This window comes from Flavobacterium sp. K77 (assembly GCF_021608205.1).
Lineage (GTDB): Bacteria > Bacteroidota > Bacteroidia > Flavobacteriales > Flavobacteriaceae > Flavobacterium > Flavobacterium turcicum.
This window is the reverse complement of record NZ_JAKIHO010000005.1, coordinates 1-230,686: the sequence shown is the minus strand read 5'-3', so window position 1 is coordinate 230,686 and position 230,686 is coordinate 1. Positions and strand designations below refer to the sequence as shown.

General features: G+C 36.0%; 196 protein-coding genes, 4 tRNA genes, 1 pseudogene and 2 riboswitches (1 of these 203 cut by a window edge). Of the genes and pseudogenes, 117 read left to right on the top strand and 84 right to left on the bottom strand.

Going from position 1 to position 230,686, the window contains the following annotated elements; all coding sequences use genetic code 11:
• The 9 genes from L1S34_RS11080 to L1S34_RS11040 all read left to right on the top strand — a co-directional run.
• Positions 1 to 83: the 3' end of a NifU family protein gene (locus tag L1S34_RS11080; RefSeq protein WP_166135681.1), read on the top strand. Its footprint begins 157 nt before the window's first position; the window shows 83 of its 240 coding nt (coding positions 158-240); its start codon lies beyond the left edge, outside the window; the stop codon is at positions 81 to 83.
• A 191-nt stretch (positions 84 to 274) separates the two neighbouring features.
• Positions 275 to 592, top strand: a complete 318-nt coding sequence (locus tag L1S34_RS11075) for a 2Fe-2S iron-sulfur cluster-binding protein (protein ID WP_166135684.1) — start codon at positions 275 to 277, stop codon at positions 590 to 592.
• Between the two features lie 122 nt (positions 593 to 714).
• A complete protein-coding gene (locus L1S34_RS11070; protein ID WP_236364069.1) occupies positions 715 to 1,077 on the top strand; it encodes an S-adenosylmethionine decarboxylase family protein in 363 nt (120 codons plus the stop codon).
• Between the two features lie 4 nt (positions 1,078 to 1,081).
• Positions 1,082 to 2,296, top strand: a complete 1,215-nt coding sequence (locus L1S34_RS11065; protein ID WP_236364068.1) for a DUF4178 domain-containing protein — start codon at positions 1,082 to 1,084, stop codon at positions 2,294 to 2,296.
• A gap of 3 nt (positions 2,297 to 2,299) precedes the next feature.
• Entirely contained in the window at positions 2,300 to 2,482 is a 183-nt protein-coding gene (locus tag L1S34_RS11060; protein ID WP_210790467.1) for a hypothetical protein, read from the top strand.
• Between the two features lie 18 nt (positions 2,483 to 2,500).
• On the top strand, positions 2,501 to 2,716 hold the full coding sequence (locus tag L1S34_RS11055; protein WP_166135696.1) for a DUF350 domain-containing protein: 216 nt from the start codon (positions 2,501 to 2,503) through the stop codon (positions 2,714 to 2,716).
• Entirely contained in the window at positions 2,709 to 4,226 is a 1,518-nt protein-coding gene (locus L1S34_RS11050; RefSeq protein WP_236364067.1) for a polyamine aminopropyltransferase, read from the top strand. Before L1S34_RS11055 ends, L1S34_RS11050 begins: the two co-directional genes overlap by 8 nt.
• Positions 4,204 to 5,832: an NAD(P)-binding protein gene (locus tag L1S34_RS11045; protein WP_236364066.1), complete on the top strand. Its 1,629-nt coding sequence runs from the start codon at positions 4,204 to 4,206 to the stop codon at positions 5,830 to 5,832. Before L1S34_RS11050 ends, L1S34_RS11045 begins: the two co-directional genes overlap by 23 nt.
• Positions 5,810 to 6,829 (top strand): hypothetical protein, encoded by a 1,020-nt coding sequence (locus tag L1S34_RS11040; RefSeq protein ID WP_236364065.1) that lies wholly within the window; start codon positions 5,810 to 5,812, stop codon positions 6,827 to 6,829. Before L1S34_RS11045 ends, L1S34_RS11040 begins: the two co-directional genes overlap by 23 nt.
• Before the next feature lie 45 nt (positions 6,830 to 6,874).
• Here L1S34_RS11040 and L1S34_RS11035 read toward each other — a convergent pair whose 3' ends face one another.
• From L1S34_RS11035 to L1S34_RS11015, 5 genes are all read right to left on the bottom strand, one after another.
• Positions 6,875 to 7,660, bottom strand: coding sequence for a DUF3050 domain-containing protein (locus L1S34_RS11035; RefSeq protein ID WP_166135705.1), 786 nt, complete (start codon positions 7,658 to 7,660; stop codon positions 6,875 to 6,877).
• 92 nt (positions 7,661 to 7,752) lie between these two features.
• Entirely contained in the window at positions 7,753 to 8,931 is a 1,179-nt protein-coding gene (locus tag L1S34_RS11030; RefSeq protein WP_210790478.1) for an acyl-CoA dehydrogenase family protein, read from the bottom strand.
• 167 nt (positions 8,932 to 9,098) lie between these two features.
• Positions 9,099 to 9,761, bottom strand: a complete 663-nt coding sequence (locus L1S34_RS11025; protein WP_236364064.1) for a tRNA1(Val) (adenine(37)-N6)-methyltransferase — start codon at positions 9,759 to 9,761, stop codon at positions 9,099 to 9,101.
• Positions 9,762 to 9,903: 142 nt separating this feature from the next.
• On the bottom strand, positions 9,904 to 10,428 hold the full coding sequence (gene rimM, locus L1S34_RS11020) for a ribosome maturation factor RimM (RefSeq protein WP_166135714.1): 525 nt from the start codon (positions 10,426 to 10,428) through the stop codon (positions 9,904 to 9,906).
• Positions 10,429 to 10,443: 15 nt separating this feature from the next.
• A complete protein-coding gene (locus L1S34_RS11015) occupies positions 10,444 to 10,992 on the bottom strand; it encodes a 30S ribosomal protein S16 (protein WP_166135717.1) in 549 nt (182 codons plus the stop codon).
• A gap of 199 nt (positions 10,993 to 11,191) precedes the next feature.
• On the opposite strand from L1S34_RS11015, the gene L1S34_RS11010 reads away from it, so the two are divergent.
• Both L1S34_RS11010 and L1S34_RS11005 read left to right on the top strand, forming a co-directional pair.
• Positions 11,192 to 11,659, top strand: coding sequence for a DUF6252 family protein (locus L1S34_RS11010; protein WP_236364063.1), 468 nt, complete (start codon positions 11,192 to 11,194; stop codon positions 11,657 to 11,659).
• Positions 11,660 to 11,823: 164 nt separating this feature from the next.
• On the top strand, positions 11,824 to 12,174 hold the full coding sequence (locus L1S34_RS11005) for an RNA recognition motif domain-containing protein (RefSeq protein ID WP_166135722.1): 351 nt from the start codon (positions 11,824 to 11,826) through the stop codon (positions 12,172 to 12,174).
• A 145-nt stretch (positions 12,175 to 12,319) separates the two neighbouring features.
• On the opposite strand, the gene leuB is transcribed toward L1S34_RS11005, so the two are convergent.
• The 4 genes from leuB to leuC form a co-directional block, all read right to left on the bottom strand.
• The gene (leuB, locus tag L1S34_RS11000; RefSeq protein WP_236364062.1) at positions 12,320 to 13,381 is read right to left on the bottom strand and encodes a 3-isopropylmalate dehydrogenase; all 1,062 of its coding nucleotides are present in this window, start codon (positions 13,379 to 13,381) and stop codon (positions 12,320 to 12,322) included.
• Positions 13,382 to 13,515: 134 nt separating this feature from the next.
• Entirely contained in the window at positions 13,516 to 15,039 is a 1,524-nt protein-coding gene (locus L1S34_RS10995) for an alpha-isopropylmalate synthase regulatory domain-containing protein (protein ID WP_236364061.1), read from the bottom strand.
• A 111-nt stretch (positions 15,040 to 15,150) separates the two neighbouring features.
• Positions 15,151 to 15,747, bottom strand: coding sequence for a 3-isopropylmalate dehydratase small subunit (gene leuD / locus L1S34_RS10990; RefSeq protein ID WP_236364060.1), 597 nt, complete (start codon positions 15,745 to 15,747; stop codon positions 15,151 to 15,153).
• Between the two features lie 121 nt (positions 15,748 to 15,868).
• Complete coding sequence (leuC, locus tag L1S34_RS10985; protein ID WP_236364059.1) at positions 15,869 to 17,263, bottom strand: 3-isopropylmalate dehydratase large subunit; 1,395 nt, start codon at positions 17,261 to 17,263, stop codon at positions 15,869 to 15,871.
• A gap of 725 nt (positions 17,264 to 17,988) precedes the next feature.
• Here leuC and dnaE point away from each other — a divergent pair.
• The 6 genes from dnaE to L1S34_RS10955 all read left to right on the top strand — a co-directional run bounded on the left by dnaE (position 17,989) and on the right by L1S34_RS10955 (position 25,911).
• Positions 17,989 to 22,533, top strand: a complete 4,545-nt coding sequence (dnaE, locus tag L1S34_RS10980) for a DNA polymerase III subunit alpha (RefSeq protein WP_236364058.1) — start codon at positions 17,989 to 17,991, stop codon at positions 22,531 to 22,533.
• A 208-nt stretch (positions 22,534 to 22,741) separates the two neighbouring features.
• On the top strand, positions 22,742 to 23,653 hold the full coding sequence (locus L1S34_RS10975) for an outer membrane beta-barrel protein (protein ID WP_236364057.1): 912 nt from the start codon (positions 22,742 to 22,744) through the stop codon (positions 23,651 to 23,653).
• A 365-nt stretch (positions 23,654 to 24,018) separates the two neighbouring features.
• Positions 24,019 to 24,336 carry a thioredoxin gene (gene trxA, locus L1S34_RS10970; protein WP_024980008.1) on the top strand — a complete coding sequence of 106 codons (318 nt, stop codon included), beginning with the start codon at positions 24,019 to 24,021 and terminating at the stop codon, positions 24,334 to 24,336.
• A 166-nt stretch (positions 24,337 to 24,502) separates the two neighbouring features.
• Positions 24,503 to 25,441 (top strand): DUF58 domain-containing protein, encoded by a 939-nt coding sequence (locus L1S34_RS10965; protein WP_236364056.1) that lies wholly within the window; start codon positions 24,503 to 24,505, stop codon positions 25,439 to 25,441.
• 86 nt (positions 25,442 to 25,527) lie between these two features.
• Positions 25,528 to 25,601 (top strand) — tRNA-Asp (locus L1S34_RS10960).
• A gap of 233 nt (positions 25,602 to 25,834) precedes the next feature.
• Positions 25,835 to 25,911: transfer RNA gene (locus tag L1S34_RS10955), tRNA-Asp, on the top strand.
• A gap of 64 nt (positions 25,912 to 25,975) precedes the next feature.
• Here the strand turns inward: L1S34_RS10955 and L1S34_RS10950 are convergent.
• Entirely contained in the window at positions 25,976 to 26,476 is a 501-nt protein-coding gene (locus L1S34_RS10950; RefSeq protein ID WP_236364055.1) for a DUF456 domain-containing protein, read from the bottom strand.
• 51 nt (positions 26,477 to 26,527) lie between these two features.
• Between L1S34_RS10950 and L1S34_RS10945 the strand changes: the two genes are divergently transcribed.
• Positions 26,528 to 26,917 carry a hypothetical protein gene (locus L1S34_RS10945; protein ID WP_236364054.1) on the top strand — a complete coding sequence of 130 codons (390 nt, stop codon included), beginning with the start codon at positions 26,528 to 26,530 and terminating at the stop codon, positions 26,915 to 26,917.
• A 42-nt stretch (positions 26,918 to 26,959) separates the two neighbouring features.
• Positions 26,960 to 27,436, top strand: coding sequence for a hypothetical protein (locus L1S34_RS10940; protein WP_236364053.1), 477 nt, complete (start codon positions 26,960 to 26,962; stop codon positions 27,434 to 27,436).
• A gap of 143 nt (positions 27,437 to 27,579) precedes the next feature.
• Here the strand turns inward: L1S34_RS10940 and L1S34_RS10935 are convergent, their stop codons facing one another.
• Positions 27,580 to 28,683: a glycosyltransferase family 2 protein gene (locus L1S34_RS10935; RefSeq protein WP_236364052.1), complete on the bottom strand. Its 1,104-nt coding sequence runs from the start codon at positions 28,681 to 28,683 to the stop codon at positions 27,580 to 27,582.
• Between the two features lie 6 nt (positions 28,684 to 28,689).
• Positions 28,690 to 29,658 carry a lysylphosphatidylglycerol synthase domain-containing protein gene (locus L1S34_RS10930; RefSeq protein WP_236364051.1) on the bottom strand — a complete coding sequence of 323 codons (969 nt, stop codon included), beginning with the start codon at positions 29,656 to 29,658 and terminating at the stop codon, positions 28,690 to 28,692.
• 164 nt (positions 29,659 to 29,822) lie between these two features.
• On the opposite strand from L1S34_RS10930, the gene ruvC reads away from it, so the two are divergent.
• The 13 genes from ruvC to L1S34_RS10865 all read left to right on the top strand — a co-directional run bounded on the left by ruvC (position 29,823) and on the right by L1S34_RS10865 (position 41,793).
• Positions 29,823 to 30,377 (top strand): crossover junction endodeoxyribonuclease RuvC, encoded by a 555-nt coding sequence (gene ruvC, locus L1S34_RS10925; RefSeq protein WP_236364050.1) that lies wholly within the window; start codon positions 29,823 to 29,825, stop codon positions 30,375 to 30,377.
• 50 nt (positions 30,378 to 30,427) lie between these two features.
• Positions 30,428 to 31,561, top strand: a complete 1,134-nt coding sequence (gene hemW, locus L1S34_RS10920; RefSeq protein WP_236364049.1) for a radical SAM family heme chaperone HemW — start codon at positions 30,428 to 30,430, stop codon at positions 31,559 to 31,561.
• Between the two features lie 82 nt (positions 31,562 to 31,643).
• Complete coding sequence (locus L1S34_RS10915) at positions 31,644 to 32,399, top strand: cyclase family protein (RefSeq protein WP_236364048.1); 756 nt, start codon at positions 31,644 to 31,646, stop codon at positions 32,397 to 32,399.
• Positions 32,400 to 32,401: 2 nt separating this feature from the next.
• Entirely contained in the window at positions 32,402 to 32,758 is a 357-nt protein-coding gene (locus tag L1S34_RS10910) for an MmcQ/YjbR family DNA-binding protein (protein WP_236364047.1), read from the top strand.
• A 120-nt stretch (positions 32,759 to 32,878) separates the two neighbouring features.
• Positions 32,879 to 33,289 (top strand): response regulator, encoded by a 411-nt coding sequence (locus L1S34_RS10905; protein WP_236364100.1) that lies wholly within the window; start codon positions 32,879 to 32,881, stop codon positions 33,287 to 33,289.
• A 1-nt stretch (position 33,290) separates the two neighbouring features.
• On the top strand, positions 33,291 to 33,833 hold the full coding sequence (locus tag L1S34_RS10900) for a heme NO-binding domain-containing protein (protein WP_236364046.1): 543 nt from the start codon (positions 33,291 to 33,293) through the stop codon (positions 33,831 to 33,833).
• A gap of 6 nt (positions 33,834 to 33,839) precedes the next feature.
• A complete protein-coding gene (locus L1S34_RS10895; protein WP_236364045.1) occupies positions 33,840 to 36,524 on the top strand; it encodes a PAS domain S-box protein in 2,685 nt (894 codons plus the stop codon).
• A gap of 4 nt (positions 36,525 to 36,528) precedes the next feature.
• Positions 36,529 to 37,662 carry an FIST signal transduction protein gene (locus L1S34_RS10890; RefSeq protein ID WP_236364044.1) on the top strand — a complete coding sequence of 378 codons (1,134 nt, stop codon included), beginning with the start codon at positions 36,529 to 36,531 and terminating at the stop codon, positions 37,660 to 37,662.
• Complete coding sequence (locus tag L1S34_RS10885) at positions 37,662 to 38,696, top strand: sensor histidine kinase (RefSeq protein ID WP_236364043.1); 1,035 nt, start codon at positions 37,662 to 37,664, stop codon at positions 38,694 to 38,696. The genes L1S34_RS10890 and L1S34_RS10885 overlap by 1 nt, the downstream gene beginning before the upstream one ends.
• The gene (locus tag L1S34_RS10880; protein WP_236364042.1) at positions 38,683 to 39,000 is read left to right on the top strand and encodes an Hpt domain-containing protein; all 318 of its coding nucleotides are present in this window, start codon (positions 38,683 to 38,685) and stop codon (positions 38,998 to 39,000) included. Before L1S34_RS10885 ends, L1S34_RS10880 begins: the two co-directional genes overlap by 14 nt.
• 12 nt (positions 39,001 to 39,012) lie before the next feature.
• Positions 39,013 to 39,720 carry a LytR/AlgR family response regulator transcription factor gene (locus L1S34_RS10875; RefSeq protein WP_166135788.1) on the top strand — a complete coding sequence of 236 codons (708 nt, stop codon included), beginning with the start codon at positions 39,013 to 39,015 and terminating at the stop codon, positions 39,718 to 39,720.
• A gap of 163 nt (positions 39,721 to 39,883) precedes the next feature.
• Positions 39,884 to 40,927: a response regulator gene (locus L1S34_RS10870; RefSeq protein WP_236364041.1), complete on the top strand. Its 1,044-nt coding sequence runs from the start codon at positions 39,884 to 39,886 to the stop codon at positions 40,925 to 40,927.
• A 158-nt stretch (positions 40,928 to 41,085) separates the two neighbouring features.
• Positions 41,086 to 41,793: a PH domain-containing protein gene (locus tag L1S34_RS10865; RefSeq protein WP_166135794.1), complete on the top strand. Its 708-nt coding sequence runs from the start codon at positions 41,086 to 41,088 to the stop codon at positions 41,791 to 41,793.
• 91 nt (positions 41,794 to 41,884) lie between these two features.
• On the opposite strand, the gene L1S34_RS10860 is transcribed toward L1S34_RS10865, so the two are convergent.
• The 3 genes from L1S34_RS10860 to L1S34_RS10850 form a co-directional block, all read right to left on the bottom strand.
• Positions 41,885 to 42,985: a DUF4407 domain-containing protein gene (locus L1S34_RS10860; RefSeq protein WP_236364040.1), complete on the bottom strand. Its 1,101-nt coding sequence runs from the start codon at positions 42,983 to 42,985 to the stop codon at positions 41,885 to 41,887.
• Between the two features lie 154 nt (positions 42,986 to 43,139).
• Positions 43,140 to 44,741: a phosphoenolpyruvate carboxykinase (ATP) gene (gene pckA / locus L1S34_RS10855; RefSeq protein ID WP_236364039.1), complete on the bottom strand. Its 1,602-nt coding sequence runs from the start codon at positions 44,739 to 44,741 to the stop codon at positions 43,140 to 43,142.
• 64 nt (positions 44,742 to 44,805) lie between these two features.
• Positions 44,806 to 45,207: a DUF423 domain-containing protein gene (locus L1S34_RS10850; RefSeq protein WP_236364038.1), complete on the bottom strand. Its 402-nt coding sequence runs from the start codon at positions 45,205 to 45,207 to the stop codon at positions 44,806 to 44,808.
• Positions 45,208 to 45,392: 185 nt separating this feature from the next.
• Between L1S34_RS10850 and L1S34_RS10845 the strand changes: the two genes are divergently transcribed.
• From L1S34_RS10845 to L1S34_RS10825, 5 genes are all read left to right on the top strand, one after another.
• A complete protein-coding gene (locus L1S34_RS10845) occupies positions 45,393 to 46,763 on the top strand; it encodes a saccharopine dehydrogenase family protein (protein ID WP_236364037.1) in 1,371 nt (456 codons plus the stop codon).
• Between the two features lie 371 nt (positions 46,764 to 47,134).
• Positions 47,135 to 47,614 carry a hypothetical protein gene (locus tag L1S34_RS10840; RefSeq protein ID WP_236364036.1) on the top strand — a complete coding sequence of 160 codons (480 nt, stop codon included), beginning with the start codon at positions 47,135 to 47,137 and terminating at the stop codon, positions 47,612 to 47,614.
• Between the two features lie 136 nt (positions 47,615 to 47,750).
• Positions 47,751 to 48,332 carry a hypothetical protein gene (locus tag L1S34_RS10835; RefSeq protein ID WP_236364035.1) on the top strand — a complete coding sequence of 194 codons (582 nt, stop codon included), beginning with the start codon at positions 47,751 to 47,753 and terminating at the stop codon, positions 48,330 to 48,332.
• A gap of 179 nt (positions 48,333 to 48,511) precedes the next feature.
• A complete protein-coding gene (locus tag L1S34_RS10830; protein ID WP_236364034.1) occupies positions 48,512 to 49,054 on the top strand; it encodes a hypothetical protein in 543 nt (180 codons plus the stop codon).
• Positions 49,055 to 49,267: 213 nt separating this feature from the next.
• The gene (locus tag L1S34_RS10825; protein ID WP_236364033.1) at positions 49,268 to 50,044 is read left to right on the top strand and encodes a DUF4253 domain-containing protein; all 777 of its coding nucleotides are present in this window, start codon (positions 49,268 to 49,270) and stop codon (positions 50,042 to 50,044) included.
• Positions 50,045 to 50,115: 71 nt separating this feature from the next.
• Here the strand turns inward: L1S34_RS10825 and L1S34_RS10820 are convergent, their stop codons facing one another.
• The 6 genes and pseudogenes from L1S34_RS10820 to L1S34_RS10795 form a co-directional block, all read right to left on the bottom strand.
• The gene (locus tag L1S34_RS10820; RefSeq protein WP_236364032.1) at positions 50,116 to 51,579 is read right to left on the bottom strand and encodes a M56 family metallopeptidase; all 1,464 of its coding nucleotides are present in this window, start codon (positions 51,577 to 51,579) and stop codon (positions 50,116 to 50,118) included.
• Positions 51,576 to 51,668: pseudogene (locus L1S34_RS10815) on the bottom strand (BlaI/MecI/CopY family transcriptional regulator); the annotation flags it as partial. The gene L1S34_RS10820 and the pseudogene L1S34_RS10815, both read right to left, overlap by 4 nt.
• 63 nt (positions 51,669 to 51,731) lie before the next feature.
• Positions 51,732 to 53,093, bottom strand: a complete 1,362-nt coding sequence (locus L1S34_RS10810) for a M56 family metallopeptidase (protein WP_236364031.1) — start codon at positions 53,091 to 53,093, stop codon at positions 51,732 to 51,734.
• On the bottom strand, positions 53,090 to 53,461 hold the full coding sequence (locus L1S34_RS10805) for a BlaI/MecI/CopY family transcriptional regulator (RefSeq protein ID WP_166135823.1): 372 nt from the start codon (positions 53,459 to 53,461) through the stop codon (positions 53,090 to 53,092). The genes L1S34_RS10810 and L1S34_RS10805 overlap by 4 nt, the downstream gene beginning before the upstream one ends.
• A 6-nt stretch (positions 53,462 to 53,467) precedes the next feature.
• Positions 53,468 to 53,881 carry a hypothetical protein gene (locus tag L1S34_RS10800; protein ID WP_166135826.1) on the bottom strand — a complete coding sequence of 138 codons (414 nt, stop codon included), beginning with the start codon at positions 53,879 to 53,881 and terminating at the stop codon, positions 53,468 to 53,470.
• 570 nt (positions 53,882 to 54,451) lie between these two features.
• Positions 54,452 to 55,840 (bottom strand): dipeptidase, encoded by a 1,389-nt coding sequence (locus tag L1S34_RS10795; protein ID WP_221916133.1) that lies wholly within the window; start codon positions 55,838 to 55,840, stop codon positions 54,452 to 54,454.
• A gap of 111 nt (positions 55,841 to 55,951) precedes the next feature.
• Here L1S34_RS10795 and L1S34_RS10790 point away from each other — a divergent pair.
• Positions 55,952 to 56,033: transfer RNA gene (locus L1S34_RS10790), tRNA-Leu, on the top strand.
• Between the two features lie 95 nt (positions 56,034 to 56,128).
• On the opposite strand, the gene L1S34_RS10785 is transcribed toward L1S34_RS10790, so the two are convergent.
• Entirely contained in the window at positions 56,129 to 56,821 is a 693-nt protein-coding gene (locus L1S34_RS10785) for a hypothetical protein (protein WP_166135832.1), read from the bottom strand.
• A gap of 13 nt (positions 56,822 to 56,834) precedes the next feature.
• Entirely contained in the window at positions 56,835 to 58,604 is a 1,770-nt protein-coding gene (locus tag L1S34_RS10780) for a DUF885 domain-containing protein (protein WP_236364030.1), read from the bottom strand.
• Between the two features lie 180 nt (positions 58,605 to 58,784).
• Here L1S34_RS10780 and L1S34_RS10775 point away from each other — a divergent pair, with 180 nt between their 5' ends.
• Complete coding sequence (locus tag L1S34_RS10775) at positions 58,785 to 60,932, top strand: M3 family metallopeptidase (RefSeq protein WP_236364029.1); 2,148 nt, start codon at positions 58,785 to 58,787, stop codon at positions 60,930 to 60,932.
• 77 nt (positions 60,933 to 61,009) lie between these two features.
• On the opposite strand, the gene L1S34_RS10770 is transcribed toward L1S34_RS10775, so the two are convergent.
• From L1S34_RS10770 to L1S34_RS10750, 5 genes are all read right to left on the bottom strand, one after another.
• Positions 61,010 to 61,918, bottom strand: coding sequence for a pseudouridine synthase (locus L1S34_RS10770; protein ID WP_210791673.1), 909 nt, complete (start codon positions 61,916 to 61,918; stop codon positions 61,010 to 61,012).
• A gap of 360 nt (positions 61,919 to 62,278) precedes the next feature.
• Positions 62,279 to 63,235, bottom strand: coding sequence for a geranylgeranylglycerol-phosphate geranylgeranyltransferase (locus tag L1S34_RS10765; RefSeq protein WP_236364028.1), 957 nt, complete (start codon positions 63,233 to 63,235; stop codon positions 62,279 to 62,281).
• Positions 63,236 to 63,323: 88 nt separating this feature from the next.
• Complete coding sequence (locus tag L1S34_RS10760) at positions 63,324 to 64,262, bottom strand: mevalonate kinase family protein (RefSeq protein ID WP_236364027.1); 939 nt, start codon at positions 64,260 to 64,262, stop codon at positions 63,324 to 63,326.
• Positions 64,263 to 64,314: 52 nt separating this feature from the next.
• A complete protein-coding gene (locus L1S34_RS10755; protein WP_236364026.1) occupies positions 64,315 to 64,509 on the bottom strand; it encodes a hypothetical protein in 195 nt (64 codons plus the stop codon).
• A gap of 43 nt (positions 64,510 to 64,552) precedes the next feature.
• Positions 64,553 to 65,656, bottom strand: coding sequence for a diphosphomevalonate/mevalonate 3,5-bisphosphate decarboxylase family protein (locus L1S34_RS10750; protein ID WP_236364025.1), 1,104 nt, complete (start codon positions 65,654 to 65,656; stop codon positions 64,553 to 64,555).
• Between the two features lie 111 nt (positions 65,657 to 65,767).
• On the opposite strand from L1S34_RS10750, the gene L1S34_RS10745 reads away from it, so the two are divergent.
• Positions 65,768 to 66,244 (top strand): TspO/MBR family protein, encoded by a 477-nt coding sequence (locus tag L1S34_RS10745; RefSeq protein ID WP_236364024.1) that lies wholly within the window; start codon positions 65,768 to 65,770, stop codon positions 66,242 to 66,244.
• A 60-nt stretch (positions 66,245 to 66,304) separates the two neighbouring features.
• Here the strand turns inward: L1S34_RS10745 and L1S34_RS10740 are convergent, their stop codons facing one another.
• The 10 genes from L1S34_RS10740 to L1S34_RS10695 form a co-directional block, all read right to left on the bottom strand.
• Positions 66,305 to 67,042 (bottom strand): hypothetical protein, encoded by a 738-nt coding sequence (locus L1S34_RS10740; protein WP_236364023.1) that lies wholly within the window; start codon positions 67,040 to 67,042, stop codon positions 66,305 to 66,307.
• An 83-nt stretch (positions 67,043 to 67,125) separates the two neighbouring features.
• Positions 67,126 to 68,334, bottom strand: a complete 1,209-nt coding sequence (locus L1S34_RS10735; protein WP_236364022.1) for an NAD(P)/FAD-dependent oxidoreductase — start codon at positions 68,332 to 68,334, stop codon at positions 67,126 to 67,128.
• Positions 68,335 to 68,368: 34 nt separating this feature from the next.
• Positions 68,369 to 68,776 (bottom strand): GxxExxY protein, encoded by a 408-nt coding sequence (locus L1S34_RS10730; protein ID WP_236364021.1) that lies wholly within the window; start codon positions 68,774 to 68,776, stop codon positions 68,369 to 68,371.
• Positions 68,777 to 68,880: 104 nt separating this feature from the next.
• Positions 68,881 to 69,558: a glycerophosphodiester phosphodiesterase gene (locus L1S34_RS10725; protein ID WP_236364020.1), complete on the bottom strand. Its 678-nt coding sequence runs from the start codon at positions 69,556 to 69,558 to the stop codon at positions 68,881 to 68,883.
• A gap of 81 nt (positions 69,559 to 69,639) precedes the next feature.
• Positions 69,640 to 71,298 (bottom strand): alpha-amylase family glycosyl hydrolase, encoded by a 1,659-nt coding sequence (locus tag L1S34_RS10720; RefSeq protein WP_236364019.1) that lies wholly within the window; start codon positions 71,296 to 71,298, stop codon positions 69,640 to 69,642.
• Between the two features lie 54 nt (positions 71,299 to 71,352).
• Positions 71,353 to 73,188, bottom strand: a complete 1,836-nt coding sequence (locus L1S34_RS10715; protein ID WP_236364018.1) for a glycoside hydrolase family 13 protein — start codon at positions 73,186 to 73,188, stop codon at positions 71,353 to 71,355.
• Between the two features lie 180 nt (positions 73,189 to 73,368).
• Entirely contained in the window at positions 73,369 to 75,672 is a 2,304-nt protein-coding gene (locus tag L1S34_RS10710; protein ID WP_236364017.1) for a glycoside hydrolase family 65 protein, read from the bottom strand.
• 105 nt (positions 75,673 to 75,777) lie between these two features.
• Positions 75,778 to 76,434 carry a beta-phosphoglucomutase gene (gene pgmB / locus L1S34_RS10705; protein WP_236364016.1) on the bottom strand — a complete coding sequence of 219 codons (657 nt, stop codon included), beginning with the start codon at positions 76,432 to 76,434 and terminating at the stop codon, positions 75,778 to 75,780.
• Entirely contained in the window at positions 76,427 to 77,956 is a 1,530-nt protein-coding gene (locus L1S34_RS10700) for an MFS transporter (RefSeq protein ID WP_236364015.1), read from the bottom strand. The genes pgmB and L1S34_RS10700 overlap by 8 nt, the downstream gene beginning before the upstream one ends.
• Before the next feature lie 189 nt (positions 77,957 to 78,145).
• Positions 78,146 to 79,168 carry a LacI family DNA-binding transcriptional regulator gene (locus L1S34_RS10695; RefSeq protein ID WP_236364014.1) on the bottom strand — a complete coding sequence of 341 codons (1,023 nt, stop codon included), beginning with the start codon at positions 79,166 to 79,168 and terminating at the stop codon, positions 78,146 to 78,148.
• Positions 79,169 to 79,404: 236 nt separating this feature from the next.
• On the opposite strand from L1S34_RS10695, the gene L1S34_RS10690 reads away from it, so the two are divergent.
• The 4 genes from L1S34_RS10690 to L1S34_RS10675 all read left to right on the top strand — a co-directional run bounded on the left by L1S34_RS10690 (position 79,405) and on the right by L1S34_RS10675 (position 88,050).
• Entirely contained in the window at positions 79,405 to 82,344 is a 2,940-nt protein-coding gene (locus L1S34_RS10690; RefSeq protein ID WP_236364013.1) for a SusC/RagA family TonB-linked outer membrane protein, read from the top strand.
• A gap of 17 nt (positions 82,345 to 82,361) precedes the next feature.
• Entirely contained in the window at positions 82,362 to 83,963 is a 1,602-nt protein-coding gene (locus L1S34_RS10685) for a RagB/SusD family nutrient uptake outer membrane protein (RefSeq protein ID WP_236364012.1), read from the top strand.
• A gap of 21 nt (positions 83,964 to 83,984) precedes the next feature.
• Positions 83,985 to 85,097: a SusE domain-containing protein gene (locus L1S34_RS10680; RefSeq protein WP_236364011.1), complete on the top strand. Its 1,113-nt coding sequence runs from the start codon at positions 83,985 to 83,987 to the stop codon at positions 85,095 to 85,097.
• A 64-nt stretch (positions 85,098 to 85,161) separates the two neighbouring features.
• Positions 85,162 to 88,050: an alpha-amylase family glycosyl hydrolase gene (locus L1S34_RS10675; protein WP_236364010.1), complete on the top strand. Its 2,889-nt coding sequence runs from the start codon at positions 85,162 to 85,164 to the stop codon at positions 88,048 to 88,050.
• Between the two features lie 62 nt (positions 88,051 to 88,112).
• On the opposite strand, the gene acs is transcribed toward L1S34_RS10675, so the two are convergent.
• The 9 genes from acs to L1S34_RS10625 all read right to left on the bottom strand — a co-directional run bounded on the left by acs (position 88,113) and on the right by L1S34_RS10625 (position 99,430).
• Positions 88,113 to 90,020 carry an acetate--CoA ligase gene (acs, locus tag L1S34_RS10670; protein ID WP_236364009.1) on the bottom strand — a complete coding sequence of 636 codons (1,908 nt, stop codon included), beginning with the start codon at positions 90,018 to 90,020 and terminating at the stop codon, positions 88,113 to 88,115.
• Positions 90,021 to 90,035: 15 nt separating this feature from the next.
• Positions 90,036 to 91,934, bottom strand: coding sequence for an acetate--CoA ligase (locus tag L1S34_RS10665; RefSeq protein WP_236364008.1), 1,899 nt, complete (start codon positions 91,932 to 91,934; stop codon positions 90,036 to 90,038).
• Positions 91,935 to 91,950: 16 nt separating this feature from the next.
• A complete protein-coding gene (locus L1S34_RS10660) occupies positions 91,951 to 92,313 on the bottom strand; it encodes a response regulator transcription factor (RefSeq protein WP_166135900.1) in 363 nt (120 codons plus the stop codon).
• A gap of 3 nt (positions 92,314 to 92,316) precedes the next feature.
• Positions 92,317 to 95,022 carry a sensor histidine kinase gene (locus L1S34_RS10655; protein WP_236364007.1) on the bottom strand — a complete coding sequence of 902 codons (2,706 nt, stop codon included), beginning with the start codon at positions 95,020 to 95,022 and terminating at the stop codon, positions 92,317 to 92,319.
• Positions 95,023 to 95,344: 322 nt separating this feature from the next.
• Positions 95,345 to 95,569: a DUF6814 family protein gene (locus L1S34_RS10645; protein ID WP_236364006.1), complete on the bottom strand. Its 225-nt coding sequence runs from the start codon at positions 95,567 to 95,569 to the stop codon at positions 95,345 to 95,347.
• 11 nt (positions 95,570 to 95,580) lie between these two features.
• Positions 95,581 to 97,119 carry an MFS transporter gene (locus L1S34_RS10640; protein WP_236364005.1) on the bottom strand — a complete coding sequence of 513 codons (1,539 nt, stop codon included), beginning with the start codon at positions 97,117 to 97,119 and terminating at the stop codon, positions 95,581 to 95,583.
• 21 nt (positions 97,120 to 97,140) lie between these two features.
• Positions 97,141 to 98,520 carry a porin gene (locus L1S34_RS10635; protein ID WP_236364004.1) on the bottom strand — a complete coding sequence of 460 codons (1,380 nt, stop codon included), beginning with the start codon at positions 98,518 to 98,520 and terminating at the stop codon, positions 97,141 to 97,143.
• A gap of 102 nt (positions 98,521 to 98,622) precedes the next feature.
• A complete protein-coding gene (locus tag L1S34_RS10630) occupies positions 98,623 to 99,042 on the bottom strand; it encodes a transposase-like zinc-binding domain-containing protein (RefSeq protein WP_236364003.1) in 420 nt (139 codons plus the stop codon).
• Positions 99,043 to 99,357: 315 nt separating this feature from the next.
• Positions 99,358 to 99,430, bottom strand: a tRNA-Phe gene (locus L1S34_RS10625).
• Positions 99,431 to 99,528: 98 nt separating this feature from the next.
• Here L1S34_RS10625 and L1S34_RS10620 point away from each other — a divergent pair.
• The 6 genes from L1S34_RS10620 to L1S34_RS10595 all read left to right on the top strand — a co-directional run bounded on the left by L1S34_RS10620 (position 99,529) and on the right by L1S34_RS10595 (position 105,772).
• Positions 99,529 to 100,260 carry a type III pantothenate kinase gene (locus tag L1S34_RS10620; protein ID WP_236364002.1) on the top strand — a complete coding sequence of 244 codons (732 nt, stop codon included), beginning with the start codon at positions 99,529 to 99,531 and terminating at the stop codon, positions 100,258 to 100,260.
• Entirely contained in the window at positions 100,257 to 101,507 is a 1,251-nt protein-coding gene (locus L1S34_RS10615; protein ID WP_236364001.1) for a hypothetical protein, read from the top strand. Before L1S34_RS10620 ends, L1S34_RS10615 begins: the two co-directional genes overlap by 4 nt.
• 33 nt (positions 101,508 to 101,540) lie before the next feature.
• Positions 101,541 to 102,095, top strand: coding sequence for an LPS export ABC transporter periplasmic protein LptC (gene lptC / locus L1S34_RS10610; protein WP_236364000.1), 555 nt, complete (start codon positions 101,541 to 101,543; stop codon positions 102,093 to 102,095).
• Positions 102,096 to 102,106: 11 nt separating this feature from the next.
• A complete protein-coding gene (locus L1S34_RS10605) occupies positions 102,107 to 102,304 on the top strand; it encodes a hypothetical protein (protein ID WP_236363999.1) in 198 nt (65 codons plus the stop codon).
• Positions 102,305 to 102,307: 3 nt separating this feature from the next.
• Complete coding sequence (locus L1S34_RS10600; RefSeq protein WP_236363998.1) at positions 102,308 to 103,567, top strand: hemolysin family protein; 1,260 nt, start codon at positions 102,308 to 102,310, stop codon at positions 103,565 to 103,567.
• 108 nt (positions 103,568 to 103,675) lie between these two features.
• Positions 103,676 to 105,772: a peptidylprolyl isomerase gene (locus L1S34_RS10595; RefSeq protein WP_236363997.1), complete on the top strand. Its 2,097-nt coding sequence runs from the start codon at positions 103,676 to 103,678 to the stop codon at positions 105,770 to 105,772.
• A gap of 98 nt (positions 105,773 to 105,870) precedes the next feature.
• On the opposite strand, the gene L1S34_RS10590 is transcribed toward L1S34_RS10595, so the two are convergent.
• Positions 105,871 to 106,791, bottom strand: a complete 921-nt coding sequence (locus tag L1S34_RS10590) for a GYDIA family GHMP kinase (protein WP_236363996.1) — start codon at positions 106,789 to 106,791, stop codon at positions 105,871 to 105,873.
• Between the two features lie 42 nt (positions 106,792 to 106,833).
• A complete protein-coding gene (locus L1S34_RS10585) occupies positions 106,834 to 108,150 on the bottom strand; it encodes a hydroxymethylglutaryl-CoA reductase, degradative (protein WP_236363995.1) in 1,317 nt (438 codons plus the stop codon).
• A gap of 179 nt (positions 108,151 to 108,329) precedes the next feature.
• Between L1S34_RS10585 and L1S34_RS10580 the strand changes: the two genes are divergently transcribed.
• The 5 genes from L1S34_RS10580 to L1S34_RS10560 all read left to right on the top strand — a co-directional run bounded on the left by L1S34_RS10580 (position 108,330) and on the right by L1S34_RS10560 (position 115,971).
• Positions 108,330 to 110,501 (top strand): S9 family peptidase, encoded by a 2,172-nt coding sequence (locus L1S34_RS10580; protein WP_236363994.1) that lies wholly within the window; start codon positions 108,330 to 108,332, stop codon positions 110,499 to 110,501.
• A gap of 33 nt (positions 110,502 to 110,534) precedes the next feature.
• Positions 110,535 to 112,208, top strand: a complete 1,674-nt coding sequence (locus L1S34_RS10575) for a peptide MFS transporter (RefSeq protein ID WP_236363993.1) — start codon at positions 110,535 to 110,537, stop codon at positions 112,206 to 112,208.
• An 85-nt stretch (positions 112,209 to 112,293) separates the two neighbouring features.
• Positions 112,294 to 113,952 (top strand): peptide MFS transporter, encoded by a 1,659-nt coding sequence (locus L1S34_RS10570; RefSeq protein WP_236363992.1) that lies wholly within the window; start codon positions 112,294 to 112,296, stop codon positions 113,950 to 113,952.
• A 2-nt stretch (positions 113,953 to 113,954) separates the two neighbouring features.
• Positions 113,955 to 115,466 carry a peptide MFS transporter gene (locus L1S34_RS10565; protein WP_236363991.1) on the top strand — a complete coding sequence of 504 codons (1,512 nt, stop codon included), beginning with the start codon at positions 113,955 to 113,957 and terminating at the stop codon, positions 115,464 to 115,466.
• A gap of 46 nt (positions 115,467 to 115,512) precedes the next feature.
• Positions 115,513 to 115,971, top strand: coding sequence for a thioredoxin family protein (locus L1S34_RS10560; RefSeq protein ID WP_236363990.1), 459 nt, complete (start codon positions 115,513 to 115,515; stop codon positions 115,969 to 115,971).
• 5 nt (positions 115,972 to 115,976) lie between these two features.
• On the opposite strand, the gene L1S34_RS10555 is transcribed toward L1S34_RS10560, so the two are convergent.
• From L1S34_RS10555 to surE, 5 genes are all read right to left on the bottom strand, one after another.
• A complete protein-coding gene (locus L1S34_RS10555) occupies positions 115,977 to 118,007 on the bottom strand; it encodes a ComEC/Rec2 family competence protein (protein ID WP_236363989.1) in 2,031 nt (676 codons plus the stop codon).
• A 93-nt stretch (positions 118,008 to 118,100) separates the two neighbouring features.
• Complete coding sequence (locus L1S34_RS10550) at positions 118,101 to 118,625, bottom strand: C40 family peptidase (RefSeq protein WP_236363988.1); 525 nt, start codon at positions 118,623 to 118,625, stop codon at positions 118,101 to 118,103.
• A 25-nt stretch (positions 118,626 to 118,650) separates the two neighbouring features.
• Positions 118,651 to 119,766 (bottom strand): lipid-A-disaccharide synthase, encoded by a 1,116-nt coding sequence (gene lpxB, locus L1S34_RS10545; RefSeq protein WP_236363987.1) that lies wholly within the window; start codon positions 119,764 to 119,766, stop codon positions 118,651 to 118,653.
• Positions 119,767 to 119,820: 54 nt separating this feature from the next.
• Positions 119,821 to 120,126: a hypothetical protein gene (locus L1S34_RS10540; RefSeq protein ID WP_370637612.1), complete on the bottom strand. Its 306-nt coding sequence runs from the start codon at positions 120,124 to 120,126 to the stop codon at positions 119,821 to 119,823.
• Positions 120,086 to 120,865 carry a 5'/3'-nucleotidase SurE gene (gene surE / locus L1S34_RS10535; RefSeq protein ID WP_236363986.1) on the bottom strand — a complete coding sequence of 260 codons (780 nt, stop codon included), beginning with the start codon at positions 120,863 to 120,865 and terminating at the stop codon, positions 120,086 to 120,088. The genes L1S34_RS10540 and surE overlap by 41 nt, the downstream gene beginning before the upstream one ends.
• A gap of 206 nt (positions 120,866 to 121,071) precedes the next feature.
• Here surE and L1S34_RS10530 point away from each other — a divergent pair, with 206 nt between their 5' ends.
• Both L1S34_RS10530 and L1S34_RS10525 read left to right on the top strand, forming a co-directional pair.
• Entirely contained in the window at positions 121,072 to 123,249 is a 2,178-nt protein-coding gene (locus L1S34_RS10530) for a carboxy terminal-processing peptidase (protein WP_236363985.1), read from the top strand.
• A 149-nt stretch (positions 123,250 to 123,398) separates the two neighbouring features.
• Positions 123,399 to 124,280, top strand: a complete 882-nt coding sequence (locus L1S34_RS10525) for a DNA/RNA non-specific endonuclease (protein ID WP_236363984.1) — start codon at positions 123,399 to 123,401, stop codon at positions 124,278 to 124,280.
• 17 nt (positions 124,281 to 124,297) lie between these two features.
• On the opposite strand, the gene rodA is transcribed toward L1S34_RS10525, so the two are convergent.
• The 6 genes from rodA to purH form a co-directional block, all read right to left on the bottom strand.
• Positions 124,298 to 125,533, bottom strand: a complete 1,236-nt coding sequence (gene rodA, locus L1S34_RS10520; RefSeq protein ID WP_166135980.1) for a rod shape-determining protein RodA — start codon at positions 125,531 to 125,533, stop codon at positions 124,298 to 124,300.
• Positions 125,530 to 127,488: a penicillin-binding protein 2 gene (gene mrdA / locus L1S34_RS10515; RefSeq protein WP_166135983.1), complete on the bottom strand. Its 1,959-nt coding sequence runs from the start codon at positions 127,486 to 127,488 to the stop codon at positions 125,530 to 125,532. Before mrdA ends, rodA begins: the two co-directional genes overlap by 4 nt.
• On the bottom strand, positions 127,485 to 127,991 hold the full coding sequence (mreD, locus tag L1S34_RS10510) for a rod shape-determining protein MreD (RefSeq protein WP_166135986.1): 507 nt from the start codon (positions 127,989 to 127,991) through the stop codon (positions 127,485 to 127,487). The genes mrdA and mreD overlap by 4 nt, the downstream gene beginning before the upstream one ends.
• On the bottom strand, positions 127,984 to 128,808 hold the full coding sequence (gene mreC / locus L1S34_RS10505; RefSeq protein ID WP_166135989.1) for a rod shape-determining protein MreC: 825 nt from the start codon (positions 128,806 to 128,808) through the stop codon (positions 127,984 to 127,986). The genes mreD and mreC overlap by 8 nt, the downstream gene beginning before the upstream one ends.
• A gap of 87 nt (positions 128,809 to 128,895) precedes the next feature.
• The gene (locus L1S34_RS10500; RefSeq protein ID WP_086454445.1) at positions 128,896 to 129,924 is read right to left on the bottom strand and encodes a rod shape-determining protein; all 1,029 of its coding nucleotides are present in this window, start codon (positions 129,922 to 129,924) and stop codon (positions 128,896 to 128,898) included.
• 53 nt (positions 129,925 to 129,977) lie between these two features.
• Positions 129,978 to 131,504: a bifunctional phosphoribosylaminoimidazolecarboxamide formyltransferase/IMP cyclohydrolase gene (gene purH / locus L1S34_RS10495; RefSeq protein ID WP_236363983.1), complete on the bottom strand. Its 1,527-nt coding sequence runs from the start codon at positions 131,502 to 131,504 to the stop codon at positions 129,978 to 129,980.
• Positions 131,505 to 131,687: 183 nt separating this feature from the next.
• Here purH and L1S34_RS10490 point away from each other — a divergent pair, with 183 nt between their 5' ends.
• Both L1S34_RS10490 and L1S34_RS10485 read left to right on the top strand, forming a co-directional pair.
• Positions 131,688 to 132,938, top strand: a complete 1,251-nt coding sequence (locus L1S34_RS10490) for an ABC transporter permease (protein WP_210790877.1) — start codon at positions 131,688 to 131,690, stop codon at positions 132,936 to 132,938.
• 54 nt (positions 132,939 to 132,992) lie between these two features.
• The gene (locus tag L1S34_RS10485) at positions 132,993 to 135,182 is read left to right on the top strand and encodes a TonB-dependent receptor plug domain-containing protein (protein ID WP_236363982.1); all 2,190 of its coding nucleotides are present in this window, start codon (positions 132,993 to 132,995) and stop codon (positions 135,180 to 135,182) included.
• Between the two features lie 60 nt (positions 135,183 to 135,242).
• On the opposite strand, the gene accD is transcribed toward L1S34_RS10485, so the two are convergent.
• The 3 genes from accD to tamL form a co-directional block, all read right to left on the bottom strand.
• Complete coding sequence (gene accD / locus L1S34_RS10480) at positions 135,243 to 136,100, bottom strand: acetyl-CoA carboxylase, carboxyltransferase subunit beta (protein WP_210790874.1); 858 nt, start codon at positions 136,098 to 136,100, stop codon at positions 135,243 to 135,245.
• Positions 136,101 to 136,167: 67 nt separating this feature from the next.
• Positions 136,168 to 137,235 carry a class II fructose-bisphosphate aldolase gene (fbaA, locus tag L1S34_RS10475; protein WP_210790871.1) on the bottom strand — a complete coding sequence of 356 codons (1,068 nt, stop codon included), beginning with the start codon at positions 137,233 to 137,235 and terminating at the stop codon, positions 136,168 to 136,170.
• Positions 137,236 to 137,295: 60 nt separating this feature from the next.
• Positions 137,296 to 139,863 carry a translocation and assembly module lipoprotein TamL gene (tamL, locus tag L1S34_RS10470; protein WP_166136007.1) on the bottom strand — a complete coding sequence of 856 codons (2,568 nt, stop codon included), beginning with the start codon at positions 139,861 to 139,863 and terminating at the stop codon, positions 137,296 to 137,298.
• 36 nt (positions 139,864 to 139,899) lie between these two features.
• Between tamL and L1S34_RS10465 the strand changes: the two genes are divergently transcribed.
• Positions 139,900 to 140,625 (top strand): TrmH family RNA methyltransferase, encoded by a 726-nt coding sequence (locus L1S34_RS10465; RefSeq protein ID WP_236363981.1) that lies wholly within the window; start codon positions 139,900 to 139,902, stop codon positions 140,623 to 140,625.
• Between the two features lie 35 nt (positions 140,626 to 140,660).
• Here L1S34_RS10465 and porT read toward each other — a convergent pair whose 3' ends face one another.
• The 4 genes from porT to L1S34_RS10445 all read right to left on the bottom strand — a co-directional run bounded on the left by porT (position 140,661) and on the right by L1S34_RS10445 (position 143,510).
• On the bottom strand, positions 140,661 to 141,377 hold the full coding sequence (gene porT / locus L1S34_RS10460; RefSeq protein WP_166136014.1) for a type IX secretion/gliding motility protein PorT/SprT: 717 nt from the start codon (positions 141,375 to 141,377) through the stop codon (positions 140,661 to 140,663).
• Between the two features lies 1 nt (position 141,378).
• Positions 141,379 to 142,110: a bifunctional demethylmenaquinone methyltransferase/2-methoxy-6-polyprenyl-1,4-benzoquinol methylase UbiE gene (gene ubiE, locus L1S34_RS10455; protein WP_236363980.1), complete on the bottom strand. Its 732-nt coding sequence runs from the start codon at positions 142,108 to 142,110 to the stop codon at positions 141,379 to 141,381.
• Positions 142,111 to 142,678: 568 nt separating this feature from the next.
• Positions 142,679 to 143,164, bottom strand: coding sequence for a dihydrofolate reductase (locus tag L1S34_RS10450; RefSeq protein WP_236363979.1), 486 nt, complete (start codon positions 143,162 to 143,164; stop codon positions 142,679 to 142,681).
• A 13-nt stretch (positions 143,165 to 143,177) separates the two neighbouring features.
• The gene (locus L1S34_RS10445) at positions 143,178 to 143,510 is read right to left on the bottom strand and encodes a 2TM domain-containing protein (RefSeq protein WP_236363978.1); all 333 of its coding nucleotides are present in this window, start codon (positions 143,508 to 143,510) and stop codon (positions 143,178 to 143,180) included.
• A 237-nt stretch (positions 143,511 to 143,747) separates the two neighbouring features.
• Between L1S34_RS10445 and L1S34_RS10440 the strand changes: the two genes are divergently transcribed.
• Positions 143,748 to 144,044 carry an isoamylase early set domain-containing protein gene (locus tag L1S34_RS10440; protein ID WP_236363977.1) on the top strand — a complete coding sequence of 99 codons (297 nt, stop codon included), beginning with the start codon at positions 143,748 to 143,750 and terminating at the stop codon, positions 144,042 to 144,044.
• Between the two features lie 24 nt (positions 144,045 to 144,068).
• Here L1S34_RS10440 and L1S34_RS10435 read toward each other — a convergent pair whose 3' ends face one another.
• From L1S34_RS10435 to L1S34_RS10415, 5 genes are all read right to left on the bottom strand, one after another.
• Positions 144,069 to 144,893, bottom strand: coding sequence for a thymidylate synthase (locus tag L1S34_RS10435; RefSeq protein WP_236363976.1), 825 nt, complete (start codon positions 144,891 to 144,893; stop codon positions 144,069 to 144,071).
• A gap of 21 nt (positions 144,894 to 144,914) precedes the next feature.
• Positions 144,915 to 146,198, bottom strand: coding sequence for a metal-dependent hydrolase family protein (locus L1S34_RS10430; protein ID WP_236363975.1), 1,284 nt, complete (start codon positions 146,196 to 146,198; stop codon positions 144,915 to 144,917).
• A 112-nt stretch (positions 146,199 to 146,310) separates the two neighbouring features.
• Complete coding sequence (locus L1S34_RS10425; protein WP_166136035.1) at positions 146,311 to 146,934, bottom strand: bifunctional nuclease family protein; 624 nt, start codon at positions 146,932 to 146,934, stop codon at positions 146,311 to 146,313.
• A gap of 146 nt (positions 146,935 to 147,080) precedes the next feature.
• On the bottom strand, positions 147,081 to 148,046 hold the full coding sequence (locus L1S34_RS10420; RefSeq protein ID WP_236363974.1) for an electron transfer flavoprotein subunit alpha/FixB family protein: 966 nt from the start codon (positions 148,044 to 148,046) through the stop codon (positions 147,081 to 147,083).
• Between the two features lie 73 nt (positions 148,047 to 148,119).
• On the bottom strand, positions 148,120 to 148,866 hold the full coding sequence (locus tag L1S34_RS10415) for an electron transfer flavoprotein subunit beta/FixA family protein (protein ID WP_236363973.1): 747 nt from the start codon (positions 148,864 to 148,866) through the stop codon (positions 148,120 to 148,122).
• 289 nt (positions 148,867 to 149,155) lie between these two features.
• On the opposite strand from L1S34_RS10415, the gene L1S34_RS10410 reads away from it, so the two are divergent.
• From L1S34_RS10410 to L1S34_RS10380, 7 genes are all read left to right on the top strand, one after another.
• Complete coding sequence (locus tag L1S34_RS10410) at positions 149,156 to 150,136, top strand: pyruvate dehydrogenase complex E1 component subunit beta (protein WP_166136045.1); 981 nt, start codon at positions 149,156 to 149,158, stop codon at positions 150,134 to 150,136.
• A gap of 133 nt (positions 150,137 to 150,269) precedes the next feature.
• A complete protein-coding gene (locus L1S34_RS10405; RefSeq protein WP_236363972.1) occupies positions 150,270 to 152,753 on the top strand; it encodes a DUF5686 and carboxypeptidase-like regulatory domain-containing protein in 2,484 nt (827 codons plus the stop codon).
• Positions 152,754 to 152,846: 93 nt separating this feature from the next.
• Entirely contained in the window at positions 152,847 to 153,455 is a 609-nt protein-coding gene (locus tag L1S34_RS10400) for a DNA-3-methyladenine glycosylase family protein (protein WP_236363971.1), read from the top strand.
• A gap of 100 nt (positions 153,456 to 153,555) precedes the next feature.
• Positions 153,556 to 154,086 (top strand): inorganic diphosphatase, encoded by a 531-nt coding sequence (locus L1S34_RS10395; RefSeq protein ID WP_236363970.1) that lies wholly within the window; start codon positions 153,556 to 153,558, stop codon positions 154,084 to 154,086.
• A gap of 110 nt (positions 154,087 to 154,196) precedes the next feature.
• A complete protein-coding gene (locus L1S34_RS10390; RefSeq protein WP_236363969.1) occupies positions 154,197 to 156,743 on the top strand; it encodes a sodium-translocating pyrophosphatase in 2,547 nt (848 codons plus the stop codon).
• 193 nt (positions 156,744 to 156,936) lie between these two features.
• Entirely contained in the window at positions 156,937 to 157,404 is a 468-nt protein-coding gene (locus L1S34_RS10385; RefSeq protein ID WP_166136057.1) for a Dps family protein, read from the top strand.
• A 31-nt stretch (positions 157,405 to 157,435) separates the two neighbouring features.
• Positions 157,436 to 157,627: a CsbD family protein gene (locus L1S34_RS10380; protein WP_166136060.1), complete on the top strand. Its 192-nt coding sequence runs from the start codon at positions 157,436 to 157,438 to the stop codon at positions 157,625 to 157,627.
• A 68-nt stretch (positions 157,628 to 157,695) separates the two neighbouring features.
• Here L1S34_RS10380 and L1S34_RS10375 read toward each other — a convergent pair whose 3' ends face one another.
• Together L1S34_RS10375 and L1S34_RS10370 are read right to left on the bottom strand one after the other, a co-directional pair.
• Positions 157,696 to 158,310, bottom strand: coding sequence for a deoxynucleoside kinase (locus L1S34_RS10375; protein WP_210790844.1), 615 nt, complete (start codon positions 158,308 to 158,310; stop codon positions 157,696 to 157,698).
• A complete protein-coding gene (locus L1S34_RS10370) occupies positions 158,310 to 159,101 on the bottom strand; it encodes a hypothetical protein (RefSeq protein ID WP_236363968.1) in 792 nt (263 codons plus the stop codon). Before L1S34_RS10370 ends, L1S34_RS10375 begins: the two co-directional genes overlap by 1 nt.
• A 114-nt stretch (positions 159,102 to 159,215) precedes the next feature.
• Here L1S34_RS10370 and L1S34_RS10365 point away from each other — a divergent pair, with 114 nt between their 5' ends.
• Both L1S34_RS10365 and L1S34_RS10360 read left to right on the top strand, forming a co-directional pair.
• A complete protein-coding gene (locus L1S34_RS10365; protein ID WP_236363967.1) occupies positions 159,216 to 160,109 on the top strand; it encodes a GLPGLI family protein in 894 nt (297 codons plus the stop codon).
• A gap of 30 nt (positions 160,110 to 160,139) precedes the next feature.
• Positions 160,140 to 162,890 (top strand): carboxypeptidase regulatory-like domain-containing protein, encoded by a 2,751-nt coding sequence (locus tag L1S34_RS10360; protein WP_236363966.1) that lies wholly within the window; start codon positions 160,140 to 160,142, stop codon positions 162,888 to 162,890.
• A gap of 76 nt (positions 162,891 to 162,966) precedes the next feature.
• Here L1S34_RS10360 and metK read toward each other — a convergent pair whose 3' ends face one another.
• Positions 162,967 to 164,217 carry a methionine adenosyltransferase gene (metK, locus tag L1S34_RS10355; RefSeq protein WP_236363965.1) on the bottom strand — a complete coding sequence of 417 codons (1,251 nt, stop codon included), beginning with the start codon at positions 164,215 to 164,217 and terminating at the stop codon, positions 162,967 to 162,969.
• A 706-nt stretch (positions 164,218 to 164,923) separates the two neighbouring features.
• On the opposite strand from metK, the gene L1S34_RS10350 reads away from it, so the two are divergent.
• The 7 genes from L1S34_RS10350 (at position 164,924) to L1S34_RS10320 (ending at position 171,917) form a co-directional block, all read left to right on the top strand.
• Positions 164,924 to 165,133, top strand: a complete 210-nt coding sequence (locus tag L1S34_RS10350) for a hypothetical protein (RefSeq protein ID WP_236363964.1) — start codon at positions 164,924 to 164,926, stop codon at positions 165,131 to 165,133.
• 232 nt (positions 165,134 to 165,365) lie between these two features.
• Positions 165,366 to 165,473: riboswitch (SAM riboswitch) on the top strand.
• A 77-nt stretch (positions 165,474 to 165,550) separates the two neighbouring features.
• Positions 165,551 to 166,513, top strand: a complete 963-nt coding sequence (locus tag L1S34_RS10345; protein WP_236363963.1) for an alpha/beta fold hydrolase — start codon at positions 165,551 to 165,553, stop codon at positions 166,511 to 166,513.
• 19 nt (positions 166,514 to 166,532) lie between these two features.
• The gene (gene thrA, locus L1S34_RS10340; protein ID WP_236363962.1) at positions 166,533 to 168,947 is read left to right on the top strand and encodes a bifunctional aspartate kinase/homoserine dehydrogenase I; all 2,415 of its coding nucleotides are present in this window, start codon (positions 166,533 to 166,535) and stop codon (positions 168,945 to 168,947) included.
• Between the two features lie 58 nt (positions 168,948 to 169,005).
• Positions 169,006 to 169,626 carry a DUF3592 domain-containing protein gene (locus L1S34_RS10335; protein ID WP_236363961.1) on the top strand — a complete coding sequence of 207 codons (621 nt, stop codon included), beginning with the start codon at positions 169,006 to 169,008 and terminating at the stop codon, positions 169,624 to 169,626.
• Between the two features lie 73 nt (positions 169,627 to 169,699).
• Positions 169,700 to 170,152 carry an OsmC family protein gene (locus tag L1S34_RS10330; protein ID WP_236363960.1) on the top strand — a complete coding sequence of 151 codons (453 nt, stop codon included), beginning with the start codon at positions 169,700 to 169,702 and terminating at the stop codon, positions 170,150 to 170,152.
• An 80-nt stretch (positions 170,153 to 170,232) separates the two neighbouring features.
• Complete coding sequence (locus tag L1S34_RS10325; RefSeq protein WP_236363959.1) at positions 170,233 to 171,405, top strand: trans-sulfuration enzyme family protein; 1,173 nt, start codon at positions 170,233 to 170,235, stop codon at positions 171,403 to 171,405.
• Between the two features lie 101 nt (positions 171,406 to 171,506).
• Positions 171,507 to 171,917: an RrF2 family transcriptional regulator gene (locus tag L1S34_RS10320; protein WP_210790824.1), complete on the top strand. Its 411-nt coding sequence runs from the start codon at positions 171,507 to 171,509 to the stop codon at positions 171,915 to 171,917.
• 165 nt (positions 171,918 to 172,082) lie between these two features.
• Here L1S34_RS10320 and L1S34_RS10315 read toward each other — a convergent pair whose 3' ends face one another.
• Positions 172,083 to 172,865: a sulfite exporter TauE/SafE family protein gene (locus L1S34_RS10315; protein ID WP_236363958.1), complete on the bottom strand. Its 783-nt coding sequence runs from the start codon at positions 172,863 to 172,865 to the stop codon at positions 172,083 to 172,085.
• A gap of 286 nt (positions 172,866 to 173,151) precedes the next feature.
• Between L1S34_RS10315 and L1S34_RS10310 the strand changes: the two genes are divergently transcribed.
• The 11 genes from L1S34_RS10310 to metF all read left to right on the top strand — a co-directional run bounded on the left by L1S34_RS10310 (position 173,152) and on the right by metF (position 187,716).
• On the top strand, positions 173,152 to 173,853 hold the full coding sequence (locus L1S34_RS10310; RefSeq protein WP_236363957.1) for a phosphoadenylyl-sulfate reductase: 702 nt from the start codon (positions 173,152 to 173,154) through the stop codon (positions 173,851 to 173,853).
• 110 nt (positions 173,854 to 173,963) lie between these two features.
• A complete protein-coding gene (cysD, locus tag L1S34_RS10305; RefSeq protein ID WP_086453338.1) occupies positions 173,964 to 174,863 on the top strand; it encodes a sulfate adenylyltransferase subunit CysD in 900 nt (299 codons plus the stop codon).
• 97 nt (positions 174,864 to 174,960) lie between these two features.
• A complete protein-coding gene (locus tag L1S34_RS10300) occupies positions 174,961 to 176,205 on the top strand; it encodes a sulfate adenylyltransferase subunit 1 (protein WP_236363956.1) in 1,245 nt (414 codons plus the stop codon).
• 113 nt (positions 176,206 to 176,318) lie between these two features.
• Complete coding sequence (locus tag L1S34_RS10295; protein WP_236363955.1) at positions 176,319 to 178,409, top strand: nitrite reductase; 2,091 nt, start codon at positions 176,319 to 176,321, stop codon at positions 178,407 to 178,409.
• On the top strand, positions 178,402 to 179,175 hold the full coding sequence (gene cobA, locus L1S34_RS10290; RefSeq protein WP_236363954.1) for a uroporphyrinogen-III C-methyltransferase: 774 nt from the start codon (positions 178,402 to 178,404) through the stop codon (positions 179,173 to 179,175). The genes L1S34_RS10295 and cobA overlap by 8 nt, the downstream gene beginning before the upstream one ends.
• Positions 179,176 to 179,177: 2 nt before the next feature.
• Positions 179,178 to 179,756, top strand: a complete 579-nt coding sequence (locus L1S34_RS10285; protein WP_166136126.1) for a precorrin-2 dehydrogenase/sirohydrochlorin ferrochelatase family protein — start codon at positions 179,178 to 179,180, stop codon at positions 179,754 to 179,756.
• Between the two features lie 230 nt (positions 179,757 to 179,986).
• Complete coding sequence (locus L1S34_RS10280) at positions 179,987 to 181,039, top strand: NAD(P)/FAD-dependent oxidoreductase (protein WP_086452935.1); 1,053 nt, start codon at positions 179,987 to 179,989, stop codon at positions 181,037 to 181,039.
• A gap of 174 nt (positions 181,040 to 181,213) precedes the next feature.
• A riboswitch (SAM riboswitch) is annotated at positions 181,214 to 181,326 on the top strand.
• Between the two features lie 249 nt (positions 181,327 to 181,575).
• On the top strand, positions 181,576 to 182,577 hold the full coding sequence (locus L1S34_RS10275) for a homocysteine S-methyltransferase family protein (RefSeq protein WP_210790811.1): 1,002 nt from the start codon (positions 181,576 to 181,578) through the stop codon (positions 182,575 to 182,577).
• Between the two features lie 55 nt (positions 182,578 to 182,632).
• On the top strand, positions 182,633 to 183,088 hold the full coding sequence (locus L1S34_RS10270; protein ID WP_236363953.1) for a hypothetical protein: 456 nt from the start codon (positions 182,633 to 182,635) through the stop codon (positions 183,086 to 183,088).
• Positions 183,089 to 183,577: 489 nt separating this feature from the next.
• Complete coding sequence (locus L1S34_RS10265) at positions 183,578 to 186,679, top strand: vitamin B12 dependent-methionine synthase activation domain-containing protein (RefSeq protein WP_236363952.1); 3,102 nt, start codon at positions 183,578 to 183,580, stop codon at positions 186,677 to 186,679.
• An 80-nt stretch (positions 186,680 to 186,759) separates the two neighbouring features.
• On the top strand, positions 186,760 to 187,716 hold the full coding sequence (gene metF / locus L1S34_RS10260; RefSeq protein WP_236363951.1) for a methylenetetrahydrofolate reductase [NAD(P)H]: 957 nt from the start codon (positions 186,760 to 186,762) through the stop codon (positions 187,714 to 187,716).
• A 234-nt stretch (positions 187,717 to 187,950) separates the two neighbouring features.
• On the opposite strand, the gene L1S34_RS10255 is transcribed toward metF, so the two are convergent.
• Together L1S34_RS10255 and gldA are read right to left on the bottom strand one after the other, a co-directional pair.
• Positions 187,951 to 188,730 carry a hypothetical protein gene (locus L1S34_RS10255; RefSeq protein WP_236363950.1) on the bottom strand — a complete coding sequence of 260 codons (780 nt, stop codon included), beginning with the start codon at positions 188,728 to 188,730 and terminating at the stop codon, positions 187,951 to 187,953.
• Between the two features lie 27 nt (positions 188,731 to 188,757).
• Complete coding sequence (gene gldA / locus L1S34_RS10250) at positions 188,758 to 189,654, bottom strand: gliding motility-associated ABC transporter ATP-binding subunit GldA (RefSeq protein WP_236363949.1); 897 nt, start codon at positions 189,652 to 189,654, stop codon at positions 188,758 to 188,760.
• Positions 189,655 to 189,842: 188 nt separating this feature from the next.
• On the opposite strand from gldA, the gene L1S34_RS10245 reads away from it, so the two are divergent.
• The 18 genes from L1S34_RS10245 to L1S34_RS10160 all read left to right on the top strand — a co-directional run bounded on the left by L1S34_RS10245 (position 189,843) and on the right by L1S34_RS10160 (position 211,188).
• Positions 189,843 to 191,090 (top strand): dicarboxylate/amino acid:cation symporter, encoded by a 1,248-nt coding sequence (locus L1S34_RS10245; protein WP_236363948.1) that lies wholly within the window; start codon positions 189,843 to 189,845, stop codon positions 191,088 to 191,090.
• A 389-nt stretch (positions 191,091 to 191,479) separates the two neighbouring features.
• Positions 191,480 to 192,307 (top strand): prephenate dehydratase, encoded by an 828-nt coding sequence (locus L1S34_RS10240; RefSeq protein ID WP_236363947.1) that lies wholly within the window; start codon positions 191,480 to 191,482, stop codon positions 192,305 to 192,307.
• Positions 192,308 to 192,350: 43 nt separating this feature from the next.
• Positions 192,351 to 193,496, top strand: a complete 1,146-nt coding sequence (locus L1S34_RS10235) for an aminotransferase class I/II-fold pyridoxal phosphate-dependent enzyme (RefSeq protein ID WP_236363946.1) — start codon at positions 192,351 to 192,353, stop codon at positions 193,494 to 193,496.
• Between the two features lie 180 nt (positions 193,497 to 193,676).
• Entirely contained in the window at positions 193,677 to 194,534 is an 858-nt protein-coding gene (locus tag L1S34_RS10230; protein ID WP_236363945.1) for a prephenate dehydrogenase, read from the top strand.
• A 92-nt stretch (positions 194,535 to 194,626) separates the two neighbouring features.
• Positions 194,627 to 195,709 (top strand): bifunctional 3-deoxy-7-phosphoheptulonate synthase/chorismate mutase type II, encoded by a 1,083-nt coding sequence (locus tag L1S34_RS10225; protein WP_166136162.1) that lies wholly within the window; start codon positions 194,627 to 194,629, stop codon positions 195,707 to 195,709.
• A 186-nt stretch (positions 195,710 to 195,895) separates the two neighbouring features.
• A complete protein-coding gene (locus tag L1S34_RS10220; RefSeq protein ID WP_166136165.1) occupies positions 195,896 to 196,420 on the top strand; it encodes a hypothetical protein in 525 nt (174 codons plus the stop codon).
• Between the two features lie 123 nt (positions 196,421 to 196,543).
• Positions 196,544 to 197,521: a ribosome small subunit-dependent GTPase A gene (gene rsgA / locus L1S34_RS10215; RefSeq protein WP_236363944.1), complete on the top strand. Its 978-nt coding sequence runs from the start codon at positions 196,544 to 196,546 to the stop codon at positions 197,519 to 197,521.
• Between the two features lie 81 nt (positions 197,522 to 197,602).
• Positions 197,603 to 198,055: a D-aminoacyl-tRNA deacylase gene (gene dtd, locus L1S34_RS10210; RefSeq protein ID WP_236363943.1), complete on the top strand. Its 453-nt coding sequence runs from the start codon at positions 197,603 to 197,605 to the stop codon at positions 198,053 to 198,055.
• 148 nt (positions 198,056 to 198,203) lie between these two features.
• Positions 198,204 to 200,114: a DUF3857 domain-containing protein gene (locus L1S34_RS10205; RefSeq protein ID WP_236363942.1), complete on the top strand. Its 1,911-nt coding sequence runs from the start codon at positions 198,204 to 198,206 to the stop codon at positions 200,112 to 200,114.
• A gap of 3 nt (positions 200,115 to 200,117) precedes the next feature.
• A complete protein-coding gene (locus L1S34_RS10200) occupies positions 200,118 to 202,133 on the top strand; it encodes a DUF3857 domain-containing protein (protein ID WP_236363941.1) in 2,016 nt (671 codons plus the stop codon).
• A 9-nt stretch (positions 202,134 to 202,142) separates the two neighbouring features.
• A complete protein-coding gene (locus L1S34_RS10195) occupies positions 202,143 to 204,161 on the top strand; it encodes a DUF3857 domain-containing protein (protein WP_236363940.1) in 2,019 nt (672 codons plus the stop codon).
• The gene (locus L1S34_RS10190) at positions 204,133 to 205,830 is read left to right on the top strand and encodes a DUF3857 domain-containing protein (protein ID WP_236363939.1); all 1,698 of its coding nucleotides are present in this window, start codon (positions 204,133 to 204,135) and stop codon (positions 205,828 to 205,830) included. Before L1S34_RS10195 ends, L1S34_RS10190 begins: the two co-directional genes overlap by 29 nt.
• A gap of 54 nt (positions 205,831 to 205,884) precedes the next feature.
• Positions 205,885 to 206,172, top strand: a complete 288-nt coding sequence (locus tag L1S34_RS10185) for a hypothetical protein (protein ID WP_236363938.1) — start codon at positions 205,885 to 205,887, stop codon at positions 206,170 to 206,172.
• A gap of 2 nt (positions 206,173 to 206,174) precedes the next feature.
• Positions 206,175 to 206,501, top strand: coding sequence for a nucleotide pyrophosphohydrolase (locus L1S34_RS10180; RefSeq protein WP_236363937.1), 327 nt, complete (start codon positions 206,175 to 206,177; stop codon positions 206,499 to 206,501).
• A 100-nt stretch (positions 206,502 to 206,601) separates the two neighbouring features.
• Positions 206,602 to 207,852, top strand: coding sequence for a 3-phosphoshikimate 1-carboxyvinyltransferase (gene aroA, locus L1S34_RS10175; RefSeq protein ID WP_236363936.1), 1,251 nt, complete (start codon positions 206,602 to 206,604; stop codon positions 207,850 to 207,852).
• A 155-nt stretch (positions 207,853 to 208,007) separates the two neighbouring features.
• On the top strand, positions 208,008 to 209,057 hold the full coding sequence (queA, locus tag L1S34_RS10170; protein ID WP_166136189.1) for a tRNA preQ1(34) S-adenosylmethionine ribosyltransferase-isomerase QueA: 1,050 nt from the start codon (positions 208,008 to 208,010) through the stop codon (positions 209,055 to 209,057).
• A gap of 317 nt (positions 209,058 to 209,374) precedes the next feature.
• Complete coding sequence (kynU, locus tag L1S34_RS10165) at positions 209,375 to 210,664, top strand: kynureninase (RefSeq protein WP_236363935.1); 1,290 nt, start codon at positions 209,375 to 209,377, stop codon at positions 210,662 to 210,664.
• A gap of 98 nt (positions 210,665 to 210,762) precedes the next feature.
• Positions 210,763 to 211,188 (top strand): YMGG-like glycine zipper-containing protein, encoded by a 426-nt coding sequence (locus L1S34_RS10160; protein ID WP_166136195.1) that lies wholly within the window; start codon positions 210,763 to 210,765, stop codon positions 211,186 to 211,188.
• A 58-nt stretch (positions 211,189 to 211,246) separates the two neighbouring features.
• Here the strand turns inward: L1S34_RS10160 and L1S34_RS10155 are convergent, their stop codons facing one another.
• Positions 211,247 to 212,779: a cryptochrome/photolyase family protein gene (locus tag L1S34_RS10155; RefSeq protein WP_236363934.1), complete on the bottom strand. Its 1,533-nt coding sequence runs from the start codon at positions 212,777 to 212,779 to the stop codon at positions 211,247 to 211,249.
• 3 nt (positions 212,780 to 212,782) lie between these two features.
• Entirely contained in the window at positions 212,783 to 213,424 is a 642-nt protein-coding gene (locus L1S34_RS10150; protein WP_210790775.1) for a flavin reductase family protein, read from the bottom strand.
• A gap of 169 nt (positions 213,425 to 213,593) precedes the next feature.
• Between L1S34_RS10150 and L1S34_RS10145 the strand changes: the two genes are divergently transcribed.
• Together L1S34_RS10145 and L1S34_RS10140 are read left to right on the top strand one after the other, a co-directional pair.
• Positions 213,594 to 215,981: a penicillin acylase family protein gene (locus L1S34_RS10145; RefSeq protein WP_236363933.1), complete on the top strand. Its 2,388-nt coding sequence runs from the start codon at positions 213,594 to 213,596 to the stop codon at positions 215,979 to 215,981.
• A gap of 66 nt (positions 215,982 to 216,047) precedes the next feature.
• Positions 216,048 to 217,388 carry an FAD-dependent oxidoreductase gene (locus tag L1S34_RS10140; protein WP_236363932.1) on the top strand — a complete coding sequence of 447 codons (1,341 nt, stop codon included), beginning with the start codon at positions 216,048 to 216,050 and terminating at the stop codon, positions 217,386 to 217,388.
• 30 nt (positions 217,389 to 217,418) lie between these two features.
• Here the strand turns inward: L1S34_RS10140 and L1S34_RS10135 are convergent, their stop codons facing one another.
• From L1S34_RS10135 to L1S34_RS10125, 3 genes are read right to left on the bottom strand one after another with little or no spacing between them, the layout of a single operon-like run.
• The gene (locus L1S34_RS10135; protein WP_236363931.1) at positions 217,419 to 218,675 is read right to left on the bottom strand and encodes an NAD(P)/FAD-dependent oxidoreductase; all 1,257 of its coding nucleotides are present in this window, start codon (positions 218,673 to 218,675) and stop codon (positions 217,419 to 217,421) included.
• A gap of 43 nt (positions 218,676 to 218,718) precedes the next feature.
• On the bottom strand, positions 218,719 to 219,081 hold the full coding sequence (locus L1S34_RS10130; RefSeq protein WP_236363930.1) for a cupin domain-containing protein: 363 nt from the start codon (positions 219,079 to 219,081) through the stop codon (positions 218,719 to 218,721).
• Positions 219,082 to 219,100: 19 nt separating this feature from the next.
• A complete protein-coding gene (locus L1S34_RS10125; RefSeq protein WP_236363929.1) occupies positions 219,101 to 220,636 on the bottom strand; it encodes a helicase HerA-like domain-containing protein in 1,536 nt (511 codons plus the stop codon).
• Positions 220,637 to 221,011: 375 nt separating this feature from the next.
• Here L1S34_RS10125 and L1S34_RS10120 point away from each other — a divergent pair, with 375 nt between their 5' ends.
• The 7 genes from L1S34_RS10120 to L1S34_RS10090 all read left to right on the top strand — a co-directional run bounded on the left by L1S34_RS10120 (position 221,012) and on the right by L1S34_RS10090 (position 227,559).
• The gene (locus tag L1S34_RS10120) at positions 221,012 to 221,830 is read left to right on the top strand and encodes a MotA/TolQ/ExbB proton channel family protein (protein ID WP_166136215.1); all 819 of its coding nucleotides are present in this window, start codon (positions 221,012 to 221,014) and stop codon (positions 221,828 to 221,830) included.
• 70 nt (positions 221,831 to 221,900) lie between these two features.
• On the top strand, positions 221,901 to 222,512 hold the full coding sequence (locus L1S34_RS10115; protein WP_370637609.1) for an ExbD/TolR family protein: 612 nt from the start codon (positions 221,901 to 221,903) through the stop codon (positions 222,510 to 222,512).
• Between the two features lie 18 nt (positions 222,513 to 222,530).
• On the top strand, positions 222,531 to 223,076 hold the full coding sequence (locus tag L1S34_RS10110) for an ExbD/TolR family protein (RefSeq protein ID WP_236363927.1): 546 nt from the start codon (positions 222,531 to 222,533) through the stop codon (positions 223,074 to 223,076).
• A gap of 36 nt (positions 223,077 to 223,112) precedes the next feature.
• Positions 223,113 to 223,910, top strand: a complete 798-nt coding sequence (locus L1S34_RS10105) for an energy transducer TonB (protein WP_236363926.1) — start codon at positions 223,113 to 223,115, stop codon at positions 223,908 to 223,910.
• A gap of 233 nt (positions 223,911 to 224,143) precedes the next feature.
• Positions 224,144 to 225,064: a PstS family phosphate ABC transporter substrate-binding protein gene (locus L1S34_RS10100; RefSeq protein WP_236363925.1), complete on the top strand. Its 921-nt coding sequence runs from the start codon at positions 224,144 to 224,146 to the stop codon at positions 225,062 to 225,064.
• A 16-nt stretch (positions 225,065 to 225,080) separates the two neighbouring features.
• Complete coding sequence (locus tag L1S34_RS10095) at positions 225,081 to 226,754, top strand: tetratricopeptide repeat protein (RefSeq protein ID WP_166136230.1); 1,674 nt, start codon at positions 225,081 to 225,083, stop codon at positions 226,752 to 226,754.
• A 172-nt stretch (positions 226,755 to 226,926) separates the two neighbouring features.
• A complete protein-coding gene (locus tag L1S34_RS10090; RefSeq protein ID WP_236363924.1) occupies positions 226,927 to 227,559 on the top strand; it encodes a 7-carboxy-7-deazaguanine synthase QueE in 633 nt (210 codons plus the stop codon).
• A gap of 50 nt (positions 227,560 to 227,609) precedes the next feature.
• On the opposite strand, the gene L1S34_RS10085 is transcribed toward L1S34_RS10090, so the two are convergent.
• A complete protein-coding gene (locus L1S34_RS10085; RefSeq protein ID WP_236363923.1) occupies positions 227,610 to 228,320 on the bottom strand; it encodes a class I SAM-dependent methyltransferase in 711 nt (236 codons plus the stop codon).
• A 76-nt stretch (positions 228,321 to 228,396) separates the two neighbouring features.
• Between L1S34_RS10085 and L1S34_RS10080 the strand changes: the two genes are divergently transcribed.
• Positions 228,397 to 228,891, top strand: coding sequence for a YkgJ family cysteine cluster protein (locus tag L1S34_RS10080; protein WP_166136239.1), 495 nt, complete (start codon positions 228,397 to 228,399; stop codon positions 228,889 to 228,891).
• A gap of 79 nt (positions 228,892 to 228,970) precedes the next feature.
• Positions 228,971 to 230,197, top strand: a complete 1,227-nt coding sequence (locus tag L1S34_RS10075) for an ABC transporter permease (RefSeq protein WP_236364098.1) — start codon at positions 228,971 to 228,973, stop codon at positions 230,195 to 230,197.
• The last annotated feature ends 489 nt before the right edge of the window (positions 230,198 to 230,686 follow it).

The following is a 230,686-nucleotide window of genomic DNA, read 5'->3' as shown; positions in this document are numbered from 1 at the left end:
ATCAAATGACTTTGCGCGCCGGCGTTGAAACTACAATCAAAAAATTTGCACCGCAAATAGAAACAGTTGTCAATATTTTATAGAGGCATTTGGGCGTAACCCTTTTATAAAAATAGGCCAACGGTAATTGTACTGAAGGGCCTATTTTTATAAAACGGTCAGGCTGTTCGCTGTATCTTTTATTCCGCAGGCTCCATAAAAGGATGCCGCTGTCATCCTTTACGCGAACCCCAATACCAATCAAAATTTGTAAAACACACACAAAACCAATAACATGGACGTATTAATCAAAATCAAAGACAGAGAAGGAGTTGTTCACGAACTACAAGCACCAACGGATATGGCAATGAATATCATGGAGCTTTGTAAAGCCTACGAATTGCCAGTTGAAGGAACTTGCGGTGGTATGGCCATGTGTGCCTCTTGTCAATGCTACGTTTTAAACGAAGTGCCTTTGCCAGAAATGGGCGATGATGAAGAAGCCATGTTATCCGAAGCGTTTTATGTAAAGTCAAATAGCCGTTTGGGTTGTCAAATTCCAATCACGGAGGACTTAGAAGGTTTAGAACTCGAATTGGCACCAGAATATTAAAAGCAATCAAAATAAAAGGTAGAGCCTCAAAATATGTAAAAATATTTTGAGGCTTTTTTTATTCAATTGAAAGAGATATATTCGTACAATATTTTTTTGATTTTCAATTTCTAATAACCGCTATGGAGCTTACTTCTTATTCGCCAGGATTGCACAAACTAGTCACCTTAAGCGTTCCTGACGCATCCAAGCTCACTAATAGCGCCGGTTTCATGGCTTTTACTGATGCTGTTTTGCAACAACACGCCCTCGAAAAAGTAGGTGCTGTGGTGCATGATTTCGAGAACGATAGTTTCACCATAGCTGTTTGCCTCAAAGAATCTCACATTTGCATTCATACTTGGCCCGAATTCAATCAACTTACTCTTGATGTGTATTTGTGCAATTATTTACAGGATAATACCCAAAAAGTCAAAGCAGTAATGGCGCAGTATGTGGAATATTTTCAAGGAATTGTTTTAAAAGACTTCGAAATTAATAGATAATAGTATGGAGGTTACTTGTAGCAATTGCAACCATACCACTAAGTTGGATTTGAATTTTGATGTCAACATATACGCATGTACTAATTGCGTATACGTGTATCAAGATCGAGATGGTTTGCGATTTAAGGACCAACTAAGGCCTTTTGTTTTTGATGAACATTTGGAGGTAGGTCAAATAGGTGTTTTTAATGATAAAGAGTACACCGTTACGGGTTTACTCATAAAAGAATACGACGGTTTTGAATGGGCAGAGTATCAGTTGCAAAGCAAAGATGATTTTGCATACTTATCAGAAGCTGCAGGTCATTGGATTTGGCTTGAAGAAATTCAGTTAGATACAAAGGTTGGCAACCATCCAAGAACAGTTGACTATGAAGATTTAAGCTATAGCTGTTATTCGTATTCGTATCCAAAACTGAGAGCCGCTCGTGGTTTTTTTGATTTTGATATCTTCGAAAAGGCTGAGTTGATTGAGTATATTAATCCTCCTTTTCTTTTGTCCTTTGAACGAAAATCAAATGGACAAACTGCCTGCAAAGGCGAGCACATCAAAAAATCAGCAGTCAAAAAAGCTTTTGATAACCCAACTTTACCCAATAAAGCAGGGGTAGGTTTGGTGCAACCATTCCTGATTGATTTGCGTCAATTGGCAATCACTTTTTGTGTAGTGGCGCTGTTAACTGTAATATCGAATTGGTACTTCAATAAGGATCGAGTGGCAGCCAATGTCCTCGATACGCAGTTGCCTTTGGCTAGCGCGACGACTAAAGATTTTGTTAGTCCAAGTTTTACCCTTCAAGGTAGTGCGGCGCCACTCTCGGTTGAATTGTATGCACCTGTAAGTAATTCGTGGGTGAATGTACAAGTGGCTTTGGTCAACGAAAAAACAGGCGATGAGGTTTATGCCAGCAAAGACATTGAATACTATTCTGGTTATACCGAAGGCGAATCCTGGTCCGAAGGTTCAAATAGCGAGAGTTTTAATTTGTGTGGTGTGCCAGCAGGTCAATACCATTTAACAATCAGCTCGATGAAAGCTCCTGAAGATGTAACCAGCGATTTTATCAAAGTGAAAGCAGTTTGGAGCGAACCTTCATCACGCAACATCTGGATTGTGTTAATTTGCATGATTGTGGTTTTGGTTGGCTTATTTTACTTAGAACGCAATTTCGAAGAACGCCGCTGGGCAGATAGTAGTTACTCTGAATACAACTCATAAAGCATGGAAAATATACTAAACTACATTAAAAATAACTACTTGTCATTGGGTATTGGTTTGTTTTTTTACCTCTTGTTTGTGTACTATAATACCTCAGGAAATCAGTTGTGCGATTGCGAATCAACCGAAAAATACAAACCCGAGTCAAATGCACGCGGTAGCATTAACCGTTTTTATCATAAATAACTTTTAAAATTTCAACCTATGGACTTTCTTACATCAAAACCTATTTTAAACTCTTTGGTATTCTCGCTTTTAGGAATTGTAATTCTTTTAATTGCTTATTTCATCATCGAGAAACTAACTCCTGAAAATACTTGGAAAGAAATTACCGAAAAGAATAACACAGCCGTTGCCATTGTTTTTGGTGCACTTATTATTGGATTCTCTATGATTATTAGTGCCGCAATTCATGGGTAAAAAATTTTTAAAATTTGAATATTTACTTCTTTTTGCTGTTTTTACCATCGCAACCTGCGGACTGGTTTATGAACTTGTGGCCGGTACTTTGGCGAGTTATTTGCTTGGCGATTCTGTAAAACAATTTTCGTTCATTATTGGGGTGTACTTATTTGCAATGGGAGTGGGTTCTTATTTTGCGAAGTTTTTAACCAAAAACATGCTTAATACCTTCGTTGAAATCGAAATTCTCGTTGGTCTTATTGGCGGTTTGAGTTCGGTAGTGCTTTTTTTATTGTTCGAAAGTGTATATTCTTTTCAGCTCATTTTGTACTTGTTGGTTTTTATCACGGGTTGTTTGGTTGGGCTCGAAATTCCGCTTTTGATGAATATCCTCAAAGATAAAGTGGCATTTAGAGATTTAGTATCCAATGTTTTTACTTTTGATTACATCGGAGCGCTGTTGGCTTCTATTTTATTTCCGCTGGTATTGGTACCCAAATTGGGAATTATGGGCACGTCTTTGTTCTTCGGAATGATCAATATCAGTATTGCTATTGTATTGTGCTTTAGCTTAAAGAAAGAGCTTAAAAATGTGTATTTATTGCGATTTAAAGCTATTGGTGCTTTTGTAACTTTAGTTGTAGTCGCTTTTTTTTCTGATTCGATTTTGTCTTACACAGAAGGTAATTTGTACGGCGAAAATATCATTTACTCCAACACAACGCCTTACCAACGCATTGTGCTAACGCATAATAAAAGTGATTACCGCTTGTATTTGAACAACAATTTACAATTCAGTTCTAAAGATGAGTACCGCTATCATGAAGCCTTGGTGCATCCTGCAATGGCTATGGCTAAAAATGCCAAAAATATTTTAGTGCTTGGCGGTGGCGACGGACTTGCGGTTCGCGAAATTTTGAAATATCCCGAAGTTCAAAAAATTACTCTGGTAGATTTAGATGAGGGGATGACTAAATTATTCAAAACCAATTCTATTTTGACTGGTTTTAATGAAAATGCACTAAACGATCCGAAGGTACAGGTTTTGAATCAAGACGCTTTTGTTTGGGCCAAAAGTACCCAATCAAAGTTTGATGTCGTGGTGATTGATTTTCCGGATCCGTCTAATTACAGCTTGGGCAAATTGTATTCTTTAAACTTTTACAACACTATAAAATCGATTTTGGCTAAAGATGCGGTAATCGTGGTGCAAACTACTTCTCCGTTTTTTGCGCCGAAGTCTTTTTGGTGTATCAACAAAACCTTGGCCGAAACTTTCCCTCAGGTAGATGCCTATCACGCGTATGTACCTTCGTTTGGCGAATGGGGATTTTCGATTGCAATCAACAGTTTCGAAACTACTTTTAATTCCGTAAACAGACGAGCTGAAAAGCTGCGTTTTTACAATTACCAGTTCGACCAATTCAATTATTTTGCTAAAGATATGATTTCAAATGAAGTCGAAATTAATCGTTTAGACAACCAAATCTTAGTACGCTATTTTGATGAAGAGTGGGGAAAATTATAAGTTCTCGAGGAGATTTTTTTTAAAATCAGCTGCAGCTGTAGTTTTGATTACTCCCTTTTTGCAAGCGTGTAAAGAGAAGGCACTGTCAGTTATATTTCGGATCACAGGAACTAATTATATTGTAGGGCACCGCTTACGCACCAAGAATTTCCCTAAGGTAAGCGAACAATTAAAAGTAAAATACCTTATTGTTGGAGGAGGGATTTCTGGTTTGAGTGCCGCACGAGAATTCAGTAAACGAGGTGAAACTGATTTTTTGCTCGTTGAACTTGAAAAAGAAGTCGGAGGCAATTCATCAAACGGCGAAAACCAATATTCAAAGTTCCCTTTGGGAGCGCATTATTTGCCTTTGCCCAATAAATCAGATACTAAATTACTGCAGTTTTTGCAGGAAGAAAATATTATTCAGGGTTTTGATTCCCAAGGTTTCCCTATTTTTGATGAGGCTCAGTTGACATTTGCCCCGAGCGAACGTTTATTTTACAGAAACAGTTGGCAAGAAGGATTGCTGCCCCGAATTGGGAATAGACCACAGGATGAAGCGCAAATGCAGCGTTTTTTTGAGCAAATGGAAAAGTTTCGAATTGCTAAAGGTGCAGATGGGAGATATCTTTTTGATATTCCTTTGGTGAAATCTTCGATTGATGGTAAGACACGCGCGCTTGACCAAATGACGATGGTCGCGTGGTGCTCGCAGCAGGAATTTACCTCGCCTTTGCTTTTAGAATATGTCAATTATTGTTGTAGAGACGATTTTGGTTTGGGAATCGAATTTGTTTCTGCTTGGGCGGGAATTCATTATTTTGCAGGGCGAAAACACGACAGTACTCCCAATGGCGCTGATACTGTTTTGACTTGGCCCGAAGGCAATGCCCGATTGGCGCAACACTTGAAAAAATATGTAAAAGGTAAAAGTTTACAATCGCATTTGGTATACGAAATAACTCCCGATGAAAATGTCGTTGGAGTAACGGTTTTTGATGCTGTGAACAATAAATCGATTCAAATTACCGCCGAAAAAGTCATTATGGCTTGTCCGCAATTTGTTAATCAATACTTGCTTCCTGATCGTAAAAAAATGGCTCAAGATTTTCATTATGCACCCTGGTTGTTGGCCACTTTGGTAGTCACTGATTTGGTTGATAATGGCAGTTATCCTTTGTGTTGGGATAATGTTATTCAAGGTGCTAAAGGCTTGGGGTATATTTACGACCAACAGCAATCCGTGCAGCAAGTGCATGCTAAAAAAGTGATTACTTATTACTATAGTTTTTCAAGTGATAATTGCGCCAAAAGCCGAAAGGAATTGTATTTTAAAAACAAAGAACATTGGAAAAAATTAGTTTTTGACGATTTGCGTCTGGCTCATCCAGATATTGAATCGAAAACAGAAGAAATTAATGTTCACCTTTTGGGTCACGGAATGATTAGTCCGGTTCCGGGATTTATTTTTGGCAAAGCCAAAGAAGAAGCGTCTAAAGCTATAGCTAATCGTATTTTCTTTGCTCACTCTGATCTGGCTGGAATTTCTATTTTTGAAGAAGCGTTTCATCAAGGCATTCAAGCCGTAAATCAAATACTCGATGCGTCAACCTTGGATACATAAGCCACTTACAGATGGTGTTTTTATATTGGCTCCAGCTTTTTTTGTATCGTTGTTGGTCATTATTTTTCATGATTCCTTCCGAGTTATTGAGGACCAATATTCTTTTTATACCTGGCTTTTTTTGATTGTTTTTATAGATGTAGCGCACGTTTATGCTACACTTTTTAAAACGTATTTTGTACCTGATGCGTTCAGGGCGCGACGTACGTTGTTGCTGGTTTTACCTTTAGTGTGTTTTTTGATTGGGATGCTGCTTTTTAGTTTTGGTAGTACTGTTTTTTGGTCGTGTTTGGCTTACATTGCTGTATTTCATTTTATCAGGCAACAATATGGTTTCATGCGGCTGTATTCACGTTTAGAAGTTAAAACAAAGTGGACTGTGTTTTTTGATAATTTGTTTATTTATACCGCAACGGTGTACCCGATGTTGTACTGGTTTTTATCAAGTCCACGTGCTTTTACATGGTTTACTGAACATGATTTTTTTAGAGTAGAAAACAGTTTCGCTCTCGAAGTATTGGGATGGATTTATGGCTTTGTTCTCTTGTTTTATGTGCTTCGAACGGCTTTTCAATCCTACCAACAAAAGTTTTTTAATTTTCCAAAAAATGCAATTATTGTAGGTACATTTTTATCTTGGTATTTAGGAATTGTGTATTACAACAATGATCTCATTTTCACTTTGCTGAATGTAGTAGCGCACGGAATTCCGTATATGGCGCTGATTTATCTTAACGAAATACATCTTAAGCAAAGCCGCGGGTCTGGAATTGTAGCTTTTGCCAAAGGTGGTAAAGGTTGGCTTGTTTTTATCGGAGTGTTGGTATTGATAGCCTTTTCAGAAGAATATCTATGGGAAGTTTTGGTTTGGCAGGAATATTTTTCAAGTCCTAGTTTGGATATGGCACAATGGCAAATTATAATCGTTCCTTTATTGACAGTTCCTCAATTTACCCATTATCTCTTAGACGGATTTATTTGGAAATCCAATAAATAAACTCCAAAAAAAAAGCCCTGACGAATCAGGACTTTTTGCGTTATTTTAAGTTGTCATCAAGTGTTCGACTTGTAATTGCTCTTCGATGGCATCCCAAAGCCCGATGCGTTTTTCTAATGCTTGCTTCGATACTTCTTCAACATCTGACCATTTTTGAGCATCATTACCACACAATTCAGTGATCATTGTCATTGCCATAGGTCCATGTTCGTCGGCATCAAGTTCAATGTGTCTTTCAAAATAATAGATGAGTTTGCTTAAGTCTGTTTCTGGGAAGTTAGCTTGAAAATTTCTCAAGATTTCAGTAAACATACTCGGAATCAAATCCTCTCTTCCAAAAGTAAAAGCTGCTGCAATCTCATGTGCTTTTCCTTCTTCAATAACTCGGAAAGTAAAGTCTAAAAATGCTTTTATGTTGGGGTGAAGATTACTTGTTTTAATCGCAACAAAAATGTTTTTTAACGAATCTACTTCTTGTAAAAAAGCTTTGATGCCATTGGTGTCTGCTTGGCACGCTTCCATTGCTTCGATATACATTTCGTAATGGCTAGAACGCTTTCCGTCTAAAGTCAAATCAGACTCTTCCGCCAACACGATTTCATTGATTAAATATCTCGTTTCCGGATTTGGTGTAGCAAACCAAGGAGTAGAGGTACAAGTCAATTTAGATTGTAATGCCTTTAAAAGCGACATAAAGTCCCAAACTGCGTAAACATGGTTTTCTAGAAAACATTGTAAATCAGCAATTGTTTTTACTTTATTATAGAGCGAATGTTGTAACAATAGTTCTTTTTGGGGCTGAATACTATTGTTGATGGTAGCAATATTCATGTGCAGGATTTTTTTTGTAAAGATAAAAAAGCTTCTTGTTTCCAAGAAGCTTCTATTATCATTTTTAAGTATACTTTAATAAACGTTTATTACTACTTAAAAGCTGGAATATCGGTGATGTCCATACCTGTTATAAGTAAGTGAATATCGTGTGTTCCTTCGTATGTAATTACAGATTCTAAATTCATCATGTGGCGCATGATAGAGTATTCACCTGTAATTCCCATTCCGCCTAGGATTTGTCGGGCTTCACGAGCTATATTGATAGCCATTTCAACGTTGTTTCTTTTGGCCATGGAAATTTGTGCTGTAGTAGCTCTTCCTTCGTTTCTTAAAACACCAAGTCTCCAAGTTAGTAACTGTGCTTTGGTGATTTCGGTAATCATTTCAGCCAATTTCTTTTGTTGCAATTGGGTTCCCGCAATCGGTTTGTCAAACTGAATTCTTTCTTTAGCATAACGCAAAGCAGTATCGTAGCAATCCATAGCAGCACCAATAGCACCCCATGCAATTCCGTAACGAGCCGAGTCTAGGCAACCTAGTGGTGCGCCTAAACCAGATTTATTTGGTAAAAGATTTTCTTTTGGAACCTTTACGTTGTCAAAAATTAATTCTCCTGTAGATGATGCACGAAGCGACCATTTGTTATGCGTTTCTGGAGTGGTAAAACCTTCCATACCACGCTCTACAATCAAACCGTGAATTCTACCCTCTTCATTTTTAGCCCAAACTACGGCAATATCAGCAAACGGTGCATTAGAAATCCACATTTTAGCACCATTTAAAAGGTAATGGTCGCCCATGTCCTTAAAGTTGGTTGTCATCCCACCAGGATTTGATCCATGATCAGGTTCGGTCAAGCCAAAACAACCCATGTATTCTCCCGTAGCTAATTTTGGTAAATATTTCATGCGTTGCTCTTCGTTACCATATTTCCAAATAGGATACATTACTAACGATGATTGAACAGATGAAGTAGAACGAACACCAGAATCTCCGCGCTCAATTTCTTGCATTATCAAACCGTATGAAATTTGGTCTAAACCAGCACCGCCATATTCAACAGGAATGTACGGACCAAAACCACCAATTTCACCTAAACCTTTGATAATTTGTTTCGGGAATTCAGCACGTTGTGCGTAGTCTTCAATAATAGGCGACACTTCTTTTTTTACCCAAGCACGTGCAGAATCGCGCACTAGTTTGTGTTCTTCGGTTAGTAAATCGTCTAAGTTATAATAATCTGGTGATTGAAATAAGTCTGGTTTCATGGTTTAGTACTTTTTATAGCTACAAATTTACATAAAGAAATATAACAAAACCATTTACAATTGTTATATTTTTATATCCTGAGACTAATATTGGCTCTAAAAGTACAAACAATGAGTCAAATACATTGCGCAATTTGAAAATTTGGGATTTGTTTAAACGAAGGTTTTTACATCTTCAAATAAAAATCCTTAGTCAAGGCAATGTATTCTGGAGTATATATGTGTCTTGCGGTTTCGATAATTAATTCGTCAACTGCAAAATTAGGAGTTTCTTTTCGAGTAAATGCGAGTAAACTTCGTTTGATTTCAGTGGTTGGTGTTCCTTTGATACGAGTAATTTTTAAAGGATATAACTCGTATTCGTAGGCCAAAGCAATAAAGTTTTCTTCTTCTTTGTGAGGAATGATAACGGCGAATATTCCGTTTTCAGAAAGTAATAAATCTGCAGCCTCAATTAATTCTTCAAAAGGCATAGCATCAGCAAAACGGGCCAAATCACGCTGCTCATTTTCTGTTTTGTAGTCCTCGGTATAAAATGGTGGGTTAGAAACAATTACATCGTACTCGTCTTCGGGTTCTTCAACAAATTCATCTAGACCAGCATGATAACAAAATAACCGATCGCTCCAAGGCGAATTTTCGAAATTATCTGTTGCTTGCTCATACGCATCCTCGTCAATCTCTAAAGCGTCAATTTGCTCTGCGTTGCTTCTTTGCGCAAGCATCAATGCAATGATTCCAGTTCCGGCACCAATATCCAAAATACTAAAAGGATTATTACTTATTGGAGTCCAAGCGCCAAGAAGAACTCCATCAGTGCCAATTTTCATAGCACATCGGTCTTGTTCAACAGCAAATTGTTTGAATTGGAAATTAGACATGAAAATAAGATAAATTAAACCATTAAGAAATTAAGGGAATTGAGAGAAAAACTTAATGAACCTTAATTTCTTAATGGTTCAAAAAAATAAATTAAAGGTACATTTCAATTAATCCTTCTGGTAAATCCATGATCACTTTTTTGTTTTCACGATCTATCTTAACCAAAAAATGGTCAATCATAGGGATTAAGATTTCAGTTCCTTTGTTGAGCACTTCAAATAGAGGTTGTGCGGTAGTGTCGTTGATTGATTCGATTTTTCCAACAACGCCAAGGCGTTTGTCTTCAACTTCAAAACCAATTACTTCATGAAAATAGAATTTGTTACCGCTAAGTTTTGGTAACATTTTTAGAGGCAAATATAAGTCGTTGCCAACAATAGCATCGGCGTCTTCCTCAGTATTGACATCTTCAAAACGAATGCGAAGAAAGTCATTTTTGTGCAGCGAACTGCTTTCAATAAAAAAAGGAACCAAGTGTTTGTTGCATTCAACAAACACTGATTCCAGATTTTCGTATAACTCGGGTTCGTCCGTGTCTAAATAGGCAAGAACTTCCCCTTTGAAACTAAATTTTTTAGCGATTTTACCTAAGTAGAAACAATCTTCTTTACGCATCGTCGCTAGCTAAAATTATGCTTCAGTAGTTTCGTTGTTTTCTTCAGTTGCTGGAGCTTCTTCAGCTTCAACTTCTTCAGTTGCAGGAGTTGCAGCAGCAATTGCGTCAGCCTCTGCTTGTGCAGCAGCAGCTAAACGTTTAGCGTTAACTTCTTGTTCTGCTTTTAATGCTTTTGCTTTAACATCAGCTTGCGCTTTTGTTAAACCTTCTTTTTTAGCATCAACTTTACCAGCTTTTGCCTCTAACCAAGCAGCTAATTTAGCATCAGCTTGTTCTTGAGTTAAAGCTCCTTTACGAATACCTCCATCAAGGTGGTGCTTCAATAAAGCTCCTTTGTAAGAAAGGATTGCTCTAGCAGTATCAGTTGGCTGTGCACCATTGTGCAACCATTTTACAGCGCTATCTAAATTTAATTCGATAGTTGCAGGGTTTGTGTTTGGATTGTAAGTACCAATTTTTTCAAGGTATTTACCATCTCTTTTTGAGCGTGCATCTGCAGCTACAACCCAGTAAAAAGGTTTTTGTTTTTTACCGTGTCTTTGTAATCTAATTTTTACTGACATAATCGTGTGATTAAATTTTGAGGTACTCGACCTCGATTAATTAAGGGTGCAAAGATACATTTTTTCTAGATAAATACTACTGTTACTAATAATTTTATGAAGTTGAGTTGGTTAGCGTAGCGATTTTATAAAAAGACCAGTTGTTTTATGCTTTTTAATGCAGTATTGTTTTATTTTTGTTTTTCAAAAGCATTTAAAAATGAAAAAAATTTCGGTTCTGCTGTTTCTTCTATTAGTTTTATCTAGTTGTGAAGAGGATATTCGTTTTAATAATCCTTCGATGCAGGCACTAAAAGACAATGTTTTTTGGCGAGCGTTGAATACAACAGCTAGTGTTCAAGCCGATGGTTCCTTATTAATTGAGGGACAAACAAGAGACGAGGTCTTTCAATTGCAAACGGCTGAGACTGCCATAAAACGTTATGTTTTGGGAGATGGAAATGCCAGTAATGTCACTTATAAAATTATAGCTCCTGAAGGTCAATTTGAATATGAAACAGGAACTAATGCTGCAAGTGGTCAAATTGTAATTACCGAGTATGATACAGCTGCTAAAACTGTTTCGGGAACATTTCGTTGCAGCGTTGAAAGTGCAAGCGGAAGTCCTCTGGTGGGAAACACCGTGGTTTTCAGAGAAGGTGTTTTTTATAAAATACCAATTAAATAAGTATCGTTATATAGCGAAAAGGTAAAGTGTTTTTTAAGTACTTCGAGTGAGCTTTATGAGAACTGTTTTGTTGAACGTATTAAAATAAAATCACAAATAAGCTAATATGTAGTAGATTAGAGAAAATTAGCACTACATTTGTTGTATTATTTAAATAAGTACATATGAACATTTTTGTTGGAAGCCTTCCATTCAGTATTGAGGAAGCAGATTTAAGAGAGTCTTTCGAGGCTTACGGAGCAGTAGATTCAGTTAAAATTATCTCAGATAAATTTACAGGAAGAAGTAAGGGATTCGGTTTTGTTGAGATGCCAAATGATGACGATGCTCAAAAAGCTATTGACGAATTGAACGGAGCGACTGTTCAAGGACGTGCAATTGTTGTAAACAAATCTGAGCCTAAACCAGAAGGTGAAAGAAGAAGTTTTAACAACAACCGTGGTGGTGATTCACGCGGTGGTTACGGAAACAACCGTGGTGGAGATAGCCGTGGTGGAGACAGAGGAAGATATTAATATTTTTTTCAATCATATAAAAAAAGGTGTTCATGAAAATGAGCACCTTTTTTGTTGCGGTTAATTTGTTGAAAAAAGAAATAAGTGCTAGCTGTAAAAGTGTTGTTTTGAAGTTTAGTATTGCTAGCACTCTCTTTTTTATTTGTTATAAATTGGCTACTAGCCAATCGCCAACCTCGCTAGTTTTATATGTTTTAGTTCCTTTTGCAGCCAAATCTTCTGTTACGATTCCTTCTTCAAGTGATTTGTTTACTACGGCACGAATTGCTTCTGCTTCTTTGGTTAAACCAAAAGCATCTTCAAACATCATTGCTGCAGATAGGATGGTAGCTAAAGGATTAGCAATGTTTAAACCTGTAGCTTGCGGGTACGATCCGTGTATTGGCTCGTACAACGAAGTGTGTTCGCCCACTGATGCGGATGGCATTAACCCCATAGATCCCGAAATTACAGACGCCTCATCGGTTAAAATGTCTCCAAATAAATTTTCGGTAATCAATACATCATACGAGTTGGGCCACTGTACCAATCGCATAGCAACGGCATCTACAAATTCATACGAAACTTCAACTTCTGGATAGTCTTTCTCCATGTCTTGAACGGTCTCTCTCCACAGGCGTGAAGTTTCTAAAACATTGGCTTTGTCAACACAGCATAGTTTTTTTGATCGAGTCATTGCCAGCTCAAACCCTTTTTTAGCCAAACGTTTTACTTCGGCTCTTGTATAAACACAATTGTCATAAGCAGTTTCTCCGTCATCTTTTCGACCTTTTTCTCCAAAGTAAATACCGCCGGTTAATTCTCTTAAAAAAACCAAGTCGGTTCCTTCAATACGTTCTCTTTTTAATGGCGAATTGTCAATGAGCGAAGCAAAAGTAAAGGTAGGTCGTACATTAGCGAACAATCCTAATTTTTTACGCATCAACAATAAACCTTGCTCTGGACGTACTTTGGCTGTGGGATCGTTGTCGTATTTAGGATGTCCAATTGCGCCAAACAAAACGGCATCAGCTGCCATACATATTTCATGAGTTTCGTCAGGGTAAGGCACACCTACAGCGTCAATAGCGCAGGCGCCTGTGAGAGCGGGTGTCCAAGTGATCTCGTGATTGAATTTTTTAGCAATCGCGTCGGATACTTTTACGGCTTCGTTTATTACTTCGGGACCAATTCCGTCTCCGGCTAAAAGGGCTATATTTAATTTCATTTTTTAAGCATTTATTGTTTTAAGGTTCAAAGTTGCAAAGTTGCAAAGTTGCAAAGGTTCATAGGTTCAAAGGTTCAGAGTCACAACAATAAAGAAAAAATTTTGATCCTTTGCTTCACTGATCCTTTGCATCTTTATTCAGATATTACATTCAGCATTTTCTGAGTAGCAATGATTGCGGCTACGGTTTGATCAGAATCCAATCCTCTTGTTTTAAATTCTTTTCCGTTATTTACCCAAGTGATAATTGTTTCGCAAAGAGCATCAGAGCTACTTCCGGGTGGAATACGCACTGCGTAATCAATTAAGGTAGGCAAAGTCCAGTTTTTGCTTTTGTAAATTTTTGCCAAAGCATTCATAAAAGCATCAAATTGCCCGTCGCCTTGCGCATGTTCTTCAATGATTTCGCCATTTATTTTTAATGATAGGGTAGTGGAAGGGCGTAACCCTTTGGCGTGTGATAAAATATACGAGTCGACTACTATACGTTCTTGGTACGAATGACTGTCAAGAACGTCAGAAATGATATAGGGTAAGTCTTCCTTCGTGACCGTTTCTTTTTTGTCGCCTAATTCAATGATACGTTGCGTGACTAGTTTTAAATCTTCTGGATTCAACTGTAGGCCAAGTTCTTGCAAGTTTTTTTCAATATTGGCTTTGCCGGAAGTTTTTCCTAAGGCATATTTGCGTTGGCGCCCAAAGCGTTCTGGTAGTAAATCGTTAAAGTATAAATTGTTTTTATTGTCACCATCTGCATGAATTCCGGCCGTTTGGGTAAATACATTATCGCCAACAATTGGTTTATTGGCAGGAATACGGTAGCCGGTAAAAGTTTCGACCAGCTTGCTAACAGAATACAATGAAGATTCCTTTACTCCGATTTCAATTTCGGGTAAAAAATCGTTGATGACCGCAACCGTGCTTTCTAAAGGCGCATTGCCAGCACGCTCTCCCATTCCGTTTACGGTAACATGTAAGCCGTGAATACCCGCTTTGACGGCTTCGAGTACGTTGGCTACACTTAAATCATAGTCGTTATGAGCATGAAAATCAAAATGAGTATTGGGATATTTTTGTATGATTTGTGCAATAAAAGTCGCGGTTTCAGATGGAATTAAAACACCCAATGTATCTGGTAACAAAATGCGTTTTACGTTTTGTTGCGTTAAAAAATCTAAAAATTCAAATACATATTCTGGAGAATTTCGCATGCCGTTTGACCAATCTTCGAGATATACATTGGTTTCGATGCCTTCTTTATAGGCTAAATTAATGGTTTGTGCAATTTCTTCAAAATGCTGTTCAGGTGTTTTTTTTAATTGGTGAACCAAATGATTTAATGAACCTTTGGTTAATAAATTTTGGACCTTTGCACCAGTTTTTAACATCCAATCAATAGAAAGTCCGCCATCAACAAAGGTCAACACTTCGATGCGGTGGGTATAGTTTTTTTCATTGGCCCAAGCCATAATTCCTTTTACTCCTTGAAATTCGCCTTCGCTTACACGTGCAGAAGCAATTTCGATGCGATCGATATGAAGTTCTTCTAGTAAAAGTTGTGCTATTGTAAGTTTTTCTGCGGCCGAAAACGACACTCCCGATGTTTGTTCTCCATCGCGAAGTGTGGTGTCCATGATTTCAATTTTCCTTTTTTTCATTTTTTAGATTCTACTCAACTGTCTGGATTTTGATTGCTCCAAAAACGTTTCATTATTGTAATGGGCGACTATATTTTTGTATAATCATCTAGCCGTTAAAGATTGGTTTATTTAGTAAGGCAGTGCGCTAGCAAAACCTACAATTTCTTGTTTGATATTTTGGAGGTAATCAATGTCATCAAAACCGTTTAGCATGTTGTTCTTTTTATATCCGTTGATGTCAAAGGATTCTTTTTCGCCGGTAGCAACTAAAGTGATGGTTTGTTCAGGAAGATTGATTTCTAAGGTTGTTTTAGGATCGGCTTCGATTGCTTTGAAAATTTTATCTGAAAATTCAGGGCTTACCTGTACCGGCAATACACCTATGTTTAAGCAATTTCCTTTAAAAATATCTGCAAAAAAAGAGGAAACTACAGCGCGAAACCCGTAGTCATAGACAGCCCAAGCGGCGTGCTCGCGAGAAGATCCCGAACCAAAGTTTTTACCACCAACTAATATTTTGCCACTAAAAACGGGATTGTTTAGCACAAAATCGGTTTTAGGTGAATCGTCGTTGTTGTAACGCCAATCTCTAAAAAGGTTATCGCCAAAGCCCACTCGCTCTGTTGCTTTTAAGAAACGTGCGGGAATTATTTGGTCTGTATCAACGTTCTCTATCGGTAGCGGTACCGCACTGCTCGTTAGTATATTGAATTTATCGTATGCCATTGTGATTTATGATTTATGATTTTAGATTTCAGACTTTCCTTTTGAAAAATTAACTTTTAAAAAACTAAAACCTTTTTATTTTTAATTCTCTTTAAATATTGCCATTGAAATTGACATTCAACTAGAACAAATTTCTTGGGTCTGTCAAAACGCCGGTAACGGCTGCCGCTGCTGCCATAATCGGACTAGCAAGTAGCGTTCTTGAACCTGGTCCTTGGCGGCCTTCAAAATTTCTATTGGATGTACTTACTGCATATTTGCCTGCGGGAACTTTATCATCATTCATCGCCAAACAAGCTGAGCAACCCGGTTGACGAAGGACAAATCCAGCTTCGGTTAAAACATCTAAAATCCCTTCTTCTTTAATTTGAGCTTCAACTACATGGGAGCCTGGAACCAGCCAAGCAGTAACTTTGTCTGCTTTTTTACGTCCTTTTACAATTTCGGCGAAAGCCCTAAAATCTTCAATGCGGCCATTGGTACAACTGCCCAAGAAAACAAAGTCAATTGGTTTGCCAATCATCACATCTGCTTCGTCAAAGCCCATGTATGCAAGCGATTTTTTGTAGGTTTCTGCACCGCCTTCTACTTGATTAGCAGTAGGAATTTTTGATGAAATACTAATACCCATTCCAGGATTAGTTCCATAAGTAATCATAGGTTCAATGTGGGAAGCATCGATATTGATCTCAGCATCAAAAACCGCATCGGCATCTGTTTTTAGAGTTTTCCAGTAAGCCACGGCTTTCTCCCAAGCTTCTCCTTTAGGAGCAAAACGTTTACCTTCTAAAAAATCAAATGTCTTTTGGTCGGGCGCAATCATTCCGCCGCGAGCTCCCATTTCGATACTTAAATTACAAACTGTCATTCGGCCTTCCATAGACATTTCTTCAAATACATTTCCAGCATATTCTACAAAATAGCCCGTTCCACCCGAAGTAGTTAGTTGCGAAATAATGTATAATGCCACATCTTTCGGGCCTACGCCTTTGCCAAGAGTGCCGTTGACATTGATGCGCATTTTTTTAGGTTTGGGTTGCATGATGCATTGGGTTGCCAAAACCATTTCAACCTCCGAAGTTCCGATTCCAAAAGCAATGGCTCCAAATGCACCATGAGTTGAGGTATGCGAGTCGCCACAAACAATAGTTGCTCCCGGCAAGGTGATTCCGTTTTCAGGTCCAACTACGTGCACAATTCCGTTTTGTGCGTGTCCTAAACCCCAATGCGAAATTCCGTATTCGGCAGCGTTATCCGCTAAGGCTTTTAATTGATTGGCAGAAAGAGCATCTTGCACAGGTAAGTGCTGATTAATTGTTGGAGTATTATGATCAGCGGTTGCAAAGGTACGTTCAGGATATAAAACAGGAATGTTTCTTGATTTTAAACCCAAAAAAGCAACTGGGCTCGTTACTTCGTGAATGAAATGACGGTCAATAAAAAACACATCTGGTCCATCTTCAATTTTGCGTATTACATGGGCGTCCCATACTTTGTCAAATAATGTCTTACTCATTTTAAAATTTTTATTTTGCAGCAACATTGTGCTAGGATGATCATTAAAAGGGCAAAACTAAGTAGCTACTGGCGATTCTGAATTTACTTAATTTGATTTTATACGATGCCCAAATTAAAAACGATGGAACTGCAGTTGTTGTTTTGGCTTTTTGGCTTTTCGGATGTTTGAATTGTTGTTAAGAGAATTACTGTTTTTATATTTTAGGTGATGTTTTTTGATTTTTATCAAATTGATATTTTTAAGGCTTTATCTGGTGATTTTGTTATCAAATCGATGATTTATGATGATGAACTTGTTATTTTCTATAGCTTAGTGAAAGTTGATTTAGTATTTGAATTTTTAATTCTACTATAAATTTGATTGCGAAATATGCTTGTTTTAGATGTTTCTTCGAGTTGCTTTACCATGAAATACTACGACGTTCAAAGTTGAATTTTTAGGTTTTTTTCTATTTAAATTCACTCTTCATTGCAATAGTAAGAAGTTGTTTTTTTGATAATTTGATTTAATTATTTTTGTAGAAAAGGAATCTGTATTTGATTTTAAATTGGGCAAAAATCATCTGGTATTGTTGATAACTTCCCAATGTTGCTACGCGAAAATCATCTAAATTTGAAGTTCCACAATTGTTATGTTTGGTGCTTTTTAGATGTCAGTAAACCAATGTTTTGCGGTATTTTTAAATTGCGTTTTTACATTTTTAATCTTTGTTACTTTAGCTTATGTACTTAATATTCGATACCGAAACTACAGGATTACCGAAACGCTGGGATGCACCTATTACTGATTCGGACAACTGGCCTCGTTGCATTCAAATTGCGTGGCAGTTGCATGATGATATGGGAAAATTGATCGAACATCAAGATTATTTGGTTCAGCCCGATGGTTTTAATATTCCGTATGATGCCGAGCGTATTCACGGGATATCGACCGAATTGGCGCAGCAAAACGGAATCCCACTAGCTGAGGTACTCGAAAAATTCAATGCAGCCTTGGGTAAAACCAAATTTATTGTGGGTCAAAACTTAGGTTTTGATGTCAATATTATGGGGGCAGAGTTCCATCGATTAGGAGTGGAGTCTACTATGGCAAGTCTTCCGGTTTTAGATACTTGTACAGAGGTGACTGCAAGTTTACTCAAACTGCCAGGAGGACGTGGTGGTAAATTCAAATTGCCAACTTTGACAGAGTTGCACAGTTATTTATTCAACGTGCCTTTTTCTGAAGCGCACAACGCAACTGCCGATGTGGAGGCAACTACGCGTTGCTTTCTTGAGTTAGTTCGAAAGGAAATTTTCACCAAAGAAGAATTAGATGTTCCGGCGTCTTACTTTAAAGATTTTCAAGCAAAAAATCCAATAGAAATTCAGCTTATTGGACTCAAGCATATCAATCTGAAGCAAGCTTCGGACGTAATTCGTCAACAATTTGGCGATAAGCAAGGAGCGGGAATATCGAAAGGTGAACTTTTAGAAAATAAAAAAGTACTTGCTGAGGCTAAGTTTGCACATTTGCACAATCATACACAGTTTTCGGTGCTACAATCCACAATTGGGATTGGACCGTTGGTTGCTGCAACCGCCAAAAATGGTTTTCCGGCAGTTGCCATGACAGATACCGCGAACATGATGGGAGCGTTTCATTTTGTGAGCGCTGTAATGAATCACAACAAATCGGCTTCCGCCAAAAATAAGTCGTTGGTAGAGAGTGGCGAGGAGCCAACCGAAACCGAAATGAAGCCTATTGTGGGTTGCGAGTTTAATATTTGCGACAATCATTTAGATAAAACAAAAAAAGACAATGGCTATCAAGTGGTGCTATTGGCCAAAAATAAAAAGGGGTATCATAATTTAGCCAAGATGGCGTCTATAGCCAACATCAACGGATTTTATTATGTACCTCGTATTGACCGCAGTATTGTGGAAAAGTACAAGGAAGACATCATGGTTTTATCTGGAAATTTATATGGTGAAATTCCGGGTAAAATTTTAAATGTTGGTGAAAACCAAGCCGAGGAAGCCTTGTTATGGTGGAAAGCGCAGTTTGGTGACGATTTTTATCTTGAAATTATGCGCCACAATCAAGAGGATGAAAACAGGGTCAATAAAACCTTGATAGAATTTGCGCAAAAACACCAAGTAAAACTCATTGCTACCAACAATACCTATTATTTAAACAAGCAAGATGCCAATGCGCATGATATTTTGTTGTGTGTAAAGGATGGCGAAAAGCAAGCTACACCAATTGGTCGTGGTCGCGGGTATCGTTATGGTTTGCCAAATCAAGAGTACTATTATAAGTCTGGTGACGAGATGAAGCAACTTTTTGCTGATTTGCCAGATGCTATTATCAACATCCAAGAAATTGTTGATAAGGTCGAAATTTACTCACTCTATCGAGACGTATTATTGCCTAAATATGATATTCCGCAAGAATTTGTTGATCCATTAGACGAAGAGGATAATGGCGTACGAGGTGAAAATGCCTATTTGCGTTATCTCACAATGGAGGGAGCGAAAAAACGTTATAGCGAAATTACGCCTGCCATTCAAGAGCGATTGGATTTTGAGTTGCTCACGATATCCAATTCAGGTTATCCAGGTTACTTTTTGATTGTGCAGGATTTTATTGCCAAGGCCCGTGAAATGGACGTTTCGGTTGGTCCAGGTCGTGGTTCGGCAGCAGGGTCAGCGGTAGCTTATTGTTTGAAAATTACCAATATCGACCCCATTAAGTACGATTTGCTTTTTGAGCGTTTCTTAAATCCTGACCGTGTATCCATGCCCGATATTGATATCGACTTTGATGACGAAGGTCGTGGCCGAGTTATGGACTATGTAATTAAAAAATACGGCTCCAATCAGGTAGCTCAAATTATCACTTATGGTAAAATGGCAACCAAATCAGCCATTCGTGATACCGCACGTGTGCTTGATTTACCACTGTTTGAAGCAGATAGAATAGCCAAGTTGATTCCGGGTATGATGCCTTCAAAATGGAATTTGGCTCGATTTATTTCAGAGAAGGAAGAGGATGTTAAAAAAGCCTTGCGCTCTGATGAATTTGATAATGTAAAGGAGTTAATCGCGATTGCCAATTCCGATGAATTAGCAGGTGAGACAATTCAGCAAGCTAAGATTCTTGAGGGTTCGATGCGAAATACCGGTATTCATGCTTGTGGCGTGATCATTACCCCATCAGACATTACCAATTTTGTGCCCGTAACAACCGCTAAAGATTCTGATTTGTACGTAACCCAGTTTGATAACTCGGTTGCAGAAAGTGCAGGTTTATTGAAGATGGACTTCTTGGGTTTGAAGACCCTTACACTTATAAAAGATACGGTGAAGCTGGTGAAATACCGCAATAACATCGATCTTAATCCAGATGAGTTTCCTATTGATGATGTCAAGACCTACGAGTTGTTCCAGCGCGGAGAAACAGTGGGAATTTTTCAATACGAATCGCCTGGAATGCAAAAATACATGAAGGATTTGAAGCCAACTGTATTTGGAGATTTGATTGCCATGAACGCCTTGTATCGTCCTGGACCGTTAGAGTATATTCCTTCTTTCGTTCGTCGTAAAAACGGTGAGGAAGAAATTAAATACGATTTGGATGCTTGCGAAGAATACCTTGGAGAAACTTACGGAATTACCGTTTACCAAGAGCAGGTGATGCTTTTGTCACAGTCATTAGCTGATTTTACAAAAGGTGAGGCTGACGTACTTCGTAAAGCTATGGGTAAGAAACAAAAGGACGTTTTGGATAAAATGAAACCGAAATTTGTTGAGCAAGCTGCTGCAAAAGGACATGATGCTAAAATTTTAGAAAAAATCTGGAAAGACTGGGAGGCGTTTGCGAGTTATGCCTTTAACAAGTCGCACTCTACTTGTTACGCTTGGATTGCCTACCAGACCGCTTATTTAAAAGCACATTATCCTGCCGAATATATGGCGGCGGTGCTTTCAAACAACATGAGCGATATCAAACAAGTGTCGTTTTTTATGGAAGAATGTAAGCGTATGGGCTTGCGTGTACTAGGTCCGGATGTTAACGAATCTTTCTATAAATTCACCGTTAATGATGACTATGCTGTACGTTTTGGTATGGGCGCTATTAAAGGTGTGGGTTCTGGAGCCGTGGCTACCATTGTCGAAAACAGAAAAGATGGCAAATACAAGTCGATTTTTGATTTGACCAAACGTATTGATTTGCGCGCTGCTAATAAAAAAGCGCTAGAAAATTTAGCATTAGCTGGCGGATTTGATTCTTTTGAAGGGACAAGCCGTGCGCAGTATTTTCACGATGATGGCGACGGAATCACATTTTATGAAAAAGCCATTCGTTACGGAGCCAAGTTTCAAGAGAACGAAAACAGCTCACAAGTGAGTTTGTTTGGTGATACCAGCGAAGTGCAAATTGCTGAACCTGTGGTGCCGCCTTGCGAGGATTGGAGTACGATGGAAAAATTGTCTCGCGAAAAGGAAGTAGTTGGAATTTATATTTCAGGACACCCGCTAGACGATTTTAGGTATGAAATGAAATATTTCTGCAACGCCAAGTTAGAGGCCTTGCGCAGTATGGAACAATATGTGGGTAAAAATTTAACTTTTGCTGGTATTGTAACTAATTTCCAAAGGCGCACGGCTAAAAACGGTAAAGACTGGGCCATTTTTACTTTAGAAGGTTTCGACGAAAGTTTCGAATTTAAGATTTTTGGCGAGGAGTATCTCAAGTTTTACCATTTCTTATACAACAACCAATTTGTGTTTTTGAAAATCTTAATTAAAGAAGGTTGGGTGAATCAAGATACAGGTAAAAAGAGTGAGCCTCGAATGCAATTTGTTGAGGTAAAACAACTGCAAGATGTGCTGGCTACATTTGCTAAAAAACTAATATTATATCTGAATATTAAAGACATACAAACAGAAGTGATTCATAATTTGAGTCGTCTTTTTCTAGAAAATAAAGGCGACAATACGGTGAGCTTTGAAGTAATGGAAATAGAAAAAACCAAACGTTTAGTTGCCGTAGCGCCAATTACTATCGAGGCGGATGATGAGTCGTTTGTTGACGAACAAGAAGATAGTGACGACTCTGGTCCAGATGGATTAGCCTCAACTGCTGCTGCAAAAATGGAAGAGATTGAAGAGGTTAAGGTGGTGACTAAACTGAGCATGCCAAGTAGGAAATTAAAAATCAAGATTTCTCATGAGTTGTTAGTTGAATTAGAAAAAATGCAGATAAATTTCAAACTGAATTAGTCAATCGTTGTTCGAATTGGCATTGTTGTTCCTAGTAATTTGTTGGTTTATACAATTCAAAATTATTGAAAAAAAATCTCATTTTTAGTTATATGCTAATACCTTGATTGTTAGATATTATGTAATTCGGATATCGTTTTGAGGTATTTTTATGTATTATTTTTATCTTTTATGGCGTATTTTTGCTTTTACGTTAATAAGAGATATTATGAAAAAGAAGTTATTTTTAGTTGGTTTTATGTTGAGTTCGATGCTAATTATCGGGCAATCAAAACAAAATGGGAGTTGGTATTTAAAAGCAGGCGGTTCGTATTTTATGCAAACTGCGGCAACAGAATTTCCTACTGTGGGTGGTAATGCAGCCTTAAATAAAACCTACGTAGGGGGTAAATTAGTAGCAGAAGAAAGCATAACTGGGTCTTTTGGTGAGGGTTTTAGATCAGGTGTCACATTAGGGCGTCGCTTTAATGCTCGTGTTGGTTTTGAACTTGGTTTGAATTATTATTCAAGTACTGATAAAACCATGGCTCAAACTACTACCGATCAAATTTTTATGTCTGGAGGTAGGCCGATATTCAATTTTAAATCGGTGGGACAAATTTCCGCATTTGATTTGGCGCCAGCTTTGGTGTTGTTTCTAGGAGAATCGAAAGGTTTTGAACCCTATTCAAAAGTGGGATTGTTACTTCCTATTCATGGAGATTTAGAGATTACGACTAATGCCATTGCTCCAACAGGCGTTGCAAGTCCAGCCACCGTGGCGGTGAAAAGTGTTGATCGTATTAAGCCAAATCCTACGGTAGGTTTTATGGCTAGTTTAGGAACTACTTACGCTTTGGGAAATAAACTTGCTGTTTTTGCGGAGTTAGAATACCGCAATTTTACAGTTCATGGTAAATCAAAGGAGACGATTGTGTACGAAAGAAATGGTCAAAACGCTCTATCAACAAGAACGAACGCTCAAATTAACACCAATTATGTAGATCGTTTGGATGTAAATTCAAACAATGCGGCAACAAACCCTAATGGTTTAGATTCAAGTAAGCCAATGGATGAATTAAGCTCTTATGTAGGTATTAGCGGTTTAGGTTTGACTTTAGGTTTGAAATACAGTTTGTAGTTCAAGCATAATTATAATGCCAAGGGATGTCATTGTTTGGCATCCCTTTTTTTGCAGTAGAAGTGCTGCTGAAACAGACACACCTATCCCAAATGGCAGCGGCATCTCCGGATTGAGAAAAACAAGGCTTTTTTGCCGTAGTTTTTATTTATCAGGAATACAGCTTAAGCTGGACATCGAAGATTCAGCAGAGCTAAATAGTTTCAAAAAATCAAGCTAAAAAGAAATACTTTTGGCATATAGGCGTTGATAATGGATTAATAGGGAAAACTAATTTGCGAATAGTGGTTGATTTGTTTTTAATTTCTAAATTTGTAATCTAGTTTGAATGATAAAATTTCAAATGATAACTTAAAATATATATTATGGCATTAGCAATAACAGATGCTACTTTTGAAGAGGTAGTTTTGAAGTCAGATAAACCAGTAATGGTTGATTTTTGGGCAGCATGGTGCGGACCTTGTAGAATGGTCGGTCCAATCATTGACGAGCTTAGTAATGAATATGAAGGAAAAGTAGTAGTAGGAAAAGTAGATGTTGATGCAAATCAGGAATTTGCTGCAAAATACGGTGTAAGAAACATTCCAACTGTTCTTGTTTTTCATAACGGAGAAGTAGTAGGAAAGCAAGTAGGAGTAGCTCCTAAGCAAACTTACGCTGATAGTTTAGACGCATTGTTGTAATCTATAGATTATAATTAAAATAGAGCCAATTGTGGTTCATTGAAAAGGTTTGACGCAAGTCAAGCCTTTTTTTGTTTGAGCTGAATTGATTTTAGTCATTTGATTAAGTTTTGCTTCGGTACTTTTTTAATTTTTAAATCTTTCAATCTTTTAATATATTTGGTAGATGAAGATGGAATCACAAATAGAACAAATAGCTCGTTTTCAGCATCTGGAATTGTTAGCAAATCAAGTCGTAGAAGGTTTTATATCCGGAATGCACAAGAGTCCGTTTCACGGCTTTTCGGCTGAATTTGCAGAGCATAAAGTGTATAATGCTGGCGAGAGTACCAAACATATCGATTGGAAGTTGTACGCCAAAACCGATCGTTTGTACACCAAAAGGTATGAAGAGGAAACCAATTTGCGATGCCATATTGTTATTGATAATTCGTCGTCAATGCATTATCCTAATTTGCGTAGCGATCAAAATTTTTACGAGAATAAGATTGGTTTTTCAGTCTTGGCATCGGCCGTTTTGATGAATTTGCTTAAAAAGCAGCGAGATGCAGTGGGATTGAGTGTATTCTCGGATACGTACGAGTATTATGCGCCTGAAAAAGGAAGCGATCGCCATCACAGAATGATTTTGAGTAATCTCGAAGGTTTATTGACAAAGCCAATGACTCAAAAGAAAACCGATACAGTGACCTACTTGCATCAGATAGCCGAAAAGATGCACCGCCGTTCGATGATTGTATTGTTTACTGATATGTTTCAGTCAGGACCTAATTCGGTAGATGAGGAGGCCTTATTTAATGCGTTGCAACATTTAAAACACAACAAGCACAAAGTGGTCGTTTTTCATGTGGTAGATGCTAAAACGGAGTTGAATTTTGATTTTGATAACGGACCACGACAATTTATTGATGTAGAAACAGGCGAAGAAGTAGTGCTTTTTGCAGATAATGTAAAAGAAGAATACGAAAAACAAATGCAATTGTACTTTAATAAGATAGCATTGACCTGCTCGCAGAACAGAATTAAGTATGTTCCGGTGCGTGTTGATGAAAATTTTGAAAAAATAATGACTACTTATTTGGTTGAAAAACAAAACTTTGGCTAAAAGTGTGTATTTTTTTTGATTTTTTTTACCAAAAACGCTTGTATAAACGGAAATCTGTTGTATCTTTGCCACCGCAATAACGCAGAGGTTTGGTAGTTCAGTTGGTTAGAATACATGCCTGTCACGCATGGGGTCGCGGGTTCGAGTCCCGTCCAGACCGCAATATTGGGAAAAGCCTTTCGTAACAGAAAGGCTTTTTTGCCCCTTTAAGGTTTTTAACGTTAGTTGTGTTGTTTGCTACGAATTTGTAACTCGTAGCGGGTTTAGTAGTTAGACCAATGAAAAGCTTTTCGCCTCGGCGAATAGCTTTTTTGATTAAAATGAGGGTACTCTTGATATAAACTTCTGCATACAGTTCTATTTGTAGAACAAGAAGTTACAGCTTACAATACTGGTTTGGTAGTTCAGTTGGTTAGAATACATGCCTGTCACGCATGGGGTCGCGGGTTCGAGTCCCGTCCAGACCGCCAGTACAAAAAGTCTTTCGAAAGAAAGACTTTTTTTGTTTTACAGCATTTTGTACTTTATATAATTTTAAAAAAGTGCCACTCTGTTTTCCCATACCAACCACAGGTACATACTTAAGCACATACAGCCAAAAACAAACTGAATGAAACTAGATGCCAAAAAACCTACCAATGATCCCACTGCCGCTTTTACGGCTCTTTGTTGGTTTTTGGAGTCGTAAAGTAATTCACCTACCAACGCACCTATAAATGGTCCAATTATAAACCCGAACGGTATTGGTGCTAGTAAGCCAACAACCAACCCAATATTAGTGCCCCAAATACCGTAACTGCTACCGCCAAATTTTTTTGTGCCTTGTGCTGGAATCACATAATCTAAAACTGAAAGCGCTATTGTAATTAGTAAAGTGATGCCTACAACCCAGTAGTTCATGGGAACAGTACCGGTGAGATGGAGCAATAAAAGTCCTAACCAACTTAGTATTGGACCAGGTAAAACAGGTAAAAAACTTCCAGCAATGCCCAAAAGAATGCTTAGTAGTCCCAAAAGTAAAAGCAACACATCCATAATAAATTTTTTAGTAAATTTGATTTTCAATAAAAGCAACTTCCTTTGGTTATGAAACGAATTCAAACACTTGCGTCTTTTTCTATTTTATTTCTTTTTTTACTGTGCGGTTTAGGTGCACATGCTCAAAATAATACAGTATCCGCTGGAGATCAGTTGCTCAAAGAATCTATTTATAGCAAGAACAGAGTAAAAGTATTAAATTTTTCGTTGAAACAATTTGATGCGCTTTTCTTTGAATTCTCTGATAAAAAATCAGACCCAAAACTCATTTTAACCAAAGAAGAGTTTTATAACTACACCATGCAAATTGCGGTTTTCTCGGAACGTTTGGCTACTTTATACCCAGATCAAAAAGAAGTTGCCGCTCAGAACAAACAAAAATGGTTTAACGAAAACTACGAAGATTATTTGCTTTCAAAAGCCTCTCCAAAAAAATAATTGTATTTTTATGGCGTATTCGTATAATTCAAAAACAAAACCTTGAAGCAGTATTTTCTCTTTTTTGCCTTTCTTCTCCTCAATTCTTGTCAATATGTTGATAAGCAGGTCCCTTCGGAAAAGGAATTATTGCAAAAAGAACTCAAAGCAATCAACTGGAAAGAAGTTGACGAATATCCGTCGGTTATTGATTGTGAGCAAATCAATGACAAAAAACAACGCCAAAAATGTTTTTTTGAAGTTTTAACGCAACTTATTCAAGAAAAGTTAAGCATTGATACGCTTTCAATTCTTTATCCGGAACTCGATACCATCGAGGTAAAGGTTACCGTTTTTCCTAATAGCACGATGCAATTTGAACCACAGTTTCCAAAAGACTCTGTGGCGTATGACAAAATTAAAATCGATAGTATTTTAAAAGTACGTTTGGTGAATTTCCCCAAGATAAATCCAGCTATCAAACGCGGAATCCCTGTAAAAACCCAATTTATTCTTCCTGTGATTTTAAAAGTAGAGTAGTTTTAAGGAGCTATTTAGCTTTGCTAAAACGTCGATGTCCAGCTATATGCTATATTCCCGATCAAAAAAACTAGGGCCGAAAGAGTCTTATTTTTCAAAATCGGGAGATGCCGCTACCCTCTGCGCTAGGGCAATAGCAATTCCTAGAACTTTCTGCCTTTCCATTGGTATTTCCCAAACATAGAATACAAAGCTACAAACGTGCTAAAAAGAGGATAAAGCAAACTACTAGCTAGCAAGTAACGAATTTTGGTTTTGGTCAAAAAATTGTTAGTTCGGTAAATCAAAATGGTATCAACAATAAATTTTGCTACGCATACAATCAATAAATGTACTATTGACAGGCTGCTAAATACAGTTAGAAACAAAACGGAAATAAAATTTAAATTTCCTAGAAAAACAATTACGGCAAGTGCTTTTCCAAAACTACTTTGGTACGAACTCGTTTTACTGGCCCATCGTACTCTTTGATAAAACAAAGCTTTCCAACTAATCACAGCTTGCGTTTTAACAATGTTATTTGATGATTTAAGGTAGTGTACTTTCTCTAGATGGCGTGCAATGGCTTTTTGAAGCAGAAAAACATCATCGCCACTAGCAATTAAATTATTCCCTTCAAAGCCATTGAGTTCTTCAAAAATAGCTTTGGTGTAGGCCAAATTAGCACCATTACACATAAATCCTTTTCCCAGACCAAAACTTCCTATTGTAGCGCCTTGTAAGCTTGTTAAATCCAACTGTTGAAAGTGATGTAAAAACGAATTGTTAACAGTATAGGTTACTGCCCCGGCAACCATGCTTACATTGTGATTTTGTATATATTGGTCTAAAGTTGTAAGCCATTTTGTGGGTACGGTACAATCAGCATCAGTGGTGATTACCCAATTTGTAGATACCCTTTTCATGGCAGCAGTAATAGCATCTTTTTTGGGGGAATTCGAAGCTCTATGATTCTGAAGTACTGTTGCTTTAAAAGGCAAATCGTGCAATTCAAATCCATCCGTTGAGTTATCATCAATCAAAAGGACTTCAAATAAATGTGGTGGATATTCTAATTTTGCAAAACTATCCAACAATATCGGAAGGTTATGTGCTTCATTCCTAAACGGGACAATAATGGTAAATGATGTTTTGGTTAATCCTGAAAAATGCTTGGTAGTTTTAATTTTGGTAAAACCATAAATCAGTGCCATGATGGCTAATGAATAAATCAGCAGAATCAAATAGAGTAATAGTGCTGTGATCATCTGGGTTTAATTTAGATGGTTTTCGTTTGTTGGTACGGGAGCAACAATTTTAAAATTCAACACAAAATAACTACCAATCACAACAGGAATAACGACATTAAGGAACCACATCAATGTTGAAATAAAGATAACAATCAATTCATTTACACCCAAAAGGCTAAAGAAATATACCGCAACACTGCCTTTTACGGCAAAGTCTAAAAACTGAAAAGTAGGCAATGAAGAAGCTAAAAAGTACACACTCGTAACAGCAGCCATCAGGATTCCGTAAGGCAAATCGACATCAAAGGCGAGAAACAAAAAGTAATATTGGTGAGAGAAAACTAAGTATCGACACAAACCAAGGAAAATATTTTTTTGATGAATGGCTTTTGGAATTTCATTGATTTTTTGGAGTAATTTATCAAGAGAGTAGCCTTTTATCTTTATTCTTTTTACCAAAAACAAAACGATTCCGAGTAAGAGTAAAACACCTAAAGCTAGCAACATAGTTTGATTACTGACAATGTGGTATTGCATGTTAAAATACAAAAAACCTACAATCCCGAAAAGCACGGTCAATAGCATCTGGATTCCGTTGCAAATCAAGTTTAAAAACACTACTTTTTTTGCTTCCGTTTTAGGAAAAAACAACGCTTTTCCGGCATATTCGCCAACGCCGTTTGGTGTAAAAAGTCCTGCGGTAAGTGCGCCAAGGACTTGCTTTGTAGCGTCGCCAAGTGAAATGGGATGGATACATCGTACTAAGTTTTGCCATTTCAGTATTTCGAAAAACCGATTCAAAACACTCAACAATAAAATAAATGCAATTCCGCCAACAGATTGGTTTTTTTGAAACAAAATAAGGAACTTTTGCCAGTCTAGTTTATCATTATGGGCTAGTTGATTGTAAATAAAATAAAACGCACCACCAACAATGAATAGTTTGATAAGAAGTACAAGGAATTGCTTAGTTTTGTGTGGTATTGAAATCATTTTGCAAAGTAAAGGAAAACTATTGTGAAAAAGCTATTTCACAGAGATTCACAAAGAATTCGCGAAGATTTACAAAAATAGTAGAAGCAAGGTAGGCTTAGTGAACCTTTGTGGTTCCTTAGAGCATCTTCGTGTAATAACAAAAAAGTATAAATTAAGAAGATTTGTCAAACGAACGCATCATATTAGGAATTGACCCTGGAACCACGATTATGGGTTTTGGGTTGATCAAAATTGTCAATAAAAAAATGCATTTTTTGCAATTAAACGAATTGCAATTGTCTAAATACGACAATCATTATCAAAAACTGAAAATCATTTTCGAACGAACGATTGAGTTAATCGATACGCATAATCCCGACGAAATTGCAATTGAAGCGCCTTTTTTTGGCAAAAACGTTCAGTCGATGCTGAAGTTGGGTCGTGCCCAAGGTGTGGCGATGGCTGCAGGACTTTCCAGAGATATCCCGATTACCGAATACGAACCCAAAAAAATAAAAATGGCGATTACCGGAAACGGGAATGCCTCAAAAGAGCAGGTTGCTAAAATGTTACAGCAACTTTTAGGATTGAAAGAATTGCCCAAAAATCTCGATTCTACAGATGGTTTGGCGGCCGCGGTGTGCCATTTTTTTAATTCGGGTAAAACCGTTGGCGAAAAAAGTTATACCGGTTGGGACGCTTTTGTGAAACAAAATGAAGAACGAGTTAAGAAATAGTTTTCAGTCGCAGCAACTGTAAATTGCGACTGTAACTGAATACTGTAGAAATGAGCGGAATTTACATACATATACCTTTTTGCAAGCAATCGTGTCATTATTGCGATTTTCATTTTTCGACTTCCATGAAGAAGAAAGATGCAATGGTTTTGGCTTTGGCCAAAGAAATTCTAATGCGAAAAACGGAGTTTCAAAATGATAGTGTGGAAACAATTTATTTTGGTGGAGGAACGCCAAGTGTGCTAACTTCTGACGAAATTAATTTTTTGATCAATGAGGTATACGCTAATTTTAAAGTATTTGAAAATCCCGAGATTACTTTGGAGGCCAATCCAGACGACTTGTCTGAGGAGCGCATTATTGAATTATCAAAAAGTAAAATCAACCGATTGAGTATTGGGATTCAGTCTTTTTTTGAAGAAGATTTACTTCTGATGAATCGAGCTCATAATTCGGCGGAAGCCAAAAAATGTTTACAAATAGCCACCCAATATTTTGATAACATTTCATTGGATTTGATTTACGGAGTTCCTGCCATGAGCAATGAAAAATGGGAGCAAAATATCGATACAGCCTTGAGTTTTGGTATTCCTCATATTTCCAGTTATGCCTTAACGGTCGAGCCAAAAACAGCTTTGAAAAAACTAATACAAACCGGCGCCATTGCTGCTCCAAAAGATGAAGTTGCCGAGGCGCATTTTATGATTTTGGTTGACAAGCTTGAGGCAAATGGTTTTGTGCATTATGAATTGTCAAACTTTGGGAAACCAGACTATTTTTCTAAGAATAATTCGGCGTATTGGTTGGGTAAAAGATACATCGGAATTGGTCCTTCGGCACACAGTTATGATGGTGTTTCCCGTAGTTGGAATATAGCCAATAATGCCTTTTACTTGAAAGGTATTCAAGAGGATACGTTGCCAAATGAAGTCGAAATTTTATCAGTAGCCGATCGTTATAATGAATATATTATGACGGGATTACGAACCATTTGGGGCGTTTCATTAACAAGAATAGCAACTGAATTTGGAATTGAATATTTGGATTATTTGAGAAAACAAACCCAAAAATTCCTCGATGATGATTTGGTGTTAATTGAAAACAACATTTTGAAACCAACACCCAAAGGAAAGTTTTTGACTGATGGCATAGCGTCGGACTTATTTTACTTAAATTTGGAATAACTATTAAACCGCAAGGTTCGCAAAGTTCACTAATCTTTTGTGTCCTTAGTGTCTTCTTTGTGAACTTAGTGTTTAAAAAACTATGAAAGCAAAAATCAACAACTTTGAAATCGACCTATCAAAACCTATTGATATTTCGATTCCGCTGACTAATACCGATGAAAATCCAATTGCATGGTATATTGAAAAACCTGTTATTGAACCAGTTGTTTTTGGCGATTGGATCGGGAAAGTTTCAGAAGGGAAATCATCGACGAACTTTAACAATATTTTCTTCAATCCGCACGGGCACGGTACGCATACCGAGTGTTTGGGGCATATTACGCGTAACTTTTACAGCATCAATCAATGTTTGAAACAGTTTTTCTTTTTGGCTGAGTTAATTTCGGCGCAACCGGAATCAATTGATGGTGATTTGGTGATTACTAAAAATCAAATTGAAAATGCTTTGATGGGGAAAACTACTGAGGCAATTGTCATTAGAACAATACCCAATTTAGAAACCAAAAAGCATTTAAAATATTCAAATACCAATCCGCCTTATTTAGCTGAAGATGCTGCACGTTTCATTTGCGAAAGCGGAATTCAACATTTACTGATTGATTTACCAAGTGTAGATAAAGAACATGATGAAGGAAAATTGCTTGCTCACAAAGCCTTTTGGAATGTTACTGATGTCAATAACCTCAATAATGATGCACGATTGAATTGTACCATTACGGAAATGATTTATGTAGCTGATGAAATTATGGATGGCGGTTATTTACTAAATTTACAGATCGCTTCTTTTGAGAATGATGCCAGCCCAAGTAAACCTGTTTTATACCAAATTCAATAGCTATGAATTTAGAAACTTACTACGAATATTGTCTGTCTAAAAAAGGCGTTACGGAGCATTTTCCGTTTGATCAAGATACTTTGGTTTTTAAAGTAGGAGGAAAAATGTTTGCGCTGTCGTCTCTGAGCCAATGGGAAAAAGGCGAGCCATCAGTAAATTTGAAATGTGACCCAGAGCGAGCTTTGGAGTTGCGCGCCGAGTACGATGCAATCCAGCCTGGTTTTCATATGAGTAAAACGCATTGGAATACCGTTTCAATAAACAATATACTGCCAACTGATCTTTTGAAGGAGCTAATAGATCACTCGTATGGTTTGGTTTTCAATAGTTTGTCTAAAATAAAGAGATCAGAATTGTAGAGCTATTTCCATTTATCTATCGTAAAGTACCATTCAACGAAGGAAATTGATTATTGAACGAAATAAAATCAAATAATTTTAAAGGGTAGGTATATTTAGATAAATTATAAGGTAATGGAAATGAAAGTTTTAAATGTTTTGTTGATCGAAGATGATGCTATTGAAATAATGAAATTCAATAGGGTTGTGAATGAGATAAATGTGCCAAAAAAAATTGTTGAGGCCCACAACGGTGAGGAAGCGTTGAATATTATTTCAAAAGCGGCATTCATCCCCAATATTATAATTTTAGATTTGAATATGCCAAAAATTAATGGCATTGAGTTTTTGCGGGAGCTTAAGAGTAAGGAAGCGTACAAGTATATTCCAGCCATCATATTAACAACTTCGAACAGTCGAAAAGATATTTTAGAGTGCTACAAAATTGGCATTGCTGGTTATTTGTTAAAGCCTCTAAAATATGAAGACTATAAAAATCGCGTTCATAAGTTAATTGAGTATTGGAGTTGCAACGAACTAATATCTCAATAATATGTATGGAATTGTCAATAAAGCAATAGAGGACTTAGTTCTTGCTAATTTTGGTGAAGATTGCTGGGAACGCGTGAAATCCCGAAGTGGAGTTGATGTTGATTACTTTATCAGTAACGAGCCTTATGATGACGATTTGACTTACGCATTGGCTCGAGCAATTGCAGAGGAAACTAATACTACTTTATCTAATGTTTTAATAAGTTTTGGCGAATGGTGGGTGGTCAATACCACAAAGGTCAAGTATGGTGGTTTAATGGAAGCCGGCGGAAGAGATTTACGTGAATTTTTAATTAATTTACCACAATTTCACAATCGGGTGATGCTAATTTACCCTAAACTAACTCCACCTGAATTTAAAGTTTCTCAAATCACCGAAAATAGTTTGCAACTGCATTATTTTTCAAAGCGCGAGGGTCTCCAAGACTTTGTTCGAGGACTCATTCAAGGCTTAGGAATTATTTACAAAAAAGCAGTAGTTATTACTTTACTTCAAACTCGTGACCACGGGAGTACTCACGAAATTTTTAACATCTCATGGTAAGTCAAAATGGAAAAAATCAATTTTAATTTTGATGAAAATAGTTTCAATAAACTCTTTCCCTTTTATATCCTTATTGATGATGGCCTTTCAATAAAAGGAATAGGTAAGAGCTTAATGAAAATTTTTCCGGATACTAATTTGAACGAGAATTTTTTACAGAAGTTTAGTATTAAAAGACCCTTCTTGATAGAGCAGAACTTTGAGAATTTAAAAAACATTTCAAACCAATTGATTGTAATTGAGGCCCAGTTAAACGGAGTTCAACTTCGTGGTCAACTACAACCATATGAAAATTATTTACTATTTGTGGGCACGCCATGGTTTGTTTCAATGGAAGAGGTCGTTCGTAATAATTTAACTCTTCATGACTTTGCTTTTCATGATCCTTCATTAGATTTATTACATGTTTTAAAAGTACAAGAAATAACCAACGAGGATTTAAAAGTTTTGTTGGTCAAAATTAATGATCAAAAGAAGAAATTAAAAAAAGATCAAGAAGCGTTAAATAGACTGTCATTAGTAGCAAGTACTAATGAAAATGGAGTTTTTTTTACAGATCTTAATGGAGTAATTTTTTGGTGCAATGCTGCCTATTTGCAATTAACAGGTCGTGCTAAAGAGGAGATCATTGGTAAAACAGCAGCGCAAATTGGTTCGTGTGATCAAATGACTATTACTGATTTAAAAAAGCTCGTAGACCCTTTCTTTAAAAAAGAAAAGTTTGAAGTTGAGGTGCCTTATGCTCGTAAAAATGATAAACCATTTTGGGCCAAAATTAAAGCACAGCCTGTTTGCGATCACGAGGGTCAGCCATCGCAATATTTTGCAGTAATTGAAGATATTACAGAAAAGAATGCATCTGATTTGAAGCTTATTGAGTCCGAAAATAGATTGACTTTTTTGATTAAAAACTTACAAACAGGAATCATTGTAGAAAATGAAAACAGACAAATTCTATTAGCAAACAAAAAATTTTCAACCATGTTTGGTTTTGATGCTAATTCTGATTCATTGATAGGAAATAATGCGTTACAAATTATGAAGCAAACCAAGCATTATTTCGTAGAGCCAACATCTTATCTGGAAAGATTAGATGAAATATTACATAATCAAGAGCCCGTTTTAAATGAAGAATTAGAACTTGCTGATGGAAGAATTATAGAACGCAGCTTCGTACCTATCATTCTAGATGATCGTTATTCGGGTAATTTAACCTCGTATGTTGATGTTACTATTAAAAAGAAATATGAAAATAGCTTAAAAAATGAAAAGGAAAAATACAGTAATATCATAGCTAATATGAATCTCGGTTTGATTGAAGTTAATATGCAAGATAAAATTACGTTTGCAAATCATAGTTTTAGTCAAATGAGTGGTTACGAGATAGATGAATTAATGGGAGCTGAAGTGAATGGCCTTTTTCAAACTGATGAAAACCAATCGCTGGTAGCTGCTAAGATGAAATTGCGTACTGAAGGGATAAGTGATTCCTATGAAATTTTAGTTAAAAATAAAGAACAACAAGAACGTTCTTGGCTAATTAGTGCCGCGCCTAATTATGATGTGAGTGGTAAAATGATTGGGTCGATAGGAATTCATTTAGACATTACAGATCAAAAAGCGCAAGAGGAAGAGTTGTATCTATTGTCATTAATTGCTGAAAAAAATATCAACTCGGTAGTAATTTGCGATAATCACGGTAAAATAGAATGGGTAAATTCTAGTTTTGAGCTCATGTCAGGCTATACCAAGAAAGAGTTAATTGGCTTTACTCCTGGAAAAGTATTGCAAGGGCCTGAGTCAAAACCGGAAACTATTAACTACATCCGAAACCAAATTAGGAGAGGTCATCCTTTTAATTGTGAAATTCTAAATTACACTAAATCCAAAGAAAAATATTGGGTTAGAGTACAAGGTCAAGCTCTTTACAATAAAAAAAATGAAATTGTCAGGTATTTTGCTATTCAGGAAAATATTACTAATCAAAAAAAACTCGAAAATCAACAAGAGCAGTTGGTCGAAAGTTTAGCAAAAACCAATAAAGAATTAGAGCATTATGCGCAAATGGTATCGCATGATTTGAAATCGCCATTGCATAGTATTCACTCTCTATTAGCATGGATAAAAGAGGACAATGATGTAGCATTTACAGCCCAAACTTTACAATATTTTGAATTAATTGAAAATAAAGTAGAAAAAATGGATCATCTCATAGATGGAATTTTGACGTATTCCCGTATTGGCAAGGATGATTCCGTACAAGAGAAAGTGAGCATACAAGAATTAATTCAATCAATTATAGAGATAATTCATGTTCCAAAACACATTACCATTCATGTAGAAAAAGAATTACCAGTTTTGTTGGTTAACCGTTACCGAATCCAGCAATTGTTTCAAAATGTAATTGTTAACGCCGTTAATTACATAGATAAAGAATTCGGTAAAATAGAAATTGAAGCTGAAGAATATCAAGATAATGTTGTTTTTTCGATTAAGGATAACGGAATAGGAATCGATAAAGAAAATTATGACAAGGTATTTAATACTTTTCAATCCTTTTCGCAAAATAAAAACTCAACTGGACTTGGATTAGCCATTGTAAAAAAAATAATCGAAGCTGAAAAGGGTGAAATTTGGTTAGAGAGTGAATTGAATATTGGGTCGACTTTTTTTATCAAAATAAAAAAATAATAGCATGAAAGTTATACAAGCAAGTAAGGTCGGAAACCAAGATTGGAATTATTTTCAAGAAAAAAAACAACTCAATAACCCGTTGGTTTTAGTTTTTGGGAATCGATTTTTATTAGAAGATGAACAAGTAATTGATGCTATCCGTGCAGAATTTCCATATGAACATCTTGTATTTGGGTCTACTGCAGGAGAAATTCTCTGTTGTAATGTTTTTGATAATTCAATCACTGTAACAGCCATCGAATTTGAGAATAGTTCCTTTGTCGTAGAACGAGCTAATATTTTAGATTATCAAAAAAACGCACAAGATTTGGGTGAAGTATTATATCAAAAAATCCCTAAGCAAGACTTAAAACACCTTTTCGTTCTTTCTGAAGGGAGTTTTGTAAACGGAAGTTCACTTATCAAAGGCCTCGAAAGTGCTTTAGAATCTCAAGTTAGAATTACTGGCGGAATGTGTGGAGATGATTCGCGTTTTGAAAAAACAATTGCCTCCTATAAAGAGAACCCAAAAGAGGGAGAAGTCGTGCTAATTGGATTTTATGGAGCATCATTAGAGATTAGTTTTGCTAGTTTTGGAGGTTGGATCCCTTTTGGGCCAGAGCGTATTGTAACCCGTTCCCAAGGCAATGTATTATTTGAAATTGATGGTCAGCCAGCACTTGATCTTTATAAAAATTATTTGGGTGACAAAGCAAGCGAGTTACCCAAAGCTTCTTTGTTTTATCCCTTAAATGTAACGCCACAGGACCGAAATGAGCCAGTAGTTCGAACCATTTTGAATATTGATAATGCGAACTCGTCAATGATTTTAGCAGGCGATGTTCCTACAGATTCAAAAGTACAACTCATGATGGCCTCCGTAGATAATATTGCAGATGGAGCCTTACAAGCCGCTGAATTTGGTATGAAAAACCGAAAAACAAAACCAGAGTTCGTACTTGCTATTAGTTGCGTGGGTCGCAAATTGGTGATGGACCAAAGAGTAGAAGAGGAACTAGACCAAGTACGTGAAGTAATAGGCGAACGAGTGCCCATAACAGGTTTTTACTCTTACGGAGAATTAGCGCCATTTAATGGTAGTGCCACTTGCGAACTACACAATCAAACCATGACTTTAACCTTAATAAGTGAGTAATGAATTCTTTATTGAAAAGACAAATAGATAAAAAACTGCGGGGTGGGTTAAATGATTTGGATATTTTTCTTGCGGCTGTAAATGAGTCTTACGAAAATTTTGAGAGTCAAATAAGCCTCCTTCAACGTGCAATGAAAATTAGTTCTGATGAACTTTTTAGAGCCAATCAAAAACTTCGCGATGAGGCTGAAAGTTTGAAAGAAATCAATAAAAACTTAGAGTTTATTTTGCAATCTATGAGTTTGGATGTGGCTCAAATTGATACTGCAGGATCATTTAATTCTACAGAATATATAAAAAAGCAATCAATAGAAATTTTAAAAATTAACAAACAAAGAGAAGAGTTAGTGGCGCACCTCGAAAATCAAAATACCATATTAAACGAGTATGCGCATATGGTTTCGCATGATTTGAAAGCGCCTTTGCGGAACATTGATGCTCTTATAAATTGGTTTATTGAAGACAACAAGGAGATGATGAATGAGAGCAATTTAAAATCGATGCAATTAATGCTTTCTAATGTTGAAAAAATGGATTTGTTGATAAAAGGAATTTTAAATTATTCCGAAGTACAAAACAAAGACAGTCTAGACAGATGGATTGATTTAAATTTGATTTTAGAAGATACTATTCGTTTATACAGCGAAGAACACATCAGCATTAATTTTGATACTGTTTTGCCAAAGGTTTGGGGTAATGACACAAGGTTTATGCAATTGTTTCAAAATCTTATTCAAAATGCCATCAAGTACAACAATAAAAAACAAATAAATATTACAATTGGCCATACAGAAGAGGTTGATTTTCACCACTTTTACATAAAAGATAACGGAGTTGGAATCCCTGATAAATACCAATCGAAAATATTTGATATTTTTTTCAAATTAGAAAACAATAATTCCTCTTCTGGAATTGGATTATCAATTGTGAAAAAAATTGTAGAATTTTATGAAGGAACAATTTGGCTAGAAAGCCAACTCGAGGCGGGAACCACATTTTATTTTACAATAGCAAAGCACGATGGAAAAGCCTAATACCAATTACATAGACCAATTATCTGGTGCGAATTATGAGTTTAGAAATAAACTAATCGCTATTTTAAAAAGAGAGTTGCCTGAAGAAATTAATGCTTATAAATTGGAAATAGAAGCAGGTAATACAGAAGCTGCTGCACAAATAGTACATAAAATAAAGCACAAAATTTCAATGTTAGGATTAGAGGAAAGTTACTATCTTGCTGAAAATCATGAAGATAATTTGGTGCTAAATAGCAAAATTTTGCAACCTGAGTTTGAAATTATTCTGAAATCCATGCAAGAGTTTGTAGCTTGCTTATAATAATTTTTTGATATGAATTGTATTGTTATTGATGACGAAGAAACAGCTAGAGCGATCCTAACTCAAATGATTGCTGTATCACCAGGGGTAAAATTTATTCAAGATTTTCCCAATGCACTTGGTGCGATTAAGTTTTTGAATAGCATTGCGGTAGATTTGATATTTTTAGATATTCATATGCCAGATTTTACAGGCTTTGATTTTATTCAAACTTTAAAAAATCCTCCCAAAGTAATATTGGTTACAGGTGATAAAAATTTCGCAATCGAAGCTTTCGAGTACGATTGTATTGTTGATTATCTAGTCAAACCAATAACAGAAGAACGATTTAAAAAGGCTATCCAAAAAGCAGCTTCTCATTCAAAAACACCTGTCATAGCTGATGTAAAAAAGGTAGTAGAAGACGATGCAAAGGTTTTTTACATCAATATTGATCGAAGGTTAATCAAGATTGACACCGATTCAATAATAATCGTTGAAGCCAAAGGAGACTATATTCATATCAAAACGGATGCAAAAAACTACATTGTACATTCTACTTTAAAGAAAATCGAAGATAAATTACCTCCACAATTTTTTTTGAAAGTGCATCGTTCTTTTGTGATCAATACTAGCAAAATAATTGACATTGAAGACAATAGTATTTTAATTGGCAAAGAGGTCATCCCTGTTAGTAGAGCAAATAAACCGGAGCTAATGAAAAGATTAAATCTCCTATAGTGGTAACACACCAATCATAAAGTGCTTTTGCCTTTCAATGTTAACTAGTGGGTTTATAAAAGCTAATGAAACTAACCATTTACCGTTACTTTTTAACCTTCCAGCGAAAATTCAGAAGGGCTTCATTATACGTTTTTAATTTTATAGAACTAAATTAAAAATCATGAAAGTGCTTCTTATAGATGATCAGGAATTAGTGTTACTGACCATTGAAAAGTTATTAAAGGATCTAGGTTATTTGGTGCAATCTGTCAATAACATGGCCGATGGTATTCAAGTTTACGATTCTTATGAACCAGACTTGGTCATTACAGATATCGATATGCCGGTAATTCCTAACTCAACTTTCGAATATAAAACATTAGATTTTATCAAAAAGAAATCGGGTTTAGAAATCATAAAGTACATCAGATTGATAAAAAAAAGTACTATTCCTATTATGGTTTTGTCTGGTAACAAGAATGCGGATATGATTGCAAATGCATTTTCCTTGGGAGCCAATGAATACATGGTAAAGCCTCTTAGTTTAAATGAAATTGGTACACGCGTAGAAAAGTTAATAGGAAGTGCAAAACGACGTAAAGCACACAAAACTGCAATTGGAATGATCCAAAAGTCATGCATAGGTATAGTGATACCCTTTAATTATAAAACAGGTGATGTGTGGGTTGAGGAGTGGAGCCAATTTGTAAATCAAAATTTGAACTACCATATTTGTTTGGTCAATTACAATTTGGGACACGACTGCGACTGCAATCAGTTGGAAAAATTTAATAGTATGAATAAAAGAATTACAGTTTTAAATTTTAAGCAAGCAGTTACAAAGGCAGAAGCGATTCGTTTGGGTGTGTTGTATTTAGAACAAAAACATCAGTTTGATTTTATTGTATTGCATAATACCTATTGTTTGAACAGCCAAGTAGGCATCAAAGATGCAATTGAGATTGCTTTACAAATGGATTGTAAATACAGCCACATTGGTACTACAATAGTAAGTGATTCTAGTTTTTTTCATAAAATTTTTCAAAAGCTTTTTATGGGAATCCCTTGTAATTTGATTAAACAATTTGGTTATTTTCAGCAAGACAAAATTGAAACTTCCATTTTTTCGAGCGAAATTGTCAAAGAGGTATTTCAAAGTCCGTTTAGAGTTGACTCAAATTTTCAAGAGGAAATTAAACAAAGAGCACAATCTTATATTCTGTAGAATTTCATTTTTGAAGGGGCTTTTGGCGCAGTTTTACTTTAGCGTTTCAGTAGTAATTTTTTTTCTTTCCATAATAGTAGTAACTTAGGCATTACTTTTGTTGTTTAAAAGTAAAATAAAAATTACAAAGTAGCACTGAAATATAATTTGCCCAATTTATGAAAGAACAATTTAAAAAATTTTTAAACGAGGAACAAGATCCAAAAGCCATAGAGAAAATCGCTTCTAAATTGAGTGATTTATTAATGAAGAACGAAGAGATTGGCTATATCGCTGTTCAAAAAAAACCAGCTTTGACTGTTTTGCCAGATAGTATCGTTATGACTAACAAACGAATTATCATTTGCCAGCCGAAAAACTTAGGACTTTCTATGAATTTTATCGATTATACGTGGGATGAAATTGTGGGAACCTTCGTGAAAGAAAATATTTTGGGTTCAGAGTTTTCATTTACAACAAGAACCAACATGGAAGTATCGATTGATTATATTCCGAAAATACAGGCGCGTAAAATCTTTACCTACGCAAAAGAACAACTCGATATTTTAAAAGCGGGAAATACCTCTACCATTAATGATTCGGATGCAATTACTACTGCCCCAGAAGTTGAATTTATAGAAGAAATGGAAACCGAAGAAGTAACCAGTTTTGCCGAAATCATGCCTGCAGTACAGCCACCAGTTTATAATTATGAAAATGAACAAGCGCAATCAGTTCCAGAACCAAGTAAGGAAGCAGGACTTGCCGGTTTATCTCAAGACGAATTGTTTGAAAAACTACAGAATTATAAAAAACTACTCGATAACGGCTTAATTTTACAAGGCGAATACGATGCCTTCAAGAAAGAAATCTTGAGTCACATGTAAATAATGTTGGAGTCTTAAAGTCAAAAGTCCTAAAATCAAAAGATAATTTACTTTTGATTTTAGGACTTTTTTATGCTTACTAATTTCTTTTTTACAATGTTTTTTTCTGTTTTTCTACAAAATTGTTAGACTGTAATTCTAGTAAATCAATAGCGTTTTTACGCTGTAAGTCATAGAGTTTTTTATCATCGGCAATGTCTGCATATACTTTGTTATGCATGGCTTCACTTGTTTTTACTAGCAGTGAGCGCTGGTATTTGTCTTGCTCAATCGTTGCTTTTAAGGCAGTGTCTAAATCCTCTAATTTAAAATCGTATTCGCCTTTTGGAGCCAAAAGTTTTGCAATAATTGGTGAGGTTTCAATCGCTAAAAATAGCAACATGATAAAAAACGATGGCAACCAAGGCAACTTGTTTAAGGCATTGATTCGGGCCATTAAACCGTCAAAGCCGTCAATAATAGGTTGGGTTTCGGTTACTTTTTTGTCTAAATCAGCTTGTAAAGTTTTTGTGTTTTTTTCCATCTCAGCAATTTTAGCCAAGTTGGTTTTTTGCAAAGTGTCTAATTCTTGTTTAGCAAGATCATGCTTGGCAATTTTTTCTTTAAAAACAGGACCTTTTCCTAGCTTTTTAGTTCCTGCTGTACCTTCTGCCTCTTTGATGTAGGTTTCGTACAAGGTGTTAACCTCTTTTTCTTTAGTTGCTATTTCTAATTTTAGTTTGTCGATTTCGGCTTTGTTTTTGTCTAAATCACTTTTGAAATAGTTCGCTACTTCTTTTTTATTGGCCAAAGCCATAGCATTTTTTTCTTTCAACAAAACAGTATTGATTTCCTTCTCGAAAATTTTAATTTCTAAGGGTTTTGAGATTACAACAGCAATAATTATGGCTAGAATAATCCTTGGTGTAGCTTGTAAAAATTCGGCGCCAAACTGATCTCTTTTTCGGATAGTAGAAACAATAAAGCGATCTAAATTAAAAATAAGCAAGGCCCAAACAACGCCAAAAGCAATAGCAGGATAAATGCTGTCGAATACGGTAAATAGGGCATAAGCACTGGCCAGAAAAGCCATAACAGCAGTAAAAAAAACTGTAGCGCCAATGCCTACATATTTGGTTTGTTCGCCTTGGGAACAACCGTCTAGGAGCTCGCTATCGGCGCCTGAACATAAGATAAAAAAGGGTTTGAACATGATTGGTGATTTTTGATTGTGATTGATATGGCAAATTTAAGGCCAAATTTTTAATTCTGTTGTAAATAGTTGATTTCTTTTTACTTAGAGAAATGCTAAAAAAAAGAGCCGTTCAAAATGAACGGCTCTGGAGAATTGTTGAATTAATATTAACTTAAGCGTTTGGTGCGCCCGCTAAGATCTCTGGATTAGCGAACTCTTCGAATTTGGCAAAATTTTCTTTGAACTTTTGCGCCAACTCTACTGCTTTTTGATCGTATAAATCTTTGTCTTCCCAAGTGTTTCTAGGATTTAAAATTTCACTAGGAACATTAGGACAAGATTGTGGTTTAGCAATACCAAAAACTTTATGATCTTCGTAAGCTACATTATCTAGTTCGCCATTAAGCGCAGCAGTAATCATAGCTCTTGTATATTTTAATTTCATGCGGCTACCTACGCCGTAAGCGCCACCGGTCCATCCTGTGTTGATTAACCAAACGGTAACGTTAGCATCTTTCATTTTTTTGCTCAACATTTCAGCATATTTTGTTGGGTGCAGTGGCATAAACGGTGCTCCAAAACAAGCTGAAAAATTAGGTTGAGGTTCTGTTACTCCTGCTTCTGTTCCTGCCACTTTAGCGGTGTAACCTGAAATGAAGTGATAAGCTGCTTGACCTGGAGTTAATTTTGAAATTGGAGGCAAAATACCAAATGAGTCAGCCGTTAAAAAGAATATGTTTTTCGGGTTGTTACCAATTGATCCTGGTTGAATATTATCAATGTGCGAAATTGGGTAACTTACACGTGTGTTTTGAGTGATCGAAACATCTTCAAAATCAACTTCGTTGGTTCCTTCTTTAAAAACAACGTTTTCAAGAATAGCTCCTTTTTTAATAGCTCTAAAGATGTCTGGTTCGTTCTCTTCGGTTAGGTTGATTACTTTTGCGTAGCATCCGCCTTCAAAGTTAAAAACAGTATTTTCATTGGTCCAACCGTGCTCGTCGTCACCAATTAATTTGCGCTCTGGATCAGCGGATAAAGTAGTTTTACCTGTTCCTGATAAACCAAAAAAGATAGCAGTATCACCGTTTTTTCCAACATTCGCACTACAGTGCATTGGCAAAGTGTTTTTGTCAACTGGTAAAATGAAATTTAATGCAGAAAAAATTCCTTTTTTCATTTCGCCGGTATAACCTGTACCACCAATTAAAGCTACTTTTTTAGTAAAATCTAAAATAGCAAAATTACTTTGGCGTGTTCCATCTACAGCAGGATCAGCCATAAAACTTGGTACACATAATACAGTCCATTCTGGTGTAAAATTTTCTAATTCTGATGCTTCAGGACGCAAGAACATGTTGTAGCAAAACAAATTTGCCCAAGGCGTTTCGGTTACTACACGAACATTTAATCTGTAGTTTGGGTCAGAACATACGTAAGCATCGCGAACAAAAACTTCTTTATTTGATAAGTAAGCAGTAACTTTATTGTATAGCTTTTCGAAAGCAGCAGGCTCAAACGGAATGTTTACTTTGCCCCACCATACTTTATCTTCGGTGATAGCGTCACGTACGATGAAACGGTCTTGTGGAGAGCGTCCAGTATATTCACCTGTGTTTACAGCTAGTGCGCCAGTAGAACTTTCTATTCCTTGGCCTGTTTTTATTGTAATATCGTGTAATTCTTCAGGAGATAACTGGTACTGAATTTTTGCATTTTCAATTCCTAGGTCTTTTAACGAAATCGATTGCGAGAAAAGCGTGCTGTTGTCCATAAATTTTGTGTTTATAGTTTCTTTTTATAGACTGCAAAAATAGAAATATTATTTCAGTTACTTCTTAATTCTGATGATTTTGTGATTTTTTATCAAAAATTGATGCTAATAATACGAACCAAGCAATAATTAGTAAGAGACCGCCTATTGGTGTTACGAATCCGATAATTTTAAAATCGAATGATGTGAGTGAATTGGTTGCTAAAAGGTAAATCGATCCTGAAAACAAAACAACTCCACTTAAAACTAAGTAATAAATGGCTTTGCTTGCTTTTTGCGAAAGCATATCCAGTTGCCCAACCAGTAATAAAAATAGGGCGTGGTACATTTGGTAACGGACTCCCGTTTCAAAAGTAGCCAATTGATCTACCGATAAAACTTTTTTCAAGGCATGTGCGCCAAAAGCTCCTAAAATTATAGCAATCATTCCTAAAATGGCTGCGGCTTTGATGTATGTTGTTTTCATGTGTTGCATGGTGTTTTGTACAAAAGTATTTCATCTAGGGTTTATTTACAAGCCATTCTTACTTTAGTTTACCGTGGTTTTCGTACCACAGATTTTGCAAATAGTTGCCGCAACTGTTCAAAATAAACCGGTTTTATTTGTTATAAATACAACAATTATGTATGTTTGTGTTATAAATATACAAAATGAGAACAATTTTAATCATCGGTGCAGGAAGGTCGGCTTCGTCTTTAATTCGGTATTTACTTGAAAAATCCGGTGATGAACAGTTGCATCTCGTTATTGGTGATTTGTCATTGGCTTTGGCCCAAAAAAAAACCAACAACCATCCCAATGCTACAGCCATTGCGCTAGATATATTTGATGCGCAACAGCGTCAGCAGGCCATTCAAAATGCCACCATTGTAATCTCTCTGTTGCCCGCACACTTGCACATACAAGTAGCTAAAGATTGTATCACCTACAAAAAACATTTGGTAACGGCCTCGTATGTGAGCGATGCCATGCAAGAATTAGATGCTGAGGCAAAAGCAAACAACCTTATTTTCATGAACGAAATTGGCCTCGATCCGGGAATTGATCACATGAGCGCCATGAAAGTGATTGATGAAGTGAAGGAGAAAGGCGGCGAAATGATTTTGTTTGAGTCTTTTTGTGGCGGATTAGTCGCTCCTGAATCAGATACGAATTTGTGGAATTATAAATTTACTTGGGCGCCGCGCAATGTGGTGTTGGCAGGTCAAGGCGGCGCTGCAAAGTTTATTCAAGAAGGCACCTACAAATACATACCCTATTGCAATTTGTTTCGTAGAACCGAGTTTTTACAAGTAGAAGGTTACGGTCGTTTTGAAGCCTATTCAAACAGGGATTCCCTAAAATACCGCTCTGTGTATGGCCTTGATGATGTACTTACCTTATACCGCGGTACTATTCGTAGAGTAGGTTTTTCAAAAGCTTGGAACATGTTTGTACAACTCGGCATGACCGATGACAGTTACATCATGGAAAACTCCGAGAACATGAGTTACCGTGAATTTGTCAACTCGTTTCTGCCGTATCATCCTACCGATTCGGTTGAAATCAAGACGCGTTTGATTCTCAAAATTGATCAGGACGATATCATGTGGGACAAGTTGTTAGAGCTTGATTTGTTCAATCCCAACAAAAAAGTCGGACTCAAAAACGCCACTCCAGCTCAAATTTTAGAAAAAATATTAACCGATAGTTGGACTTTGCAGCCCGACGATAAAGACATGATTGTCATGTACCATAAATTTGGATACATTTTAAACGGCAAAAAAGAACAAATCGATTCCAAAATGGTATGCCTCGGCGATGATCAAACCCATACCGCGATGGCCAAAACCGTTGGTTTACCGGTAGCCATGGCTACTTTACTAATATTAAACGGAAAAATTACCACACCCGGCGTGCAATTGCCCATCCGTAAAGAGGTGTACCAACCCATCCTAAAAGAGTTAGAATCCTACGGCGTACTTTTTCACGAAACCGCCATGCCGTATTTGGGTTACAACCCCGATAAAGAGTTCAGTTAGTTTTTTTTAGATTTTTAGTTTGATGAATCCGCTCCTTGTACTAGGCAGCGGATTTGTTTTTTTAGATTCATCATTTATGCTTAGCGTAGCCGAAGTGTGGGCGTGCCCCTCCGTGAAAAACTTCGGGTCAGGCTGTACGCTGCAATCTTTGTGTTTTTAAAGAAAAAACACAAAGGATTTCCGCTGCCATCCTTCACGCGAGTCCGATTTTTAGTTGCTGATTTTCTAATAATTTGTAAGATAATTTTAATATATTTGGAAGACTCAAAGTGAAACAAACTTTAGAATATTTCCACATGTTTGGTTGTGGATATGAAGTGTTTTTTCGCTTATTTACAAGTTGTACCTAATTTTAAAAGACGAAATACCTAATGAGCATATTTCCAAAAAGCGATTATACTTTCAAAATAATTGGAGAAGAAACAGAAACTATTGAACGTTTAAAAAGAAGAACAGAACAGTCTGAAAGCTTCATTTCAAATATAACTGACAAATCATTTCGTGGAATAATTAAAGACAATACATTTAGGATTATATCATCAGAAATTGGAAAAGGATCATTTTGTGTTTTAAGTGGTGAAATTAACAATCAAAACGGACAGGTGAATGTTGAAATAAACAAAGCTTTCCGAATTTTGTTAAGCGTTTTATTATGCTTTCCTTTCATTGGTTTAATCGCTCAATTTTTTACCAATAAAGAAGAGTTCTCAATAATATTTGTACTTGTTGTTCTACTGCAAATATTAATGATCAGATACCTGTTTATAGAATTTGCATTCCGAAGATTTTCGAGATCTAGTCTAAATAAATTGAGCGATGTATTAGACAGAGAACATATTGAAAAAAACTAGGTACAACGCACGCTACAAGCAATTTGGGCAATTGGCTTAATTTAACCCCAAACTGCTTTTAGCGCGGGAACGTTAGTGGTCAGTTTAGCCGAACGAAACGAAAAACCACAAGTAGAAAAACAAATCCACGAAAATAATGAGTTTAGATTTAAATGTTTACGTTGAAAAATTATCAGACGAATTAATTCCAAAAATTGTTAAAAGACTAAATGAATTTGATATGAATGCAGAAATTCATCCAGATTTTTCATTTGAAACTCAAGAAGGTTTTTTACCGTTTAAGTTTAGTTTAAAAAATCCACACTTAGGAATTTTAACAGAAAAGAAACTTATAAGTGGCTTTGAAATTTATATTAACAATTATGATTTTAATGCAGAAAAGGAAAGTCTAAGACCAAAATTAAACTTCTTTGAAAAAATACTTGGAAAAAAGCAAGTTAGTGTTGAAATCGCAGAACCCCAAATAGAAAATCGTTTACAGAGGTGCAAGAAAGTTGTTAATTTTGTTTGGCATTCAGGCGATAGCTTTGAATTAAGATTTGCGAGTTTAACTAGTGCTATTTTAACCGAATTAACTAATGGAGTTTGTTATTATCCAGCAGATGATATTTGGTACGAAAATAAAAATATTGTAGAAGAAGCATATAAAGAAATTAAAGAATTCGAATCAACAATAAAAGAAAGAAATCTTCAATATCACGAATTTAGTGAATGGTAAAAAAACCGAACCGCCAACCACACGATACAATCGATTTGGCAATTAGCTTAATGGAAAGTTGGTTTTGTTTGTGGAATTATTAGAGAAATCCGAAAATAGGGCTTAATTTAGTTTCAGAACTTTGTAGAATCGAGACGTTAACCACTAACTTATTTTGAACTTTCTGTAAAAAAGAATCTATGAAAATTGATAGGCAATTTAACGAACTAAATTTTGAAGAGTATAAATTCTTCATTGAGAATCATAAAAATTATACAGATTTTAATACGTTAGGACTTTATCGTTCTATTTGTGAAAATAATAATATCAACATCGAAGAACAAATTTTTATTCGGGATTACGCAAATAAAATATTTCAGAAAACATTTGATTTTCTTCAATTAAAAGATCCTTGGACTTATCTTAAAGTACAAACTTTAGGAATGGAATTGACAAATGGAGATAAGGAAGAATTGTGGAGAAAAATACGTGAAAATCAACAGAGAATATTAAAGCAAAAACGAATAAGACATCAAAATTTCGGAGAATATTCAAAACATAATTGTGGATACGAAACGTGTCCTATGAATGGTATAATGATTAAACAAGGTTCGTTTATGGCTGAATACGAAATGGCTCTTGGAAACATTTGTAAGTATGTACAAAAGCAAAAGTCTGAAAGGAGAAAATCAGAGAGAAAAAGTGAAAATAAGATAATAAATGAGCAACTAAATCTAGAATAAGGGTTTGACGAAATGATAAAAATTGTGATAAATTCAAGTGTATTTTCCGCAAGAAACATTTTCATAAAGGGCAAATACTCGATCAGGAAGTTTGCCGCTGTTTTGAGCTCAAAAAGTTGAACGTCTGGAATTTTCACTTTGTGTAAACATACATATTGCTAGTAATTGAGGTTGCTTCAAAAGAAACAATGTCATTTAGACAATTTTAGAATTATGGAAAAAAAAGCTTTGATCTCAGCATACACTGCAGGTGAGAATTTGTTTGATAGTTTTATTATCAAAAATTTAAATTCATTCGAAGAGCTGATGGATATTTATCAGACCTACAAGAACAATAATCCCCAAAAAACCATCATAGTGACGCTTGATGATTTAGGTCAGGCAGAATATACCAGCACACATGCAGTGAATTCTAATGATCTCGAGGATACAGAAGGATATGATTTGTCTGGTCTTGACGCCGCTTGTTTTGAAAACGGGGAACATTTAGGTTATCTTTCTACGCCGGAAGAATTTTTTATAATTAAGAAGAATTTCTTAAAACAGACAGAAAATGTCGATTTTGCGGAAGCTTGCGATAAAGGTCTGACGGTTGATGATCAAGAAATGGAGATCCTAAAAAGGATTAATCAATCACCTTTTGAGTTTTTAGATAAAGAAATTATCCTTAAAATTATGCCTGTAACCCGATCTTACGAGGGAATTTGTGGTTTTCCTAACGGTTATTTTCATAGTGATTTAGATCCTTTTGAAAATTACGCCTTGGCAAAACATTTGTTTGAAAAATACGGTTACGAACTTTTTGGTATTGGTGCTTCCTTTTTAGGATTTATCAGAAGCGAAAATTTAGAACCAATTGCAGTTCAAGATTTGAGTGCCGACTTAGCTCAATTATACGATGCAGCCGAAAACACCTTTGATCCATTGGTAGCGCTGGTACAAAACAAAAACCACTTGTTCTTGAAATATACCGAATCCTTAGTGGGTTAGCAGCAAAAAGTAACTGATTTTACTATAAAAAATCCGCTTCAGGTATAGATTTGAAGCGGATTTCTATTCAATTACGGTTTCGCTGATTGTATCGTTATTGGTAAACTATACATAACGCGCACGGGCTCTCCTTTTACCTTTCCGGGAATCCATTTTGGGCAAATATTCATTACACGTACTGCCTCGTCACCAGTGCCATAACCAATATCACGGAGGTTTTTAACGTCAGTTACAGTTCCGTCTTTTTCAATGATGAAAGTAATGTAAACTTTTCCTTTTAAATTGGGTTGCTCTGGAGTTTTGTAATTGTTACCTACGAATCTATAAAATTCCATCATTCCACCAGGGAAATCAGGTTTTTCGCTTATTTCCACAGTATTATAAATGTCGTTTTCTCCCTTTTTTACGATTTTTTTCTCGGCACTAAACACATCTATTTCGATTGTCTCAGGAGCGCCTTTATTTATTTTAGCCAATAATTCTTCGTTGGTTGGTAGTCTTTCTTCTTTTGAAATTATCGAAGGAATCGCCTTTTTTTCAGCAGGAGTTAAGTCATTGTACTTTTTTTCTGCGGCAATTTTTCCCCTTTCATCTTTTACCTTAAAAGTCGTTTTTTTGTAATAGTTGTGAAACAAACCTTCTGATTTGTTGGGTTGCGCATTTTGTTTTGTAGCCGTTTGCTGCGCTACAACTTTGGTGCATAATGAAAATAGTAACGCTGTTACCGCAGGCAAGAGCAAGGCTTGCTTGGCAAATGCTTTTCTTTTTGATGTGGTTTTAGTCATCATAAGTAATCGTTTTTTAGTTATTAAATAGTTCAAATTACTGGCCAAGTAAAAAGTTGGGTTCGCGTTTGCCTTTGAGAGCAACAAAGATTGGTAAAACGGAACATTGTTATAAGAGTCCACAACTTTCTCATCGGCGAGAAATTCGTGGTTGAGTTGAATGGCTTTTTTATAAAAAATGAAAACGGGGTTGAACCAAAAAACGGTTTTCAATACCTCGATAAATAAAATATCCAAAGTGTGTTTTTGAGTCACATGCGTAAGCTCGTGTGTGTATAATTCGGCCTCAACTTCACGGTTGTTGTATTCTGTTTCGTTGATGAAAATGGTATTCAAGAACGTGTGCGGTAAGGTTTTTTCGGGAACCAAAACCAATTGAGCATTCTGGTATGCAATGGTAGTATTTGACTTCATTTTTTTTGAAATCTGCACCACATTACGCAGAAATCGAATCCCCAAAACAAGAGTGACCAATCCATACAAACCCCAAAGCGCTATGGCAAAATAGTTCGTTTCTTCTACTACAACCGCAGTTGTTGGTAGGATTTGGATATTTCTAGGTGCAACCGTGGGTTGTGTAATTTCTTGAACAACCTCAATTGTTATAAACGGAATCACCATTGAAAAAACCAAAGCAAACAACAAGTAAAACCTATTGAAGTGGTGCATTTTTTCCTTTTCTAACAGCAAGTGATACACTCCTAAAAGCACCACGAGGCTGAGGGTCGATTTGATTAGAAAGTCGGTCATTTTTTCTTTTTTAGAATTTCACTGTTAATTATTTTCTTGAGTTCTTCCAATTCCGTTTGCGACAAATTAGTTTCTTTGGTAAAGAAAGAAACCTAAATTTTTATCTAGAGAGGAGTTAAAAGTTTTGTTTTTTCAGTCTATGTTCTTGTCCACTATTTTGTTCTAATAGGTCTCGTATTTTTATCTTTACAAATAGTTATTTCTAATTTTTCTCCATCGAATTTCTTGTGCGAGTTTTTTAAATTTTTATCGAAATAATTATGTGTGTAAAAATTATATTGGTAAGGCTGTGGGAATTTCTTGCTTCTTGCATTTTTTGAAACACTACTACCTTGAAAAAAAGCAATTTCACTAGGTTTAAAATTGTTTAATGCTTTATTGGATTGGTGAACCCCATCTATCCAAATGGCGTATTTTTTAGCATCTTTAAAGTTTTCTAATTCTTGAGTTGTTGGTGATTTTTTTTCAAAGGCAGTTGGCACATAGAATAAATCTTTTTTCTTGTACTCTTCACTTAGATCTTCATATTTGGTATCAATTTCTTTGTTTTTTACAAGATCATGAATGACCACTCTAACTCCAGCGAAGTACTCATCTTTTCGGGAATCGTTAGTTGCTGTAAGTTTAGTTTTGGTGGTAACTTGTGCAATGTTTTTTACTTGAGCAATAGTTTTGAAACAAAACAAGAAAAATAGTACAGATAGAACAGGTATCAAAATAATTTTCTTCGCAATTGATTTTGAGTTTGATGTGGTTTTAGTCATCATAAGTAATCGTTTTTTAGTTATTAAATAGTTCAAATTACTGGCCAAGTAAAAAGTTGGGTTCGCATTTGCCTTTGAGAGCAACAAAGATTGGTAAAACGGAACATTGTTATAAGAGTGCACCACTTTCTCATCGGCGAGAAATTCGTGGTTGAGTTGAATGGCTTTTTTATAAAAAATAAAAATAGGGTTAAACCAAAAAATAGTTTTCAATACTTCGATAAATAAAATATCCAAAGTGTGTTTTTGAGTCACATGCGTAAGCTCGTGCGTGTACAATTCGGCCTCAACTTGACGGTTGTTGTATTCTGTTTCGTTGATGAAAATGGTATTCAAGAACGTGTGCGGTAACGTTTTTTCGGGAACCAAAACCAATTGAGCATTCTGGTAGGCAATGGCTGTATTTGATTTCATTTTTTTTGAAATCTGTACCACATTACACAGAAATCGAAATCCCAAAACAAGAGTAACTAATCCATACAAACCCCAAAGCGCAATGGTCAAATAGTTTGTTTCTTCTACTACAACGGTGGTTGCTGGTAAGATTTGGATATTTCCGGGTGTTACTGTGGGTTGTACAATTTCCTGAACAACTTCAATAGTTATAAACGGAATCACCATCGAAAAAACCAAAGCAAACAACAAGTAAAACCTATTGAAGTGGTGCATTTTTTCCTTTTCTAACAGCAAGTGATACACTCCTAAAAGCACCACGAGGCTGAGGGTTGATTTGATTAGAAAGTCGGTCATTTTTTCTTTTTTAGAATTTCACTGTCAATTATTTTCTTGAGTTCTTCCAGTTCCGTTTGCGACAAATTGGTTTCTTTGGTAAAGAAAGAAGCAAATTGTGATGCCGAATTGTTGAAAAAGTTACTAATCAATCCGTTAACGTGTTTCGAGAAATAGTCGGTTTTTTTGACCAAAGGATAATATTCTCTTGAGTTTCCATATTCGCGATAGGCTACAAATTGCTTGTCGATCATGCGTTTGAGCAAAGTGGCAACTGTTGTGGTAGCGGGTTTTGGTTCTGGATAGGCTTCGAGTAAATCTTTCATGAAGGCTTTTTCAAGTTGCCAAAGGTGTTCCATGAGTTGTTCTTCTGAGTTTGTTAATTGCATCGTATATTAATTTTGTGGTATGTCTGATAGTAATTCTCCCTTATCGTAAGTTCTAATGGTGGTTAATTTTCCATTTTCGTCATAATACAGCCATTTGCCGCTGTAGTACCAATGTGCATATTTTTCAGTTATATCAATTTTTGAAATTCCTTTTGATTGTATTTGACCGTTTTGATGATAGATAACGGTTTTGCAAATGGCTCCTTTGTATTTTTCACGTTTTATAATTTTACCGTCAAGGTAATAGCGCCATTTTTTTACCGGATCACCTTTGCGATAGGTACCAATTGATTTGTATTTGGCGCTGTCTTGCGTGTAATGCTCTATCCAACGACCTTCGCGCAACTTGTTCTTAGTTTGATTGGTTTTGCAACTTACAACAGCAAGTACAACAACTAGTAAAATATAAATATGTCGCATGGCTTACGTTTTTGTTCTACAAATTAAAACATTGCTCTACAAATGTAGAATAAAATTTTAAACAAACAAGTTTTTTGAGAAAAAATAATTATGGGTTAGTTGATTTTCCTACTGGCGCTCGTTTGCAACGAGTGCCTACATAGCTTCATAAAACAATTCGTAGCGTTTCTAACGTGCCGCACTAAAACAGGAGAGGTTTTTGGAATCGTGGTTGAAGTTGGCTTGACGCTATATAATTCACCGCAAATTCGCAGATTTTCTTGATTGGATGGGTTAGAAAATCACCGAGGGTTTGCGTTAAGGATGGAAGTGGAAATCCTTTTTAGGCGCCATTTTTCGGCGGCTAAAAAGATTGAGAACGTACAGCCTGACCTTGTTGCTTGACTAGTGGTGTTTTTCAAGAAGGATTTTGTGCAACAAGGGAACGCCCAAAAAAAAATCCGCCCTGTGGAGAGCGGATTTATATTATTATTTACGTCACTTCGAGTAGCGCAGCGTATCGAGAAGTTTGTTCCGTTTCTCTTCACAAAATCCCGAAGCTTCGGGACGAACTGACGGTGTCGATAACTATTATTTTGACAATTCTACAAAATACTTGTAAAACAACGGTATGGTTTCGATTCCTTTGAGGTAATTGAAGATCCCGAAGTGTTCGTTTGGCGAGTGAATGGCATCGCTGTCGAGACCAAATCCCATGAGTATGGTTTTTGATTTCAGTTCTTTTTCGAATAATGCTACAATAGGGATGCTACCTCCCGAACGCACGGGAATGGCTGGTACGCCAAAGGTTTCGGTATAGGCCATGTTTGCGGCTTTGTAGCCAATACTGTCTATTGGGGTTACGTAGCCTTGCCCGCCGTGATGTGGTTTTACCAAAACGGTTACGCCTGCTGGGGCAATGCTGTTGAAATGTTTGGTGAATAATTCCGTGATTTCTTCCCAGTCTTGATTAGGGACTAAACGCATGGAGATTTTGGCGTATGCTTTGCTGGCAATTACCGTTTTGGCGCCTTCGCCGGTATAGCCGCCCCAAATTCCGTTTACGTCTAGCGTAGGTCGGATGGAGTTTCTTTCGTTGGTTACATAGCCTTTTTCGCCGTACACATCGTTGAGTTGCAAGGCGTTTTTGTATTTTTCTAAGCTGAAAGGCGCTTTGGCCATTTCGGCTCTTTCTTCAAGTGATAATTCCTCAACATTGTCATAAAAACCTGGAATGGTGATGTGGTTGTTCTCGTCGTGCAGCGAAGCAATCATTTTAGCCAACACGTTGATTGGGTTTGCCACAGCACCACCGTACAAGCCTGAATGCAAGTCGCGGTTAGGTCCTGTAACTTCAACTTCTACATAACTCAAACCACGCAATCCAGTTGTGATAGAAGGTTGCTGGTTAGAGATCATTCCGGTATCAGAAATTAAGATGACGTCGTTTTTAAGTTTTTCTTGGTTGCGTTCTACGAACCAGCTCAAGCTTTTGGAACCAATTTCTTCTTCGCCTTCAATCATGAACTTGACGTTGCAAGGCAAAGTGTTTGATTGTACCATGTATTCCAGCGCTTTTACGTGCATGTACATTTGGCCTTTATCATCACAAGCTCCACGCGCAAAAATGGCACCTTCGGGATGGATATCGGTTTTTTTAATTACGGGTTCAAATGGAGGAGACGTCCACAACTCCATTGGGTCTGGCGGTTGTACATCATAATGACCATAGACTAAAACGGTAGGTAAATTAGGGTCGATTATTTTCTCGCCATATACGATTGGGTAGCCTGGTGTGTCGCAAATTTCGACAAAATCGCAGCCGGCTTTTTCTAAACTGGCTTTTACGGCATCGGCAGTTTCAAAAACATCGTGCGAATAGGCAGTATCAGCACTTACGGACGGAATTTTTAATAATTCGATTAACTCATTGATAAAGCGTTCTTTGTGTTCTTGAACGTATGCTTTTATGTTTTCCATTAGTTGAATTTTGTTTATATTTTCAAAAGTACAAAAAAGAGTATGAATATTTTTTGTCAAAATTGTTTTGAATATTCGAAGTTAAGTGTATCTTTGCACCCACAATAAACCGCGGATATGGTGAAATTGGTAGACATGCCAGACTTAGGATCTGGTGCCGCAAGGCGTGTAGGTTCGAGTCCTATTATCCGCACGAAAAGCCCAAACGAAAGTTTGGGCTTTTTTTATGTTTTGATTTTGCTTTATTCAAACCAATAAAAAAAGCTTCTCGTGGTGAGAAGCTTTTTTTTAAGATCCAGCTAAAAAGCGAACCATGTTGAGTACGCTTGTTTCGTCTTTTATTGAGAAATCGTTTTTCTTAAGATAATTTGTAATCTCATCAGCTTTTTCTGGAAATAAAAGCAGCATTTCTTTTTTGTTTTTTGGCATCATGACAGCCGTTTCGTTTTTTAAACTCAAATAATACTCGTCACTTGCTTCAACATACCTTGCAGGTATAGCAACTGAATACGAACTACTAGCCTCTTTTTCCTTTTGAAAGATAACTCTATCTCTTCTATATAAGGAAAATTGGTTTTGATTATATAATTCTACTAAGTACCCATTTTCTACTCTTTCTTTAGTCTTGTACTTTAAAAGTTTGATTTTATTAGAAAAAGGAGCAATAGTTATGATATTGAAAGGGTCGTTTTTTGGTAGTGAGAAAAGTTCTTTTTTTTCATTTTGAACTTCTATCATATCAGTAAATGCATTGTAGCGTACCAAAAGTTTTTGACTAGTTCCTGAAATCTCAGCTAAATTAAATTCTTTGTTAATGTATTGAGAGCCTTCAATTATAGCTGAATCAGAATTGTTCAATAGTGGATTTCTAAACAACGCACCACTATTTGATGGGTCAACTTTATCAATAATAAATTGCGAATAGCCGTTAAAGCTAATTATGATTAGTAATAGGAAGATGAAACTTGGATTTTTTTTCATGATTTGTCGATGTTTATTGTTTAGATTCATTTATCCATTCATTAATTTTTTGTTCCAATAAAGCCAAAGGCATTACACCTGACTCTAATACTTTTTCATGGAACTTTTTAACATCAAATTTTGTACCCATTTTAGTTTCAGCTTTTTTGCGAAGCTCCATTATTTTCAATTGTCCAATTTTATAAGACAAAGCTTGACCAGGAATAGCCATGTAACGCTCTATTTCTGGAATAATACTCGCTTCACTTTCGGCTTCGTTGGCTAAGGAATATTTAATAGCTTGTTCTCTTGTCCAGCCTTTTGAATGTAAACCAGTATCAACTACTAAACGTACCGCACGGTGCATTTCGTTACCCAACATCCCAAAATATTGATACGGATCTTGGTACAAACCTAACTCTTTACCTAAACTTTCGGTGTACAAAGCCCATCCTTCGCCGTACGCGCCAAACCAATTGAATTTTCTAAAATCTGGAAGACTTTGGTTTTCTTGCTGCAAGGAAATTTGAAAATGATGTCCCGGAATGGCTTCATGCAAAAATAAATCTTCGTCGCCGTACATGTTGTATTCTTTTACATTCGGAATCGGAACATAAAAAATCCCCGGACGCGTTCCATCTGCCGTTCCTTGATTGTACTCAGCACTAGCGGTTTGCTCTCTAAAAGCTTCGGTGCGTCTTACCTCGAATTTTGTTTTTGGTTGCAAAGCAAACAGCTTGTCAACATTAGGTTTAATTCGGGTATAAATGTTGTTAAAGTTAGCAATAACTTCCTCTGGTTTGGTAAAAGGTTTTAATTCTTTCTTGTTTCTCACTTCTTCAAAAAACTCAATCAAAGTACCTTTGAAACCTACTTGTGCTTTTACTTTTTCCATTTCAGCAGTCAGTCGTGCCACTTCTTTCAATCCCAATTCATGAATTTCCTCAGGAGTTTTATTGGTTGTAGTCCATTGTTTTACATAAGCGGCATATAGTTTTTTTCCAAAAGGTAAACCGCCTATTCCGCTAGTTGCTCTTGATGCTGGCAGGTATTCTTTATTTAGAAAATCAGCCATTTTCTTGTATTGCGGAATTAATTTAGTGGTGATTGTAGCCGTATATTTTGCCGTTAAGTCTTTCTTGATACTTTCAGGAAATGATGCTGGCATTAATTTTATCGAAGAATAAAATAAATTGTCTTCGATATTTGGAGTTTCCATCTCTGCAAATTGTGGAATCAATTTTACGGTCAACGCTTTTGGTAAAACCACTCCTTTGTCTAATCCTTTTTTCATGTACACCATCGCCGAATCAATCCAAACGGCATATTTGTCCATTCGTTTTAAAAAGTTGGTATAATCTTGTTCTGTTTTAAAAGGCTGGGCACCAGTTCCACCCGCAAACTGCCCCATGGTCAAGTGTGTTCCCCAAAATTGATGTACGGGTATTAAATTAGTTGGCTGATCTAACACTTCTTTTCCAACTTCTATTTCCCATTTGATAATTTCGTAACTGTTTTTTTCTTCTTCAGATAAATCGGCTACGTCAAAATTTTGCAATGCAGTTTGGTATTTGTCAAAAAAAGCAGCTTGCGTTTTTCTGTAACTGTCCGTCATTTCAAATTGCAGCTGATCGTTGTACTGGTTTTGACCACTTTGGGTTGCGCTCAATGGATCTAGCGCATTTTTATCATCAAAATAGCTTTTGGTTAAGCTTGTAAAATCTTGCTTTTTATCTTCAGATTTACAGTTTACCAATAGCAGTGCAGTTATTACTGTAAAAAGTAGAACGGTTATTTTTTTCATAATTTCGGATTGTGATTTAAATAGCTAATGTATTGATTTTATTTCAATACTTAAATTATGAACGTGAAATCCTTTCTGTCAAGTCCGTTTTCCTAATCATAAAATTAAGTTAAGGCAAAGTGTTGATTGGTGTATGAAAAGGATTTGGGTTAAATTTACATTACTAATTAACAAATTAAAATGAGAAAGAAATCCCTTTTTCTAATGCTAGTCATCGGAAATATGCTCACCATCCAAGCACAAGAAAAAAAAGAAAACACGACCATGAATCCATTTTTTCAGGCTTATAACACGCCTTTCAATGTTCCGCCGTTTGACAAAATTAAGAACGAGCATTTTAAACCTGCTATTTTAGAAGGTATCGCGAAACATCAAGCGGAAATTGATGCTATTGCAAATAATCCGCAACCTGCTACTTTTGAGAATACCATTCTAGCAATGGAAAACGCAGGCGAATTGTTAGCCAATGTGAATACTGTTTTTTCTAATTTGAACTCTGCGAATACCAATAAGGAAATTCAAAATATTGCAAAAGAAATAGCACCCAATCTATCGGCACACCGCGATAACATTTACTTGAACGAAAAATTATTTGCTAGAGTAAAGTCGCTTTGGAACCAAAAAGAAAGTTTGGGTTTGAATTTAGAACAAGCTAAAATTTTAGACAATGCCTACAAAGATTTTGTTAGAAGTGGCGCTAATTTGTCTCCGGCTGATAAAGAAACTTTGCGAAAAATCAACGGAACTTTGTCGCTTACGAGTTTAAAATACGGACAAAATATCCTTTCTGAAACCAACGGTTATGAATTGGTTATTGCAGATAAAAAAGATTTAGCAGGTTTACCAAAAGGAATTGTTGATGCCGCTGCCGCAGATGCGAAAGCAAAAGGCAAAGAAGGCAAATGGGTTTTTACACTTTCTAATTCGAGTGTGATGCCGTTTTTGCAATACAGTTCAAATAGAGAATTGCGCAAACAGATTTGGAATGCCTATCAAACAAGAGCGAATCATGACGATGCAGCCGATAACAAAAAAAACGCGGTAGAATTGGCTAATTTAAGAGGTCAAAAAGCGCGCTTGTTGGGGTATACTTCACACGCAACTTATGTCTTAGAAGAATCGATGGCTAAAAAGCCTGAAAACGTAAACAAATTATTGAATGATTTGTGGAAACCAGCTCTTGAAATGGCTAAAAATGAAGCGGCCGATATTCAAAAAATGATGACTAAAGATGGTATTAAAGGTGCTGTACAGCCTTATGATTGGCGTTATTATACCGAAAAAATCAGAAAAGAGCGTTTTGATTTAGATGAGGAAGAACTAAAATCTTATTTCAGTTTAGACCAAGTGCGCAAAGGTGTTTTTCAGGTTACTGAAAACTTATACGGTATTCAAATTAAACCATTAAGCAATGTGCCAACGTACCATGAGGATGTGACGGCTTGGGAAGTAACTGAGAAAGACGGCACGCACTTAGGTGTTTTGTACATGGATTTTCACCCGCGTGAGTCTAAACGTGGAGGTGCTTGGATGACATCCTACCGAAGCCAAAAAACGGTTGATGGCAAGCGTGTTGCTCCTGTAGTTTCTATCGTTTGTAATTTTACAAAACCTACTGCTACAACTCCTGCGTTGTTAACTTTTGATGAAGTATCTACCTTTTTTCATGAATTCGGTCATGCTTTACACGGTTTGTTGTCTAATGTAACGTACAGAAGTTTGGCAGGAACAAGCGTTCCAAGAGATTTTGTCGAACTTCCATCACAAATTATGGAAAACTGGGCAGCAGAGCCTGAGGTTTTAAAAATTTACGCTAAGCACTACAAAACGGGCAAGGTGATTCCAGAAACTTTAGTTAATAAATTGAAAAAAGCAGGAACTTTTGACCAAGGTTTTACAACTACTGAATACTTGGCAGCCTCTTTATTGGATTTAGAATATCACTCGCAAACTAAAGACATCACGGTTGATGCCAACGCTTTCGAAAAAGCAGCCATGAGAAAAATTGGTTTGATTCCATCGATTATTCCTAGATACCGCAGTACATATTTTAGTCATATTTTTTCAGGTGGCTATTCTTCTGGTTATTACAGTTATATTTGGTCAGGAGTTTTAGATACAGATGCTTTTGAAGCGTTTAAGTCGACTTCATTATTCAATCCAGAAAAAGCTAAGTTATTCCGTACTCATGTACTTGAAAAAGGCGGAACTGAAGATCCGATGGTTTTGTACAAAAGATTTAGAGGTGCTGAACCTAGCATTGAACCTTTATTGAGAAAACGTGGTCTAGATAAAAAAACAGAGCCGGTTAAAAAAATAAGAGGATAGTATAAAAACAGACTCCAAACAAAAAGCCCTCCAAAATTAGTTTTGGAGGGCTTTGTATTATTAAGAGCTTTAAAAAACTAAACGTTTTTCAAGTTGATGATTTCTTGTTCAGTAAGTAATCTCCAGTTTCCTCTTGGTAAATTCTTTTTAGTCAATCCTGCAAAAGCCACACGGTCAATACGCAGTACATCGTAATCAAAATTTTCGAAAATAGAACGAACTACTTTTACATTTGAAGAACGTAATTTCAATCCGATTTCACTTTTCGCTTCGCCTTCAATGTAGCTTACTTCTTCAACAAAAACACGGTGTCCATCTAATGTTAATCCTTTTTGGATTTTTTCTAAATCTTCAAATTTTAAATTTTTATCTAAAGAAACCTGATAGATTTTAGATGATTTTTGACTTGGTAAGGTAAACTTACGAATCATGTCTGTGTCATTCGTAAACAACAACAAACCTGTTGTGTTTTTATCCATTCGTCCTACCGGACCAATTTTGGCGGTAGTTGAACCTTTTACTAATTCTAAAACATTACGAAATTCTTGTCCTTCGTCTAAAGCTGTTGTAAAGTTTTTCGGTTTGTTCAACAATATGTATACTTTTTTCTCTGGAGTCAAAGTAGCTCCGTCAAAATTTACAACATCGCCCGGTTTTACCATGTATCCCATTTCGGTTACCGGAATTCCGTTTACTTTTACCGTCCCAGATTGGATGTAAATATCTGCATCACGTCTAGAACAAGCTCCAGAGTTTGCAATGTATTTGTTCAAACGAATTTCGTCTTTAACTTTCGGTCTTTTAGGCGCTTGATTTGGTTTTTTCTCTACTTTTTCAGCAGCAATATCAGCAACTTTAGTGGTTACTTTTACTTTTTTAGGCCCTTGAGCGCGCTTCTGCATGGCAGGTTTTGGCTTATTTGAATTGGGTCTTGAGCTGTTTGCTCTTCCACCACTTTTCTTATTATTGCCTTCCTTGTTATTCATAATATTCCAATAATTTACTTCTTCAGTCCCATCTTTGCGACCTAGTGCGTGCAAAGATACTATTTATATACTTGACAATCAATAACCGATAATTATAAAAACGCTAAGTGGTTTGTTGCTAGCGTTCTTGCTATCAATGGGTTGTTTTTTTAGAAGCTGTTTCGCTGTGCTTAATTGTCGATATCCCGCAATCGGCTCCAACTTTTACTTTTTGGTAGAAAAAATCCAATAAAAACAAAGTTTGCCGAATTCCGCTGAAATTAGAAACTTAGTGAGGTAATTACGGTTACATTTATTTAGACAATTGAAAGTCTGTTTGCCTATTTAATTAACTTTTAAAATGTTAAAAGAAGAAAGAATTTAAATCGTCATTAATAGCTTTTTCCCATGCCACAAAACGGCAGGATTAATTAAGACAATACAGAATACACCTGCAACAATCAAAAATTTCAATACATTATGCAAGGCCAAATAGTCTTTTTTTACTGTTGATTTCCATAAGTACAATACAAAAAAGATGAGGACAATGCAGCTGCTGTAAAAGTATATCGCCATGTAGCCCACATCGTACACGTCAATTAAAATGTAAACGGGCAGAATAGATAAAAATGTCAAAAAACTAATTACTTTTTTAGCTGCTTTTTCACCGTAAACCACAGGAATAGTAGGGTAGTCATTGGCTAAATCTCCTTGTAGGTTTTCTAAATCTTTGATCATTTCACGGATCAATAACAGCAAAAATAAAAAGGAAGCATGCGCAAAAATAACTCCCAATTGTTGTTTGTAATTTTCGATATCTTCAAAAGGGATTCGTGTGTAAAAATATAGAAGGATAGCAAAAAACGGCATCACCGCTAAAACAGCTGCGGTTAAATTACCAATAACAGTCTGTTTTTTTAGTTTGTGAGAGTACAACCAGATGAAGAAAATATAACCTGAAAAGAATAAAAATACACGCCACGAAACAAAAAGTGCCATCAAGGCTACGATAAAGTTTAGTGTAAAGTAGACTTGTAATTTTGTTTTTTGACTCACCAATCGATCCAGCATTGACTTGGTAGGCCTGTTGATTAAATCCTTTTGACTGTCGTAAAAATTATTGATGATGTAACCCGAAGCAATGGTTAAGGCAGAGGCAAAAACCAGTATAAAAAGATTGAAGTTTAGAATAATATCGAGTGCTCTTTTCTCTGGTGCCAATATAAAAATCGCGGATAGGTATTGCGCAATGATAATAATAGGAATGTTGTATCCTCGCACTACAGAGAACAAACTTGCAATTTTCATTATAAGAAGTTTGTTTGGTCTGCTTAACATTTTGATTTGGTTAAAGAGTATTAGAGTACGCGGTACAAATGAGTGTATTAAGAAACTCCCTGATGGATGGGTCAGGGAGTTTGTATTTTTAAAACTGATAAACTACTTCTAGTTTGTAATCTTTAAGAGAAGCTTTTGCTTTTTCTAAGTCCTCGGTAAAACCAAGAATGTAGCCGCCACCGCCTGATCCGCAAAGCTTTAGGTAATAGTCATTACTGTCAATACCTTGTTGCCAAATGCCGTGAAATTGCTCAGGAATCATTGGTTTAAAGTTATTCAAAACTACTTTTGAAAGTTTCTTCGTGTTCATGAATAGTGATTTCATGTCTCCGCCTAAGAAATTCTCAACGCAAGCATCGGTGTATTTTACAAATTGATTTTTCAACATGGTTCTAAAACCCTTGTCTTTCAGGTTTTCCATAAAGATATTTACCATTGGAGCGGTTTCACCCACAATACCTGAATCTAACAAAAATACAGCACCTTTGCCATCAAAACTTTGAGTAGGAATTCCCGTTGCTTCGATGTTATCTTTCGAATTAATCAAAATTGGAATACTCAAGTAACTGTTTAAAGGGTCTAAACCAGAACTTTTCCCGTGGAAAAAACTCTCCATTTGAGAAAATATATTTTTTAACTGCAATAATTTTTCACGCGTCAGATTTTCTAAAACCGTGATTTTATTGTGCGCATACTTGTCATAAATAGCTGCAACTAAAGCGCCACTACTACCTACGCCGTAACCTTGTGGTATGCTAGAGTCAAAATACATTCCCGTTTTAACATCTTCTTTTAATAGGTCTATGTCAAACGTAACCAAATCCGGTTGCTCTGTTTGCAAAGTTTCAAGATAACTTACAAATCGTTTTAAATGCCCGTTTGATTTGATAGCTTCTTCAGATGGATTTTCATCTCTTTTTAAAGCACCGTTGTAAAAGTTATAAGGAATAGAAAGCCCTTTTGAGTCACGAATGATTCCGTATTCTCCAAAGAGTAATATTTTTGAATAAAATAATGGTCCTTTCATATGTATTTTTAAATTAACAATTTGGGGTTGGTAATTATAACGTATTTATTTTTTATATCTCCAATTGATCACCTCGATTATCTTCTTGGATTTTAATTTCAATTTGTTCTTGTTCTTCGGCTGACAATTCTGTCCAAACAGTTTGTTGTTGTATTTCAAAAACGTTTCTAATTGCTACTAATAAAGAAACATCATTAGTTGCGAGTAACATTTTGATCAATTCTATTTTTTCTGATTGAATATCCATCAACTTCTTTTTTTAAGAATGTTTAAAGATACACAAAAAAAGATTAAACAAGCGCTGCTCCGTTTCCTATTTGATCACAAATGTACTGCCCATTTTGACAATAGCCAACTAATTCGTCTTTAATAAATTGCAAAACTTTTTCGCTAACGTTTTCGGGATACAAAACGTGTACATTGGCACCAGCATCAAGCGTGAAACAAACCGGAATTTTGGTTTCGTTCCTGAATTTCCAAATGGCATTAATGATTTGTAATGTGTTTGGTTTCATCAAGATAAAATACGGCATAGACGTCATCATCATAGCGTGTAATGTCAAGGCTTCACTTTCTACAATTTTGATAAACGCGTCTAAATCGCCACTTTCAAAAATAGAAATCAATGCATCTAGATTTTCATGCGCTTGTGCAAATCGCCTTTCGGCAAAAGGATGGTTGTGCATCAAGTCATGACCAACGGTACTCGAGACTTGTTTTTCACCTTTGTCAACAAGTAAAATGGTGTCTTGAAAATTCTTAAAATTAGTATGAATCGCATGCGGAAATTCCACTCCAAATAAGTCTGAACTTCCTGGAATGTTGGCCTGATTGCCCCAAACCACGACTTGTCCTTTTACACTTCGGCAAGCACTTCCAGAACCCAAACGGGCAAGTAAAGACGCTTTTTGATAAAAATAATCTTCAGACATGGCTGGGTTTAACGCTTTTTCTAAACTCATCAAGTTCATGGCCAAAGCCGCCATTCCTGATGCGGATGACGCAATTCCGGAACTGTGCGGAAACGTATTTTCGGTATCAATTGTAAAATGATAGTCTTTTAAAAACGGCAAATAGATTTCTATTCGCTCCAAAAACTTTTGAATTTTCGGTTTGAAATCTTCTTTGGGCTGCCCTTCAAAAAGCAAATCAAAAGAGAAATTATTATCCGTCACATTGAGCGCAGTCGAAATGTCTTTTTTGGCGAAAGCCAATTTGGTAATCGTTTTGCAATTATTCAACGTAAAACTCACCGATGGATTCGCTGGAATTTGATTTTCTTTTTTTCCCCAGTATTTTACAAGTGCAATATTACTGGGTGCGCTCCATTGAAAATTCCCGCTTTCAACAGTATTGGTATATGATGATGGAATAAAATCGTTTGCTGCAATCATAAAATTAAAAAATTTACGCAAAGATACTTTTTTTACTGTATTTGTTTCTTGGTTTAGTACGCAATTAGTTGCAAAGTTTTGAGTACTTTTGGATGTTAAAATAAAAGTCTCATGAACAAATTTCTCAAAATAATCATAGCGGTCGCAGCTTGTCTTGCTATTGGATATACATCAGGAATGGTTACCCGCTCCGCCATTACAACTTGGTACCCAACCTTGATAAAACCTAGTTTTAATCCGCCCAATTGGATTTTTGCACCGGTTTGGAGTACCTTGTATGCCATGATGGGTGTGGCTGCAGGATTGGTGTGGAACGAAATTAAAAGCAATGAAGAGGTGGTAAAAAAAGCCTTAATTTTCTTTTTGATACAACTAGGACTAAATGCATTGTGGTCGTACTTGTTTTTTGGTTTGCATAACCCAATGCTTGCAGGATTAGAAATAATTGTGCTATGGTTAATGATTTACGAAACCTATGTTCAGTTTTCAAAGATTAACAAGATTGCTGGGTATTTGTTCATTCCGTATTTGGCTTGGGTGAGTTTTGCTGCGGTTTTGAACGGAAGTATTTGGTGGTTGAATAGATAGTTGACGGTTTTCAGTCTCAGTTGTCAGTCTCAGTTAGCAGTCTGTTTAATAACTTAAAGTTTATAAGCTTTTAAAATGTAATATTTTACTACTCATGAATTCTTGTAGTGAAAGTAAATTTTGTTGTGCAGCAATTATTTTCGACTTTGGGTCTTTGTTGCAAAAGTCTAGAAAAGCAGCTATTTCTTCTTGACGAAGCTGTAAAGTGTCGGTATAAAATTCGGTTTCGATTTGTGTTTTTGCTGCCTCTTTGAACGGTAATACAGGGCCTTTTGTATCGATTTCGGTATTCTTCTTTTTGAACAACTTAGCTATCATTCCGCCAATCCTCTTTAGATCCATTCCGTTTTCAATGGTGCCATCGTAAACTCCTGGGTTTTTTAGTTTGCTAGCATTTTTCTCTAATGTGTACTGATCTCGTTTTGCTTGTTCCCATTTGGCATCTTTACTTAATTTGATTGAAGGAGTGTTTTGTACCACTACTTCTTTTAGCTCTTCCACTTTAGCGACCAAAGTCATGCTGATGAAACCTTGTTTTAAAATTGCAGCTGTAACTTTCAATTCTTTTATTTCATGATTTTTGGCTACAAAAACCAATTGATCTTTGGCTTCAACTGTAATGGTAAATTTACCTTCAGTATCTGTTAAGGCGACATTTTTAGTTGTCGCATTGATAACCTCGACCTTGTTTGCTACAGTTTTATCAAAAACTACCTTCCCTTGAATGTGCTCTGTAACTTGTGAAAATCCAGTTTGATAAAGCACAAATAGAAGTAAAGCGAGTAATTTTGTTTTCATAAAGTTTTGATAATAGACTAGTAAAGGTATCAGAATCATCTTAAATAAAACTTACTGAAGTTTTAAACTCTTGTTAATTAAAATCAAATAGAGTTAGCTACAATAAACCCACTTGTCCAAGCATTTTGAAAATTGAAACCGCCTGTAATAGCATCAATATTCACAATTTCACCAGCAAAATAGAGGTTTTGATGCAACTTACTTTCCATAGTTTTGAAGTTGATTTCTTTTAAATCAATTCCGCCAGCTGTTACAAATTCTTCTTTAAAAGTACTTTTTCCATTAACTTGAAAAGTTCCTTTCGTCAATTGATTGGCTAGATTTTGCAATTGTGTTTTCGATAAATCAGCCCATTTTGTCTCTTCTTCAATTCCTGAAGCAAGTACCAAACTTTCCCATAACCTGTTGGTCAGTTCAAAAGGTGATTTTTTTGAAACTGATTTTTTTGCGTGTTCTTGTTTTAAGTCTTTTAGCTTTTTTTCGACATCCGTTGTGTCTTCATCATTCAACCAATTTACGAAAATGGTAAATTGATAATTTTTGTCATGCAAGATTCGAGCTCCCCAGGCGGAGAGTTTCAAAATTGCCGGACCACTCATTCCCCAATGTGTAATTAATAAAGGACCTGTGGATGAAAGTTTAGTGTCTTTTACGGTTACGGTAACTTGTGCTGCAACGCCAGGTAATTCTTTTATTCTGGAATCTTTAATGTTGAATGTGAATAGGGAAGGAACTGGGCTGACAACTGCGTGACCAAAATTTTGTAGCATTTCCCAAACTTTTGGATTGCTACCTGTAGCCAAAATTAACTTTTCGACAAGATAATTCTCGGTTTGTGTTTCTATCTTCCAAACGTGTTCTTTTTTGTAAATAGATTGTACACTTTGTCCTGTAAGTACTGCGATTCCGAGTTTTTGCGTTGCTTTCAAGAAACAATCAATAATGGTTTGTGAGGAATTCGAAACGGGAAACATCCGTCCGTCAGCTTCGATTTTTAATTCAACACCATGTTTCTCGAACCATTCAATCGTATCACCAGAGCAAAATTGATGAAAAGGACCGCGCAATTCTTTTTCGCCACGAGGGTAAAATTTTACCAATTCATTTGGTTCAAAACATGCGTGCGTTACGTTACAACGTCCACCACCGGAAATACGTACTTTTTGCAATACTTCTGCACCGCGTTCTAAAATTGCGACCTTCAGTTTTGGATTTTTTTCTACAATATTAATGGCTGTAAAAAATCCTGCTGCACCACCACCTACAATTATTATATCGAAATCTTGATTCATTTTTTAACCATTAAGAGAGTTAAGATTTTTAAGTTTACTCATCAGCTAACCTTGAAAAATATTCGTTAATTAGGGGTTTGCATGATTTTGTGATGTTGGTGGTATTGAAATTGATTAGCAATCCTTGTGGAATACTTAATAGTTTCATGTAGGTCAATAGTTTAGCTTCATCAATTGGGTGGAATTTTTCAACGGTTTTCAACTCTACAATGATAGAATCATTTACAAGTAAATCCAATCTTAGTGGATGCGCGAGTTCTAAATCATAGTAATCTATTTCAATATTTAACTGTTGTTTTACATTATACCCATTTTTTTCTAACTCATATTTCAAGCATTCTTCATAAATTTTTTCTAATAGTCCTGGCCCTAGTTTTTTGTGAACTTTTATGGCATAACCAATAATTTCATAGGATAATTGCGTTATCTCTTTTTTTGTCATAAACATAATTATTTACCTTGTTGCTTAATCGACTTAACTCCCTTAATGGTTTAAAAATAAAATCTTATTCGGAAAAATGGTAGTAATAATTTCAAAATTTTGATTCATATTCTATCAGGGAAATCGGTTATGATTCCGTTTACGTTGTATGTTTTTATTTTTTGAATGTCTTCTAATTCATTGATGGTCCACGGGAAAACTTGAAAACCGTGTGACTGAATTAGTGCTGTACTTTCTTGAGTTATCAAATGAAAATACGGGTGTATGGATTTTGCCTGAATCATTTCGGCGAAAGCCAAAGCCAAGTCTAAATCGGTTTCTGTTAAAACCCCGATGCCAATTTTATCATTTAACAAAGAAACTTCTTGCAACGCATTCCAATCAAAACTAGAAACTAAAAAATGATCGTAATTCCAGCCTTTTTTATTCACGTATTTTTCAATTAGCGCCACTACTTTATCAGTTGTATCATGACTTTTGAGTTCTATATTGATGAAACACTTTTGGTTTACCAAATCAAAAACCTCCTCTAGCGTGGGTATTTCGTATTTTCCATTTATTTGAAAAGCTTTCAATTCTCGCAAAGATAAAGTGTTTATAAAACCTTTTCCATCAGTTGTTCGGTCAATAGTTTCATCGTGAATTACGATTATTTCGCCATCAGCACTCAAATACACATCGAGTTCAATGCCGTCCACGTGCAGGTCTAATGCTTTTTGAAACGAAACCAAAGTATTCTCTGGTTCATATCCTTTTGCGCCGCGATGTCCAATTTTGAGCATTGTTTTCGGTTTTGAGGCAAAGGTAAACATAAAAAAAACGCCTTCATTTCTAAAGGCGTTCTGGTACTATTATTTTTAGACTTATTTTTTTAATTCTAATAAAACAATGTCAAATTCAGTATCAATTGTCACTTTTCCATTAGCCACTACCAATTCTTTTCCTGAATACGCATCTTTCACTTTGGTTCCGTCAGCAAAAATAGTTCCCATTGAAAGTTCTTTAGATCCACTTTTTAAATCCAAGCCAACAACTACTTTATCTGTATAATCTCCTTTTGAGAAAGTTCTAGAAAAAGTATAAGGTTGAGCTGAAATTTGTTTGTGAATTCCTGCTCCAACTGATGGATGATTTTTTCTGAATTGACCTAATTTTTGCCAATGCAACAGTGTTTTTTGAGTTTCAGGATTCGATTTTATGGCATCCCAATTCATAAACGATCGTAAGGTAGCATCACCTTGTGTTCCTTCAATTGCTAACGAGCGAGCGCTTTCGTCACCATAATACACTTGCGATATACCTGGCGAAAGCAATAATTTGGTTCCGGTTTCCCTATTTTTAGTACGTTTGGCATCAAATGGTGCACCATCGTCGTGTGATGACATATAATTCAAAACACTAAAGCCTTTCAAGTCAATGTTCAGTTTAGTCGAATATTTAGAGAAAATGAATTCATAATCTTTTTGAGCATCCCATTTGAATTCGAAATTGATCATGTTGTTGAAACCATTTTTAAAATAGTTTACTTTTTTATCGCCAAAATCAAAATCTTGACCGCCGCTGATTCCATAATTATAGACTTCGGCAATGGTGTAAAAGGAGTTGTTATCCAATACTTTTGTTGGATTATTTTTCTTCCAAGTTTCAAATGCGTAATCACATTGTGCTTTGAAATCGGCCCAAACGGTTTCATCAGTATGTTTTACGGTGTCGCCACGGTATCCGTCAATTCCGTATTCCGTAATATAATCTGTCAGCCATTTGATTATATAATATTTTGGTGCTCTTGGATAACCGGTGCGGGCAAAAAACGCATCGAGTTCTTTCATTTCTTGTTCATAACGACCTTCTCTTTTCCATTTTTTGATTAAAGAAGGAGGTAAAGCCACAGCTTGATTACTTTCTGTTTTAACATCAGGTAAGTTGGCTACTAGCGTGCAGGCGGTTGTGTTTTCAAATGATTTGTAATCGCAAGTTGGACCAGTTCGAACCCAATCTTGCGGCCAAACTGTATCAATAGGAGTAACTGGTCCGGTGTGATTGATAACCCCGTCAAGAATAATTCGGATTCCGTGTGCATGAGCCTTTTGAACTAATGCCGCTAAATCTTCTTTGGTTCCAAAGTTTGGGTCTAAAGCCGTCCAATCTTTGGCCCAATAGCCGTGAAAGCCATAACTCAAACCGGTGCCTTCGTCAACGCCATCGTGAATTTGTTCCACCACTGGAGTAAACCAAATAGCATTAATGCCGAGTTTGTCAAAATAGCCTTCGTCAATTTTTTGAGAGATCCCTTTGATGTCGCCACCTTCAAATCCGCGCAGTTTTCCCGTGGTTTTATTTCTGTCAAAGTTTAAGTCGTTCGATTTATCGCCATTATTAAAACGATCTGTCATCAAAAAGTACACATTAGCTCCTTCCCAAACAAAAGGAGTTTGGTTGTTTTGAACTATAGATTTAGCACTGTTGCAACTACTCAACAGGTTCAGGCCTAAAAGCAGCAATGGGATAGAATATTTTTTCATAGTTTGAATGAGAATTGATTTTGTAAAACGATGTAACTGCAAATATTTTAGATTTTAGTTCAGCTCCAGAATTAAAACTGATTTTGGTTCAAGTGTTACCTCTTTGGAGATGTCAAAAGTTTGTTCTGAAATAACTTCTTTTCCAGATGTAAAGTTTTTAATGTTTTCCTTGAAACGATCGGTTGCGACTGTTTTTTTATCATTGCTGTTGTTCATGATCACCATCACCGTATCCTCTGCATTATATCTGAAGTAAACATATACGTTATTTTCTGGAATGTAATGCGTCATTTTTCCGGTATGAATGGCTGTTTTTGATTTCCTCCAATTGAATAATTTAGAAGTAAAATCGAAATATTGCTTTTGTTCAGCAGTTCGTCCTGCATCTGTAAAAGCATTGTTGGTATCGCCTTCCCATCCGCCGGGAAAATCTTGACGAATAGCCGCATCGCCTTTATCTTTATTACCTGCCATTCCAATTTCGCTACCGTAGTAAATTTGCGGAATGCCACGTACAGTTGCCAAAATACTCATGGCCATTTTGTATTTGCGAAGGTCGTTTTTGTAAGTTTCGTTGATGCGATTGGTATCGTGATTCTCGGCAAAAATTAAAATATTGTTTGGGTTTGGATACATGAAATCATTTGCGAAATTGTCATAAAATTTCATCATGCCCTTGTCCCATCCTGCATCGTCTTCGTTGAATGCTTTGGTTGTGGCTTCGTAAAGTGTAAAATCCATCACACTTGGCAAGTTTGAGTTGTAGTTTTGAATTGCTGCAATTTTACTGTCTTTTTGCCAAAAGGCCATTTGAGCTTGACTTTGCATCCAAACTTCTCCAACAATATTAAAATTTGGGTATTCGTTGGTGATTGCTTTCGTCCAAGTGGCAATTCCTGTTGGGTCAGAATAGTTGTAAGTGTCTACGCGAAATCCATCTAAATCTGCGAATTCAATCCACCAAATTGCATTTTGAATCAAGTAATTTAAAGTAAGCGGATTTTTTAAATTTAAATCGGGCATCGATGGAACAAACCATCCATCAATAGCTACTTTTTTATCAATTTCAGAAGCATTGATGTCATGAATAACGGTGCGTTTGTGATTGGTTTGAGTGTATTTTTCAAATTGGTTGATCCAATCTTTGGTCGGTAAATCTTTGATCATCCAATGTTCAATTCCCCAATGGTTGGTGACGTAATCCATCACCAATTTCATTTTGCGTTTGTGCAGTTCCGCTGCTAGACGAGCATAATCTTGATTTGTGCCATAACGCGGATCAATTTTATATACATCAGATTGCCCGTAAGTATGGTACGAGTATTTAGCATCGTTGTCTTCGCAAAGTGGCGTACTCCATACAGTTGTAGCGCCTGTTGCAGCAATGTAATCTAGGTTTTTAATAATTCCTTCGATATCGCCGCCGTGACGACCGCCGGGTAATTCTCTGTTGTACTTTTCTTTGGTATCTGCAGTACTGTCATTGTTTTTATTGCCATTAGCAAAACGGTCTGGCATCAATAAATACATCACATCCGAAGAGTCGAAACCTTTGCGCTCTGCTGATTGTGCTTTTCTGTTTTTTAAGCTGTAGGGTTGTTGCAGTGTTTTTTTGCCTTTTTGTTTGAATGTAAAAACAAAATCAGTGGCAGCTAATTGTTTGGTGTCGATGGTGACAAATAAGTAGTTTGGATTTTCAGTTTTTTTAATATTCGAAATCGTAATATTGTTCGAGGCTGAAACTTGATATTGGCTGATTTCTTCTCCGTAAAATAAAATTTGTACCGCACTGTGTTGCATACCGGCATACCAAAATGGCGGTTCAACTTTTTCAATTTGTGCATTTGCGATACTTGTCATAAATAGAAGGAATACGATTAATTTTTTCATTAAGCTTTTATTTTGAAAATGTACTTGAAACCTAGTTATTCAATGAAACGAGTAGTTAGTAAGCGTTAGTTTTGAAATTTATTCACTTTTCAAAACTGTTTTAAGTAAACAATCCCAATAAAAATTGGGATTGTAAGTATAGCATTTTGACTTTTGCTGCTGTGAAATAGAATTATTCTACTACGCAGTGGCCAAGTTTGAATTTTGTACAGTAACAGGATTACCATTTACCATAATCTCCAAAGTTTTGTCGCCATCAACTGAGAAAGTGGTTTGATCGTGGTTGATGTTTACCGTTAAAATTTGATTTCTGAAATTTATTTTAAAAGAGTAAGCCGTCCATTCTTTTGGAATTTTTGGAGAAAAATGAAGCACATTTTCTTTCACGCGCATTCCTCCAAAACCTTCCACAATGCTCATCCAAGTTCCGGCCATTGAGGTGATATGACAACCTTCCTCAACTTCTTTGTTGTAATCATCAAGATCCAAACGAGATGTTCTTAAATAGAAAGTGTAGGCCATGTCCATTTTATCCAAAACTGCTGCTTGAATAGAGTGTACGCATGGAGAAAGTGAACTTTCATGAACAGTAAACGATTCGTAAAATTCGAAATTGTTCTTTAATTGCTCAGTTGTAAAATGGTCTTCGAAGAAATAAAAACATTGTAAAACATCGGCTTGTTTGATGTAAGGCGAACGCAAGATACGATCCCAAGACCATTTTTGATTGATCGGTCTTTGACTTTTATCTAAATCAGCTACGCGAACCAATTCTTTATCTAAGAAACCATCTTGCTGCAAGTAAACATTGTACTCTTCTGAAAATGGGAAGTACATATTGTCAGCCACTTTTTTCCAAGCTTGTAATTCGGTATCAGTAATATTCACTTTTTCAGTGACACGTTTGTGGTCTGCAGGATATTCAAGTGATACTTTTTGAATTTGTTCGTAGGTATAATCCAAACACCATTTAGCTATGTAGTTGGTGTAGAAATTATTGTTTACGTTGTTCTCATATTCATTAGGACCGGTAACGCCAAGAATTACGTATTGGTTTAATTTGGTAGAGAAATTAGCTCTTTGGTGCCAGAAACGTGCAATTCCGATCAAGACTTCCAATCCTTTTTCAGGAATGTAACTGTAATCGCCTGTGTAGCGGTAAAAATTATAAATAGCAAAAGCGATGGCTCCATTTCTATGAATTTCTTCAAAGGTAATTTCCCATTCGTTGTGGCATTCTTCACCGTTCATAGTTACCATCGGGTACAAAGCAGCACCGTTTGTAAATCCTAGTTTAGCGGCGTTTTCAATGGCTTTATCCAGCTGATTGTAGCGGTACGTTAATAAGTTGCGCGCTACTTCTTGATCTTTAGTCGCCATGTAAAACGGAATGCAATACGCCTCAGTATCCCAATAGGTTGATCCGCCGTATTTTTCGCCAGTGAAACCTTTTGGTCCAATATTCAAACGAGAATCTTTACCTAAATACGTTTGGTTTAGCTGAAAAATATTGAAACGAATTCCTTGTTGTGCCTTTACATCGCCATCAATTGTAATATCTGACATTTCCCAAATTTTTGCCCAAGCAGTAATTTGGTCTTGTAATAACTGCTCGTAGCCCAATGCTAAGGCAGCTTGAATAGCTTTTTCGGCAGCAGTAATAGTGTTTTCATGGTTTAAAGAAACCGTGTAACCACCAATTTTTTGAATAGATGATTTTTGACCTTGACCAACAATTACATCGTAGCTGAACTGAATTTTTTCGGCAGTAGCATCAATGTGCGAAGGTGAAATAGCTGTTTTTTCACCATTGGTTAAAATGGTGTTGTGCATGAAGGTGGTAGCCTTAAAGTGCGTTTTAAAGGTTTGAGCCGTTACAAAGGCATCATTAGCACTTTTTTTCACATCTAAAACTTCCCAGAATTTCTCTTCCCAGTTGGCGTCTTCATTAGTTACGCCAGCATCTACATAAGGTTTGTAAATGATTTTAGCATCTTTATTTAAGGGAGTAATTTGGTAATTAATAACTCCAATTTCGTCTAATGTTAACGATAAAAAACGACGAACTTCAACTGCAATTTGAGTTCCATTTTTTAATGTAGCTTCAAAAGAGCGGTGGTACCAACCTTCTTTCATGTTTAATTCACGACGAAAGTTGCTTACAGATGTACAGGTGTTCAAGTCCAGTTTTTCGTCATTGATTTCAATATCAATACCAATCCAGTTGGGAGCGTTTAGTACTTTTGCAAAATATTCAGGGTAGCCGTTTTTCCACCAACCCACTTTTGTTTTATCAGGATAATAAACTCCGGCAATATAGCTTCCTTGAAAACTGTGGCCTGAATACTGCTCTTCAAAGTTAGCTCTTTGTCCCATCGCGCCATTACCGATACTGAATAAGCTTTCGGATGACTTTACGCGCTCTACATCAAATCCTTCTTCAATGATAGACCAATTGTCTGCTTTTATATAATCTTGATTCATTATAATTTCTGTTTAAAGTTTTGTTCCGCTGCGTTACCTAGAATTTGGTTTCGCTTTGGCAAAGGTTTCAAGTAGTCTCGAAAACTTTAAAAATATTTTTTCTATTTATTCTATTAATTGGGCAAGGAAATTTTCATCCATTGCTGTAAAATCGGTAAAAATGTATTTTGCCTCGTGCAAGGTTGCAGCATCACCAATTCCAACGCTAATCATGTTGGCAATGTTTGCGGCTTGAATTCCTGCTACGGAGTCTTCAAAAACAATAGCGTTTTCAGGCGCTGCATTTACGAGTCGTGCTGCGGTTAAAAACACTTCAGGATCAGGCTTGGCATTGCTTACATCATTTCCGTCAACGATGGCATCAAAAAAAGAGGCAATTCCGGTTTTTTCTAAAATGGGTCTTGCATTTTTACTTGCAGATCCTAAGGCAATTTTTTGACCTTTTTCTTTTAAAAATTTTAAAACAGGAACTACTCCCGGTAAAATTTCGCTGGAATCCATGTCAACTAAATAGGTGAGGTAGTCTTCGTTTTTTTGAAAAAGCCATTGGTCTTTTTGTTCTTGCGAAGCATCTACTTTTCCTAAATCTAAAATAATATCCAAAGAGCGCACGCGGCTTACTCCTTTTAATAATTCATTGTGCTCGTGTGTAAAATCGATGTCAAGTGAATTGGCAATTTTTTTCCAAGCCAAATAATGGTATTTAGCCGTATCTACTATTACGCCGTCAAGGTCGAATATAAATGCTTTAATGTTATTCATTTAAATTAATTTTCGATTTGTCATTAATGGTTAAAGCTATTAGTCCGGCAAGAATCATAGATGCTCCACCAATAAGTAAAGCATAAATTGGTTCACTGTTAAAAAATTGGGAAACTAAAAACCCTAAGATAGAAGCTGCTACTAACTGAGGAATTACGATAAAAAAGTTAAAAACTCCCATGTAATACCCCATTTTGCTAGATGGTAATGAACCTGAAAGCATTGCATATGGGATTGATAAAATACTAGCCCATGCAATTCCAACTCCAATCATCGGAAGCCATTCCATTGTGAAAACCGTTGGTTCAGAAATAAAATAAACAGAAATTAAACCTAATCCTCCACAAACTAACGCTACGAAATGAGTAAATTTTCTGCTAGTATATTTTGCCAATACGGGCAAAAGAAATGCTGCTATCGCTGCAATTAAATTGTAATTGGCAAACATTTCACCCACTTGATTTGCGCCAATATTGTACGCCTCAGAAGTTGTGTCTGTTGTTTTGTAAATGTGTTGTGTAACTGCAAGTGTAGTGTAAATCCACATTGAAAAAAGTGCAAACCAAGAAAAGAATTGTACCCACGCCAATTGTTTCATTATTTTGGGCATGAACTGAAAATCATTCATTATTGTTACAAAACCATTTTCTGCATTATTTGCTTTTTGCATTAAACCAGAAATTAGCATTGCTATTCCACCAAGACCAATTAATCCGATAGAAAGAACGTATAAATCTTTTTTCAGGTCATAATTATAAATTGCAAATGAGAATAAAGCGCTAACAACTAAGAATAATAATCCTTTACTTAGATGAGATTTACCATTTGCTAAAAACCATTCTTTCGAATGTGTTTCTTTTTGATAAGTTTCTTTGTTATGGTTTTCAAAAGCTTCTAATTCTGCTGGTGAATATTCTTTAGAAGTTAAAACTGTCCATAAAACGGTTAGCAGGAAAGCTATTCCGCCAAAATAAAATGAATATTTAACAGAATCAGGAATAATACCTAGTGGAGCGGTATTGCTTACTCCAAAATGCGTAAAAATTAACGGAAGTTTAGAGGCAAAGTAAGCTCCGATTCCAATAAAAAAGCTTTGCATGGCAAAACCAGTGGTTCTTTGTGAATCAGGTAGATTGTCACCTACAAATGCACGAAAAGGTTCCATTGAAACATTTATGGAAGCATCCATAATCCATAACATACCAGCAGCAAACCACAATAGAGGAGAATTTGGCATTATGAATAAAGCGCCCGAGGCTAAAATGGCACCAGCAAGAAAATAAGGTTTTCTTCTTCCCAATTTAGTCCAAGTTTTATCAGAGAAATATCCGATAATTGGCTGAATTATTAATCCAGTCATTGGCGCGGCAACCCATAAAATAGGAATGTCATCAATGTTAGCTCCGAGAGTTTGAAATATCCTGCTAACATTTGAATTTTGCAGAGCAAAACCCATTTGAATTCCCAGAAATCCGAAACTCATGTTCCAAATTTGCCAGAAACTTAATCTACGCTTTTCCATTATCGTAATTTAAAAATTAATACGATAAGCGCTATGCTTATCAAAACTTATCTTAATTTTCGAAGTAAAAGTTAAAGTTTTGAGGGGTAAATATAGAAAGATATTTCAAACTTTTATTTTTCAGATTCGAATACCAGTGAACTTTTTTAACTACAAGGTTGTAGTTGCGTAAAATTTAACATTTAAAAGCTAATTAGTTGATTCTCTTTCTATCAAATGAGTCTCAATTACTTCGGTTTTATAATTTTCGTCTTCTTCATCTTCATCGGCTTCAAGGCGGTCAATTAAGATTTTTGCAGCTTTGTTTCCCATTTTTATACCACTCTGACTTACAGTTGTTATAGTAGGAGTAGAGTATTTAGAAATGATTCCATCAGTAAAGGCAATCACTGCTAAATCTCGAGGTACAGTCAGACCAATTTTACTTGCTGTTTTGATGATAGTAACTGCGAATAATTCATTAACGGCAAAAACGGCATCAATAGCTTTGTCTTCTAGAAGCTTACCAATCGTGATTTCGCAGGTATCTACATCTTCAATTTTGATAATTAGATTTTCATCAAAAGGGATGTCGTTGTCGAGCAATGCTTTTGTGTAGCCATCGGTACGGAGCTTGCCGACACTAACATAGTCTACGGTGGTAACAAGAGCGATTTTTTTTCGGCCTTTGTCTATTAAACTTTGAACGGCTTCATAGGCTGCTGATTGATCGTCAATAATTACTTTGTCACACAAAATGTCGTTAGTCACACGGTCAAACATGACAACTGGCATGCCTTGATTGATTACTTCGGTAATATGATGAAAATCGCCTCTAAATTGTGTTTCTTTTGATAATGACATGATAAAACCGTCAATGCTACCATTGGCAAGCATTTCCATATTAAGGACTTCTTTGTCAAACGAATCGTCCGAAAGGCAAATGATAACACTATAGCCGTACTCATTGGCAACTTGTTCGATACCATTAATTACGGTAGAGAAAAAATAGTGTACGATTTCAGGAATAATAATTCCAATTGCCTTGGTTTTCCTGTTCTTTAGGCTTAGGGCAATATTGTTTGGTTTGTAATTGTAAAATTTAGCGAAAGCTTGCACTTTAAGTCTGGTTTCTTCGCCTATTTCGAGACTGTTTCTTAATGACTTAGAAACGGTCGAGATAGATACGTCTAATTCCTTTGCGATTTGTTTAAGCGTTATCTTCCTTTTCATGCTTTGAGTTGTGTGATAATTTAATTCGTAATAAAGGTAAAATTTAATTTTACAAATGGTAAATAAAGCACTGAAAATTTCAATAAATCAGAAAGTTTTCAACACTATTACGTTTTCGTAACTGTATTAAATTGGAGGGGTATTGTGAATCATAAATTTTACATAGATTTAACATTCGAAGTAATAGTTAAGGGTGAAAACTCAACCAAAAAATTAAATTAAATTAAACAAAAAGTATGAAAACAATTTATAAAAAGTTGTTAATTTTAGTACTGCTACTCCCTTTTAGTGTTCTTGCACAGAGTACTGTAAGTGGGACTGTTTTGGACAAAGTTTCCGGACAGCCTATTCCAGGAGTAAACGTAAATGTGCAGGGTGCTGCTAATGGTGTTTCGACCGATTTTGATGGTAAATATCAAATTGGGAATGTAAAAAAAGGCGATAAACTTGTCTTTTCATACATTGGATATGCCAACACAGTAATTGATTATGTTGCTCAAAAAGTGGTTAATGTAACTTTACAAGAGGATGCTAATCAGTTAAAAGAAGTAGTTATTCAAGTAGGTTACGGTACTGTTAAGAAAAAAGATGCAACAGGTGCTGTAACGGTAATTTCGAGCAAAGATTTTAACAAAGGGCCAGTAACCTCTGCAGATCAAATGATTCAAGGTAAAGTAGCTGGTTTGCAAATCATTAACGGTGGAGGTTCACCAGGTGAAGGAGCAAGTATTCGTATCCGAAGTGGGTCTTCGTTATCTGCGAGCAATGATCCATTATTTGTTATAGATGGAGTTCCCGTTTCAAACAGTGGTGTTGAAGGAGGTAGAAATCCATTAGCAACAATCAACCAAAATAATATTGAGTCGGTTACGGTTTTAAAAGATGCTTCTGCAACCGCTATTTATGGTTCACGTGCTTCTAATGGTGTAATTATTATTACCACTAAAAAAGGAAAAGCAGGTGATTTGCAAGTAAACTACAGTGCTAATTTACAAGTGTCTGAAGTAACAAATCAAGTTGATGCTTTGTCAGCAACTCAATTTAGAGATTATGTAAATGCAAACGGATCTGCAGCTCAAATCGCTTTGATGGGTACAGCCGATACTGATTGGCAAAAAGAAATTTACAGAACGGCAGTTGGTACTGATCATAACGTGGCTGTAAGTGGTGGAACAGATAATATCGTATATAGAGCTTCATTAGGATATGCTAACTTAAATGGTATTTTAAAGAGAGATAATTTACAACGTACTACTTTGTCTGCGGGAATAACTGGTAACTTTTTTGATAATCATTTAAAGGTAGAGCTAAACAACAACACTTCTGCTACAGAGAGTGACTACAGTAACCGTGGTGCAATTGGTGCGGCTATTCGCTTTGACCCAACTCAATCAGTTAGAAATGCTGACGGAAGCTTTTTTCAGTGGTATACAAATCCAACTACAATTAACCAATTAGCTGGTAGAAATCCACTTTCATTAATTGAGCAGCAAAATAACTTTGGAAGATCATACAGAAGCATTGGTAACATCCAAGCAGAATATAAATTGCATTTTTTACCTGAATTGAAAGCGGTGGCGAACTTTGGATACGATCAATTATCAGGAAGATCATTTGGGAATACTGATGCTAATTATTTAAACGGACTAGCAGGATCAGGGTATAACAATACTTATTTGAGAACTCAGTCTCGTTTTAATAAAGTAATGGATTTGTACTTGAACTACAATAAAAAATTCGAATCAATCAATACGCAAGTAGATGTTACGGGTGGTTATAATTACCAAGAATTTAGAGAGAATTATTTTTCAACAAACTTTAATTTTCAAAGTAACAACACTACAAATCCGCCAAATTTTCCTTCAACACTTAATTTGCAGTCTTTATTTGCTAGAACGAACATATCTATAGCAGATAAATACCTTCTTACTTTATCAATTAGAAGCGATCGTTCTTCAAGATTTAGAGAAAATTTCCGTACTGCAAATTTCCCTGCTGTAGCAGTAGCATGGAAATTAAATGATGAAAACTTCTTGAAAAATGTAGAGACAATTTCAACATTAAAACTTCGTGGAGGTTGGGGTATTACTGGTCAACAAGAAATTGGTGGTGTTTATCCATCTATTCCATTATACTTGGCATCGAATACTGCTGCTCAGTACCAATTTGGTAGCGATTTTTATACTACCTATAGACCTCAGCCTTATAACAGCAACCTTAAGTGGGAGGAGACGACTACATTAAATGCAGGTATTGATTTTGGTTTATTCAATAATAGAATCACGGGTAGCGTAGATGCATATCAAAGAACAACAAATGATTTACTTTTGTATACTCAAAACCCATCTTTCTTCGGGTTTTCTAATTTCGACAACTACAATGTTGGATCTATAGACAACAAAGGGTTAGAGGTTATGACAGAAGTTATTCCGGTACGTAATGACAATTGGGAGTGGAGAGTTGGAGGAAACATAACCTTCCAAAATTCAAAAATCACTAAATTAAGCACTACATTGCCAAACACTCCAGGTATCAATACGGGTGGATATGAAGGAGCTACAGGAAATACTATTCAAAACCACCAAGTGGGCTTTGCGCCAAGTTCTTTCTTCGTTTACGAGCAAGCTTATGGTGCTGATGGTAAACCTTTAGACGGTGTTTTTATTGATCGCAATGAAGATGGAATTGTAAACGAGCAAGATAAATACCGTTTTCAAAAACCAGCAGCTGATGTGTTTTATGGTTTCAATACTAGCGTGACCTACAAAAACATTGATTTTGGTATGACTTGGAGAGGATCTTGGGGTAACTACAATTACAACAACGTAGACTCAAGCAAGGGAGTTTCAAGTAATATTTTGATTCGTAATACAGATTTAGCGAACGGAGTTGAAAACTTGTTAGAAACTGATTTCAGATCAAATGATACCAAACGTTTCGAATCAGATTACTACATTCAAGATGCATCTTTCATTCGTTTGGATAACGTGAGCGTTGGTTACACTTTTAATCAAAACAAAAGATCAACCTCATTGGTGAAAATGACTTTATCCGCTCAGAATGTTTTAGTACTTACTAAATACGAAGGTTTAGATCCAGAGATTGGCGGAGGAATTGATAGTAATCTTTATCCAAGACCAATTACTTTTACGTTAGGTTTAAACGTTAATTTCTAATACAAAAAATAAGAACAATGAAAAAGATACAAATCAAATTATTGGGTGTTTCTTTGTTACTGATGGTGATGTTATTCCCATCATGTACCAATGATCTTGAACAGTCTCCGGAAGGTAATACAGCCATTCCTGGTAATGAGTTTTTTAATACGCCACAATCCTACAAGCAATTTTTAGCAAAATTGTATGCCGGATTTGCTACATCTGGTCAAACTGCTGCGGGATCTCCAGATATTTCTGGAATTGACGAGGGAGAAAGCCAATATATTAGAGGCTTTTGGTTAATGCAAGAGTTGACTACTGATGAAGCAGTTATCGCTTGGAATGATGGTACAATTAAAGACTTACATTCGCAAACTTGGACTTCATTAGACCGTTTTATTACTGCTACTTTCGCGCGATTCTCTTTTCAAGTAGTGAACTGCAATGAGTTTTTAAGACAAACAACTAATGAAAAACTTGCTGCTAGAGGTGTTACTGATCCTGCTTTATTAGCTGAGATTAAAACTTACAGAGCTGAGGCCCGTTTTTTAAGAGCAATCACTTACTGGCATCTAATTGATATGTTTGGTGGAGGGTCATTAGTAACAGAGAATTCTCCAACTTCTTTCTTTTATCCAGAATATGCTACGAGAGCTGAATTGTATAAATTTGTTGACGAAGAGTTAACAGCAATTACACCAGAATTAAAAGCTCCAAAATCAAACGAGGCATATCGCGTTGACCAAGCAGCAGCTTGGATGTTACAAGCTAAATTGTACATGAATGCAAAAGTGTATGTTGGTACAGATAATTATGCAGGAGCTTTGCCATTAATCAATAAAGTTATCGCTTCAGGATACAGATTGCACAACAATTACAACCAATTGTTTTATGCTGATAATGACAAGAACGGAGCTCAAAACGAATTCATCTTCACAATTGCTTTTGATGGTTTAAAAACGCAAACCTACGGCGGAACAACTTTCCTAACTCATGCACCAGTTGGTGGTACGATGAAGGCATCAGAGTTTGGGATCAATGGTGGATGGGCTGGTATCAGAACTACTTCAGCATTTGTTAATAAGTTTGATGCTAATACTACAGATGCAAGAGGTCAATTTTATACTGACGGTCAAACAAAAGAGATTGCTGATATTGGTAATTTCACAGAGGGTTATGCGATTCAGAAATTTAGAAATATTGATGTAAATGGTGTTCCAGGTTCTGATAAGTCAGGTGATTTTTCTGATTCTGATTTCCCAATGTTTCGTCTAGCTGATGCTTATTTAATGTATGCAGAATGTGCTGTTGTTGGTAGAGTAGGTGATTTAGCAACTGCAAGAGGATATGTAAATGCTCTACGTACGAGAGCTAATGCTGGAGCTGTTGCTTCTTTAAACGCTGATGCTACTGGTGCTACCCTGATTTTAGATGAAAGAGCAAGAGAATTACACTGGGAAGGTCACAGAAGAACCGATTTAATTCGTTTCGGAAGATTTACAGGAGGAACTTACGTATGGCCTTGGAAAGGAAATGTAGCAGGTGGTGCACCAACTCAAGCATTTAGAAACTTATTTCCAATTCCTGCTACCGCGTTGGCATCTAACCCTAAATTAAAACAAAACCAAGGATATTAATAATCAACTAATTAAAACAAAATGAAAAATATAACTAAATCAGTAATTGCTTTATTTGCGGTACTTGCTTTGTCTTGTAACGTAGAAGATGTAGAGGACAGACCAGTAATTGAGGGTATTGACACTCCAGAAATGGTTGCTCCAGAAAATGATAAATCATACGTTTTACTTGAAAATAATGCAAACAACGTTGCTGAGCGTTTCGTTTGGACAAAAGCAAACTATGACGGTGCAGTTGAAATTGGGTACAAACTTTTAATTGACGTTAAAGGTGGCGATTTTACTAAAGCTGTTGAAATAGGTGGTACATCAGGTTCAACTCAAGCAGAGGTAAGTGTGAAAACTTTAAATCAAGCAGTAATCCAATTAGGAGGAATTCCTGAAACATTGGGTTCTTATGATGTAAAAGTGGTATCTAGTATTGCTGGTATTCAAAAAATGATGTCTGAAAAACCACTTACAATTATTGTAAATGCTTACACAGGATTGGTTCCTTATGCATTTACAGACTGGTATTTTGTTGGTGATGCTACAACTTCTGGATGGAACAACAACAATAAAAATCAACCTCTTTTTAGAAGTGGAACTAATGCAAAAGTATACCAATATACAGGTTTCTTTAAAGCTGGTGCATTTAAATTGATTTCAACTCCTGGACAATGGGCTCCAATGTATGGTAGAGGTGATAATGGTTCAATTGTAGCTAGACCAACTGAGGCTGATGCAGATCCATCAACTTTTGATATCGCTGCTGATGGTTACTATACTTTCTCTGTTAATATTGAAACTCTTAAATATACTTTAGTTGCTTACAACGCTGCTACAGCTGCAACTTTCCCAACAGTGGGGATTATTGGAAACAGTACACCATTAGGATGGGACGCTTCAACTCCAATGACTAAATCTACATTTGATCCTCATATTTGGACTCTAGATGTGTTGGCACTAGTTGATGGAAAAGCTAAATTTAGAGCTAACAATGCTTGGGATGTAAACTGGGGTGGTAATACTGCTTTTTCAGCTTTCCCAAACAATGGTACTAGTGGAGGAGATATTCCAGTTGCCAAGTCTAAATATAAAATTTTCTTCAATGATTTAGACGGTAGTTACTTGATGATTCCAAATCAAAAATAAATTGTTATTAAGAAAGGGCTGTCAATTGATAGCCCTTTTCTTTCTTACACAAATATTTATAACTATGAAAAAAATACTACTCTTTTTGTTTTTGTGCCTCGGAGTTACTGTCTCAGCACAACAACAAAACATACCTTATTTAATTACTCCAGCTTCTTTTGAAGCGACTACATCTATAACCATTACAATCAATGGTTCTTCAGTAAATGAGGCTGCATGGGGTGTCACAGGAAACGCTTTGTATCTTTGGTCTTGGTCTTTCGATATCAATAGAGCCAATTTGCAAGACTGTCCTACCAATGGTGCATGGACAGCTTCTAATGAAGCTAACCGATTTAACTACAATTCAGCTACTGATACCTACGCAATAACTTTTACACCAACTGTTTTTTATAACAGAGCATCAATTGGTAGAATTGGATTTTTGGTTAAGGCCAAAGACGGAACTGGCGACAAAAAATCGCAAGATAACTTAGTTGATGTAGGTGCTTTTCAAGTAAACTTAACAAGTCCCTTTGAAAATAGTTCTACTATCATTGCCTCTGGTGGGAGCCTAAATATTGCAGCCAACAATAGCGGAGGTACTGCAAGTTATGTGCTTAAAGCAAATGGAGCAACACTTCATACGAATACTGCCACTGCTAATTATACTTTTAGTCATGCCAATATCACTGGTAATCAAAATTACGAACTTCAAGTAACGCAAGGAAGCACTGTTATAATTAAAAAATTCAGTGCTATTGTAAATCCTAATGCAGTGAGTGAAGCAATTCCAGCGGGTTTAGTAGATGGTATTAATTACAATTCAAGTGATGCAACTAAAGCGACATTGGTTTTAGATGCTCCTTTTAAAGACTTTGTGTATGTAGCAGGAAGTTTTAATAATTGGCAACCAACCACAGCCTATGCCATGAAAAAAGATCCCAGTTCTACTAAATTTTGGTTAGAATTGACAGGTTTAACATCTGGTGTGAATTATACCTATCAATATTGGGTAGTTGATCAAACGCCAATTTCAGGAACCCCATCTTTAGTAAAAACGGCTGATCCTTATTCTACTTTAGTTTTGTCTCCTTTTGATGATGGTGGTATTCCTGCTGCAAAATATCCAAATATGCCTGTTTATCCTGCGGGTCAGGATCGTGAGGTAACAGTATTGCAAACTGGCAAGACGCCGTATGCTTGGAGCGCAGCAACAACCAATTTTGTTAAACCCGCCAAAGAAAAATTGGTAGTTTATGAATTGTTAGTTCGTGATTTTGATGCCAACCGCAGTTATCAAGATTTGATTAATAAAATAGATTATTTTAAGAATTTAAAAATTAATGCAATCGAGTTAATGCCCGTAATGGAGTATGAAGGTAACGAAAGCTGGGGCTACAATACTTCTTTCCATATGGCATTGGATAAGTTTTATGGTACATCAGATAAGTTGAAAGAATTTATCGACCTGTGCCATCAAAACGGAATCGCTGTAATTTTAGATGTGGCTTTGAATCACGCTTTTGGTAGAAATCCAATGCTTCGCATGTGGATGAATGATCCTGATGGTGATGGCTGGGGTTCTCCATCTACAGAGAATCCATATTTTAATACCACAGCAATGCATAGTTATAGTGTAGGCGAAGATTTTAACCACCAACAGCCAAGAACTCAAAATTATGTGCAACGCGTTATTAAACAATGGGTCGAAGAATATAAAATTGATGGTTTCCGTTGGGATTTAACTAAAGGTTTCACACAAAATTGTCCTGCTAATGTGGCTGGTGGTCAAGAAAATTGTACTGGAAACAGACAACAAGATCGCGTAGATGTATTGCGTAAGTATGCTGATTATTCTTGGAATCTAGATCCTACACATTACGTTATTTTCGAACATTTAGGAGGTAATGATGAAGAGCAACAATGGGCTAATTATCGTTTGAACGAAACTCCTAGCAAAGGAGTAATGATGTGGGGAATTATGACTTTTGATTACAACAATCTTTCAAAAGGTAACTCTGGAAACATCTTTAGAATGAATGCTTCTAGCCGTGGTTTTAACGCACACCGTTTGATGGGTTATGCGGAGAGTCACGATGAGGAACGTTTGATGTACAATAATCTACAATCGGGTAACTCAAGTAATGCAAACCATGATGTAAAGAATTTAAATATAGCCTTGTCAAGAATGTCAGCACTAGGAGCAGTTTCTCTTTTGGTTCCAGGACCAAAAATGATTTGGCAGTTTGGCGAATTAGGATGGGAAAAATCAATCTTTTCTTGTAACAATGGTACTGTAAACTCTCCGTCAGATACTACTTCTGGAGATTGTAAACTAGACACTAAACCACAACCACAATGGACAGGCAATTGGTTAGGTGATACCAACAGAAGTAAAATTTACGATGATTGGGCTAAAATGATTACTTTGAAAACCATGGAGCCTGTGTTTTTAGGAACGGCGACTATTAACAACAGTAGTTCATTATTCCCAAATATTAAAATCACCAATAACGATCTTGCGTCAACTCAATTAAAAGATGTGTTGATTGTGGCAAACTTTAATGTTATTGCTCAAAATGTACCTTCTGGTTTTCCGTATACGGGTACTTGGTATAATTTAATGGACAATACGCCACTTACAGTAATTAGTACCACGCAAACCATTACTTTGCAACCTGGCGAATTCAAAATTTTTGGTAATAAAACGGCTACTTTAGCTATTGCTGACTATGAAAAAGCAGAAACTTTGGTTTTGTATCCTAATCCAGTAGCTTCGTTTTTTACATTGAATGAACCAATTGAAAAAGTAGAGATATATTCAATTACGGGTCAATTAGTTAAAAGCTTCAAAGGAACTGGAAATGTAGGACAATCTTTTTCAGTAAGCGATTTGAATCAAGGACTTTATATTGTAAAGGCTACAAATGAAAATAATGCAGAAAAAGTGTTGAAGTTACTTAAAAACTAAACCTATTTGCTATAATTTAAAAAGGCTGCTTTAATTGTAAAGCAGCCTTTTTTTGTTTTCTGTTATAGTTTTCCTTGCCTAATTTCGTCTACGATTTCAGGATTTAGCAAAGTGGTAATGTCACCAAAATTGGTATCATCTCCTTCGGCAATTTTGCGCAAAATTCGACGCATGATTTTTCCAGAACGGGTTTTTGGTAACCCGGATACAAACTGAATTTTATCAAGTTTGGCAATAGGTCCAATATGATCGGATATGTGTTGGTTAATCTCTTTGCTTAGGTTATCTCTATCACGATATTCTCCGGTTTCTTTCAAAATCACAAAACCATACAAAGCATTTCCTTTAATATCGTGCGGGAAACCAACGATAGCTGATTCGGCTACTGCTGGATGTTCATTAATCGCATCTTCAATTGGTGCGGTTCCCAAATTATGTCCTGAAACAATGACTACATCATCAACACGGCCAGTGATTCTGTAATACCCAACCTCGTCTCGCAAAGCACCATCACCAGTAAAATATTTCCCAGGAAAGGTTGAAAAATAAGTTTCTTTATACCTTTGATGATCACCCCAAATGGTGCGGGCAATTCCCGGCCACGGAAATTTAATACACAAACTACCCGTAACTTGATTGCCTTCGATTTCATTTCGCTTTGGATCCATTAATACAGGTTGAATTCCCGGTAAAGGTAAAGAGGCGTACGTTGGTTTGGTTGGAGTCACAAAGGCAAGTGGCGAAATCATAATACCACCAGTTTCAGTTTGCCACCACGTGTCAACAACAGGGCATTTTTTATCACCCACGTGGTTGTTGTACCAATGCCAAGCCTCTTCATTTATTGGCTCACCAACAGATCCTATTACTTTTAAGGAGGTCAATTGGTATCTTTGAACATATTCGATACTCTCTTTAGCCAAAGCTCTGATCGCGGTTGGAGCGGTATAAAACTGCGTTACTTTATGTTTTTCTATCGTTTGCCAAAAACGACTAAAATCAGGATAGGAGGGAACGCCTTCGAATATGACTGTGGTAGCTCCGTTTAACAATGGCCCGTACAAAATATAGGAATGTCCTGTGATCCATCCGATATCAGCGGTGCACCAAAAAATATCATTGTCTTGGTAGTTAAAAACATTTTTGAACGTATACGCAGAGTAGACCATGTAGCCGGCTGTAGTGTGTACCATTCCTTTTGGTTTTCCAGTAGAGCCAGATGTGTACAAAATAAATAAGGGATCTTCGGCATACATAATTTCAGCCACATTATTATCAATGGCTTGATCTAATAAAGGTTGTAGCCATTGGTCACGGCCTTCTTTCATATCAATTTCGCTGTGAATTCTCTTAGCAACCAAAACTTTTTCAACACTTGGGCAAGTTGTCAAAGCCTCGTCAACAATGCCTTTTAAGTCTATTGTTTTATTACCGCGGTAACCACCATCTGAAGTGATTACCATTTTACAAGCACTATCATTAATTCGAGCTGCCACTGCTGATGCCGAAAAACCTGCAAAGACAACAGAGTGAATTGCTCCGATACGGGCACACGCTAAAGTAGCAATGGCTAATTCCGGAATCATTGGCAAATAAATACACACACGATCTCCTTTTTCGATGCCTTGATCACGAAGAACGTTGGCCATTTTGCTTACGCGCTCGTACAATTCGTTGTACGAAATATGCAAGGCTTCTTCATTAGGATCGTTTGGTTCAAAAATGATAGCTGTTTTGTCACCTTTTTTTGCAAGATGCCTGTCAATACAGTTTTTGGTTATGTTTACTTTAGCACCGGTAAACCATTTAATTTCGGCTTCAGCCATGTTAAAGTCGACTACTTTGTCCCATTGCTGGTACCAAGTAAAATTTTCGGCAGCTATTTTGTCCCAGAATTTTTTGGGTTCACGAATAGATTTTTTGTAGTGCTTAAAGTATTCTTCTAAGTTGTTTATTTGATAGTAACTCATGATTAGTAAGGTATTTTATGTGTTGTATATTCCTATTTTATGTTGTTGCAATGCGTTTTTTATTTCGTCAATTATGGCTTCGTCATCGATGGTAGATGGAGTACTAAACTCAGCACCGTCAGCAATACTGCGCATCATTTTGCGTAAAATTTTACCAGATCTTGTTTTGGGCAATCGATCTACAAGTACTACTCTTCGCAATGAAGCAACAGCACCAATTTGCTTACGAACCAGATTTACAATTTCATACTCTAACTGAAATTGCTCGATTGTACTACCTGATTTGGCTACAATTAATGCTAGCGGTACTTGGCCTTTTAAGTCGTCATGAATGCCAATTACAGCACATTCGGCTACATTGGTATGTGAGGCAACAACTTCTTCCATTTCGGCAGTTGATAAGCGATGTCCTGCCACGTTAATTACGTCATCGGTGCGACCTGTAATAAATAGATAACCATCTTCATCTTTGTAACCTCCGTCGCCAGACAAATAATATCCGTCAAACTTGCTAAAATAACTGGCTTGAAATCGGGCCTCATTTTCCCAAATTCCTAATAAATTACCGGGAGGCAAAGGCAATTTAATCACAACTAAGCCTTCTTCGTTGGCACTTAATTCTTTTCCGTTTTCGTCAAAAATTCTAATGTCATAACCACAAACTGCTTTGGTTGCTGAGCCCGGTTTTACAGGAAGTGCTGCAATACCTATTGAATTTGCGATCATTGGCCAACCAGATTCTGTCTGCCACCAATGATCAATTACTGGAATTGAAATGTGTTTTTGGTACCATTCAATCGTAGCTTGGTCGCAACGTTCTCCTGCTAAAAACTGATTTTTAAGACAGCTTAAATCGTATTGTTTGATAAAAATCCCATCAGGATCTTCTTTTTTAATGGCTCTAATGGCAGTTGGAGCAGTAAACATGGTTCCTACTTTATGCTCTGAAATAATGCGCCAAAAAGTACTGGCATCGGGAGTTTTTATTGGTTTTCCTTCAAAAATGATTGTCGTATTTCGGTTCAAGAGTGGTCCGTACAAAATATAACTGTGTCCTACTGCCCAACCCATATCAGAGGCTGCCCAAAACGTTTCATCTTGCTCCACATTGTAAATGTGTTTCATTGAAAAAGTCAATGCCACTGCATAGCCACCTGTGTCGCGAACAATTCCTTTGGGTTTACCAGTTGTTCCTGAAGTATACAAAATGTATAACGGATGGTTAGAAGGTAAGGCCACGCAAGGTGTTTCGTCAGAGCCATACACTAAGGCATCATAATCAACATCGTACTTTTTAAAGGGAATTCTTGCTCCAAGTTTTCGATTAAAAACAATTACTTTTTTAGGACGTTGGTTGGCGAGTTCAATGGCTTCGTCAACCAACGGCTTGTATGCAATTAATCGGTCGATTTCAATTCCCGACGAGGCTGTAATGATGGCTCTAGGTTTGCAATCGTCTATTCTGATGGCCAATTCATGAGGTGCAAAACCGCCAAATACAACAGAATGTATCACGCCAATACGAGCACAAGCTAGCATGGCAAAGGCCGTTTGCGGAATCATAGGCATGTAAATAATGGCTGTATCTCCTTTTTTTAATCCTAAAGACAACAATCCTCCTGCTAGGCGGGCAACTTCCGAATGAACTGCTGAATAAGTAAATTTTTGTATGGTTTGTGTTACTGGCGAGTCATAGATGAAAGCTGTTTGATCACCAAATCCATCAGCAATATGTTTGTCTAAGGCGAGATAACAAATATTTAATTCGCCATCTTGATACCATTGCGGATAACCATTTTTGTCTTGGGATAAAATAGTTTGTGGTTTTTTGAACCAATCGATTTTTTCAGCTTGTGCAGCCCAAAATGCTTCTGGTTCGGTTATGCTGTGGTTATAAATTTCGTTGTATTTCATGGTTTTTAAGGCATAATTAATCTATTAATTCATGAACTTGTTCTACTAGTTTTTTAACAGAGAAAGGCTTTACTACATATAGATTTGCTCCAAGAGCAAGACCTTTCTCGATATCTTTATCTTTGTTTTTTGCCGACAGGAATATGACTTTACAATTCTGGAGTCGCTCGTCTTTTTTAATTTGTTCCAGTGTGGCAAAACCATCAACCATGGGCATCATAACATCTAAAATGATCACATCTGGCAATTGAATGCTCAAAATATCCAATGCTTCTTGGCCATCTCGGGCAATAAAAACTTCAAAATTATTCTTCTTGAAAGTATATTCAAGTGCCATAACAATGTTGGGTTCGTCGTCTACAATTAAAATCTTTTTCATCTTTTAATTTTTTTCGGTGGTGTGGTAATTGGGTAAGGTGAAAACGAAAGTCGCTCCTTCTTGCTGCTCCTTTTCGGCCCAAATAGTTCCTTTATGGTGTTCTATAATTTGTTTGCAAATAGCTAATCCTAATCCGCTACCAATTGGTTTTTTAATATTTTGATTTCGCGATTGATAAAATTTGTCAAATATTGCATCGGCATCTTCAGCAGCGATCGATTTGCCATTGTTGTGCATTTTTACTTCAACATGTTCCTCTTTTTCTTCTATCGAAATGGTTATTTTACCATTGGTGGTAGCACAAAATTTAATGGCATTTGATAATAAATTATGAACCACCTGTACAATACGTTCTTCATCATAAAAAGCCTTTATCTCAGTGCTTGCTTCGGCAAAATCTAATTTTATGTTTTTATTTTTAAGTAACTGATTGACGGAGTTAATGGTTTTTGAAATGGTTTTTGATAGGTTGTTTTTTGATAAATAGATTTTTTGTTTGCCGGTTTCGAACTTTTCTAAATCTAATATTTTGTCGATTAAGCGGTTCAATCTATCCGACTCTGAAATGATATTTTGCAAAAATTGCTTGCGTAATTCTTCTGGAAGTTCGTCATCGTCATGCAAAATTTCGCTTGCAGCCCGAATGGCAGTAATTGGCGTGCGCAATTCGTGTGTTACAGTGTCTAAAAACTCATCTTTTTGTATGTCTTTGTTTACCAGTTCTTGATTAGCTGTTTTTAATTGTTCTGAAATGATTTTCAGTTTATTGGATGTGTCAGTTAGTTTTTTATTGATAATGATGTTCTCTTTTGACTCTTCGAGGATGCGTAAAACTTCGGGTAAGCTGATTTTATCTTCTTTAACCACACTCGAGATAAGTATTTTGGCAGACGCTGTTCCGATGTGTCCGGTAAGTAAATTTTCGGCGAATTTGATAAAACGAGCATCGGCAGTGGTTACATCTTTATCGATATTGTACTTTAAGTTAAAAATGGTTAAGGCACGTTTAGTTCGGTCTTCGCCAAGGAATCGTTGTAACACTTTTTGAATATCGGTGATGTATGCGGTTCCTTTCCAAACAAATGCATTTTCGTGATTGGTAATGTATTTGTCAATATCTACAAACATTTCGGCATAATTGCGTTCTCGGTAATTGCCTTTAAAACTTACAGATACTGCGGCGTAACTCAAAATGTTAACGAGTAAGCTCCAGAAAAAAGCATGTGGAATTGGGTCCAAATAATCCAATCCAAAAAGTTGAAATGGTTTTAAAAGCGTGATTCCCCACGGACCTGCTTGAATAAAAAGACTAGTCGATTTTGTAATGCCAATTGCGTAAGGAATAAGTAAGGTATAAAAACAAGTCAGAAAACCCAATACAATTCCTGTTACAGCACCGTTTTTAGATCCTCTTTTCCAGAAAATAGCTCCAAAAAAGGATGGTGCCAGCTGCGCAATCACTACGAAAGCAACAAGACCAATGGAAACCAATGAATAATCTAGGATGAAGATGCGATAAATGGCATACGCTAAAATGATCAGCATAAAGATGCCTATTTTTCGACTGTTGACAATGCGTTTGTTGTTTTTTTGCTGTGAAGCATTTTCTAGTGAGCCGATAAATCCGTACGGAATTAACAAATTGTTACTTAACATGGTAGCTAAGGCAATTGACGAAACAATAATCATGGATATTGCAGCCGAGAAACCTCCTAAAAAAACCATAACGGTTAAAGTGGTGTTATCAAAAAATTGCGGAATTAACAATGAATACGTGTCAGAGTTCAGGCCTTGTCCTTCAAAAAGTATGTTGCCTCCCCAAGCTATCGGGAATACAAAAATGTTAAAAAGTAACAAGTACAGAGGAAAGAGCCATACTGCTGTGCGAACATGACTTTCTTTGTTGTTTTCAACAATAGCACTGTGAAATTGACGCGGTAATAAAAAGATAGCAAACATGGATAAAGTGCACAGAAAAAACCAATTGATACCATTGGTAATACCTCCGATGGTATTTTTTTTATCAAAGTCTTTGAGTACAGCGGCTTTGGTATAAATATCGTCAAAGCCATCAAACACGAAATAAGTTACATACAAACCAACGATTAAGAAAAAAACGAGTTTCAAAATTGATTCCATCGCAACGGCAGTAATCATACCGCGTCTTTTTTCAGAGGCATCTACATATTTTGTTCCATAATACGAAGCAAATAAGGCTAAGGCAAGGCATACATAAGTGGTGGTATCCGTAAAAATATTTTCAGTTGCAGCGGTTTGGGTGACTATGTGAAAAGTATCTGAAATAGATTTTAACTGTAAAGAGATGTAAGGCAGAATACCCACGATACAAATTAGAGTTACTAATGCGCCTAAAAAGCGGCTGTTGCCATATCGCAAGGAGATAAAATCGGCAATGCTCGATATTTTATTGACTCTGGAGATGCGGATAATTTTTTTTAGGATGATAATCCAAGTTGGAACCACAAGTATAGGACCAACATATATTGGTAAATAACCTAAGCCTGATTCGGCTGCTACGCCAATGCTGCCATAGTAGGTCCATGCGGTACAATAAACAGCCAATGAAAAGGAGTAGACATAAGGATTATTGGTCCATTTAGAATGATTCCTTTTCTCAGACCAATAGGCAATAAAAAAAAGAATTGACAAATAGAGCGCTAGTATCAGTAAAAGTCCAATGCTATTCATAATACCTTTTGATAATTAAAAATGAAATAGCAATAGAAAATAACCACACCGAAAAAATGTATATGTAGATAATGGGAAATCCAAATAAGGCTTTGGAGCTATCAAACAATAACAACAAAGGAATATTCAATGCCGCTAATATCAACATAGAGAGGATGACCAATTTTTGTTCGTGTCTTTTTTTCATTTGGACTTGGAATTAAAGCAATGGTTTTGAAAGGTTTATTTGTTGGCTAGGCAATGTAACTTGACCGTTCAAAGTATAAAACAAGCAATCTCCACATGAAGATGTAGAGACTGCAAGTTTTTGCAAAAAATTTATTTAATTTTTTTGATCGTCATAATCACCCATAATAGAGTAATACCCAAATGTAACTAATCCGGCAACGATAAGAGGCAATAAGATAAAGAAGATGATAATTCCAAAAACCAAATCGTCTTGCTTACCCGATGATAGTTTTGGCCCAAAGATATCAACACAATAATATGCTGTAGCCAAGGCTAATAATATCCAAACGAAACCTAATATTTTTTTAATTGAATTCATAGTACTCTGTTTTAGTCGTGAAGTGTATTGTTTTTTCTGTCGATATAAATCATTCCAATTACGAAACAAACTGCTGCAATGCCTATTGGATACCATAAGCCTTCTAAATAAAATTCAGGATTACCACCATCTTTTGCGGAAGTTACAAAATAAGTAGAAATGGCTGGTAGTAGTCCACCGAAAATACCGTTCCCAACATGGTAAGGCAATGACATTGAAGTGTATCGAATTTTTACTGGGAACATTTCAACAAGGAAAGCTGCAATAGGTCCGTAAACCATTGTAACAAAGATAACTTGAATAAAAACTAGAAAAACTAACATCCATTTGTCACCTTCATTAATTGTTTTGGTGATTTTGGTTTCGATTTTATCTTTTCCTTTGTCATCAACCATTAGTTTTCCAGCCTCGAAGTGCTTGGTTTGAATTTCTTCTACCGCTGTACCATCAGTATAAGTTTTGGTTGTGGTATAAATAGAATCCATTTTAGTAGCATCTACTTCTTTAATCGTTGGAACTACTTTTGTATTAGCAACAACTTCTGTTTTTAAAGTTAAGTCTGTTGTTGTGTACATTTGTTTGTAAATCGGTCTGTAAGCTAAAAGGGCAATTAACATTCCTCCCATCATAATGTATTTTCGACCTACTTTATCACTCAACCAACCAAAGAACACGAAGAATGGAGTTCCTAAAATTAAGGCAATTCCTAGCAACATATCTACTTGAGAAGAGTCGATAAATTGTACTGTTTTCAAGAAGTTCATAGCATAGAATTGACCAGTGTACCAAACAACCCCTTGTCCCATAGTGGCTCCAAATAAAGCAAGAAGAACAAATTTTAAATTGTAGCGATTACCAAAACTTTCTTTTAATGGATTTGTTGATGTTTTTCCTTCCGCTTTTGTTTTAGCAAAAACAGGTGATTCGTCCATGTTTTTACGAATTAAGTACGATACGAAAACCATTAAAATAGAAACCCAAAATGGTACTCTCCAACCCCAATCATCAAATGCTTCTTTCGAAAGTGCACTTTTTGTAATTAAAATTACCATCAACGAAATGAATAAACCTACAGTTGCAGTGGTTTGAATCCAAGAGGTCCAATAGCCTTTTTCGCCAGCAGGAGCGTGTTCTGCTACATAAGTTGCAGCGCCACCATATTCACCACCCAAGGCTAAACCTTGTAATAAACGTAGTATTAGGACTAAGATTGGTGCGGCATAACCAATAGTTTCATAACTCGGAATACAACCAATGACAAAAGTAGCGCCACCCATTAACATTAGCGTTACCATGAAAGTATATTTTCTTCCGATTAAATCTCCTAATCTACCGAAAAATAAAGCTCCGAAGGGACGCACCACAAAACCAGCAGCAAAAGTGGCTAAAGTGGATAAGAAAGCTGCAGTTGGATTATCCGATGGAAAGAATTTTGTAGACAAGACTACAGCTAAACTCCCAAAAATATAAAAGTCGTACCATTCGATCATGGTTCCCATTGAAGAAGCGGAAATGACTTTCCAAATTCCTTTTGTTGATTTTGTACTCATATGATGTGTATTAAAGATGATTTATAAATAAATTTGAAGTTGTACTACAAAGTCACCCAAAGATCCTGATCGATTAGTAAGTGAAGTATATACGGGTCTGGTAGAATATTGAGCGGTAATTTTGGCGTGGTGTCCGTCTAAGAAAAAGTTAGATCCAATGTCGAATTGTGTGCTTGACTGTGCTAAGGCGTCAAAATCTTTGTAGGTTACCGCTCCAAAAGGTTGAATTCTTACTTTAGGTTTCACCTCTTTGTTAGGTAATAAAAAACCAGCTTGCGTATACCAAATGGTTCCAGATCCAATAGTAGGTTGCGCGGTTCCAGGTCCAGCAATAGCTCTATTTCCTGTAAAATTAGGATCAACACTTCCAATGTTCATAATTCCTACGTTACGAAGGTAATTTGGTCCAAAATCGTAGTCGTATAAAACGCTGTAGGCAGTAACCGCCATTTTCTTTTCTTTTTTTCCAACAGGTAAATCCATAAACGCATCCGCAGATAATAGCGTAATGTCGTGCTTGTTGATGGTGTTATTTACAGAAGTTCTTGTAGCATCAGGAGCGGTATAAAAACCTGCACCTAAGTTAAATACTTTTTTGGTGCCCAAATAACTTCCTACTTTAAATGGTAATACATTAGCTTCTTGATCTAAAAATTGATACTCCAAGTATCCTGCTTTAGACCATTTGGTTATGCCGCTATTGTCTACCGCAACCGCATTTGCGGCATTAGTGGTGTTTACAGGAGCAAGGTTGGTTGCATAAGGTTTGTTGTAACTTAAGCGGTACTCTAGTTTTCCGTACTTACCTTTAGCAAATAGACCTACTTGTCGCGCAAATTGATCTGAATTTTCAATCAGAGGCCAGTTGAAAATAGGAGCATCAATGGTAAGGAAGTTGAGTGTAGATCCCATCGTCATTCTAGAAAGACCCATGTAATAATGAAGTCCGGCGCCTAATGACATACTGAATTTTTTATCTTTTTCAGGAAGTACAACTGCGTATTCATTCCAAGCATCGTGAAAAAAAAGACCTGGTTTTTTACCAGCGCCGTAAGCTCCAGTTCCAGAACTACCTGCTGCGCCACCATTAGTAAAAGTTTGATTGTTAATACCAAAATGGGTTAAAATCATGTAGCGCTTTGAGATTTGTGCGTAAGCCAAAAAACGAAGTCTTCGATTTCCGATATCGGTAGCAGTTGAGGTTGGTTCGCCATTGATCATGGTTCCCGGATTCATCTCAGAGGAGCGCATCCAAATTTGGTTCCAGGCAATCACTCGCATGAATTTAGAACCGTCTTCGTTCAGATTGAATTTCAGACCGCTTCCGTATTCTGTTGAGCCTTGAGAAAAACCTTTTAGCGATAGTAAGAGTACTGCGGCTGAAAAAAATATTTTTTTCATAATTAGAAGGTTGGTTAGTAAATGGTTTGTTAACTGAGTGCCAAATTCTAATTTTTTCTCATTAAAAAAAATTTTAATATATATACGTGTAAAGTAGTATAGTTAATCTTTAAAACGTTCCCATTTTATAAGCATGAACTTATCTCCTAATTCAGTAATAATCATTCCTGCCCCGGATAATAACTCCTTACTTTTTAGATATTCAATTAGTTCTAAGTGGCTTAAAATTTTATAAGTAGGGTGATAATTAGCGTGTGAAGGTTTTTTGATATTGAAGGATTTTACCCAATTACTTATGGTAACGTGTGACACACCTATGATTCGCTCGACCTCTCTATAGCTTAATCCTTCTAAATAAAGTTGAAGCGCTTTTGTAACATAGTAGTCGTCAATTTTCTTACCTAGCTTGTTAACGGTAAAAAAATAAGCGCATTTTTTACATAAATAGCGTTGCTTTTGGTTTACAATTCCACTCTTTGTTATCTGATTTCCTTGACATTTTGGACAGGCTAGTAATTCCATGTATATAAAATTTGCATAAATATAGCAAATTAGCACGATTGTAAATTAGAATTATCTAAAAAATATTCCAAAAATTTACACAGTCTGTATTTTTATTGGTTTTTTCTTGTGTAATGAGTAAAAAATGGGCAGGAATAAACACTCGGCATTAAGTAGTGGTTACTCCAGATAAGAAGAGTATTTCACTTCAAATGAAATTTAATCTTTCGGTTTGCGATAAAAAATGGAATGCTTTGAAGAGGAAAGTTTTTACGGAAGTGTTTTTTTAAAAAAGTATTAAAAACAAAAAACCCGAATATTTCTATTCGGGTTTTGTGGTACCTCCAGGGATCGAACCAGGGACACATGGATTTTCAGTCCATTGCTCTACCATCTGAGCTAAGGTACCTCGCTGTTGCGGGTGCAAATATAGAAGCTTTTTTAGTTTCTCCAAAACATTTTTTAAAAAAAATCTATTCGTACCTTTGGCACTATAAATTTCACAAAATGATACTAGTGGTTGATGTGGGGAATTCGAGAATCAAAGCGGCTGTTTTTGAGGGAGCTACGATTTTAGAGTTTTTTGTCTTTTCGAAAAATGAAGCAAAAATAAATTTTGAAAATATTTTAAATAAATTCAAGAATCTGCAAGATTTGGTGGTTTCTTCAGTCTCAGATCTCGAAAAAGAATTTTTTTTGACCTTCCAAGATCGAATAAACGTACACTATATTTCACGCGAGGACGGTTTTCCTTTTCAAAATAATTATGAAACTCCTCAGACTCTAGGTTTAGACAGAATGGTGTTGGCGACAGGTGCGGTTTTAATGTACCCTGCGCAAAACAGATTGGTTATTGATGCGGGTACTTGTATTACGTATGATTTTATTGATGCAGCTAATTGTTATTTAGGAGGTGCAATTGCGCCCGGATTGCGTTTACGTTATGAGTCTTTGCATCATTATACGGCAAAGTTGCCATTGTTGCCCACCCAAGAGCCAAAAGATTTAATTGGTGGTTCAACGCAGGAAGCCATTCACTCGGGTGTTGTTAATGGTATGATTGCCGAAATTGATGGTACAATTGATGCCTATAAAAAAAGGTATTCCAATTTTATAATAATTTTAACGGGTGGCGATACAGATTTTTTGGCTAAACGATTAAAAAATACCATATTTGCCAATTCATATTTCCTGCTGGAAAGTTTGAACCAACAATTTCATTATAAAATCAAAAAATGATCAAAAAAATTTTAGTTAGTTTCTGTCTGCTAGTGTCTCTAGTTTCATTGGCTCAAGAGGGAACTTCTTCTCCATACTCGTTTTATGGAATAGGGGATGTGCGATTTAGAGGAACTTTAGAATTTCGTTCTATGGGTGAAATTGCCGTCGAGCAGGACAGTATTCATATGAATTTGCAAAATCCAGCAAGTTATGCACACTTAAAATACACCACTTTTACATTGGGTGGTACACAATACACAACTAAACTAAAGTCGGATAGCAACTCAGCAAGTGCCCGAAGAACGGCACTAGATTATTTGGCTGTAGGTTTGCCTATGGGTAAATTTGGTGTAGGTTTTGGTTTGATTCCGTACTCTTCTGTAGGGTATAAAATTAATTCTGAGTCTACAGATCCAGCTATTAATAGCCGTCGTTTTGATGGTAAAGGTGGAATGAATAAAGTTTTTTTTGGTTTAGGGTATAAAATTACGCCAACATTTAGCATTGGTGCTGATGTGAATTATAATTTCGGAAAAATTGAATCTAATAATTTTGAGTACGTAAATGATGTTGCTATTGGGACTCGAGAGTTGAATACTGTTGATTTGTCAGGCGTTAATTTTAATGCAGGACTTATGTACCAACGTAAGTTAAACAAGAAATTGTCTCTTTTTAGTAGTATAACCTATAGTTTGGAGAGTACATTAACAGCTCAAAATACACGAAACATTGCTACTGCTTTATACAACTCTAACTTTGATGTAGCGATTGTTGATGTTTTAGATGAAGAAGTTTCAGAACGAAAACTAAAAATACCAAGCAAGTACGTTGCACAAGTAGGTATTGGTCAAGCTAGAAAATGGCTTTTTGGAGTTGGATACACGATGCAAGATGCGGGATCGTTAGCTAATAGTTACAATGCACTTGCCAATGTATCTTATGAAAAAGCTTCGAAATATACAGTAGGTGGTTACTTTATTCCTGATTACAATTCGTTTTCAAGTTACGCAAAACGTATTGTTTACAGAGGTGGTTTCAGATACGAAAACACAGGTTTAGTAATCAATTCTCAAGCTGTTAATGATGCTGCGTTAACGTTAGGAGTTGGATTACCTTTAGGCGGTACTTATTCTAATATTAATATTGGCTTAGAGTTTGGTCAACGTGGTACAACTAAATCAAACTTGGTACAAGAAAATTATGCTAACGTTAGCATCGGTTTTTCATTAAACGACCGTTGGTTCCAAAGACGTAAATTCGACTAATAAACTACTGTGCCCAATGGTGCAGCATATCTTATGAACTTATTTTTTAAAAATAGTAGCAAATGGGTGTTGATGAGTGCTGCTATGCTCGTTATTTTTGGTTGTGAAAGCAATTTTAAAGAAGTTCAAAAAATCAACTTTTCAGAATTTGTTCCAAATAGCGATGCTGATATGGTGGATTTAAAATACACTGACTCGGGCCGAATAACGGCTGTTTTGGTAAGTAAAAAAATGTTAGATTACTCTAGCGTTGATTTTCCTTTTTCTGAGTTTCCAAAGGGTATTGATGTAACTTTGTTTGATAAAAATCAAAAGAAAACCTTTATCAAGGCAGATTATGCGGTTTCTTATAAACGAACAAACATCATTGATTTACAAGGTAAAGTAAAAATTTATACCGAGCTAGGACAAATGCTTGAAACAGAGCAGTTGTATTTTGATCAAAAAAACGAATGGTTTTTTACCGAACGCAAATTTAAATTATCAGATCCTAAAGGCGTTTCTAACGGACAAGGAATTGATTTCAGTAAGGATTTTAAAGTGATCAACTCTCAAAAAATCACTGGCGAATTAGAATCTAACGAATAAAACCAACTATCATGAAATACATACAATTTACCCAATACGTTTATCTTTTTTTTGCAGCTTATTTAATTTATGATGGTGTTACTAAATTGAGTGATCCTTCTTTAGGCTCGCCATGGCTCAGTTTTATGATCGCAGCTCTTGCAGTCTTCATGTTTTTCTTCCGCAGAAAATTTGCTCGTAAATTCGAGGACAGAAACAAAAAAGTCTAAAAAGTGGAGTTTGGTATTATCATATCGTGTTTAATACTAAGCGCTTTTTTTACCGGTATGGAAGCTGCTTTTGTTTCCTCTAATAAAATTTATCTTGAAATCGAAAAAAAGCAAGATAATTTCTTCTCTACCATACTAAATAAACTTACTGAAAAACCATCTCGTTTTCTCGTGGCAATGCTAACAGGTAATGCCATTGCAATTGTTATTTTTGGTATTCAGTTTAGTCATGCAATTCGATTGTATTGTGAAGAGCAACAATTTATTTTGCCAGCGGTAGTTCTTTTTGGGCTTCAAATTGTTTTAGCTGTTTTGGTTTACGGTTGCACCGCTGGTTGGTTGTCGAAGGTCTTTTTTCAAATATACGCCAACGCATTGATCAAGTTTTTTGCTGTTCCTGCCTATGTTTTCTACTTGTTATTTTCGCCAATAGCTTTTCTTTTAATTTATTTTTCTGATGCTATTTCTAAGTTGGTTTTTAGAAATACGCACGATGGTAGTCCTTTATTTTTTACCAAAATAGAATTAGGAGACTATATCACAGAGCAAATGAATTCGATTGATGAGGCTACTGAAATAGACACTGAAATAGTAATTTTTCAAAATGCTTTAGAGTTCTCGGGGGTCAAAGCACGAGAAGTCATGACGCCAAGAACAGAAATTGTTGCGGTGGAGATTACCGATGATGTGTTTAAATTATTGGATACTTTTATTAAAACTGGTTATTCTAAAATCATGGTTTTTGATGATTCACTAGATAATTGCTTAGGTTACGTACATTCATTTGAAATGTTTAAAAAGCCAGAGTCAGTTGAATCGGTAATGATTAAAGCGGAGTTTGTTCCTGAAACGATGTTGATTAAAGATGTACTCAGCTTATTGACAAAAAAACGTAAAAGTATGGCAGTTGTACTTGACGAATACGGCGGTACCGCAGGAGTACTTACCATAGAGGATATTGTAGAAGAGCTTTTTGGCGAAATTGAAGACGAACACGATATTGATGAACTCCTCATTGAGCAGGATTTAGGAAAAGGAGAATATGTCTTCTCGGCAAGATTAGAAGTGAGTTATTTGAATCAAATGTATAAATTACAAATTCCAGAGTCGGAAGCTTACGAAACCCTTGGTGGATATCTGGTCGATTTTGTAAAGGAAATACCCTTAAAAAACACTGTTATTGCCATCGATAAGTTTCAATTTACCATTGTTGCAGCATCAAATAAGAAAATAGAAATCGTTAAAATGAATGCCCAAGACTGATTTTTATTAGGAAAACAAAAATTCTTGTAAAATAAAACGCTACTAGTATAATTATTAATTAGATAATTGTATTTTCGCAAACTGAATATAAAAATTAACAACAATAAAATGGCAGTTTTACAAAAAATTAGACAACGTTCACTTCTCTTGATACTTGTTATCGGGTTTTGTTTATTAGCATTTATCATAGGTGATATATTCAATAGTGGTGGTTTCAGTAGTACATCAAAAGATGTAGGAAGCATTGATGGAAAAGATATTTCATTCGAAGATTTTAGAGTAAAAGTAAGCAATGTAGAAAAAAGCGGCCAAGGTATTACATCTACTCAAGCAGCTAACCAAGTGTGGGAGCAAGAAGTGTCTATTGCTTTATTGACTTCTGAATTCGAAAAGTTAGGTTTAAGAGTAGGTGAAAAACATTTATTAGAGGTTCTAAAGTCAGATCAAAACATCGGTGGAAACCCTTTGTTTTTGAATGCAGCAGGAGCTTTCGATGTTACTAAATTCAAACAATATTTCAAGTCAAATCCAGAACAAGCTCAATTCTTGAAAGATAGAGAAAAAGATGCTGATTTGAATGCAAAGTTTCAGATGTACAACACAATGATTAAAGCTGCTGTGTACGCAACTGAAAGCGAAGCGAAGATGAAATATGAAATGGAGTCAAATAAAGTAAACTTTGCATATGTTGCAGGTTTATACTCTACCATTAAAGATAGTGATGTAAAAATCACCGATGCTGAAATCCAAGATTTCATGGCGAAAAACAAGAAGAAATACAAAGCGGATGAGTCTCGCGAAGTGGATTATGTTTTAATAGAAGATAAGCCATCTGCAGCTGATGAAGCAGAAGTAAAATCTAAAATTAATGCGTTGTTATCAGGAAGCGTAGTGTACAACCAAACTACTGGTAAAAATGATACTGTTGCTGGTTTCAGGAATACTAAAAATGTGGTTGATTTTGTAAATTCAAATTCTGATGTTCCTTACGACTCAACTTATATCGCTAAGAAAGATTTACCTGCTGTAGATGCTGATAAATTATTCAACCTTGCTCCAGGTGCGGTTTACGGACCATATACTTTTGGTAAATACTATTGCATTTCTAAATCTTTAGGGATGAGAGCTGGAGTTAATGCGAAAGCAAGTCATATTTTAATTGGTTACGAAGGTTCTCAAACTCCTAGCCAAAAAGAAAAAAGAACAAAAGAGGATGCAAAAGAAAAAGCAGAAGCACTTTTGGCTCAAGTACAAGCAAATCCTGAAAGTTTCATGATGTTGGCTTTTACTAACTCAGATGATTCTTCAGCACAACAAGGTGGTGATTTAGGAACTTTTGGTCCTGGCCAAATGGTAAAACCATTCAATGATTTTGTTTTCGCAAATCCAATTGGAAAAATAGGTTTGGTAGAAACGCAGTTTGGTTTTCATATCATCAAAGTAACTGACAAGCAAGACGGAATTCGTTTGGCAACAGTAGCTCAAAAAATTGAGCCATCTGAGGCTACTTCTGATAAAATTTTCACACAAGCTACTAAGTTAGAAATGGATGCTGCAGGACAAGATTTGGCTAAAGTAGCTAAAGGATTAGGTCTTACAGTTGCACCTGCTGCTAGTGTAAAAGCAATGGACGAAAACTTTGGACCATTAGGAAACCAAAGAACTATTGTAAGATGGGCTTTTGAAAAAGGAGTAAAAGTTGGTGATGTAAAACGTTTTGAAGTTCCAAATGTTGGTCACGTAATTGCTAAATTGAAAAATATCGATAACTCTGGTTTAGTTGCCGTTTCTGTAGCAAGACCTTATGTAGAGTCTATCTTGAAAAACAAAAAGAAAGCTGAGTTGATTAAAGCTAAAATGACAGGTTCGTCTCTTGAAGCTATTGCAAAAGCAGTTGGCGGAACAGTACAGCAAGCTACAGGCATTACCCTAGAAAATGCTATGTTGCCTAATGTAGGACCAGAACCAAAAGTAGTAGGTAATGCATTTGCTCTAGCTGCAAATAAAGTATCTGCTCCGATTGAAGCGAATACTGGTGTTTACGTTGTAAAAAACATGAGTACTGTAAAAGCACCAGCTCTTAAAAACTATGCTGCTTACGTTACAAAGTTGAAAGCACAAAGTGCTGGAGATGCAAACAGAGTAGTACCTGCTTTAAAAGCTAATGCTAAAATTGAAGATAACAGATTAGACTTTAATTACTAGTTCAATCTTTCAGAATATAAAAAACCCGATACTGTTTGAGTATCGGGTTTTTTGTTTAAGTCAGTTTGTATTTGTTCTTATTATATAAGCATTATTCTTTATTGTTCTAAAATCATTTCTTCAAAGGGAATTAATATATCAAATCCTTTGGAGTTAAAATAAGCTGTCGGGTTTGTTGTAGAGGCAACCAAAACAAAATCGCCACCCCAAGCTCCTAAACTTTTTATTGTTCCTTCAAAGTCGGGAAACAATTGTTTTTGCACAGTTGGAGTTTCTAATATCGCACTTAAATTGTTTTCGTGTTCTCTTAAAACAGTTTCAAAGTCAGCTAGCGTTTTGGCTTGATAAGCTGCTATTGTCAAATTGTTTGTAGCAGTTATTATTTCTGCTAAGTTCGTTTTTTTATTTTTTTGATAAGCTTCAATAGCGGTTTTGCTATTCTGCTTTTTATTCAGGTATACAAAATAAAGGTCTTTGGTGAATTCAGGATGAAATTCAATTGGCTTTACTGTTGGTTGTCCTGCTTTTATTTCAAATACAATTGCACAGTTGTTTTGAGCGCAAGCAATATCATAACCGCTGCCGCCAAAGCTGTTTTTTAAGAGTGTGAAGGCATCAATTTGTAACCATTGCGCAATGTTGTTGATTAAGGTGGAAGAAGTACCTAAGCCCCATTTTCTAGGAAAAGTAAGTTCAGTACGCACCTTGTATCCTTTCTCCGTATTTAAAAAATTGGGATTCATTTTATAGCCTTCATGCAATATCTCAATCAATGTGCTTTTTACAGATGAAGTATCGGATGTTTTACCAGATATTATTTCTTCAAATAATAATGTGTCTTCAAACCAAATCGTTCCATCAAAGTCAAAGCTTTTCCATTGAATTTGGTTTTGATTACCTTCTTCAATGATTAAATTTTGCCCTTGTTTGGTGGGTAGTGCAAAAGCTTGAGCGCCATCAAGAACAAGGTATTCTCCTGTAATCAATAGTTTGCCATTGCTATAAAATGTCTTTTTCATGTACTTAATATTACCGCTATTTTTATTTGCAGAATAGTGTGCTTATTGGCGTAAACTTTCGGTGAAAGCTACTACGGCGTTATGTGATACGGTATTGTTTTCAAAATGTTTTTGAATAGCAATACGCTCTTCTTTCGTGGCTTCTAGCTGATTCAAGATGTTATTTAAATGCATTTTCATGTGTCCTTCCTGAATTCCTGTTGTGGTTAAAGAGCGTAAAGCAGCAAAATTTTGTGCCAAACCTGCAACGGCTACAATCTGCATCAGTTCAGGAGCTGATGGTTTTTCTAGCATTTCTAATGATAATTTTACTACAGGATGCAAAGACGTAAGTCCGCCCACAGTGCCTAATGCCAAAGGTACATCAAGCCAAAAAGTGAATATGCCGTTCTCTATTTTTGCGTGCGATAAACTGCTGTATTGACCTTTGCGTGAAGCGTAGGCGTGTACACCTGCTTCTACAGCGCGAAAATCGTTTCCTGTTGCAAGGACCACGGCATCTATACCATTCATAATTCCTTTGTTATGCGTAACTGCGCGGTAAGGTTCAACCTCCGCAATTTGCACGGCTTGTACAAACTTAGTAGCAAATTCTTGCGGATTCGGGATTTCTTTATCCGTCAAATCTTCAATCGGGCACGATACTTCGGCACGAACTAGACAATTGGGTACATAATTCGATAAAATACTCATTACAACCTCAATTTCACTCTCAGTTTCATTAAAAAGTCTGTAATTCTTGGCTTCTGCTTTCAAAGTTTTAGCAAATTGTTCCAAACACGAATTGATAAAATTGGCTCCCATGCTGTCTTTAGTGTCAAAAGTGGCATGCAATTGAAAATAATTGGGTAGCAAATCTGTTTTGTCTCTTAGTTCAATCGAGGTTATTCCGCCACCGCGTTTTTGCATGTTGGCGGTGATTGAAGCTGTGGCAGTATAAAATTGTTCTTTGATTTGAGCGAAAAACAAATTGAGTTTAGATACTTCACCTTGGTACAAAAAGTGAACTTGACCAATTTTTTCGGTATCAATTATAGTGGTTTTAAAACCGCCTCGTGTTGCCCAAAATTTGGCTGCTTTTGAGGCTGCTGCTACTACTGAACTTTCTTCAATAGCCATTGGAATAGTGGTGTATTTATTGTTTATGAGGAAATTCGGTGCTACACCAAGCGGAATATAAAAATTGGTAATGGTGTTTTCTATAAATTCATCATGCAGTTGTTGTACTTTTTCGTCTGTGTTCCAGTAATTTTTCAACAAGTCGATGGCCTCGTTTGGTGTTGAAAAATAGGTGTTGGCAATCCATTTTATTTTTTCTTCTTTGGATAATTTCGAAAATCCACTTATGGCCTTGTTCATTCTCAATTGATTATAATATGATGTCCACAAAGATACATTTTTGACAGTTTTAAAAAGCATCTAATTGAATCCTAATCGTGCTTTATTTTTGAGATTGTTTTTTACATTTAACATATAAAATGGCTCATATTTGTAATTTTTTCACTAAAATTGACGGTTTTTATCTTTAAATATATATTATGTATTCTAAAAAAATTATGGTGTTGTTTTTGTTCGTGTGTTTGAACCTTGTTGCACAGCAAAAAATTACCATCGATGAAATTTACAATGGAACTTTTCGAACGCAAGGAATGGACGAATTGCAGTCCCTAAAAAATACCAATCAATACACCGTTTTGAATGCAGATAGGGCTAGCCGAAGCATGCAAATTGATCTATATGATTTTGCAACACTCAAAAAAGTATCTACACTTATTGATACAAAAGGGTACAAAGAATTAGCAAATGGTATTGACAGTTATACTTTTGACGCAAGTGAAAAATTGATTCTTTTGGCTTGTAATAGCAATGCAATTTTTCGTCATTCATTCACAGCAGATTATTTCTTATTCGATACAACTACTAAAAAGCTAACTACTCTTTTTGATTTTCAGGTACAAGAGCCTACTTTTTCGCCTGACGGAAAAAAAATAGCGTACGCTCGTGACAATAATTTATTTGTTTACGATGTTGCGACTGCGACAAGTACAGCAATAACTACTGATGGTGTAAAAAATAGTGTTATCAATGGGATTACCGACTGGGTTTACGAAGAAGAATTTGCTTTTGTAAGAGCTTTTGATTGGAGCGCCGATAGTAAAAAAGTCGCGTTTATTCGTTTTGATGAAAGCGCGGTTCCTGAATTTTCAATGTCAATGTTCGGTAAAGAGTTGTATCCGTTCATGCAAACTTTCAAATACCCAAAAGCAGGAGAGAAAAATGCAACTGTATCTTTGCACGTGTATGACGTTGCCACAAAAGCTAAAAAAGATATCGACTTAAAAAATTACAATGATTTTTATATTGCTCGTTTAAAATGGTCAACAGATGCCAATGTTTTATCAGCACAAGTTTTAAACCGTCATCAAGATAATTTAGATTTACTTTTTATTGACGGAAACACTGGTGCTGTAAAAGTAGCATTGAACGAAAAAGACAAAGCGTATGTTGATGTAACAGATAATTTAACTTTCTTAAAAGACAACAGTTTTATTTGGACTTCAGAGAAAGACGGTTTCAATCATATTTACTGGTACGATAAAAACGGAAAATTAAAAAATCAAGTAACTAAAGGCAATTGGGAAGTAACGAGCTACTATGGCCTTGATGAAAAAACAAAAACTATTTTTTACCAATCGGTAGAGAACGGTTCTATTAACAGAGATGTGTACCGCATAGGTTTAGATGGGAAAAATAAAGTGCGTTTATCACAAGCAACAGGTACTACTAGAGCTACTTTTAGTCCGAACTTTCAATACTTCATCAGTACTTTTTCAAGCGCAACAATACCAACTAAATACACTTTGAACGAGTCAAAAGTAGGTAAAGAAATTCAAGTGATTCAAAGCAACGAAGGACTTTCAAAACGTCTAGAAGCGTACAACTTACCAACTAAAGAATTTTTTGTTTTAAAAACAGCTAAAGGTAATGAGCTGAATGCGTGGGTGATTAAACCAAAAGATTTTGATCCCGCAAAAAAATACCCAGTATTTATGTACCAGTACTCTGGTCCAGGTTCACAACAAGTAAACAATGATTGGAATGGCACAGATGATTATTGGTTCATGATGTTGTCACAACAAGGTTATATTGTAGCCTGTGTTGACGGACGTGGAACCGGTTTTAAAGGTGCTGATTTCAAAAAAGTGACGCAGTTGCAATTAGGGAAGTACGAAGTGGAGGATCAAATTGATGCTGCTAAAGTAATAGGCGATTATGCATTTGTAGATAAAAACAGAATTGGTATATTTGGCTGGTCGTTTGGTGGATTTATGGCCTCTAATTGTATTTTGAAAGGGAATGACGTGTTTAAAATGGCTATTGCGGTTGCTCCAGTAACTAACTGGCGTTTTTATGATAGTGTGTACACAGAGCGCTACATGCAAACCCCACAAGAAAATGCAAGTGGCTATGATGATAACTCTCCGATAAACCACGTGAATAAATTAAAAGGAAAGTATTTATTGATTCACGGTTCAGGAGATGATAATGTACATGTGCAAAATACAATGCAAATGATGGAAGCTTTAATTCAAGCCAACAAACAATTTGACTCTCAAATTTATCCGGACAACAATCATGGGATTTATGGAGGTAAAACACGAGTACAGTTGTATACCAAAATGACCAATTTTATTAAAGAAAATTTATAATAACAAAAATTAAAACAAACCAATTTAAATAACATGAGTGAATCAGTAGCAAAATCAGGACATCCAAAAGGACTTTGGGTATTATTTGGAACCGAAATGTGGGAACGATTCAATTTTTATGGCATGCGTGCTATTTTGACTTTGTTTCTTGTAAATTCATTGATGATGAAAGAGGAAGATGCCTCTTTAATTTATGGTGGGTTTTTAGGTCTTTGTTATCTAACTCCGATGTTAGGTGGTTTTATTTCTGATCGTTTTTTTGGTAATAGAAATTGTATTTTGCTAGGTGGATTAATGATGGCTATCGGACAATTTTTATTGTTTATCAGCGCTAGTGTATTTGGTAATAATATTAGTTTGGCTACTATTTTAATGTGGTCGGCGTTAGGTATTATTGTTTTTGGAAACGGATTTTTCAAGCCAAATATTTCCTCAATGGTGGGGAGTTTGTATCCAAAACAAGAAAAAAGTAAATTAGATACTGCATTTACTATTTTTTACATGGGTATTAACTTAGGAGCTTTCCTAGGACAATTAATCTGTCCAATTGTTGGGGACGTAAAAGTTGATGGTATTAGAGATATTCATGCATTTAAATGGGGATTCTTAGCCGCTTCAGTTGCAATGTTGATAGGAACGGTTGTTTTCTATGTGCTGAAAGATAAATATGTGGTAACTCCTGAAGGAAAAGAATTAGGCGGGCTTCCTTCTAAAAACGATACTTCCGATTATGAAGAGGGTGAATCACAAAAAGCTGTTTTCTCCAAAAATGCTTTGATAGGTGCTGTTGTAGCTTTCATCGGATTAGGGTTGATGTTTCATTATGTGGTAGGTCAAAACTTTATTTACTCTTTAATTTACGCTAGTGGTTTATCATTAGCTGGTTTGATCATTTCAGATACTTCATTAACTAAAGTAGAGCGTGATAGAATTTTAGTTATTTATATCGTAGCTTTCTTCGTTATCTTTTTCTGGGCTGCATTTGAACAGGCAGGTTCGTCATTAACATTTATTGCAGATAATCAAACTGATAGAAATTTCTTTGGTTACAACATGCCGCCTTCAATGGTTCAAATTTTCAATGGACTGTTCGTTGTTGCATTTGCAGTGCCGTTCAGTATGTTATGGGATTATTTGAGAAGTAAAGATAGAGAGCCAATCTCACCTGTAAAGCAAGCTGTAGGTTTAGGATTGATTGCTTTGAGTTATTTTATTATTGCGTATAATGTAAAAGATTTAGGTAATGATGGTTTGTTGGCTATCAAATGGTTGATTCTTTTATATTTAATTCAAACATGTGCAGAGCTTTGCTTGTCGCCAATTGGTCTCTCATTGGTAGGTAAGCTATCTCCAAAAAGATTTTCATCTTTGTTATACGGAGTGTTCTTTTTGTCAAACGCTTCGGGTTATGCTTTAGCTGGAACTTTAGGTTCTATTTTACCTGCAACTGGAGACAAGTTTAATAAAGCAAAAGAACTTGGTATTGATTTACAAGCGGTTTTGGATAAAACAGTTACGCTTACTGCAGAGCAAGTAGCACTTTTGGAACAAAATCAAATTAGTACATCTAATCCAGTATTTGCTGGTTTTGAAATTCATAATTTGTTTGAATTTTTTATGGTGTTTGTTATTTTGTGCGGACTTGCAGCTGCCATTTTATTAGCACTTACTCCTAAATTGAAGAAAATGATGCACGGCGTGCGTTAACAAATTTTTAAAAATAGTTGTATATATTCAAACCTGCAATTCGCCACTGTGAACTTGTAGGTTTGTTTTTTTAAATTGAATTATTATGTGGAAAAGTCATCCTAAAGCCTTGCCTTATTTGTTTTTGTCCGAAATGTGGGAACGTTTCGGTTATTATTTAATGATCGGAATTTTTACCCTATACCTCAAAGATGTTGAATCGGGGTTTTCAATGACCGAAAAAGAATCGTCTGATTTGTACGGAACTTTCATTGCCTTGGTGTTTTTAACACCTTTTATTGGTGGTTTAATTGCCGATCGTTATTTGGGCTACAAAAAATCAATTGTTATTGGTGGTTTGATGATGGCTGTGGGTTACATGATGATGGGAATCCCGAATTTAACAATGCTGTATGTTGCCATGACGCTTGTTATAATTGGTAACGGATTTTTCAAACCAAACATTTCAACTTTGTTGGGTAATTTCTATAACGATGAGGAATACAAAGACAAAAAGGATGAGGGTTACAACATTTTTTATATGGGAATCAATGTAGGTGCTTTCATTTGTAACTTTTTTGGAGCCGCACTAAAAATTCTTTTCGGCTGGCAAGAGGCTTTTATGGCTGCGGGTGTAGGGATGTTTATTGGTGTGCTAGTGTTCATGTTAGGGACCAAGCATTATGGTGACAAAACGGAGAAGAAAGGAATTCAAGAAGGCGATATGCCGTTCTCTAAAATTGTAATGTACATTTTGGTACCATCGGTTATTTTTGGTGTAATTGGTTGGTTTATCAAAGGAGTTACTACAGCAACTAATGCTGATAGCTCTATATTTGGATCAGATAGTACCGATGCCTTTATTTTTGCATGTATTCCGATTGTATGGTTTTATAGCAGTTTGTATTTTAAAGCCAAGCCCGCTGAAAAGCGTCCGATTGGTGCGTTGCTATCTATTTTTGCAGTGGTTATTTTGTTTTGGGCCGTATTCAAATTGAATGGTTCAGCATTAAACAATTGGGGTGATAAATATACAGATCGTGAGTTGGTAGGCGTTCCGCAAAAAGTAGGTTCACAACTTTTCTTAATAGACACTTTAACTTATAAAAAAGATTCTGTTGCGCTTTACGATGCTGCGTTCCGAATTCAAAAAGAAGACGGCAAGGTGGTAAAAGTGGTTGATTATCCGCTTTATTTTCGGAATGTAGCCAAAGAAAAATTACCTGAAGAAGAAAGTAAAATTTATACTTGGTCGGCTAATTTGAGTCAATCCATAAATCCGGGATGGGTTATTTTATTAACTCCGCTAGTAGTTGCCTTTTTTACATTTTTACGAAGCAGAAAAAAAGAACCTTCTACACCAACCAAAATAGCTTTTGGACTATTATTATCTGCCTTGTCCGTTTTGGTAATGGTTGCTGCTGTGCATATAGGTAACAACGGAACTGAAAAAGTATCAGTTTGGTGGTTGGTTGCTAATTATGGTGTAATCACGATTGGAGAATTATTCTTAAGTCCAATGGGATTGTCAATTGTATCTAAGTTATCACCAAAAAACATTACCGCTTTAATGATGGGTGGCTGGTTTTTGGCCACTTCAATTGGAAATAAACTATCTGGAGTTTTGGCCAGTATGTGGGATACTTACGAGGATAAGGCCAATTTCTTTTGGCTTAATTTTGGCTTGCTCATGTTTGCAACAGCGCTAATGTTTGCCTTGGTCAAAAACCTCAATAAAGTGATGAAAGACCACGGAATTAATTAAGTATGGCTCAGATGCAAAGTTTAGAACAAATTCAAAATTTTAAAGGCAAATACCCAAAACAATTGTGGTATTTGTTTTTTAGCGAGATGTGGGAACGGTTTTGTTTTTATGGAATGCGCGGTATGCTCGTAGTTTTTATGGTAAACCATTTGGCTATGAACGATACAGTTGCCAATTTGCAATACGGTGCAACACAAGCTTGGGTGTATGCTTTTACTTTTATTGGAGGCTTATTTGCTGATAAAATTTTAGGCTTACGCAAGTCACTCTTTTGGGGAGGAATACTAATGATTGTTGGAAGTACAATTTTGGCATTTGATCCTAAAAATTTCTTCTTTATCGGGTTGGGATTCACAATTGTGGGTACGGGTTTTTTTAAGCCCAATATCTCTTCAATGGTAGGGCAGTTGTACGCCAATAATGACCCGAGACGTGATGCTGGATTTTCATTTTTTTATATGGGTGTGAATTTGGGTGCGTTAATAGGTGGTTATATTTGTATTGCTGTCGCCGAAGGTTCCATGTGGCAATCTCTAGTTCCGGAACATTTACGTTGGAATGTCGGTTTTGGTTTTGCAGCCGTTGTTATGATTGTTAGTCTACTTACTTTCACGCAAACTCAAAAAACATTAGGTCCAATTGGTCTTTCACCCCTTACTCATTTCACGATAACTAAAAAGCGGAACTTAGAAATACTTACTTACCTAGCGTCTCTGGCTGTAGTTCCACTAATTATTATAATGGTCGCCAATACGCGCTACACAGATTATTTTATGCTGTTTATTGGGCCGGCTTCAGTTTTGTATTTGTTTTACGAGATGAAGAATTTTACTCTTGTCGAAAACAAAAAGTTGATTGCGGCATTGGTTTTTATAATCTTTTCTATTTTTTTCTGGGCATTTTTTGAGCAGAGTGGCGGATCGTTAAGTTTATTTGCCGCCAATAACTTAAATAACGAAATAGCAGGAGTAACATTGAGTCCAAATGGAGTTAACAATTCAGCCAATTCCTTTTTTGTAATAGGTTTTGCGGCGTTGGTAGGTTTGGTTTGGCTATGGATGGCAAAGCGCAAAATTGAGCCCAACACGGTTATCAAGTTTGGTTTGGCATTTTTGTTTCTAGCTGGTGGTTTCTGGATTTTTTATTACACTAAATTCTTTGCTGATTTTAATGGCAAAACTTCTTTGGGAATTTTCACAATGGGATGGTTGGTGATTACTTTTGGAGAGTTGTGCTTGTCACCAATTGGTATGTCGGCTATGACTAAGCTTTCACCTCAAAAAACGCAAGCGGTTATTATGGGAATGTGGTTTTTGGCTAGTGCATACGGTCAATATTTTGCTGGTTTATTAGGTGCGAATATTGCCGAAGCATCATCCAATGAAACCAACTTGGTCAAATTAAACGTATATGCTGATGGATACTTGCAGTTGAGTTATTACGCGTTGGCTGCAGGTTTAATATTAATCGTTATTTCGCCTTTGGTAAAAAAATTAATGCAAGATGTAAAATAAGTGATCATTAGGTATTATTTTTGATTCACAAATAAAAAATTCAAATATGAAAAAAATATTTTTATCTCTGATGTTGGTTATGGGTTCCTTTGCTATTCAAGCGCAAGAATTAGTTTGGGAAACAAATGTGAATAAAGCAATTGAGGTTTCTAAAACAACTAAAAAACCATTACTAATGTTTTTTACAGGCAGCGATTGGTGTGGCTGGTGTATTCGTTTGCAAAAAGAGGTTTTAAAAACGCCAGAATTTGCTACATGGGCTAAAGATAATGTTGTTTTGGTAGAATTAGATTACCCAAGACGAGCACCACAAACAGAAGAAATTAAAAAACAAAATAGTGAGTTGCAAATGGCTTTCCAAATACAAGGTTTCCCGACGGTTGTATTTGCGAACGTAAAGGATGTTGATGGTAAAGTTAATTTTGAAGGAATTGGAAGTACTGGTTACGTTCCAGGAGGACCAACAGCTTGGTTGGCAGTTGCAGATGGTTTTTTGAAAAAATAATACAATCAATTTAGTTTAAAATATCCTTTTTCGGCAGTGGCATGAAAAGGGATATTTTGTTTTTGGCAACTTTGTTCCCATTTCCATCTTGCTTTTTTATAATTGCTGCCATCTGCAATTACTATTTTTGGATGCAATTGTAATAAAACGCGATCAAGATTTACCTTAGTAGATTGCGTTAAAAGCAAAATGTCTGGCTTTATTTTAGGTGACGAAACTGCTGAACTATCCAAGATTAATATCTTTTTGCCTTTGTAAAAAAGTACATTTTTAAGCGGTTTTACAGAATTGATTTTACTAAAATTAGCTTGTTCGTACGATTTCAAAGTGTTTAATGAAGAGTTGGTTTTTACGTCGCTTTTAGAATAAGCAAAGATGATATTTCCATACCGCTTGCTGATTAAAGTGTTTTTTTGAGTATTAAATACGATTATCTCAGCTTGCTGTTCAAAGTGGTTTTTCAATACTAAATACGTGCTTTGTGTGACAATTATACTCACTAATGCTGCCAGCAATTTGTAAAAACTTGGTTTTTTACACCATAAAACCACTGTTATAATGATGCAATAGCTGCACAACAAAAGATAAAAATGTAGCGGTATGTCTTTCAAAATAAATTGCTCTACTGATGCAATTTTGCTTATTATCCAATTAATAATCCAAATACCCCATTCTAAAATTTGTGAAAGCGCGCGTGGTACTTCGGCGAAGGCAGCCCAACTCATGACTATAATTCCTATCGCCATGATGAATAAAAGTAATGGAATAATTATCAAATTGGTAATAAAAAACAATCCAGGGAACTGATGGAAATAGTAAATGCTGAGTGGCAAAGTCCCAATTTGTGCAGCAAATGAAACTGTAAGAATGTCCCAAAAATAGCGCACTAATTTGTATTTTGGACTCCATAAAGTTGCTAGTAGCGGCTGCAGCCACACAATGAAAAATAAGGCAATATAACTTAATTGAAAACCTACATCGAATAAAAATGAAGGTTCAAAAAGTAAAATTATAAAGATTGATGCTATTAAAGTGTGATAAATAGATGTATTTCGGCTCAGGTGATTACCAATTGCAACAAATGAAAACATGGTAACAGAACGAACAACCGATGGCGCTAGTCCTGCTAGTATTCCAAACAACCACAAGCTCAACAGAATTATTACTAGCTTCAAAGCAGAACCTCTTTTGTTGTTTGGTATAGGACGTAATAAAAAAGTCATGAAAAGCATTATAAACCCAATGTGTAAACCTGATACGGATAAAATATGTACGGCGCCTGCATATTGATAATCTCTAATGATAGCCGGATCAATTTCTTGTTGTTGACCTAAAATTAATGCTATCGCCACCTGTAGTTCTCGATTGGAAAACTGATTCGCTTTTAAATTTGTAATTATATTTTCGCGAAAGCGAGCCGTGTAATACCAAATGTCTTTCTCATAGGAAGTACTAATCGATAGGTCCTCAGGATTGCTGTATAATTGCGCATAAATTTGCTTGTTTAAAAGGTAGTTGCTGTAATCAAATTGGTTTGGATTACTAGCTGTTTTATTAGCAATCAATATTCCGTTTACCTTCAATTTACTTCCAATAGGCATTGTAATAGGTAGGCTGTCTGTTGCGATATTTAAGATGATAGAACCGTTTTGGCGTTGGTTTTTTATCTGCGTAATTTGGGCCACATACCTGCTGGTAAATGATGAATTCTTTAATTTTTCTCGAACAGTTAGGGTAATTAAAGTTGGTTTCGCAAATGCGGATTTGTTATGGCTGTAATGTTTGGAGTCAAAGGAATCGTTGTGAATAATTGTTGTAAAAACACCAATCAAAATCATAATTAGCAAACTAACCAATCCGAAAAAAGTGGGCTGCTGTTTTCCTTTAAAAAAGTTATTGATGCAACATAAGAGTAACAACAAAACGGTTAAGCTAATCCCAATAATAGTTGGCGAAAAGACATATAAATGCGCTAGCAATAAGCCAAAAATAAATCCTACGGTTAGTTTTGTAAGTGGGAAATGTAGCACTTTCATAAATCTAAAGTACACATTTTAAGTAACAAACGAATCTAATTGTAAACTAAATTACTGTTTTAAAAAGATTTATTCACCATCGATTGTATCTGTTTAAAAAATACGATTAACTTGAATCAAGGTTCGTTTGTAATAGGGTTCTTTTGTAGATGATATGATTACACCTTTAGAAGTAGAGGAGTGTATAAAGGAGATTCCTTGATCTGTAACCTCAGTAACCAAACCCACATGATTGATTTGCCTGCTAGAATTAGTAGTAAAAAAAATGAGGTCGCCCTTTTGTGCCTGATCTTTTTTAAGATTTATTGCTTGCCCTACTTTTGCTTGCTCGTAGGAGTTGCGTGGTAATACAATATCTTGCGATTTAAAAACGGTATATATCAAGCCAGAGCAATCATAGCCAGCTTTAGAAGTTCCTGCATATTTGTATTTTACTCCAATATTTTCTTCAGCAGTAGTAATCAATTCGTCAATAAGTTGCGCCGTTTTTCGTTTTTCGTTCTTTGAAAACTTGCTTTTGTTTGCTTCGTTTTTTGAATTGATTATTGGTGAAGTACTTTTACATGAGACAATCAATAGTGCCAGGACAAAAGGTAACAAAAATGATTGTAAGCGCATATAAGCAAAAAATAGATTACAGAATTTATGAGCGGATGTGTTGCACGATTTGTGCCGCTGTTTTAGAGCTGGCGCCTACTCCGCCAAGGCGCTGTTCTAACAACGCATATTTTTCAAGTATCGTATCTCGATTTTTAGGATCTAATAAGGATTGAAGTTCTCTTGTAATTGTTTCGGTGGTACAATCGTCCTGAATCAGTTCAGTAACCACTTCTTGATCCATAATCAAATTTACAAGCGAAATATATTTTAATGTAATGATTCTTTTAGCAATTTGGTAGGATACCCAACTGCCTTTGTAGCACACAACTTCGGGAACTTTAAACAAAGCTGTTTCAAGCGTTGCAGTACCGGAAGTTACCAATGCGGCAGTTGCGTTTTGCAAAAGCTCGTAGGTTTTATTAGAAATAAATTTAACGTTTTCCTGCGTAATAAAGGGTTGATAAAAAGAATAGTCTTGGCTTGGTGCTCCTGCTATGACAAATTGATATTCAGGAAATTTTGGCACCACACTAAGCATGACCTCGAGCATTTTAGTAATTTCCTGTTTACGACTTCCAGGGAGTAGGGCTATTATGGGTTTCTCATTCAATTGGTTGTTGGTGCGAAACAATTGTTTATCAGTGTGAGATTGCTGTTGAATGGCATCAATAAGCGGGTGCCCAACAAAGCTAACCGGATAATGGTGCTTGTCCTCATAAAATGTTTTTTCAAAAGGCAAAATAACATACATGTGGTCAATGTCGCGTTTGATATCTGTAATTCTACTTTCTTTCCATGCCCATATTTGAGGTGAAATATAATAATGTGTTGCAATACCTAGTTTTTTTGCCCATTTAGCAATACGCAAATTAAAACCAGGATAATCGATAAAGATGATTGCGTCAGGCTGAAACGCAAGGATGTCTTTTTTACAAATTGTAATATTTTTTAATATCGTTCTCAAATTAAAAAGTACTTCAACAAAACCCATGAAAGCAAGTTCCCTGTAGTGTTTTACCAAAGTTCCGCCAACGGCTTGCATCAAATCGCCACCCCAAAAACGGATTTCAGCTTGTGGATCTTTTTGTAGTAACTCTTTCATTAAGTTAGCACCGTGCAAATCACCTGATGCCTCTCCTGCAATGATGTAATATTTCATTTTTTGTAGAATTCGATTTTTAATTTGAAGTACAAGATGTTTGCAAAGATAGTTTTATATAAACAAGGTTAACAAAGCAATAACCATTACAGCGAGTACCATACCTCTGGCCATTAGTTCTTTGTTAAATTTTAATGCGAGTCCAAAAGCGGCTAATGTTGCAATGCAGCCAAGTGTAATTATCTTTCCGAGATTACCTTGTGATTTTATGATTTGTATTCCTGATATAAAATCATATTCTGTCATGATAATTACAAATAGATAACTACCGAACAGAGTGGTTACAAACCCAATTAGAAACCCAAGTAGTAAGTCTTTCTTATTCATTCCAATTCCAAGTGTTAAGTTGTTGTATGGCATGATGCGCGGTTAAGTCAAATTGTACCGGAACTACTGAGATATATCCGTTTGCCAAAGCCCATTCATCTGTATCTTGCCCGTGGTCTTGATTAACAAATTCTCCAGTAAGCCAATAATAATCTTTACCGTGCGGTGTTTGGCGTTTGTCAAAACGCTCCTGCCACATTGCTTTGGCCTGACGTGCTATTTTTATACCTTTTATTTCGTCTTGTTTTAATTTCGGAAAATTAACATTCAAGAGTACGCCATCAGGTAGGCCTTGCTCTAAGACTTGGGAAGCAATTTGTTTTATGAATGTTTTAGTCGGTTCAAAATCCGCATCCCAATTGTAATCACTTAATGAAAAACCAATTGCAGGAATACCCTCAATACCAGCTTCCATGGCAGCACTCATTGTTCCTGAATAAATAATATTAATAGAGGAGTTAGAGCCATGATTGATTCCAGAAACGCAAAGATCGGGTTTACGTTTCAAAATTTCGTTTACGGCAAGTTTCACACAATCCACAGGTGTTCCAGAACAACTGTATTCCGTAACAGCATCACCGTCTTTTGATATTTTGTTTAAATATAAGGTATTGTTTATGGTTATAGCATGACCCATAGCGCTTTGTGGTTTGTCTGGCGCCACTACTACAACATCGCCTAATTGTGTCATCACTGAAATTAGTGTTCTGATACCAGGAGCGCTAATACCATCATCGTTTGTAATTAAAATTAAGGGTGTTTTTTTATCCATTGCAAATAGTTCAAAAAAAGGAAATATATTTAAAAATACAACAAATGTACTCACTCCAAATGGGATAAAATGAACAAAAGATAAAAATTTGTTATTGAAATTTATTTTGAAGTTTTAAAAAAAACAATTTTATATCTTTAACAAAAATTTATGGGAGCCGCGCTATCGTTGGCATAGTTTTTACCGTAACTTAGAATAAAAAATTCATGAATACTATTCTTCACTTTATGAAAAGAAATTATAAAATTATTCTTGTTGTCGCATGTATTTCGATAACATTGTTTGCCTTTAAAATGAATAACTCCAAGGCTAATGATCCTGAGAAGGATAAGTTGCTTTTAGAGTTACTCACTTTCGTGATTGAAAAAGGGCATTACAGTCCTGCAACCATAGACGACAACTTTTCCAAAGGAGTGTATAAAGATTATATTGAGGCTTTAGATCCCTCAAAACGTTTCTTTTTGCAATCAGACATTGATGAGTTTGCAAAATACGAGTTGCAGCTAGACGATCAAATTATGAATAAAGACTTAACGTTTTTCGATCTTACTTACAATAGATTGATGAAACGTATGGAAGAAAGCACCAAAATTTATAAAGAAGTTCTAAAAAAACCATTTGATTTTACTGTTGACGAAACTTTCAATATTGATTATGAAAAAGCGCCCTACTGTGCTTCGGTTAAAGAGCTTAATGAGAAATGGCGCAAGCAAATCAAACTTTCAACGCTTTCTTCATTGGTTGACAAACAAAAGTTAGAGGAAGACAAGAAAAAGAATGATGCTTCGTATACAATAAAATCGTTTACAGATTTAGAAAAAGAAACGAGAGCTACTTCCGAAAAATCGCTTGATGAATATTTCGGTTTTATTAAAGAATTGAATAGAAACGATTGGTTTTCAGTTTACATTAATTCAATTACAGCACGTTTTGATCCGCACACGAATTATTTTGCTCCTGAAGAAAAGGAACGTTTTGATGTGAGTATGAGTGGTAAATTAGAAGGAATTGGCGCTCGTTTGCAAAAGAAAAATGATTTGACTGAAATTTCAGAATTGATTTCTGGAGGTCCAGCATGGCGAGGAAAGCAAATAGAAGCTGGCGATGTTGTGATGAAAGTGGCACAAGGAAATGGTGAAGCTGTTGATGTGGTTGGAATGCGTTTAGATGATGTGGTTAAAAAAATCAAAGGACCAAAAGGTTCAGAGGTTCGATTGACAGTGAAAAAAGTAGATGGAACTATCAAAATAGTATCAATTATTCGTGATATTGTAGAAATTGAAGAAACTTACGCAAAGTCAAGTATCGTACAAAAGGGCGATTCTAAATATGGCGTAATTTATTTACCAAAGTTTTATATAGATTTTGAAAATCCTCAAGGACGTGATGCTGGAAAAGATATTGCTTTAGAAGTAGATCGATTAAAAAAAGAAGGTGTAAACGGTATCGTGTTAGATGTTCGTGATGATGGTGGTGGGTCTTTGTCAACAGTAGTTGATATCGCGGGTTTGTTTATTGAGCAAGGACCAATTGTACAAATTAAATCAGCAGGCAGAAAAAAAGAAGTTCTGTACGATCGTGATAAAAAAATAGAGTGGGATGGTCCGCTTGTAATTATGGTGAATAGTTTTTCAGCATCAGCATCTGAGATTTTAGCAGCTGCAATTCAAGATTATAAGCGCGGTGTGATTATTGGTAGTAAACAAACCTACGGGAAAGGAACAGTGCAAAATGTAATCGATTTGAATCAATTTGTACGTAGTAATTCAGTAGGTGATTTAGGAGCCATTAAAACTACAACTCAAAAATTTTATAGAATTAATGGTGGTTCTACTCAGTTGGAGGGTGTGTCTAGTGATATTGTTATGCCAGACCGTTATGCTTATTTGAAAATGGGTGAGCGTGATGTTGACAATGCAATGCCATGGGATAAAATTGATCAGGCTGATTATCAAGTTTGGAACAAAAATGCCAATTTTAACCAAGCTATTGCCAATAGTAAATCTAGAATCAGTAATAATGCACAATTCCAATTAATCGAGGAAAATGCAAAATGGATTGATAGCCGAAGCGAGGAAAATGTATACAGCTTAAACATCGATAAATTCAAGGTAGCACAATCTGAAATTGAGGAAAAAGCTAAAAAATACAAGCCAATTACTGATTATAAAAACGACTTGTTGTTTACTTCTCTTCCATATGAGAAAGATGCTATGAGTAAAGATTTAACTCTAAAAGAAAAAAGAGAACGCTGGCACGAAGCTTTAGCAAAAGATATTTATGTCGAAGAAGCTTTGAATGTTTTAGATGATTTGCAAGGTAAATCAGTTGCAAAAAAGACAATGCCTGTTAAAATTAAAAAAGACAAACTAGCAAAGTCATAATCTGATATAAGATAAATTTAATAAAGCGCGCAGGATACGATAAGTACCTTGCGCGTTTTTTTATACGCTCTATTTTGAGTAGCGAATAATGTGTAATTTATAGCTGTATATTTACCTATATTTGGATTAAGATACCAAATCATACTTCTATGTTTACTTTTCCTCGCAATAGCACTCCAATATCGTTTTTTTTAATGGCTTTAACGACAGTTTGCTTGTTTATGTCTTGCAAGGAAGAACAAACACGTTCTGAAATGGATACCTCTCAGGAGCAAGTGCAAAATAGAGCTAATGATTCCGCACAAACGGATACTTCCGCAATATATGAAACTGACAATTGGAAAACACTTCTTCCAACATCAACGACTGCTGCAGTCATTGAACATCAATATTATATCCTAAGTTATCTAGAAGAATTTGAGCAAGCAGAATGGGTTGCCTATGAGTTAAAAAAGGAAAATGTAGTGAATAGAGATTTTAAAAGGCCTTTTTTTATTGAAGATGACAAAGTAGAAACTCGCTCCGCTGACTGGAGAAATTATAAAAATACAAATTACGACAAAGGACATTTGTGTCCAGCTGCTGATATGGAATTTGACTATGACGCTTACACTAGTACTTTTTTGACAAGTAATATATCACCTCAAGAGAAAGATTTTAACGGAGGAATATGGAATTCTTTGGAGCAAAATGTACGCTTTTGGGCAAAGGAATACGATAAGGTTATGGTGGTTACAGCAGGTATTTTAAACTCAAATTTAAAAACAATTGGTCGCGAAAAAGTTGCTGTGCCGGACTATTTTTATAAAATTGTATTCGTCAGAAATGCGAATAAGCCAAAGATGATAGCTTTTATGATTCCTAATCGAGCGATCGATTTACCTCTTGAAGATTATGTAGTGACTGTTGATGCTATCGAAAAAATAACGGGTATCGATTTTTTTCCTAAGTTAACAGATGCGCTAGAAAACCAACTCGAAAGCGAATCAAATATACGGTCTTGGCGTTTTTTAGAGGATAAAAGATACTAGAAAATTGGTTGTGCTAACTACCATTCATTTACTTTGTTAGCGTCCATTTTAATAAAAATAAAAAGCAAAATGGTAAAACCCCATAATCCTGAACCTCCGTACGAGAAAAATGGTAACGGAACACCAATAGTAGGGAAGATACCAGATACCATCGCGATATTGACAAAAAAGTGGGTAAACAAAATTCCAGCTACGCAATAACCATAAACTCTACTAAACTTTGTTTTTTGTCTCTCAGCTAAGTAAATAATTCTTAAAAGTAAACCAGCAAATAAACCAAGTACCAGCAATGATCCAGCAAAGCCCCATTCTTCGCCTACTGTTGTAAAAATATAATCGGTGTGTTGTTCGGGTACAAATCCACCTTTAGTCTGAGTTCCTTCCAGAAAACCTTTTCCGAGCCATCCACCTGATCCAATTGCAATTTCAGATTGATTGGTATTGTAACCTGTTCCGTTCATATCTACGGATTTACCTAGCAAAATATTAAATCGATCTCGGTGGTGTTGTTTAAAAACATTATCAAAGATGTAATCTACAGAAAATACAAAACCAGTAATTAAAACGAGAAGAATCGTACTCATAATGGCATTTCGATCGGCCAATCGTGATTTAAAATGTACGAACAATAAAACAGCTAGCGCGGCTAGAATGATGTATTGTGGTTCAAAAACTAAGGTCATAACAAACAGTAAAATTGTAATGAAACCTGTCCAAACGTACCACGCAGGAAGTCCTTCTCGGTACAAAACGATTATAAAAATACTGTAAATCAAAGCACTTCCAGGATCGGGTTGTGGCAATATAAGTAATACAGGAAATAGAATTATAGCTAAGGCTTGGATTTGCCTGTTTGTTTCTTTTAAATTAATTTGTGTGTCACTCAAAAATTTAGCTAATGCCAATGATGTTGCTGCTTTTGCAAATTCAGATGGCTGTAAGGTAAAACTACCTATGGCGTACCAACAACGTTGTCCAGCAATAGTTTTCCCGAATAAGAATAAACCCATTAATGACAATAGGGAAACTCCAAAAATAATACTGGCATATTTTTCATAAAATTTGCCGTCAATTGAGACTACTGTAAAAATTAAAGGTATGGTTAATACAATAAAAATCAACTGCTTATCAGAGGTGCCTTCCATCGATGATAATGAGGAAGAGTAGATGTTGAGCCACCCTAAAATAACTAATACAGCATAAATGATTATGCTTATCCAGTCGATATTGTTGGTGATGCTTTGGTTTTTCATTTTGCTGCTATAACTTGTTTTTTAGCTTTTGTAGTGTCTACTTTTACTTTTTGTGCAGGTTGCGATTTCAATTTTTTAATAGAATCGGCAGCGCGCAGTTGGGCTTTAACAATATCTGAAAGTCCTCCTAATTTAGCATAACGAGATTGCAAGCTAGTTTCTAAAATTCGTTTTTCTAAGTCAGTTCTAGTTATTTTTTTACGAAGGTACTTTTCGATCATCAAACTAGCAATAGGACCTGCAATAGTCGCTCCATATCCTCCGTTTTCGACCATAACAGCGATTGCTATTTTTGGGTTTTCCATCGGGGCAAAGGCAACAAATATCGAATGGTCTTCCATCTTTACTTTTACGCCACCAATTCTTGCGGAGTTTTCAGCAGTACCAGTTTTTCCACAAATGTTAATTCCTTCTACTCGTAAACCTCTTGCAGTTCCTAAATTGTATACATCAAACAAGCCACTAATGATAGGCTTAAAAAAATGTTTGTCAATTGAAGTAACGTGTTTTGTTGTGAATTTTTCATCAATCTTGTGTCCTTCAATTCGTTTGATAATATGAGGTGTGTAGTAATAACCTTCATTGGCTACTGTCGCCATCATATTAGCTAATTGAATAGGTGTCATTAAAACCTCTCCTTGACCGATGGCGTTTGAAACAATTGCTGTACTGCGCCATCCTCCATTTGGGTACATGCGTTTGTAGGTTTTAGATGTTGGTACTAATCCTCTTTTTCCAGTAGGTAAATCATAGCCCATAAATTCTCCCAATCCAAAACTCTTTAAATGCTTACTCCAAACATCAACCGCATAAGAGGGTTTTACATATTTGTTAATGGTTCGCATGTAGGCGGTAGCAAAGTAGGAATTACAAGATTCATAAATACCTCGATGCAATTGTAAGGCTCCACCGTGGCAGTGGCATCCCATAAAACGGCCACGCGCATAGCTAAAACCATGACGGCAGAATACAGTAGTGTTTTCATCAATAACACCTTCTTGTAAACCAACTAGTCCAGTTAAAATTTTAAAAGGTGATCCAGGCGGATATTCGGCTAATAAACCACGATCATACAAAGGTTTTGCGATAGAATCTCGGTATAAAGCGGTGTAGTTTTTAGAGCGTTGTCGACCAACTAAAATCCCAGGATCATAAGATGGAGCGGTTACTAATGCTAATATTTCACCAGTTTTTGGTTCTATGGCAACAATTCCGCCACGCTTATTAATCATCAGTTCTTCACCATATTTTTGGATTTCGGCATCCAGCGTTAGGTTGATGTCTTCTCCTTGAACGGCAATCGTGTCGTATTTGCCATTTTTATAGGAGCCTATTTCTCTGTTGAATTTATCTTTTTGAATGTATTTCACACCCTTAACTCCCCGAAGTAAATTTTCGTAGCTTTCTTCAACTCCTTGGCGGCCAATTAAATCACCACTGTTGTAATAGGGGTTTTTTGCAACCAATTTTTCGTTTACTTGGGTGATAAATCCAAAAATATTCGCGCCAAAGTTTACTTCATAATCACGTAATGAACGCTTTTGGAAATAGAATCCTTTGTATTTTCGTAATTTTTCTTGAAATGCTGCAAACTCAGCTTTATTCAATTGTGATAAGAATACCGATGGAAGTCTAGGGCTATACACCTTAGCTTTTTCGATTTTTTTGATAAAATCATCTTTGGTGATATTCAAAAGTTGACAAAACTCGGTAGTATCCGTTTCTTTTACTTCTCTCGGAATAACCATGATATCATACGATGCTTGGTTGGCTACAAGCAATTTACCATAACGGTCAAAAATATAGCCTCGTTCTGGATATTCGTATTGTTTTTTGATAGCGTTGTTTTCGGACTCTAATTTTGAAGTTTCGTCTACAATTTGTAAATAAAAAATACGGGTTACCAGAAGTAAAGTAGCGATTATGATCAAAGAGGGCAACAAGGCTTTTCTCATCGTTTGTTTGGCTTAATAAGGTAGATGATTATGATGCAAATTAATATCGTAAATACAGTGCTTAAAAGCGTGGTAATTAAGGTGTCAAGTAGAAAACTCAATTGAAACGCTTCTAACAAAAACAAGGTAAAATGATGAATTACTACAGAGAGCAAAATAAATGTAAACCGTTGAGGTGTCAAAACATCATTTAAGCGAATGGTTTGGTATTCGTAACTTAGTCCAAAAGCAAACTTGAACAAGTAAGGTCTTAGGTAAGCAAGCATTAGCGAGGCTGTTGCATGTGTTCCTCCAGAGTTACTAAAAAGATCCATAATAATACCCATTGCAAAACTCGCAGCAATAAGTCCAGCTTTATTACCATTTACAGGGTATAAAATGATAAACAAAATATAAGGAAAAGGACTAATGTAGCCCAAGAAATTCATATTGTTAAAAACAATGATTTGGAGCGCTAACAGCAAAATGAAACGGAGAATATTGACTAACAAGGTGCTATTCATCTTTTTCTCTTTTTTCTAAATTAATGATTTCTTGTCTGTCTTTTCTCTTGATGATGTATACGTGACCTAAGTTAGTCATGTCATTAAAGAGTTTTACGCGCAATGTATAAAAATTGGTTTTTGTGTCTCTGTAAATTTTTGAGATAGTTCCAATGTTGATGTTTTCTGGAAAAATTACTGATTGTCCACCCGTTACAATTGTGTCTCCAATTTTAATCATTGCTAACCTTGGTAAATCGGTTAGCTGAACAAAACCAGTACTTTTACCATCCCAGTTCAAAGAACCAAAATGATTTGACTTTTTAATTTTAGCATTAATTTGAGAACGTTTGTTCAATATGCTAATTACAGTAGAGTAATTGGTTGATGTATTTTCAATGATTCCTACAATACCCAAGCTGTTAACCACGCCCATGTCTGGTTTTACACCATCTATAGCACCTGAGTTTAGTGTAAGGTAGTTTTCATACACATTATAGGAGTTTCTGATTACTTTTGAAACAATGATATCGGTTGGTTTTACTCCTTTAACACTGTCAATTTGTTTAACAGTCGCAGTGTCTTCAATTTTGAATAAAGCATTACGAAGTAGAGCGTTTTCTTGTGCTAGCGCTTCATTCTCTGTCTTTAAATTCAAATATTCATCAAAGTTGTTCAGTTTTTCGTAAACGCCACCACTTAAGAAATTGGCAGAGCTGATAATCTTGCTGCGGTGAAAAGAGTGAGATTGAACTGTAAGCGCTAAGGAAATGCTTAAAAGCAGCAAAAACAGTATTCTGTTACTGTTTTTAAAAATAAAATTAAATATTTGCTGCATTGTATTCGGTTATAGAGGTCAAATAAGTTAATGTAAAAGAGGTAAACTCCAATACTGTTTGAAAGGTATTGGAGTTGTAAATCTCTATTATTTAATTAATATACTTTTAAATTTTACGATGTTTTTTAGTGCCATTCCAGTTCCACGCACAACCGCACGTAAAGGATCTTCAGCAATATAAACAGGCAAGTCTGTTTTTTGAGAAATTCTTTTGTCTAAACCTCTCAACATAGATCCACCACCTGCTAAGTAAATACCAGTATTGTAAATATCTGCTGCTAATTCAGGCGGAGTTTGAGAAAGCGTTTCCATGACAGCATCTTCAATTCGTTGAATTGATTTGTCAAGAGCTTTAGCAATTTCACGGTATGAAACTTCTACTTGTTTTGGTTTACCCGTTAACAAATCTCTACCTTGTACAGACATATCTTCTGGAGGAGTTTCAAGATCTTCGATAGCAGCTCCAATTTGGATTTTTATTTTTTCAGCAGTACTTTCTCCCACAAATAAATTGTGCTGGGTACGCATGTAGTAAACAATATCATTGGTAAAAACGTCACCTGCAATTTTAACCGATTTGTCACATACGATTCCGCCCAAAGCAATAACCGCAATTTCAGTAGTACCACCACCAATATCTACAATCATGTTTCCTTTTGGTTGCATGATATCAATACCAATACCAATTGCTGCTGCCATTGGTTCGTGAATTAAGTAAACTTCTTTACCATTTACACGCTCACATGACTCTTTAACAGCACGCATTTCAACTTCGGTAATTCCAGATGGAATACAAACTACCATGCGCAATGCAGGAGTGAACATTCGTTTTTTTAATGCAGGTATGCTTTTGATAAACATACTGATCATTTTTTCAGATGCATCAAAATCTGCAATTACACCATCTTTCAAAGGTCTTATTGTCTTTATGTTTTCATGTGTCTTTCCTTGCATCATGTTGGCTTCTTTACCAACAGCAATGATTTTGCCAGAAATCCTATCGCGTGCAACTATCGAAGGGCTGTCTATTACGACTTTATCATTGTGTATGATTAAAGTATTAGCGGTACCAAGGTCTATCGCAATATCCTCGGTCATGAAATCAAAAAATCCCATAAGTTTTTTAAGGGTTAAAAGTTAAAAATTTGTGACGGACAAAGTTAAACAAATTAATGTTTAAAATGACGCGTTCCTGTAAATACCATTGCAAGATTATTTTCGTTACAGTAATTGATGCTTAATTCATCTTTGATCGATCCTCCCGGCTGAATTACTGCTGTGATTCCTGCTTTTTTGGCAAGTTCTACACAATCAGGAAATGGAAAAAAAGCATCACTAGCCATTGAAGCTCCTTGTAAATCAAATCCGAAATTTTTCGCTTTTTCTACAGCTTGCATTAACGCGTCAACTCTTGAAGTTTGTCCCGTACCTGAAGCAATAAGCGTACCGTTTTTAGCAAAAACAATCGTATTTGATTTTGTGTTTTTGCAAATTTTTGAGGCAAAAATTAAATCTTCTATCTCTTGCTCTGTAGGCGCTGTTAGTGTAACGGTTTTTAGGTCCTCTTTAGTATCGGTACTATTATTTCTGTCTTGAACTAAAAGTCCGTTTAAGCATGTGCGTACTTGTTTTTGAGGTAATTCAACTTCATTTTGAACAAGAATGATTCTGTTTTTCTTTTCCTGTAAAATGCTAAGCGCCTCTGCATCAAAAGCTGGAGCAATTACTACTTCGCAAAATAAAGCGTTTATTTCTTGTGCTGTAGCTACATCAACGGTTGTGTTAGCAATTAATACTCCTCCAAAAGCTGAAGTTGGATCGCAAGCCAAAGCTGCTAAATAAGCTTCACGGATTGTTGGTCTTGTAGCTAAACCGCAAGCGTTGTTGTGTTTAAGTATGGCGAATGTAGGTCCTTCGTTTTTAAATTCTTGAATTAAATTAACCGCGGCGTCTACGTCTAATAAGTTATTGTATGAAAGTCCTTTTCCGTGAACTTTATTGAACATACCGTTAAAATCTCCAAAGAAAAATCCTTTTTGATGTGGGTTTTCTCCATAGCGCAGTACTTGACCATTCGCAATACTTTCTTTATAAATGGTTTCGTCAGTATTGAAATAGTTAAAAATAGCTCCGTCATAGTGTGATGACACATGAAATGCTTTTGTAGCAAACAATTTTCTGTCTTCTAATGTTGTAGCTCCGTTTTGTTTAATGATGGTTTCTAAAAATAATCCGTATTGCTCCATCGATGAAACGATTACCGTATCTTTAAAATTCTTTGCTGCTGCACGAATTAAAGAAATGCCACCAATATCAATTTTTTCAATAATGTCAGCTTCGCTTGCGCCAGATGCAACGGTTTTTTCAAATGGGTATAAGTCAACAATTACCAAATCAATTTGAGGAATGTCAAACTCCTTCATTTGCTGTACATCGCTTTCGTTATCTTGACGGTTTAAGATTCCGCCGAAAACTTTTGGGTGCAAAGTTTTTACTCTTCCGCCCAAAATAGAAGGGTATGAAGTAACATCTTCAACGGGTACAACAGGAATTCCTAAATTTTTTATGAAATCTTCTGTACCACCAGTAGAATAAATTGTAACATTTTGACTGTTTAGTTGTCTTACTATCGGTTCAAGTCCTTCTTTTGAGAAGACAGAGATTAATGCCGATTGGATTGTTTTAGTTGTGTTCATTATGTAGTTAGTGTTTTAAGGTGCAAAAATAGTTTTTAAAGTCGAAATTAAAGCATTCGAAATTGAGATATTTGCAAATAAAACGCTTCTATTTTAAGACGCTTTTAAAATCTTGGCGACTCAATACTGAAAAGTCTTTTTAGGGCTTTTTGATCAAATCATTTTAAATACAAAACAAGATATATGTTAGTTTACCTTCGATTATTAAAAGAAAGTTTTGGTTTTGCTATGAATGCCTTAAGCAATAATAAATTGAGAACCTTACTCTCGTTGCTAGGCGTAACCATCGGTATTTTTTCTATCATTGCGGTACTTGCTGCTGTTGATTCTTTAGATCGAAAAATCACGAAAGATCTTAGTAGTTTGGATAAAAATACGATTTACTTAATCAAGTTTTCATTTGGTCCCTCTGACATTCCGCAATGGAAACGCGAGCAATTTCCAAACATCAAATACGATGAGTATACTTATTTGAAAAATTCACTAAATAATGCTGAAGCTATTGCTTTTCAAATTTTTACACGTCGTGAATCGTTAAAATATGATGCGAAAACGGTGAGCGATGTAAATATTGTTCCTTCTTCGCAAGAGTTTATCGATATTCAAGGTTTAGAGTTTGACAAAGGCCGTTTTTATAACGATTCCGAAGCCAATTCAGGTGCATCTGTTATTGTGATTGGAAATGAAATTGCTAATTCATTGTTTGAGGGTGTTGATCCTATTGGGAAAAATATCCGCTTGTATGGCAAACGTTTTACGGTTATTGGAGTATTAAAGAAGGAAGGTGCTGGACTTTTTGGAGACAGTAACGATACAACAGCATACATTCCAGTTAATTTTATACGCCAATTGTATGGTGATAACAATGATTCGCTAACCAATGCTATTTTAATTAAGCCAGAAAGTGGCGTAGATATGGATGCTTTTAAAGGCGAGTTAACGCAAAAATTACGCAATTATAGAGGCTTGAAAGCTGGAGAAATTGATAACTTTTTTATCAATGTTTTTAGTGGTTTTACCGATTTAATTGATGGTATCATTGGTCAAATGAACGTAGTTGGTTGGATTATTAGTGGCTTTTCATTACTTGTTGGTGGTTTTGGAATTGCGAATATCATGTTCGTATCTGTAAAGGAAAGAACCAATTTAATTGGTATTCAAAAATCACTTGGTGCAAAAAATAGGTTTATTTTATTTCAGTTTTTATTTGAAGCAATTATCCTTTCTGTCTTTGGAGGGCTAATTGGTTTATTTTTAGTTTGGATTATTTCTTTTATAGTTACCCAAGCGTTCGATTTTGAATTTGTTCTTGGTATGGGTAATGTGATTTTAGGAACTTCTTTGGCGGCAATAATCGGACTCATATCTGGAATTTTGCCTGCTATTTCGGCGTCTAAACTTGATCCAGTTGAAGCTATTCGTACTGGAATGTAAAAACATATTGAAGTTGATGACTTCCAAATTAATCACCTCCTTAGTTGTTTTTTAATGAAAAATTTTTTCTCCGTTGTAGTGTTACTGTGCACTTTTGTTGGCTTGGCGCAAATGAAAAAAGACACTACAAAATTGGACGATGTAGTGCTTATTCAAAAGATACCGAAGCAAATCTTGAAGTCGCCCTATCAGGTTGATTTTATAACTGCTGCTGATATTGATTTTCAAAATTTCCAAACCACGGCAGAGATGCTTTCTAATTCAGGGGCGCTATTTGTACAAAAATCACAGCAAGGTGGCGGTAGTCCTTCTATCCGCGGTTTTGAGGCAAGTAGAGTGTTACTTGTTGTTGATGGTGTCCGAATGAATAATTTAATTTTTCGGGCAGGGCATTTGCAAAACGTAATTACCGTTGACGAAAGTTTTTTAGACAATGCTGCCATTGTTTACGGGCCAACTTCTACCTTATTTGGTAGTGATGCTTTGGGCGGAACCGTAGCTATGAATACTAAAAATGCTAAGTTCAAATCAGAAGTTGCTAATGCTTTTTCTGGAAATATAGCTTCACGATATAGCAGTGCCAATCAAGAAAAATCAGTTGCTTTGCAGATTAATTATGCAACCAATAATTGGGCTTCCTTTACTGCTTTTTCTTTTAACGACTTCGGAGATTTAAAAATGGGAAAACAAAAAAATCATAATGGTGATTTTTTTGGCGAAAGACCTTTTTTTGTTTCAACTATCAAAGGAGTTGATGTGATTCAGTCTAATGATAACAAGTTTGTACAAAGAAATTCGGGCTACAAGCAATACAATTTAATGCAAAAAATAGCTTACAAGACCGAAAATGGTTTTATGCATGATGCCAATTTTCAATGGTCCACAAGCTCTAACATTCCGCGCTATGACCGATTAACGGAACCAAGTGGGAAAGCAGGTTTACGCCATGCAGAATGGTATTACGGTCCACAAGAGCGTTTGTTGGCAGTCTATTCGTTAAGCAAGAAGAAGTTCTTTTGGAATACTGATGTGCGTACTAGTTTTTCTTATCAAAATGCTAAAGAGAGTAGGCACAACCGACGTTTTGGAGATTACGTTCTGCAAAATCGTTTGGAGAATGTTAATGTATATGGTCTATCGGTTGATTTAACTAAAAAATGGACAGCAGCAACTTTGTTGTATGGACTGGAGTCCTATTATGAAACGCTAAATTCTACCGCTTTTAGTTCCGATTTAAATACCAAGGAGCGAAAAAATATAAGCACCCGTTACCCGAACGGAGCAAATGCGATGTGGCGTTATGATGCCTACGCTTCTTATAATCAAGAGTGGAATTCGAAAACTTTTTTGAATGCAGGTTTGCGTTTAGGATATAGTGGTTTGAATAGTTCTATTGCGGATAATTCCTTCTTTCCATTACCCTTTTCAAAAATTAAACAGCAAAATTTCACTTACAGCGCTAATGTTGGAGTGGTGCGAAATGTATCGAGCAATGTCTCAGTTAAATCGAATTTATCAACAGGATATCGAGTTCCTAATATTGATGATTTAGCAAAGATTTTTGAGACCGTGCGTGGCGTTTTGATCGTTCCTAATGAAGATTTAAAACCTGAAAAAACAGTTACTGCTGATTTGGGTTTTGTATTTCAATCCTCTTCGAAAAAATGGAAGCTGGAACAAACTTATTTTTATACCAAAATGTTTGATGCCATTGTAACGAGTCCGTTTTTATACAACGGACAATCTTCCCTGATTTATGATGGTGCATTGAGTCAAGTATTTGCGAATCAAAACCGCGGGAAAGCATATGTTACGGGAATTTCAACATCGCTTCAAGCGGAACTTGTTACTGCTGTGCAAATGAATGCATCGTTCAATTACAACTTGGGCCGAATTGTATCTAAGCAAAAGTTACTGCCACTCGATCATATTTCACCTTATTTTGGAAAAGTTGGAATCGCTTACACCTACAAAAAAGGTATGATTGAAGGTTATATGTTATACAATGGTAAAAAAGCTTTAAAAGACTATTCGAGCAGCGGTGAAGACAACTTGCAATACGCTCCTGCCAATGGTATTCCTGCTTGGGAATCGTACTCACTCAAATCAAGCTATAAATTGTTTGAAGGGGCGATTTTTTATACCGGTGTCGAAAATATTTTAGACACGCAATACCGAACCTTTTCATCAGGAATTAATGCTCCCGGTCGCAATTTTTATGGAGGTTTGCAATATACTTTTTAATATACAGAAATAAAAAAGCCTGTTTGTGATGAACAGGCTTTTTAGTTTTTAGACATTTAATTAATGTCTAATTTCATTATTTTGGATCAAATCAATGTATAAGTTGATTTTATCTTTCAATTCTTTTCTTGGAGTAATAAAATCTAAGAAACCGTGCTCTAATAAAAATTCTGCTGTTTGAAAACCTTCTGGTAAATCTTTACCGGTAGTATCTCTTACTACACGAGGTCCAGCAAAACCGATTAATGCGCCTGGCTCAGAAATATTAATGTCTCCTAACATAGCGTAAGAAGCGGTAGTTCCACCTGTAGTTGGGTCAGTACATAATGAAATGTATGGTAATTTAGCTTCCGCAAGCTGCGCTAATTTTACAGATGTTTTTGCTAATTGCATCAAAGAGTAAGCCGCTTCCATCATACGTGCACCACCTGATTTTGAAATCATCACAAATGGCATCTTGTTTTTGATAGCGTGGTCAATTCCTCTTGCAATTTTTTCACCAACAACTGCTCCCATAGATCCACCAATAAAGGCAAAATCCATACAACAAATCACCAAATCTTTTCCTTTAGACTTTCCTACACCGGTACGTACAGCATCTTTTAGTTTGGTTTTGTCCATTACATCTTTCAAACGATCTGCATATTTTTTTGTATCCACAAAATGCAAAGGATCTTTGGATGTCATGTTTTTGTCTAACTCCACAAATTCATTGTTGTCAAACAAAATTTGAAAATATTCAGCGCTTCCTATTCTAACATGAAAACCATCTTCTGGACTTACAAATAAGTTGCGAGCCAATTCATCAGCATCAATAATTTTTCCTGTTGGAGATTTGTACCAAAGCCCTTTTGGAATATCCATTTTGTCTTCGGTAGCAGTAGTAATCCCTTTTTCTTTTCTTTTAAACCAAGCCATATTTATTGTTTTTGTTGTTTCAGGTTTAAAGTTTTAATATCCTAAACCTGAAACTATAAACTTTTAATTATAATGTATTCACGTTGTTTAAGTCAGCAAAAGCTTGCTCTAACCTTGCGTTAAAAGTGATTTCACTTTCACGTACCCATTTTCTTGGGTCATAATATTTTTTATTTGGTACATCAGCGCCTTCAGGGTTTCCAATTTGAGATTTTAAATACTCTAAATTGTTTACCATATAGTCACGAATTCCTTCTGTGTAGGCAAATTGTAAATCAGTATCAATGTTCATTTTTACAACACCATAGCTAATTCCTTCTCTAATTTCTTCAAGAGTAGATCCTGATCCTCCGTGGAAAACGAAATCAACTGGATTGTGTCCAGTATTGAATTTATTTTGTACAAAATCTTGTGAGTTTTTCAAGATTTTTGGAGTTAACTTCACGTTTCCTGGTTTGTAAACTCCGTGTACGTTTCCAAAAGCTGCAGCGATTGTAAACTTCGGGCTCACTTTTGATAACTCTTCGTAAGCGTAAGCTACCTCCTCAGGTTGCGTGTATAATTTTGAACTGTCAACATCAGAGTTGTCAACACCATCTTCTTCACCACCAGTAATTCCTAATTCGATTTCAAGTGTCATTCCCATTTTGCTCATACGCTCTAAGTACGTTTTGCAAATTTCGATGTTTTCCTCAATTGGCTCTTCTGATAAGTCAATCATGTGCGAAGAGAATAATGGTTTTCCTGTTTTAGCAAAATGTGCTTCAGAGGCATCTAATAAACCGTCAATCCAAGGCAATAATTTTTTCGCGCAGTGGTCGGTATGCAAAATTACAGTTGCTCCGTAAGCCTCTGCAAGCGTGTGTATGTGTAATGCTCCGGCAACTCCACCAGCAATAGCTGCTTTTTCGCCTGCATTTGACAATCCTTTTCCAGCATTAAATTGCGCTCCTCCGTTTGAGAATTGTATGATAACTGGTGCGTTTAGTTTTGCTGCTGTTTCCAGAACACCATTAATTGTGCTAGAACCAGTAACGTTTACTGCCGGAAGTGCAAATCCTTTTTCCTTAGCATAGTTAAAAATTTCTTGGACTTGATCTCCTGTAGCTACGCCCGGTTTTATGTTGTGTGCCATGGTACTTTTTTTAGTTGTTTTTTTAGTTTTTAGTTCTGCAAAAATAAGAATTAATTAGCATTAGAATGGATAATTTATTCCAAAATTTAAAACTGAGTTGGCAAAGTTGTATTCATTGAACCATCTTTTGCTGCTTTCATTCGCTGGATTATAGGTTTTGAATCCCAAATCAAATCGGATTACAAAGAAACTCAAATCGTATCGCAAGCCAAAGCCGGTACCTAATGCGATATCTTTTAAATCACTAAAGCTTGTAAAAGTTGATTTTTCATCTGTGACATTATCCAGCACGTTCCATATATTTCCGGCATCTGCAAATAATGCACCTTTTAGACTGCCTAAAACTTTAAAACGGTATTCTCCGCTTATTGCAATTTTCATGTTGGCTTCATTAAAATCATCTAATGCGCCACTGCTGCCTGGTCCCAAAGCGTAAGGTTGCCAAGCCCGGTTATCATTTGATCCACCCGAAAAGTAACTTCGTGAGAACGGGATATAATCGGAGTTTCCAAATGGTATGGCAATTCCAAAAAATGATCGGAATGCGAAAATTTTCTCCTTAGTTAAGTCCCAATGTTTGATAAAATCGAATTCAGTTTTAACGTACTCTGAATATTCTAAATTAAAAATCTCATAATTACCGGTAGCATTCTTACGTTGCCCTGATGCTGATGCAAAAGCTGATAATAGTGTGCCTGCCGATTCTAGTTTGGTTTTAAAAAGATAGAAATTGTTGTCAGTTAAATCTTTTTTAGTTGTTTTAGAGAACGTAAAATTGGTTGCCAAAATAAAGTCATTTTCCGTTAGTCGCAAACGGCGTTCTTCAATACTGCGCACAGCCTCAAGATCAGTTTGTTCAAGCGGACGCAAAAAAGTAGCATTTCCAGTCAATACATCATTTGTAAAGCCTTTTGTACCGCGTTCTACCAATAAATTTTGATCTATGGGATTATTGTAATAGGTCGTGTTGGTGTTGTACTTTTTGCTTATTGCGTTTAAAGCATTGTACGATGATCCATAAACATTAAAATAGTTTTGAGGATTTAAGTTTCGGACATATTGCGTATTGATCAAGTCAAATCGTGCGGTGTAGTTTCGTTTAGGAGTCCAATTATAAGTTAGTCCTGTTGTGAAATTTTCTTTATCCAAACCAATATTTTGTTGTTTGGCAAAACCTAGTGTGATTAACGTAGAAGGAATCATGCTTTTAGGAATGATTTTTTCGGTTTTAAAAGGCATGAAAATACGTGGGATGTTAAGTTTTAAATCGACACCATATTCAGACACGTTGAAGAAATTATTTCTGGGATTGGCCAAATCGCGCGACGATCCGATGTTTCCTCGTGCTGCAATTTCGAAAGTTTCTGCTCCATTAAAGATGTTTCTAATCGTTTCAGAGATACTCAAACCAATACCAAAGTCTTGAATGTTAGAATGAGTAAGGTCTAAGGTAGTACCAAAACTATATTTTTTTCGAGGAGTGAGATATACTTTTGCTATTAATGATTGTGCCGTACTGTCGCGTGGGTCAAGTTCATATTGAATAGAGGGATAGTTGAAAATTTTTAAGTTATTCAAATATCTTGTGGTTAGGACTGTTTTATAATCCGCATAGAGCCCGCCTTTATTGATGAAAATGGCATTGGTAATGGCTTTGGGTTTGTATTTTAATTTGTCTTGACTGTATAAATTGAAATTATTAAAAGTTGTACTGTCTTTAAATATTTGTTTGTTGCTATTCGCTTTATAATCGGTGTAAATATTTACATCGCTTATGGTATACAATTTAAAAGGTTCTGTTTTGGTAGAGTCTCCATCTTGATACGAATAATTATTAATCAATAAGTTAATGTTTGCTTTATTGACTTTCTTGATCGTGTCTACTGCAAAAGTGACATAATTTGGCTGAAAATAATAAGCACCATTGTTGCGGAAATTAGTAGTTATTCGATTTTTTTCATTTTCAAAATCTTCTGTTGCATATTGGTTCCCGGATTTGATAAAACTATTGTTGACTGTTAGATTGTAAAGTGAATCAAGTTTAGGAGTCGAAATGGTTTTGCTTAAAGTGTCAAGATAATATCCTTTTCCGGTGTCAATTTGATAGGCAAGACGTGCTTTTTTTGATGGTAAAGTATCAATTGAATAACTGGCATTTACATTAAAAAAACCTTTGTTAAAGTAATAATATTTCAATCGAATAAGCGATTTATCGGCTCGTTCTTTGTCTAAAATTACCGGCGGTTCACCAGTTTTTTTTAAAAAATCATGAATGCCATGGTACCAAAAGGATTTTCCCAATCGGTTGACTTGTTTTTCTGATAACCATTTTGATTTACGCTCCAATTTACCTGGATTAGCAGTAAACTTGGCTTGATAAGTGGAGTCAGGGTTTAAGTTGGCTAAATTGTATAAGTTGAGTCGCAATCGGTAACCCAATAGGGTGCTATTGGGTTTTTGGTACAGTTGATTGGATACGTTTTCATCACGAACAAGCGAATTGTTCACCATGATTTCGTTTTTGGTCAGCAGTAAATTTCCGTCTGGAACTCTTTTTACGGCGTTACATGCGCAAATTAGTATTGCAATTAGAATAAATGCAGTTATTTTTGTAGAAATTTTTTTCAAGAGTTTCCAATATTTAATTCAAAAGTACATTTTTTTATGGTTAGTAAAAACCAATTAAAGCTTATAACGAGTTTGCAGCAAAAAAAATATAGAATAGCTCACCAATTATTTTTTGCTGAAGGCGTAAAAGGCATTCAAGAACTTCTGGATTCAAACTTTGAATTGGAGCATTTGTATACTACACAAGATGATTTTGAAAAAATTCCTGCTGATAAAAGAACTCAAATTAGTAGTGCCGATTTAAAAAAAATGACCGCTTTAGCAACACCTAACTCCTGTCTGGCTTTATTTAAAATACCAAAACCAAAACCGATTTTAGAGCATGGTCTAATTGTAGCGCTAGATGCAATCAGAGATCCGGGTAATTTGGGTACAATTATACGCTTATGTGATTGGTTCGGAATTACCCAACTTATTTGCTCTCCTGAAACGGTGGATAGCTATAATCCAAAGGTGGTGCAAGCTACAATGGGCTCATTAGGAAGGGTGAATTGTTCTTACTTAGACTTGAATGAATTTATTAAAGCAACTGATTTGCCGGTATTTGGTACTTTTATGGATGGTGATTCCATCTATAAAACATCCTTACCTCAAAGCGGTATTATCGTTATGGGTAACGAAGCTAATGGAATTTCATTAGCTATTGAAAATAGTGTGACGCAACGTTTGGCAATTCCTCGTTTTGGTGACTTGCAAAAAACAGAAAGCCTAAACGTAGCAACTGCAACTGCAATTATTTTAAGCGAATTTAGAAGAAGTTAAGATTCTAAACAGAAAAGTTTAGGTTTTAAATTACCTTAGTGGAAACTAAAGTTGATTAAAACAGCTCTAGATTTTAAAGAATCAATATTTCCTGTCCAGGGACTACTGGGGTCGTTGTCACGGATGAGTTCATCGCCGATGCCAAATACGCCGCGAATCGAAGGAGAGAAAATAAAATACTCCGAAAAAATATCGATACCAAATCCAAGCTCATAATTAGTTGTCCAAGATTTTACCCGAAAACGCTGCTGGAAATTGTCATCAGCTAGTTTGGCATTACTTGACAAATTTAAAGTAGCAGATAATCCTCCTAATGCATAAGGTCTCACATTACCTGTACGTAGCGATGAGAATTTTAGTAACAGAGGAAAATGAATATAGGTGCTATTCACTTCACGCAACGCATCGCTTGGTGAGTCAAAAGCACTATTTGGTGGATAATATAAGTCTCTTTTGGTATAATACAACCCCGGCTCAAAGCGCAAGTTGATGTACTCCTGTAATCGAAGATCACCAATAATACCAACATTAAACCCAGTTGATTTTTTTACGAGAATATCTTGCGTCAGGCTCTTGTAATCAATTTTAAAATCGAAATTATTAAACCCCAAATAAAACCCGTAGTAGATTTTTTTTTGTTGAAAATTTTCAAGGTTGACTATAGGATCCTTCCCAAAAATACCTTGAGATTTCTGACTATAGCTCAGTGAACCGATACCAATAAAAAACAGAATAGCAAATACTTTTTTCATATTACTTTTTAGAAGCAGAATAAATGGTAGCTACACCAAAAGTTTGTGGCATGGCTTTAACATCTATAAACCCTGTTTTTCGTAAAATATTGTTCAAAGCTTCGCCATAAGGAAATGCCGCTGCCGATTCAGAGAGATAACCGTATGCTGCATTGTCTTTAGAAAACATTTTACCTACTAACGGCAAAATATTTTTACTATAAAATTGATAGCCTTGTTTGTAAGGTGTTTTGTCTGGTACTGAAGTCTCTAATATTACAAAAACGCCATCTGGTTTTAAAACACGTAAAATTTCAGCCAAACCTTTTTCTAGATTTTCAAAATTACGAACGCCAAATGCTACAGTTATAGCATCAAAATAATTGTCCTCAAAAGGCATTTTCTCAGAGTCCCCTAATACCATCTCTATGGTGTTAGATAGTTTTTTTTCAGCGATTTTTTTTACGCCTACTTCAAGCATACCAGCTGAGATGTCAAGACCAATGATTTTTTTTGCACTTGTTTGTGCCATCAATATTGCAAGATCGCCTGTACCAGTAGCAATGTCTAAAATAATTTCAGGATTGGATTGCGCTACCAATTGCAACACCTTTTTGCGCCATTTAATATCGATTCCAAATGAAATAACGCGGTTTAAATTATCGTAATTTCCAGAAATGGTATCGAACATTTGAGCTACTTGCTCTTTCTTGCCTAAAGCAGAGTCTTTATAGGGAGTGATCTTTTGTGACATGTTTTTAATTTGTACAAAGATATGATAAACCAGCAGATTTACAGTGCGCTTTACTTATTTGAAATGGTTTTTATTTATGAAATGTTAGTTTTTTAAACTAAAAATGAGCAGTGAAAATTTTTTGAAATATCACTAAAAGTGGGTATTGTTTCTCTTGTATATTATGTACAAATTTGTATTTCAAGAAAGAATCTATATTAAATGATTACAAAAGAGTGGGTGGGCCAAATCAAATGGATAATTATTGCGTTTCTTATTTCATTTGTTCTTGTTAGTGGTTTTGAGCATGCGACTCTAAAAAACAGTTTGCATGTACAAACGCAACATACGTTCTTAGGATTAAATTTGTTTTTGGAAATTTTAATTTTTTTTGTCTTTAGTGCCTTCGTGGTATTTGGTATTAAGGGCTTCTTTGAGATGTATTCTCGAAGATCTTCAAACATGATACTTACCATTTCTGGTGGTTTGTTAGTGCTTGTAATTTTTATTTTATGTTATCAAATACTCTTTCAAGAGTAGCTCACCTCTCTTTCTTAAAAAAAAAACATCCTCATTGGGATGTTTTTTTTTACTCTATTCTTTCGTAGCTCTCAAAACTATAATCATATTGGTGTTTTTCATCCTTGCTGTGATGTTCACTGTTCTTAAGTTTCCATTGTTTTGGGTCTATCTCAGGGAAATAGGCATCCGCTTCAAAGGTGTGATGTACTTTAGTTAAGTCCAGTTTATCGGCAATTGGCAATGCCAAATTATAAATTTCGCCACCACCAATAATAAACACATCTTTATTAGTAGGACATACGGATAGCGCTTCTTCAAGACTTGACACTACAATGCAATCGGTTGCTTTATAATCTTTTTGGCGAGTAATAATTACATGTGTTCTATTGGGAAGTGGTTTAGGAAAACTTTCAAATGTTTTTCTTCCCATAATAATGTGGTGTCCAGTAGTGATGGCTTTAAAACGTTTAAAATCATGGGGTAAGTGCCATAATAAATCATTGTTTTTACCTAGTGCATTGTTTTCGGCAACAGCCGCTATCATTATAATCATGTCAGGTGTGGGCTTATTTTAATTCGTTGTTAGCTACTTTCGTTTCGAGTTCTTTGATTTTTTTTTGCTGCAAGGCGACGAGACGCTCTATTTGATCTCTTTCCCAGTTTTTATTCATGAAACGATCAGTTATAAACACTTTAATAAAATGCAAAATGAATAAAAATAGCCATAGCGTTATTACATAGAGGTACGAATTTTGAATTAGTGGATTTTCAGATAATAGGCTGGTTATAAACAAGAGTAAACTCCCTAAAACAAAAACTACAAAATGAAAATATAGCCGTTTTTTTTGTTTTATTCGGCGTCTTGCATATTCGTATTGTTCGTGTATTTCTTTTTCCATTGCGCTACTTTTAGATTATAAAGGTAAAATTTATTTTGCAAAGTCACTATTCTTGACTCAGGATTCTTGGTAATGAAAACGATTTCTGATTTTGATTTAAAAATTTAAAGCAATTAAAATTACATAATTAATTATAAAGTGGGAGTGTTTTGTTTAAGTTGCTAAATCGATGTCTTGCTGTGGTTTGCTCGTTTTGTTTTGCTTACTTTGTGATAGTAAATTATAAATGAAATAGTTATGGCCATTAAAAAACAATTTGTAAAAACAAAACCCGTTTGCAAAGTAACATTTTCAGTAGCTGCGAAGGAAGCTGAACAAGTTGCAGTTGTAGGAGACTTTAATAATTGGGACTTGGAGCAAGGCACTATGAGTAAGTTGAAAAACGGAACCTTCAAAACGGTACTCGATTTGAATAAAGATGCTGTATACGAGTTTAAATATATAATCGACGGAGAGTATATTAATGAACCGGAAGCCGATTCTTTTAAATGGAATGCTTTTGCAGGAAATGAAAATGGTGTTTTAGTAGTTTAATCTAAAACACCATTTTTTATTTGGTTAAACCGCTACGCTTCCTTTTATGGTTGGGTGCGGGTCATAACCCTCTAAAGTGAAATCGTCGTAACTGAAATCAAAAATATTTTTGATGGCAGGGTTTAGAATCATTTTTGGTAGCGGTCTCGGTTCGCGAGATAACTGTAACTCGAGCTGTTCGAAATGATTGTTATAAATATGCGCATCGCCAAAAGTGTGGATGAATTCTCCCGGTGCCAAATCACAAACTTGAGCTATCATCATTGTCAGTAGGGCATAGGATGCAATGTTAAAAGGCACTCCTAAGAAAATGTCGGCACTACGTTGGTACAGTTGACACGACAATTTGCCATCTGCAACATAAAACTGAAAAAAGGCGTGGCAAGGAGGCAATGCAGCTTTGTTATTGGCTACATTTTCCTCGAAGGATGTTTTTGTATCTGGTAAAACTGATGGGTTCCAAGCTGAGACTAACATTCTACGGCTATTTGGATTTGTTTTTAACTCCTGAATTAGATCAGCAATTTGATCGATTTCTTCACTATTCCAATTGCGCCATTGGTGACCGTACACAGGGCCAAGATTTCCGTTGCTATCCGCCCAAGCATCCCAAATTTTAACACCCTGTTCTTGTAGGTATTTAATATTGGTGTCGCCTTTTAAAAACCACAATAATTCATGAATAATTGATTTTAGGTGCAGTTTTTTGGTAGTCACCATTGGGAATCCTTCGTTCAAATCAAATCGCATTTGGTAACCAAAAACACTTTTGGTTCCTGTTCCTGTTCGATCTCCTTTTTGACAACCGTTTTCCATTACGTGTCGCACTAGGTCTGTATATTGTTTCATTGGTGAATGCTCTGAATGTAATTATTTTTTATAAATTTTACCGTCTTTCATAACAAAGACTACTTTTTCTAGAGTTTTGATATTCGTTAGGGGACTTTCGTCAACTGCAATGATATCGGCTATAAATGATTCTTTAATTTGACCAAGTTCGGTATCCATGCCCAATAATAATGCGTTAGTAATTGTAGCTGATTGGATTGAAGCTAGCGCTGGCATTCCCGCATCGACCATGTATCCAAATTCTTTTGCATTGTTGCCATGTGCAAAAACGCCTGCATCGGTTCCAAAGGCAATTTTTACGCCTTTTTTATACGCTTTGGCAAATGTAGTTTTTAGTTGCGGTCCTACTTCTTTTGCTTTTGGGACTACTACTTCAGGATAATAACCGCTAATTTCAGCATTTTTTTCTACTTCTCTTCCAGCGCTGAGAGTTGGAACTAGGTAACTGTCGTATTTTTTCATGAGCTCCATAGTCTCTTCACTCATGAAAGTGCCGTGTTCAATGGTTTTAATGCCGCCCAAAATAGCGCGTTGCATTCCTTCGTCACCATGAGCATGAGCTGCGGTTAGCATCCCGTAATCTTTAGCGGTTGCCGTGATGGCTTTTACTTCTTCTAAAGTGAATTGTGGGTTTTTACCATTTTTCGCTACGCTCAATACGCCTCCTGTTGCAGTAATTTTAATTACATCCGCACCTTCTTTGTAACGTTCACGTACAGCTTTTACTGCTTCTTCAGGTGAGTTGATTACACCCTCGTGTGGACCAGGATCACCAACTAGTTTGCGGTTGCTACCATTTGTAGGGTCGGCGTGGCCACCAGTGGTTGCTATGGCTTTTCCTGCTGTGAAAATACGAGGACCTTTTACCACTCCTTTGTTAATTGCGTTTCGAACAGAGATATTTACCCCTGTTCCGCCTAAGTCACGAACAGTAGTGAAGCCTGCCAATAGCGTAACTTCGGCACAGCGAACGGCTTCAAAAGCTACGTCGGCTTCGTTTTCTAGATATTTGGATAGGTAACTTTTGGTGTTGTTTTCTCCTTCAATATGAACGTGTAGGTCGATTAATCCTGGTAAGATGTATTTGTTTCTTAAGTCAACTTCAATATCAGTAGATTTTGCTTTGGGTTGAAAGCCATCTTGAATTTTGACTATCTTATTTTTGGATACGACAATAGTTTGGTTGCTCGATTCTTTTCCGGTTTGAGTGTTCAGGATTTTACCGCAATGCAGGTAGTAATCTTGTGCAAATGCTGATGCACTCAAAAGCAGCGTAGCAATATAAAAGTGTAATTTGATTTTCATGGTTTAATGATTTGGTTCATGCTTAAAACCAAAGATATAAAAAAATGAAGAACCTAAACTTACTAATCGGTATAGGTGTCTTCATTTAAGGTATTTTAAAACGTTGGTAAATTTAACGTTTGGATATTTCGTCTCTTATTTTGGCTGCTTTTTCATAATTTTCATCAGAAACTGCTTGCTCTAAAAGTTCATTCAGTTCTTGAATACTGTGTTTTGAGTACGTTTCGCCTGCAGTATTACTTTCTTCAGTATGTCCAAATGTTTCAGGGTTCGATAATACTTCGTCTAAATCCTGCGGGTCTTTAGTCCCGTCATTTGGATTCGTTTTTAAGTGGATACCTGCTTTATCTAAAATGTTTTTGTACGTAAAAATAGGTGCTTTGAATCGGAGAGCCAATGCGATTGCATCCGAAGTACGCGCATCAATAATTTCTTCAATTTTATCTCTTTCGCAAATGATACTCGAGTAAAAAACACCATCAACCAATTTATGAATGATTACTTGTTTTACCACTATATCAAATCGCTCTGCAAAATTTTTAAACAAATCGTGTGTCAAAGGGCGCGGTGGTTTGATCTCTTTTTCTAAAGCAATGGCGATAGATTGGGCTTCGAAAGCACCGATAACAATAGGTAATTTTCGTTCTCCATCAACCTCATTTAAGATCAATGCGTACGCTCCGTTTTGGGTTTGGCTGTATGAAATTCCTTTAATCGATAATTTAACTAAACTCATATTTGTGGGTCTGGAAAAGTACGAGTACTTCTTTTTAATAAATTTCCGAGTTCATTTCTGTAAAAACAAAAATGCTACTCAAAAGCAAAGATACAAATATCTTGTTTTAAGTAGCATTAAAATGAATGTATGATTGTGGAATCTTTTTAATTCTGCGCTTTGAAAGCTTTGAATTTTTCAATCAATTGTGGTACAATTTCGAAAGCATCACCTACGATTCCGTAGTCTGCCACTTTAAAGAAAGGAGCTTCTGGATCGCTATTGATTACTACTTTTACTTTTGAAGAGTTGATTCCTGCAATGTGCTGAATAGCTCCTGAAATCCCGATAGCAATGTATAAATTGGTTGCAACTGGTTTTCCGGTTTGTCCTACGTGTTCACCGTGAGGTCTCCATCCTAAGTCAGAAACTGGTTTAGAACAAGCAGTTGCTGCTCCTAAAGTTGTAGCTAATTCTTCTACCATGCCCCAGTTTTCAGGACCTTTTAATCCTCTACCAGCTGAAACTACGATGTCTGCATCGGCAATTGAAACTTTTCCAGATGCTTTTTCTACTGATTCTACTTTTACACCAAAGTCGTTATCTCCTATTGTAGGATTGAAGTCTTCTTGAGTTAAAGCAACAGATGATTCGTAGATTCCGTATGAGTTTTTAGCCAAGCCAATCACTTTTACATCTGTACTGATTTCTGTAATGTTGAATGCTTTGTTTGAAAAAGCAGTTCTCTTTACTTGAAATGGAGCTGTTGATATTGGTAAACCAACCACGTTTGAAGCATAGCCTGCCTCCAATGCTACTGCTACTAATGATGATAAGTAAATACTATCTGTTGTAGATGATAAAAGTACCAATTTTGCATTTTCTTGTGCAGCAGCTTGTTTGATTACATCAGCATAAGCTTTAGCAGTAAATCCTGCAAGTTTGTCATTGGTTACTTTTAATACTTTATCTACTCCGTATTGCGCTAATTCTGATACATCACCAGCATTGATAGTAACAGCAGTTACGGTTGTACCAAGAGACTCAGCTACTTTTTTTGCGTATGAAGCAAGCTCAAAAGCTACTTTTTTAAATTTTCCTTCTGCGTATTCCGCGTATATTAATATTGACATACTATTTTTGTTTAAAGTTTAAAGTTTGAAGTTTAAAGTTGAGCAACTGTAAACTGTGACTGTAAACTGATTACTAGATTACTTTTGCTTCGTTGTGTAATAAGTTGATTAACTCATCTAAATTATCTGCAGCTACTAATTTCACTGCTGATTTAGGAGCTGGTTTTTCAAATTTAACAGCTGTAGTGTTTACGCTAGCGTCAACTGGCTCAAGGATAGTTAAAGCTTTAGTACGAGCTGTCATAATTCCTCTCATGTTAGGAATACGTAGGTCTTTTTCTTCAACCAAACCTTTTTGTCCACCAATAATTAATGGTAGGCTAGTGGCTACTGTTTCTTTTCCTCCGTCAATTTCACGAACAGCTTTTACACCTGTTCCTTCAACTGTAAGGCTAACGCAAGAGTTCAAGAAGTTGTATCCTAAAATTCCAGCGATCATTCCTGGTACCATTCCGCCGTTGTAATCTAATGATTCTTTTCCGGCAATTACTAGGTCGTAAGCGCCGTTTTTAATTACTTCGGCTAATTGTTTTGCTACAAAAAATCCGTCAGTAGGAGTAGCGTTTACACGAATTGCTTCGTTTGCTCCTATTGCAAGTGCTTTACGTAAAGTAGGCTCAGTATCTGGACCACCCACGTTTACCACAGTTACATTAGCTCCTTGTTGTTCTTGAAACCAAATAGCACGTGTTAAACCAAATTCGTCATTTGGGTTAATTACATATTGAACACCGTTTGTGTCAAACTCTGAATCGCCATTGACAAAGTTAATTTTTGATGTAGTATCAGGCACGTGACTGATGCAAACTAATATTTTCATAAGTATGTATTTAAGTATTCTTAATTTCTTTTACAAATTTAAAATATAAATTCGAATAATATACTATGCGTGCATAATATTTTTTCAAATTTACATCGATTTCGTAGCCCGGATAGTAGCGGCATCCTTCCTGTGCTGCCTTTAGGCACAGGAAGATACAGCGGATAGCCGGAAAAAGCTCCTAGAAATTACCCCGTAAATCTTGAATTAATTTAGTTTATTTTATGCTTTTAAGTGATATAAAATATTTATTTTTGCTTTCGAAAATTAGACACATACAACATATAATATGAGAACGATACAATTTAGAGAGGCGATTTGCGAGGCGATGAGCGAAGAAATGCGTCACGACGAGTCGATTTACTTAATGGGCGAGGAAGTTGCTGAATATAATGGTGCTTACAAGGCGTCTAAAGGAATGCTTGCTGAGTTTGGTGAAAAAAGAGTAATTGATACTCCTATTGCTGAGTTAGGATTTTCAGGAATTGCAGTTGGATCAGCAATGAACGGCTGTAGACCAATTGTAGAATACATGACGTTTAACTTTTGTTTGGTAGGTATTGATCAAATTATCAATAACGCGGCAAAAATGCGTCAAATGAGTGGTGGGCAATTTAATGTGCCAATCGTTTTTCGTGGACCAACAGCTTCGGCAGGTCAACTAGGAGCGACACACTCTCAAGCTTTAGAAAACTGGTTTGCAAATACACCTGGATTAAAAGTAGTAGTTCCATCTACTGTTTATGATGCAAAAGGTTTGTTGAAAGCGGCTATTCGTGATAATGACCCAGTTATTTTTATGGAGTCAGAGCAAATGTATGGTGATAAAGGTGAAGTGCCAGATGGAGAATATGTAATTCCGTTGGGAGTTGCTGATATCAAACGTGAAGGTACTGATGTAACGATTGTTTCTTTTGGGAAAATTATCAAAGAAGCTCATATTGCTGCTGATGAATTGGCTAAAGAAGGTATCTCTTGTGAAATTATTGATTTAAGAACGGTACGTCCGATGGATTACGAGACGATTTTAACTTCGGTTAAAAAAACAAATCGTTTGGTAGTTCTTGAAGAGGCTTGGCCTTTTGCAAGTGTTGCTTCTGAAATTACATACATTGTTCAAGAGCGTGCATTTGATTTCTTAGATGCTCCAATTCAGCGTATCACAACTGCAGATACTCCTGCGCCTTATTCTCCAGTTTTGTTGAAAGAGTGGTTGCCTAATGCTGCAGATGTTGTGAAAGCAGTTAAAAAAGTTATGTACAAAAAATAAGCTATTACTAACGGGATTTGCCTATAAACTTTAACATGGCTTTGGGTAATGTCTTCGCTGCTAAAGGCTTAAATTAACTATATTTGAAACTTCATCAATTGTTTAAGTTGGTGAAGTTTTTTTTTGATTGAGTATGAAAAAGATTTTTTTGTTGGTATTGGTTTTTATGGCTTTTACAGCCGTGTCTTGGTCGCAAACCAAAGTGAGTGGTGTGGTGGTTGATAAGCAAAATCAACCTATTCCGTTTGCGAATGTAGTTTTTAAAGGCTCAAGTGAAGGTATCGTAACGAACGAAGATGGGAAGTTTTACTTAGAGTCGGCATCGAATTATTCTGTAATTGTGATTTCGTCGGTGGGATTTTCTGAGAAAGAAATAACACTGGAAAAAGCAGTTACGTACAATTTCGTTATTCAACTTAAAGAAGCCGAAAGTTTGAACGAAGTGGTTGTTTTTACTGGTAAAACCTCAAAAAAGAACAATCCAGCGCTTGATATTTTACGCAAAATTTGGGAACGCAAACGCAAGAATGGTTTATATCAATTTGATCAGTACCAAATGGAGAAGTACGAAAAAGTAGAATTTGACATGAATTCTATTGATAGTGCTTTCATGAAAAGTAAAATTTTCAAAGGCATGGAGTTTATCTTTAACCAAGTAGATACTTCTCGCGTTACAGGTAAAACCTATCTTCCTATTTTTATAAACGAGTCATTGGCTGATGTGTACGGTGACAACACTCTCAAAAAAGTCAAAGAAAAAATGAAGGCTAATAAAACGTCTGGTTTTAATGGCAATCAGCAAATTTTGTCTTTCGTTAAGGATTTGTATTCTGATTATAATATTTACAACAACTACCTTACTTTTTTTGATAAAAGTTTTACAAGTCCACTTTCACGCACGGGTATTGATGTGTACAACTATGTCCTAAAAGACAGTGCGTACATTGACAAAAAATGGTGTTTTAATATTGTTTTTTACCCGCGTCGTAAAAACGAACTTACTTTTAAAGGTGATTTTTGGGTAAACGATTCTACTTACGCCATCAAAAAAATCAATATGGCAGTTACCAAAAGCGCCAACATCAACTGGGTAAAAGATATTTATTTGGAGCAAGAGTTTGAAGTAGTGAGCGACTCGGTTTTTTTGCTCACTAAGGATTATTTGATGTCGGACTTTGCGCTCAACAAAAAAGAAAATTCCAAAGGGGTTTATGGCAAACGAACCACCTATTTCAGGAACCATCAATTCAATAAACAATTGCCCCAAACTTTCTATAAAGATGAGGTCAATTATCGGGATGACGAAGTTTATAGCAAATCCGATGAATATTGGGATGAAAACCGCTTCGAGAATTTAAGTAAAGATGAGTTGGGTGTTTATAAAATGCTCGACACTTTGCAAACCGTCAAGAAATTTAAACGACTCTATAGCTTAGTCTCCATATTAGGTAGCGGCTATGTCGAGTTCAAGAACTTTGATTTTGGTCCCGTATTTTCTAGTTTCGGGTACAATGAAGTCGAAGGCGTGCGCTTGCGTGCTGGTGGTCGAACGTATTTTGGTCCTAACGATCCATGGCGCTTGCAGGCGTATACTGCCTATGGTTTTGATGATAACAAAGTAAAATACGGTTTATCAGGAAAATGGATGGTCGACAAAAAAAATCGTTTGATTATATCGGGTGGTAATCGTCGCGATATTGAACAAATAGGCGCCAGTTTAACCACAACCAATGATGTTTTGGGTAGGAGCTTTGCGTCATCGGCCGTTTTCTCTTCAGGAAGTAATGGTAAGTTGACCAATATTAACTTGACGAACCTAGCTGTAGAGATGGAGCCGGTCAAGAATTTAGTTTTTCAAGCAGGTGTTTCGTATCGCACATTAGAGTCGGCTTCGCCAACTTTTAGTTTGGATTATTTTACAGATGCTGCCAACCAAATTACCAAAAGTGATGTCAAACAATCCGAAGCCAATCTTCAAATTGAGTTTTCACCTAAACGAAAAACTATAGGATTTGGGGTAGAACGCGATGTAGTTGATAGTCCATACAGTCGTTTCTTTATTAATTACAGCCATGGTTTCAAAGGTTTATTGGATAGCGATTTTCAATATGATAAATTGCAATTGTACTTTAAACAGCCTATTGTGATTGGGCCTTTGGGACGCACCAATTTAATTATGGAAGTCGGTAAAACTTTTGGTAAAGTGCCACTCGGCTTACTCAGTGTAATTCCAGGAAACCAAACCTATTTCACCATCGAAAATACTTTTAGCAACCTTAATTTTTACGAGTTTGTTTCAGATGAATACATGACTTTGCAGTGGAATCACAACTTTAACGGACGTATTTTTGCCAGAATTCCGTTCATGCGAAAACTCAATTGGAGAGAAATCATTGCAGTTCGCGGAGTTTACGGTTCGGTTTCTGAACAAAACAGAGCGATCAATGCTTCGGGCTTGGTCTACAACGCTCCAGAACGAGGCTATTGGGAATATAGTGCTGGAATCGGAAATATCTTCAAGGTATTCCGCATCGATTTTGCATGGCGAGGCAATTATCTCAACACGCCAGATACCAACCGATTTACAATTAAGGGTGCTTTCGGTTTTAACTTTTAGGAGCTAATCCGGCTGTACATTATATCTTTTTTGTGGGCAAAAAAAGCCCACAAAAAAGGATGCCATTTCCATCCGGGCTAGAACGCGAGTACAATGAAAACAGCATTTGAATTTTTAGCACAAAAAGATCCTATTTTTCAATCCATAATTAATAAATATGGTTTGCCTGAACGGCCATCAAGACCTCAAGGTTTTGAGACTTTGGTATTATTGTTACTAGAGCAACAAGTTTCAATTGCATCTGCCAAAGCTACTTTTTTGCGCCTGCGCGAACACGTGGGGCAATTTCAACCTAGTATTTTAATTGCCATTGCTGAGGAGCAATACCGCGCTTTGGGCGTAAGCCGACAAAAAGCCAGTTACATCAAGGCTTTGGCTACAGCCATTGAAAACCAAGAATTACAACTCGAAACCTTACCTCACAAAAGTGCGGAGCAAGTACGCCGCGAATTACTTAAAATAAAAGGAATTGGTAATTGGACCATTGATATTTATTTAATGTTTTGCCTGCAAGCCCCAGATTTATTGCCTTTAGGTGATATTGCCGTAGTGCGAACCATTCAAGAATTATGGCAATTGGAGGGCAAGGAACAAATGACAGAATTGGCTATGCAATGGAGTCCGTATCGCTCTTTTGCTACCTATTTGCTCTGGCATTACTACCTAAACAAGCGCAACCGAACAATTACCTATCAGTATTAAATTTTTTATGCGTTTAATTTACAGTTAGCTAGGTTTTTTTATTGCAAAAACGCAGCGTTTGATTACTTTTGCACCATAATTTATAGATAAGAAAAATAAAATGACTGCAGACAAAGTAACGACTTTCGATGTTTTAATCGAAATACCAAGAGGAAGTAGAAATAAATACGAATATGATTTCGAAATAAAAAGAATGCGTTTTGATAGAATGTTGTTCTCTTCAATGATGTATCCTGCTGATTACGGATTTATTCCTGAAACTTTAGCATTAGATGGTGACCCATTGGATGTATTAGTTTTGGTAAACGAACCAACTTTTCCTGGTTGCGTAATGGAAGTAAAGCCAATTGGAGTTTTTCATATGGCGGATGACAAAGGACCAGACGAAAAAGTAATTTGTGTACCGGTTTCTGATCCAATCTGGAATTCATTAGAAAATCTTTCTGACATTAATCCTCACTTATTAAAAGAAATCGAGCACTTCTTTCAAGTGTACAAAGATCTTGAAAACAAAAAAGTAGATGTTGAAGGTTGGGGAGATGTAGATGAAGCCTACGCAATCATCAAAGAATGTACAGAACGCTTTAATGCTATCGAAAACAAGCCAGAAGGTTTATTTAGTATTAAGTAATAATTTAGCATAATAATTGTAAAAAAAGCAATATTCCGTCTGGAGTATTGCTTTTTTGCTTAAATTCGTTTGGTTACACCATAATTATTAACTAAAACCAAACCAGAATTATGAATACAATTATGATTTACTTGCCAATTGCCATGGCATTTATTGGACTGGCGTTTATGATTACAAAAAGAGCATGGGTTTTAAAACAAGACCCCGGCGACGGTAAGATGAAGGAGATTTCAGATTACATTTACGAAGGTGCTTTGGCTTTTCTCAAAGCAGAATATCGCTTACTTAGTTTTTTTGTTCTAGGAGCCAGTATTGTTTTGGCAGGTATTTCGTTTGTTGTTCCTACTACGCACATCTTAATTGTAGTAGCTTTTATTTTTGGTGCTTTTTTCTCAGCCCTAGCGGGAAATATGGGAATGAAAATAGCAACCAAAACCAATGTTAGAACCACGCAGGCCGCGCGTACAAGTTTGCCGCAAGCTTTAAAAGTTTCTTTTGGTGGTGGAACTGTAATGGGACTTGGTGTTGCAGGTCTTGCAGTTTTAGGTTTGACTACCTTTTTTATATTTTTCTTTCACTTTTTTATGAATGGCGTTTGGACTACGACCGAAGAAATGACTATTGTTTTAGAAACTTTAGCAGGATTTTCTCTTGGAGCAGAATCGATTGCGTTGTTTGCCCGTGTTGGTGGCGGAATCTACACAAAGGCGGCCGATGTAGGTGCTGATTTAGTAGGGAAGGTAGAAGCTGGGATCCCAGAAGATGATCCTCGAAATCCAGCTACAATTGCAGATAACGTAGGAGACAATGTAGGAGATGTTGCTGGTATGGGTGCTGATTTATTTGGCTCTTATGTAGCCACGGTTTTGGCAGCAATGGTTCTTGGTAACTATGTGATTAAAGATATGGGCGGAAGTATTCAAGATGCTTTCGGAGGTATTGGACCCATTTTATTACCAATGGCAATTGCTGGTTTTGGAATTTTATTTTCGATAATCGGAACGATGTTAGTGAAAATCACCGATGACAATGCCAAAGAAGCACAAGTACAAAAGGCTTTGAATATTGGAAATTGGGTTTCGATAGGTTTGACTTTAGTAGCTTGTTACTTTCTCGTAAAATACATGTTACCTGAAACCATGAAAATGGATTTCTTTGGAGAAGGAACAAAAGAAATTTCATCTATGCGTGTTTTTTACGCAACAATTGTTGGTCTAGTTGTAGGTGCGGTTATTTCATCGGTTACGGAATATTATACGGGCTTAGGTACAAAACCAGTAATGGCTATTGTACAAAAATCAAGTACGGGAGCGGGTACCAATGTAATTGCTGGATTAGCAACCGGAATGATTTCAACTTTCCCAACGGTTTTATTATTTGCGGCAGCGATTTGGACTTCCTATGCTTTAGCAGGATTTTATGGCGTGGCTTTGGCGGCATCAGCAATGATGGCAACCACAGCGATGCAATTAGCAATCGATGCTTTCGGTCCTATATCTGATAATGCGGGTGGAATTGCAGAAATGAGCGAATTGCCTAAGGAAGTACGTACCAGAACCGACATTTTAGATTCAGTAGGGAACACAACAGCAGCAACTGGGAAAGGATTTGCTATTGCTTCGGCAGCATTGACTTCACTGGCTTTGTTCGCTGCGTATGTAACTTTTACAGGCATCGACGGAATCAATATTTTTAAAGCGCCAGTATTGGCTATGTTATTTGTTGGCGGAATGATTCCTGTAGTGTTCTCGGCGCTAGCCATGAATTCAGTTGGAAAAGCTGCTATGGATATGGTGTATGAAGTACGTCGTCAGTTTAGAGAAATCCCTGGAATTATGGAAGGAACTGCAAAACCAGAATATGCAAAATGCGTTGATATTTCGACAAAGGCCGCTTTGCGCGAAATGATGTTGCCAGGAATTTTGACGATTGGTTTCCCAATTGCGATTGTTTTACTTGGCAAATTAGTTTATGCGGATAACAACCAACTCATCGCCGAAATGCTAGGTGGTTACATGGCTGGAGTTACGGTTTCTGGTGTGTTGTGGGCCGTTTTCCAAAACAATGCTGGAGGTGCTTGGGATAATGCCAAAAAGTCATTTGAAGCGGGTGTGATGATTAATGGCGAAATGACTTATAAAGGATCTGATGCGCACAAAGCAGCGGTTACCGGTGATACTGTTGGTGATCCTTTCAAAGATACTTCTGGACCTTCTATGAATATTTTGATCAAATTGACTTGTTTAATAGGTTTGGTGATTGCTCCAATTTTAGGAAATGGTCATTCCGATAGTGCAGCGGCTTCTTGTTGTGCTAAAATGAATACAACAGAAATGGTTTGCAGAATGGGCAAATGCGATCCCGAAAAAATGGCGAACATGACCAAAGACGAATGTGCAGCCATGTGTAAAATGAATGGTTGCTCAGAAGAATGTACTCAAAAATGCTTGTCAATGTATGATGCAGCTGGAAAGTACATCGGCGGTGGTACGAAAACAGTTTCAATGACGTCATCAAAAGATTTGCGCATAGAGCTATCTGATGAAAACGGAAAAACTAAAGCTACGGTCACAATGACCGAGAATGGTAAAACGACAAAACAAACTTTTGAAGGCACCGATGCCGAGGTGCAAGCCAAAATCGATTCTTTAAAATAAAAGAAATACCATTAAATAAAAAAATGCCTTTCCATCGAAAGGCATTTTTTGCATAATAGAAGTACTGTTTTTAAGTCCTAATTGCTAAATCCTTTAATTGTGTAACAATCCTAAAAAATGGTGTAATGCATTTTTTGAAGTACCGCTCTATCTTTGTAAAAGACTTGTAAGTCAACTAAAAAAAACGTGTATTATGGAACCAAAAATCGGAATTACAAAAAAAGAATTAGACGAAAGCATCTCTTATCTAACTACTATATTGGCCAATCAGATGGTGCTTTATACCAAAACAAGACAATTTCACTGGAACGTTTCTGGAAACAGTTTCATGGAATTACACAAACTTTTTGAAGCGCAATATACTGCTCTTGAACAAGAAATTGATGCAACTGCAGAACGTATCAGTAAACTAGGAGGCAGAGCAATCGGAACGATGAAAGAGTTTATTGAGCAATCTGTTCTTAAAGAAAATAGTACTGATTTGCAGCAAAAAGACATGCTTAAAGAATTGCTAATTGATCATGAAACCGTATTGAAACAATTGCGAAAATTCATCAAAAGTCTTGATGAAACGGATGATTTTGGTACTGCTGATTTTGTAATAGGTCTTTTGCAAAAGCACGAAGATAAATCTTGGATGTTGCGCAAGTACATTAACTAGAACACTATTATTAATTCAAAACTATAACACTATGAACACTACAGAGCTAAAAGGAAATTGGAACGAGTTAAAAGGAAAATTAAAACAAAAATACGCTGATCTTACAGATGACGACTTGTTGTACGAAGAAGGTAAAGAAGACGAATTGTTTGGCCGTTTGCAACAAAAAATTGGGCAAACCAAAGAGCAAATTACCAAATGGTACAATGAAGAACTAAAGTAAAAATAAAAAATTGGTTTGGTTTGGTTGACAAAGCGCCGCTTCTTGAATTAGAAGCGGCGCTTTTATTTTTAGAATAACCCGTTTAATTCTGCATCAATGCGGTTGAAGATGTTTCCTAAATCTTCGGGATTGTCTACAAAGTTAATGTTGTCTACATCAATAATTAATAATTTTCCTTTATCATACGTTTGAATCCAGCCTTCGTAGCGTTCGTTCAAGCGACTCAAATATTCTATAGAAATTGAATTTTCGTATTCACGACCTCGTTTGTGAATTTGTCCCACTAAATTTGGAATGGAGCTACGCAAATAGATCAATAAATCAGGCGCCTTTACCGTTGATTCCATCAATTCAAATAAAGAAGTATAGTTTTGAAAATCACGATTGGTCATCAAACCCATGGCATATAAATTGGGTGCAAAAATGTGAGCATCCTCATAAATGGTTCTGTCCTGAATAATTTTTTTACCGCTTTCGCGAATTTGCATCACTTGACGAAAACGACTGTTCAAGAAATAGATTTGTAAATTAAACGACCAACGTTCCATTTGATGGTAAAAATCATCTAAGTACGGATTGTCAACTACATCTTCAAAATGAGGTTCCCACTTAAATTGTTTGGCCAGTAAGCGCGTTAAAGTTGTTTTTCCTGAGCCTATATTTCCTGCTATTGCTATGTGCATTACGGTATTATGATTTTATAATTGCTAATTCCTGATGGTGTAAAAATAGATAAAATTTGGTCCTTGTAATATATTTTTACAAACGTTTTTTCAGAAATTTCAAGGGTTGTATTTTGCTGTTTTTTTAAATCAGTAAATATTACTTTTCCATCTTTGGCATAAATATATTGGTTAGAATTTATTAGCGCGAGATAATCAAAGTCAGGTATGATTCCTATTGATGTAACGGCTCCAAACAAATCACAACTGAACCAATTATTTTTGGTGTCCAGCCAATAAAAAGTATTAAAGTCCGAGCTGTAAAATTTTATACGATCCACAAATGGCACCGCGAGTGTTTTAAAAGTGTTTTTTAAATAATCAAACAAGCCCAATTGCTGCGTATTGCTATCAAAAACCCAAAGCTGATTTTGTGCTGCAAGACCCGCAGCAGTTGTTACAATAGGGAAGACGTTTTCGGAGAAGTTAATTTTTTGAGTTTCATTCAACTGATTGTCTAAAGTAACAACCGTATTGAAGTCTTCGTAAAACAGTACTAATTTCAATGGATTTTGCAAATCGACATCACTAATTTTTCCGAGTGCAATATTGCTGTAATTGTAATATTCAGCTTTCTTTTTTTTAGAAAGCACATTGTTTTTTATGTAATATAGGTAACCTAGAGAATCGTATCCTAGAAATTCATCAGCATCCAATTCAACAGTGTTCAATTTGGTGATTGTTGGATTTTGATTTTGGCAAAAACCAATTGTAGCCCAGCAAAATAGGATCAAAAAAACTAATTTTTTCATAAAGGTAAAAGTACGATTAAACCAAAGTTGGTATTAATTGTCTTAGTATTTATTTAACATTATCATTGTAACAAAAATAGTATTTTTCACTCTTATCTATTAAAAACCATCAAAATGCAAAAATTAATTTACACTGTAGTAATCGCTATCGCCTCTTTCTTGGGGTTGCAAGCGCAGGAGTTTCAAGGAATGGCTGTGTACGAGAGTAAAACCAGCACTTCAGAAATGAAGACTCGTTTGGAAGGCAACAAAAATATGACGCCTGATATGCAAAAAATGATTGAAGAACGCATGAAAAAAATGTTCGAGAAAACATTTATTCTCAATTTTAACAAGACGGCTTCTATTTATAAAGAAGAAGAAAAACTTGAGGCTTCGGCTCAAGGTGGTGGTTTTCGTATGATGTCAAGTTTTGCCGGTGGTGGCGGAACGTATTACAAAAACGTAAAAGACAAACAATACAGCAACGACAAAGAATTCATGGGAAAAGAATTTATGGTGAAAGATTCCTTAACTAGTTTGAATTGGAAAATGGAGGCAGAAACTCGTGTGATTGGTGGCTATACTTGTTACAAAGCAACCGCTATCAAAAAACCAAGTGCTACTGATTTTAGAAACATGCGTCCTCGTAAAGATGATGGTGAAAAGAAAGAAGGAGCAAAACCTACTGAGGAGAAAAAAACCAATTTCTTGGATGCCGTTGAGGTACCAAAAGAAATTGTGGTTACCGCTTGGTATACTCCCGAAATTCCAGTGAGCCAAGGACCTGAGGGTTATTGGGGTTTGCCAGGATTAATCTTGGAGGTTAATGACGGACGCACCACTATTTTGTGTTCAAAAGTAGTTTTAAACCCTAAAGATAAAGTAGAGATTAAAGCCATTACCAAAGGAAAAGTAGTTTCTCAAAAGGAGTATGACGATGCTGTGATGAAAAAAATGGAAGAGTGGAGAGAGATGAATCAAGGTCGTGGAGGAAATGGCGGCATGCAAATACGCTTCGGAAATTAATACCAACCCAATAGTTACAACCATTTTACAATGAGAAAAATTTTAGTATTTATCGCTCTAATTGCGGTCTCCATTTCTTATGCCCAAAACATAAAGTTAGAAGGTTTGGTGCAAGATAAACAAAATATACCTTTAGAAATGGCCAACGTAATGGCCGTGAATCAAACTACCAAAGCAATGGATGCTTATGCCATTACAACCGATAAAGGCAAGTTTATTTTAAACTTAAAAGCTAACACGACTTATGTTTTAAAACTAAGTTATCTGGGTATGCAAAATAAGGAAGTCACCATTGCTACACTTGCTCAAAATATGGTGCAAAATATCACCATGGAATCGGGTGGCATCGAACTTGATGGTGTAGAAATTGTCCGCGAAATGCCAGTTTCTATAAAAGGGGATACTATTGTGTACAATACTGATTCGTTTAAAACCGGAGAAGAACGTAAGCTAGAAGACGTTTTTAAAAAATTACCAGGTTTTGAAGTAACGGGTGACGGTCAAGTGCAAGTAGAGGGAAAAAAAGTGACCAAACTTTTTGTAGACGGAAAACCTTTTATGGAAGGGGACACGAAACTGGGTTCAAAAAATATTCCATCTGATGCAGTCGATAAAGTGCAAGTACTTCGTAATTTTAACGAGGTTTCGCAAATGAAAGGCCTTGAAAATAATAATGACGACATTGCTATTAATATCAAACTTAAAAAAGGTAAAGATAAATTTTGGTTTGGTGACGTAAGTGGCGGTTTGGCTAATGATAAAGGATATATTTTTAACCCAAAATTGTTTTATTATTCGCCAAAAACAAGCATCAACTCTATTGTAAACCTTAATAACATTGGCGAAGTTTCATTGACTTCGGCTGATTTTTTCAGAATAAATGGAGGAGCACGAAACACGATTGGTCGTAACGGTACTTCATTAACTCTTAATCGAAACTTTTTTGGTTTATCCGGTGGTGATAATGTGGCCAAAGCGAGTGATAAATTTGGGACTATCAACATCAATCATTCGGTTTCTAAAAAATGGACATTATCTGGGTTTGCGGCTTATTCAGCAACATTCAATCAGTCCATTACCAATTCAGAACGCGGTATTTTTGAACCGAACACCACCAATATTGCGACTTTAGAAAACAGAAAAAACAATACAGAATCTCGCAACAATGCTTTCATCTCTAAGTTTGGTTCAAAATACAAAGCCAATGAGAACTTTCAACTGGATTACGATGCTTTTTTTAGAAAAAACGATCAGCAAGATGTAGATAACAGTCAAACTAATTTCACCTCTACTTCTAACGGGAATACGATAACTAATAACAACACCGTAATTGCTTTTCAAAAACAAGCGCCAGCATCGTTCAATCAGAGTTTGAATATGTTTTATACTCAAAACCCAAAATCGACTTGGGTTTTAGAAATGCAACATCAATACGAGGATGAAGACCCTTTTTACAATCCGCAGCTTTCGGTAAATCCGTATCAAAATGCAAATTCAACAAACCCGAATGATCCAAGTGCAGTTTTTGTAAATGAAAATGCCTTGAACATACAGCAATCTCGTTTCGTAAAAACGAATAAACTTGATGCCAAAGTTGACTATTTTTATCAAATTTCGAATAAAAGTATCTTGAATGTAACTGCGGGAAATACGAATGCTTACCAATCGTACAATTCTAGTATTTTGCAAATTCTTCAAGATAATTCGGTGAATCCGGTTGAGCAAGCAGCTTATAATAATGATGTGCGTTACCTATTTAATGATGCTTTTATAGGTTTGCATTATAAGTTTATCAGAGGTAAGTTTACTTTTAATCCTGGTTTTTCTTTGCACCAATACAACACTTCAAACGAGCAATTTGCATCGCCATTCAAACTTAATTTCACTAGATTATTGCCTGATATGTTTGCACGTTGGGACTTGAAGAAGTCAGAAAATGTAACCTACAATTTCAACATGCGTAACGGCTTTAATGATGTAAATGCTTTGGTTGAAGGATTTATTTTTACCAATTTTAACAGCTTGTCACGAGGAAATGCGCAATTAGAAAATTCATTAGTGACAAGCCACCGTTTGAATTATTCAAAGTACAACTTGTATAATTTCACTACGATTTTTGCAAACATCAGTTATACAACTACCAAAGATCCAGTCGTTAATGGAGTTTCTTTCCAAAGTATTTATTCAACCTCTGACCGTTTGAATTTAGATGCTGAAAACGAAAATTTAAACGGAAATTTGTTTTACTCTAAAAGCTTCAAAAAGTATTACAAAGTTACTGCTGGAGCCAATGCAGGTTGGAATCGCAATTTTGTTTTAAACAGAAGAGTTCAAGGTGGAGTGACTCAAGAATTCATTCAAGGAATCGAAAATGTAAATCACTCTTACAACTTGGCTTTTGCAACGCAGTTCAAAAAATATCCAAACGTAGATTTGGGTTACCGCGTGAATTTTTCAGAGCAAGCAGCTAATAAATTCACCACACAAACTCCAACAGTAAAGTTGAATTATTATTTCTTGAATGGATTGAATGTTAATTGGGACTACGCCTTTAACCGATTTAAAAATGAAACTAATGGTGTATCAAACGATTTTAAAATCATGACTGCTAGTTTGAACTACATCAAAAAAGATGCAAAATTTGAATACCGCATTCAGGCGAATAACCTTTTAAACACCCGTTCAAGATTGAACAACTCATTTAGTGTAAATGGTTTTAACGCTAATGAAAATATCATCCTACCTCGATTTGTAACTTTCATAGTAAAGTACAATTTGTAAGCTTCATTTAGCTTAAAAGCAAAGGGGATTTAGTTGTAGCTAAATCCCCTTTTTTTATATACTATGTTTTGATTTTTTACAATCCAAAAGCAGTTTTTACTTGATCAACAAAATCTAATTTTTCCCAAGTAAACAATTCTACTTCAACTGTTTTTGTTAATCCACCAGGAGCAGAGAAAGTCTTAGTTACGGTTTCAGGAGTACGTCCCATGTGTCCGTATGCAGCAGTCTCGCTGTAAATTGGGTTTCTTAATTTCAATCGTTGTTCGATGAAGTACGGACGCATATCAAAAATAGCTTCTACTTTTTTAGCGATTTCACCATTGGTCATATTCACTTTTGAAGTTCCATAAGTATCAATAAAAATACCCATTGGTTTAGCTACACCAATTGCGTATGATACTTGTACCAAAATCTCATCAGCAACACCCGCTGCAACTAAATTTTTAGCAATATGACGTGTTGCATAAGCAGCAGAACGGTCTACTTTACTTGGGTCTTTTCCAGAGAAAGCACCACCACCGTGAGCTCCTTTTCCTCCGTAAGTATCCACAATGATTTTTCTTCCTGTAAGTCCTGTATCTCCGTGAGGTCCTCCAATTACGAATTTCCCTGTTGGGTTAATGTGGTACTGAATAGCATCGTTAAATAAATGAGCATGCTCAGGATTTTTAGCAATGATTCTTGGGATCAATATCTCGATAATATCTTTTTTGATTTTAGCAAGCATAGCAGCTTCTTCATCAAAATCATCGTGTTGCGTAGAAATAACAATCGCATCAATACGAGTTGGTTTGTTATCGTCACTGTATTCTAAAGTTACTTGTGATTTAGCATCAGGACGCAAATAAGTAATTTCGTTATTCTCACGACGTAAAACAGCTAATTCTTGCAATAATTTATGAGACAAATCAAGTGCCAATGGCATGTAATTTTCAGTCTCGTTAGTTGCATATCCAAACATCATTCCTTGGTCACCAGCGCCTTGCTCTTCTTTGCTTGCTCTGTCAACACCTTGATTTATGTCAGCAGATTGTTCATGAATAGCCGAAAGAATACCGCATGAATTAGCTTCAAACATGTACTCACTTTTTGTGTAACCAATTTTTCGAATGACTTCGCGTGCAATATTTTGCACGTCTAAGTATGTATTTGATTTAACTTCTCCAGCCAAAATAACTTGACCAGTAGTTACTAAAGTTTCACAAGCTACTTTTGATTCAGCATCAAATGCTAGAAAGTTATCAATTAATGCGTCTGAAATTTGATCTGCAATTTTGTCTGGATGTCCTTCGCTCACAGATTCTGACGTAAATAAATAAGCCATAAGTTTTATTATTTTATAAAATTAAGCGAGAAAAAATAATTGCTGAAAAGGTCTAAAGGAGAGTTCCTGCTTTAGCATTTTTTTACTGAAAATTATTCAGTATTCACAATGAATTGTTTTCATTATGAAGAGGTTGCAATCAGTTCAAATTTTTCCTCTTGTATTTGGGTGCAAAGGTATGAAACCATTTTGAATTGCAAATTAAACTTAACTTTTTTTTGCTGATAAAAAATAGGCCCTTTTGATATGTTTTTTAAAACTATTTTGAATTAATTCCTTGATGCTCTTGTTTTTGTCAAAATTAAGTTGCATATTTGATTTTCAAATCAAAACAAAATGAAAATTTCAATCTGCTTTTCGCATAAAGTCGCACAGGAAAATTCCTGAGGGATGCTTATAGCATAATTTTAATTTAAAATTATATATGAAAGCTTCCTGAACAAGGAAGCTTTTTTTTTGATAAATTCGAACACCATACAAACAATACATGATTCAATACATTTTAAATAATTACAAAAAACAGTCAGTCCAAATTTCGATGCATTGCGTTGCAAAAGCCGCATTTGGTGCTCCCTGTTCGTGAATCCCAAGGATAATAATAAGTACAAACTACTTAAAACCCTTTTGGATTTGCATCTAAAAGGGTTTTTTGCTTTAAGAAATTTATGAACAGAAAAACAATAGTAACATTTTAACAACCAATAGTATGAAAACAAAAAGAAGTTTATCAGATCCGTTTCGTTTTTTACGAAAGTTCAATTTTCGAAACAAAAAAATCAAAGCAGTTGAAGCCGTAAATGTTTTAATTCACCCACGTTTTGAGTTTGCAACTAATGATGCAATTGCTCAAAAGTTAGTTCCAAATTCATTGCTTTTTTTAATGTATTCTCAGGAGAATGAAGAGTTATTTATTTAAGGCAATAGCTTTTCAGGTTAAAAATATTTGTAACCCAGTAATTAAAAAGGTTGTTTTGGCAAGGTAAAAAAATGGTTTTGTTCTATGTTACCTTGTCAGGACTTCCTATGTTTTTATGTCTGTACCAAAGTCACTTACTTTGCGAAACAGAAAAATCGATTGCGTATTTAAATTTGGTGGTTACCAAAATTAATCTTTAATTTGCACTCACAAAGTTCACAACAGTATTGAAATGTTATAAAGAAAGGCAGAGGGATTAGACCCGATGAAGCCTTAGCAACCCTTCGATTTATCGAAGAAGGTGCTGCATTCTACCACGCCCATCGTGGAAAGATAACACTAAGAATTTGTCTAGATAACACCTAGCTTTCTTTCTAATATTTCCAAACACAAGTCCTAATTATAACAGATTTGAAATTGGAAAATAAACCAACAACAATTACATTACACAATTTCACCACGGAGTCAGGTGCAATTTATAATGATCTAAACTTAAGTTATCAAGTTTTTGGGTTGCCATTACATACAGCTCCCATCGTTTTGGTCAATCATGCACTAACCGGAAATTCACAGGTTGTGGGCGATAACGGTTGGTGGAATGACCTAATTGGCGCCAATAAAACTATTGATACTACAAAATATACCGTACTTGCTTTTAACGTTCCCGGAAATGGATTTGATGGAGCTGTAATTGAAAATTATCTTGATTTTTCAGCAAGAGACATCGCAAGAATTTTTATTGAAGGCCTTCAGTTGCTCGAGGTTACAAAACTCTACGCGATTATCGGAGGTTCTGTAGGTGGCGGAATTGCTTGGGAAATGGTTGCATTAGAACCAATAATAACCCAAAAATTAATTCCTATTGCTACTGATTGGAAAGCGACAGACTGGCTTATTGCCAATTGTTTTTTGCAAGAACAAATTCTTAATAATTCATCTAAACCCATTCAGGATGCCCGTACGCATGCTATGTTGTGTTATAGAACTCCAGAATCATTTGCGTCAAAATTTCAGCGAACTACTAATGAGGAGTTAGCCATTTTTAATGTTGAAAGTTGGTTGTTGCATCACGGCGAAAAATTGCAACAGCGTTTTCAATTGGCATCCTATAAAATGATGAATCAACTATTGAAAACCATTGATGTCACTCGCAATCGGTCCTCGTTTGAAAATACAATCGAAGCTGTAACGGCAGAAATTCACATCATTGCCATCAATTCAGATTTGTTTTTTACAGCCAGTGAAAACAAAACTACTTTTGAGCAACTACAAAAAATAAATAAAAAAGTCAGTTATCAAGAAATAGTTTCCATCCACGGACACGATGCTTTTTTGATAGAATACAAACAATTACACAATTTGCTTCAAGATTTATTCTAAGCTACAAACACACAACACAATGAAAATATTAAAATTTGGAGGTAAATCGTTATCAAACGGTGACGGATTAAATAAAGTTATTGCCATAATAACAGAAAAAGTAAATCAAGGAGAAGAAATTGCGATTGTAGTTTCTGCACGAGGCAATGCAACGGATGAGTTGGAACAAATTTTAACTATTGCTTCTCAAAACGGAGATTACAAGCCACTTTTTGAAGATTTTAAAACCTACCAGCAAGATGTTTATGATGCTGTTGATTTGTCTGAAGAGTTTACTGTTTTAGAAAAATTGTTCGAAGGTGTAAGTCTGATTGGGGATTACAGCAAAAAAATCAAAGACCAAATTTTGTCTAAAGGCGAATTGCTTTCGGCAAAATTACTGACGGCGATCCTTCTGGAAAAAGGAATTCATGCTCGTTTTACCGATACGCGTGAATTGATAAAAACCGATGCTAAATTTGGTGATGCACAACCCTTAGAACAACTTTCGAAGAAAAATGTGGTTGCTTTTTTTAAGCAAAATACCGAAAATACAGTAAGTGTAATCACAGGTTTTATTGGTTCTACCACTAATAATGACACTACTACGTTAGGAAGAAACGGTAGTAATTACACTGCTTCGTTGATTGCGAATTATTTAAATGCCGACGAATTACAAAATTACACACACGTTGACGGTATTTATACTGCCAATCCTGATTTAGTTGTCGATGCTAAGAAAATTGATCACCTATCGTTTAATGAGGCGAATGAGATTGCTAATTTTGGAGCAACTATTTTGCACGCCAAAACCATCATTCCGTTATTAGAAAAAAACATTCCACTACGTATTTTAAATACTTTCAATCATGAAAATAAAGGAACTTTAATTACTTCCAATTCTAATAAGGAAGGAATTAAAACGCTTTCGGTTCTTGAAAATGTGGCTTTGGTCAACCTAGAAGGAAGAGGGTTGCTTGGTAAAACAGGTGTAGATGCTCGAATTTTTAGAGTAATGGGCGACAATAATATCAGTGTGAGCATAATTTCGCAGGGTTCATCAGAGCGCGGAATAGGTTTGGTTGTGGCTGCTGATAAAGCTACTACTGCCATGATTGAATTGGAAAAGGAATTCGAAAATGATTTCTATTCGAAAGATGTCAATAAAATAACCGTGGCTGATGATGTAGCTGTCATCTCTATTATTGGGCAGGATTTAAGCACGTTTCACAAACCTTACACGGCTTTAATCAAGAACAAAATTGTTCCAATTCTCTTCAATAATACAGTGACTGGTAAGAATGTGAGTTTGGTTGTTAAAAAATCACAATTACATAAAGCCTTGAATGTGATTCACGGAGAGATTTTTGGCGTAGCCAAGAAAATAAATATCGCTGTTTTTGGTCATGGTTTGGTGGGCGGTACCTTGATTAATCAAATTTTAGAATCGGCAGCAGCCATCGAAAAAAGAAAAGACATTAAGTTGAATGTATTTGCCATTGCCAATTCTAAAAATGTACTTTTGAATAAAAACGGCGTGACACCTAACTGGAAAAACGAAATTCAAACCAACGGATTCTCATATACTATTGATGATGTGATTGCCTACGCAAATGAGCATCATTTAGAGAATTTGATAGCGATCGATAACACGGCAAGTGCTGATTTTGTTACGAATTATATTTCGTTAGTAGAAAATAGTTTCGATTTGATTTCGTCAAACAAAGTGGCCAATACGTTAAGTTATAATTTTTATAAAAAATTGAGAAAAGTTCTATCAGAAAACCAAAAGACGTATCTTTATGAAACCAATGTTGGAGCAGGATTACCGTTGATTGATACTATTAAATTGTTGCACCTTTCTGGCGAAAATATCACAAAGATTAAAGGCGTTTTCTCGGGAACATTGAGTTATTTATTCAATAATTTTTCGGCTAAAGATGTACCGTTTAGCGAAATTTTAAAAGAAGCCATCGATAACGGATATACCGAGCCAGATCCAAGAGAGGATTTATGCGGAAATGATGTAGGGCGAAAATTGTTGATTTTGGCTAGAGAATTAGACTTGCAAAATGAGTTTGAAGAAATTGCGATTCAAAATTTAATTCCAGAACATTTGCGTAGTGGAGATGCGGGAGAGTTTTTGAATAAATTGACGGAGTTTGATCCTATTTATGCAAAAATAAAAGCCGATCAAAAGCCGAATCACGTGTTGCGTTACATTGGAGAATTATCTGGAGATTTGCAAAATGACAAAGGAAATCTCGAAGTAAAATTAGTTTCGGTGCCATCAGATACGGCATTGGGCGGATTGAAAGGTTCGGATTCTTTCTTCGAAATTTACACTGAATCGTATGGAGACCGACCAATTGTAATTCAAGGTGCTGGCGCAGGATCAGCAGTAACGGCAAGAGGTGTTTTTGGTGATATTTTAAGATTGTCTGATAAAGGTTAAGTTGATTGATTTTGAAAAATCACAAAAAAATATAAGGATTTAATTGTAAATCAGAATAATGAGAATTAAAGAGCTTGTAGTGAAAAATGGTTGGAAATCTTTGTTGATAATTCCATTTTTAGGCATTGGTCTCATTACTTTATTTTTTAGTTTAAAAAATATAATCAAAATCCAAGAAGCTAAAGATTGGACTCAAACAGCTGCAAATGTTGAGCAAGTTTATATTGATTCAACTAAAACTTCAAAAGGAACAGAATTATATGAACTTATTGTAAAGTATTCCTATGTATTTAATTCAAAAAAATATTTAGGTGGGAATTTAGCTTTTGGCTATAGTATGAATAATTTTGAAGATCATCAGGATTTATTTAGGAAACTACGAGAAAGTAAAACAATTATGGTTTACGTTAATCCTAATGATAAGAATGAGTCTGTTATAATACCTAATATAAATGGCTCTATAGTTTTTGTTCTGATATTTTCAATTTTATGGAATGCTACAATGATGGGTTCACTTTTAACATTACTATATGAAAATATTAAAAAATATATTCAAGTACTTCTGATTTTAATCTGGTTGGGAGGTATTTATTTATTATTGTCAGGCGCTACGAATATTGATATGGAAAGTAGTGTAGTTGTCCTGGAAAAAGGTAATTTACAAGCAATTGCAAAATAAGGAATGATAATAATTCTTCTGTTTTATTCCTTTTGTAAGAGGGGAGTTGAGGATAAGTAAAATTTATAATAAGATGAAAATAACATTAAACAGAGTAAACGACAATTTCCATTTCGAATTAAAAAACGAAAGAGGGCATCTGGTAAATGTAGACAGCCGTCCGGAATATGGTGGAAATGATATGGGCGCCAGTCCGATGGAATTAGTATTGATGGGAGTTGCGGGATGTAGCGCAATTGATATGATTTCAATTTTGAAAAAACAACGTCAAGAAATCACGTCTTTCAAAGCTGAGGTTGAAGGCGAAAGAGTTCAGGTAGGAGAAGCAAAACCATTTAAAAACATCCATGTGGTGTTTTATTTAGAAGGTGATATCAAGGAGGACAAAGCCGCAAAAGCTGCACAACTTTCATTTGAAAAATACTGTTCGGTTTCCAAAACATTAGAACCAACAGCAACCATACATTACAAGGTAGTTTTGAACGGAAGCCCCCTAACCCCCGAAGGGGGAACAAGTAACTTTTAGTTTTGAGATAAGTATTCAATTAATAACAAACAAATCGACCCCAACACAATTCCCCCTTTTGGGGGTTAGGGGGCTTATTTATGGAAAATGATAATTTTGGTTTCGAAACCCAAGCCATACGCAATCAGTTAGAAAGAACACAATATTTAGAACATTCGGTGCCTTTGTACCTCACGTCTAGTTTTGTATTTGAAGATGCCGAAGACATGCGTGCATCTTTCGCCGAAGAAAAAGACAGGAATATTTACAGCCGATACAGCAACCCAAACAACAACGAATTTATTAGCAAAGTATGCGCCATGGAAGGTGCCGCTGCTGGTTTTGCCTTTGCTTCAGGGATGGCTGCGGTTTATTCTACTATGGCTGCTCTATTAAGTTCAGGGGATCATATTGTTTCTTCGAGCAGTGTTTTTGGTGCCACGCATTCGTTGTTTATTAATTATTTTCCAAAATGGAACATTCAAACCTCGTATTTTGACATCAATCAACCCGAGACTATTGAAGGTTTAATTACGCCTGATACAAAAATTCTATTCGCAGAGTCACCAACCAATCCTGCGGTTGATATCATTGATTTGGAATTGCTTGGAAATATTGCCAAAAAGCATAATTTAATTTTAATAATTGATAATTGTTTCGCAACGCCTTATTTGCAACAACCAATTAAATGGGGAGCGCATTTAGTGGTGCATTCTGCTACTAAATTAATGGACGGTCAAGGTCGCGTTTTGGGCGGAATAACCGTTGGCGATGCCGACTTGATTCAGAAAATCTATTTGTTTTCCCGACTTACAGGACCTTCTTTATCGCCTTTTAATGCGTGGGTGTTATCAAAAAGTTTAGAAACCTTAGCCATTCGATTGGACAGACATTGCGAAAATGCCTTAAAAGTAGCGGAGTTTTTAGAGAATCATCCTCAGGTGAATAAAGTAAAATACCCGTTTTTGAAATCGCATCCTCAATATGAAATTGCACAAAAGCAGATGAAGCTGGGCGGCAATATTGTTGCTTTTGAAATAAAAGGAGGATTAGAAGCCGGAAGAGCCTTCTTGGATAAAATTAAATTGTGTTCGCTTTCGCCAAATTTAGGAGATACCAGAACTATTGTTACGCATCCAGCCTCAACGACGCATAGTAAATTATCTGTCGAAGAACGTTTGGCGGTAAGTATTACCGATGGATTAGTGCGTGTTTCTGTAGGTTTAGAAACCGTAACTGATGTAATTGCCGATTTGGAGCAGGCGCTTTCGTAACTGATAGATTTGGGATTAACGATTTTAGATTGTAGTTTTGGTTCAAACAAAGCAATGTTTCATACACGCTAATCTTTTTTATACAATTCTAAAACAGTAAAATGCTCTCAAAAAAAACAAAATACGGTATCAAAGCTTTGACCTTTTTGGCGCGCCGAGAAGACCAAACGCCTGTTGCGATTGCAGATATTGCACAATCTGAAAATATCTCGCTCAAATTTTTAGAGAGTATTTTATTGTTGTTACGCCATTCCGGTTTTCTGGGAGCCAAAAAAGGAAAAGGTGGCGGTTATTATTTGATTAAAGAACCGAAGGACATTAGCATGGCCAAAGTGTATCGTATTCTGGAAGGGCCAATTGCCTTATTGCCGTGTGCCAGTCATAATTTTTACGAGCCTTGTGACGATTGCACGGATGAAGCTACTTGCGCTGTTCGCAAATTAATGACCGAAGTGCGTGATAATACATTGATGATTTTAGAAAATAATTCACTGGCTGACATTGCTTTCTAACGGGGTAAAATTGGAATAAAAAGATTGATATTCGAAATTAATTCTTCTGTTGCAGTTTTTTCTTCTAAGTATAAAATAATTATTTAGTGAACAATAGCGGAAATAAGAAAATCCCTTTCAGGACCTTGAGGCTGAAAGGGATTTTTTTATGCAGTTGTATTGGATTTAGAAAATCAAATTATAGCCCACAAAAAATAACATAATTGCAATTGCATTTCGTAGTAATAAATCGGGAACTTTGCCACTCAAAAGACTTCCTATAAAAATACCTGGTAGCGATCCCATCAGTAATTGACCAAGTAATATTAGATCTAAATTACCCATAGAGGCGTGTCCTAAGCCCGCAACTAATGTTAAAGGCACAGCGTGTGCAATCTCTGTTCCAACTAATTTAGGTGTTGGTAGTAAAGGGAAGAGGAAAAACAGCGTTACAGTACCTAAAGCGCCTGCGCCAATTGAAGTTAGCGTTACAGTAAGGCCAAGTAAAACTCCAATAGCTACGGTAAGAGCATTTTGAGTTTTACTTTCACGATGAAATTTGTCACCTGAATATTTTTGAGCAATTACCATTAGTTTTTTCTTAAAAATGATGGCAACTGAAGTGAAAAGCAAAGCCCAACCCAAACTGCATTTGATTACGCTATTGATCGCTGAAATGTCAGTTTTAATGCTGTTTAAAATCCATAAGGTCAACAAGGCTGCAGGCACACTTCCTAAAGATAACCAAGCGGTAATACTCCAATCGATATTTTTTTTCTTGTGATGCACAAATATGCCGCCCATTTTGGTAAAGGCTGCATACAGTAAATCAGTACCAACAGCAGTGGTAGGTGGAATTCCAAACCAGAGTAAAATGGGAGTCATCAAAGAGCCACCACCCACACCGGTTAATCCTACTATAAATCCAACTATGAGACCGGCAATAACAAAACCTATTTGAAAATCCATTTATTTTAATTTTTTACAAAAGTAAAACTATTTTATAATAATCCTATAGATAAAGTAGAGTTTTAAATTTTGCCCAATAAATCATGATTTAACTTTTTAATTCTGAAGTGGTTTAAAATTATTTAATTATCCTGGGACTTACTTTTGAACGAAATCGCTATAGTAGAAAAATGAATAAGCCTTGCTTGTTTTTTTGGGTATAAAGTTTTGTAACTTCCAAATAAATAGTACTTTTGCAAAGTAATCTATTAAACCTATAGGGTAATAGATTTTTAAATAAAAATTCATGAGTACAACCATAGCAAAAGAACTGCTTGAAAAAACAAAAGACTGGAACATTGAAACTGTTTTTAGTTTTTTAGCCAAAGAGTATAAGGATAAAGTGGTTTTTTCGACCTCTTTTGGTCAAGAAGACCAAGTAATTACAGCAATGATTGCCAATAGTGGTGCTGAAATTCAAATTTTCACATTGGACACAGGTCGATTGTTTCAAGAAACGTATGATGTTTTTCATAAAACTCAAAAGAAATACAATCAAAATATTAAAGTATTTTTTCCCGAGGCAACAGCAGTAGAAAATTTACTGGAAACTAAAGGACCTAATAGTTTCTACGAATCAGTTGAGAATAGGAAAGAATGTTGCTCCATTCGTAAAGTAGTGCCTTTGCGGAAAGCTTTAAAAGGAAATTCGGTCTGGATTACAGGCTTAAGAGCAGAGCAATCCGAAAACAGAAATGATTTGGCACTATTTGAATACGATGCACATTTTGAAATTATCAAATTCAATCCACTCTTAAAATGGACTTTGAAAGAAGTAGAAGAGTATTTAGAAAAAAATAATGTACCACAAAATGCATTACACAAAAAAGGATTTGTAAGCATAGGTTGTGCACCTTGTACAAGAGCCATCACTCCAGATGAAGACATCAGAGCCGGACGATGGTGGTGGGAATCCAGTCATAAAGAATGCGGATTGCACCAAAAATAGAATAAAGAAAGTAGAATAAAGAGAATAGAAAAAAAAATAATAGTGGTAAGATTTTCGTCGAGGTCACAACAACCTTCAACTTTAAACTTTAAACTCTTAAACTAAAAATAATGAGTTCAGTATTAAAAACAAACGCTTTAGAAAGCGAAGCGATATACATTTTCAGAGAGGTAATTTCTCAGTTTGACAAACCGGTTTTGCTTTTTTCGGGCGGAAAAGATTCAATTACGTTAGTTCGCTTGGCTCAAAAAGCTTTTTTTCCAGCTAAGATTCCGTTCCCATTGTTGCACGTAGACACAGGTCATAATTTTCCGGAAACCATTGAGTTCAGAGATAAATTGGTTGCGGAACTAGGATTAGAACTAATCGTGCGCAATGTACAAGACGCTATTGACCAAGGAAAAGTGGTTGAAGAAACCGGAAAATATTCAAGTAGAAACAGCTTGCAAACCACAACACTTTTAGATGCTATCGAAGAATTTAAATTTGATGCGTGTATCGGTGGAGCGCGTCGTGACGAGGAAAAAGCCAGAGCTAAAGAACGTATTTTTTCGGTTCGTGATGATTTTGGTCAATGGGACGAAAAAAATCAGCGTCCGGAATTATTCGATTTGTTGAACGGAAAAATAGAGAACGGTCAAAACGTACGCGTTTTTCCAATTTCGAACTGGACCGAGCTAGATGTGTGGAGTTATATCGAACAAGAGCAAATTGAAATTCCATCGATTTATTTTTCGCACAAGCGTAAAGTATTCTTACGTGATGGAATGATTTGGTCTCACTCTCCATTTGTTTACCAAGAAGAAAACGAAGAAATCGTGGAACGTATTGTTCGTTTTAGAACGGTAGGTGACATGAGTTGTACCGCAGCAGTTGATTCTTACGCAGCAACAATCTCTGAAGTAGTGGGCGAAATTAGATCTTCAACAATTTCAGAAAGAGGCGCTAGAATTGACGACAAACGTTCGGAAGCAGCGATGGAAAAAAGAAAACAACAAGGATATTTTTAGAATACCAATTGAAAAATTTAAGGATTTGAAAATTAAAAGATTTAAGGTGTGTAGTTTTTAAAACTTGAAACTTTAAACCTAAAACAAAAATAGTAGAATGGAAGTTTTAAAGATAGCAACAGCAGGAAGTGTAGATGACGGTAAGAGTACCTTGATTGGGAGGTTATTGTATGATACGCAATCGTTGACAACAGATAAATTAGAAGCAATAGAAAAAAGCAGCAAGCAAAAAGGTTATGATTATTTGGATTTTTCTTTGGCTACGGACGGTTTAGTGGCCGAAAGAGAACAAGGAATTACCATTGATGTGGCGCATATATATTTTTCGACAGCCAAAAAAAGTTACATCATTGCTGATACTCCTGGTCACGTTGAGTATACGCGAAACATGGTTACAGGAGCTTCTACTTCGCAAGTATCGATCATTTTAATTGATGCTCGTAAAGGTGTAATTGAGCAAACCTACCGCCACTTTTTCATCAATAATTTATTGAGAGTAAAAGAAGTTATTGTTGCGATCAACAAAATGGATTTGGTGGATTATTCGGAAGAAGTTTTTAATAAAATCAAAGCGGATTTTGAAGCCTTAAATGCTAAAAGTACTTTCAAAGAACAAAACGTGAGTTACATTCCGTTAAGTGCTTTGACAGGTGACAATGTAGTAGAATCATTAGGAGGAATGCCTTGGTATCAAGGACAAACCATTCTGGAGCATCTGGAAGCTTTAGAACCAGCTGATGTGTACGAAAAAGGTAAAGCGCGGTTCCCTGTTCAAACCGTTATCCGACCAAAAACAGAAGAATACCACGATTTTAGAGGCTATGCCGGAAAACTGTATGGGAATAATATCAAAGTGGGTGATGCGGTAACGGTGCTGCCTTCTTTAACAGAATCAGTGGTGACAAATATTCACTTTTTTGACAAGCAATTTGAGGAAGCAACTGTGGGCTCTTCAATCACCATCGAATTAGAAAATGATATCAACGTAACTAGAGGCGATATGATTGTAAAATCATCTGAATTGCCAAAAGTAGAGAAAGACATCAACACCACCGTATGCTGGATGGACAGTAAAAAGTTAGTTCCTGGTGCTAAATATTTTGTACAACACAATACTAACAGAGTTTTGGCTAAGATTGACAGTGTGAAAAATGTGATTGCAACTGACTTCTCAGGAACAACAGAAGCCTCTCAACTTGCCATCAACGAAATTGGCGAAGTGAATATTAAGTTAAGCAAAGCCATTTATTTTGATGCGTACAACGATAATAAATCAAACGGAGCTTTCATCTTAATTGATGCTACAACCAACACAACAGCAGGAGTAGGATTTATAAAATAGGCCCCCTAACCCCCAAAGGGGGAATTAGTGGGAATAATGATAAAATAAAACAAATTATTAACTAAATAATATACTCGGCTACCTCCCTTTTGGGGAGGGCTGGGGTGGGGCTTATGGAAAGTTTTAGAACCGAAATTGAAGATCCGATTGTTCAAAAAGACATAATCGATTTAGAAAGAAAAATTGCTTTATTCCGTGATGGAAAAATTGACGACGAGCGTTTTCGTAGTCTGCGATTAGCACGTGGTGTTTACGGGCAGCGTCAAGAAGGCGTGCAAATGATTCGTATCAAATTGCCTTTTGGTAAAGTAACTAGCGAGCAACTCGTGCGCATCACAAAAGTTTCTGATGAGTATTCAACAGGGCGTTTGCACATTACAACGCGTCAAGATATCCAAATTCATTACGTGAGTTTAGATCGAACACCGCAACTTTGGGCTGAGTTAGAAAAAGACGATGTTACCCTAAGAGAAGCTTGTGGAAACACAGTTCGAAATATTACCGCAAGCGAAACAGCAGGAATTGATCCAGAGGAACCTTTTGATGTGTCTCCGTATGCGCATGCGATGTTTCAGTTTTTCTTGAGAAATCCGGTTTGCCAAGAAATGGGACGCAAATTCAAAATGTCGTTCTCATCATCAGATAAAGATACGGGTTTGAGTTATTTACACGATTTGGGTTTTATTCCAAAAATTGTAGACGGTATAAAAGGTTTCAAAGTAATGTTAGGTGGAGGATTAGGTTCGCAACCGAGTCATGCTGAATTGCTTACAGAGTTTATTCCGGCTAATCAAATCATTCCTACTACAGAAGGGATTTTAAGAATTTTTGACCGCTACGGCGAAAGAGCCAAACGTTTAAAAGCACGTTTGAAATTTTTGTTGAAAGAAATAGGGAAAGACGAATTTTTACGATTGGTAGACGAAGAGAAAAAAGCCTTGTCTCACCAAACTGTTGAAATTGACACCACTGCTTTTGAAGGAGCTATTGCAGCGCCATTATTAGAAGTTCCAAAAGTCGAAATTGAAGATACAGCAGCTTTTGAAGCGTGGAAAAAATCAAATGTAATTCCGCAAAAACAAGCGGGTTATGTGGCCATCGGAATCAAAGTACAATTAGGCGATTTTTATACTGATAAAGCTAGAGCATTAGCGCATTTGATCAAAAATTATGCAGCAAACGAATTGCGTTTTACGTTGCGTCAAGATATTTTAATTCGTCACGTAAAAGAGGAAAACCTTCCTTTCTTTTACCAAGAACTAGCCAAATTAGATTTTGTAACCACAGGCTACAACACGATTGCTGATATTACAGCTTGTCCGGGTACGGATACGTGTAACTTAGGAATTGCGAGCAGTACCGGAATTGCGGTAGAGTTAGAACGTGTTTTAACTACTGAATATCCGCAGTACAGCAACAACCGTGAAATTACTATTAAAATTAGTGGTTGTATGAACGCTTGCGGGCAACACAATATGGCCGAAATTGGATTTCAAGGAATGTCAATCAATGCTGGTAAATTAGTAGCTCCAGCCTTGCAAGTTTTGTTAGGCGGTGGAAATTTAGGAAATGGAAACGGAAGATTCTCTGATAAAGTAATCAAAATTCCGAGCCGAAGAGGACCAGATGCTTTGCGTTTGATTTTAAATGATTTCGAAGCCAATGCAAACGGACAATCCTTCTTGAATTATTATGACGCTCAAGGCGAAAAATATTTCTACGAATTTTTGAAACCGTTAGCCGATGTAACCAATCTTACCGAAGCTGATTTTGTTGACTGGGGAAATGCAGATAATTATGTAAAAGCAGTTGGGGTAGGAGAATGTGCGGGAGTTGTAATTGACTTGGTAGCTACTTTATTATTTGAAGCGAAAGAAAAATTGACTTTTGCTCAAGAAGCTTATGAAGATGCAAAATGGTCTGATGCTATTTATTTGGCGTACGCCGGATTTGTCAACGGAGCCAAAGCATTATTACTGGCTGAAAACCAAAAAACAAACCACCAAGCGGGAATAATCGATTTGTTTGATACCGTTTTTGTGGCTACAAATACAATTCAATTGCAATCTTCTTTACGAGAATTGGTATATCAAATCAATCAAAATGAACCTTCTGCTGAATTTGCTAAAAAGTACATTCAAGATGCCATTGTGTTTTTTGATGCCATCGAAGCGTATAGAAATAAAGACTTAGCTGATGCTTAAAAAGAAACAACCCATCGTAACACTAGTTGGTGCGGGTCCTGGTGATCCCGATTTACTAACGATCAAAGGTGCCAAAGCATTAGCAGAAGCGGATGTGGTATTGTACGACGCCTTGGCCAACGAGGAGATTTTGACGTATGCTCCCAAAAAATCCATTAAGATTTTTGTAGGCAAACGCAAAGGCTGTCATGAATATTCGCAAGACCAAATCAACCAATTGATTGTAGATAATGCCTTAACGTACGGACATGTAGTTCGCTTAAAAGGAGGCGATCCATTTATTTTTGGCCGTGGAAGTGAAGAAATTGACTTTATAGAAAGTTTTGGCATATCTACATCGGTGGTGCCTGGAATTTCATCCTCGATTGCTGTTCCGGCTTATCAAGGGATTTCATTGACCAAAAGAGGCGTTTCTGAAAGTTTTTGGGTAATTACGGGCACAACTTCTGATCGAAAATTGTCAAATGATGTGGCTTTGGCTGCACAATCATCAGCAACAGTAGTTGTTTTAATGGGAATGAGCAAACTCACTCAGATTATCGATTTGTTCCAAAAAGAATCTAAAGGTGAAACACCGGTTGCTATTATTCAAAACGGAACCACTCCTCAAGAGAAAATTGGGGTTGGAACCATCAACACCATTGAGCAAGTGGTGGCGCAACAACAATTAAGTTCACCTGCCATTATCGTCATTGGCGAGGTGGTTAAAGAAAGCAATAAATTAAAAGGCTTTTACGAAGAATTCATAGCCAAAGAATTGAAATAACAGTGGAAAGAAACGAATTATATCCAATTTTTTTAAAATTACACAACCTCAATGTGCTCATTGTGGGCGGCGGAAATGTGGGTTTAGAAAAACTATCGTTTCTGTTGAAATCCAGTCCCAATGCCAATGTTGAGGTAGTAGCACCTTGGTTTTTGCCGGAGTTAGAAACCTTGGCGGCAAGTCACCCAACAGTGAAGTTGACTTATAAAAAATTCAATCGCTGGATGCTCCGTAAACGCCACATGGTGATTGCTTGCACCGATGATTTGAAAGTCAACAAGAGGATTTATGATTTGTCCCGAAAAAGATATTTGATTTGCAACATTGCTGATACGCCGCCTTTATGTGATTATTATTTGGGCGGAATTGTAACCAAAGGAAATGTGAAAATTGCCATTTCAACCAACGGAAAATCACCCACTACAGCCAAACGACTGCGAGAGTTTTTTGAAGAAATTATTCCAGACGATATTAATAAAATGGTCGAAAACTTGAATGAATATCGCAAAACACTGAAAGGGAATTTTGAGGAAAAAGTTCAAAAAATGAATGAAATCACAGAGACGCTCAAAGCAAAGTAAACACAAAACACAATCTTAAGTTCATAGAAAAAAGCTAAGATGTAATAGTTCTTAATAATCAGTTTCTGTTTTTTTAACTAAACAGAATAGTGATATTTGTACTCAATTCAAAATAAAAGTATTGAGCTCCTGAGTTCAATACGATAACATAGATAAACACAATTAACAATTTCCATTACAGCCTACAATTACAATTGGAAGCAAAACAAAGGATACTAAATTAAATCAAAATGATTAAAACAGACATACTCATTATTGGCGCAGGGCCAACAGGTTTATTTGCAGTTTTTGAAGCAGGTTTATTAAAATTAAAATGCCATATATTAGATGCTTTGCCACAAGCGGGAGGGCAGTTATCAGAGTTATATCCTAAAAAACCTATTTATGATATTCCTGGATTTCCAGAAGTATTGGCTGGCGATTTAGTAGATAATTTAATGGAGCAAATCAAGCAGTTCGAACCAGGGTTTACCTTGGGTGAACGTGCAGAAACCATCGAAAAACAAGAAGACGGAACATTTATTGTGACTTCAAACAAAGGCAAAAAATTCCATGCGCCAGTTATTGCTATTGCTGGTGGATTGGGTAGTTTTGAACCAAGAAAGCCATTGATCGAGGACATCGAATTTTACGAAGATAAAGGAATTAAATACTTCATCAAAAATCCAGAAAAATTCCGTGACAAGCGCGTAGTTATCGCTGGAGGTGGCGATTCGGCTTTAGATTGGAGTATCTTTTTGTCAAATGTAGCTTCAGAAGTGACTTTGATTCACCGTCGCAACGAGTTTCGTGGTGCTTTAGACTCTGTAGAAAAAGTACAAGAGCTTAAGTCTTCAGGTAAAATAAAAATGATTACGCCAGGTGAAGTAGTGGGTTTAAAAGGAGCTGAGCATCTTGAGGCAGTTGTAGTCGAGGAAAACGGCGCACAGCGCACCATCGAAACCGATTACTTTATTCCGCTTTTTGGTCTTACGCCAAAGTTAGGTCCTATCGGCGACTGGGGATTAGAAATCGAAAAGAACGCCATCAAAGTAAACAACGCCTTAGATTACCAAACTAATATTCCTGGAATTTTCGCTATTGGTGACGTAAATACCTATCCAGGAAAATTAAAATTAATCTTGTGCGGATTCCACGAAGCCACATTAATGTGTCAAGCGGCCTACCAAATCATTAATCCAGGAAAGCGTTATGTGTTAAAATACACTACCGTTTCTGGTGTAGATGGTTTTGACGGAACTCGTAAAGAAGCTCCAAAAGCGGTTGTAAAAGCAATCGTGTAAATAAAGTTGCAGCGTCACAAAGGTTCTGAATTGCTAAGGTTGGTTAAAATCTTAGCAATTCAGAACCTTTTTTTATTTTAAAGTTTTGCAACAAACTAAGCTACAATCTTTAAAAAAAATACTTGCAATTGTTAGCGCTATGTCGTTCCTTTGCACTGTTCCTATATTTATTGAAAGTTATCACGAAAGGCGGAGGGAAAAGACCCAATGAAACCTTAGCAACCCTTTATTTTTAAAGAAGGTGCTACATTCTACTTTATACAACCAGTATCAAAGATAGATAACACAAGAATACTTCTACAGTATTTCTCAAACCTTTTCTTGACAACTTATCGAATTTTTTAGAGCAGATTAATGGCGCTTTTCAGTCATAATCGTTCCTGCTGTACGCTATATCTTTTTATTCGCCCAAAAAAGGCGAATAAAAAGGATGCCGCTGCCATCAGGGCTATATAGAAAAATTGGGAACTTTTGGAAACACTAATCAAAAGTAAAAATCACAATTTTAAATTGTGATTTACAAGAAATACAAAGTTATGTCAAGCATTCACGAAGCCATTAAAAAAAACATCCTCATCCTTGATGGAGCTATGGGAACCATGTTGCAACGTTATAATTTCTCCGAAGAAGATTTTAGAGGAGAACGTTTCAAGGATTTTCCACATCCATTAAAAGGAAACAACGATTTATTGTCGCTCACGCAGCCACAAGCTATAAAAGACGTGCACGCCGCTTATTTTGAAGCCGGAGCTGATATTGTTGAAACCAATACCTTCTCTGGAACCACGATCGGCATGGCTGATTACTATCTTGAAGAATATGTGTATGAATTGAACTATGAGTCGGCAAAAATAGCCCGCGAAGTAGCCGATGAATTTACCGCTAAAAATCCAGACAAACCTCGTTTTGTTGCGGGTTCCATTGGACCTACGAATAGAACAGCAAGCATGTCACCAGATGTAAACGATCCAGGTTATAGAGCCGTAACTTTTGATGATTTACGCATCGCGTACAAGCAACAAGTAGAAGCGCTTATGGATGGTGGTTGCGATTTACTTTTGGTAGAAACTATTTTTGATACCTTAAATGCCAAAGCAGCGCTTTTTGCCATTGAAGAAGTAAAAGACGAACGCAATCTTGATATTCCAATCATGGTTTCAGGAACGATTACCGATGCGTCTGGAAGAACTCTTTCGGGACAAACGGTTGAGGCTTTCTTAATTTCTGTGTCGCACATACCGTTGTTGAGCGTAGGATTCAATTGCGCCCTTGGTGCCGATTTGCTCAAGCCGTATTTACAAACTTTGTCGCAAAACACATCGTTCAACGTATCGGCGCATCCTAATGCAGGATTACCGAATGCTTTTGGAGAATACGACGAAACCCCAGAACAGATGCAAGCTTTTATCAAAGAATATTTAGACGATAATTTAGTAAATATTATAGGTGGTTGTTGCGGAACAACACCAGCACACATCAAATTAATTGCAGATATAGCCAAGGAATACAAACCGAGGGTTTCGACTGCGGTGATGTAAATTGAAAATATATGTTGCAAATAGTAAATTGTGTCAATTTAAGAGTTTAGAAACTATGTTGAAATCTAAAATAATTGTATTTCTTTTTATTTTACTTAATTTTTGTTCTTGTGATAAATTAGATACACGGGATATATTTGTTAAAAACAGTTCTGATAGAGTAATATTTAGCATATTATCTTATAACGATAGTATGAATAGTGGTGGGTTTTATTATGAGTTTAGAGATGATTTTGACGAATCAAAAAGAGGTAAATATGATATGCCTTTTGTTTTTAATGAAATTAAAAAAGGACAAAAGGATTATAATGGAGATAGACCTAGATATTGGGATACTTATTTTGATAGTTTAGACGATAAAAAAGCAAGATTATTCATTGTACATAAAGACAGCGTGGATAAATATGGTTGGAAGACAATATTTAAGAAAAATATTTACAATAAAAAATATTTTATAACTCTAGAAAAGTTAGATAGCCTGAATTGGCAGATTGAATATAAAGGAATTTAGTTAATATGAGATAGCGCGGATTTGTAATTCGTGCCCGTAAAGAGAGTAAGTCTAGTTTTGTCATTCCGACGTAGGAGGAATCCCCAGCTGGCGCGAGCGTCCCGCTCGTGCACTTAATATAGACAGGAAAAGGTTTTTAAGAAAAAAGAATAAGTACAAGCGTGACGCTCTCGCAAACAGCAGAGCAACTTGTTTAGATTCTTCGTTCCTCAGAATGACAAAATTGAAGAATAAAGAAACGGAAGAATCAACAAAAAAGAAGTGTGTTGCAAGCACAATGCCCGCGTGAGGGATAGCAGTGGCATCCTTTTGTGAAGCGATAGCGAAGCAAAAGATAGAACGAATAGCCCGACCCGACTTTTTTTTGGAGGGACACGCCCAAAAAAGAATTGAAATAAAATGGTAAGGTTTTGAAAACTTTGCATCAAATAATATCATAAAAACAACTCAGAACCTATGCTACTTAGGATCTTAGTAACTTAAATTAAAATGGCAGAAAAAAGAAGAAACCTAGTATTGTCAGGATTAGAACCCTTAATCATTACGCCGGAAAGTGTATTTGTGAATGTAGGGGAACGAACCAATGTGACGGGTTCGCGAAAATTTCTTCGATTGATTAAGGAAGAAAAATACGATGAGGCGCTTGATATTGCGCGCCAGCAAGTAGAAGGTGGCGCACAGATTATCGATATTAACATGGATGAGGGAATGCTCGATGGCGCCTATGCGATGACAAAATTCCTGAATTTGATAGCGGCTGAGCCGGATATTTCGCGCGTGCCGATTATGATTGACAGCTCGAAATGGGAAATCATTGAGGCGGGTTTGAAAGTCGTACAAGGGAAATGTGTTGTAAATTCGATTTCGTTGAAAGAAGGCGAAGAAGCTTTTATTCATCATGCTAAATTGATAAAGCGTTACGGAGCGGCGGTAATTGTGATGGCTTTTGACGAAGTGGGTCAGGCCGATAATTACGAAAGACGTATCGAAATTTGCCAGCGTTCGTATGATATTTTGGTGGGAATTGGATTTCCGCCACAAGACATCATTTTCGATTTGAATATTTTCCCAGTAGCAACAGGTATGGAAGAGCACCGCTTGAATGCCTTGGATTTCTTTAGAGGAACCAAGTGGGTTCGCGAAAATTTACCACATGCACACATCAGTGGTGGTGTTAGTAACGTTTCGTTTTCATTTAGAGGGAACGACACGGTTCGGGAAGCGATGCACTCGGTTTTCTTGTACCACGCCATTCAAAACGGAATGACGATGGGGATTGTAAACCCAGAAATGTTGTCGATATATGATGAGATTCCGAAAGATTTATTAGAACATGTGGAAGATGTGATTCTGGACAGACGCGACGATGCGACAGAACGTTTGCTCGATTTTGCTGAGAATGTAAAAGGAGATGCTACAAAAACCAATGAAGCAGTAGTTCAAGAATGGCGAAATGGAACCGTTCAAGAAAGAATTACACACTCGTTAGTTAAGGGAATTGATGCGTTTATCGAAATAGATGTAGAGGAAGCGCGTTTGGCTGCCACAAAACCAATTGAAGTAATTGAAATCAACTTAATGGCGGGAATGAATGTCGTAGGTGATTTGTTTGGTTCGGGTAAAATGTTTTTGCCACAAGTGGTAAAGTCGGCACGTGTAATGAAAAAAGCAGTGGCTTATCTTTTGCCTTTCATCGAAGCGGCAAAGCAAGTTGGGGATAAATCTGGTAACGGAAAAATCTTGATGGCTACCGTAAAAGGTGATGTTCATGATATTGGAAAAAATATAGTTTCGGTGGTATTGGCTTGTAACAATTACGAGATTGTCGATTTGGGTGTAATGGTGCCTCCAGAAAAAATTATTGCAGCAGCTATTGAGCACGAAGTAGATATTATTGGATTGAGCGGATTGATCACGCCATCTTTGGACGAAATGGTGTATCTCGCTAAGGAATTGGATAAAAGAGGACTGAAAATTCCAGTAATGATTGGTGGTGCAACAACTTCGCGCGCGCATACAGCCGTGAAAATTGCACCACAATACAATTCGACTGTCATTCACGTGAATGATGCCTCGAGAGCGGTAACGGTTGCAGGAAATTTATTGGATCACAACCGAAAAATATATGCTAGTGATATTCGAGCAGAATACGATGCGTTTAGAGAAACGTTTTTGAATCGCTCCCGCGACAAGAATTTCTTGACCATTGAGCAAGCCCGTAAAAATAAATTACAATTGGATTGGGATAATTTCACGCCGGTGAAACCTAAAGTTATTGGCAAACAAATCATAGAAGTTGATTTAGAAACTTTGGTACCTTATATCGATTGGACGCCATTTTTTAGAACTTGGGAATTGTTTGGAAAATACCCAGCCATTTTAACTGATGAGGTAGTGGGCGAACAAGCGACTTCGGTTTTTGCAGATGCACAAGCCATGCTAAAAGTAATTTTAGAGGAGAAAAAGTTAACAGCGAAAGGCGTTTACGGAATTTTTCCGGCGAATCAAATCAACGATGATGATATTGAGTTATATGAAGCCCCCCCCGCCCCCGAAGGGGGAGCACCTCTCGAAACAGCAAAACAAACTTGGGAAACAGCAAATCCTATTATGTATGATGTTTTAAAAGAACGCGCTAAAGAGATGAGAAACAAACCAACAGAAGCTGAGAAAATGCTATGGAATTTTTTATCTAATAGAGGAGTAGAAGGGTATAAATTTAGAAGGCAACATGTAATAGGGGAATATATAGTTGATTTTGTGTGTTTGGAAAAAAAGCTAGTTATTGAAGTAGATGGATCTATTCATAATCATCCCGAACAAATTGAACTTGACAAAGAGAGAACTATTTGGCTAGAATCTAAGGGTTTTAAAGTTGTTAGATACACTAATAAAGAGGTGTTGAATAATTTACATGAAACAATTGAAAAAATTACCAAGGAGTTGTCTACAAAGGAGATAGTTCCCCCTTTGGGGGTTAGGGGGCTCTTTTTGACTTTGCGCCAACAATCTCAAAAAACCAAAGGAGCGCCAAACATCGCTTTGTCTGATTTTATTGCTCCAAAAGAAAGTGGGAAGGTAGATTATATGGGAGCATTTTGCGTGACTACTGGTTTTGGAGTTGACGAATGGGCGGCTGAATTCGAAAAGGATTTAGATGATTATAATTCGATTATGGTGAAAGCGCTTGCTGATCGTTTCGCAGAAGCTTTTGCTGAATATTTGCACGAGAAAGTTCGTAAAGAATTTTGGGGATATGCCGCTGATGAGAATTTATCTACCGAAGATATGATTGATGAGGTGTACAAAGGGATTCGACCAGCGCCAGGATATCCAGCTTGTCCGGATCATTTAGAGAAACCAACAATTTGGAAATTATTAAATGTTGCAGAAGAAATTGGAGTAACCTTAACCGAAAGTATGGCTATGTGGCCGGCTTCATCAGTATCGGGTTACTACTTTGGCAATCCAGAAAGTAAGTATTTTGGACTCGGAAAAATTAAAGAAGATCAAGTAATTGACTACGCCAAAAGAAGAAATGTTTCGACCGATGTAGCCATGAAATGGTTGAATCCGAATATAGCAGACTAATTTAGTCATAAAGTCAAAAGTCATAAAGTCTAAAACAGACTTGGCTTTCGACTTTTGACTTTCAAACTTTAAGACTTAATATGAAAGTAACACAACATATAGAAAAAGCCAAAGGAGAAACTTTGTTTTCATTTGAAATTATTCCGCCTCAAAAAGGGAAAAGTATTCAAGAATTATATGATAACATTGACCCTTTGATGGAGTTCAAACCGCCATTTATTGATGTGACTACCTCACGCGAGGAGTTTATTTATGTTGATAAAGGCAATGGTTTGTTGGATAAAAAACTAACCAGAATGCGACCAGGAACCCTTGGAATTTGCGCTTCGATAACACACAAATACAACGTAGATACGGTGCCTCATGTATTGTGCGGTGGTTTTACCAAAGAAGAAACAGAATATTTATTGGTTGATTGTCATTATCTAGGCATCAATAATGTAATGGCGTTGCGTGGTGATGCGATGAAGGACGAACAATCCTTTGTGCCAAAAGCGGGTGGTAATCATTTTGCGATTGATTTGGTTAAGCAAATCAAATTGTTGAATGAAGGCAAATATTTACATGACGTCATTCATGCTGATAATAAGGCTGATTTTTGTATTGGAGTGGCAGGATATCCTGAAAAACATTTGGAATCTCCATCGTTACTGTCCGATTTGAAAAGGTTAAAAGAAAAAGTGGACGCAGGTGCTGATTATGTGGTGACACAAATGTTTTTTGACAATGCAAAATATTTTGAATTTGTTGCCAAAGCCAGAGAAATGGGAATCACAGTGCCTATTATTCCTGGTATCAAGCCATTGGCGGTGCAAAGACATTTGCAAATTTTACCGCAAATTTTCCGAATTGATTTGCCAGAAGATTTAATTGATGCAGTAGACAAATGCAAAACAAATGCAGATGTAAAACAAGTGGGAATTGAATGGGCTATTCAGCAATCCCGCGAATTAAAGGCAGCTGGAGTTCCTGTTTTACATTATTATTCGATGGGTAAATCAGAAAATATCCGTCAAATTGCGAGTCAACTTTTTTAGTAATTTATCTTTTATATTTCAAAAGCTTCCAGTTCGCCTTGGAGAACTGGAAGCTTTTTTTATAATTTGTGTTTTATTCGAGAATATAACTCAAAACTGTCAAAGTTCCGGCGCTTGGCGAGGTTGCGAATTTCGGAACCGATTATTTTCTATCAAAGAAAAAAATTCTTGCGAGAAATAAACGTGAATTTACGACAAAATTCGAAATGTTGCCAAACGCCTATTAGCAAAAGTTTATTGTTTATAAAAGAAATAACCATCTTCAACTGTTTCTTCCCAATTTTCATTTTTCAAGGATTTAATTTTTAGCTCTTCAAATATATTTTTTGAGCCACGAATTGTCATTGTGAATTGGTCAGTATTATTTCTGTTTTTATCATTTAATACATAACTTAAACTATATTCATCCTTTTTAACAATCTTTTCTATGTATGGAGTTAAATATTCGCTTATAACTTTTGGGCTTGAAAATTTCGAAGATTTTTTAAATTCAATTTCAAAACTTCCTTCATATTTAAATTGTGGAGAGTAATCAAATAAAAAGTTTGGATTTTTTTTCTGTTCGATTAGATAATTTTCATAATCTTTTTTAGAAGAAAACACTTTTACTTCATGATAATGTTTTAGAGGAGAAGTTTGGTTGAAACTCGTTATCTGATTTAGATCAAATTTATAAGTCTTACCATCATGAGTCATTGCACTTTTTTGTGTAGGATTTATTGTCCAAGAACCGATTTCTTTTTTGTTTTTTACAATTGTAAGTTTAAAATTTCGATTTTCTAATGAATTTCTAACTTCATCACCTAATTTTATATTTTTTATAAAGTCAACAATTTTAATTGAGTCTTCAATTATGAAATTATATTTTTCGTAAGTTTTATCTTTGTCATAATGAGGATTTCTTCCAACAATTTTTGTTGAGTTGTCTACTTTTAATGAGTCAAAAAGTGTTTTTTGTCCAATAATAAAATTTGGAATAAATATTATTATGATAAATAGTAATGTTCTTTTCATATTTTTTTGATTTTAAATTTCTGCCAACTATTTCGTAATCTCTCTAAACACCGCTTCTAAGTTTTTATTCTTTTGATTGAGTTGTAAGGTTTTCAAACCATTGTTTTGAGCAAAATCAAAGACAACAGAACGCATGTCTTTATCTGATTTAAAAGTCAGTTCCCACATCATATCGTGAACGTTTACATACGAAACAAGATTTTCAATTTTAGAAATCAATTGTTCTTCAATTTGAAAATCAAATTCCACTTCAATGACTTGTTCTTTATCTTCAGAGATTAAATTATCCAGCTTTTTATCGGTTACAATTTTTCCATTGTTGATGATGATTACACGATCACAAATGGCCTCAACCTCCTGCATAATGTGTGTAGAAAGAAAAACAGTCTTGTCTTTCCCCACGTTTTTAATTACGTTTCTAATCTCCATCAACTGGTTTGGATCTAAACCAGTGGTAGGCTCATCCAAAATTAAAACATCAGGATTGTGCAGTAGCGCATTGGCCAATCCTACACGCTGGCGGTATCCTTTAGAGAGTTGGCCTATTTTTTTGTGGCTTTCGGTACTTAAACCAGTCAGTTGAATTACCTCTTCGATACGAGATTTGGCAACTTTGTACACATCAGCATTAAAGGCTAAATATTCACGAACATACAAATCCAAATACAACGGATTGTGCTCCGGCAAGTACCCAATAGAAAGTTGTACGGCTTTTGGATTGGTGTTTACATCCTGCCCGTTTACCGTGGCAGTTCCTTCATCAGCGGTTATGTAGGTAGTTAAAATTTTCATCAAAGTCGATTTTCCAGCTCCATTTGGACCTAAAAAACCAACAATTTCTCCTTTGTTAATTGAAAATGAAATGTTATCTAATGCTTTTTGAGCACCGTAGCTTTTGGAAATGTTATTTACTGCTATTGACATGATGAATTATTTATTGCAAAAGTAAACAGAAAATGAATGGATTTGTTGTTCGATTGCCCACTAATTCACGAATAATTTTTTCACGAATAGTGGCGAGTATTTCTATTCGAAATGATAAAAAAGTAGCACCGTGATTGCACCGCTATCTTTTAGATTTCTATATTTACTTAAAATAGTTAAAAAGACACATGAAAGATATAGGATCAGGAGGTTTCTTGAAAAATTACAAAAGCATTATGTTACTTCTTGGAGGTATCCTTGCAGGAAGTATATTAGGTTTGGTTTTTGGTAAAGAAGTGGAGGTTTTGAAACCTTTGGGAGACATTTTTCTAAATTTGTTGTTTACTGCGATAATTCCGTTAGTGTTTTTTACCATATCGGCATCAATTGCTACTTTAGAAAAAACCGAAAAACTTGGAAAGTTATTCTTAATCGTAATAGGAGTCTTTTTGTTTACGGTCTTGGTTTCTGCAATTCTTATGGTAGTAGGAGTTTTGATTTTTCCAATCCATCAAGATATTATAATTTCTAAAATTCCGTTAGAAATTGTAGCCGAAAGTAGCACTGGCTCTGAGATAACCCAATTGCTTACTGCGGGTGATTTTTATGAATTGTTATCCCGAAAAAACATGTTGGCGCTCATTCTTTTTTCCTTTTTAGTGGGGTTTGCCAGCTTGCAATCTGGTGAAAAAGGCAACGATTTCAGTAGGTTTTTACAATCTGGTAACGAAGTAATGAAACAATTGCTACACATTATTATGCAAACAGCGCCCGTAGGCTTAGGTGCTTATTTTGCTTATCAGGTGGGTATTTTTGGTCCACAATTGTTTGGTGCTTATGCCAAGCCGTTAGGACTTTATTATGCTGTTTGTGCCTTTTACTTCATAGTGTTTTTTAGTTTGTATGCCTACATGGCAGGTGGGAAATTAGGATTTAAAGTGTTTTGGAAAAATAATATAACGCCTTCGTTAACAGCTATTGGGACCTGCAGCAGTATTGCTACCATTCCTGCCAATCTTGACGGTGCCGAAAAAATGAATATTCCTGCTCACATTAGGAATGTCGTTATTCCATTGGGTGCACCTTTGCATAAAGATGGTTCGAGTATGTCTTCCATTATTAAGATAGCCGTTATTTTTGCCATGTTTGGTAAGGATTTTACGGATCCAATTACGATTCTCACCGCTTTGGGAATTACAGTTGTGGTTTCTGTTGTAGAGGGCGGAATTCCTAATGGCGGCTACATAGGCGAAATCCTAGCCATAACAGTTTATGGTTTCCCCATGGAACAAGCTTTGCCAGCAGCAATGATTATTGGAACTTTGGTTGATCCAATGGCAACATTGTTAAATGCCAATGGAGATTTGATTTCGGCAATGTTAGTGGCAAGAATTGCTGAAGGGAAAAAGTGGCTTTCTGAAAAAGTTCTAGCATAAATAACTTTCCATATTGTGTGTTGCAGCATAATAAAGCCTTGTTTTTACGTAACAATACAAGAATTGCTGTTGTATGAATGGTATTTTTAGAGCCTTTTTTTAAACATTACATAATTAATAACCAACTTTTTAGCAAATCCATTTTTTGTGTCATAAAATCAACTTTTTTTTGGGTGCAGTTAAAAATTATGTATACATTCGCACAGTAATCAATACAAAAAAGACAGCAACATGTTGAGTAACCGATTTTATTTTAGCAACTCTTATTATTTCTTCTGGAAGGTAGAAAGGGATTGTTGCATGGTTATTTAATTCAAAAATTAAATTGATACTATAGATATACAATCCCGATGCAAATCGGGATTTTTTTTTGCTTAAAAGTGTGTAAAATGAATACAATTATAGGAATACAAGGCATTACGGGCTCGTTTCATCATCAAGTGGCTCAAGAATATTTCAATCAGGAATTTATTCTTGACGAGTGTTTGTCTTTTGAGGAATTGGTAGACAGCTTGTTAGCAGGTAAGTCAGATCAAGCTGTTATGGCAATTGAAAATTCTATCGCAGGTCCTATTATTCCTAATTACGCGCTAATTGACAAAAATAATTTACACATAATTGGAGAACATTATTTGAGTATTCATCAAAATTTAATGGCTTTGAAAGGTCAAAAAATAGAAGATATTCTTGAAGTACATTCCCATCCGATGGCACTTTTACAATGTATGGATTTCTTAAAAAAATATCCTAATATCAAATTGGTTGAAGATAAAGATACCGCTGAAACAGCGCGAAGAATTCAAGAAAAACAACTGAAAGGAATAGCGGCAATTGCAAGCAAAACAGCTTCGGAAATGTATGATTTGGAAATTATTGCGCCAGAAATTCAGACGATTAAGAACAACATGACGCGCTTTGTGATTATCAAAAAAGAAAATTCATTTGTTCCCGAAAGTGAAATCAACAGAGCATCGATAAAATTTGAGCTCGACCATAAACGCGGGAGTTTAGCAGCAGTTTTAAACGTGATGAGCGATTGCAAATTGAATTTAACCAAGATTCAATCTTTGCCCAAAATTGAAACGCCATGGAAATATTCCTTTTTTGTGGATGTCACTTTTGAGAAATACGAAGATTATGCTAAAGCAAAATCATTATTGAATATTATGGCCGAATATTTTAAAGTCTTGGGCGAATACAAGAATACTAAAATATAAACAGCCTCGAGTTACCAAGTTACACAGATATAAAAATTTACACATGATTACCACAGCAAAGCGTCTCCATATCATTGAAGAATACTATTTCTCCTCCAAATTGAGAGAAGTAAGGCAACTGGCAGCCGAAGGAAAACCCATCATTAATATGGGAATTGGGAGTCCAGATTTACAACCGGCGCCTGCTATTGTAGCTGCTATTGTAGCTGCGATGCAAGATGAAAATGCACATCAATACCAAAGTTATCAAGGTTTACCAGAGTTGCGCGAAGGTATGGCTGCTTTTTATTCCAAAAATTATGGTGTAACACTCAACCCTGTAACAGAAATTTTGCCTTTGATGGGTTCCAAGGAAGGAATTATGCACATTTCGCTGGCATTTTTAAATGAAGGCGATCACGTTTTGATTCCGAATCCAGGCTATCCTACGTACACATCAGTGACCAATTTAGTAGGAGCGGTGCCAGTGTATTATGATTTAAAAGAAGAAAACCAGTGGGAGCCGGATTTTGAAGCTTTGGAGCAATTGGATTTATCCAAGGTAAAGATCATGTGGATTGGGTATCCGCATATGCCTACGGGAGCTCGAGGCAGTTTGGAGTTGTTTGAAAAATTAGTCGCTTTTGCTGCAAAACATGAAATTTTATTGGTGAACGACAATCCGTATAGTTTTGTTTTGAATGACAATCCGATGAGTTTATTGCAGGTAAAAGGAGCAAAGGAAGTGGCTTTAGAATTGAATTCTTTGAGTAAAACTTTTAATATGGCGGGTTGGAGAGTAGGAATGGTTTTAGGAAACGCCAATGCTATTGATGCGGTTTTAAAAGTAAAAAGCAATATGGATAGCGGTATGTTTTACGGCATTCAAAAAGGAGCTGTTGCAGCGCTGAAAAGTGATAAGGCTTGGTTTGATGCTATGAATGAAATCTATAAAAAAAGACGAATTGTAACAGAGGAACTCGCTGAAAAACTAGGTTGTAAAGTGTATAAAGAAGGTGTTGGTTTGTTTGTTTGGGCAAAGTTACCCGATGGAGTTACATCAGTAGAGGTGTTTATTGATAGAATCTTGCATGAGAAATCAATTTTTATTACACCGGGAACTATTTTTGGGAGTAATGGAGAAGGTTACATTCGGTTTGCTTTGTGTGTTGAAGAAGAAAAAATTAGAGAAGCAATCAGTCGATTTTAGTATGGACTTGATTAATCTTTCACGTCGTAGAGTTGAAAAATAAAGATCATTGTAAGAAAATAAATGTTCTCGATAACGAAATTCCCTAGCCCTGATAGTAGTGGAAATCCTTTGCTGCCGGGGTTCGGCAGGAAAGATTGCAACGGATAGCAGGATAAGCTTCGGATAAAAAACAAAAAAATGAAAGTATTTGTAATAGGCATAGGCTTGATAGGTGGTTCGATGGTGTTGGATGTTAAAGATTTGTATCCGCACGCCACGATTTATGGGATTGACACCAATGAAAAGCATCTAGATCAGGCAATTGAATTGGGTGTTATTGATGAAATGGCAACATTTGCAGACTTAATGCATGCTGATTTTGTGATTGTTTCGGTTCCTGTAGATGTAGCGCTCATGGTTGTACCCCAAGTTTTGGAGGCGATAGGAGACCAAACGATTGTTTTTGAGGTGGGTTCGACAAAATTGCCTATTTGTGAAGGTATTGCCAACCATGCCAAAAGGAGAAATTTTATAGCCACGCATCCTATTGCTGGAACTGAATTTTCGGGACCATCAGCAGCGATAAAAGGGTTGTTTCAAGGCAAAACAAACATTATTTGTGAGGTGGAGAAAACGACTTTTAAATTGCAAGAACGCGCCTTGGCATTGTTTCAAGAAATGGGAATGCGCATTCGGTATATGGATCCAAAATCACACGATAAGCACATTGCGTATGTTTCGCATTTGTCCCACATCAGCGCTTTTATGTTAGGAAAAACAGTCATTGACAAGGAAAAACACGAACAGGACATTTTTGATATGGCAGGTTCTGGTTTTGAAAGTACCGTGCGTCTTGCTAAAAGTTCACCCGCAATGTGGACACCCATTTTTAAGCAAAATAGGAAGCAAGTTGTAAAAACTTTGAATGAATATATCTTGAATTTATCTAAATTTAAGGAGCTTTTAGAAAATGAGGATTACGAGGCGATTTACAATGAAATGGAAAGTGTGAATAAGATTAAAGAGATATTAAACGGGATGAATGTTAAGAAGTAAACAGTTGACAGTTTTCAGTCACAGTTAACAGTTTGCAGTATTCACGAAAAAAGATAAAAAAAACGAAACTTATAAAATAAAATTTAGAAAAGATGGAAAATAAGAAAGAAATGAGAAACTGGTTGGAGGCATTTAATTTGACCCACCCATTAGTGATAGCGGGGCCATGTAGCGCTGAAACCGAAGATCAAGTATTAAAAATTGCACATGAGTTGAAAGATTCAGATGTAAGTGTTTTTAGAGCAGGAATCTGGAAACCAAGAACGCGTCCGGGAGGATTTGAAGGCGTGGGCGAAATAGGTTTGAAATGGTTGAAGAAAGCCAAAGAAGAAACAGGATTGCTAATGGGAACTGAGGTAGCGAATGCTGCTCACGTAAAATTAGCTTTAGAATATGACATTGATGTATTGTGGATAGGTGCTAGAACAACGGTAAATCCTTTTGCGGTTCAGGAAATTGCTGATGCATTAGCGGGAACAGATAAAATTGTTTTGGTGAAAAACCCTGTAAACCCAGATTTATCTTTGTGGTTAGGTGGAGTAGAGCGTTTGTACAATGCCGGAATCGAAAAATTAGGAGTGATTCACAGAGGATTTTCTACGTATGAGAAAACCAAATACCGCAACATTCCAGAGTGGCAAATTGCTATTGAATTGCAAAATAAATTCCCTGATTTGCCTTTGATTATAGATCCTTCGCACATTACTGGTGATCGCAAAATGATCTTAGAGGTTACGCAAGAAGCTTTAGATTTGAATTACGATGGGATGATTATTGAAACGCACATTGATCCAGATAATGCTTGGAGTGATGCGGCTCAGCAAGTAACACCCGATGCGTTGAAACAAATTTTTATTGATTTAAAAGTGCGTAAAATTGACGATGTATCAGATGATTTTACTCAGAAAATGAAAAAATTAAGAGCTAACATTGATGTATTAGATGCCACTTTGCTAGAGCTTTTAGGCAAACGTATGAAAGTAGCTGACGAAATTGGTTTGGTTAAAAAAGCAGCCAACGTAGCAGTACTACAAAATAACCGTTGGAACGAAATTTTAGGTAAAATGATTTTGGATGGAGAAACCAAAGGACTTTCAGAAGAGTTTGTTTTAAAATTATTCAAGGCCATTCACCAAGAAAGTATCAGCCATCAAGATAAGGTGTTGAATGCTTAATTTTTTTTAAGCCATGTTAAAATCCTCCACTGCTTCGAGTTTGAAGTTTTGGAGGTTTTTTTTAGCTCTAAGTTTTCTGCATATTAAATTTTTACTTTTAGTACGATTTTATTTTATAAAAAATTTATAATTGTGCTTTATTTCTGTAATATTGCCAAAAATTAGTAATCAATAACAAACAAACAAATGAAAAAAATTATTTTAGCATTAGCACTTACACTTGGTATGGCAACAGCAAATGCTCAAGTTGATGTAATTACCAAGCACAACGGAGAAACTGTAAAAGGGAAAGTTGTAAAACTGGAAGAATTTACAGTAATCTACAAGTACGACGGAGAAGATGCCGAAAACACAATGAGCAAATATGCAATTGAAAAAATTGTTTATGGTAAAAGCGGTCGTGTTGAAAATGTTACTGAAAAAATTGTAGTAGCTAGCGATGCCGACTGGGAAAAGGTAGTGATACTAGAGGATAAGTCTTATATTGCTGGTTTGATAAAAGGTGGTGAAGTAAGAGGAAAAACAGGCTTGATTAACTACCATACTGGTAATACAGCGGATAAAAAAGCAGAAATGAAATTGAAAAAAGAGGCAGCTGCAGGAGGTTATCCATTTATTTTAATGACTGCTGATAAAACTACTGTTGGGGCAAGTTCAAATCAATTAGGTGGTTCTCAAGCAATCAAAAAAGGAATTGGATACAAATACTAGTTTTTCAAATATTTTATAAAATGAAAGGCCGTCTTTTACAGACGGTCTTTTTGTTTGAACTTGTTTCTAAAAAAACTCTACACTTTAAACTTTAAACTTCAAACAAAATTTTACCTTTGCCTCATGACAGGACTCGTTTACAAATCTACAGGAAGCTGGTACACCGTAAAAACGGAATCTGGGCAGTTTATTGAATGTAGGATCAAAGGAAAATTCAGAATCAAAGGCATTAAAAGTACCAACCCCATTGCTGTAGGTGATGTAGTTGATTATGAATTAGAGGAAACCTCAGATGCCGTAACGGGTACAATTCACGGAATTCACGATCGTAAAAATTACATCGTCCGAAAGTCGGTCAATTTATCGCATCAAATGCACATTATTGCCTCTAATATTGATCGCGTTTTTTTATTGATTACGGTTAATAATCCGCCAACTACTTTTAATTTTATCGACCGTTTTTTAGTAACGGCAGAGGCATATGGAATTGAAACTGTGTTGGTTTTTAATAAAATAGACACTTTTGATGATGCTACTCTTGATGAGCAATTGTACATGCAGCATGTATACCAGCAAATTGGATATCAATGTTTGCGCGTATCCTCAACTGAAATGAAAGGTGTTGAGGAATTGAAAGCAATGATGATTGGTAAAGTAAGTATGTTTTCTGGTCATTCAGGTGTTGGAAAGTCTACTTTAGTAAATGCCATGGAGCCATCATTGCATTTGCGTACTAAAACTATTTCGGAGGCAAGTAAACAAGGGCAGCACACTACAACTTTTGCAGAAATGTTTGATTTGTCTTTTGGGGCAAGTATTATTGACACACCTGGAATCAAAGGATTTGGGATGGTTGATATGGAGCCTGCAGAAATAAGCGGATATTTTCCGGAATTTTTCAAACTAAAAGATCAGTGTAAATTTAACAATTGTTTGCATAAAGAAGAACCGAAGTGTGCTGTAAAAGTCGCTTTGGATAGAGACGAAATTGCTTGGTCACGCTACAACAGTTACCTTAAAATTTTAGAAGGTGACGATGAACATTATCGAACTGACATTCATAACGAGGATAGAATCATAAGCGATAAAACGAGAGAGTAGTATTTTTAAAAGTCATAATTAAGGAAAGATTTAGATTTTTTTACTTTCGACTTTAAGACTTTGTAACTTTAAGACTGATTAATGAAAGTAGTAATCCAAAGAGTTTCTCAAGCATCAGTAACAATTGACAATCAAATTGTAGCCAATATTCAAAGAGGATTGTTGGTATTGGTTGGTATTGAAGATGCGGATACGCAAGAAGATAGCAGTTGGCTAAGTTCTAAAATTGTCAATCTCCGTATTTTTGGAGATGAAAACGATGTCATGAATCTTTCTGTAAAAGATATCGATGGGAATATTATTGTGGTGTCGCAATTTACTCTTCATGCCTTAACTAAAAAAGGCAATAGGCCATCGTATATTAAGGCATCAAAGCCAGAAATAGCCGTTCCTTTGTATGAACAATTTGTCTCCCAAATAGAACAAGATCTCAGTAAAAAAGTACAAACTGGAGTTTTTGGCGCTGACATGAAGGTACAACTCCTAAATGATGGCCCAGTAACTATTGTAATGGATAGTAAAAATAAAGAATAAAAATAGGTTCACATTGTGAGATTTATGCTATTTTTGAACACCACGAATTAGGAAATCCTTAACAAGCAATCAATGCGCTTTTCTTTGAAATGCGTAATTTTCTAGAACCCACTTGGGTTCATCATTCATTATCTTTATTTTATATCAAATGAGAATTACAACTCTTGTTGTTCTTTTTGCTGCAATTTTTGCAACTAATTTGAACGCTCAAAAAATTAATTACACAGCAATTAACATTGCAGATAGTCTAAAAAACAATGCCAATGCAGTTGTCAGACTCAATCAATTGGATATTTCAATTGCGTCGCAAAGAAGTATGAACATCAAAACTAAAAGAGTTGTCACCGTCTTGAATGAATTGGGATTAAAAGCAGTTGATGCTGTCGAAAATTTTGATAAAAGACGTTCGATTAAAAACATTGAAGCTGTTGTATATGATATCTTTGGTAACGAAATCAAAAAGATAAAAAGAAAAGATTTTAAAGAACAAAGTGCATCAGGCGGTAGTACACTTTTTTCAGATGGGCGCTTTATTTATCTAGAATATACCCCTACACAATACCCTTTTACTATTGTTTACGAAAGTGAAATTGAAACCTCTAATACTGCGTTTATTCCCACGTGGTCCTTGCTTTCAGAATATAATGTAAGTATTGAAAAAAGCATTGTCAGTGTCAATGTGCCTCAAGCATTGGGTTTTAGAAAAAAAGAATTCAATTTCGCCAATTTTAAGATCAAAACTATAGTTGATTCTCCAACGCAATTGCAGTACGAAGCGGTTAACATTGTTGCCGAAAAATACGAGGATTATACACCAGCTGCTAAGGTGTTTCCTAGAGTAATGATGGGTCTAGAAAATTTTAATTTAGAAGGAGTTGACGGAACTGCAAAGAATTGGAAAGAGTATGGGAAATGGTTTTCAGAAAACATTCTCATCGGAACAACTAATTTAAGCGATGAGGCAAAAGCTAAAATTAAAACTTTGGTAGGTACTGAAACTGATCCGATCAAAAAAGCTAAAATTGTTTACAAATTTGTTCAAGAAAAATCAAGATATGTAAGTGTTCAAGTTGGTATAGGCGGTTTCAAACCCATGTTGGCTTCCGATGTTGATAGATTGGGTTATGGAGATTGTAAGGCGCTTTCTAATTACACAAGAGCATTACTAGAGGTTGTTGGTGTCCCTTCGTATTACACAGAATTGTTTGGTGACCGAGACATCCGCAACATCGAAGCAGATTTTTTCTCTGTTCAAGGGAATCATGTCATTTTATGTGTCCCAAATGCAGATGACAGTATATTTTTGGAGTGTACCAGCCAGGATGATCCCTTTGGTTTTCAAGCTAATTTTACTGATGACCGTGACGTTGTGGTCATGAAGCCTGAGGGTGGAGAAATCATTCATACTAAAAAATACCACGATAAGGATAATGGTCAAATTTCAACTGGGACCTATAGTTTAGATGCACAGGGGAATTTAACAGGCGCAATTAAAATTGTTTCAACAGGTTCTCAATACAGTTCAAAAGCTTCAACTGAAAAGCTTCAGCCAACCGAAAAAGATGCGCATTACAAACAATATTGGACCAATATTAACAATTTGAAAATTACTAAAATTAATTTACAAAATGACAAAGACAAAATAGAATTTATTGAAAACATTACTCTGAGTGCAGATAACTATGCTTCTAATTCAGGAGGTAAAATGATGCTTGCAATAAACGCATACAACCAATTTTCAGGAACAATTAAACGCATACGCAATCGTAAAAACCCCTTCGAAATTCCACGCGGTTATCTTGATACTGATGAAATAGCAATAGTGCTACCATCAGGATTTCAAATTGAATTTTTACCTGCAAACTTCGAGTTAAAAACTAAATATGGAGATTATAAAACCGAAATCATCAAAAAAGACCATAGCAATCTAGTATACAAAAGAACTATTTTAATCAAAAAAGGGATTTACGCCAATTCTGATTATGATAGCTATCGATTGTTTATGGAACAGATTGCCAAAAATGACAATGCTAAAATTATACTAACCAAAAACCAATAAATTATGCCATTTAAACAAATATTTTTTTTAGTTCCTTGCCTTTTTATGGCTATTATCGTAAATGCTCAAAATTTTGATTTAGGAAAAGTTTCAATTCTTGAATTGCAAGAAAAAGTACATCCTAAGGACTCTAGTGCAGCTGCTGCAATCCTTTTTGAAAAGGGAAAAAACACCTTTGTATATTCACCTGAGAAAGGGTTTATGATGGTGACAGAAATTAAAACTCGTATCAAAATCTATAAAAAAGAAGGATATGAATGGGCGAATAAAAGTATCCGTTTCTATTCCGATAATGAAGCTAGGGAAACAGTTTCTTTTTCGGATGCGATTACCTATAATCTAGTCGATGGTAAAATTGAGAAAACAAAACTTAAAAGTGATGGCGAATTTAATGAGGTTGTAAATAAATACTGGGGAGAAAAAAAAATCACAATGCCTAATGTAAAAGAAGGTTCTGTAATTGAATTCAAATACACAATTAATTCCCCAAGAGTAAGTAGCACGAGGGAGTGGTATTTTCAAAATAGTATTCCTGTAAATTATTCTGAGTACGCCAACACTGTGCCAGAGTATTTTGTCTACAATGTAAATATCAAGGGATTCATTAAGCCAAATGTTACCGTAGAGAAAAAAAGTAATTCAATAACTCTTACTTCAAAACAACGAACTACTGTAAACCGCGCTACAACAACTTCTTTTAATGATGAGAAAATAGAATATGTTGAAACAAAAAAGACTTACATAGCTGAAAATTTACCAGCCATGAAGGAGGAGCCTTTTGTTAATAATATGGGTAATTATACAGGGACCTTAGTTCAAGAATTAGCAATGACGAAATACCCTGGAGAGTTGATGCAAACTTTTGCTACAGATTGGAATTCGGTTGCAAAGACGATTTATAACTATGATGAATTTGGACCAGAACTAAATAAAACAGGTTATTTTGAACAAGATTTACAAAAAGTAATAGCAGGATTAAGCTCTACCGAGGATAAAATTACTGCCATTTTGCAGTTTGTTAAAGCTACAGTGAAATGGAACGATTATTACGGTTATTCATGTAACGACGGTGTAAGGCAAGCTTATAATAAAAAATCGGGTAATGTTGCCGAAATAAACTTAATGTTAACAGCAATGTTGCGACATGCTGGTTTAACAGCTAATCCTGTTTTAATTAGTACGCGTTCAAATGGGATAGCCTTATTTCCTAATAGAACCGCTTTTAATTATGTTATTGCTGCCGTCGAAGATGGTCAAAACCTAATTCTTTTAGATGCTACAGATGCTTTTTCTGCTCCAAATATTTTACCTGTTCGAGATTTAAACTGGTTTGGTAGGCTAATTCGAAAAGATGGAAGTTCAATAGAAGTAGATTTGATGCCAAAGCAAACTGCAAATGATGTTATTTCGATGAATTACAGCGTCGATGATCAAGGGGAAGTTTTAGGAAAGTTGAGACGACAAAGAACAGATCATCATGCAATGCTTTTTCGATCTGCAGTGACGGGTACCAAAGAAGATGCTTACTTAGAAAAATTTGAAAATGACAACAATAACATTGAAGTTAGTGGATATGAAAGAATAAACGAAGTCGCTCTTAAATTACCTGTTATTGAAACACTTTCTTTTAAAGGGGCTAATTTTAGTGAAAAAGTAGGAGATGCCATTTACATCAAACCTTTATTATCTTTTACCACAAATGTAAATCCTTTCAAACAAGAAATTAGAGAATATCCAATTGATTTCGCTTTTCCCTTCATGGATAAATATGTCGTAAATGTGCAAGTTCCAAACGGATATAAAATAGAGTCTTATCCAGAAACAGCAGTTATCTCCATGGAAGATGGGTTAGCTACCTTTAAATTTTTAACTAGTTTAACAGATAATACTGTTCAAATATTAGTTTCATGTCAAATAAATGCTCCAATAATACCAGCTGACTATTATTCAGCCTTAAAGGAGTTCTTTCAAAAAATGATTGACAAACAAAACGAAAAAATTGTTTTAAAGAAAATTTAAAAATATAATATGCGCCAACATTTCACACTACTAGTTTTACTTTTAGTTCATTTTTTTTCTTTTGCTCAGGATTCAGAGTTGGGTAAAGTATCCATAGCTGAACTTCAGCAAAAAGCACATCCTATCGATAGTACTGCGTCGGCAGCCGTACTTTTCGAAAAAGGCCGAAATGTATTTGAGTATTCGCAATCGCAAGGGTTTTATATGGTAACTGAGGTGCAAGTCAGATTCAAAATCTATAAAAAAGAAGGGTATGATTGGGCTACCAAAATTGTTGAGTATTACAGTTCAAACGAAGTGAAAGAGACTGTTACTTTCTCAGATGCTATAACCTACAATATGGTTGATGGAAAAATAGAAAAAACTAAACTAAAGAGTGATGGTGAGTTTGATGAGTTTGTTAATAAATTTTGGAGACAGAAAAAAATAACGATGCCTAATGTTAAAGTGGGTTCCGTTATTGAGTACTCCTATAAAATCAGGACACCAAGAGTGGGTAGCCCTAGGGATTGGTATTTTCAAAAAACAATTCCTGTCAATTATTCAGAGTATAAAAATAGTATTCCTGAGTTCTTTGTTTATAATGAAAATTTAAAAGGCTATTTCCAGCCTACGGTATCGGTGACCATTGGCAGAAAAGCATTAACTTTTAGTGGTATGAGTAATTCTGCAGGAGCGGGTTTCCAAAGAGGGCAGTCTGCTAGCTATGCTGTAGATAAAGTAGATTACGAAGAAAAGCGAACTATATACAAAGCTGAAAATATTCCGGCTTTAAATGATGAAGCTTTTGTAGGCAATATAGAAAATTACACCTCTGGTTTAGTGCAAGAGCTTTCTATGACCAAATACCCCGGCGAGCCATTAAAAAAGTTCGCAACAGATTGGAAAGCAGTAGCCAAGTCAATATTTGATATGGAAGATTTTGGTGCAGAACTCAATCGTAGTGGTTATTTTGAAGAAGATTTAAAGAAAGCGCTGGCTGGTATAGAAACTCCTGAGCAAAAAATAGTTACAATTTTTAATTTTGTCAAAGGAGCTGTGAAATGGAATGGTTTTTATGGTTATTCTTGCGATGATGGAGTAAGACAGGCTTATAAAAATAAGACAGGAAATATCGCCGAAATCAATTTGATGCTGACTGCAATGTTACGATTTGCTGGTTTTTCTGCACATCCTGTATTGTTAAGCACACGCTCTAACGGTATTGCCTTATTCCCCAATAGAACTGCTTTTAATTATGTTATTGCAGCCATTGAGGATGAAAAAGGATTAATTTTATTAGATGCAACTGATTTGAATGCTGCTCCAAATACTTTACCAATAAGAGATTTGAATTGGTTGGGCAGGTTATTACGTAAAGACGGAACATCAATAGAGGTTGATTTAATGCCCAATCAAGTGGCAAATGATATTGTTACCATGCAATTCAATGTAGAAGCTTCAGGGCAAGTAGATGCAAAAGTACGACGCCAGCAATCCGGTCATAATGCATTAGTTTTTAGAACAAATTTCCTGAGTAGCAAAGAACAAGATTATATAGAAAATTTTGAAACTGAACATAATAATATAGAAGTTACAGATTATTCAAGAACCAACGAAAGGAATTTGGGAGCTCCACTAACAGAAATACTATCTTTTAAAAGTAATAATCTTGTAGAAAGTATAGGTGGTAAATTGTACGTAAAGCCATTGCTAATTTTTGGTCAAAGTTCAAATCCTTTCCAGCAAGAAGATAGATTTTACCCCATTGATTTCGCATATCCTTTTATGAATAAATACAGCATTAATGTTAAAATCCCTGCGGGTTACAAAGTAGAGTCTGTGCCCGAAACTTCTAATCTTGCCATGCAAGATGATATCGGTATGTTCAAATATTTGGCAAGTGTTTCAGGCGACACGATTCAAATTTCAATTTCGTCTCAAATTAACACGCCAATTATCTCGGCTGATTATTATCAAACAATAAAAGAGTTTTATCAAAAGATAATTGATAAGCAAAATGAAAAAATTATTCTCGTTAAATCATAAATTAAGAATGATCAATAAATGGTTTTTTATTGTATTTATATGTATGTCATTACAATTAAACGCACAAGATCTTGAACTAGGAAATGTTTCCGTTGCTAATTTACAAGAAAAACAGCACCCTAAAGACACAAGTGCTGTGGCTGCAATAATTTTTAACAGGGCTAAAACAGCATTTAAGTACAACTCAAAAGATGGTTTTTCTATTGGTACAGAAGTTCAAATCCGAATTAAAATTTACAAAAAGCAAGGATTAAAATGGGCTACTTTTAAAGTGCCTTTTTATATTGGGTATGAAGAAAAAAATGATGAGTCAGTCCGCTTTTCGGATGCCCTAACTTACAATTTAGAAAATTCAAAAATTGAAAAATCGAAACTCAAAAGTGAAGGAAGCTTCATTACAAAAATTAATGAGAATTGGAAAGAAGCATCTATCACACTTCCAAACGTTAGAGTAGGCTCTATAATAGAGTTCAAATATTTTTATAAATCAGAAAATATTGTAAAATTCCCGAGTTTTCATTTCCAATACGAAATCCCCGTAAATTACGCTCAGTTTACTACTGAAATACCTAACTTTTTTGTCTACAAGGCGCTGGTGACTGGTTATAAGGAAATTAAAACAGACCGAAAAAGAAGTGGAGGCTCCTTTAGTTTTCCAAATCTGTACGATGCAACAAAATCAGATCTATTATATTATGATCAAGTTATTAGTAATTACTCGGTTGCAGATGTTCCAGCACTAAAAGAAGAGTCGTTTGTAGATAATTTACAAAATTATAAGCTCACAATGACACATGAGTTAGAGCTAACCCAATTTTATCAACAGCCAAAAAAAGATTATGCTACAACATGGGAAGGGGTCAGCAAAGCAATTTTTGGAGAAAAAAGTTTTGGAAAAGAACTTGAATTAGCTACTTTTTTCGTTGAAGACGTAAAAGAAATATTAAAACCAAAAGATACTACAACAGTATCTCAAGAGTCAAAAATGCTACGCGTTTTTTCGCACGTTCAGCAAAAAATGAATTGGAATGATGATTATGGCTATTACACCAACAAAGGAGTAAAGGAAGCCTACACTAGCGGCTCCGGCAATGTAGCAGAAATTAATTTCATTTTGATAAATATGTTAAGACTCGCGGGAATTGACGCGAATCCTGTTTTAGTAAGTACTGTTAACAATGGTGTACCTGCTTACCCTAATAGAACGGGATTCAATTATGTAATTGCTGCAGCTAAACTAGGAGAGGAAACAGTTTTACTCGATGCTGCCAATAAATTTACAGTTCCAGATGTTTTACCCTTAAAATTGTTAAATTGGCAAGGAAGACTCATCCGAAATGATGGTACTTCAGAAGAAATTAACCTTGTGCCTAAAGAAAGTTCAGCTATAAATCAAACAATATTTGCTAGAATTAATCCGTCGGGAAAAATAGAAGGGCAATACAAAGCCTACAAGACTAAAATGGAAGCCTTATTATTTCGTGAAAATCAGTTAAAAAGTGATAAAAATACCTATCTCGAAAAATTAGAGAACCAATGGAACGGAATCGAAATCAATGATTACCAAGTTGAAGAAAGCAAATCAAATAGTAAACAGCCTATTGCTGAAAAGTTTAATTTTGTATCTGGTAATCATTGCGAAATAATAGCTGGAAAGCTATATTTTTAGCCGATGGTTTTTTTAACATCTTCCAAGAACCCTTTTTTTCAAGATAACCGCGAAATGCCTATTTACTTTGGTTACCCACAAATTAGAAAGTATAATATCAATATTGCCATTCCTGAGGGTTATGCTTTAGAATTTAGCCCCAAGCCAATTAAAATCTCAACTCAAGGAAATGAAGTCGTATTTTCGATGAACAGTACTGTGGTTGGTAATACCATACAAATGTTAATCAGTGAACAGATTAATGGCGCTTTATTTAAAGCAGAATTTTATCCGGAACTAAAGACCTTTTACCAACAAGTAATCGAAAAACAAAACGAAAAAATTATCTTAAGCAAAATATAATCATGAACCTAAAAAACGCACAACTCGACGTAGACAATTGGATCAAAGAACACGGTGTACGCTATTTTAACGAATTAACTAATATGGCACAACTTACCGAAGAGGTAGGCGAAGTAGCCCGTATTATTGCCCGCCGCTACGGTGAACAGTCTGAAAAAGAAAGCGATAAAAACAAAGACCTTGGTGAAGAATTAGCGGATGTGGTTTTTGTAGTCTTGTGTTTGGCCAACCAAACAGGAATCGATTTGCAAGCAGCTTTCGACAAAAAGATGGATCTGAAATCGGTTAGAGACAAAGATCGTCACAAAAACAATGAAAAACTGAAATAATTTGTCAATTGTAAATTATGAATTATGAACGAGTAGTGGTAAATTGCGCAGCTAGGGTATTTAATTTATAAATCACAATACACAACTTACAATTACACGCATGAATTTAAGACTAAGCACTAATTCACAATTTACAATTCAAAACTCGCAGCTCGATATAACAGGTTCTAAAAGTGAAACCAATAGATTATTACTGTTACAAGCGCTATTCCCAAATATTACTTTAGCCAATACCTCAAATTCAGATGATAGTGAGGTTATGGCTAAGGCATTAAAACAAGTTGCAGAAGCTAGTGGCCAGCCACAAGTGGTAGACATTCATCATGCGGGAACCGCTATGCGTTTTTTAACAGCTTATTTTGCAGTAACGCCCGGAGCAACAGTAACGCTGACAGGTTCGCAACGCATGACCGAACGCCCTATACAAGTTTTGGTTGAAGCATTGAAGCAGTTGGGTGCCAAAATCACATATGAAAAGAATGCGGGCTATCCGCCAATCAAAATCGAAGGGCAAAAAATTACTGCCTCTAAAGTTTCGATTCCTGCCAACGTGAGCAGTCAGTACATTTCAGCATTGCTATTGGTTGCTCCTAAACTGGAAAATGGTATCGAAATCAATTTAGTGGGTGAAATTACCTCCGTTCCATACATCAAAATGACATTGGCCTTACTTAATGATTTGGGTATTTCAACTCACTTTGAAGGAAACACCATTACAGTAGCTCCTAAAAAAGAATCTGAAAATAAAATAATGACGGTAGAATCTGATTGGAGTTCTGCATCCTACTTTTTTAGTATTGTAGCGCTTGCTGATCAAGCCAAAGTTACTTTAAATAGTTACAAACAAACCAGCCTTCAAGGCGATGCTGCTTTGGTAAGTATCTATGAACAATTAGGTGTGCGTACTGAGTTTAACGGTAACCAAATGACATTAACTAAGGATGTTAATTTTGTTCCAGAAACACAGCTCACTTTCGATTTAAACAATACACCTGATATTGCACAAACCATCGTGGTTACTTGTTTAGGTTTAGGAATTGGTTGTCACCTTACCGGACTTCATACTTTAAAAATCAAAGAAACTGATAGATTAGAAGCACTTAGAGTCGAACTCACCAAACTAGGCGCAGCCATCACAGTTACTAATGATAGTCTAACTTTAGAGCCATCAGCAACTTTAAACAAAGAGGTTACTATTGCAACGTATAATGATCACCGTATGGCTATGGCTTTTGCTCCTTTGGCTATTAAAGTGCCATTACACATTGCGGATGCTGGCGTAGTTTCAAAATCATATCCTGATTTCTGGAAAGACATGGAGTCGATCGGCTTTCAAGTAGCGCACTTATAAGGTTTAAATGCAACGGTATCAGTTGTTTTTGAAAATAAAAGCCAAAACACTTGACAACGCCTATCTCACAATCGTATATTTGCACCCGAAAGATTTTTATGTTGCTCCAATGTTAGTAACTGTTGAGAATCTTAAACTTTTAAATAAAAAAATAAATGAAGTTATCCCATTTTCAATTTGATTTACCAAAAGAACTTCTTGCGGAGTATCCAGCCGAAAATAGAGACGAGGCTCGTCTAATGGTTATTGACCGTAAAAAACAAACTATAGAGCACAAAATGTTCAAAGATATCATCGAATATTTTGACGAAGGTGATGTTTTAATTCTAAATAACACGAAAGTTTTTCCTGCTCGTTTGTACGGTAACAAAGAAAAAACGGGTGCTAGAATCGAAGTTTTTTTACTAAGAGAATTGAATGCAGAGCAAAGATTATGGGATGTATTGGTTGATCCAGCTCGTAAAATCAGAATTGGTAATAAATTGTACTTCGGCGACGATGATTCACTTGTTGCTGAGGTAATCGATAATACTACTTCCCGTGGTAGAACTTTGCGTTTTCTATACGATGGCTCGTACGAAGAATTCCGTAATAAATTGACTGAACTAGGAGAAACTCCAATTCCAAAATACATTTCTAGAGATGTAACTCCAGAAGATGCAGAGCGTTACCAAACTATTTATGCCAAAGAAGAAGGTTCAGTAGCCGCTCCTACAGCAGGTTTGCACTTCTCTAAACATTTGCTAAAAAGACTTGAAATCAAAGGAGTGAATTTTGCCGAAGTGACCTTACACGTTGGTTTAGGAACATTCAACCCAGTTGAAGTAGAGGATTTGTCTAAGCACAAAATGGATTCTGAAGAGTTAAAAATCACGCAAGAGGCTTGCGATATCGTAAACGAAGCAAAAGCCAAAAGAAAACGTATTTGCTGCGTAGGGACCACTTCTATGCGCGCCGTAGAAAGTTCCGTTTCGTCACAAAACACTTTAAATCCGTATGATGGTTGGACAAATAAATTCATTTTTCCTCCTCACGATTTTGCAGTGCCTACGTGTATGATTACCAATTTTCATACGCCAAAATCAACACTTTTAATGATGATTTCTGCTTTTTGTGGTCACGATTTAATGAAAAGAGCTTACGCTGAGGCTATCGAAGAAAAATACAAATTCTACTCTTATGGTGATGCCATGTTGATTTTGTAATTCAATACCTAATATATCTAAAGAATCTCGTCAGCAATGGCGAGATTTTTTTTTTTGCGTGTGCCCCTCCCAAAAAAGGTCGGGTCGGGCTGTTCGCTTTATCTTTATTTTCTTTTTAAAGAAAAAAGAAAATAAAGGATGCCGCTTCCATCCCTCACACCAAATCGCGGTACATTCTCTAGTGTTTTTAAGAAGTCAAATTTGTTATGAGTACGCATTTTTGAGAATTTTTTCTTCAATTCAAGTAGCGCTTATTCAAACTTTCATTTGCTACACTAGCTTGATTTTTTGTACTTTTACGTTTCAAATAATTGTATATGAAATTTCAAAATACCATTGAATTTGCAAGGCAACTCGATGCACAAGATCCTCTTAATAAATACCAATCCGAATTTATTTTTCCAAAAGTAAACGATAAAAAAGTCATTTACTTCACCGGAAATTCACTCGGCTTACAACCCAAACGTACCAAAACTTATGTTGATGAGGTTATGAACGATTGGGCAAATCTCGCTGTCGAAGGTCATTTTTATAGTGACAAACCTTGGTGGGATTACCACGAACGCTTTGCAGAGCCTTTAAGTAAAATCGTTGGTGCTTTGCCAACTGAAGTTACGGTAATGAACACGCTTACCGTGAACTTACACTTGCTTATGGTTTCGTTTTACCAGCCAACTAAAACTCGTTACAAAATCATTTGCGAGGAAAAAGCATTTCCATCAGATCAGTACATGTTTCAAAGTCAAGTTGATTTTCATTCTAGAGCAATTGGTTTTGATAAACAAGAGGCTTTGGTCGAGATTAAAAGACGTGAAGGGGAGCACAACATTCGCCTTGAAGATGTTTTAGCAAAAATTGAAGAGATAGGCGATGAACTCGCGCTGGTACTTATTGGTGGCGTTAATTATTATACAGGTCAAGTTTTTGACATGAAAACCATTACCGCGGCGGGTCATAAAGTAGGAGCCTTTGTAGGTTGGGACTTGGCGCATGCTGCTGGAAATGTAAAATTAGAACTCCACGACTGGAATGTTGATTTTGCAGCTTGGTGCAGCTACAAATACATGAATTCAGGACCAGGTAATGCATCTGGTTGTTTCATTCATGAAAAACACCACAACAATTCGCAATTGCCTCGCTTTGCCGGTTGGTGGGGACATAATAAAGAACGTCGTTTTAAAATGGAACCTAATTTTGATCCTGTTCACGGAGCTGATGGTTGGCAAATAAGTAATTTACCTATTTTGTCTTTAGCACCATATCTCGCCTCTGTTGATATGTTTGCTGAGGTTGGCATGGATGCACTACTTGAAAAACGCGATCTCATCACCTCTTATCTAGAATTTGTTTTGCATGAAATCGATTGCGAAGTAGACAGTACTTTCGAAATTATTACACCAAATAATCCTCAAGAGCGCGCTTCACAATTATCAGTGTTTCTGCACGGCGAAGGCCGCAGTTTATTTGAGTATTTAATGAAAAACGGCGTGATTACAGATTGGAGAGAACCTAACGTAATTCGTCTGGCTCCAGTTCCTTTATATACTTCGTTTGAAGATATGTTTGAGTTTGGTCAGATTTTGAAAAAGGGAATTCTAGGCAAGTAAAATCATTGAATTATATAAATCACAAAAAGAATTCCATAACACAAATGTTTCAAACCCAATATATCTTTGTGAAATAGAAATTTAAAAAATACATCATTATGAAAATAGTATACTTTATGCTACTTGCCTTAGCAGTAGTTTCATGTCAGAATCAAACAAAAGCCGATGTAGCAAAAGCTAAAGCTGCAACTGTAGACTCAATGAAAGTAGCCATGGAAAAGCAAAGAGTTATCGACTCGATGCAACAAGTTATGGTAAAAATGGAGGAAGAAAAATTAGAAACTAAAAAAGAGGTTATTGTTGTTAACCAGCAAGCGCCAAACACAACTACAACTACAACCACTACGCAAAAAAAGGGTTGGAGTAGTACTGCCAAAGGTGCTGTAATTGGTGCTGGTGTAGGTGCAGCAACTGGAGCGATCATCAGTAAGAAAAAAGTTCAAGGAGCTATTATCGGTGGTGTTGCAGGAGCAGGAGTTGGTGCTGGAACAGGTGCGATAATTGACGGTAGTAAGAAAAACTAATTAGTTTTATACAAATAAAAAAAAGGTTCCTTTTCAATTGAGAAGGAACCTTTTCTGTTTAATATGCATCCATGTTGCTAATGATTTCGTTTGCTTTGAGCTTAATTCGATACAATTCCTCAGGATCGATTTTCTTTAATAAATTAAGCATCATCGCCATACGTTGATTGCCTTTGAAATATTCCTTTTTTTCATCCAAAAAGTTCCAATACAAACTATTGAATGGACATGCTTTGTCTCCAAATTTGTCTTTAACATTGTAATGGCATTTGGCACAATTATTACTCATTTTGTTGATATAACTTCCTGATGAGACATATGGTTTTGTGGCAATAATACCACCATCAGCATATTGTGACATCCCTCTGGTGTTGGGCATTTCAACCCATTCAATAGCGTCAATATAAACACCAAGATACCAGGCGTCAACTTCGTCAGGATGTATTTGCGTCAACAAAGTGAAATTCCCAATCACCATCAAACGCTGTATGTGATGGGCATAGGCCTCATCTAAACTCTGCTGAATGGCATGTTGCATACAATTCATTTTGGTTTTACCAGTCCAGAAAAAATCAGGTAGTGAATTGCTATTATTCAAGGCATTCATTTGGCTATAATTGGGCATTTCTTTCCAGTAGATCCCACGTATATATTCGCGCCAGCCTAATATTTGTCGCACAAAACCTTCAACTTGCGATATGCTAATGGTATTTTCATTGGCCCAGTAATATGCAACAACGGTATCGACGACTTCTTTTGGCGAAAGCATTTTACTATTCATTGCAAATGACAAACGACTGTGGAAAAGAAATTTTTCGTCAGTGTGCATCGCATCTTCGTAGTCGCCAAAATACGGCAGCAACTTTCTACAAAAATAATCTAGCACTTCTAAACAAGCCGCTCGTGAAGTAGGCCAGCTAAAGTCTGTGGGTTTGATAGCTCCAAATGTGGTAATTCCAGCATTTTGAATTTGTTGCAAAACGGCTGTAACATCTCCATGAAAATTTTTCTCTGCAGGTACTGGAACTTCGCCTTTGTATTTTTTTCTATTGTCGGCATCAAAATTCCATTGATTTCCCACAGGCGTTGCGCCTTGCATGAGTACATGATGTTTTTTACGCATGTTGCGGTAAAAATTTTCCATCAGCAACAACTTTTTGCCTTCAAAAAAAGTACTTAATTCAGTTCTGCTCGTGTAAAAATGTTCCGTGTCAAAAACTTCAGTTGCTATTTGTAAGTTACTACAAATATTTTGCAACTGCTGATCCAAGCGGTATTCGTCAGGAAGCTGGTATTCGAATTTTTCAATTCCGTTTTCCTGAACACATTTTTTTATTAATTGTTCCAAATTTTGAGGATTGTTTTTGGCGTCGATTTCAAAGTACAATACACGATGCCCTTTGGCTTGTAATGTTGTAGAAAAATTACGCATCGACATAAAAAATGCCACAACTTTTTGGGTGTGGTGTTTGACATAGTCGGTTTCTTGCCTCATTTCGGCCAAAAGATAAAACGTATCATCATTAACTTCCTCGAACCAAGAATGTGCTTCATTCAACTGATCGCCCAATAGTAACCGTAATTTTTTCATCTATTATTTTTTGAAAAAAGAAGTAGTTGGTTGTTCCTTACGCGCATATTGGTAACGGTCAAGTAAAGTGGGTAAACAATACCCATCTAAACCATTGATAGCCACAACACCGGCTTTATCGAGTTGCAACCAATTAGCAGGATGCTCTAATTCGTCGTTATAAAACAAATGTTCAATTGACGCGATGATGTGAATAGTATCATTTTCGGCAATAAAATATTCATTCAGGTATTTGCAGTACAATTGCACCGGGCTTCCTTGTACAAAAGGAATTTCTAAATCGTCTTTATACTCTTCAGTCAAATTGGTTTTCTCAAATTCAGAAATACCATATTCATAGTTCGCTGAGGTGTGGTGTGCGTCAGCGATCATTGATTCTGTGATATGGTTTATTGTGAAATAGCCCGTCTCTTTAATATTTTTATAGGTATCTCGCGGAACTGTTGTCGGTCGCATAATAAAACCAATCATCGCCGGATGACTTCCTAAGTGGGTAACGCTGCTAAAAATAGCCACATTCGAAATTCCATCCGCTGATTTGGTTGCTATTAAGTTAGCTGATTTATATCCGGTGCATGAATTGATTAAATTCAATCGTGCTACTTTTTCCATTTGTGAGATGGTATCTTTGGTAACGTGCTTCATATTGTATTGTTTTTAAAACAAAGATACTTTTTTGTTTAATAATAAATAAAAAATATTAAACAAAAATAAAATAGTACTAGCATTGTCCTTTTATTGAGTAGGTGAGAAGGTAATTCTGTTTTAATATCCTTTCAAAACCTATATATTTGTTTTCCAATTTTTATCAAAAATGACTAAACTCCGTAAATTATCTATTGTTTTATTAGGCGTTGTCCTTATTCTGGTTTGCTCTGTGTTGCTTTATGGTTTTTATCTGAAGCCAAAATACGAGGGCGAAGTGGCTTTGAAAAATATTCAAAATGAGACTACAGTCTATTTTGATGAGTTTGGTGTCCCGCATATTTACTCCAATAATTCAAAAGATGCTATGACTGCTTTGGGTTACGTGCATGCGCAAGACCGTCTTTGGCAAATGGAATTAATGCGACGCATTGCACCTGGCCGTTTATCTGAAATCTTTGGTTCAGTTGCCCTTAAGAATGATTTGTTTTTTGCAGGTTTAGGCATCGAAGAAGCTTCTGCAAGAGCGATAGCTGATTTAGATACAACTAGCGCCAGTTACCAGCTTGCGCAATCCTATCTTGATGGCGTTAATCAATATCTTGATGAGGGTGTTACGCCAGTTGAGTTTAGTTTGTTGGGTATTAAAAAACAAAAATTTACCATGAAGGATGTGTACAATATATTTGGGTACATGTCTTTTAGTTTTGCAATGGCGCAAAAATCAGATCCTTTAATGACTGATATTCGTGATAATTTGGGAGCTGCTTACTTGAAAGATTTTGGTTTAGACGGTGCTTTCAATACCACCAAAATTCGAAATGCCAAAGATAGACCACAAGAATATGCGGCTATTTCTAAAGCTGTTGCGCAACTGTTAGAACGCTCTCCTATTGCTCCTTTTATCGGAAGTAATAGTTGGGTTATTGGTCCCAAAAAAACTAAAAATGGCAAAGTTATTTTTGCAAATGATCCGCATATTGGATTTTCGCAACCAGGAACGTGGTACGAAGCGCATTTGGTAACGCCTGAATTTGAGCTTTATGGTTCGTATTTAGCAGGAACTCCTTATCCTTTGCTGGGTCACAACAGAGACTACGCGTACGGTTTAACCATGTTTGAAAATGATGACGTGGATTTGTACGAAGAAAAAAATCATCCCACTGATGCTAGTTCTTATGTAACACCTGCAGGTTACCGCAAATATGATGTTAGAAAGAAGACGATTCAAGTAAAAGATTCTACATCGGTTAGTTTAAACGTCAAAATTTCAAGACACGGTCCTGTTATAAATGACCTAATTGAAGGTCTTCCGTCAAAAAATCCTATTGCGATGTCTTGGATTTATACGCAACAACCTATTCAAATTTTGGATGCTGTGTATATTTTGTCGCACGCAAAAAATAAAACCGATTTTCAAAAAGGAGTTTCCTTAATTGCGGCACCTGGATTAAATGTTATGTATGGCGATGCCAAAGGTAATGTGGCGTGGTGGGCTACCGGAAAATTGTACAAGCACCAAGCGGGAGTGAATCCTAATTTTATTTTAGATGGAGCTAGTGGTAAAAATGATATTGCAACTTATCTTGATTTTTCTAAAAATCCGTCCGCTGTAAACCCAAGATGGAACTACGTTTATTCTGCCAACAATCAACCGGAGGCAGTAGATGGTTTTAACTATCCGGGTTATTATTTGCCCGAAGATAGAGCCAAGCGCATCACACAACTACTAGATCCAAAATCAGATTGGGACAAGGCAAGTGTGGGAAGCATGATTTTTGACAATACATCAGCAACTGCCCCAAGCTTGGTTAAAAATTTACTACCCATTTTAGAAAATGAAAAAGCAACAACTATTCAAAAAGAAGCGCTTTCAATTTTAAAAACTTGGAAAGGATCGCACAACCTAAACGATGTGGCGCCGACTATTTACAACAAGTTTTTGTTTTGCTATTTGAAAAATACTTTTGAGGATGAATTAGGCGTTGATCGTTTCAAGTCTTTTTTAGGAACACACATAATGAAACAAGTAGTGGCTAGACAATTGGCAACCGAAAATTCCATCTGGTGGGATAATACTCTTACCAAGAATAAAAAAGAATCTCGAAAGGATATTTTGAGTTTATCTTTTGCGCAAGCGATAGCTGCTTTAGAGATGCAGTTTGGCTCTGATAGCAAGACTTGGACTTGGAACAAAGTGCATACGGTTGAGCATCAACATCCGCTAGGGAAGGTAGCTGCTTTACGCAATATTTTCAACGTAGGTCCATTTGAAGTTTCGGGAACCAATGAAGTAATCAACAACTTGTTTTTTGATTACACTGCCGATGGGAACTATCTCGTAAAAGGAGGTCCTTCTACGCGCAGGATTATTGATTTTTCGGATATCGAAAATAGTTGGAGCGTATTACCAACCGGACAATCAGGAAATGTGCTGAGTAGTCATTACAGCGATCAATCTGAATTGTATAACACCGGCAAGTTCAGAAGAATGATCCTTAACAAAGAGGAAATTGTTCGTACTTCTTCGAAATTAGTGTTTAAAGTCAGTAAATAATTGCTTTTTTAGAAAGGCTGACGTTTTTAATCAGTAATTTTGCTTAACTTTTGATTTAAAAATACAATGCAAACTCCTCAAAAAATTGCGGTAGTAGGTTCAGGTCTCGTAGGAACGCTCTTGGCGATATACTTAAAGAAAGCAGGTCATACGGTGCACGTGTACGATAGAAGTCCTGATATTCGAAATATTCAGTTTTCGGGACGCTCCATTAATTTGGTAATGTCTGATCGAGGATGGAAAACATTGAGTGATATTGGTCTCGATGACGAAATTAGAGCCATTGGTATTCCGGTTGATAAACGTGGAATTCACATGCAGGACGGTAGCTACATTACACAAAATTACGGCAAAGAAGGTGAAGCTATTTTTTCACTATCAAGAGGAATTCTCAATCGTAAAATGATTGATTTGGCTGAAAAGGAAGGTGTAGAATTCTTTTTCAATCAAAAAATTTGGGATGTAACACTAACCGATGCAACACTTCATGTTGGTGAAACCGAGCGTGGCGAATGGACAGAAATCAAATTTGATAAAGTTTTTGGCGCTGATGGCGCATTTTCAAGAATTCGTCATCGCATGCAACGACAGTCCATGTTTGATTACTCGCAAGAGTTCATGAAAATTGGCTACAAAGAATTGCATATTCCTGCCAATCCAGATGGTTCTCATAAAATTGACAAAAATTCACTTCACATTTGGCCTAGAGGTAATTTCATGTTAATGGGCTTGTCAAATCTTGACGGCAGTTTTACTTGTACCTTATTTATGCCTTTTGAGGGCGAAAACTCATTTGAACAACTCAAAGATGAGGCGCATTTGGTGGCGTTTTTTGCGAAGTATTTCCCAGATACCAAAGAAGTTATTCCAGATTTAGTGGTTGATTTTTTCAAAAACCCAACTAGTTATTTGGTGAAAATGAAGTGCTATCCTTGGACTTTTGAAGACAAGTTAGCCCTTATTGGTGATGCAGCTCACGCTATAGTTCCGTTTTATGGACAAGGGATGAATGCTGGTTTTGAAGATATCACGGTTTTAAGTGAATTAATGCAGGAGTATGGAGATGATTGGAGCCGCATTTTTTCAGAATACCAGAAATCAAGAAAACCTAACGCCGATGCAATTGCCGAACTAGCCGAGCGTAATTTTATAGAAATGAGCGCCAAAACAGCTGATGAAAACTTTCTACTTCAAAAGAAAATAGAAAAATGGTTCTCTGATAAACATCCTGATAAATGGATGCCATTGTATAGTAGAGTTACCTTTAGTTTGCAACCGTATGCCGAAGCCTTGGCGGTGGGAGATTACCAAAATGAAATTATGCAAGAAGTTTTAAAAATGGATAATATCCAAGAAATTTGGAACTCAGATTTAGTCGAACAGAAAATTATTGCTTTACTCCAATAACAAAAACGGACTCCAATCAGGAGTCCGTTTTTATTTCTTTACCGCTGGTTTTAGCAAAACCCGTAATGTACTGTCGTTATTGAAATAGCTAAACATCCAATTGACAAAGATAGAAAGCTTATTTTTTACACTCAAAATAAGCATTAAGTGAATAAACATCCAAGTTAACCATGCTAATCGGCCTTGAAAACTAAATTTAGGCAAGTCAACAACCGCTTTTCGTTTACCAATTGTGGCCATGCTTCCTTTGTCATGATATTCGTAATCGATTAAAGCACGTTCTTTTAATAAATTTTTAAAATTATTTGCCAGTATTTTAGCTTGTTCAATAGCAACACTAGCTACTTGAGGATGGCCTTTTGGATATTTTGGCGTTTCCATATAAGCAACATCGCCCAACGCATAAATATTGTTTAAACCGATAATATTGCTTTTTCGATTCACAACATAACGGTTTCCTCGTGTTATCGTACTTTCTGGTATTCCATTCAAAGTGTTTCCTATAATTCCTGCTGCCCAAATCACATTTTTTGACGGGATAATAGCGCCACTTTGTAGCTGAACATTGGTACCGTCGTATTGGCTCACAATAGTATCGGTTTTTACAATTACACCTAATTGCTCCAAATACAAACGGGACATCTTTTGCGAGTCGGGACTCATTGGTCCTAAAATGGCTGGCGATCCTTCGAGTAAATAAATGGTCAGTTTCGAGAAGTCTTTATCTGGATAATCCTTCGGCAAAATGTTTTTTTTCATTTCCGCCAAAGCGCCCGCAAGTTCTACACCCGTTGGTCCACCGCCCACCACAACAAAATTGAGTAAAGCAGGCAAGTCATCAGCTGAGGCTATTAAAGTATCTTCAAAAGTCTGCAAAATTTGATTACGAAGCTGAATTGCTTCAGGCACCGATTTCATAGGGAAAGCAAATTTCTCTATTGACGGGTTGCCAAAATAGTTGGTAGTACAGCCAAAAGCAATCACTAAATGATCGTACTCAAATGCTCCAATACTAGTTTGTACAATTTGTTGCTCTGTTTCCACTTTTTGAACCTCTGCAATCCGTATTCTTACATTTTTAGAGTGTTGAAAAACTTTTCTTAACGGAAAAGAAATACTAGCAGGTTCCAATCTTGCTGTTGCCACTTGATACATTAATGGCTGAAACTGATGGTAATTGTTCCTGTCGATTAGCAGAACATCGTAATCCGTGTTTTCTAAATCCTGTGCCAAACGTAATCCAGCAAATCCGGCACCTATAATGATGATTCTTTTTTTAGTAGTCATAGTTGTTGTTCTTGTCGACCCCAAGTTACGAATTTAAAAAGCATTACTCTTCTCTATTAACATTTTCTATAGAGAAGGCAGGTGTACAAATGGCAATGTATTCGCAAGGAGCATCAAAAGGATTAGAATACTGTACGCGCGTATTGCGCTCAATTTTTATGGATTGTCCTGCCTCTAACACAATGGTTTCATCATCAATAATAAATTGTTTTTTACCACTAATAATATAGGTGTATTCATCAAACTCTGGAGTTTGAAAAGGTTCGCTCCACCCTGGTGGCGCTACCATGTGAGCAATTGATATTTCGTTGTTTTGTGTGGTTGCTAAACCATGGTGCTCTTCAATTAATTTTCCGTCAGTAGTTGGAACAATAAAAGGGGCAGTTTGAATAAAATATTTTTTCATTTTTAATTATGGTCGATTGTTATTTTTTGAAAACTTTACTTAAAACTCCAAATACACCTCGTATGAAGGTGGCACTTGTAATAACTTTGAGTACTGATTTACCAACAACTTCTGCAGTACTTGGTCCTTGTTTTTCTGTTTTTACGGTTTCTTCGGTTTCTTCGGTTTCAGAAGTTGTGTTTTCAGAAGCTTCTTTTGTTGCAGCCTCAATTTTTTGATTCAAAATTTCATAAGCGCTTTCACGATCAATAAGTTCACTGTATTTTTTAACAAGCTTTGACTTTTGATTGATCTCCTGAATTTCCGTTTCTGTTAAAATGTCCATTCTGCTCATTGGAGCTCGCATCATTGTAGCCACAAGTGGAGTAGGGATTCCTTTTTCATTTAATGCAGTTACAAGCGCTTCACCAATTCCTAAACTGGTCAAAATTTCGTCTGTTTGATAAAATTCTGATGTAGGGTAGTTGTCTGCGGTTTGTTTGATGGCTTTTCTGTCATTTGCTGTGAAGGCTCTCAAAGCATGCTGAATTTTTAAACCTAGTTGGGCAAGCACTCCACTTGGAATATCCATCGGGTTTTGAGTAATGAAATAAATACCAATGCCCTTGGAACGAATTAATTTGACAATAGTTTCGATTTGTTCAAGCAAAACTTTACTAGCTTCGCTAAATATTAGATGGGCTTCATCAATAAAAATGACCAATTCCGGTTGGTCAGCATCACCTTTTTCAGGCATCTGCTGGTAAATTTCAGCAAGCATACTAAGCATGAAGGTCGAAAACAGCTTTGGTTTATCCTGAATGTCTGTTAATCGCAGGATATTGACGTAGCCTTTTCCTTCCTCATTGATGCGCATCAAATCGTTGATATCAAATGATAATTCTCCAAAAAACAAATCAGCACCTTGTTGCTCGAGTTCAATTATTTTTCTCAAAATAGTTCCCGTAGTCGAAGTAGAAATTTTTCCGTATAATTCTTCGATTTCTTCTTTACCTTCCTCAGTAATATAGTTGATTACTTTTTTGATGTCTTTTAAATCAAGCAATGGCATAGCATTATCGTCACAGTATTTAAAAATAACCGAAACTACTCCAGCCTGAGTATCATTTAAGTTTAGAATTCTAGAAAATAATACTGGTCCAAACTCTGATATGGTAGCACGCAAACGAACACCGGTTTGCTCCGATAAGGTCAAAAGTTCAACAGGAAAACTTGCATTACTATATGGAATATTGATTTTTGCGTGACGCTCTTGTATAAAGTCTTTAACTTCTCCTTCTTTTGCAATTCCGCTAAAGTCTCCTTTTATATCCATCATCAACACTGGAACGCCAGCTTGTGAGAGTTGCTCTGATAGCACTTGTATTGTTTTTGTTTTACCGGTTCCCGTTGCTCCTGCAATTAGGCCGTGTCTATTCATTGTTTTGAGCGGAATAGTAACAAAGGTATCGGGAACGGGAATACCGTTTAAAATCCCTCCGCCCAATGTAATGTTTCCGCCTTTATGGCTGTAACCAGATGTAATATGTGTCTTAAAATCTAATGTTGTACTCATAGTTGGACTTTGTTTTTATGCTTTTGCAAGGTATTGTATTTTTAGAATATTACCAATTCCCGCTTTTCCTGCAGTGTTACTGTTTAATTGTTGCTAAATTGATGAATTTGTAGTTTTCTTCTTAATTGCTTTGTTTTTGATGAATTGTAAAAAATAATCATAAATAAATGATATTTATATGTCTAGAATACGATTACACGTCATGATATTGATGAAAATTAAGGCGTGGCTCTGATAATTGTGTTTTTGAAATAAATTTAATGACAATTAAATAAAAAAAAGTTTTTTTATTTGAACTAAAAATATAAATTTGCCTAACTACAAGTTTAATATAACTAAGATAATTTATTTAAAACTATTAAAATTAAAAAAAAAATGGCAAACGTTAAAAAAGAAAAAGCGGCAAACGGAGGAGGAATGATCTCAGGAATCATTATTGTAGCATGTATTTTTGTTGGATGGTTGATTTGGAATTTCATAATGGGTAATGGTGCTAATTTCGAAGGCGGAGTTAATACAGGTCACCCACTACCAGGTAATATGTTGGCAATGGTTTACAAAGGAGGTCCAATTGTACCAGTATTGTTAGGATTGTTGTTAATGGTAGTTGTATTCTCATTTGAGCGTTTTGCTGTAATTTCAAAAGCAGCTGGAACAGGAAATTTAGATACTTTCATGATTAACTTGCAAAAAGATATCAAATCTGGAAACATCGAAGGTGCAATTGCAGCTTGTGACAAACAAAAAGGTTCTGTTGCTAACCCAATCAAATCTGCTTTATTGAAATACCAAGAAGTAAAAAGAGAAGGTTTAGATAGTGAAGCAGCAGCTGAAACTATTCACAAAGAAATTGAAGAAGTTACTTCATTAGAAATGCCAATGTTAGAGAAGCACATGACTGTACTTTCTACAATGGTATCTTTAGGGACTCTTGCAGGATTATTAGGAACAGTAACAGGTATGATTAAAGCATTTAGTGCGTTATCTGCAGCAGGTACTCCTGATCAAGCAGCTCTTGCAAATGGTATCTCTGAGGCATTGATCAACACTGCAACAGGTATCTCTACTTCTGCTTTAGCAATTATCGCTTACAACTTCTTTACATCTAAAATTGATACATTAACTTACTCTATTGACGAGGCAGGTAATACAATTGTAAATACTTACAGACACTTCAGAAGTGCTCAAAAATAATTAATAATGTATTTTGCAGGAAGGTAACCCTGTGTAGGTTACCTTTTTGTAAAAATTAAAATATATATTGATGGCTATAAAAATGAAGAAAAAAGCAGGGTCTACGGACATGACTGCAATGTGTGATGTAGCTTTTCTTTTGTTGTCTTTCTTCGTAATGACAGCAACTGCAAAAATACCTGAAGCATTGCCAGTTGATACTCCTGCGTCGACAGTTCAGTCTAAGTTGCCAGAAGATAATTTAGCTACTATTACAATCGGAAAGGGTAAAGTTTTCTATGATTTAAAAGGTAGGGAAGTTAGAAAAAAAGCACTTGAATTGATGGGTGAAAAGTATGGTGTACAGTTTACAGAAACTGAATCTGAAACTTTTGCTTTGATGGAGGGAATTGGTGTTCCAATTACTAGCCTAAAACAATTGATTGCGATGAAGACTGCTGACAGAAACAAACCAGGTGTTCAACCAGGTGTGCCTAAAGATTCTTTGGACAATCAATTAAAAGATTGGATTTACACTTCACGTCAAGCAAATATTGACGTAAATGACAAAGAACTTCAAGTCGCAATCAAAGGTGACTCAAAAGAAGAGTATCCAGCAATTAAAAAGGTGATGGATATATTACAAGAGCAAAAAATCAATAGCTTTAATTTGGTTACTGGTTTAAGAGCAACTACAAAATAATTTTAAAAATACACTAAAATGGCTGAATTAAATACCGGCGACGGTGGTGGCAAAAAAGGTGGTAAAGTAAGAAGTAAAAAGTCTAACTCAAAAGTAGATTTAACCGCTATGGTGGATCTTGCTTTTTTATTAATTACTTTCTTCATGCTTACAACTACCTTATCTAAACCTCAATCTATGCCTTTGGGTTTGCCAGATAAAAATGATGATCCTACAAAAAAAGATTTAAAAGTTGATGAAAATCGTACGTTAACTGTTTTGTTAGGAGACAATGATAAGATGGTATATTACATGGGTTTGCTTGCTACTCCGATTGCAGGTCCTAAAGATATAGCTTACGGTAAAGAGGGTATTCGTGCTGAACTATTAAAAAGAAAATCTTCTGTAGTTGAATATACAGGCAATAAAGACAAAGGTTTGATCGTTATTATTAAACCTGGTAAAAAGTCAAATTACCGTAATCTTGTAGATATCCTTGATGAAATGGCTATCGTTGGTGTACCAACAAATGCAATCGTTAACGATTTTACACCAGAAGAATTAAAATTGATAGGAGAGAAGTAAGCGACTTACTTTTTTATAACCAAAAAATCAAGAAAGATGAAATTAGATATATTCACAAACCAATGGCTTGACATTGTATTCGAAGGTCGAAATAAAGCGTATGGCGCTTACGAGCTTAGAAAGTCAAATAACAAGACAACAACAAAAGCTCTTATCTTTGGTGCAATTGTGTTTGCTATTGCAATCAGTATGCCTTTAATACTAGGTTTACTTCCTGATTCTTCTGATGATGAGGCTGCTTTGGATACTAAAATTGTTAGTATTAAATTGCCTCCTAAAAAAGAAGAGATTAAGAAAAATATTCCGCCACCTCCACCGCCTCCTCCTAAGGTGGATCAAGTGAAATTCGTGAAACCTGTTGTTGCAAAAGCAGAAGAGGTGACTGAAGAACCACCTAAAATGGTAGAGTTGAAGGACAAAAAGTTAGGTGCTGAAACTATTAAAGGAGATCCGGATGCAGTTTTAACTGTAGAACCAGTTGGTACAGGGACTGCGGCAGTAGTTGAAGAAGCCCCTGATAATACAATTTATAACACGGCAGGTATCGAGGTAAAACCAGATTTTCCTGGTGGAATCAATAAGTTTTACAAATTTATTGGTGATAATTATACAACTCCTGAAGATGCTCCAAGTGGTAAAGTGTATGTTACTTTCGTAGTTGAGAAAGATGGATCTTTAACGGATGTTAAAGTAGCTAGAGACGTAGGTTATGGTACTGGTAAAGAAGCTATTAGAGTTTTGAAAAAATCTCCAAAATGGTCTCCTGGTATTCAAAATGGTAAACCAGTTCGTGTTCTTTATTCTATTCCAATTGTGATTCAAGCACAAGAATAATGTTGAATAACATATATAATAACATTAAGAAGAAATCGCTTAGAGAGCGATTTCTTCTTGTTTTAGGAATTTTGTTTTTGGTATTGTATGTCGTTTTAGGCAGTTTTATAATATTCATGAAGAACTTTCCGCTAGACATGCCGCCGATCGCAAGAGTCGCCTTTGGTGCGATTTTAATTGCTTATGCTTCCTTCCGATTCTTCAGGATTATTAATGATAACAATACTTAAGAGATGAAAAATTTTGTTAAACTATTCGCTGTTCTTTGTGTTTCTTTGTTTTTAGTGCTATTTTCATGCAATCAAAACAAAAGTGCTGATTCGCCTGAAACAATTTTGAAAGGTCAGGCAACAGTGTTTGTTGACGAAACTATTACACCAATTGTTGAAGATCAGGTTGCTGTTTTTGAAAGTGAATACCAAGCTAAGATAAAACTACAATCACAGTCAGAAGCAGAAACTGTTGTTTCTTTAGTAAACGCAAAGGGCGGTATTGCAATTTTAGCAAGAGATTTAACAGCCGATGAACTAAAAATTTTCAAGCAAAGAAAAATTAGTCCTAAGGTTACTCCTTTCGCTACTGATGCTATTGCATTTGTCGTAAATAGAAATAGTAAAGATACGCTAGTTGCTTTGCAAGATGTAATATCTTTTATGAAAGGTCAAGAGGTTCCCGGTATTAAAGGTTTGGTTTTTGACAATCTTAACTCCAGTACTGTTCGGTATTTGCGAGAGTTGGCGGGGTTGAAAGATATTCCACAAAAAGGAATTTTTTCTTTCAAGACTAATGATGAAGTAATTAAACACGTTTCTGACAATGATGGTTTAATAGGTGTGGTTGGTGTTAATTGGTTGTCACAGCCTAAACCTGCTATGAAACAGTTTATTGATAATTTAGTTACCTTACGTGTTAAAGGTCTTAAAGGGAATGGTTATTATTTGCCTTCGCAAAATGATATAGCCGAAAAGAAATATCCTTTGGCACGCGATTTGTATATAATCAATTGTCAAGGATACTCTGGTTTAGGAATGGGCTTTGCCTCGTTTGTAGGAGGAGATATTGGACAACGAATTGTATTAAAATCGGGATTGTTGCCTATTAGGATACCTACTAGAAAGTTTACAATCACAAATAATCAAAAGGATGATAAATAAATTAACTATTATTAAAATGAACAAATTAACAACATTCAGCGTTGCCTTTTTAGCTACAGCTTTATCGGCACAAGCCCAGGATATAGCACAAGCCAAAAAAGCAATAGATGCTGAGCAATACGAAAGTGCGAAGTCTATATTAAAATCGATCATAAAATCTAAACCTTCAAATGGTAATGCTTATTTCACGTTAGGTAATATTTATCTAACACAAAGCATTCAAGATTCTGCTAAGATTACTTTTGATAAAGGTCTTGTTGCATCTGAAGACGGTAGATTAAACAATATCGGTTTAGGTCAGATGGATTTAGACAAAAAGGATATTGCTGCTGCTCAAGCAAAATTCGCCTTGGCGTTAAAAGATATGAAGAAAAAGGATGTGCAAGAATTTGTATATGTTGCAAGAGCGTATATGAATGCTGAGAAGCCAGATTATAAAGCTGCAATTGCAACCTTGACAAATCCTGCCATCAAGAACAATCAAGATGCACAATTGCAATTGGCTTTAGGTGATGCATATTATGGAGATGGTAAACAAAACGAGGCGTATGTTGCCTATAGAAGTGCTTTTCAATTAGACAGTTCTTTATTGAAAGCCAAAATGCAACTAGGTGTATTATTAAAAGGTGCTAAGTCTTATGATGAGGCTTTGAAAGCGTACAATGAAGTTATTGCTATTAATCCAAGTTACGGACCTGTTTACAGAGAATTGGCTGAAACATATTACAAAATTGCACGTAATAAACCTTCAACAGCTGCTGCAAATTACAAGATTGCTTTAGAGAATTATGACAAATACATGTCATTTACAGATTATTCTATTCAGTCTAGAATGCGTCGTGCTGACTTTTTAATCTTGATAGAAGATTATGCTGCATTGGAGGTTGAGGCAAATAAAATGATTGAGTTAGATAAAGTAAATCCTAGAATTTATCGTTACTTAGGTTATGCAGCCTATAAAAATGGTAATACTGATGTAGCTATTAAATCTCTTGAAAATTTCATTAATACTCCTGGCAACAAAGTAATCGCCTTAGATTATTTGAATTTAGGTTTAAGTAGAATTAAGAAAGGGACTGCCGCTGATGGTGCTTCAATTGACAATGCTGCATTTACTGCTGGTGTTGCTGATATTAAGAGAGCAATTGATATGGAGCCATTGGCCGTTCAAGCTTTAAGCGAAGTTGGTAAAAAATTGTTTACTCAAAAACTTTATAATGAAGCTGCTGCTATTTTCGAATTTGGTGCAAATACCAAAGAGTCAACTAGCTTCCTTGATGATAATGTGTATTTTGGTTTATCACATTACTATGCTAATGCTAATAAAGCTAAAGACGGTAAAGTAGATAAAGAGGGTATGGCTAAAGCTGATGCTGCGTTTGAGAGAATTCTTGTTGCAAGTCCAACATACAACGAAGCTTACCTTTACAGAGCGCGTGCTAATAGATTATTAGAAAAAGACGATGTGATGGTTCAGAATTATCAAGAGTATGTTTCAAAAATTTCTGCTTTAGGTGAAGCAGAAGTTGCTAAACCTGCTGTAAAAGCTAAGTTTATTGAAGCTTACAACAATATGGCTGCAAGTTTTGCCAATTCTGATAAAGCAAAAGCAATTGAGTTTTTCAATAAAACTTTAGCATTAGATCCTGCAAACAATTATGCTGCGGAATCAATCAAGATCTTAAAGTAATTAAATCTTTCATAAGAAATGAGCCGGTAGCTTTTAGTTACCGGTTTTTTTATTTTTATAAATTACAAAATCATTGATTATTATATCTTTTCCTCTTTCTATTATTGTGTTTGTGGTGTTTCTACAATCTTCTACTTTCAAAATGTGTATCTTTGCATTTTAATTTACAATAATGTTATCAAAAGAAATTCAGTTAGAGGTTAATAAAGGTGCGATGCTTCCGTTGATGGAGGAGTTTTATACCATTCAAGGTGAAGGGTACCATACTGGAACGGCAGCTTATTTTATAAGAATTGGAGGTTGTGACGTGGGTTGCCACTGGTGCGATGTGAAAGAGAGTTGGAATGCCGAATTGCATCCGCCAACAGCTGTTGATACCATTGTGCATAATGCAAGTCAATATTCAGAAACTGTTGTGGTTACTGGTGGTGAACCTTTAATGTGGGATATGGAAATTTTAACTACTAAGTTAAAAAGCAATAACCGTAAAGTACATATCGAGACTTCGGGTGCTTATCCGTTATCTGGTCAATGGGATTGGATTTGTCTTTCTCCAAAGAAAAATAAACTGCCTACAACAACCGTTTACGATAATGCTCACGAGTTGAAGGTAATTATTCATAATAAACATGACTTTATTTTTGCCGAAGAGCAAGCAGAACTCGTTAATGATAATGCTATTTTGTTTTTGCAACCGGAGTGGAGTAAAAAAGAAGAGATGACACCACTAATAGTTGACTATGTCATGAATAATCCCAAATGGCGCGTTTCGTTGCAAACTCACAAATATTTGAATATTCCTTAAATACAAAACCTCGACATTAATGATGATCGAGGTTTTTTTTGGTTTATTTTTTAAAGTGACAGTCGAGCTAAGTAATCATAATGCTCTCCTTCTTTAATAAGTTCGCATTGCAAACCTACATCATATGCTGCATTTTGTAGCGTATTGTAATCAAGATATAACCAACAAAAATCTTCTTCTTTTTCGTTTTTGTACTTTATACTAAATTTTAGCTCTCCATAATATCCATCAGAAGGAATCCATTTTCCACCATCTTCATCGTTGTCGAACATATAAATCAGGTCTGATGAGTCAATTAATATTTGGCCTTGTGGCGAAAGTAAACTTTTAAGACGTTGTAAATACTTTGGTGTCTCAGCTAAAGTTCCAAATATTCCGGTTCCATTCATTAGTAGTAAGATGGTATCGTATTGATTTCCGTCCGAGCTTGTGTCTAGAATATTTTGAACCGTTGCGTTTTGAACACCACGTAGTAAACAGGTTTTAATCGCATTTGCAGAGATGTCAATCGCGTGAATATTCAGTTTTTTTTCGTTTTGTAAATACAAGCTGTGACTTCCTGCTCCACATCCTACATCCAAAACCTTACCTGTCGACATTTGTAAAGCAACTTGCTCCAGTAATGGCATTTCCTGGAAAGAACGAAATAAATAAGCTACCGACATTTCGTCCTCTTCTGATATTGTGGTTTCGGTTAGTATATTTTCAGGTGAATTGTTGGTTTGGTAATCGAGCATTGCTTTTCCAAAAAGATCTTTCATGTAAATTGGTGTACGTTGTAATCGTTATTACTCTAGAAGTTGTTTACTTTTGTATCTCAAACTTTAAAAAGGACACTTGAAACAGATTTTAAATAACCTTCCTAAAGAGGCCAAAGATAAGCATATCGAAAATAAAAAGTATTTTGATAAGCTGAAAAAGAAGACACCTAAGAATCTCGATTATGTAATGCAGGATTTGCATGATGCTGAATTCAAAAAAACGGATTGTTTGCAATGTGCTAATTGTTGTAAAACAACAGGTCCTTTGTTTACTTTAGCTGATATTGAAAGGATTTCAAAACATCTTAAACAAAAACCACAGCAATTTATACAACAGTATTTACGTATTGATGAAGATCAAGATTATGTTTTACAATCGGTTCCTTGTACTTTTTTAGATAATGAAAATGCTTGCTTTATTTATGATGTTCGACCAAAAGCATGTAGAGAGTTTCCACATACTGATCGTAAAAAGTTTCAGCAAATTACAGATCTTACTTTAAGTAACGTTGCAATTTGTCCCGCAGCATTTAATATTGTAGAGGCGATGAAGAAAAAGTTGCCTCTGTAAGTTACTTTTGGTAAAACTTTGTCAGATGATCAAGTTGCTAATGTATCCATTCAATAACCATCGATTAAAAAATAAGATTTTGAATTTAGAATATTTTATTGCCAAAAAGCTAATTAAAGCCAAGGAGCATAAAAGCACTATTTCGTCTCCCATTATTAAAATTGCGGTGGCTGCCATTGCAATTGGTATAATTATGATGATTGTCTCTGTAGCAACAGGTGTTGGGTTGCAACAAAAAATCCGAGAAAAAGTTGCTGCTTTCAATGGTCATATTGAAATTACGAATTATGATAGCAATCAGTCTGATGTAACATTAGCTCCTATTTCTAAAAAACAAACTTTTTATCCCAAGTTTTCGTCTGTTCCTGGCGTCAATCATATCCAAGCTGTGGCTAGTAAAGCAGGAATTATCAGAACTCCAACGGCTTTTGAAGGAATTGTTTTTAAAGGAGTAGGCAACGACTATAAGTGGAACAATATTCAGGAGTATCTTGTAGAAGGTCGAATTCCAAACACTGTAACCAACCTGAATGAAGAAGTGGTGATTTCGCAGTTTATTGCAAATCGCCTCAGTTTAAAATTGGGAGATAGTTTTAATACCTTTTTCATGAAGGAGAAGGGGTACAACTTAAGAAATTTTAAAATTGTAGGTATTTTTAATTCCGGTTTTCAAGAATTTGATGCGTCTTACATTTTAGGTGATATCCGTCACGTGCAGCGAATGAACAAGTGGAGCCCTTACCAAGTCGGTGCTTTCGAAGTTTTTGTTCGGGACTTTACGGCCATTCAAGCAGTAGGCGAGCAGGTTTATGCCGAAACCGCATCGACATTAGATAGCAAAACGATAATCGAAAAATACAGTTATATCTTCGAATGGCTACAATTATTCGATATCAACATCATTGTCATATTAATAGTAATGATCCTTGTGGCAACCATCAACATGGTCGTAGCATTGTTGGTGCTTATTCTCGAGCGAACAGAAATGATAGGTATTCTCAAAGCATTAGGCGCCAATAATTGGTCAGTGCGTAAAATATTTCTTTATAATGCAGGTCATCTTATCGGTCGAGGTCTTCTTTGGGGCAACGGAATAGCTATTTCGTTGTTGTTGCTGCAGGACCAATTCGGAATTGTAAAGTTAAATCCAGAAAATTACTATGTCAATCAAGCGCCAGTATCAATTAGTATTCCTGCTATTCTCTTAATAAATATTTTAACCGTAGTGGTGTGTTTACTTGTTTTAGTAATTCCCTCGTACATCATTACAAAAATTTCACCTGTCAAAGCCATTCGTTACGATTAATACTTTGTGCGTTCCGCCTTCATGTTCTTGCCTTTTGTTTAGGCAAGATCAAGCAAGGCGTCGGGCTATTCGCTGCAAGTCCTCGCCACTCCCTCAAGACGGTCGTGTCTGTGGGCTTTACGCTGCTATCCCTAACGCGCGCTATCCTTATTAAAGACGAATTTTGTAACAGCTACACATCATATAGAGTAAAACTTGTAGACTGTAATTTTTTAAACGTCAGTTCGAGTGTTTTTTGCGCAGTAAAACGCAGCAAAAAATGTATCGAGAACCGTGTCACCTACGCAAAACCACCCCAACCATCATAGCGAATAAAAAAACTTCATATCTAACCTTATTGATTTTAAGACAATTAAAAAATAGTTTGCAATTAAGTTTGAAAAAGGCTTGTAAAAGCGAATAAAGGTTGTAGTTTTGCACCCGCAATCACGGCAACGTTCTAATAAAAACTGGAAACAAACGAGAAAACAATTTTTAAAAAAAGATTGC

What these genes read in the sequence shown, in the direction of transcription:
- L1S34_RS11075 (WP_166135684.1), top strand. Translation starts at nt 275, where the DNA reads ATGGACGTATTAATCAAAATCAAAGACAGAGAAGGAGTTGTTCACGAA.
- L1S34_RS11070 (WP_236364069.1), top strand. Translation starts at nt 715, where the DNA reads ATGGAGCTTACTTCTTATTCGCCAGGATTGCACAAACTAGTCACCTTA.
- L1S34_RS11065 (WP_236364068.1), top strand. Translation starts at nt 1,082, where the DNA reads ATGGAGGTTACTTGTAGCAATTGCAACCATACCACTAAGTTGGATTTG.
- L1S34_RS11060 (WP_210790467.1), top strand. Translation starts at nt 2,300, where the DNA reads ATGGAAAATATACTAAACTACATTAAAAATAACTACTTGTCATTGGGT.
- L1S34_RS11055 (WP_166135696.1), top strand. Translation starts at nt 2,501, where the DNA reads ATGGACTTTCTTACATCAAAACCTATTTTAAACTCTTTGGTATTCTCG.
- L1S34_RS11050 (WP_236364067.1), top strand. Translation starts at nt 2,709, where the DNA reads ATGGGTAAAAAATTTTTAAAATTTGAATATTTACTTCTTTTTGCTGTT.
- L1S34_RS11045 (WP_236364066.1), top strand. Translation starts at nt 4,204, where the DNA reads ATGAAGAGTGGGGAAAATTATAAGTTCTCGAGGAGATTTTTTTTAAAA.
- L1S34_RS11040 (WP_236364065.1), top strand. Translation starts at nt 5,810, where the DNA reads ATGCGTCAACCTTGGATACATAAGCCACTTACAGATGGTGTTTTTATA.
- L1S34_RS11035 (WP_166135705.1), bottom strand. Translation starts at nt 7,660, where the DNA reads ATGAATATTGCTACCATCAACAATAGTATTCAGCCCCAAAAAGAACTA.
- L1S34_RS11030 (WP_210790478.1), bottom strand. Translation starts at nt 8,931, where the DNA reads ATGAAACCAGACTTATTTCAATCACCAGATTATTATAACTTAGACGAT.
- L1S34_RS11025 (WP_236364064.1), bottom strand. Translation starts at nt 9,761, where the DNA reads ATGAAAATTGGCACTGATGGAGTTCTTCTTGGCGCTTGGACTCCAATA.
- rimM (WP_166135714.1), bottom strand. Translation starts at nt 10,428, where the DNA reads ATGCGTAAAGAAGATTGTTTCTACTTAGGTAAAATCGCTAAAAAATTT.
- L1S34_RS11015 (WP_166135717.1), bottom strand. Translation starts at nt 10,992, where the DNA reads ATGTCAGTAAAAATTAGATTACAAAGACACGGTAAAAAACAAAAACCT.
- L1S34_RS11010 (WP_236364063.1), top strand. Translation starts at nt 11,192, where the DNA reads ATGAAAAAAATTTCGGTTCTGCTGTTTCTTCTATTAGTTTTATCTAGT.
- L1S34_RS11005 (WP_166135722.1), top strand. Translation starts at nt 11,824, where the DNA reads ATGAACATTTTTGTTGGAAGCCTTCCATTCAGTATTGAGGAAGCAGAT.
- leuB (WP_236364062.1), bottom strand. Translation starts at nt 13,381, where the DNA reads ATGAAATTAAATATAGCCCTTTTAGCCGGAGACGGAATTGGTCCCGAA.
- L1S34_RS10995 (WP_236364061.1), bottom strand. Translation starts at nt 15,039, where the DNA reads ATGAAAAAAAGGAAAATTGAAATCATGGACACCACACTTCGCGATGGA.
- leuD (WP_236364060.1), bottom strand. Translation starts at nt 15,747, where the DNA reads ATGGCATACGATAAATTCAATATACTAACGAGCAGTGCGGTACCGCTA.
- leuC (WP_236364059.1), bottom strand. Translation starts at nt 17,263, where the DNA reads ATGAGTAAGACATTATTTGACAAAGTATGGGACGCCCATGTAATACGC.
- dnaE (WP_236364058.1), top strand. Translation starts at nt 17,989, where the DNA reads ATGTACTTAATATTCGATACCGAAACTACAGGATTACCGAAACGCTGG.
- L1S34_RS10975 (WP_236364057.1), top strand. Translation starts at nt 22,742, where the DNA reads ATGAAAAAGAAGTTATTTTTAGTTGGTTTTATGTTGAGTTCGATGCTA.
- trxA (WP_024980008.1), top strand. Translation starts at nt 24,019, where the DNA reads ATGGCATTAGCAATAACAGATGCTACTTTTGAAGAGGTAGTTTTGAAG.
- L1S34_RS10965 (WP_236364056.1), top strand. Translation starts at nt 24,503, where the DNA reads ATGAAGATGGAATCACAAATAGAACAAATAGCTCGTTTTCAGCATCTG.
- L1S34_RS10950 (WP_236364055.1), bottom strand. Translation starts at nt 26,476, where the DNA reads ATGGATGTGTTGCTTTTACTTTTGGGACTACTAAGCATTCTTTTGGGC.
- L1S34_RS10945 (WP_236364054.1), top strand. Translation starts at nt 26,528, where the DNA reads ATGAAACGAATTCAAACACTTGCGTCTTTTTCTATTTTATTTCTTTTT.
- L1S34_RS10935 (WP_236364052.1), bottom strand. Translation starts at nt 28,683, where the DNA reads ATGATCACAGCACTATTACTCTATTTGATTCTGCTGATTTATTCATTA.
- L1S34_RS10930 (WP_236364051.1), bottom strand. Translation starts at nt 29,658, where the DNA reads ATGATTTCAATACCACACAAAACTAAGCAATTCCTTGTACTTCTTATC.
- hemW (WP_236364049.1), top strand. Translation starts at nt 30,428, where the DNA reads ATGAGCGGAATTTACATACATATACCTTTTTGCAAGCAATCGTGTCAT.
- L1S34_RS10915 (WP_236364048.1), top strand. Translation starts at nt 31,644, where the DNA reads ATGAAAGCAAAAATCAACAACTTTGAAATCGACCTATCAAAACCTATT.
- L1S34_RS10910 (WP_236364047.1), top strand. Translation starts at nt 32,402, where the DNA reads ATGAATTTAGAAACTTACTACGAATATTGTCTGTCTAAAAAAGGCGTT.
- L1S34_RS10905 (WP_236364100.1), top strand. Translation starts at nt 32,879, where the DNA reads ATGAAAGTTTTAAATGTTTTGTTGATCGAAGATGATGCTATTGAAATA.
- L1S34_RS10900 (WP_236364046.1), top strand. Translation starts at nt 33,291, where the DNA reads ATGTATGGAATTGTCAATAAAGCAATAGAGGACTTAGTTCTTGCTAAT.
- L1S34_RS10895 (WP_236364045.1), top strand. Translation starts at nt 33,840, where the DNA reads ATGGAAAAAATCAATTTTAATTTTGATGAAAATAGTTTCAATAAACTC.
- L1S34_RS10890 (WP_236364044.1), top strand. Translation starts at nt 36,529, where the DNA reads ATGAAAGTTATACAAGCAAGTAAGGTCGGAAACCAAGATTGGAATTAT.
- L1S34_RS10885 (WP_236364043.1), top strand. Translation starts at nt 37,662, where the DNA reads ATGAATTCTTTATTGAAAAGACAAATAGATAAAAAACTGCGGGGTGGG.
- L1S34_RS10880 (WP_236364042.1), top strand. Translation starts at nt 38,683, where the DNA reads ATGGAAAAGCCTAATACCAATTACATAGACCAATTATCTGGTGCGAAT.
- L1S34_RS10875 (WP_166135788.1), top strand. Translation starts at nt 39,013, where the DNA reads ATGAATTGTATTGTTATTGATGACGAAGAAACAGCTAGAGCGATCCTA.
- L1S34_RS10870 (WP_236364041.1), top strand. Translation starts at nt 39,884, where the DNA reads ATGAAAGTGCTTCTTATAGATGATCAGGAATTAGTGTTACTGACCATT.
- L1S34_RS10865 (WP_166135794.1), top strand. Translation starts at nt 41,086, where the DNA reads ATGAAAGAACAATTTAAAAAATTTTTAAACGAGGAACAAGATCCAAAA.
- L1S34_RS10860 (WP_236364040.1), bottom strand. Translation starts at nt 42,985, where the DNA reads ATGTTCAAACCCTTTTTTATCTTATGTTCAGGCGCCGATAGCGAGCTC.
- pckA (WP_236364039.1), bottom strand. Translation starts at nt 44,741, where the DNA reads ATGGACAACAGCACGCTTTTCTCGCAATCGATTTCGTTAAAAGACCTA.
- L1S34_RS10850 (WP_236364038.1), bottom strand. Translation starts at nt 45,207, where the DNA reads ATGAAAACAACATACATCAAAGCCGCAGCCATTTTAGGAATGATTGCT.
- L1S34_RS10845 (WP_236364037.1), top strand. Translation starts at nt 45,393, where the DNA reads ATGAGAACAATTTTAATCATCGGTGCAGGAAGGTCGGCTTCGTCTTTA.
- L1S34_RS10840 (WP_236364036.1), top strand. Translation starts at nt 47,135, where the DNA reads ATGAGCATATTTCCAAAAAGCGATTATACTTTCAAAATAATTGGAGAA.
- L1S34_RS10835 (WP_236364035.1), top strand. Translation starts at nt 47,751, where the DNA reads ATGAGTTTAGATTTAAATGTTTACGTTGAAAAATTATCAGACGAATTA.
- L1S34_RS10830 (WP_236364034.1), top strand. Translation starts at nt 48,512, where the DNA reads ATGAAAATTGATAGGCAATTTAACGAACTAAATTTTGAAGAGTATAAA.
- L1S34_RS10825 (WP_236364033.1), top strand. Translation starts at nt 49,268, where the DNA reads ATGGAAAAAAAAGCTTTGATCTCAGCATACACTGCAGGTGAGAATTTG.
- L1S34_RS10820 (WP_236364032.1), bottom strand. Translation starts at nt 51,579, where the DNA reads ATGACCGACTTTCTAATCAAATCGACCCTCAGCCTCGTGGTGCTTTTA.
- L1S34_RS10810 (WP_236364031.1), bottom strand. Translation starts at nt 53,093, where the DNA reads ATGACCGACTTTCTAATCAAATCAACCCTCAGCCTCGTGGTGCTTTTA.
- L1S34_RS10805 (WP_166135823.1), bottom strand. Translation starts at nt 53,461, where the DNA reads ATGCAATTAACAAACTCAGAAGAACAACTCATGGAACACCTTTGGCAA.
- L1S34_RS10800 (WP_166135826.1), bottom strand. Translation starts at nt 53,881, where the DNA reads ATGCGACATATTTATATTTTACTAGTTGTTGTACTTGCTGTTGTAAGT.
- L1S34_RS10795 (WP_221916133.1), bottom strand. Translation starts at nt 55,840, where the DNA reads ATGGAAAACATAAAAGCATACGTTCAAGAACACAAAGAACGCTTTATC.
- L1S34_RS10785 (WP_166135832.1), bottom strand. Translation starts at nt 56,821, where the DNA reads ATGAAAAAAAATCCAAGTTTCATCTTCCTATTACTAATCATAATTAGC.
- L1S34_RS10780 (WP_236364030.1), bottom strand. Translation starts at nt 58,604, where the DNA reads ATGAAAAAAATAACCGTTCTACTTTTTACAGTAATAACTGCACTGCTA.
- L1S34_RS10775 (WP_236364029.1), top strand. Translation starts at nt 58,785, where the DNA reads ATGAGAAAGAAATCCCTTTTTCTAATGCTAGTCATCGGAAATATGCTC.
- L1S34_RS10770 (WP_210791673.1), bottom strand. Translation starts at nt 61,918, where the DNA reads ATGAATAACAAGGAAGGCAATAATAAGAAAAGTGGTGGAAGAGCAAAC.
- L1S34_RS10765 (WP_236364028.1), bottom strand. Translation starts at nt 63,235, where the DNA reads ATGTTAAGCAGACCAAACAAACTTCTTATAATGAAAATTGCAAGTTTG.
- L1S34_RS10760 (WP_236364027.1), bottom strand. Translation starts at nt 64,262, where the DNA reads ATGAAAGGACCATTATTTTATTCAAAAATATTACTCTTTGGAGAATAC.
- L1S34_RS10755 (WP_236364026.1), bottom strand. Translation starts at nt 64,509, where the DNA reads ATGGATATTCAATCAGAAAAAATAGAATTGATCAAAATGTTACTCGCA.
- L1S34_RS10750 (WP_236364025.1), bottom strand. Translation starts at nt 65,656, where the DNA reads ATGATTGCAGCAAACGATTTTATTCCATCATCATATACCAATACTGTT.
- L1S34_RS10745 (WP_236364024.1), top strand. Translation starts at nt 65,768, where the DNA reads ATGAACAAATTTCTCAAAATAATCATAGCGGTCGCAGCTTGTCTTGCT.
- L1S34_RS10740 (WP_236364023.1), bottom strand. Translation starts at nt 67,042, where the DNA reads ATGAAAACAAAATTACTCGCTTTACTTCTATTTGTGCTTTATCAAACT.
- L1S34_RS10735 (WP_236364022.1), bottom strand. Translation starts at nt 68,334, where the DNA reads ATGAATCAAGATTTCGATATAATAATTGTAGGTGGTGGTGCAGCAGGA.
- L1S34_RS10730 (WP_236364021.1), bottom strand. Translation starts at nt 68,776, where the DNA reads ATGACAAAAAAAGAGATAACGCAATTATCCTATGAAATTATTGGTTAT.
- L1S34_RS10725 (WP_236364020.1), bottom strand. Translation starts at nt 69,558, where the DNA reads ATGCTCAAAATTGGACATCGCGGCGCAAAAGGATATGAACCAGAGAAT.
- L1S34_RS10720 (WP_236364019.1), bottom strand. Translation starts at nt 71,298, where the DNA reads ATGAAAAAATATTCTATCCCATTGCTGCTTTTAGGCCTGAACCTGTTG.
- L1S34_RS10715 (WP_236364018.1), bottom strand. Translation starts at nt 73,188, where the DNA reads ATGAAAAAATTAATCGTATTCCTTCTATTTATGACAAGTATCGCAAAT.
- L1S34_RS10710 (WP_236364017.1), bottom strand. Translation starts at nt 75,672, where the DNA reads ATGAATCAAGATTATATAAAAGCAGACAATTGGTCTATCATTGAAGAA.
- pgmB (WP_236364016.1), bottom strand. Translation starts at nt 76,434, where the DNA reads ATGAATAACATTAAAGCATTTATATTCGACCTTGACGGCGTAATAGTA.
- L1S34_RS10700 (WP_236364015.1), bottom strand. Translation starts at nt 77,956, where the DNA reads ATGGAAAAGCGTAGATTAAGTTTCTGGCAAATTTGGAACATGAGTTTC.
- L1S34_RS10695 (WP_236364014.1), bottom strand. Translation starts at nt 79,168, where the DNA reads ATGAAAAGGAAGATAACGCTTAAACAAATCGCAAAGGAATTAGACGTA.
- L1S34_RS10690 (WP_236364013.1), top strand. Translation starts at nt 79,405, where the DNA reads ATGAAAACAATTTATAAAAAGTTGTTAATTTTAGTACTGCTACTCCCT.
- L1S34_RS10685 (WP_236364012.1), top strand. Translation starts at nt 82,362, where the DNA reads ATGAAAAAGATACAAATCAAATTATTGGGTGTTTCTTTGTTACTGATG.
- L1S34_RS10680 (WP_236364011.1), top strand. Translation starts at nt 83,985, where the DNA reads ATGAAAAATATAACTAAATCAGTAATTGCTTTATTTGCGGTACTTGCT.
- L1S34_RS10675 (WP_236364010.1), top strand. Translation starts at nt 85,162, where the DNA reads ATGAAAAAAATACTACTCTTTTTGTTTTTGTGCCTCGGAGTTACTGTC.
- acs (WP_236364009.1), bottom strand. Translation starts at nt 90,020, where the DNA reads ATGAGTTACTATCAAATAAACAACTTAGAAGAATACTTTAAGCACTAC.
- L1S34_RS10665 (WP_236364008.1), bottom strand. Translation starts at nt 91,934, where the DNA reads ATGAAATACAACGAAATTTATAACCACAGCATAACCGAACCAGAAGCA.
- L1S34_RS10660 (WP_166135900.1), bottom strand. Translation starts at nt 92,313, where the DNA reads ATGAAAAAGATTTTAATTGTAGACGACGAACCCAACATTGTTATGGCA.
- L1S34_RS10655 (WP_236364007.1), bottom strand. Translation starts at nt 95,022, where the DNA reads ATGAATAGCATTGGACTTTTACTGATACTAGCGCTCTATTTGTCAATT.
- L1S34_RS10645 (WP_236364006.1), bottom strand. Translation starts at nt 95,569, where the DNA reads ATGAATTCAATTAAAAAAATATTAGGTTTCGTTTGGATATTATTAGCC.
- L1S34_RS10640 (WP_236364005.1), bottom strand. Translation starts at nt 97,119, where the DNA reads ATGAGTACAAAATCAACAAAAGGAATTTGGAAAGTCATTTCCGCTTCT.
- L1S34_RS10635 (WP_236364004.1), bottom strand. Translation starts at nt 98,520, where the DNA reads ATGAAAAAAATATTTTTTTCAGCCGCAGTACTCTTACTATCGCTAAAA.
- L1S34_RS10630 (WP_236364003.1), bottom strand. Translation starts at nt 99,042, where the DNA reads ATGGAATTACTAGCCTGTCCAAAATGTCAAGGAAATCAGATAACAAAG.
- L1S34_RS10620 (WP_236364002.1), top strand. Translation starts at nt 99,529, where the DNA reads ATGATACTAGTGGTTGATGTGGGGAATTCGAGAATCAAAGCGGCTGTT.
- L1S34_RS10615 (WP_236364001.1), top strand. Translation starts at nt 100,257, where the DNA reads ATGATCAAAAAAATTTTAGTTAGTTTCTGTCTGCTAGTGTCTCTAGTT.
- lptC (WP_236364000.1), top strand. Translation starts at nt 101,541, where the DNA reads ATGAACTTATTTTTTAAAAATAGTAGCAAATGGGTGTTGATGAGTGCT.
- L1S34_RS10605 (WP_236363999.1), top strand. Translation starts at nt 102,107, where the DNA reads ATGAAATACATACAATTTACCCAATACGTTTATCTTTTTTTTGCAGCT.
- L1S34_RS10595 (WP_236363997.1), top strand. Translation starts at nt 103,676, where the DNA reads ATGGCAGTTTTACAAAAAATTAGACAACGTTCACTTCTCTTGATACTT.
- L1S34_RS10590 (WP_236363996.1), bottom strand. Translation starts at nt 106,791, where the DNA reads ATGAAAAAGACATTTTATAGCAATGGCAAACTATTGATTACAGGAGAA.
- L1S34_RS10585 (WP_236363995.1), bottom strand. Translation starts at nt 108,150, where the DNA reads ATGAACAAGGCCATAAGTGGATTTTCGAAATTATCCAAAGAAGAAAAA.
- L1S34_RS10580 (WP_236363994.1), top strand. Translation starts at nt 108,330, where the DNA reads ATGTATTCTAAAAAAATTATGGTGTTGTTTTTGTTCGTGTGTTTGAAC.
- L1S34_RS10575 (WP_236363993.1), top strand. Translation starts at nt 110,535, where the DNA reads ATGAGTGAATCAGTAGCAAAATCAGGACATCCAAAAGGACTTTGGGTA.
- L1S34_RS10570 (WP_236363992.1), top strand. Translation starts at nt 112,294, where the DNA reads ATGTGGAAAAGTCATCCTAAAGCCTTGCCTTATTTGTTTTTGTCCGAA.
- L1S34_RS10565 (WP_236363991.1), top strand. Translation starts at nt 113,955, where the DNA reads ATGGCTCAGATGCAAAGTTTAGAACAAATTCAAAATTTTAAAGGCAAA.
- L1S34_RS10560 (WP_236363990.1), top strand. Translation starts at nt 115,513, where the DNA reads ATGAAAAAAATATTTTTATCTCTGATGTTGGTTATGGGTTCCTTTGCT.
- L1S34_RS10555 (WP_236363989.1), bottom strand. Translation starts at nt 118,007, where the DNA reads ATGAAAGTGCTACATTTCCCACTTACAAAACTAACCGTAGGATTTATT.
- L1S34_RS10550 (WP_236363988.1), bottom strand. Translation starts at nt 118,625, where the DNA reads ATGCGCTTACAATCATTTTTGTTACCTTTTGTCCTGGCACTATTGATT.
- lpxB (WP_236363987.1), bottom strand. Translation starts at nt 119,766, where the DNA reads ATGAAATATTACATCATTGCAGGAGAGGCATCAGGTGATTTGCACGGT.
- L1S34_RS10540 (WP_370637612.1), bottom strand. Translation starts at nt 120,126, where the DNA reads ATGCCATACAACAACTTAACACTTGGAATTGGAATGAATAAGAAAGAC.
- surE (WP_236363986.1), bottom strand. Translation starts at nt 120,865, where the DNA reads ATGGATAAAAAAACACCCTTAATTTTAATTACAAACGATGATGGTATT.
- L1S34_RS10530 (WP_236363985.1), top strand. Translation starts at nt 121,072, where the DNA reads ATGAATACTATTCTTCACTTTATGAAAAGAAATTATAAAATTATTCTT.
- L1S34_RS10525 (WP_236363984.1), top strand. Translation starts at nt 123,399, where the DNA reads ATGTTTACTTTTCCTCGCAATAGCACTCCAATATCGTTTTTTTTAATG.
- rodA (WP_166135980.1), bottom strand. Translation starts at nt 125,533, where the DNA reads ATGAAAAACCAAAGCATCACCAACAATATCGACTGGATAAGCATAATC.
- mrdA (WP_166135983.1), bottom strand. Translation starts at nt 127,488, where the DNA reads ATGAGAAAAGCCTTGTTGCCCTCTTTGATCATAATCGCTACTTTACTT.
- mreD (WP_166135986.1), bottom strand. Translation starts at nt 127,991, where the DNA reads ATGAATAGCACCTTGTTAGTCAATATTCTCCGTTTCATTTTGCTGTTA.
- mreC (WP_166135989.1), bottom strand. Translation starts at nt 128,808, where the DNA reads ATGCAGCAAATATTTAATTTTATTTTTAAAAACAGTAACAGAATACTG.
- L1S34_RS10500 (WP_086454445.1), bottom strand. Translation starts at nt 129,924, where the DNA reads ATGGGATTTTTTGATTTCATGACCGAGGATATTGCGATAGACCTTGGT.
- purH (WP_236363983.1), bottom strand. Translation starts at nt 131,504, where the DNA reads ATGAACACAACTAAAACAATCCAATCGGCATTAATCTCTGTCTTCTCA.
- L1S34_RS10490 (WP_210790877.1), top strand. Translation starts at nt 131,688, where the DNA reads ATGTTAGTTTACCTTCGATTATTAAAAGAAAGTTTTGGTTTTGCTATG.
- L1S34_RS10485 (WP_236363982.1), top strand. Translation starts at nt 132,993, where the DNA reads ATGAAAAATTTTTTCTCCGTTGTAGTGTTACTGTGCACTTTTGTTGGC.
- accD (WP_210790874.1), bottom strand. Translation starts at nt 136,100, where the DNA reads ATGGCTTGGTTTAAAAGAAAAGAAAAAGGGATTACTACTGCTACCGAA.
- fbaA (WP_210790871.1), bottom strand. Translation starts at nt 137,235, where the DNA reads ATGGCACACAACATAAAACCGGGCGTAGCTACAGGAGATCAAGTCCAA.
- L1S34_RS10465 (WP_236363981.1), top strand. Translation starts at nt 139,900, where the DNA reads ATGGTTAGTAAAAACCAATTAAAGCTTATAACGAGTTTGCAGCAAAAA.
- porT (WP_166136014.1), bottom strand. Translation starts at nt 141,377, where the DNA reads ATGAAAAAAGTATTTGCTATTCTGTTTTTTATTGGTATCGGTTCACTG.
- ubiE (WP_236363980.1), bottom strand. Translation starts at nt 142,110, where the DNA reads ATGTCACAAAAGATCACTCCCTATAAAGACTCTGCTTTAGGCAAGAAA.
- L1S34_RS10450 (WP_236363979.1), bottom strand. Translation starts at nt 143,164, where the DNA reads ATGATTATAATGATAGCGGCTGTTGCCGAAAACAATGCACTAGGTAAA.
- L1S34_RS10445 (WP_236363978.1), bottom strand. Translation starts at nt 143,510, where the DNA reads ATGGAAAAAGAAATACACGAACAATACGAATATGCAAGACGCCGAATA.
- L1S34_RS10440 (WP_236363977.1), top strand. Translation starts at nt 143,748, where the DNA reads ATGGCCATTAAAAAACAATTTGTAAAAACAAAACCCGTTTGCAAAGTA.
- L1S34_RS10435 (WP_236363976.1), bottom strand. Translation starts at nt 144,893, where the DNA reads ATGAAACAATATACAGACCTAGTGCGACACGTAATGGAAAACGGTTGT.
- L1S34_RS10430 (WP_236363975.1), bottom strand. Translation starts at nt 146,198, where the DNA reads ATGAAAATCAAATTACACTTTTATATTGCTACGCTGCTTTTGAGTGCA.
- L1S34_RS10425 (WP_166136035.1), bottom strand. Translation starts at nt 146,934, where the DNA reads ATGAGTTTAGTTAAATTATCGATTAAAGGAATTTCATACAGCCAAACC.
- L1S34_RS10420 (WP_236363974.1), bottom strand. Translation starts at nt 148,046, where the DNA reads ATGTCAATATTAATATACGCGGAATACGCAGAAGGAAAATTTAAAAAA.
- L1S34_RS10415 (WP_236363973.1), bottom strand. Translation starts at nt 148,866, where the DNA reads ATGAAAATATTAGTTTGCATCAGTCACGTGCCTGATACTACATCAAAA.
- L1S34_RS10410 (WP_166136045.1), top strand. Translation starts at nt 149,156, where the DNA reads ATGAGAACGATACAATTTAGAGAGGCGATTTGCGAGGCGATGAGCGAA.
- L1S34_RS10405 (WP_236363972.1), top strand. Translation starts at nt 150,270, where the DNA reads ATGAAAAAGATTTTTTTGTTGGTATTGGTTTTTATGGCTTTTACAGCC.
- L1S34_RS10400 (WP_236363971.1), top strand. Translation starts at nt 152,847, where the DNA reads ATGAAAACAGCATTTGAATTTTTAGCACAAAAAGATCCTATTTTTCAA.
- L1S34_RS10395 (WP_236363970.1), top strand. Translation starts at nt 153,556, where the DNA reads ATGACTGCAGACAAAGTAACGACTTTCGATGTTTTAATCGAAATACCA.
- L1S34_RS10390 (WP_236363969.1), top strand. Translation starts at nt 154,197, where the DNA reads ATGAATACAATTATGATTTACTTGCCAATTGCCATGGCATTTATTGGA.
- L1S34_RS10385 (WP_166136057.1), top strand. Translation starts at nt 156,937, where the DNA reads ATGGAACCAAAAATCGGAATTACAAAAAAAGAATTAGACGAAAGCATC.
- L1S34_RS10380 (WP_166136060.1), top strand. Translation starts at nt 157,436, where the DNA reads ATGAACACTACAGAGCTAAAAGGAAATTGGAACGAGTTAAAAGGAAAA.
- L1S34_RS10375 (WP_210790844.1), bottom strand. Translation starts at nt 158,310, where the DNA reads ATGCACATAGCAATAGCAGGAAATATAGGCTCAGGAAAAACAACTTTA.
- L1S34_RS10370 (WP_236363968.1), bottom strand. Translation starts at nt 159,101, where the DNA reads ATGAAAAAATTAGTTTTTTTGATCCTATTTTGCTGGGCTACAATTGGT.
- L1S34_RS10365 (WP_236363967.1), top strand. Translation starts at nt 159,216, where the DNA reads ATGCAAAAATTAATTTACACTGTAGTAATCGCTATCGCCTCTTTCTTG.
- L1S34_RS10360 (WP_236363966.1), top strand. Translation starts at nt 160,140, where the DNA reads ATGAGAAAAATTTTAGTATTTATCGCTCTAATTGCGGTCTCCATTTCT.
- metK (WP_236363965.1), bottom strand. Translation starts at nt 164,217, where the DNA reads ATGGCTTATTTATTTACGTCAGAATCTGTGAGCGAAGGACATCCAGAC.
- L1S34_RS10350 (WP_236363964.1), top strand. Translation starts at nt 164,924, where the DNA reads ATGAAAACAAAAAGAAGTTTATCAGATCCGTTTCGTTTTTTACGAAAG.
- thrA (WP_236363962.1), top strand. Translation starts at nt 166,533, where the DNA reads ATGAAAATATTAAAATTTGGAGGTAAATCGTTATCAAACGGTGACGGA.
- L1S34_RS10335 (WP_236363961.1), top strand. Translation starts at nt 169,006, where the DNA reads ATGAGAATTAAAGAGCTTGTAGTGAAAAATGGTTGGAAATCTTTGTTG.
- L1S34_RS10330 (WP_236363960.1), top strand. Translation starts at nt 169,700, where the DNA reads ATGAAAATAACATTAAACAGAGTAAACGACAATTTCCATTTCGAATTA.
- L1S34_RS10325 (WP_236363959.1), top strand. Translation starts at nt 170,233, where the DNA reads ATGGAAAATGATAATTTTGGTTTCGAAACCCAAGCCATACGCAATCAG.
- L1S34_RS10320 (WP_210790824.1), top strand. Translation starts at nt 171,507, where the DNA reads ATGCTCTCAAAAAAAACAAAATACGGTATCAAAGCTTTGACCTTTTTG.
- L1S34_RS10315 (WP_236363958.1), bottom strand. Translation starts at nt 172,865, where the DNA reads ATGGATTTTCAAATAGGTTTTGTTATTGCCGGTCTCATAGTTGGATTT.
- L1S34_RS10310 (WP_236363957.1), top strand. Translation starts at nt 173,152, where the DNA reads ATGAGTACAACCATAGCAAAAGAACTGCTTGAAAAAACAAAAGACTGG.
- cysD (WP_086453338.1), top strand. Translation starts at nt 173,964, where the DNA reads ATGAGTTCAGTATTAAAAACAAACGCTTTAGAAAGCGAAGCGATATAC.
- L1S34_RS10300 (WP_236363956.1), top strand. Translation starts at nt 174,961, where the DNA reads ATGGAAGTTTTAAAGATAGCAACAGCAGGAAGTGTAGATGACGGTAAG.
- L1S34_RS10295 (WP_236363955.1), top strand. Translation starts at nt 176,319, where the DNA reads ATGGAAAGTTTTAGAACCGAAATTGAAGATCCGATTGTTCAAAAAGAC.
- cobA (WP_236363954.1), top strand. Translation starts at nt 178,402, where the DNA reads ATGCTTAAAAAGAAACAACCCATCGTAACACTAGTTGGTGCGGGTCCT.
- L1S34_RS10280 (WP_086452935.1), top strand. Translation starts at nt 179,987, where the DNA reads ATGATTAAAACAGACATACTCATTATTGGCGCAGGGCCAACAGGTTTA.
- L1S34_RS10275 (WP_210790811.1), top strand. Translation starts at nt 181,576, where the DNA reads ATGTCAAGCATTCACGAAGCCATTAAAAAAAACATCCTCATCCTTGAT.
- L1S34_RS10270 (WP_236363953.1), top strand. Translation starts at nt 182,633, where the DNA reads ATGTTGAAATCTAAAATAATTGTATTTCTTTTTATTTTACTTAATTTT.
- L1S34_RS10265 (WP_236363952.1), top strand. Translation starts at nt 183,578, where the DNA reads ATGGCAGAAAAAAGAAGAAACCTAGTATTGTCAGGATTAGAACCCTTA.
- metF (WP_236363951.1), top strand. Translation starts at nt 186,760, where the DNA reads ATGAAAGTAACACAACATATAGAAAAAGCCAAAGGAGAAACTTTGTTT.
- L1S34_RS10255 (WP_236363950.1), bottom strand. Translation starts at nt 188,730, where the DNA reads ATGAAAAGAACATTACTATTTATCATAATAATATTTATTCCAAATTTT.
- gldA (WP_236363949.1), bottom strand. Translation starts at nt 189,654, where the DNA reads ATGTCAATAGCAGTAAATAACATTTCCAAAAGCTACGGTGCTCAAAAA.
- L1S34_RS10245 (WP_236363948.1), top strand. Translation starts at nt 189,843, where the DNA reads ATGAAAGATATAGGATCAGGAGGTTTCTTGAAAAATTACAAAAGCATT.
- L1S34_RS10240 (WP_236363947.1), top strand. Translation starts at nt 191,480, where the DNA reads ATGAATACAATTATAGGAATACAAGGCATTACGGGCTCGTTTCATCAT.
- L1S34_RS10235 (WP_236363946.1), top strand. Translation starts at nt 192,351, where the DNA reads ATGATTACCACAGCAAAGCGTCTCCATATCATTGAAGAATACTATTTC.
- L1S34_RS10230 (WP_236363945.1), top strand. Translation starts at nt 193,677, where the DNA reads ATGAAAGTATTTGTAATAGGCATAGGCTTGATAGGTGGTTCGATGGTG.
- L1S34_RS10225 (WP_166136162.1), top strand. Translation starts at nt 194,627, where the DNA reads ATGGAAAATAAGAAAGAAATGAGAAACTGGTTGGAGGCATTTAATTTG.
- L1S34_RS10220 (WP_166136165.1), top strand. Translation starts at nt 195,896, where the DNA reads ATGAAAAAAATTATTTTAGCATTAGCACTTACACTTGGTATGGCAACA.
- rsgA (WP_236363944.1), top strand. Translation starts at nt 196,544, where the DNA reads ATGACAGGACTCGTTTACAAATCTACAGGAAGCTGGTACACCGTAAAA.
- dtd (WP_236363943.1), top strand. Translation starts at nt 197,603, where the DNA reads ATGAAAGTAGTAATCCAAAGAGTTTCTCAAGCATCAGTAACAATTGAC.
- L1S34_RS10205 (WP_236363942.1), top strand. Translation starts at nt 198,204, where the DNA reads ATGAGAATTACAACTCTTGTTGTTCTTTTTGCTGCAATTTTTGCAACT.
- L1S34_RS10200 (WP_236363941.1), top strand. Translation starts at nt 200,118, where the DNA reads ATGCCATTTAAACAAATATTTTTTTTAGTTCCTTGCCTTTTTATGGCT.
- L1S34_RS10195 (WP_236363940.1), top strand. Translation starts at nt 202,143, where the DNA reads ATGCGCCAACATTTCACACTACTAGTTTTACTTTTAGTTCATTTTTTT.
- L1S34_RS10190 (WP_236363939.1), top strand. Translation starts at nt 204,133, where the DNA reads ATGAAAAAATTATTCTCGTTAAATCATAAATTAAGAATGATCAATAAA.
- L1S34_RS10185 (WP_236363938.1), top strand. Translation starts at nt 205,885, where the DNA reads ATGCCTATTTACTTTGGTTACCCACAAATTAGAAAGTATAATATCAAT.
- L1S34_RS10180 (WP_236363937.1), top strand. Translation starts at nt 206,175, where the DNA reads ATGAACCTAAAAAACGCACAACTCGACGTAGACAATTGGATCAAAGAA.
- aroA (WP_236363936.1), top strand. Translation starts at nt 206,602, where the DNA reads ATGAATTTAAGACTAAGCACTAATTCACAATTTACAATTCAAAACTCG.
- queA (WP_166136189.1), top strand. Translation starts at nt 208,008, where the DNA reads ATGAAGTTATCCCATTTTCAATTTGATTTACCAAAAGAACTTCTTGCG.
- kynU (WP_236363935.1), top strand. Translation starts at nt 209,375, where the DNA reads ATGAAATTTCAAAATACCATTGAATTTGCAAGGCAACTCGATGCACAA.
- L1S34_RS10160 (WP_166136195.1), top strand. Translation starts at nt 210,763, where the DNA reads ATGAAAATAGTATACTTTATGCTACTTGCCTTAGCAGTAGTTTCATGT.
- L1S34_RS10155 (WP_236363934.1), bottom strand. Translation starts at nt 212,779, where the DNA reads ATGAAAAAATTACGGTTACTATTGGGCGATCAGTTGAATGAAGCACAT.
- L1S34_RS10150 (WP_210790775.1), bottom strand. Translation starts at nt 213,424, where the DNA reads ATGAAGCACGTTACCAAAGATACCATCTCACAAATGGAAAAAGTAGCA.
- L1S34_RS10145 (WP_236363933.1), top strand. Translation starts at nt 213,594, where the DNA reads ATGACTAAACTCCGTAAATTATCTATTGTTTTATTAGGCGTTGTCCTT.
- L1S34_RS10140 (WP_236363932.1), top strand. Translation starts at nt 216,048, where the DNA reads ATGCAAACTCCTCAAAAAATTGCGGTAGTAGGTTCAGGTCTCGTAGGA.
- L1S34_RS10135 (WP_236363931.1), bottom strand. Translation starts at nt 218,675, where the DNA reads ATGACTACTAAAAAAAGAATCATCATTATAGGTGCCGGATTTGCTGGA.
- L1S34_RS10130 (WP_236363930.1), bottom strand. Translation starts at nt 219,081, where the DNA reads ATGAAAAAATATTTTATTCAAACTGCCCCTTTTATTGTTCCAACTACT.
- L1S34_RS10125 (WP_236363929.1), bottom strand. Translation starts at nt 220,636, where the DNA reads ATGAGTACAACATTAGATTTTAAGACACATATTACATCTGGTTACAGC.
- L1S34_RS10120 (WP_166136215.1), top strand. Translation starts at nt 221,012, where the DNA reads ATGGCAAACGTTAAAAAAGAAAAAGCGGCAAACGGAGGAGGAATGATC.
- L1S34_RS10115 (WP_370637609.1), top strand. Translation starts at nt 221,901, where the DNA reads ATGGCTATAAAAATGAAGAAAAAAGCAGGGTCTACGGACATGACTGCA.
- L1S34_RS10110 (WP_236363927.1), top strand. Translation starts at nt 222,531, where the DNA reads ATGGCTGAATTAAATACCGGCGACGGTGGTGGCAAAAAAGGTGGTAAA.
- L1S34_RS10105 (WP_236363926.1), top strand. Translation starts at nt 223,113, where the DNA reads ATGAAATTAGATATATTCACAAACCAATGGCTTGACATTGTATTCGAA.
- L1S34_RS10100 (WP_236363925.1), top strand. Translation starts at nt 224,144, where the DNA reads ATGAAAAATTTTGTTAAACTATTCGCTGTTCTTTGTGTTTCTTTGTTT.
- L1S34_RS10095 (WP_166136230.1), top strand. Translation starts at nt 225,081, where the DNA reads ATGAACAAATTAACAACATTCAGCGTTGCCTTTTTAGCTACAGCTTTA.
- L1S34_RS10090 (WP_236363924.1), top strand. Translation starts at nt 226,927, where the DNA reads ATGTTATCAAAAGAAATTCAGTTAGAGGTTAATAAAGGTGCGATGCTT.
- L1S34_RS10085 (WP_236363923.1), bottom strand. Translation starts at nt 228,320, where the DNA reads ATGAAAGATCTTTTTGGAAAAGCAATGCTCGATTACCAAACCAACAAT.